This is a genomic window from Streptomyces sp. NPDC006372, assembly GCF_040612515.1.
GTDB lineage: Bacteria > Actinomycetota > Actinomycetes > Streptomycetales > Streptomycetaceae > Streptomyces.
The window spans coordinates 453,599-684,284 of sequence record NZ_JBEXQJ010000001.1 but is presented as its reverse complement, the minus strand read 5'-3'; the positions used below and the strand labels follow the sequence as shown (position 1 = coordinate 684,284).

The 230,686-nt window shown below is 71.2% G+C and carries 198 protein-coding genes and 4 tRNA genes (2 of these 202 cut by a window edge); 128 read left to right on the top strand and 74 right to left on the bottom strand.

From position 1 onward, the window contains the following. Both ABZ016_RS03055 and ABZ016_RS03050 read left to right on the top strand, forming a co-directional pair. Positions 1-150: the 3' portion of an MFS transporter gene (locus ABZ016_RS03055; protein ID WP_356914769.1), read on the top strand. It extends 1,086 nt beyond the left edge of the window; the window shows 150 of its 1,236 coding nt (coding positions 1,087-1,236); the start codon falls outside the window, past its left edge; the stop codon is at positions 148-150. Positions 151-155: 5 nt separating this feature from the next. After that, a complete protein-coding gene (locus tag ABZ016_RS03050) occupies positions 156-653 on the top strand; it encodes a DUF1203 domain-containing protein (protein WP_356914768.1) in 498 nt (165 codons plus the stop codon). Here ABZ016_RS03050 and ABZ016_RS03045 read toward each other — a convergent pair. Further along, on the bottom strand, positions 650-1,666 hold the full coding sequence (locus ABZ016_RS03045; protein WP_356914767.1) for an aspartate-semialdehyde dehydrogenase: 1,017 nt from the start codon (positions 1,664-1,666) through the stop codon (positions 650-652). The two genes, ABZ016_RS03050 and ABZ016_RS03045, sit on opposite strands and share 4 nt — an antisense overlap. A 409-nt stretch (positions 1,667-2,075) precedes the next feature. On the opposite strand from ABZ016_RS03045, the gene ABZ016_RS03040 reads away from it, so the two are divergent. Both ABZ016_RS03040 and ABZ016_RS03035 read left to right on the top strand, forming a co-directional pair. Continuing rightward, positions 2,076-2,606 (top strand): sigma-70 family RNA polymerase sigma factor, encoded by a 531-nt coding sequence (locus ABZ016_RS03040; RefSeq protein ID WP_356915042.1) that lies wholly within the window; start codon positions 2,076-2,078, stop codon positions 2,604-2,606. 1 nt (position 2,607) lies between these two features. Continuing rightward, positions 2,608-3,336: a hypothetical protein gene (locus ABZ016_RS03035; RefSeq protein WP_356914766.1), complete on the top strand. Its 729-nt coding sequence runs from the start codon at positions 2,608-2,610 to the stop codon at positions 3,334-3,336. Positions 3,337-3,390: 54 nt separating this feature from the next. On the opposite strand, the gene ABZ016_RS03030 is transcribed toward ABZ016_RS03035, so the two are convergent. Further along, a complete protein-coding gene (locus ABZ016_RS03030) occupies positions 3,391-6,699 on the bottom strand; it encodes a S8 family serine peptidase (protein ID WP_356914765.1) in 3,309 nt (1,102 codons plus the stop codon). 220 nt (positions 6,700-6,919) lie between these two features. Here ABZ016_RS03030 and ABZ016_RS03025 point away from each other — a divergent pair, with 220 nt between their 5' ends. The 3 genes from ABZ016_RS03025 (at position 6,920) to ABZ016_RS03015 (ending at position 10,627) form a co-directional block, all read left to right on the top strand. Next, positions 6,920-7,393 carry an NUDIX hydrolase gene (locus ABZ016_RS03025; protein WP_356914764.1) on the top strand — a complete coding sequence of 158 codons (474 nt, stop codon included), beginning with the start codon at positions 6,920-6,922 and terminating at the stop codon, positions 7,391-7,393. Positions 7,394-7,625: 232 nt separating this feature from the next. Beyond that, the gene (locus tag ABZ016_RS03020; protein WP_356914763.1) at positions 7,626-9,386 is read left to right on the top strand and encodes a TIGR03767 family metallophosphoesterase; all 1,761 of its coding nucleotides are present in this window, start codon (positions 7,626-7,628) and stop codon (positions 9,384-9,386) included. Between the two features lie 101 nt (positions 9,387-9,487). After that, positions 9,488-10,627: a serine hydrolase domain-containing protein gene (locus ABZ016_RS03015; RefSeq protein WP_356914762.1), complete on the top strand. Its 1,140-nt coding sequence runs from the start codon at positions 9,488-9,490 to the stop codon at positions 10,625-10,627. A 92-nt stretch (positions 10,628-10,719) separates the two neighbouring features. On the opposite strand, the gene ABZ016_RS03010 is transcribed toward ABZ016_RS03015, so the two are convergent. Further along, on the bottom strand, positions 10,720-11,760 hold the full coding sequence (locus ABZ016_RS03010; RefSeq protein WP_356914761.1) for a hypothetical protein: 1,041 nt from the start codon (positions 11,758-11,760) through the stop codon (positions 10,720-10,722). Positions 11,761-11,986: 226 nt separating this feature from the next. Further along, positions 11,987-14,563, bottom strand: a complete 2,577-nt coding sequence (gene pepN / locus ABZ016_RS03005; RefSeq protein ID WP_356914760.1) for an aminopeptidase N — start codon at positions 14,561-14,563, stop codon at positions 11,987-11,989. Positions 14,564-14,701: 138 nt separating this feature from the next. Here pepN and ABZ016_RS03000 point away from each other — a divergent pair, with 138 nt between their 5' ends. Continuing rightward, positions 14,702-15,340: a DsbA family protein gene (locus ABZ016_RS03000; RefSeq protein ID WP_356914759.1), complete on the top strand. Its 639-nt coding sequence runs from the start codon at positions 14,702-14,704 to the stop codon at positions 15,338-15,340. Between the two features lie 3 nt (positions 15,341-15,343). On the opposite strand, the gene ABZ016_RS02995 is transcribed toward ABZ016_RS03000, so the two are convergent. Genes ABZ016_RS02995 through ABZ016_RS02950 form a run of 10 tightly spaced genes read right to left on the bottom strand, consistent with a single transcriptional unit; the run spans position 15,344 to position 25,243 of the window. Further along, a complete protein-coding gene (locus ABZ016_RS02995; protein WP_356914758.1) occupies positions 15,344-15,565 on the bottom strand; it encodes a hypothetical protein in 222 nt (73 codons plus the stop codon). A 9-nt stretch (positions 15,566-15,574) separates the two neighbouring features. Next, on the bottom strand, positions 15,575-16,606 hold the full coding sequence (locus ABZ016_RS02990; RefSeq protein ID WP_356914757.1) for a glycerophosphodiester phosphodiesterase family protein: 1,032 nt from the start codon (positions 16,604-16,606) through the stop codon (positions 15,575-15,577). A 26-nt stretch (positions 16,607-16,632) separates the two neighbouring features. Beyond that, positions 16,633-18,057, bottom strand: a complete 1,425-nt coding sequence (locus ABZ016_RS02985) for an FGGY-family carbohydrate kinase (RefSeq protein ID WP_356914756.1) — start codon at positions 18,055-18,057, stop codon at positions 16,633-16,635. A 19-nt stretch (positions 18,058-18,076) separates the two neighbouring features. Further along, on the bottom strand, positions 18,077-19,117 hold the full coding sequence (locus tag ABZ016_RS02980; RefSeq protein ID WP_356914755.1) for a 2-hydroxyacid dehydrogenase: 1,041 nt from the start codon (positions 19,115-19,117) through the stop codon (positions 18,077-18,079). After that, entirely contained in the window at positions 19,114-20,208 is a 1,095-nt protein-coding gene (locus tag ABZ016_RS02975; RefSeq protein ID WP_356914754.1) for an ABC transporter ATP-binding protein, read from the bottom strand. Before ABZ016_RS02975 ends, ABZ016_RS02980 begins: the two co-directional genes overlap by 4 nt. Beyond that, complete coding sequence (locus ABZ016_RS02970) at positions 20,180-21,010, bottom strand: DeoR/GlpR family DNA-binding transcription regulator (protein WP_356914753.1); 831 nt, start codon at positions 21,008-21,010, stop codon at positions 20,180-20,182. Before ABZ016_RS02970 ends, ABZ016_RS02975 begins: the two co-directional genes overlap by 29 nt. Beyond that, the gene (locus tag ABZ016_RS02965; RefSeq protein WP_356914752.1) at positions 21,007-22,116 is read right to left on the bottom strand and encodes an ABC transporter ATP-binding protein; all 1,110 of its coding nucleotides are present in this window, start codon (positions 22,114-22,116) and stop codon (positions 21,007-21,009) included. Before ABZ016_RS02965 ends, ABZ016_RS02970 begins: the two co-directional genes overlap by 4 nt. Next, on the bottom strand, positions 22,113-22,937 hold the full coding sequence (locus ABZ016_RS02960) for a carbohydrate ABC transporter permease (protein ID WP_307175192.1): 825 nt from the start codon (positions 22,935-22,937) through the stop codon (positions 22,113-22,115). Before ABZ016_RS02960 ends, ABZ016_RS02965 begins: the two co-directional genes overlap by 4 nt. Then, positions 22,934-23,818, bottom strand: coding sequence for a sugar ABC transporter permease (locus ABZ016_RS02955; protein WP_356914751.1), 885 nt, complete (start codon positions 23,816-23,818; stop codon positions 22,934-22,936). Before ABZ016_RS02955 ends, ABZ016_RS02960 begins: the two co-directional genes overlap by 4 nt. 3 nt (positions 23,819-23,821) lie before the next feature. After that, a complete protein-coding gene (locus ABZ016_RS02950; RefSeq protein ID WP_356914750.1) occupies positions 23,822-25,243 on the bottom strand; it encodes a sugar ABC transporter substrate-binding protein in 1,422 nt (473 codons plus the stop codon). Positions 25,244-25,399: 156 nt separating this feature from the next. Here ABZ016_RS02950 and ABZ016_RS02945 point away from each other — a divergent pair, with 156 nt between their 5' ends. Both ABZ016_RS02945 and ABZ016_RS02940 read left to right on the top strand, forming a co-directional pair. Further along, the gene (locus tag ABZ016_RS02945; RefSeq protein ID WP_356914749.1) at positions 25,400-26,881 is read left to right on the top strand and encodes an FGGY family carbohydrate kinase; all 1,482 of its coding nucleotides are present in this window, start codon (positions 25,400-25,402) and stop codon (positions 26,879-26,881) included. Next, on the top strand, positions 26,878-27,501 hold the full coding sequence (locus tag ABZ016_RS02940) for a histidine phosphatase family protein (RefSeq protein ID WP_356914748.1): 624 nt from the start codon (positions 26,878-26,880) through the stop codon (positions 27,499-27,501). The genes ABZ016_RS02945 and ABZ016_RS02940 overlap by 4 nt, the downstream gene beginning before the upstream one ends. Before the next feature lie 110 nt (positions 27,502-27,611). On the opposite strand, the gene ABZ016_RS02935 is transcribed toward ABZ016_RS02940, so the two are convergent. From ABZ016_RS02935 to ABZ016_RS02900, 8 genes are all read right to left on the bottom strand, one after another. Next, the gene (locus ABZ016_RS02935) at positions 27,612-28,259 is read right to left on the bottom strand and encodes a superoxide dismutase (protein WP_356914747.1); all 648 of its coding nucleotides are present in this window, start codon (positions 28,257-28,259) and stop codon (positions 27,612-27,614) included. A 132-nt stretch (positions 28,260-28,391) separates the two neighbouring features. Next, on the bottom strand, positions 28,392-29,774 hold the full coding sequence (locus tag ABZ016_RS02930; protein WP_356914746.1) for an amino acid permease: 1,383 nt from the start codon (positions 29,772-29,774) through the stop codon (positions 28,392-28,394). A 121-nt stretch (positions 29,775-29,895) separates the two neighbouring features. Then, the gene (locus ABZ016_RS02925) at positions 29,896-30,789 is read right to left on the bottom strand and encodes a TauD/TfdA family dioxygenase (RefSeq protein ID WP_356914745.1); all 894 of its coding nucleotides are present in this window, start codon (positions 30,787-30,789) and stop codon (positions 29,896-29,898) included. A gap of 40 nt (positions 30,790-30,829) precedes the next feature. Beyond that, a complete protein-coding gene (locus tag ABZ016_RS02920) occupies positions 30,830-32,173 on the bottom strand; it encodes an LLM class flavin-dependent oxidoreductase (RefSeq protein ID WP_356914744.1) in 1,344 nt (447 codons plus the stop codon). Next, positions 32,170-32,943, bottom strand: a complete 774-nt coding sequence (locus ABZ016_RS02915; RefSeq protein ID WP_356914743.1) for an ABC transporter ATP-binding protein — start codon at positions 32,941-32,943, stop codon at positions 32,170-32,172. The genes ABZ016_RS02920 and ABZ016_RS02915 overlap by 4 nt, the downstream gene beginning before the upstream one ends. After that, entirely contained in the window at positions 32,919-33,782 is an 864-nt protein-coding gene (locus ABZ016_RS02910; protein ID WP_356914742.1) for an ABC transporter permease, read from the bottom strand. Before ABZ016_RS02910 ends, ABZ016_RS02915 begins: the two co-directional genes overlap by 25 nt. After that, positions 33,779-34,834, bottom strand: coding sequence for an ABC transporter substrate-binding protein (locus ABZ016_RS02905; protein ID WP_356914741.1), 1,056 nt, complete (start codon positions 34,832-34,834; stop codon positions 33,779-33,781). The genes ABZ016_RS02910 and ABZ016_RS02905 overlap by 4 nt, the downstream gene beginning before the upstream one ends. A gap of 232 nt (positions 34,835-35,066) precedes the next feature. Further along, entirely contained in the window at positions 35,067-36,266 is a 1,200-nt protein-coding gene (locus tag ABZ016_RS02900) for an ROK family protein (RefSeq protein WP_356914740.1), read from the bottom strand. Positions 36,267-36,715: 449 nt separating this feature from the next. On the opposite strand from ABZ016_RS02900, the gene ABZ016_RS02895 reads away from it, so the two are divergent. Beyond that, a complete protein-coding gene (locus ABZ016_RS02895) occupies positions 36,716-37,297 on the top strand; it encodes a biotin transporter BioY (RefSeq protein WP_356914739.1) in 582 nt (193 codons plus the stop codon). 102 nt (positions 37,298-37,399) lie between these two features. On the opposite strand, the gene ABZ016_RS02890 is transcribed toward ABZ016_RS02895, so the two are convergent. Continuing rightward, positions 37,400-38,143 (bottom strand): hypothetical protein, encoded by a 744-nt coding sequence (locus tag ABZ016_RS02890; RefSeq protein WP_356914738.1) that lies wholly within the window; start codon positions 38,141-38,143, stop codon positions 37,400-37,402. A gap of 168 nt (positions 38,144-38,311) precedes the next feature. Here ABZ016_RS02890 and ABZ016_RS02885 point away from each other — a divergent pair, with 168 nt between their 5' ends. Continuing rightward, positions 38,312-40,333, top strand: coding sequence for a serine/threonine-protein kinase (locus ABZ016_RS02885; protein ID WP_356914737.1), 2,022 nt, complete (start codon positions 38,312-38,314; stop codon positions 40,331-40,333). Between the two features lie 94 nt (positions 40,334-40,427). Here ABZ016_RS02885 and ABZ016_RS02880 read toward each other — a convergent pair whose 3' ends face one another. After that, positions 40,428-41,927: an amino acid permease gene (locus ABZ016_RS02880; RefSeq protein ID WP_356914736.1), complete on the bottom strand. Its 1,500-nt coding sequence runs from the start codon at positions 41,925-41,927 to the stop codon at positions 40,428-40,430. A 275-nt stretch (positions 41,928-42,202) separates the two neighbouring features. Here ABZ016_RS02880 and ABZ016_RS02875 point away from each other — a divergent pair, with 275 nt between their 5' ends. Both ABZ016_RS02875 and ABZ016_RS02870 read left to right on the top strand, forming a co-directional pair. Continuing rightward, positions 42,203-42,688, top strand: a complete 486-nt coding sequence (locus tag ABZ016_RS02875) for a ribose-5-phosphate isomerase (RefSeq protein WP_356914735.1) — start codon at positions 42,203-42,205, stop codon at positions 42,686-42,688. A gap of 103 nt (positions 42,689-42,791) precedes the next feature. Continuing rightward, positions 42,792-43,601 carry a DNA-formamidopyrimidine glycosylase family protein gene (locus ABZ016_RS02870; RefSeq protein WP_356914734.1) on the top strand — a complete coding sequence of 270 codons (810 nt, stop codon included), beginning with the start codon at positions 42,792-42,794 and terminating at the stop codon, positions 43,599-43,601. Between the two features lie 13 nt (positions 43,602-43,614). Here ABZ016_RS02870 and ABZ016_RS02865 read toward each other — a convergent pair whose 3' ends face one another. Further along, complete coding sequence (locus ABZ016_RS02865) at positions 43,615-44,868, bottom strand: GNAT family N-acetyltransferase (protein ID WP_356914733.1); 1,254 nt, start codon at positions 44,866-44,868, stop codon at positions 43,615-43,617. Positions 44,869-45,030: 162 nt separating this feature from the next. On the opposite strand from ABZ016_RS02865, the gene ABZ016_RS02860 reads away from it, so the two are divergent. Beyond that, positions 45,031-46,209: a PP2C family protein-serine/threonine phosphatase gene (locus tag ABZ016_RS02860; protein ID WP_356914732.1), complete on the top strand. Its 1,179-nt coding sequence runs from the start codon at positions 45,031-45,033 to the stop codon at positions 46,207-46,209. 119 nt (positions 46,210-46,328) lie between these two features. Further along, positions 46,329-46,790 carry an HD domain-containing protein gene (locus ABZ016_RS02855; RefSeq protein WP_356914731.1) on the top strand — a complete coding sequence of 154 codons (462 nt, stop codon included), beginning with the start codon at positions 46,329-46,331 and terminating at the stop codon, positions 46,788-46,790. A 15-nt stretch (positions 46,791-46,805) separates the two neighbouring features. Here ABZ016_RS02855 and ABZ016_RS02850 read toward each other — a convergent pair whose 3' ends face one another. Beyond that, positions 46,806-47,984 carry an acyltransferase family protein gene (locus ABZ016_RS02850; protein ID WP_356914730.1) on the bottom strand — a complete coding sequence of 393 codons (1,179 nt, stop codon included), beginning with the start codon at positions 47,982-47,984 and terminating at the stop codon, positions 46,806-46,808. Between the two features lie 635 nt (positions 47,985-48,619). Between ABZ016_RS02850 and ABZ016_RS02845 the strand changes: the two genes are divergently transcribed. Together ABZ016_RS02845 and ABZ016_RS02840 are read left to right on the top strand one after the other, a co-directional pair. Continuing rightward, a complete protein-coding gene (locus ABZ016_RS02845; protein ID WP_003990237.1) occupies positions 48,620-48,814 on the top strand; it encodes a hypothetical protein in 195 nt (64 codons plus the stop codon). A 109-nt stretch (positions 48,815-48,923) separates the two neighbouring features. Continuing rightward, positions 48,924-51,422 carry a PQQ-binding-like beta-propeller repeat protein gene (locus tag ABZ016_RS02840; RefSeq protein ID WP_356914729.1) on the top strand — a complete coding sequence of 833 codons (2,499 nt, stop codon included), beginning with the start codon at positions 48,924-48,926 and terminating at the stop codon, positions 51,420-51,422. A gap of 69 nt (positions 51,423-51,491) precedes the next feature. Here ABZ016_RS02840 and ABZ016_RS02835 read toward each other — a convergent pair whose 3' ends face one another. Beyond that, positions 51,492-51,695, bottom strand: coding sequence for a hypothetical protein (locus ABZ016_RS02835; RefSeq protein ID WP_356914728.1), 204 nt, complete (start codon positions 51,693-51,695; stop codon positions 51,492-51,494). Between the two features lie 225 nt (positions 51,696-51,920). Next, positions 51,921-51,991 (bottom strand) — tRNA-Gly (locus ABZ016_RS02830). A gap of 164 nt (positions 51,992-52,155) precedes the next feature. Here ABZ016_RS02830 and ABZ016_RS02825 point away from each other — a divergent pair. The 5 genes from ABZ016_RS02825 to clpX all read left to right on the top strand — a co-directional run bounded on the left by ABZ016_RS02825 (position 52,156) and on the right by clpX (position 57,038). After that, positions 52,156-52,232 (top strand) — tRNA-Pro (locus ABZ016_RS02825). Positions 52,233-52,425: 193 nt separating this feature from the next. Further along, on the top strand, positions 52,426-53,814 hold the full coding sequence (tig, locus tag ABZ016_RS02820; RefSeq protein WP_356914727.1) for a trigger factor: 1,389 nt from the start codon (positions 52,426-52,428) through the stop codon (positions 53,812-53,814). Positions 53,815-54,145: 331 nt separating this feature from the next. Beyond that, positions 54,146-54,751: an ATP-dependent Clp protease proteolytic subunit gene (locus ABZ016_RS02815; protein WP_052310444.1), complete on the top strand. Its 606-nt coding sequence runs from the start codon at positions 54,146-54,148 to the stop codon at positions 54,749-54,751. A gap of 110 nt (positions 54,752-54,861) precedes the next feature. Continuing rightward, positions 54,862-55,569: an ATP-dependent Clp protease proteolytic subunit gene (locus tag ABZ016_RS02810; RefSeq protein WP_356914726.1), complete on the top strand. Its 708-nt coding sequence runs from the start codon at positions 54,862-54,864 to the stop codon at positions 55,567-55,569. A gap of 182 nt (positions 55,570-55,751) precedes the next feature. Beyond that, positions 55,752-57,038: an ATP-dependent Clp protease ATP-binding subunit ClpX gene (gene clpX / locus ABZ016_RS02805; protein ID WP_356914725.1), complete on the top strand. Its 1,287-nt coding sequence runs from the start codon at positions 55,752-55,754 to the stop codon at positions 57,036-57,038. A gap of 63 nt (positions 57,039-57,101) precedes the next feature. Here the strand turns inward: clpX and ABZ016_RS02800 are convergent, their stop codons facing one another. After that, positions 57,102-58,049 (bottom strand): hypothetical protein, encoded by a 948-nt coding sequence (locus ABZ016_RS02800; protein ID WP_356914724.1) that lies wholly within the window; start codon positions 58,047-58,049, stop codon positions 57,102-57,104. 138 nt (positions 58,050-58,187) lie between these two features. On the opposite strand from ABZ016_RS02800, the gene ABZ016_RS02795 reads away from it, so the two are divergent. From ABZ016_RS02795 to ABZ016_RS02740, 12 genes are all read left to right on the top strand, one after another. Further along, positions 58,188-60,818: a valine--tRNA ligase gene (locus tag ABZ016_RS02795; protein WP_356914723.1), complete on the top strand. Its 2,631-nt coding sequence runs from the start codon at positions 58,188-58,190 to the stop codon at positions 60,816-60,818. Between the two features lie 167 nt (positions 60,819-60,985). Beyond that, positions 60,986-62,506: a Mur ligase family protein gene (locus ABZ016_RS02790; RefSeq protein ID WP_356914722.1), complete on the top strand. Its 1,521-nt coding sequence runs from the start codon at positions 60,986-60,988 to the stop codon at positions 62,504-62,506. A 6-nt stretch (positions 62,507-62,512) separates the two neighbouring features. Beyond that, positions 62,513-62,872, top strand: coding sequence for a DUF4233 domain-containing protein (locus tag ABZ016_RS02785; protein WP_356914721.1), 360 nt, complete (start codon positions 62,513-62,515; stop codon positions 62,870-62,872). An 82-nt stretch (positions 62,873-62,954) separates the two neighbouring features. Continuing rightward, positions 62,955-63,368: a nucleoside-diphosphate kinase gene (gene ndk, locus ABZ016_RS02780; RefSeq protein WP_003990226.1), complete on the top strand. Its 414-nt coding sequence runs from the start codon at positions 62,955-62,957 to the stop codon at positions 63,366-63,368. A gap of 265 nt (positions 63,369-63,633) precedes the next feature. After that, positions 63,634-64,653, top strand: a complete 1,020-nt coding sequence (locus ABZ016_RS02775) for a rod shape-determining protein (protein ID WP_004001297.1) — start codon at positions 63,634-63,636, stop codon at positions 64,651-64,653. Positions 64,654-64,798: 145 nt separating this feature from the next. Next, complete coding sequence (gene mreC / locus ABZ016_RS02770; protein ID WP_356914720.1) at positions 64,799-65,746, top strand: rod shape-determining protein MreC; 948 nt, start codon at positions 64,799-64,801, stop codon at positions 65,744-65,746. A gap of 13 nt (positions 65,747-65,759) precedes the next feature. Further along, complete coding sequence (gene mreD, locus ABZ016_RS02765) at positions 65,760-66,431, top strand: rod shape-determining protein MreD (RefSeq protein WP_356914719.1); 672 nt, start codon at positions 65,760-65,762, stop codon at positions 66,429-66,431. Positions 66,432-66,615: 184 nt separating this feature from the next. After that, positions 66,616-68,862, top strand: a complete 2,247-nt coding sequence (gene mrdA, locus ABZ016_RS02760) for a penicillin-binding protein 2 (protein WP_356914718.1) — start codon at positions 66,616-66,618, stop codon at positions 68,860-68,862. After that, positions 68,859-70,061 carry a rod shape-determining protein RodA gene (gene rodA, locus ABZ016_RS02755; protein WP_356914717.1) on the top strand — a complete coding sequence of 401 codons (1,203 nt, stop codon included), beginning with the start codon at positions 68,859-68,861 and terminating at the stop codon, positions 70,059-70,061. The genes mrdA and rodA overlap by 4 nt, the downstream gene beginning before the upstream one ends. Before the next feature lie 21 nt (positions 70,062-70,082). Next, positions 70,083-70,691, top strand: coding sequence for a hypothetical protein (locus ABZ016_RS02750; protein ID WP_356914716.1), 609 nt, complete (start codon positions 70,083-70,085; stop codon positions 70,689-70,691). Positions 70,692-70,757: 66 nt separating this feature from the next. Then, positions 70,758-72,260, top strand: coding sequence for a CYTH and CHAD domain-containing protein (locus tag ABZ016_RS02745; RefSeq protein ID WP_356914715.1), 1,503 nt, complete (start codon positions 70,758-70,760; stop codon positions 72,258-72,260). A gap of 89 nt (positions 72,261-72,349) precedes the next feature. Then, positions 72,350-74,314, top strand: coding sequence for a TIGR03960 family B12-binding radical SAM protein (locus ABZ016_RS02740; RefSeq protein WP_356914714.1), 1,965 nt, complete (start codon positions 72,350-72,352; stop codon positions 74,312-74,314). A 30-nt stretch (positions 74,315-74,344) separates the two neighbouring features. On the opposite strand, the gene ABZ016_RS02735 is transcribed toward ABZ016_RS02740, so the two are convergent. Continuing rightward, positions 74,345-75,034: a GAF and ANTAR domain-containing protein gene (locus ABZ016_RS02735; RefSeq protein ID WP_356914713.1), complete on the bottom strand. Its 690-nt coding sequence runs from the start codon at positions 75,032-75,034 to the stop codon at positions 74,345-74,347. Between the two features lie 204 nt (positions 75,035-75,238). Between ABZ016_RS02735 and ABZ016_RS02730 the strand changes: the two genes are divergently transcribed. The 16 genes from ABZ016_RS02730 to ABZ016_RS02655 all read left to right on the top strand — a co-directional run bounded on the left by ABZ016_RS02730 (position 75,239) and on the right by ABZ016_RS02655 (position 96,522). Beyond that, positions 75,239-75,517: a hypothetical protein gene (locus ABZ016_RS02730; protein ID WP_356914712.1), complete on the top strand. Its 279-nt coding sequence runs from the start codon at positions 75,239-75,241 to the stop codon at positions 75,515-75,517. Continuing rightward, positions 75,517-75,747: a helix-turn-helix transcriptional regulator gene (locus ABZ016_RS02725; RefSeq protein ID WP_356914711.1), complete on the top strand. Its 231-nt coding sequence runs from the start codon at positions 75,517-75,519 to the stop codon at positions 75,745-75,747. Before ABZ016_RS02730 ends, ABZ016_RS02725 begins: the two co-directional genes overlap by 1 nt. Further along, positions 75,747-76,214, top strand: coding sequence for a GNAT family N-acetyltransferase (locus ABZ016_RS02720; RefSeq protein ID WP_356914710.1), 468 nt, complete (start codon positions 75,747-75,749; stop codon positions 76,212-76,214). The genes ABZ016_RS02725 and ABZ016_RS02720 overlap by 1 nt, the downstream gene beginning before the upstream one ends. A 98-nt stretch (positions 76,215-76,312) precedes the next feature. Beyond that, a complete protein-coding gene (locus ABZ016_RS02715; protein ID WP_356914709.1) occupies positions 76,313-77,512 on the top strand; it encodes a hypothetical protein in 1,200 nt (399 codons plus the stop codon). Between the two features lie 48 nt (positions 77,513-77,560). Further along, entirely contained in the window at positions 77,561-78,343 is a 783-nt protein-coding gene (locus tag ABZ016_RS02710) for a TIGR03936 family radical SAM-associated protein (protein ID WP_356914708.1), read from the top strand. 259 nt (positions 78,344-78,602) lie between these two features. Then, positions 78,603-82,790, top strand: a complete 4,188-nt coding sequence (locus ABZ016_RS02705) for an Rne/Rng family ribonuclease (protein ID WP_356914707.1) — start codon at positions 78,603-78,605, stop codon at positions 82,788-82,790. Positions 82,791-82,939: 149 nt separating this feature from the next. Beyond that, a complete protein-coding gene (gene rfbC, locus ABZ016_RS02700; RefSeq protein ID WP_356914706.1) occupies positions 82,940-83,533 on the top strand; it encodes a dTDP-4-dehydrorhamnose 3,5-epimerase in 594 nt (197 codons plus the stop codon). A gap of 206 nt (positions 83,534-83,739) precedes the next feature. Further along, positions 83,740-84,060, top strand: a complete 321-nt coding sequence (gene rplU / locus ABZ016_RS02695; RefSeq protein WP_345659671.1) for a 50S ribosomal protein L21 — start codon at positions 83,740-83,742, stop codon at positions 84,058-84,060. 14 nt (positions 84,061-84,074) lie between these two features. Continuing rightward, complete coding sequence (gene rpmA, locus ABZ016_RS02690) at positions 84,075-84,329, top strand: 50S ribosomal protein L27 (RefSeq protein ID WP_042172004.1); 255 nt, start codon at positions 84,075-84,077, stop codon at positions 84,327-84,329. Positions 84,330-84,453: 124 nt separating this feature from the next. Further along, complete coding sequence (obgE, locus tag ABZ016_RS02685; protein ID WP_356914705.1) at positions 84,454-85,890, top strand: GTPase ObgE; 1,437 nt, start codon at positions 84,454-84,456, stop codon at positions 85,888-85,890. 132 nt (positions 85,891-86,022) lie between these two features. Further along, positions 86,023-87,522 carry a VCBS repeat-containing protein gene (locus ABZ016_RS02680; protein ID WP_356914704.1) on the top strand — a complete coding sequence of 500 codons (1,500 nt, stop codon included), beginning with the start codon at positions 86,023-86,025 and terminating at the stop codon, positions 87,520-87,522. Further along, positions 87,519-89,003, top strand: coding sequence for an FG-GAP-like repeat-containing protein (locus tag ABZ016_RS02675; protein ID WP_356914703.1), 1,485 nt, complete (start codon positions 87,519-87,521; stop codon positions 89,001-89,003). The genes ABZ016_RS02680 and ABZ016_RS02675 overlap by 4 nt, the downstream gene beginning before the upstream one ends. A gap of 168 nt (positions 89,004-89,171) precedes the next feature. Continuing rightward, positions 89,172-90,722, top strand: a complete 1,551-nt coding sequence (locus tag ABZ016_RS02670; RefSeq protein ID WP_356914702.1) for an alkaline phosphatase D family protein — start codon at positions 89,172-89,174, stop codon at positions 90,720-90,722. Between the two features lie 604 nt (positions 90,723-91,326). Next, positions 91,327-92,823, top strand: a complete 1,497-nt coding sequence (locus ABZ016_RS02665) for a bifunctional cytidylyltransferase/SDR family oxidoreductase (protein ID WP_356914701.1) — start codon at positions 91,327-91,329, stop codon at positions 92,821-92,823. A 202-nt stretch (positions 92,824-93,025) separates the two neighbouring features. Continuing rightward, positions 93,026-95,104, top strand: a complete 2,079-nt coding sequence (locus tag ABZ016_RS02660) for a hypothetical protein (RefSeq protein WP_356915041.1) — start codon at positions 93,026-93,028, stop codon at positions 95,102-95,104. Between the two features lie 209 nt (positions 95,105-95,313). After that, complete coding sequence (locus tag ABZ016_RS02655) at positions 95,314-96,522, top strand: glycosyltransferase family 2 protein (protein WP_356914700.1); 1,209 nt, start codon at positions 95,314-95,316, stop codon at positions 96,520-96,522. 55 nt (positions 96,523-96,577) lie between these two features. On the opposite strand, the gene ABZ016_RS02650 is transcribed toward ABZ016_RS02655, so the two are convergent. Further along, entirely contained in the window at positions 96,578-98,677 is a 2,100-nt protein-coding gene (locus tag ABZ016_RS02650) for a hypothetical protein (RefSeq protein WP_356915040.1), read from the bottom strand. A 317-nt stretch (positions 98,678-98,994) separates the two neighbouring features. On the opposite strand from ABZ016_RS02650, the gene proB reads away from it, so the two are divergent. The 5 genes from proB (at position 98,995) to ABZ016_RS02625 (ending at position 104,052) form a co-directional block, all read left to right on the top strand. Next, positions 98,995-100,155 carry a glutamate 5-kinase gene (gene proB, locus ABZ016_RS02645; RefSeq protein ID WP_356915039.1) on the top strand — a complete coding sequence of 387 codons (1,161 nt, stop codon included), beginning with the start codon at positions 98,995-98,997 and terminating at the stop codon, positions 100,153-100,155. Between the two features lie 139 nt (positions 100,156-100,294). Then, entirely contained in the window at positions 100,295-100,762 is a 468-nt protein-coding gene (locus tag ABZ016_RS02640; RefSeq protein WP_356914699.1) for a hypothetical protein, read from the top strand. 94 nt (positions 100,763-100,856) lie between these two features. Then, positions 100,857-102,143 (top strand): glutamate-5-semialdehyde dehydrogenase, encoded by a 1,287-nt coding sequence (locus ABZ016_RS02635; protein ID WP_356914698.1) that lies wholly within the window; start codon positions 100,857-100,859, stop codon positions 102,141-102,143. Between the two features lie 152 nt (positions 102,144-102,295). Beyond that, positions 102,296-102,895: a hypothetical protein gene (locus ABZ016_RS02630; RefSeq protein WP_356914697.1), complete on the top strand. Its 600-nt coding sequence runs from the start codon at positions 102,296-102,298 to the stop codon at positions 102,893-102,895. An 89-nt stretch (positions 102,896-102,984) separates the two neighbouring features. Further along, the gene (locus tag ABZ016_RS02625) at positions 102,985-104,052 is read left to right on the top strand and encodes a hypothetical protein (RefSeq protein ID WP_356914696.1); all 1,068 of its coding nucleotides are present in this window, start codon (positions 102,985-102,987) and stop codon (positions 104,050-104,052) included. A gap of 76 nt (positions 104,053-104,128) precedes the next feature. On the opposite strand, the gene ABZ016_RS02620 is transcribed toward ABZ016_RS02625, so the two are convergent. Then, the gene (locus ABZ016_RS02620; protein ID WP_356914695.1) at positions 104,129-105,271 is read right to left on the bottom strand and encodes a M48 family metallopeptidase; all 1,143 of its coding nucleotides are present in this window, start codon (positions 105,269-105,271) and stop codon (positions 104,129-104,131) included. Positions 105,272-105,392: 121 nt separating this feature from the next. Here ABZ016_RS02620 and ABZ016_RS02615 point away from each other — a divergent pair, with 121 nt between their 5' ends. From ABZ016_RS02615 to ABZ016_RS02570, 10 genes are all read left to right on the top strand, one after another. Further along, entirely contained in the window at positions 105,393-105,554 is a 162-nt protein-coding gene (locus tag ABZ016_RS02615; protein ID WP_356914694.1) for a hypothetical protein, read from the top strand. A gap of 165 nt (positions 105,555-105,719) precedes the next feature. After that, the gene (locus ABZ016_RS02610; protein ID WP_010041970.1) at positions 105,720-105,884 is read left to right on the top strand and encodes a hypothetical protein; all 165 of its coding nucleotides are present in this window, start codon (positions 105,720-105,722) and stop codon (positions 105,882-105,884) included. Positions 105,885-105,947: 63 nt separating this feature from the next. Continuing rightward, entirely contained in the window at positions 105,948-106,691 is a 744-nt protein-coding gene (gene nadD / locus ABZ016_RS02605) for a nicotinate-nucleotide adenylyltransferase (RefSeq protein WP_356914693.1), read from the top strand. 16 nt (positions 106,692-106,707) lie between these two features. After that, on the top strand, positions 106,708-108,399 hold the full coding sequence (locus ABZ016_RS02600) for a LytR C-terminal domain-containing protein (RefSeq protein ID WP_356914692.1): 1,692 nt from the start codon (positions 106,708-106,710) through the stop codon (positions 108,397-108,399). A 107-nt stretch (positions 108,400-108,506) separates the two neighbouring features. Beyond that, positions 108,507-108,953 (top strand): ribosome silencing factor, encoded by a 447-nt coding sequence (gene rsfS, locus ABZ016_RS02595; protein ID WP_003990189.1) that lies wholly within the window; start codon positions 108,507-108,509, stop codon positions 108,951-108,953. Then, a complete protein-coding gene (locus tag ABZ016_RS02590) occupies positions 108,944-109,615 on the top strand; it encodes a histidine phosphatase family protein (protein WP_356915038.1) in 672 nt (223 codons plus the stop codon). Before rsfS ends, ABZ016_RS02590 begins: the two co-directional genes overlap by 10 nt. A 76-nt stretch (positions 109,616-109,691) precedes the next feature. Beyond that, positions 109,692-109,764 (top strand) — tRNA-Ala (locus ABZ016_RS02585). Between the two features lie 200 nt (positions 109,765-109,964). Continuing rightward, a complete protein-coding gene (locus ABZ016_RS02580; RefSeq protein WP_356914691.1) occupies positions 109,965-110,138 on the top strand; it encodes a hypothetical protein in 174 nt (57 codons plus the stop codon). 3 nt (positions 110,139-110,141) lie between these two features. After that, positions 110,142-110,375, top strand: coding sequence for a hypothetical protein (locus ABZ016_RS02575; protein ID WP_003990186.1), 234 nt, complete (start codon positions 110,142-110,144; stop codon positions 110,373-110,375). 114 nt (positions 110,376-110,489) lie between these two features. Further along, positions 110,490-110,562, top strand: a tRNA-Ala gene (locus ABZ016_RS02570). Positions 110,563-110,663: 101 nt separating this feature from the next. On the opposite strand, the gene ABZ016_RS02565 is transcribed toward ABZ016_RS02570, so the two are convergent. Further along, a complete protein-coding gene (locus ABZ016_RS02565) occupies positions 110,664-112,274 on the bottom strand; it encodes an NADH-ubiquinone oxidoreductase-F iron-sulfur binding region domain-containing protein (RefSeq protein ID WP_356914690.1) in 1,611 nt (536 codons plus the stop codon). After that, positions 112,271-113,539 carry a cytochrome b/b6 domain-containing protein gene (locus tag ABZ016_RS02560; RefSeq protein WP_356914689.1) on the bottom strand — a complete coding sequence of 423 codons (1,269 nt, stop codon included), beginning with the start codon at positions 113,537-113,539 and terminating at the stop codon, positions 112,271-112,273. The genes ABZ016_RS02565 and ABZ016_RS02560 overlap by 4 nt, the downstream gene beginning before the upstream one ends. Positions 113,540-114,005: 466 nt before the next feature. On the opposite strand from ABZ016_RS02560, the gene leuS reads away from it, so the two are divergent. From leuS to holA, 9 genes are all read left to right on the top strand, one after another. Beyond that, on the top strand, positions 114,006-116,888 hold the full coding sequence (gene leuS / locus ABZ016_RS02555; protein ID WP_356914688.1) for a leucine--tRNA ligase: 2,883 nt from the start codon (positions 114,006-114,008) through the stop codon (positions 116,886-116,888). 156 nt (positions 116,889-117,044) lie between these two features. Continuing rightward, entirely contained in the window at positions 117,045-117,782 is a 738-nt protein-coding gene (locus ABZ016_RS02550; protein WP_356914687.1) for a hypothetical protein, read from the top strand. 72 nt (positions 117,783-117,854) lie between these two features. Beyond that, positions 117,855-118,700 carry a DegV family protein gene (locus ABZ016_RS02545; protein ID WP_356914686.1) on the top strand — a complete coding sequence of 282 codons (846 nt, stop codon included), beginning with the start codon at positions 117,855-117,857 and terminating at the stop codon, positions 118,698-118,700. A gap of 120 nt (positions 118,701-118,820) precedes the next feature. Beyond that, on the top strand, positions 118,821-120,071 hold the full coding sequence (locus ABZ016_RS02540) for a helix-hairpin-helix domain-containing protein (protein WP_356914685.1): 1,251 nt from the start codon (positions 118,821-118,823) through the stop codon (positions 120,069-120,071). Then, positions 120,068-122,644, top strand: coding sequence for a ComEC/Rec2 family competence protein (locus ABZ016_RS02535; RefSeq protein WP_356914684.1), 2,577 nt, complete (start codon positions 120,068-120,070; stop codon positions 122,642-122,644). Before ABZ016_RS02540 ends, ABZ016_RS02535 begins: the two co-directional genes overlap by 4 nt. Before the next feature lie 4 nt (positions 122,645-122,648). Further along, the gene (locus ABZ016_RS02530; RefSeq protein ID WP_356914683.1) at positions 122,649-123,506 is read left to right on the top strand and encodes an arylamine N-acetyltransferase; all 858 of its coding nucleotides are present in this window, start codon (positions 122,649-122,651) and stop codon (positions 123,504-123,506) included. A 195-nt stretch (positions 123,507-123,701) separates the two neighbouring features. Beyond that, complete coding sequence (locus ABZ016_RS02525) at positions 123,702-124,583, top strand: YceI family protein (RefSeq protein ID WP_356914682.1); 882 nt, start codon at positions 123,702-123,704, stop codon at positions 124,581-124,583. A 43-nt stretch (positions 124,584-124,626) separates the two neighbouring features. Next, positions 124,627-124,872, top strand: a complete 246-nt coding sequence (locus ABZ016_RS02520) for a hypothetical protein (protein WP_356914681.1) — start codon at positions 124,627-124,629, stop codon at positions 124,870-124,872. Between the two features lie 78 nt (positions 124,873-124,950). Beyond that, the gene (gene holA / locus ABZ016_RS02515) at positions 124,951-125,940 is read left to right on the top strand and encodes a DNA polymerase III subunit delta (RefSeq protein ID WP_356914680.1); all 990 of its coding nucleotides are present in this window, start codon (positions 124,951-124,953) and stop codon (positions 125,938-125,940) included. Between the two features lie 7 nt (positions 125,941-125,947). On the opposite strand, the gene ABZ016_RS02510 is transcribed toward holA, so the two are convergent. After that, positions 125,948-126,373, bottom strand: a complete 426-nt coding sequence (locus ABZ016_RS02510) for a VOC family protein (protein ID WP_356914679.1) — start codon at positions 126,371-126,373, stop codon at positions 125,948-125,950. Between the two features lie 98 nt (positions 126,374-126,471). Between ABZ016_RS02510 and ABZ016_RS02505 the strand changes: the two genes are divergently transcribed. Next, a complete protein-coding gene (locus ABZ016_RS02505; protein WP_356914678.1) occupies positions 126,472-126,867 on the top strand; it encodes a nuclear transport factor 2 family protein in 396 nt (131 codons plus the stop codon). Positions 126,868-127,043: 176 nt separating this feature from the next. On the opposite strand, the gene rpsT is transcribed toward ABZ016_RS02505, so the two are convergent. Beyond that, the gene (rpsT, locus tag ABZ016_RS02500) at positions 127,044-127,310 is read right to left on the bottom strand and encodes a 30S ribosomal protein S20 (protein WP_356914677.1); all 267 of its coding nucleotides are present in this window, start codon (positions 127,308-127,310) and stop codon (positions 127,044-127,046) included. A gap of 198 nt (positions 127,311-127,508) precedes the next feature. Between rpsT and lepA the strand changes: the two genes are divergently transcribed. Both lepA and ABZ016_RS02490 read left to right on the top strand, forming a co-directional pair. Then, positions 127,509-129,377: a translation elongation factor 4 gene (gene lepA, locus ABZ016_RS02495; RefSeq protein WP_356914676.1), complete on the top strand. Its 1,869-nt coding sequence runs from the start codon at positions 127,509-127,511 to the stop codon at positions 129,375-129,377. A 261-nt stretch (positions 129,378-129,638) separates the two neighbouring features. After that, the gene (locus ABZ016_RS02490; RefSeq protein WP_356914675.1) at positions 129,639-131,513 is read left to right on the top strand and encodes an AMP-dependent synthetase/ligase; all 1,875 of its coding nucleotides are present in this window, start codon (positions 129,639-129,641) and stop codon (positions 131,511-131,513) included. 67 nt (positions 131,514-131,580) lie between these two features. Here the strand turns inward: ABZ016_RS02490 and ABZ016_RS02485 are convergent, their stop codons facing one another. Then, entirely contained in the window at positions 131,581-132,036 is a 456-nt protein-coding gene (locus ABZ016_RS02485; protein WP_356914674.1) for a response regulator, read from the bottom strand. After that, positions 132,033-136,112: a HAMP domain-containing protein gene (locus ABZ016_RS02480; RefSeq protein ID WP_356914673.1), complete on the bottom strand. Its 4,080-nt coding sequence runs from the start codon at positions 136,110-136,112 to the stop codon at positions 132,033-132,035. The genes ABZ016_RS02485 and ABZ016_RS02480 overlap by 4 nt, the downstream gene beginning before the upstream one ends. Positions 136,113-136,283: 171 nt before the next feature. On the opposite strand from ABZ016_RS02480, the gene ABZ016_RS02475 reads away from it, so the two are divergent. Continuing rightward, entirely contained in the window at positions 136,284-138,434 is a 2,151-nt protein-coding gene (locus tag ABZ016_RS02475) for a SpoIIE family protein phosphatase (RefSeq protein WP_356914672.1), read from the top strand. Positions 138,435-138,461: 27 nt separating this feature from the next. Then, complete coding sequence (gene hemW, locus ABZ016_RS02470; RefSeq protein WP_356914671.1) at positions 138,462-139,694, top strand: radical SAM family heme chaperone HemW; 1,233 nt, start codon at positions 138,462-138,464, stop codon at positions 139,692-139,694. Between the two features lie 108 nt (positions 139,695-139,802). On the opposite strand, the gene ABZ016_RS02465 is transcribed toward hemW, so the two are convergent. Further along, positions 139,803-140,603: a DUF3097 domain-containing protein gene (locus ABZ016_RS02465; RefSeq protein WP_356914670.1), complete on the bottom strand. Its 801-nt coding sequence runs from the start codon at positions 140,601-140,603 to the stop codon at positions 139,803-139,805. Positions 140,604-140,634: 31 nt separating this feature from the next. Further along, positions 140,635-141,366 (bottom strand): MBL fold metallo-hydrolase, encoded by a 732-nt coding sequence (locus tag ABZ016_RS02460; protein ID WP_356914669.1) that lies wholly within the window; start codon positions 141,364-141,366, stop codon positions 140,635-140,637. Between the two features lie 171 nt (positions 141,367-141,537). Here ABZ016_RS02460 and hrcA point away from each other — a divergent pair, with 171 nt between their 5' ends. The 10 genes from hrcA to ABZ016_RS02410 all read left to right on the top strand — a co-directional run bounded on the left by hrcA (position 141,538) and on the right by ABZ016_RS02410 (position 152,231). Next, complete coding sequence (gene hrcA / locus ABZ016_RS02455) at positions 141,538-142,554, top strand: heat-inducible transcriptional repressor HrcA (protein ID WP_345659637.1); 1,017 nt, start codon at positions 141,538-141,540, stop codon at positions 142,552-142,554. After that, complete coding sequence (gene dnaJ, locus ABZ016_RS02450; RefSeq protein ID WP_356914668.1) at positions 142,554-143,690, top strand: molecular chaperone DnaJ; 1,137 nt, start codon at positions 142,554-142,556, stop codon at positions 143,688-143,690. Before hrcA ends, dnaJ begins: the two co-directional genes overlap by 1 nt. Positions 143,691-143,790: 100 nt before the next feature. Beyond that, the gene (locus ABZ016_RS02445; RefSeq protein WP_356914667.1) at positions 143,791-144,864 is read left to right on the top strand and encodes a nitronate monooxygenase; all 1,074 of its coding nucleotides are present in this window, start codon (positions 143,791-143,793) and stop codon (positions 144,862-144,864) included. Further along, positions 144,861-145,601: a 16S rRNA (uracil(1498)-N(3))-methyltransferase gene (locus ABZ016_RS02440; protein ID WP_356914666.1), complete on the top strand. Its 741-nt coding sequence runs from the start codon at positions 144,861-144,863 to the stop codon at positions 145,599-145,601. The genes ABZ016_RS02445 and ABZ016_RS02440 overlap by 4 nt, the downstream gene beginning before the upstream one ends. Before the next feature lie 17 nt (positions 145,602-145,618). Beyond that, positions 145,619-146,011 (top strand): VOC family protein, encoded by a 393-nt coding sequence (locus ABZ016_RS02435; RefSeq protein WP_356914665.1) that lies wholly within the window; start codon positions 145,619-145,621, stop codon positions 146,009-146,011. A gap of 48 nt (positions 146,012-146,059) precedes the next feature. Further along, positions 146,060-146,623 carry a hypothetical protein gene (locus tag ABZ016_RS02430; protein ID WP_356914664.1) on the top strand — a complete coding sequence of 188 codons (564 nt, stop codon included), beginning with the start codon at positions 146,060-146,062 and terminating at the stop codon, positions 146,621-146,623. Between the two features lie 45 nt (positions 146,624-146,668). Then, positions 146,669-149,860 carry a S41 family peptidase gene (locus ABZ016_RS02425; RefSeq protein ID WP_356914663.1) on the top strand — a complete coding sequence of 1,064 codons (3,192 nt, stop codon included), beginning with the start codon at positions 146,669-146,671 and terminating at the stop codon, positions 149,858-149,860. A 93-nt stretch (positions 149,861-149,953) separates the two neighbouring features. After that, positions 149,954-150,307 carry a histidine triad nucleotide-binding protein gene (locus ABZ016_RS02420; RefSeq protein WP_356914662.1) on the top strand — a complete coding sequence of 118 codons (354 nt, stop codon included), beginning with the start codon at positions 149,954-149,956 and terminating at the stop codon, positions 150,305-150,307. Positions 150,308-150,312: 5 nt separating this feature from the next. Next, the gene (locus ABZ016_RS02415; protein ID WP_356914661.1) at positions 150,313-151,218 is read left to right on the top strand and encodes a ribonuclease Z; all 906 of its coding nucleotides are present in this window, start codon (positions 150,313-150,315) and stop codon (positions 151,216-151,218) included. Between the two features lie 20 nt (positions 151,219-151,238). Continuing rightward, complete coding sequence (locus tag ABZ016_RS02410) at positions 151,239-152,231, top strand: adenosine deaminase (RefSeq protein ID WP_356914660.1); 993 nt, start codon at positions 151,239-151,241, stop codon at positions 152,229-152,231. Between the two features lie 3 nt (positions 152,232-152,234). Here the strand turns inward: ABZ016_RS02410 and ABZ016_RS02405 are convergent, their stop codons facing one another. Together ABZ016_RS02405 and ABZ016_RS02400 are read right to left on the bottom strand one after the other, a co-directional pair. Then, on the bottom strand, positions 152,235-153,548 hold the full coding sequence (locus tag ABZ016_RS02405; protein WP_356914659.1) for an MFS transporter: 1,314 nt from the start codon (positions 153,546-153,548) through the stop codon (positions 152,235-152,237). A 203-nt stretch (positions 153,549-153,751) separates the two neighbouring features. Further along, complete coding sequence (locus tag ABZ016_RS02400; RefSeq protein WP_356914658.1) at positions 153,752-154,534, bottom strand: IclR family transcriptional regulator; 783 nt, start codon at positions 154,532-154,534, stop codon at positions 153,752-153,754. Between the two features lie 101 nt (positions 154,535-154,635). Between ABZ016_RS02400 and ABZ016_RS02395 the strand changes: the two genes are divergently transcribed. From ABZ016_RS02395 to ABZ016_RS02355, 9 genes are all read left to right on the top strand, one after another. Continuing rightward, entirely contained in the window at positions 154,636-155,595 is a 960-nt protein-coding gene (locus ABZ016_RS02395) for a 5-dehydro-4-deoxyglucarate dehydratase (RefSeq protein WP_356914657.1), read from the top strand. Next, positions 155,592-156,881, top strand: a complete 1,290-nt coding sequence (locus ABZ016_RS02390) for a glucarate dehydratase family protein (protein WP_356914656.1) — start codon at positions 155,592-155,594, stop codon at positions 156,879-156,881. The genes ABZ016_RS02395 and ABZ016_RS02390 overlap by 4 nt, the downstream gene beginning before the upstream one ends. A gap of 152 nt (positions 156,882-157,033) precedes the next feature. Beyond that, positions 157,034-158,167, top strand: coding sequence for a PfkB family carbohydrate kinase (locus ABZ016_RS02385; RefSeq protein WP_356914655.1), 1,134 nt, complete (start codon positions 157,034-157,036; stop codon positions 158,165-158,167). A 140-nt stretch (positions 158,168-158,307) separates the two neighbouring features. Next, complete coding sequence (locus ABZ016_RS02380; protein WP_356914654.1) at positions 158,308-159,375, top strand: PhoH family protein; 1,068 nt, start codon at positions 158,308-158,310, stop codon at positions 159,373-159,375. Between the two features lie 14 nt (positions 159,376-159,389). Beyond that, a complete protein-coding gene (gene ybeY, locus ABZ016_RS02375; protein WP_356914653.1) occupies positions 159,390-159,887 on the top strand; it encodes an rRNA maturation RNase YbeY in 498 nt (165 codons plus the stop codon). An 8-nt stretch (positions 159,888-159,895) separates the two neighbouring features. Beyond that, the gene (locus tag ABZ016_RS02370) at positions 159,896-161,200 is read left to right on the top strand and encodes a hemolysin family protein (protein WP_356914652.1); all 1,305 of its coding nucleotides are present in this window, start codon (positions 159,896-159,898) and stop codon (positions 161,198-161,200) included. Beyond that, complete coding sequence (locus tag ABZ016_RS02365) at positions 161,197-161,556, top strand: MmcQ/YjbR family DNA-binding protein (protein ID WP_356914651.1); 360 nt, start codon at positions 161,197-161,199, stop codon at positions 161,554-161,556. Before ABZ016_RS02370 ends, ABZ016_RS02365 begins: the two co-directional genes overlap by 4 nt. A 20-nt stretch (positions 161,557-161,576) precedes the next feature. After that, positions 161,577-161,930 (top strand): cytidine deaminase, encoded by a 354-nt coding sequence (locus tag ABZ016_RS02360; protein WP_356914650.1) that lies wholly within the window; start codon positions 161,577-161,579, stop codon positions 161,928-161,930. A gap of 173 nt (positions 161,931-162,103) precedes the next feature. Next, positions 162,104-162,580 carry a hypothetical protein gene (locus ABZ016_RS02355; RefSeq protein ID WP_356914649.1) on the top strand — a complete coding sequence of 159 codons (477 nt, stop codon included), beginning with the start codon at positions 162,104-162,106 and terminating at the stop codon, positions 162,578-162,580. A gap of 25 nt (positions 162,581-162,605) precedes the next feature. Here ABZ016_RS02355 and ABZ016_RS02350 read toward each other — a convergent pair whose 3' ends face one another. Both ABZ016_RS02350 and ABZ016_RS02345 read right to left on the bottom strand, forming a co-directional pair. Further along, a complete protein-coding gene (locus tag ABZ016_RS02350) occupies positions 162,606-162,944 on the bottom strand; it encodes a P-II family nitrogen regulator (protein ID WP_356914648.1) in 339 nt (112 codons plus the stop codon). Then, positions 162,941-164,251, bottom strand: a complete 1,311-nt coding sequence (locus ABZ016_RS02345; RefSeq protein WP_356914647.1) for an ammonium transporter — start codon at positions 164,249-164,251, stop codon at positions 162,941-162,943. The genes ABZ016_RS02350 and ABZ016_RS02345 overlap by 4 nt, the downstream gene beginning before the upstream one ends. A gap of 172 nt (positions 164,252-164,423) precedes the next feature. Here ABZ016_RS02345 and era point away from each other — a divergent pair, with 172 nt between their 5' ends. Beyond that, positions 164,424-165,386, top strand: coding sequence for a GTPase Era (era, locus tag ABZ016_RS02340; RefSeq protein WP_356914646.1), 963 nt, complete (start codon positions 164,424-164,426; stop codon positions 165,384-165,386). An 11-nt stretch (positions 165,387-165,397) separates the two neighbouring features. On the opposite strand, the gene ABZ016_RS02335 is transcribed toward era, so the two are convergent. After that, positions 165,398-165,844, bottom strand: a complete 447-nt coding sequence (locus tag ABZ016_RS02335; RefSeq protein ID WP_356914645.1) for an ATP-binding protein — start codon at positions 165,842-165,844, stop codon at positions 165,398-165,400. Positions 165,845-166,093: 249 nt separating this feature from the next. Between ABZ016_RS02335 and ABZ016_RS02330 the strand changes: the two genes are divergently transcribed. From ABZ016_RS02330 to ABZ016_RS02320, 3 genes are read left to right on the top strand one after another with little or no spacing between them, the layout of a single operon-like run. Beyond that, positions 166,094-166,966: a helix-turn-helix transcriptional regulator gene (locus ABZ016_RS02330; protein WP_356914644.1), complete on the top strand. Its 873-nt coding sequence runs from the start codon at positions 166,094-166,096 to the stop codon at positions 166,964-166,966. Then, positions 166,963-167,214 carry a DUF397 domain-containing protein gene (locus ABZ016_RS02325; protein ID WP_356914643.1) on the top strand — a complete coding sequence of 84 codons (252 nt, stop codon included), beginning with the start codon at positions 166,963-166,965 and terminating at the stop codon, positions 167,212-167,214. The genes ABZ016_RS02330 and ABZ016_RS02325 overlap by 4 nt, the downstream gene beginning before the upstream one ends. 52 nt (positions 167,215-167,266) lie before the next feature. Next, positions 167,267-168,079, top strand: coding sequence for an SAM-dependent methyltransferase (locus ABZ016_RS02320; RefSeq protein ID WP_356914642.1), 813 nt, complete (start codon positions 167,267-167,269; stop codon positions 168,077-168,079). Here ABZ016_RS02320 and ABZ016_RS02315 read toward each other — a convergent pair. From ABZ016_RS02315 to ABZ016_RS02305, 3 genes are read right to left on the bottom strand one after another with little or no spacing between them, the layout of a single operon-like run. Beyond that, positions 168,069-169,391, bottom strand: a complete 1,323-nt coding sequence (locus tag ABZ016_RS02315) for a GH1 family beta-glucosidase (protein WP_356914641.1) — start codon at positions 169,389-169,391, stop codon at positions 168,069-168,071. The two genes, ABZ016_RS02320 and ABZ016_RS02315, sit on opposite strands and share 11 nt — an antisense overlap. A 58-nt stretch (positions 169,392-169,449) precedes the next feature. Beyond that, on the bottom strand, positions 169,450-169,716 hold the full coding sequence (locus ABZ016_RS02310) for a protealysin inhibitor emfourin (RefSeq protein WP_356914640.1): 267 nt from the start codon (positions 169,714-169,716) through the stop codon (positions 169,450-169,452). 20 nt (positions 169,717-169,736) lie between these two features. After that, positions 169,737-170,798, bottom strand: coding sequence for a M4 family metallopeptidase (locus ABZ016_RS02305; protein ID WP_356914639.1), 1,062 nt, complete (start codon positions 170,796-170,798; stop codon positions 169,737-169,739). 322 nt (positions 170,799-171,120) lie between these two features. On the opposite strand from ABZ016_RS02305, the gene leuA reads away from it, so the two are divergent. The 3 genes from leuA (at position 171,121) to ABZ016_RS02290 (ending at position 174,988) form a co-directional block, all read left to right on the top strand. Then, positions 171,121-172,842 (top strand): 2-isopropylmalate synthase, encoded by a 1,722-nt coding sequence (leuA, locus tag ABZ016_RS02300; RefSeq protein ID WP_356914638.1) that lies wholly within the window; start codon positions 171,121-171,123, stop codon positions 172,840-172,842. A gap of 186 nt (positions 172,843-173,028) precedes the next feature. Continuing rightward, positions 173,029-173,727: a TerB family tellurite resistance protein gene (locus ABZ016_RS02295; protein ID WP_356914637.1), complete on the top strand. Its 699-nt coding sequence runs from the start codon at positions 173,029-173,031 to the stop codon at positions 173,725-173,727. 76 nt (positions 173,728-173,803) lie between these two features. Continuing rightward, positions 173,804-174,988: a sialidase family protein gene (locus tag ABZ016_RS02290; RefSeq protein ID WP_356914636.1), complete on the top strand. Its 1,185-nt coding sequence runs from the start codon at positions 173,804-173,806 to the stop codon at positions 174,986-174,988. 52 nt (positions 174,989-175,040) lie between these two features. On the opposite strand, the gene ABZ016_RS02285 is transcribed toward ABZ016_RS02290, so the two are convergent. The 5 genes from ABZ016_RS02285 to ABZ016_RS02265 are packed head-to-tail and all read right to left on the bottom strand — an operon-like array spanning position 175,041 to position 181,551. Then, the gene (locus ABZ016_RS02285) at positions 175,041-175,973 is read right to left on the bottom strand and encodes a dihydrodipicolinate synthase family protein (RefSeq protein ID WP_356914635.1); all 933 of its coding nucleotides are present in this window, start codon (positions 175,971-175,973) and stop codon (positions 175,041-175,043) included. After that, positions 175,970-176,989: an ABC transporter ATP-binding protein gene (locus ABZ016_RS02280; RefSeq protein ID WP_356914634.1), complete on the bottom strand. Its 1,020-nt coding sequence runs from the start codon at positions 176,987-176,989 to the stop codon at positions 175,970-175,972. The genes ABZ016_RS02285 and ABZ016_RS02280 overlap by 4 nt, the downstream gene beginning before the upstream one ends. Beyond that, complete coding sequence (locus ABZ016_RS02275) at positions 176,986-178,959, bottom strand: dipeptide/oligopeptide/nickel ABC transporter permease/ATP-binding protein (protein WP_356914633.1); 1,974 nt, start codon at positions 178,957-178,959, stop codon at positions 176,986-176,988. The genes ABZ016_RS02280 and ABZ016_RS02275 overlap by 4 nt, the downstream gene beginning before the upstream one ends. After that, a complete protein-coding gene (locus ABZ016_RS02270) occupies positions 178,956-179,918 on the bottom strand; it encodes an ABC transporter permease (RefSeq protein ID WP_356914632.1) in 963 nt (320 codons plus the stop codon). Before ABZ016_RS02270 ends, ABZ016_RS02275 begins: the two co-directional genes overlap by 4 nt. A gap of 4 nt (positions 179,919-179,922) precedes the next feature. Next, positions 179,923-181,551: an ABC transporter substrate-binding protein gene (locus ABZ016_RS02265; RefSeq protein WP_356914631.1), complete on the bottom strand. Its 1,629-nt coding sequence runs from the start codon at positions 181,549-181,551 to the stop codon at positions 179,923-179,925. Between the two features lie 241 nt (positions 181,552-181,792). Between ABZ016_RS02265 and ABZ016_RS02260 the strand changes: the two genes are divergently transcribed. From ABZ016_RS02260 to ABZ016_RS02250, 3 genes are all read left to right on the top strand, one after another. Beyond that, positions 181,793-182,506 carry a FadR/GntR family transcriptional regulator gene (locus ABZ016_RS02260; RefSeq protein WP_356914630.1) on the top strand — a complete coding sequence of 238 codons (714 nt, stop codon included), beginning with the start codon at positions 181,793-181,795 and terminating at the stop codon, positions 182,504-182,506. A 41-nt stretch (positions 182,507-182,547) separates the two neighbouring features. Next, positions 182,548-182,985, top strand: a complete 438-nt coding sequence (locus ABZ016_RS02255) for a protein phosphatase (protein ID WP_356914629.1) — start codon at positions 182,548-182,550, stop codon at positions 182,983-182,985. A 96-nt stretch (positions 182,986-183,081) separates the two neighbouring features. Beyond that, positions 183,082-184,242: an abortive phage infection protein gene (locus ABZ016_RS02250; protein WP_356914628.1), complete on the top strand. Its 1,161-nt coding sequence runs from the start codon at positions 183,082-183,084 to the stop codon at positions 184,240-184,242. Here ABZ016_RS02250 and ABZ016_RS02245 read toward each other — a convergent pair. Both ABZ016_RS02245 and ABZ016_RS02240 read right to left on the bottom strand, forming a co-directional pair. Then, on the bottom strand, positions 184,230-185,708 hold the full coding sequence (locus ABZ016_RS02245; protein ID WP_356914627.1) for an alpha/beta hydrolase: 1,479 nt from the start codon (positions 185,706-185,708) through the stop codon (positions 184,230-184,232). The two genes, ABZ016_RS02250 and ABZ016_RS02245, sit on opposite strands and share 13 nt — an antisense overlap. A gap of 80 nt (positions 185,709-185,788) precedes the next feature. Beyond that, entirely contained in the window at positions 185,789-186,241 is a 453-nt protein-coding gene (locus ABZ016_RS02240) for a GNAT family N-acetyltransferase (protein ID WP_356915037.1), read from the bottom strand. Positions 186,242-186,634: 393 nt separating this feature from the next. On the opposite strand from ABZ016_RS02240, the gene ABZ016_RS02235 reads away from it, so the two are divergent. From ABZ016_RS02235 to ABZ016_RS02215, 5 genes are all read left to right on the top strand, one after another. Next, a complete protein-coding gene (locus ABZ016_RS02235) occupies positions 186,635-186,850 on the top strand; it encodes a hypothetical protein (RefSeq protein WP_356914626.1) in 216 nt (71 codons plus the stop codon). Between the two features lie 58 nt (positions 186,851-186,908). Further along, a complete protein-coding gene (gene recO / locus ABZ016_RS02230) occupies positions 186,909-187,655 on the top strand; it encodes a DNA repair protein RecO (RefSeq protein ID WP_020273157.1) in 747 nt (248 codons plus the stop codon). 60 nt (positions 187,656-187,715) lie between these two features. Beyond that, a complete protein-coding gene (locus ABZ016_RS02225; RefSeq protein WP_356914625.1) occupies positions 187,716-188,546 on the top strand; it encodes an isoprenyl transferase in 831 nt (276 codons plus the stop codon). 71 nt (positions 188,547-188,617) lie between these two features. After that, a complete protein-coding gene (locus ABZ016_RS02220) occupies positions 188,618-190,024 on the top strand; it encodes an MFS transporter (RefSeq protein ID WP_356914624.1) in 1,407 nt (468 codons plus the stop codon). A 75-nt stretch (positions 190,025-190,099) separates the two neighbouring features. Then, on the top strand, positions 190,100-190,855 hold the full coding sequence (locus tag ABZ016_RS02215) for a YoaK family protein (protein WP_356914623.1): 756 nt from the start codon (positions 190,100-190,102) through the stop codon (positions 190,853-190,855). A gap of 29 nt (positions 190,856-190,884) precedes the next feature. On the opposite strand, the gene ABZ016_RS02210 is transcribed toward ABZ016_RS02215, so the two are convergent. From ABZ016_RS02210 to ABZ016_RS02195, 4 genes are read right to left on the bottom strand one after another with little or no spacing between them, the layout of a single operon-like run. Further along, positions 190,885-191,301, bottom strand: coding sequence for a transcriptional repressor (locus tag ABZ016_RS02210; RefSeq protein ID WP_003990107.1), 417 nt, complete (start codon positions 191,299-191,301; stop codon positions 190,885-190,887). Between the two features lie 58 nt (positions 191,302-191,359). Next, positions 191,360-192,262: a metal ABC transporter permease gene (locus ABZ016_RS02205; protein WP_356914622.1), complete on the bottom strand. Its 903-nt coding sequence runs from the start codon at positions 192,260-192,262 to the stop codon at positions 191,360-191,362. After that, entirely contained in the window at positions 192,262-193,029 is a 768-nt protein-coding gene (locus ABZ016_RS02200) for a metal ABC transporter ATP-binding protein (protein WP_356914621.1), read from the bottom strand. Before ABZ016_RS02200 ends, ABZ016_RS02205 begins: the two co-directional genes overlap by 1 nt. Before the next feature lie 20 nt (positions 193,030-193,049). Beyond that, positions 193,050-194,006: a metal ABC transporter substrate-binding protein gene (locus ABZ016_RS02195; RefSeq protein ID WP_356914620.1), complete on the bottom strand. Its 957-nt coding sequence runs from the start codon at positions 194,004-194,006 to the stop codon at positions 193,050-193,052. Between the two features lie 170 nt (positions 194,007-194,176). Here ABZ016_RS02195 and ABZ016_RS02190 point away from each other — a divergent pair, with 170 nt between their 5' ends. From ABZ016_RS02190 to ABZ016_RS02175, 4 genes are all read left to right on the top strand, one after another. After that, positions 194,177-195,559 (top strand): glycine--tRNA ligase, encoded by a 1,383-nt coding sequence (locus ABZ016_RS02190; RefSeq protein ID WP_356914619.1) that lies wholly within the window; start codon positions 194,177-194,179, stop codon positions 195,557-195,559. Between the two features lie 150 nt (positions 195,560-195,709). Continuing rightward, positions 195,710-196,327 (top strand): LysE family translocator, encoded by a 618-nt coding sequence (locus ABZ016_RS02185; protein WP_356914618.1) that lies wholly within the window; start codon positions 195,710-195,712, stop codon positions 196,325-196,327. Positions 196,328-196,400: 73 nt separating this feature from the next. Next, positions 196,401-197,405: an aldo/keto reductase gene (locus ABZ016_RS02180; protein WP_356914617.1), complete on the top strand. Its 1,005-nt coding sequence runs from the start codon at positions 196,401-196,403 to the stop codon at positions 197,403-197,405. 25 nt (positions 197,406-197,430) lie between these two features. Continuing rightward, on the top strand, positions 197,431-198,018 hold the full coding sequence (locus ABZ016_RS02175; protein ID WP_356914616.1) for a TetR family transcriptional regulator: 588 nt from the start codon (positions 197,431-197,433) through the stop codon (positions 198,016-198,018). 65 nt (positions 198,019-198,083) lie between these two features. On the opposite strand, the gene ABZ016_RS02170 is transcribed toward ABZ016_RS02175, so the two are convergent. After that, entirely contained in the window at positions 198,084-198,290 is a 207-nt protein-coding gene (locus ABZ016_RS02170) for a hypothetical protein (RefSeq protein ID WP_037669683.1), read from the bottom strand. A 117-nt stretch (positions 198,291-198,407) separates the two neighbouring features. After that, on the bottom strand, positions 198,408-199,841 hold the full coding sequence (locus ABZ016_RS02165) for an MFS transporter (protein WP_356914615.1): 1,434 nt from the start codon (positions 199,839-199,841) through the stop codon (positions 198,408-198,410). A gap of 102 nt (positions 199,842-199,943) precedes the next feature. Here ABZ016_RS02165 and ABZ016_RS02160 point away from each other — a divergent pair, with 102 nt between their 5' ends. Next, positions 199,944-200,834, top strand: a complete 891-nt coding sequence (locus tag ABZ016_RS02160) for a helix-turn-helix domain-containing protein (protein ID WP_356914614.1) — start codon at positions 199,944-199,946, stop codon at positions 200,832-200,834. Positions 200,835-200,953: 119 nt separating this feature from the next. Further along, on the top strand, positions 200,954-201,439 hold the full coding sequence (locus tag ABZ016_RS02155; protein ID WP_356914613.1) for a hypothetical protein: 486 nt from the start codon (positions 200,954-200,956) through the stop codon (positions 201,437-201,439). 118 nt (positions 201,440-201,557) lie between these two features. On the opposite strand, the gene ABZ016_RS02150 is transcribed toward ABZ016_RS02155, so the two are convergent. After that, a complete protein-coding gene (locus ABZ016_RS02150; protein ID WP_356914612.1) occupies positions 201,558-203,003 on the bottom strand; it encodes an MFS transporter in 1,446 nt (481 codons plus the stop codon). A gap of 78 nt (positions 203,004-203,081) precedes the next feature. Between ABZ016_RS02150 and dusB the strand changes: the two genes are divergently transcribed. After that, entirely contained in the window at positions 203,082-204,215 is a 1,134-nt protein-coding gene (gene dusB / locus ABZ016_RS02145) for a tRNA dihydrouridine synthase DusB (RefSeq protein WP_356914611.1), read from the top strand. Here dusB and ABZ016_RS02140 read toward each other — a convergent pair whose 3' ends face one another. The 3 genes from ABZ016_RS02140 to ABZ016_RS02130 form a co-directional block, all read right to left on the bottom strand. Then, positions 204,216-205,820 (bottom strand): sulfatase-like hydrolase/transferase, encoded by a 1,605-nt coding sequence (locus tag ABZ016_RS02140; RefSeq protein ID WP_356915036.1) that lies wholly within the window; start codon positions 205,818-205,820, stop codon positions 204,216-204,218. 725 nt (positions 205,821-206,545) lie between these two features. Next, positions 206,546-208,483: a glycogen debranching N-terminal domain-containing protein gene (locus tag ABZ016_RS02135; protein WP_356914610.1), complete on the bottom strand. Its 1,938-nt coding sequence runs from the start codon at positions 208,481-208,483 to the stop codon at positions 206,546-206,548. Next, complete coding sequence (locus ABZ016_RS02130; RefSeq protein ID WP_356914609.1) at positions 208,480-209,892, bottom strand: hypothetical protein; 1,413 nt, start codon at positions 209,890-209,892, stop codon at positions 208,480-208,482. Before ABZ016_RS02130 ends, ABZ016_RS02135 begins: the two co-directional genes overlap by 4 nt. Before the next feature lie 120 nt (positions 209,893-210,012). Between ABZ016_RS02130 and ABZ016_RS02125 the strand changes: the two genes are divergently transcribed. The 3 genes from ABZ016_RS02125 (at position 210,013) to ABZ016_RS02115 (ending at position 215,961) form a co-directional block, all read left to right on the top strand. Next, the gene (locus tag ABZ016_RS02125) at positions 210,013-211,239 is read left to right on the top strand and encodes an ROK family protein (RefSeq protein WP_356914608.1); all 1,227 of its coding nucleotides are present in this window, start codon (positions 210,013-210,015) and stop codon (positions 211,237-211,239) included. A 460-nt stretch (positions 211,240-211,699) separates the two neighbouring features. Further along, a complete protein-coding gene (gene ppdK / locus ABZ016_RS02120) occupies positions 211,700-214,393 on the top strand; it encodes a pyruvate, phosphate dikinase (RefSeq protein ID WP_356915035.1) in 2,694 nt (897 codons plus the stop codon). Between the two features lie 266 nt (positions 214,394-214,659). After that, positions 214,660-215,961, top strand: a complete 1,302-nt coding sequence (locus ABZ016_RS02115; RefSeq protein WP_356914607.1) for an erythromycin esterase family protein — start codon at positions 214,660-214,662, stop codon at positions 215,959-215,961. A gap of 7 nt (positions 215,962-215,968) precedes the next feature. Here ABZ016_RS02115 and ABZ016_RS02110 read toward each other — a convergent pair whose 3' ends face one another. From ABZ016_RS02110 to ABZ016_RS02085, 6 genes are all read right to left on the bottom strand, one after another. Then, positions 215,969-217,162, bottom strand: a complete 1,194-nt coding sequence (locus tag ABZ016_RS02110) for a serine hydrolase domain-containing protein (protein WP_356914606.1) — start codon at positions 217,160-217,162, stop codon at positions 215,969-215,971. Beyond that, a complete protein-coding gene (locus ABZ016_RS02105) occupies positions 217,159-217,677 on the bottom strand; it encodes an NUDIX hydrolase (protein WP_356914605.1) in 519 nt (172 codons plus the stop codon). Before ABZ016_RS02105 ends, ABZ016_RS02110 begins: the two co-directional genes overlap by 4 nt. A 91-nt stretch (positions 217,678-217,768) precedes the next feature. Further along, complete coding sequence (locus tag ABZ016_RS02100; protein ID WP_356915034.1) at positions 217,769-218,248, bottom strand: excalibur calcium-binding domain-containing protein; 480 nt, start codon at positions 218,246-218,248, stop codon at positions 217,769-217,771. Between the two features lie 115 nt (positions 218,249-218,363). Continuing rightward, on the bottom strand, positions 218,364-219,521 hold the full coding sequence (locus ABZ016_RS02095; protein WP_356914604.1) for an alkaline phosphatase PhoX: 1,158 nt from the start codon (positions 219,519-219,521) through the stop codon (positions 218,364-218,366). Between the two features lie 111 nt (positions 219,522-219,632). Next, complete coding sequence (locus ABZ016_RS02090) at positions 219,633-221,198, bottom strand: HAMP domain-containing sensor histidine kinase (protein WP_356914603.1); 1,566 nt, start codon at positions 221,196-221,198, stop codon at positions 219,633-219,635. After that, positions 221,195-222,013 carry a response regulator transcription factor gene (locus ABZ016_RS02085; RefSeq protein ID WP_356914602.1) on the bottom strand — a complete coding sequence of 273 codons (819 nt, stop codon included), beginning with the start codon at positions 222,011-222,013 and terminating at the stop codon, positions 221,195-221,197. The genes ABZ016_RS02090 and ABZ016_RS02085 overlap by 4 nt, the downstream gene beginning before the upstream one ends. A 217-nt stretch (positions 222,014-222,230) precedes the next feature. On the opposite strand from ABZ016_RS02085, the gene ABZ016_RS02080 reads away from it, so the two are divergent. Both ABZ016_RS02080 and ABZ016_RS02075 read left to right on the top strand, forming a co-directional pair. Further along, complete coding sequence (locus ABZ016_RS02080; protein WP_356914601.1) at positions 222,231-222,836, top strand: carbonic anhydrase; 606 nt, start codon at positions 222,231-222,233, stop codon at positions 222,834-222,836. A 488-nt stretch (positions 222,837-223,324) separates the two neighbouring features. Beyond that, positions 223,325-225,196, top strand: coding sequence for a SulP family inorganic anion transporter (locus ABZ016_RS02075; protein WP_356915033.1), 1,872 nt, complete (start codon positions 223,325-223,327; stop codon positions 225,194-225,196). Positions 225,197-225,275: 79 nt separating this feature from the next. Here ABZ016_RS02075 and ABZ016_RS02070 read toward each other — a convergent pair whose 3' ends face one another. Further along, positions 225,276-225,704, bottom strand: a complete 429-nt coding sequence (locus ABZ016_RS02070) for a peptidase inhibitor family I36 protein (RefSeq protein WP_356914600.1) — start codon at positions 225,702-225,704, stop codon at positions 225,276-225,278. Positions 225,705-225,937: 233 nt separating this feature from the next. On the opposite strand from ABZ016_RS02070, the gene ABZ016_RS02065 reads away from it, so the two are divergent. After that, positions 225,938-227,140 carry a helix-turn-helix domain-containing protein gene (locus ABZ016_RS02065; protein WP_356914599.1) on the top strand — a complete coding sequence of 401 codons (1,203 nt, stop codon included), beginning with the start codon at positions 225,938-225,940 and terminating at the stop codon, positions 227,138-227,140. A 35-nt stretch (positions 227,141-227,175) separates the two neighbouring features. Continuing rightward, the gene (locus tag ABZ016_RS02060; protein ID WP_356914598.1) at positions 227,176-228,102 is read left to right on the top strand and encodes an oxidoreductase; all 927 of its coding nucleotides are present in this window, start codon (positions 227,176-227,178) and stop codon (positions 228,100-228,102) included. Positions 228,103-228,189: 87 nt separating this feature from the next. Here ABZ016_RS02060 and nirD read toward each other — a convergent pair whose 3' ends face one another. Next, positions 228,190-228,540, bottom strand: coding sequence for a nitrite reductase small subunit NirD (gene nirD / locus ABZ016_RS02055; protein ID WP_356914597.1), 351 nt, complete (start codon positions 228,538-228,540; stop codon positions 228,190-228,192). Continuing rightward, positions 228,537-230,686, bottom strand: partial view of a nitrite reductase large subunit NirB gene (gene nirB / locus ABZ016_RS02050; RefSeq protein WP_356914596.1) — the 3' portion only. 457 nt of this gene lie beyond the right edge of the window; only the last 2,150 of its 2,607 coding nucleotides appear in the window; its start codon lies off the right edge, out of view; it ends in the stop codon at positions 228,537-228,539. Before nirB ends, nirD begins: the two co-directional genes overlap by 4 nt.

The window sequence follows — 230,686 nt, the reverse complement described above, 5'->3', positions numbered from 1 at the left end:
ACGGCGGACGGGCTCGGTGCGACGGCAGTGCTGTGCGTGGGCGGAGGTCTGGCGCTGGTGGCCCTGCCGGCGGTCGTACGCGCCGGGCGCCCCGGGGGAGAGCGACGTCCGGAATCCGCCGGTGCCCCGGTCCCGCGCGAGCGAGCCTGATGAGCATGAGGACCACGACGTACACCGCACGCCCCATCGCCCCGGGCGCCCTGACGGAACTCCGCGAGACGGACGACGCGGGCCGCCCGACGACCCCGTTCACCGACACCGAGGGCGGCGCCCCGCTCCGCTGCTGCCTGCGCCGCAGCGCACCGGGCGAACACATCGCCCTGGTCTCGTACGCCCCACTGCGCCGCTGGGCGGCGGAGACGGGCGCCGAACCCGGGGCGTACGACGAACAGGGCCCCGTCTTCATCCACGCCGAGGAGTGCGCGGGGCCGGACACCGACGCCCTCCCCTTCACCAACAGCCACCGCACGGTCCGCCGCTACTCGGCCGACGGGCACATCCTGGGCGGACGGCTGGTCGAGGACTCCGCGGCCTTCGACGACGCCTTCACAGAAGCATTCGACGACCCGGCCGTGGCACTCGTCCACGTCCGGGCCGTCGAATACGGCTGCTTCTACTACGAGGTCCGCAGGGACTCCGGGGGCAACCCCTAGCCCTTCAGCTCCGCCGCCACCAGCTCCGCGATCTGGACCGCGTTCAGCGCGGCGCCCTTGCGGAGGTTGTCGTTGGAGAGGAACAGCGCCAGGCCGTTGTCCACCGTCTCGTCGCGGCGGATGCGGCCGACGTAGGAGGGGTCCTTGCCGGCTGCCTGGAGCGGGGTGGGGATGTCGGTGAGGACGACGCCCGGGGCGTCGGCCAGCAGCTCCGTCGCGCGCTCCGGGGAGATCGGGCGGGCGAAACGGGCGTTGACCTGCAGGGAGTGGCCGGAGAAGACCGGGACGCGCACGCAGGTGCCGGAGACCTTCAGCTCAGGGATCTCCAGGATCTTGCGGGACTCGTTGCGGAGCTTCTGCTCCTCGTCGGTCTCGTTCAGGCCGTCGTCGACGATGCTGCCCGCCATCGGCAGCACGTTGAAGGCGATGGGGCGCTTGTAGACGCCCGGCTCCGGGAAGTCGACGGCCTCGCCGTCATGGGTGAGCTTGTCGGCGTCGGCGACGACCTTCTGCGCCTGGCCGTGCAGCTCGGCCACGCCCGCGAGACCGGAGCCGGACACCGCCTGGTACGTGGCGACGACCAGAGCCTCCAGACCGGCCTCGTCGTGCAGCGGACGCAGCACCGGCATCGCGGCCATCGTCGTGCAGTTCGGGTTGGCGATGATGCCCTTGGGGCGGTTCCTGATCGCGTGCGGGTTCACCTCGGACACGACCAGGGGGACCTCCGGGTGCTTGCGCCACGCGGAGGAGTTGTCGATCACCACGGGGCCCTGGGAGGCGACCTTCTCGGCCAGCGCCTTGGACGTGGCACCGCCCGCGGAGAACAGCACGATGTCCAGGCCGGTGTAGTCGGCGGTGGACGCGTCCTCCACCGTCACGCCGTCCAGCTCCGAGCCCGCGGAACGGGCCGAGGCGAACAGACGCAGCTCGGTGACCGGGAAGTTCCGTTCCGTGAGGATCCTGCGCATGACCGTGCCCACCTGTCCGGTGGCTCCGACGATTCCGACCCTCACGGTGTCTCCCTCTCCTGCGTCTCTTCACGTGCTCGTTGCTTGGCCGAGGCTTTTCCATCATGCGGCCGACCACGGCCCGTCTGTCCACTTCTTTCACCGGCCTGCCCGGCCAGTGGGACGACGGGTCCCGCTCCATGGTTGCGGACGTCCGGTGTCCACCCCCGCTGAGCTGGAGGAATTCGTCCCTCAGGGGGTACAGGCCGCAAGGTCGCCTGCCCCTGTTGCTCTCGGCCACACGGGAGTGTGACGTACGCCTCGGTCACTCCGTCGGGACGTCGGGAAAGGACCGAACGTTCCGGGCGCTGCCGGCGTCGTAGGAGAAACACGGCGAGGGGGGTGGCTTGTGCTGCTGCGCGGAAGGGCCCGGCGGGACCGGGAGACGCCGCGGACCGGTACCGGCGACGATCCGCTGGGTCCGGCTGATCCGCCGGGCCCGGCCGGCCCGCTGGATGCGGCTGATCCACTGGACGCGGCACAGGAGCGCCGGGTGCGGGCGGTGCTCGCGCTGGGCGGGGTTCCGCAGGCGGACCTCCCCGACGGGGTGCAGCAGGTCCGGCTGCGGCTGCTGGAGCGGGCCGCGAGCGGGCGGGAGGCGCCGCGGGACGTCTCGGCGTGGGCCGCCGTGGTCGCCTCCAACCTCGCCATGGACTGGCACCGTGCCAAGCGCCGCCAGGAGCGTCTCGGGGAGCGGCTGGCGGCCCTGCGGCAGCCGGCGCACCCCTCGGGCGAGGAGACCAGCGTGCTCTCCGTCGCCGTCGCCCAGGGCCTGGACGAGCTGCCCGACGCCCAGCGCCAGGTCGTCGTGCTGCGCTTCTACGCCGACCTGCCGGTCCGCTCCATCGCCGAGCAGCTCGGCGTCCCGGAGGGCACGGTCAAGAGCAGACTCCACACGGCGGTCCGGGCCCTGCGCACCCGCCTGCACGAGGACGAGGTGGTGTGACATGACCGCCGAGCATGACAAGGACAGGCACGACGAGGCCGCGCTGATGGCGGTGATCACCGGCGAGGCGCCACCGGACGATGCCCTCGCTGACGACGCCTTCGTGGCCGAGTACCGCTCCGCGAGCGCCGACGTGGCGCTGCTCCGCGAGCAGCTGGGCCTCATCGGACGGGCACTCGCCGAGCCGGAGACCGGTGCCTCCGTGACGCCACTGGCCGCGCGGCGCACCCGTCCCAAACCCCTGGCCGTGACCCTGAAGGCGCTCGTGGCGGCCGTGGGAGCCACCGTCGTCATCGGCATGGGCTGGCTCGTCACCCAGAGCGGCGACATGGGCGCGGACGATCGAGGCGGGTCGTCCGCCGCCGACAGTTCCGCCGGGCGGCCGCAGGCCGGCGAGCACGCCAAGCTCGGTCACGCCGGGTACCTCGCCTGCGCCCGGCTCGTCGTCGAGGGCACCGTCGTCGAGGTCGAGCCCGTCCCCGGGACCGGGCAGAACCGCGTCAGCCTGGACGTGGACCGGTACTACAAGCCCGCCGAGGGCAAGGACAGGGTCGTCTTCCCCATGGAGACCGACGTGCGCCCGGGGGACCGCGTCCTCGTCGGCATCTCCGACGGGCAGGCCGAGCCCGACCTGTGGACGACGGGGAAGAAGGAGATCGCCCGCGACCGGGCGTGGATCACCGCCGCCCTGCCGCAGTCCCGCACGCTTCCCTGCCCGCAGGGCCGGTAGGAAGAAGGGCGGGCGCCCGTACGGACGCCCGCCCTCACCTGCCGTGACCGTCGGTTACGGCACGACCTTCTCGATCTTCACGCTGCCCAGGCCCGCGACCGTGCCGCGCGCGTTGACCAGCTGCACCTGACCGAAGAACTCACGCCCCTCGGGAGCCGCCGCCGTGGCGGTGACGCTGCCCGAGAACGTCGCCGAGTCGCCCGTACCGAGCTTCACCGGCGCGGACCCGTCGACCGAGACACTGCCGAGGGTGGGAGCGAAGAACACGTCCCGGTAGTCGTACGCGGTCGTGCCGGCCGGCACCGAGTAGCCGACGACCTTGATCGTGTACGTGCCGGCGGCCGGGGAGGGCACGGAGACCGACTCCTCCGAGTCACCGTCGGCGGAGCTGCCCACCTGCGTGCCCGCGGCGTTGTAGACCGCCAGATCCAGGTCGGCCGCGGCGTCCGAGACACCGCCGATCGCGACGTCCAGCGACTTGGCGCCCGCGGGCACCTCGACCGTGGTGCTCTGCGTCTCGCCCTGCTTGATCGACGGACGGGTCGCCTTCGCCGAGCCGAGCGGTCCGCCCACCAGCTTGCCGTCGATCGCGGCGAAGCCGTTCGTCACCTTCCAGGAGGCGGCGGCCGGGGTACCGACCTTCGCCTCCGGCACGGTCACGGTCTCCGGCTCGAAGGCCGCGCCGAGCACGGCGACGTCCAGCCGGTACGGGTTGTCGAGCAGCGGCGACGTACGGCGCGACTCGACCTCGATCTCCCACACGCCGGGCTGCGGGTCCGCGTACGAACGCAGGTCAGGGCGGCAGGTGTTGTCCGGGTTGGTGTAGTTCGGGTAGCAGTTGATCGTCGACGTCGGGTCGGACGGCACGCCGTACGGGTGGATGGCGATGAACCGGGTCTGGCTCTTGTCCTTCAGCCCGCTCATCGCGACCTCGAGCGACTTCGCGCCCTCGGGGACGGTGACGAAGTAGTGCCGGGTGCTGTTGCGCTGCACCGAACCCTTCGCGGAGTACGTGTACTTCAACGGCGTCGAGACCACGACCGTGGTGAGGACCTGCTTGTCGATGCCCTCGGTCCGCGGGTCGTCGACCTCCAGGATCGCGCTCTTGATGCCCGCGGACTTCGGGGCCGCCTGGACCTTGACGGTCACCGGCTTGTTCAGCGGCAGCTTCACCTCGTCCGAGCCGACGATCCGGAACGTGCCGCCCGCGTTGTTCTCCAGGTGCAGCTCGTGCCGGATCGCCTTGTCGGCGCCGGACGTACGGGTGAGGGTGACCTCGTACGTCTTCTTCTGACCGGCCTTCAGACCGCCTTCGCGGTCGTAGAGGCCGGTGCCGTAGCCGGGCGTCTTGAGCTTGTCGTCCATCGCGGTGTCGACCGGCGCCTTGACCGTGTAGTCGTGGGCGGTGGTGTCGTCACGGATGGCGTCCCAGGCGTCCTCGATGTTCATGAGGCCCGCGCCCTCCTCGTACGCCTGCACACCCTTGATGTGGTCGGCGGTCGAGGTGAGGGCCGTGCGCAGGGTCGCCGGCGTGAGGTCGATCTTCTTCTGCTTCGCGGCCGAGATCAGCAGCGCCGAAGCACCCGTGGCCTGCGGGGAGGCCATCGAGGTGCCCTGGAGCATCGAGTAGCCGGCCGGCAGGGAGTAGCCCGCCTCGGCGACCGGGGAGCCCGGCAGCCAGGTCTGCGTGGTGTTGATCGCCGCACCCGGGGCGACCAGGGTCGGCGTGAAGCCGCCGTCCTCACGCGGACCGCGCGAGGAGAACGGCATCAGCGCGTACTTCTTCTCCACGACCGAGCCGTAGTTGGCTGCCCAGGTCTCCTTGGAGACGGACGCGCCCACCGAGATGACCTTCTCGGCCAGGGCCGGGTCGCCGATGGTGTTGGCACCGGGGCCGGAGTTGCCCGCGGAGATCACCAGCTGGACGCCGTAGGTGTCGATGAGGCGCGTGTACAGCTCGGCGCGCGCGTTGTTGCCGTCGTTCAGCGCCGGCAGGCCGCCGATGGACATGTTGACGATGTCGACACCGCGCTTGGTGACGAGGTCGATCATGCCCTCGGTGAGCGCGACGTTGGTGCAGCCGCCGGACCAGGTGCAGGCGCGGGAGGAGACCAGCTTGGCGCCCGGAGCGGCACCGCTCATCCTGCCGCCGAACAGGCCGTTGGCGGCGGTGATGCCGGCCACGTGCGTGCCGTGCTCGGACTCGATGACGCCGATGTTGACGAAGTCGGACTTCTTGCCGACCCAGGAGCCGCCCAGCGGGTCCATCGGGACGTCCTTGCGGATCTCCACGACGAACGGCTGCCGCTCGGCCACGTCGGTCTTCGGGTCGTCGGTGCCGAAGTACCCGACCTGGTGGCCGTCCTTGTACGGCTTCATCGGGGCGTCGTCGCCGAAGTCGAAGTTGTTGTTCAGGTCGACCCGGACCGTGCCGGACGCCGCGTCGTACAGCACGCCCCAGGCGTCGGTGGTGTCGCCGTCGCGGTTGGCGTCGCCCTTCGCGTCGCCGCCGGCGGTGTACGACTCCTTGAAGACGCTGACGGCGTACGAGCCCGCCGGGGCCTTCCACAACTGGCCCTGGTAGGTGAACGCCGGGCCCGCCACGGCCGTCACCATCGGGCGCCAGGTGTTGTCGCTGTCGACGATCGGGTCGGTCGCCGTCACCCAGTCGACGATCTTCCGCTCGCCGGTCGTGGTCTTCTGCAGCGCCGGGTGCCCGAGGTCCACGCCGGAGTCGAGGATGCCGATCGTGACACCGCGGCCGTCCGCCTTCGGGTGGTCCTCGACGAAGTCGACCGCGCCCGTCTCGAAGGACGGGTTGTACGGGTTCTCGGCCGGGGTCTTCTTGCCCGGCGCCGGATACGTGCCCGTCGCCTCGGCGCCCTTGGCGGTGTCCGCGCTCGGCGCCGGGTCGTCCAGCGGAATCTCCTCGCGCAGGTCGATGCCCTGCACGGAGGAGAGCTTGACGGCGGCGGCGATGGCCGAGTCCGCCCGGGAGGTCGGGACGGTGGCGCGGACGTAGCCCAGCTTGTCGTCGGCCCGGCCCACCGAGCCGCCCTTGACCGCGTCCAGCTGCCCGGCGACCTGCTCGGTCTTCCCGGGCGCGGTGGCGATCATCATGGTGACGGTCTTGTCGCCGTCGGCCTTGGCCTCCGCGAGCAGGTCCGCGTCGTCCGAACCGAGCTTGGCGTGCGCGGACTTGACGTCGGCGTCGACCGGTGCGGACGCGCCCGGCTCGTCGGCGGAGAAGGCCAGGGGGACCGGTCCGGCCGCGGAGAGCGCGGCGACGAGCCCGGCGGCCACGGCGATACGCGCCGCCCGTCTCCGGCTCGATATCGGATCACGCTGGGAGCTGTGGGTCATCGGCATCCCTTGCAGGTAAAGGAACGAGCGGGAAGCGACCGGAACCGATCGGCCCTGGTCGCGACGGTCCGGTACGCGAGCCCGGACGATCGCACAGCTTTACGCAAGGTGAGGTTCTTTGGGGAGGGTTGACCGAACCGCAATGGATGTATGGGGAAAACCCCCGATGCGTTTTGCGGGCATCGGTCCAGAAGGCGGCGAAATCGGGTAACGTCCCGGAGTGAGACAGAAGTTGAGGGTGGCGGCCTACGCCATATGTGTCCGTGACGGACAGATCCTGCTCGCCCGCTCACCCGCCCCCGACGGCACCCCCGAGTGGGTCGTCCCCGGCGGCGGCATGGAACACGGCGAGGACCCCCACGACACCGTGCGCCGGGAGGTCGAGGAGGAGACCGGCTACCGCATCGAGGTCACCGGACTGCTCGGTGTGAACTCCTCCCGACACACCCTCCGCGACCGATTCGGACGCCCCGTGGACCACCACAGCGTCCGGCTCGTCTACGAGGGCCGCGTCATCGGCGGCGACCTCCGCAACGAGATCGGCGGCTCCACCGACCTCGCCGCCTGGCAGGACCTGGACGCGGTGCCCGGGCTCGTCCGTATCCGGCTGGTCGACATCGCCCTGTGCCTGTGGCGGGAACGGCCGGTCACCGGGCGGCTCGCCGATGCCGTGGCGGAGGCGGAAGCCGAATAGGTGCAGTACCCCGGAAGATGAACACCGCGTGACCGACTCCGGGACGTTCCAGGAGCGGCCGACGACGCGCAGGGTGGTCCAAGATCCACGTACGGCGATCGGCGCTGCGCGTTGCCGCGTCGTTTACGTACAGGTCATCCCCGGTGCCAACGATCCAGTAAGTGCGGGACGTTCGAACGCCGAACGCCCCGCCACCACTGCCGACGCGTTCGTACTCGGGGAGAGAAAGCGCATGTCGCGCACACGCTCAGTCGCCGGCTCCGGCCAGGGCATCCACCGTCGTTCCGTCCTCGCCGCCTCCGGAGCGGTCGCCCTCTCCGCGGGCGTCGGCTACGCCCTGCGGCCCAGCGACAGCCAGGCCGCCACGGCGACCGAGGAAGCCACCGAGGCCGTCGCCGCCTCCTCGCGCCAAGCGCCCGCCGCGCCCCTGGCCCCCTACACCAAGGGCACGACCGTGGCCTCGGTCGCCACCCCGCGCACCGGCTCCGGCTACCGGCGCCTGGGCGACGGACCCGGCTGGCAGCGGGTCGTCCGCTCCGACCTCGCCGCGCCCAGATCCGGCCGCACCGCACGCCGTACCGCCCTCGCCGCGTTCGTGCAGCTCACCGACCTCCACATCATCGACGCCCAGCATCCGCTGCGTCTGGAGTACCTCCGCTCGGCCGACATACACGCCTGGCGGCCGCACGAGGCACTGACCGTGCAGGGCGCCATCGCACTGGTGGAGCGGATCAACGCCCTCCGGGGCGCCCCCGTCACCGGATCCCCGCTGCACTTCGCCATGACCACCGGCGACAACACGGACAACAACGCCAAGTCCGAGCTGGAATGGTTCCTGAAGATCATGAGCGGCGGGCGGATCACCCCCAACACCGGGGACCCGCGCCAGTACGAAGGCGTCCAGAACAGCGGCCTCAAGCAGTACTGGCAGCCCGACGCCGCCGTCCGCGACACCGACAAGCAGGTCGGCTTCCCGCACCTCGACGGCTTCCTCAAGGCCGCCGTCCGCGAGGTCCGCAGCCCCGGCCTCAACCTGCCCTGGTACTCCACGGTCGGCAACCACGACTCCCTGCCGATGGGCTGCTACGCCTCGCACGGTGACTCCTACCTCACCGAACTCGCCGTCGGCGGCAAGAAGCTGATGAACGTCTCCGCCTCCGAGGCGCAACGGCTCCAGACCCTCATCAAGAACGCAGGCGACCCCAAGGGCGTCAGCTACCACGACTTCCTCAAGTCCCACGCCCGCGCCATGCGTTCGGTCACCCCCGACGAGAGCCGCGCCCCCTTCACCCCCGCCGAGTACCTCCGGGCGCACCTGAACCCGGCCTACCGGGGCGTCGGCCCGGCCGGCCACGGCTACTCCTCAGCGAACCTCGACGCCGGCACCCAGTACTACGCCTTCCGCGTCTCCGACGACGTCATCGGCATCAGCCTCGACACCACCGACGCGGGCGGCCACTACGAGGGCTCCATCGGCACGGCCCAGCTGAAGTGGCTCGAGCGGACCCTGCGGGACAACAAGGACTCCCACGCGGTGATCTTCAGCCATCACACCAGCAAGACGATGACGAACACCCGCCGCGACCCGTCCCGCCCCGGCGAGCGCCGCCACACCGGCCAGGAGGTCCTCGCCCTGCTCGGCGGCCACCGCAACGTCCTCGCCTGGGTGAACGGCCACATCCACAAGAACGTCATCACCCCGCACTCCATGTCGAGCGGCGGCTCCTTCTGGGAGATCTCCACGGCGTCCCACGTCGACTACCCCCAGCTCGCCCGGATCATCGAGCTGACCGACAACAAGGACGGCACGATCTCCCTGTTCACCACCCTCGTCGAGTCCTCCGCCCCGCACCGCACGGACTTCTCCGACCTCTCCCAGACCGGCCTCGCGGCCCTCTACCGCGAGCTGTCCCTCAACGCCCCCGGCGCCAACCCGAACCTCGGCGGCGACCCGGAGGACCGCAACACGGAGCTGGTGCTCAAGAAGGGCTGAAACCCGCTCAACCACCCTCGGTGGATCAACCCCGGCCGCGCGGCCGGGGTCCCTCTCCCCGACACAGCTCCATGGGACATGTGACAGGGGGAAACGGGGACATGAGGAGACACGTACGCACGGCCCTGACGGCTGCGACGGCGGTGGCACTCTCCGCGGCACTGGCGGTCCCGGCACTGGCGGCACCCTCCCGGGGCTCCGGCGGCCATGAGGCGACCCGGCAGGCGGTCCGGGCCGCCGTCGCCGACGGAGTGCCGGGCGTGGTGGCGCGGGTCCAGCGGGGGCACGAGGTGTGGGCTGCGACGGCCGGCGTCGGCAACCTGGAAACCGGCAAACCGCGCTCCACTCGCGACCACTACCGCGTCGCCAGCATCACCAAGACGTTCGTCGCCACGGTCGTCCTCCAACTGGAGGCGGAGGGACGGCTGTCGCTGGACGACACGGTGGAGAAGTGGCTGCCGGGCGTGGTCCACGGCAACGGCCACGACGGCAGCCGCATCACCCTCCGCCAGCTCCTCAACCACACCAGCGGCGTCTTCGACGTCACGGCGGACGACGAGGTCCGGCGCGCCTACTTCACGAAGGACGGCTTCTACCGGGTCCGCTACGACACGGTGACGCCCGAGCGGATCCTCGGCATCGCCATGTCCCACGAGCCGGACTTCGAGCCGGGCACCTCCTGGAACTACTCGAACACCAACTACGTCCTCGCCGGGATGGTGATCGAAAAGGTCACGGGCAACCCGTACGGCGACGAGATCCGGAGCCGCATCATCAAGCCCCTGCACCTGAAGGAGACCTCGGTCCCCGGAACACGGGCCACTCTGCCCCGCCCCAGCAGCCGCGCCTATTCCAAGCTCGCCCAGACCGCGACGGGCCCGACCTACGACGTGACCGAACTCAACCCGTCCATCGCCGGCGCCTCCGGCGAGATGATCTCCGACTCGGCGGACCTCAACCGCTTCTACAGCGCCCTGCTGCGGGGCCGGCTGCTCCCGCCCGAGCAGCTGAAGGAGATGAAGACCACCGTCCCGACGAAGGAGAACGAGGCCTACGGCCTGGGCCTCCGGTCCTACGAACTGAGCTGCGGCACGACCGTCTGGGGCCACGGCGGCGACATCCACGGCTCCCATACCAGAGCCCTCACCACCCCCGACGGCCGCCACACCCTCGCCGTCAACTTCAACGGCGACTGGACGAAGAAGAGCGACGCGATCGTCGAGGCGGAGTTCTGCAGCTAGTCACGCCACTGGAAGGACTGGCCCCGACAGTTGCTTCCTGGTCGGTGGGTGTTCCGATCGGCCGGACCTCCCGGTCGTGTTCCGGGACGGCACTAGCGGGGCAGGGCCACGACGTACGCGGCCGGGTCGCGGTCGGCCGATGCCATCAGTGCCGTGCGGATCACCGTCGCCTGCTGTTCCATGGAGTCGCGGAGCTTCCTCGGCGTGATGTGGACGACCGTGATGCCCAGCCGCTCCAGGTGCTCGCGCTTGCGGGTGTACTCGGACCAGACGGCGTCGTTGTCCTGGCGGGGTGCCCGCGTGTCCAGTTCCAGGGCCACCGCCTGCTCGGGCCAGTAGGCATCCAGGCCGCCGAGGTAGGGGCCGCCGGGCAGGCGCAGGTCCACGTTCCACAGCGGGTCGGGCAGGCCGTACTCCCGGACCATGCGGTAGAGGCGGTCCTCCGCACGGGCCCGGCCCTCGGCCAGCAGGGACTCCACCGCGTCCACCACGTGCGGGCGGCTCAGCAGCCGCGCCTGGTTCAGTTCCCGTACCACCGCGGCGGCCTCGCAGTGGGCGCCGCGCACCGCCTCCGTCATCAGCCGGCGCACGGTACCGGCGTCCTGGACTTCCGCCACCGCGTCGGCCAGCGCGCGGGCGACCGGCGCCACCGGCAGGCCCGTGACCTGCTCGGGGGCGGGCAGCGCGGTGCCCCGGACGACACGTGCGCAGCCCGCCGAGCGGAGCCGGCGCATGCGCGGGACCAGGACGTCGATCACCTCCAGGGACGGCAGCGGGGGAGTGGAGGAGAAGCCGTGCAGCGTCAGCGCGGCCAGACCCGTGATCATCGCGTCCGGGTGGGCGGGGGCGGGTGAGGTGCCCGCCCCGGGCTGGGTGGGAACCCCGGTGCCGCGCTCCCGCGCCGCGTACATCAGCACCGCGTGCAGCCGCTCCTCGCTCGTCGGGGGCCCGGGGTGGAGCAGGACGACGCCCGGGAGGAACTGCTGCCAGGGTCCGCCGGGGCGGCACTGCTCGTTCGTCTGGGCCGCCGAGACGCCGTGTGCGTGGAGCTGCGCGACCGTCATCACCCGGGGCCGGCCGTGGCCGGACAGGTCGTGCAGGGGGCGGGGGGAGAGCGGGGTGTTGTGGTTCATGCTCCGGGATTTCCCGCGCTCGATCCCCTCTTTAACCGCTGTTACACGCCCGTCGACAAATGCGGACAAGCGCGCACTAAAGGACGCATGTTCGGGTGCCGAAAACCCCTGGTCCGTTCGGTCGCGGGCCAGGGGTTACGGCTGTGATTGCCTGGATTCGGTAACGGTGACGGAACCTCAGATCTCTGGCCAGAGCTGCTGGTTCAGAGCCGCTGGTTCAGCGCTGTCACTCCGCAGCCGCGTCGCACGCCTGGCCCCGCAGGGCGCGCGCCAGATCGTCCCGGGCCTCCAGCACCAGGCGGCGCAGGGCCGGGGCGGCCTCGCGGTGGGACTCCAGCCACGCGTCCGTGGCGTCGAGCGTCGCCCGGGACTGCTGGAGCGACGGGAAGAGGCCCTGCACCACGTGCATCCCGATCTGGATCGACCGCTCGGACCAGACCCGCTCGATCGCCGCGAAGTACCTGTCCGCGTACGGGGCGAGCAACTCCCGCTGCGAGCCCTGGGTGAAGCCCGAGATGGTCGCCTCGACCATGGCGTTGGACAGCGCGTCCGACTCCACGACCTGTGCCCAGGCCTGGGCCTTGACCGCCTCCGACGGGCGTGCCGCCAGGCAGCGCACCTGGTGGCGCTTGCCCGAGGCCGTGTCGTCCCGGGCCAGCTCCTCGGCCAGCACCTTCTCGTCCACCGCCCCGTGCGCGGCCAGCGGCTCCAGGAACACCCAGCGCAGCTCCTGGTCCAGGTCGAGGCCCTTGACCGACGCCGTGCCCGCCAGCAGGTCCCGCAGCAGCTCGAAGTCGGCCTCGGCGGTGGCCGTCCGGGCGAAGAAGCGCGCCCAGGCCAGCTGGTGCTCGCTGCCCGGCTCTGCCGCGTACAGCTCGCGCCGCGCGCCCTCGGCGAGCAGCCGGCCGCCGGTCTCCCGCCACTCGTCCGCCGCGTAGTGGGTGAGGGCCGACTCGGCCCACGCGTGCAGCATCTGGAGCACGCCGATCCCGGACTCGCGGCCCGCGAAGCGCAGGACGAGGTCCACGAACTGCCGTGCGGGGAGCAGCGCGTCACGGGTCATGTTCCACAGCGCCGACCAGCACAGGGCGCGCGCGAGCGGGTCGGTGACCGACCCGAGGTGTTCGCGCAGCGTCGCCAGCGAGGTCTCGTCGAAGCGGATCTTGCAGTAGGTGAGGTCGTCGTCGTTGACCAGGACCAGGTCGGGGGCCTCGGCCCCGGCCAGGTCCGTGACGACCGTCCGCGCTCCGTCGACGTCGGTCTCGGCGCGCGCGTACCGCTCGACCGTCCCCGCGTCCGTCACCCGGTACAGGCCCACCGCCACCCGGTGCGGGCGCAGTTCGGGATGGGACTCGGCGGCTTCCTGCACGACCGCCAGTTCCTCGACGCGGCCGTCCGCGCCCAACAGCACCTGCGGCGTCAGCGAGTTCACCCCGGCCGTCTGGAGCCAGGAGCGGGCCCAGCCGCTCATGTCCCGGCCGCTGGTCTCCGCCAGCACCGACAGCAGGTCACCGAGGCGCGTGTTGCCGTACGCGTGCCGCTTGAAGTAGCGCCGGGCTCCCTCCAGGAACGCGTCCTCGCCGACGTAGGCCACCAGCTGCTTCAGCACCGACGCGCCCTTGGCGTACGTGATGCCGTCGAAGTTCAGCTTGGCGTCCTGGAGGTCGCGGATGTCGGCCGTGACCGGGTGCGTCGAGGGCAGCTGGTCGGCCCGGTAGGCCCACGCCTTACGGCGGTTGGCGAAGGTGACCCAGCCGTTCTCGAAGCGGGTGGCGCCGACCAGCGAGAACGCTCCCATGAAGTCGGCGAACGACTCCTTCAGCCACAGGTCGTCCCACCACTCCATGGTGACCAGGTCGCCGAACCACATGTGCGCCATCTCGTGCAGCACGACGTTGGCCCGGCCCTCGTAGGACGCCTGCGTCACCTTCCCGCGGAAGATGAACTCCTCCCGGAACGTCACCAGGCCCGGGTTCTCCATCGCGCCCAGGTTGTACTCGGGCACGAACGCCTGGTCGTACTTGCCGAAGGGGTACGGGTAGTCGAAGTGGTCGTGGAAGAAGTCCAGGCCCTGCTTGGTGACCAGGAAGACGTCCTCGGCGTCGAAGTGCGGCGCGAGACCCTTGCGGCACAGGGCGCCGAGCGGGATCTCCAGTGTCGTGCCGTCCGCGAAGGTGCGGGAGTAGGTGTCCGTCACGTAGTGGTACGGCCCGGCCACCACGCACGTGATGTACGTCGAGATCGGCTTGGTCTCGGCGAACCGCCACACCCCGTCGGCCCGCTCGCCGGCCCCGTTGCTCCACACCGTCCAGCCCTCCGGGGCCCGCACCTCGAAGCGGTACGGCGCCTTGAGGTCGGGCTGCTCGAAGTTCGCGAAGACCCGGCGGGAGTCGGCCGGCTCGTACTGGGTGTACAGGTACACCTCGCCGTCCTCGGGGTCGACGAAGCGGTGCAGGCCCTCGCCGGTGCGGGAGTAGGCGCACTGGGCGTCGACGACCAGTTCGTTGTCGGCGGCCAGGTCCTCCAGGGTGATCCGGGAGCCGTCGAAGACCTCTCCGGGGTCCAGATCACGGCCGTTGAGTGAGACGGACGTCACACTCGGCGCGATCAGGTCGGCGAAGCTGCTCGCTCCGGGCTCGTTGCAGCGGAACCGGACGGTCGTCACGGACCGGAACGTGCGGGGCCCGTCGGTGTCGTCCGCACCGACCGCGGACCGCAGGTCGAGGGACACCTCGTACCCGTCGACGCCGATCAGGGCGGCCCGCTCCCGGGCCTCGTCGCGGGACAGATTCTCACCGGGCACGGGCAGCACTCCTCGAACGTCGTCGGATACGGCTGAACAGCACCGATCCTGCCACGTGCCCCTGACGCGGGGGAGCCGGGAATGAGCGGAACGAGCGGCGGCGTTCCCCGGGGAAACGGTTTCCTCATGAGGAGAGACATGTCGGACAAGACTCCCGTCGACTTCTGGTTCGACCCGCTGTGCCCCTGGGCGTGGATGACCTCCCGTTGGGTGCTGGAGGTGGAGAAGGTCAGGGACATCGAGGTCCGCTGGCATGTCATGAGCCTCGCCGTCCTCAACGAGGACAAGCTCGACCAGCTGCCCGAGGAGTACCGGGACATGCTGGAGACCAAGGCGTGGGGCCCGGTCCGCGTCGTCATCGCCGCGCAGGAGGAGCACGGCGCCGAGGTGCTCGGTGACCTCTACACCGCGCTCGGCACCCGCATCCACAACCAGGGCGAGGGCCCGACGAAGGAGGCGGTCGCCGGAGCGCTGAAGGACGCCGGCCTGCCCGACTCCCTCCTCGCCCACTGGGACGACACCCCCTACGAGCCGCAGCTGCGCGCCTCCCACAAGGAGGGCATCGACAAGGTCGGCCAGGAGGTCGGCACCCCGGTCATCGCCGTCCCCGGCGCCGACGGCGAGCAGATCGCCTTCTTCGGCCCGGTCGTCACCCCGGCCCCGCAGGGCGAGGAGGCCGCCCGCCTCTGGGACGGCGCCCTCGCCGTGGCCTCGGTCCCCGGCTTCTACGAGATCAAGCGCACGCGCACGAAGGGCCCGGACTTCTCCAACCTGTAGGGGTCACTCGGCGGGGGCGGCTTCGGGGTTCTTCAGATCCTCCGGGAGCCGGCCCCCGCCGTTCTGATGGCTCCAGGGCTGGTACCACCGGCAGCCCGGAGCGGTGCAGCGCCACAGGTCCGTGCGGTCCGTCCCGAGCGCCTTCCTCTCCCCGGGCGTGAGCGGCGTGAACACCTGCGTGCCGCTGCCGCCACAGGTCGGGCAGTGCTTGTCCCTGAAGAACATCAGACCCTCCTAGTCCCTGGCCATCACCGCCAAGTCCGGGAAGTCGGTCACCACGGCGTCGACTCCCCATCGGTAGTACAGCGCGTACTCGGCGAACGCGTCCCCGAAATCGTTCGCTCCGCTCCCATGTCGGAATTCCGGGGGCAGGAACTGGTTCTCCGCGCGGAAGGTGTACGGGCCGATGCGCAGCCCCGCCGCATGCGCGTCCGCGACGAGGGAACTTCCGGCGACCGACGACTTGTCCGGGCCGATCCAGTCCGCGTACCCGGCGATCTCCGCCAGGCCCGCCGGCGTCATCATGTCCCGGTAGGTCGTCGAGGGCAGGTCGTACGGCCCGCCCGTGGTGCCCAGCGCCTGCCACAGCGGCACCCCCAGACCCACCATGCGCTTCAGGCTCGTCGGCTCGAAGGACTGCACCACGCACTCGCGCCGGCCGAGCCGGTTGCGGCGGATCGCGGCCGCGAGCTTCGGCTCCAGAGGCAGGCCGATCGAGCGGAAGTACGTAGGGTGCTTGGTCTCCGGGAAGACGGCGACCGTCCGGCCGTACGTCCGCGACAGCCGCCGTGCCAGGTCCACCACCTCCTGGAACGTCATGACCTCCCCGCGGCCGTCGAAGACGGTGTTGCGGTTGCGGACCGCGGGCAGCCGCTCCACCGCCCGCAGGGTCTTCAGCTCGGCCAGCGTGAAGTCCTCCGTGAACCAGCCGGTGACCGGCCGGCCGTCGACCGTCTTCGTCGTGCGGCGGTCCGCGAACTCCGGGTGGCGGGCCACGTCGGTCGTCTGCGAGATCTCGTTCTCGTGCCGGACCACCAGCACGTGGTCCTTCGTCGGCACCAGGTCGGGTTCGATCCAGTCGGCGCCCGTCTGCACGGCGTACGTGTACGAGGCCGCGGTGTGCTCCGGGCGCCAGCCGGCCGCGCCGCGGTGACCGATGACGATCGGCCCGCCCCTACGGGTTCCGGCCGCCGCCGGGGTGGCCGTGGCCGCCGCGGCGGTCCCCGCGGCCGCCCCGAGCAGGAGAGATCTCCGTCCGAGCTGCATATGACTCCCTTTCGCCGTGGGAAGGTTCAGGTACGGGTCCGGGCCCGCGCCTGCGTCAGCCGGGTCAGGTGCTCCGCGTAGCCCCGGGTGTAGAGGGCCGCCCGGCCCGGGTCCGGCTCGACGACCGCCGTCGGCCGCGTCCACTCCGCCGCGTCCAGGCCCACCCCGTACCGCTCGGCCGCCGCCAGGACCGCGCCCCGCGCGCCCACCTCGCCCTCGACGACCCGCAGCGGCCGGCCGAGCACGTCCGCCAGCAGCCGCATCCAGGCGGGGCTGCGGGTGCCGCCGCCGCACACGGCCAGCGCACCGGTCAGTCCGGCCGCCTCCAGGCAGTGCCGGGCGGCGTACCCGATGCCCTCGCAGGTGGCGCGGACCAGATCGCCCCGGGTCGACTCCAGGGAGACGCCCGTGAGTTCGGCGCGCAGCCGAGGCTCGACGAAGGGGGCGCGTTCCCCGGAGGGCGCGAAGTAGGGCAGCACACGGACGCCGTTCGCGCCCGGCGGGGTCTCGGCCAGCAGGGCGTCCACCTCGTCGTGCCGCACCCCCGTGGTGGACAGCACCCAGTCCAGTGCCGCCGTGCCGACCATCGCGGGCATGGCGCGCAGCCAGTGACCGGGCCGGTCCGTGGAGATGTACAGGCCGGCCGGTTCGCCCGTCAGGTCCAGCTCGGTGGTGGCGACCAGGCTGGCCAGGCAGGTGCCGACGATCAGCAGTCCGTCCCCCGGCGCCGTGACCCCGGCACCCAGGGCGCAGGCAGGCAGGTCGTACGGGCCGTTCGCGATCCGGGTGCCGGACGGCAGGCCCTCCCCCAGGGCCTCGGCGGTGGCGAGCGGGTCGCTGACCGGGGCGAGCAGACCGCGCCGGTGCGAGAGGCCCAGGAGTTCCACGACCCGGTTGTCGTACGTCCGGGTACGCGGATCGAGGAAGGGCATCGAGGCGTCCGACACGTCGGTCGTGGGGCCCGCGCCCGTCAGCCGCTGGAACACCATGTCCTTGCAGTACAGGGCGGCCTTCGCGGCGTCCAGGGCCTTCGGTTCGTTGCTGTCCAGCCAGGCCAGCAGCGGCCCCGGGCAGCCCGGGAACATCGCGCTCCCGGTCCGCCGGAACACCGTCTCGAACGTGCCGTCCGACAGCCACCGGTCCACCAGTTCGTGCGCCCGGCCGTCCATCCAGGAGGCCGCCGGCCGCACCGGCCGCCCCTCGCCGTCGACCAGCCACACCCCGTCGCCCTGCCCCGTGAGACCGGCGAGCTCGACGGGTTCCGGGACGTGCTCCGTGATCTCGCCGAGCACGGCGACGACCGCCCCGTACACCTCCTCCATGTCCTGCTCGACGACCCCGCCGTGCAGCGACAGGTCCACCGGCCGGGACGCCACGGCCAGTTGACGGCCCGTAGAGTCGAAGGCCGCCGCCTTGACCATGGACGTGCCCACATCGATACCGACGTACATGCGGCTCCCCTCCGGGTCCTCAGGTCAGACAGTGCGCGAGCGGCTCGCCGCGCACCCAGCGGCCCACCTCTTCGGCGGCGATACGGGCCGCCTTCTCCGCGACCGCGCGGGATGCGCCGCCCAGATGGGGGGTGAGCACCACGCGTTCGGAGAGCCCCAGCAGCCGGGAGCCGGCCGGCAACGGCTCCCGCTCGTACGTGTCGAGCGCCGCCGCCGACACCCGACCGCTCACCAGCGCGTCGCACAGGGCGTCCTCGTCCAGCAGCGGGCCCCGTGCCACGTTCACCACCACCGCGCCGGACGGCAGCAGCCCCAGCTCCCGGGCGCCGATCAGGCCCCGGGTCTCGGGGGTGAGCCGGGCGTGCAACGTGATCACCTGGCAGCGGCGCAGCAGTTCGTCCAGCGAGGTCACGCGCAGGCCGTGGATCTCGCCGTGCACGTACGGGTCGTACACCATCACCCGCGCGCCGAACGCGCACAGCACCCGGGCGACCCGGCTGCCGACGGCCCCGTACCCGACGAGCCCGACGGGCAGGTCCTCCAGCTCCAGGCCGCTCCGCTCGTACGTGTAGTACGTGGCCCCCTCCCAGCTGCCGTGCCGGGCCAGCGGGTCATGGGCCTGGGGGATGCGGCGCAGGGCCGACAGCATCAGGCCGACGGTGAACTCGGCGGTGGCGGCGGCGTTGCGGCCCGGCGCGAAGCACACCCGCACGTCATGGTTCTTGGCCGCGTCCAGGTTGACGTTCACCGGTCCGCCCCGGCACACCACGACCAGCCTCAGGTCCGGGCAGGCGGCGAGGACCCGTTCGGTGACCGGCCCCATCTGCGTGACCAGGACCTGCGCCCCGGCCAGCGCCTCGATCATCTCGTCCTCGGCGTCACTGGCCTCCTGCACCTCGGCGACCGGCCCGAACGGCTCCAGGGGCCAGCCGAGTTTCACCTCCCTGACATCGGCCCGCTCCACCTCGTGCGTCACCGCCCGGGTGATCAGCGACGGCAGCACGAAGTGGTCACCGGCGGCCACGACACGCACGGTCTCTGCGGAAGTATCGGAGGTCATCGCAGTGCGTCTCCCGTCTCGGCGTCGAAGACATGGGTGTGCCGTGGGTCGGCGGCGACCCGGACCCGCTCGTCGTGGGCGAGCCGCACCTCGGGGTCGGTGAGGACGACCAGGTGCCGTTCGACCCCGTCGAGGGCGAGGGTCGCCAGGCCCGACTCCAGCAGGGGTTCGTGGGCGACGACCCGGGCGGGCAGGCCGTCCTCGGCGGTGAGCCGGACGTCCTCCGGGCGGATCCCGACCACCACCTCCCGGCCCCGGTCCACCGGAACGGGCAGGGCGATCCGCACCGAGTCGGAGAGGCGGGCGTGAGCGTCGCCGGTGGCGATGCCGGGCAGCAGGGTGATGGCGGGTTCGCCGACGAAGTCCGCGACGAACACGTTGGCCGGGCTGTCGTAGATCTCGTAAGGGGTGCCGAGCTGCTGGATGACGCCGTCCTTCATCACGGCGATCCGGTCGGCGAGGGAGAGGGCCTCCTCCTGGTCGTGGGTGACCAGGATCGTGGTGTGGCCCAGGTCCTTCTGGATGCGCTTGAGTTCACGGCGGGTGGTGTCCCGCTGGGCCGCGTCCAGGTGGGACAGCGGCTCGTCGAGGAGCAGCACGTCCGGCTCGCGGATCAGGGCCCGGGCCAGGGACACGCGCTGCTTCTGGCCGCTGGAGAGTCCGGCCGGGCGGGCGTCGAGGAAGCCGGTCAGACCGACCCGTTCGGCGATGTCCTTGACCTTGCGGTCGACGTCGTCCCGGGAGCCTCGGGCGGCCTTCTTGCGCGCCTTGAGCCCGAACGCCAGGTTCTCCGCGACCGACAGCGGCGGATAGAGGGCGTAGTTCTCGAAGGCGACCCCGATGTTCCGCTGCTGAGCCGGCCGTTCCACGACCGACGTCCCGCCGACCAGGATGTCCCCGCCGGTCACCGACTCCAGCCCGGCGATCATCCGCAGTGTCGTCGACTTGCCGCACCCGGACGGCCCGAGCAGCCCGAGCAGCTCCCCGGACCGGAGCGTCAGGTCGATCCCGCGGACGGCGTCCACCGAGGGCCGCCCCCGCGACCGGTACGTCTTGCGCAGCTCACGTAGCTCCAGTCCCGTTCCCGTCATGGCCGCCCTTCGTGCCGCAAACCTCGTAACGGACCTTGTGCTCGTCCAGATCCCGCAGTTCCTCCGGCGACGCCCCGTCGTCCACCAGGAGCAGGTCGAAGCGGGACAGCGGGACGACCCGGTGCAGGGCGACCCGGCCGAGCTTGGTGTGGTCGATCAGCAGGACGTTCCGCGCGGCCGCGTCGAGCATCGCCCGCTTCACCGACACGATGTGCTGTTCCTGGTGGTAGGCGTAGCCCTTGTGCACCGCCGACGTCGACGCGAAGCACACGTCCACGCGCAACTGCTCGACCGCCTCCACGCACGACACCCCCAGGAAGGAGGAGTGCAGCGGGTCGTAGTCGCCGCCGAGCGCCATCAGGTGGATGCCCCGCTGGTCGGCGAGGAGGTTGATGGCCTCCAGGAAGTTGGTGACGACCGTCAGCGGGGTGACCTCGCCCGTGCGCAGCCGCCTGGCTATCTCCAGGGTGGACGTGGAGTCGTCCAGCAGGATCGCCATGCCGGGCTCCACCATCTTCAGCGCACGGTCGGCGACGGCGGCCTTCTCGGCCCGCATGGTCTTCAGCCGGTACTGCACGTTCGACTCGAAGACCCCCGACGGCTGGGCGGTCACCCCGCCCCGGGACTTCCGTACGATGCCCTGCCGTTCGAGCTCGTCGAGGTCCCGGTGGATGGTCATCAGGCTCACCCCGAACCGCTCGGCCAGCTCAGCCGCCGTCGCCGAACCGTCGGCCAGCACCTGCTCGGCCATGGCGGCCTGCCGTGCCGCGGGCCCCTGCTGTCCACCACTGCTGCTGCTCATCGCTCTGTCTCTATCCGTCGTCCCGGGCGCTCCGGCCGGTCGGCCTCGAACAGCAGCAGGTTCTCAGGCCGGACCACCAGCCGTACCGGATCGTCCGGACGAAGGCGTGCCGCGTCCGCCCGGGGAGCGACCAGCGACACCCGCTGATCCCCGGACCCGAGCCGGACGGTGACCTCGACGGACCGGCCGAGCACCTCGGTGACGTACACGGTGCCGGTCAGCTCGTGTCCCGTGCCGGTCAGCTCGTGTCCCGCGCCGTGCAGTGCGAGGTCTCGGGGGCGGAGGCCGACCAGGACGTCCGTGCCCGGGGCGGCCCGCCCCCGGACCGGCAGTTCGACCCCGCCGTCCGACCGCACCCCGCTCTCCGTCACCACCCCGGGCAGCAGGTTGATCCGGGGCCGCCCGAAGGCCCGCGCGACCTCGGTGTCGCAGGGCCGGTACCAGATCTCCTCCCGCGTGCCCGTCTGCACGATCCGCCCCCGGCGGACGACGCCGATCCGGTCGCCGAGCGCCAGCGCCTCGACCGAGTCGTGCGTGACGTACAGGGTGGTGGTGTGCTGCACGTCCCCGATCGCCTTCAGCTCGGCCCGCATTTGCTGGCGCAGCTTGGCGTCCAGGTGGGAGAGCGGCTCGTCGAGCAGGAAGGCCCGGGCCGGGCGCACCAGCACCCGCCCGAGCGCCACGCGCTGCCGCTGCCCGTTGGACAGCCGGCCCACGGGCCGGTCCAGCAGCCCGGAGATGCCCAGGAGTTCGGCGACCGCGCCGATCCGCTGCCGGGCCTCGGCGGCCGGGAGACGGTACCGGGGGGAGCGCAGGGGTGAGGCGAGGTTGTCGTAGGCCGAGCGGTGCGGATAGAGGGCGTAGCTCTCGAAGCACATCGCCACCCCCCGGTCGTACGGCTCCACGCCCCGCATGTCCTCGCCGCCGAGCAGGACCGTGCCCGAGTCGGGCTGTTCGAGCCCGGCGACGGTCTTGAGCGTCGTCGTCTTGCCCGCCCCCGACGGCCCGAGCAGGCAGAAGAACTCGCCTTCCCGCACCTCGAGTTCGAGGCCGTCGAGCGCGACGGTCTTCCCGTAGGTCTTCCGTATCCCGCTCAGCTTGATCATGACTTCACCGCCCCGAACGACAGGCCACGCACCAGGTACCGCTGGATCGTCAGCGCGAGCAGCAACGGCGGGACGACGGACACGAGCGCGGCGGCGGCCGTGAGGTTGTACTTGGGCCGGTCCCCGCCGAGGAAGGACAACGCGCCCACGGTCACCGTCTGGGCCTCGTTGGAGGTGAGGATCAGCGGGAAGACGAAGTTGTTCCAGGCGAAGATGAAGGCCAGCAGCGATACGGCCGCGATACCCGGCTTGACCAGCGGCAGCGCCACCTTGAAGAAGGCCTGTTTGCGGGTGTAGCCGTCGAGCAGGGCGGCCTGCTCCAGCTCGGGGGTGAGGTCGGCGAAGTAGGACCGCATGATCCACACGATCAGCGGCAGCGTCACCAGTTGCAGCACCCACACCATGCCGACGTACGTGTCGAACAGCCCGAGCTTCTGGTACAGCACGAACAGCGGGATGATCACGGTGAGTTCGGGCGCGAACCGGAACGACAGCAGCGTGAACATCAGGTTCTCCGAGCCCTTGAACCGCCAGCGCGCCGAGGCGTAAGCCGCCGGCAGCCCCACCACCAGGGACAGCGCGACCGCCCCGACCGACACCACCAGGCTGTTGACGAAGAACCGCACGAACGGGATGCCCTCGCTGTCGCCGAGGACCGTCCGGTAGCCGTCGAGGGTGGGGGAGAAGGAGAAGTAGGTGGAGAAGAGCTGGTCGGTCGGCTTCAGCGACAGGATCACCATCCAGGCGATCGGGAACAGCGCGAAGACGAAGTAGAGGACGAGGGCGGCGTCGGCCAGCCACCCCAGGACGCGTTTCCTCATGTGGTGACCTCCGCGGCCTTCCGCTGGATCTTCCCCAGGTGCTTCACCAGCACCATCGCGGCCAGGTACACCACGGCCCACAGCACGATCGTGTAGCTGATCCCGAAGGAGTACCGCTGGAAGCGGATGGCTTCGAGATACGCCCTGATCTGGAGCACCACCGTCGAGTCACCCGGCCCGCCCTCGGTCAGGGCGTAGATGATGTCGAACACCTTCAGCGAGTCCATGAACCGGAAGATCACCGCGACCAGCACGTACGGCCACAGCATCGGCAGGGTCAGCCGCCGGAAGGTGTACCACCACCCCGCGCCGTCCACGGCCGCTGCCTCGAACGGGGAGGTGGGCAGCGACCGCAGACCGGCGAGGGCGAGGATCGCCACGAACGGCGTGTAGACCCACACGTCCACGGCGATCGACGACAGCAGGGCGCCCGTCGGGGTGTCCGTCCACTGCACCCCGCCGAGACCGAAGGGCCTCAGCAGGTGGTTGACCACCCCGACCGACGGCTGGAGCATCAGCTTCCAGATGATCGCCGCGATCACCGGGGCGATCATCAGCGGCAGGATCAGGATCTTCTCCAGGACCCTGCCGACGAGCGTCGACCGGTGCAGCAGCAGGGCGACGGCCACGCCGAGCACGGTCTCGACGAGCGCCGCCCCGACCGCGTACAGCACGGTCACCCACGCCGAGTTCCAGAACGCCTCCTGCGTGAACACCGTCGTGTAGTTCTCGAACCGCACCATGTCCGGCTGCGGTTTGCTCGCCGAGAAGTCGAACAGCGTGTAGTACAGCCCGAGCCCGAACGGGTAGAGAATCCCGCAGGTCAGCAGCAGGGCGGGCACGATCAGGAGGTACGGGCGCAGGCTGAGCCGCCACCCCATCGGCTAACCCACCTTGCCGGCGAGGTCGTCCGCCAGCCCGTCGAGGACCGACTTCGCGCCCTTGCCGCCGTAGATCTCCTGGAGGGCCGCCGCCCAGCTGGTCGTCGCGTCGAAGAACTGCGCCTGCGGGGTGAACTGGATCTTCGTCTGGTCGACGACCGTCTCGAAGGTCTCCAGGAAGCCCGGCAGGTGCTTCATCTTGTCCTTGTACGCGGCGTCGTCCGCGACCGACTTGCGCACCGGGTCGATGTGGTTGTGCGTGATGGCGCCCTTGCGCAGGTGCTCCTTGCCGGTGGCCCACTGCAGGAACAGCCAACTGGCGCTCTTCTTCTTGCTCTTGGCGTTCATGCCGAGCGACCAGATCCACATGTTGGTGGCGAGCGAGCCGTCCGGCCCCTTCGGCCCGGGGTGGAAGGCGATCTTCCCCGAGGCGGGGCTGGCGCCCTTCACCGCCTGGAAGTAGGCGGCCGTGTCGGCGTCGAACAGCATCCCGGCCTTCTTCGCGCCCAGGTCGCTGGAGCACTGGTACCAGGTGTACGAGGTCCAGGACGGCGGCCCGCCCCGCTTGACCATCCGTGCCCAGTCCTCGGTGAACGCGACGGCCTCGGGGCTGTTCATGGCGGGTGTGAGTTTCCCGCCGTCGACCGTGAAGTCCTTCAGCCCGTTGCGGGCGTACATCGTCATGAAGCCGGGGTGGATGGTGGCCCAGCTCCTCGACCCGCGTACGGCGATCCCGTACATCCCGTCGTAGCCCGCGCCCGGCGCCTTCCGCTTGATGGTGCCGGCGAGTTCGGCCAGTTCGTCGAAGGACTCGGCGGGTTTCAGGCCGAGTTTGCCGAACACCTCGGTGTTGTAGGCGACGACGTTCGTCTCCCAGCCCCACGGCAGCGCGTACTGCCCGCCCTGGCCGAGCGGCGCGCCCGCCTTGAGCGACCACTGGTCGGCCTGGAGCAGGTTCGGGAAGAAGTCCGCCTGGTCCCACTCGGCGCCCGTGGCGGAGGAGTTGCGCATCCAGGGGCCGAGGTCCTCCAGCCAGCCCGGCGGACCGTACTGCCACACCATGTACGCGCCGAGCATGAAGACGTCGTAGGAGGCGCGCCCGCTGGACAGGTCCACGGTGAGCTTGTCGAAGTAGTTGTCCTCGGGGAAGACGTCGTACTCGACCTTGATGCCGGTCTTCTCGGTGAACGACTTCAGGTCGGCGATGAGCGCGTCCGTGTACGGGTGCTTGTTGAGCAGCGCCTTGACGGTGGTGCCCTTCTCCCGCTTCCAGTCGAAGGAGCCGGTGATGTCGTCCGTGGCGGAACCGTCGCTCTTGTCGTCGTTCCCGCCGAACCCGGCGCCGCAGGCCGTGAGCAGGGGCGCCGCGGCAGCCCCGGCGGCGAGCGCGAGGAACCTCCGGCGGTCGTGCACGTGCGTGTCCATCCGTACCTCCACGTGGAAGCTGGTTAACACGTCGAGTCGACTCGTTAACAGAGGGTGGAACGGCTGAAGTTGGGCGTCAATCCCTCGCGCACGGGAAAATATCGGGGCACAGTGAGAAGTTCACAGATCCGGCTGCGACGGCGTGGGAGGTTCCGGATGGTGAACGACGGTGCGGACGAGGGTGCGGGCTGGCTGGGCATCGACCTGGGCACGCAGAGCGTCCGCGTGCTGCTCGTCACCGCCGACGGCACGGTTCTGGGCAGCGGTTCGGCCCCGCTGTCCGGACGGCGGCACGGGGTGCGGCACGAGCAGGACCCGGTGCGGTGGTGGGCGGCGCTGCGCACGGCGTCCCGGGCGGCCCTCGGCTCCGCGCCGCCCGGCCTGCGGATCGGCGGTCTCGCCGTGTGCGGCACGTCGGGCACGGTGCTGCTGACGGACGGTTCGGGACGGCCGGTGAGCCCCGCGCTGATGTACGACGACGGGCGCGCGGCGAAGGAGGCGGCCCGGTGCCGGGAGGCGGGGCTCGCGGTCCAGGACACCTGGGCACTGCCGAAGGCGCTGTGGCTGCTGGGGGAGTACGGCCCCGGCCTGCGCCTCGCCCACCAGCCCGACCTGGTCATCAGCCGCCTCATCGGCGAACCGCCCCCCGCCGACTCCAGCCACGCCCTCAAGACCGGCTACGACCTGCGAGGTGAGGCGTGGCCGGAGACGGCCCTCGCCCAACTCGGCGTACCTGAGCGCATGTTGCCCCACGTCGTACGCCCGGGCACCCGCCTCGGTGAGGTGTGCGCGGCGGCCGCGGACGCCACCGGCATCCCCGCCGGCACCCCGGTGCTCGCCGGGATGACGGACGGCTGCGCGGCCCAGATCGCCTCGGGTGCGCTGCGCCCCGGCTCCTGGAACTCGGTGCTCGGCACCACGCTGGTGCTGAAGGGCGCCGCCCGCGACCCCGTCCGCGACCCCACCGGCGTCGTCTACAACCACCGCGCCCCGGACGGCACCTGGCTGCCCGGCGGGGCGTCGAGCGTGGGCGCCGGAGCCCTCACGGAACGGTTCCCGGACGCCGACCCCGCCGCGATGGACGAGCGGGCCGCCGCCTTCGAACCGTCCCGTGCGGTCGCGTACCCGCTGGTGTCGCCGGGGGAGCGGTTCCCGTTCCGGGCGCCGAGGGCGACACGACTCGTCCTCGGCGAACCCTCGGACGACGCCGACCTGTGGGCCGCGCTGCTCCAGGGCGTCGGCTTCGCGGAGCGCCTGTGCCTGGACTACCTGCACCACCTCGGCGCGCCCCTCGACGGCCCGCTCACCTTCACCGGCGGCGGCGCCCGCAGCCCGTACTGGAACCAGCTCCGCAGCGACATCCTGGGCCGCCCGGCCCGTGTCCCCGAGCAGACGGAACCGGCCCTGGGCATGGCGGCGCTGGCCGCGTACGGGGCGTCGGGGGCCGGAGCGCTGGCGGACGTCGCCGAGCGGATGGTCCGTCTCCGCACGGTCGTCGAACCCCGCCCCGACCGCACGGCCCGCTACGCCGAGCCGTACGCCCGCCTCGTCGACGCCCTCCGGGAACGCGGCTGGCTGCCCGGACCCGTTGCGGAACACGCCCGAAGCCGCCTGCGCGGGGACACTGGGGACTCATGACCACCACCCTCCTGCTGGCCCGCCACGGGCAGACCGTCTGGCACGCCGAGAACCGGTACGCCGGTGTCAGCGACATCGGCCTCACCGACACCGGCCGCGCCCAGGCCGAGGCCCTCGGCCGCTGGGCCGCCGCCCACCCCGTGGACGCGATCCGGACGTCTCCGCTGTCCCGGGCCGTCGCCACCGCCGACCCCGCCTGCCGCGCCCTGGGCCTCGTCCCGCGGCTCGAACCGGATCTGCGCGAGTGCGACTTCGGCGTGGTCGAGGGCCGTACGCTCGCCGAGTTCGAGACGGAGGACCCGGAGTGGGCCGCGGCCTACCGCACCGACCCGGTGGCCCATTCGTTCCCGGGGGCCGAAGACCCGCTGGCGGCGGCGGCCAGGGCGGTTCGCGCGCTGCGGGAGATCGCCGCCGAACATCCCGGCGGACGCGTCCTGGTCGTCGCCCACAACACCCTGCTGCGCCTCGTGCTGTGCACCCTGCTGTCGATCCCGGTCCGGGAGTACCGCAGGGTGTTCCCGCGGCTGCGGAACGCGGCGATCAGCGAACTGCGCATGGACGGCGACGGTTCCGCCGCGCTCCTCTCACTCAATGTGCCGTGCGAGGCGGACGTGCCGTAGCACGGGAAAGCCCCCGCGAGTCACGTCCTCGCGGGGGCCTCCTTCTTTCCGCCTGCCGCCGTGAAGGGTGAGAAGACGATCACGAGGCAGGACGCTTCACGGGGCCGTCGTCACGGCGCCAGCAGCAGCACGTCCGCCCGGGACTTCGCGGCCTCGTAACGCCGGGCCACGTCCTGCCAGTTGACGACCTGCCACATCGCCTCGATGAAGTCGACCTTCTGGTTCTTGTACTGCAGGTAGAAGGCGTGCTCCCAGGCGTCGAAGACCAGGATCGGTGTCGAGCCCTGGCCCACGTTGCCCTGGTGGTCGTAGATCTGCTCCACGATCAGCCGCCCGCTCAGCGGCTCATAGGCGAGCACGCCCCAGCCGGACCCCTGCGTGGTCGCGGACGCCTTGGTCAACTGCGCCTTGAAGTTCGCGAAAGACCCGAACGACTCGGTGATCGCGTCCGCGAGCTCACCCACCCCGTCCTGCGCCAGCGGCTCCCCGCCGCCGTCCTTCGGGCCGGTCATGTTCTGCCAGTAGATGCTGTGCAGGATGTGCCCGGAAAGATGGAAGGCCAGATTCTTCTCCAGCCCGTTGATCGCCCCCCAGCTCTCCTTGTCCCGCGCCTCGGCAAGCTGCTCCAGCGTGTCGTTGGCACCCTTCACATAGGCCGCGTGGTGCTTGTCGTGGTGCAGCTCGATGATCTCGGGGCTGATCACGGGGGCGAGCGTCGAGTAGTCGTACGGGAGCTCGGGCAGCGAGTAGACGGGCATGGGCTTCCCCTCCGGGACCTCTTATTGCAATAGCCTTGCAACTGCACGCTAGCAGCAGAAGAACCGGAGTGTGTGTCCTGGGCACGCAAAAAGGCCCCCGCGTGTGTCGCGGGGGCCTTCGCCGTGGCGGTCCTACTGCTGGGCCCGTGCCTTCTGCCAGGCGTACCCCACGGCCGCCAGCGCCAGCGTCATCCCGCCCGTCGAGTACAGCTGCACCCGCGTGTCCGGCTCCCGTGCCATCAGGACGAAGACGGCGGCCATGCCGGCCAGGGCGATCCAGGTCAGCCAGGGGAACGCCCACATGCGGACGACGAGCTTGTCGGGTGCCTCGCGCTCCAGGCGGCGGCGCAGGCGCAGCTGGGAGACGGCGATGAAGATCCAGACGACCAGGATCACCGCGCCGATCATGTTCAGCAGCCAGGCGAAGACGTCGTTCGGACGCCAGTAGCTGAGCAGGACGCAGAGGAAGCCGAAGACCGAGGAGGCCAGGACGGCGATCCGCGGTACCCCGCCCGAGACCCGGCCCAGCGCCTTCGGGCCCTGGCCGCGGTTCACCAGCGAGTAGGCGATGCGGGAGGCGCCGTAGACGTTGGCGTTCATCGCGGAGAGCAGGGCGACGAGCACGACCACGTTCATCAGCTGGCCGGCGCCCGGGATGCCGAGCTCGTCGAGGGCGGCGACGTACGGGCCCTTCTCGACGACCTCCTTGGAGTCCCAGGGGACGAGCGTGACGATGACGGCCATCGAGCCGACGTAGAACAGCGCGATGCGCCACATCGCCGTACGGACCGCGCTCGCCACGCCCTTGACGGGGTTCTCCGACTCGGCCGCCGCGATGGTGACCGTCTCCAGGCCGCCGTAGGCGAAGACCGAGGCGAGCAGGCCGATGACCAGGCCCTCGCCGCCGTTCGGCATGAAGTCGGCGAGGTGGCTCGCGCCCGGCGAGTCCGAGCCGGGCAGGATCCCCAGGATCGCGAGGACGCCGAGCACCAGGAACAGCGTGATCGCGCCGACCTTCAGGGCCGCGAACCAGAACTCGAACTCGCCGAAGTTCTTCACCGCCGCGAGGTTCGTGCCGCAGAAGACGACCATGAACAGCGCCACCCACACCCACTCCGGGGTGCCCGGCAGCCAGCCGCTGACGATCTTCGCGGCGCCGATGCCCTCCAGGCCGACGGCCGTGCAGAGCAGGACCCAGAAGGACCATCCGGCGGTGAACCCGGCCCACGGGCCGATCGCGCGCTCGGCGTGCGCCGAGAACGACCCCGACGACGGATACGCGGCCGACATCTCGCCCAGCATCCGCATCACCAGCATCACGAGGAGACCGGAGAGGGCGTAGGCGACCACGATCGACGGACCGGCGGCGGCGATGCCGGCACCGGAGCCGACGAACAGACCGGCGCCGATCACACCACCGAGGGCGATCATCGACAGGTGGCGCTGCTTCAGGCCATGAGAGAGGGAGGCGTCGTCCCTGCTGGGCGACGTCTCCGTGGTGGTGCTGCTGGGCATGGGCGCGGCTCGTCCAATGCGTGAGGGGCGTGGATGGGCAAAAACGCCGACAGTCTCGGCTGCCTCTCCGCCGAAGCGAAGAGGCATCCCAGCATATGGACGGTCGCGTAGCTCTCCGTGGCTAGGCGGCGACCGGGGTGTAGTGCGAGGCGTCGCCCTCGATGACGTAGCTCTCCTTGCCCTCGATCCCCACGGGGACGTCCCCCGCGACCGTGACCCGGTGCAGGCGGCGCGGCCGGCCGTCGTAGTTGTCGACGGCGTAGTGCTGGGTGATGCGGTTGTCGAACAGGACGAGCTGGTTCGGCGACCAGCGGTGGCGCAGGACGTTCTCCGGCCGTGTGACGTACGCCTGGAGCAGGTCGAGGATCTTGCGGGACTCGCCGGGTGAGAGGCCCACGATGCGCTGGGCGAAGCCGCCGATGAACAGGCCGCGTTCACCGGTCAGGGGGTGGACGCGCACCACCGGGTGGACCGTGCGGTACTTGATCGAGGTGAACTGGGCGCGCCGGGCGGCCTGCTCGTCGTCGACGTCCTCGTCCGGGACGGCGTAGTCGTAGTCGTTGGTGTGTTCGGCCCACAGCGTGTCCGCGAGGTTGCGCAGCGAGTCGGGCAGGTTCCGGTAGGCGGCGGCCGAGCTGGCGATCAGCGTCTCGCCCCCGTACGGCGGGACCGTGACGCTGCGCAGGCTGGTGGCCTGCGGCGGGTTGAGAACGAAGGTCACGTCGGTGTGCCAGTGGTTGGCGGCCCGGCCCCCCTCGCTGTCGACGGGCAGGACGTTCGGGGCGCCGTCGACGGCGGACACCGTGGGATGGGCGGTGGTGATGTCGCCGAAGTGCCGGGCGAAGGCCTGCTGGCCCGCGTCGTCCAGGCCCGTCGCGTCGAGGACCAGGGCCTTGTGGGCGTTGAGCGCCTCACGCAGGGCGCTGTACGTCTCCTCGTCGAGGGGCTTGGTGATGTCGACGCCCTCGATGCGGGCGCCGATGTTCGCGGTGACCTTGTGGATCTCGATGGTCATGACGGGTTCCTTCCGGGCGAGAGGGATCAGACGAGAGGGATCAGACGAGAGCGGGAGCGAGGACGTGCTGGTTGGCGGGGCGCGGGAGGCCGTAGCGCTCCCGCAGGGTGCGGCGGGGGCTGCCGTACTCGGTGCGCAGCAGGCCGCGGGCGCGCAGGATCGGGACGACGTGCTCGACGAACGCCTCCAGGCCGGACGGCAGCACCGCGGGCATGATGTTGAAGCCGTCGGCGGCGCCCGAGCCGAACCACAGCTCGATCGTGTCGGCGACCTGCTCGGGCGTCCCGGCGAAGGTGAGGTGCCCGCGCCCGCCCCCGAGCCGCCCGATCAGCTGCCGCACGGTGAGCCGGTCGCGCCGGGCCAGCTCGACGACGAGCGTGTAGCGGCTCTTGGCGCCCTCGATGGCGCTCTCCGGCGGCAGGTCGGCGGGGAGCGGGCCGTCCAGGTCGAGGGTGTCGGGCTCCAGGTGCAGCAGCCGCTCCAGATGCCTCACGCCGTGCGTGTGCACGATGTGGTCCTCCAGGACCCGCTCGTTCGCCCGTGCCTCGGCCTCCGTCGAGCCGACCACCGGCACGATCCCGGGCAGCACCTTGATGTGGTCGGCGTCGCGGCCGGCCGCGACCGTCCGGGACTTGAGGTCGGCGTAGAAGGCCCGCGCGTCCTCGACGGTCTGCTGGGCGGTGAACACCGCCTCCGCGTACCGTGCGGCGAACCGCTTGCCGTCCTCGGACGAGCCGGCCTGCACGAGCAGCGGGTAACCCTGGGGCGAGCGGGGCACGTTGAGCGCGCCCTCGACGCTGAAGTACCGGCCCTTGTGCCGGGGCGGGTGGATCTTCGCGTCGTCGCCCCACACGCCCGCCGCCTTGTCGGCGACGATCGCGTCGTCCTCCCAGCTGTCCCACAGCTTCAGCGCCACGTCGAGGAACTCGGCGGCCCGCGCGTACCGCTCGGCGTGCGCCGGCTCCGCGTCCAGGCCGAAGTTGCGGGCGGCCTCCGCCCCGGCGGTGGTGACGATGTTCCAGCCCGCCCGGCCGCCGCTGAGGTGGTCCAGCGTGGCGAACTTGCGGGCCAGGTTGTACGGCGAGTTGTACGAGGTGGAGGCCGTGGCGATCAGGCCGATGTGCTCGGTCGTCGTCGCCAGGGCGGTCAGCAGCGTGATCGGCTCCAGCGCCCCGGCGGGCCGCTGGCCCACACTGCTCCACAGCTGCGGACCGTCGGCGAGGAACAGCGAGTCGAAGGTGCCGCGCTCGGCGATCCGGGCGAGCCGCACGTAGTGGGCCAGGTCCACATGCGCGTACGGGTCGCTCTCCGGCAGCCGCCACGACGCCTCGTGGTGGCCGGTGGTCATCAGGAACGCGTTGAGGTGCAGCTGTCTGCCGGTCATCGATGGTCCTCCGTGACACCGAGCGCGGCCAGCAGCCGCTCCCGGTACTCGCCGAGCAGGGGATCGCGGTACGACCGGGGGTGCGCGCGGTCGATGGTGAGGTCGAGGCCGATCCGGCCCTCCTCGAGGACGAGCACCCGGTCGGCGAGCACGATCGCCTCGTCCACGTCGTGGGTGACCAACAGCACCGAGGGCCGGTGGCGCTCCCACAGCTCCCTGAGCAGGCCGTGCATCCGGAGCCGGGTGAGCGCGTCCAGCGCCCCGAACGGCTCGTCGGCCAGCAGCAGTTCCGGCTCGCGGACGAGGGACCGGGCCAGGGCGGCGCGCTGGGCCTCCCCGCCGGACAGCTCGCCCGGCCAGGCCCGCTCACGGCCCTTCAGCCCCACCTCTTCCAGGGCCGCGACGCCCCTGCGGCCGGCGTCCTTGCCCTCCGCGCCGAGCAGCACGTTGTCGAGGACCCGCCGCCAGGGCAGCAGACGGGAGTCCTGGAAGACCACCGACACCCGCTCGGGCGCCGTGAGCTGTCCTCCCCCAAGCTCTCGGCTTCGCTCGAGCAGGGGGGACCCCCAGCCCGTGACGCCGTGGTCGAGTCCGGCGATCGCCCGCAGCAGCGTGCTCTTGCCGGAGCCGCTGTGCCCGAGCAGGGCCGTCAGCTGCCCCGCGGGGAGGTCCAGGTCGATGCCGTCGAGGACCGTGCGGCCGTCGAAGGACCGGGTCAGGCCGCGCAGTTGGACGGCGGGCCGGGTCAGCTGCTCAGTGTGCGGCGCCATGACAGCACCCTCCGTTCGATCAGACGGACCGCGCTGTCGGAGATGAGGCCGAAGATGCCGTAGACGACCAGGCCGACGAGGATCACGTCCGTCTGGCCGTAGTTCTGCGCCTGGAACATCATGTAGCCGAGGCCGCTGGTGGCGTTGATCTGCTCCAGCACCACCAGGCCCAGCCAGGAGCCGGTGACGCCGAGCCGCAGCCCGACGAAGAACCCGGGCAGGGCGCCGGGGACGACGACCTGCCGGATGAACTGGAACTTCGACAGGCCCTGTACCTCGGCGAGTTCGACGAAGCGGCTGTCGATACCGGACAGCGCGGCGTGTGTGTTGAGGTAGATCGGGATGTAGACGACGATCGCGATGATCGCGATCTTGAAGGTCTCGCCGATGCCCAGCCAGAGGATGAACAGCGGGATCAGACCCAGGGTGGGGATCGCCCGGTTGAGGTTGACCGTCCCGTCGATCAGTGCCTCGCCGGTCCGGGTGAGCCCGGACGCCAGCGCCAGCAGGATCCCCACCGTCAGGCCGATCGAGAAGCCGGTGGCCGCGCGCTGCAACGAGGTGAGGATGTCGTCGGGCAGCGTGCCCTCGCTCCACAGCCGGCTGCCCGTCTCCAGCACCGTCCAGGGCGCCGGGATCGCGCCCGGGTCGAGCAGGCCGGCGGCGGAGGCGAGGATCCACAGCGTGAGGACGGCGGCGGGCCCGATGAGCCGGGTGGCGGGCAGTCGCCTGCCCGGGGCCAGCCGCCGGCGCCTGCGCACCTGGTGCGTCCCCTCCACCGGGGCGAGCGGTGCGGGCGCCTTCGCGGTCTGGTGGGTCGTCGTGGTCACGGCGGTCACCTCCGGTACTCCGCGGGTACGGCCTTGGCCGCGATGGACTCGAATCGGCGATCGAAGAGCTCGGAGACGTCGAACTTCTTCACGAAGCCGCCCTCGGCGAGCAGGTCGGCGGTCTCCTGCTCCCACTTGATCGCCTCGTCCCAGCTCGGCGGGAACAGCGGCTTGTTGGCCAGCGCGGTGACCGCCTCAGCCTGGGCCAGGGTGAGGTTCTGCGTGCCGACGTAGAACCGCTCGTTCCACTCGTCGGGGTGCTCGTACGTCCACACCTGGCTCTTCGCCCAGTACGGGATGTACGCGGCGATCGCGGCGGCCTTCGCCTTGTCGTTCAGCACCGAGACCGGCGCCCACAGCAGGCTGAGCAGGTCCACCACGTCCGTCTTGATGGTCCGGGCGGACTTGTACTGCGTCAGGTAGGCGGGCGCCTGGGTGTTGGCGAGCGGCGCGATGTCCACCTGGCCGGACTGCAGGGCCGTGAGGAACTGGTTGCTGGTCAGCGGCACCAGTTCCACGTCGTCGTACGCCAGCCCGGCCTTCTTCAGCGCCCGCAGCAGCACCACGCCCTGGGCCTGGCCCTGGGAGAAGGCCAGCCGCTTGCCCTTGAAGTCGGCGACCGTGCGGATGTCGCCGCCGGGCTTGGTGGCGAAGAGGTAGTTGGGCTTGCGGGTGATGTTGATCGCGACGATCTTCGCGTCGAAGCCCTGGAAGTGCGCCTGGATCGGCGGAATGCCCGCGTTGTTGGCGACCTCCAGCGACTTCGCGCGGAAGGCGTTGATGACATCGGGGCCCGCGCCGATGTTCAGCCAGTTGGACACCTTGAACGGCAGGTCGCGGAAGCCGGCCAGCTTGAACTGGAGCTGCTGCGCGTTCTGGTAGGAGGAGATCTTCAGGCTGGTACCCGCGGGAACCTTGGAGGCCAGGGGAGCGTCGGACGCCGCCTCGGCCGCGGCGCTGTTGTCGGCGCAGCCGCTCAGTCCGGCCGCGGCGGCCGTCACGCCGAGCAGTGAGGTCAGGAACAGACGCCGGTCGACAGCGGGTACGGGGGGCGAAGGCATGGGAGGACTCCCTGGATTTGGAAGGCGGCACAGCACGCGGAATTCCGGGCAGGCAAAAGCCGGGCAGGGGAATTCACGTGAATTTCACACGGGAAGGAGAAGGCGCTCCGTGAACGGGCGCCGGGGGCGCGTCAACGGGTCAGCAACAGAGAGTGCGACAGCTCGTGAGCGGGCTCATGAACAGGATGTTCCCGGTCATGCGCAACTCCTGTCAACATTCCGAGTTTCTGAATTAAATGGCCTCAGGTGATACGCCCAGCGGATCCCGGTAGAGAACGTCGAGCGCCACCGCACCACCCGCCATGGCCAGGACGGAATCCGGGAAACTCGTCGGAGACACGGTCGCGGCGCGGCCGGGTTCGACCTCGTCCCGCAACGCGTTCAGACAGTCCTCCCGGTGCATGACCCCGATCTCCGTCACGACCACCCGCTCCGGGTTGAGCACGTCGAGCAGCAGCCCCACCGCACGCCCGACCCTCCGCGACCGCTCCAGCAGCAGCCGTACGGCCACCGGATCACCGGCCGCGGCGGCGCCGACCACGTGCATCGGGTTCACGCCGTCGACGATCCCCGCCTCGCGGGCCTTCCGGCACAGCGTCCGCTCGCTCAACTCGGCCTGGAGACAGCCCACACGACCGCAGTCGCAGGTCTCCGTGCCACCCGGTACCGGCAGATGGGCGATGGCCCCTGCCTGGGAACGCGGCCCGTGGTGCACCTCGTCGTTGGTGGCGAACGCCGCGTCGACCACGTTGCCCGCGAACAGGTGCAGCACACTGCGGCTGCCCCGGGCCCCGCCGAACAGGCGCTCCGCGTTGACCAGCGCCCGCGCGTGCCCGTCCACATGGACCGGCAGTCCGGTGTGCGCGCCGAGCACCTCCCGCACCGGCGCCTCGCGCCAGCCCAGCAGCGGATGCTCGACGACGGTGCCCGAGTCCCGGTCCACCCAGCCGCCCGCCGCGAAACCGACACCCAGGGCCCTGCTGCCGGGAGTTCCGGCGAGCAGCGCCGCCAGTCCGTCGGCGGCCCGCGCCAACACCTCCGCGGGCTCGGTGCGTTCGTGTCTCACCTCGCGCCGGGCCACCACCCGCCCGCGCAGATCCAGCAGCGCGACCGTGGTGTACGGCACCGCCACGTGCACGCCGCCCACCACGAACCTGGAGTCGTCCAGGTCGACCGGCAGATGCGGCCGCCCCACGCCCCTGGACCGCCGGAGCACGGCGGACTCACGGATGAGCCCCAACTCGGCGAACCGGGCACAGTAGTCGGTCACCGACGCCGGCGACAGGCCGGTCAGCCGGGCGATGGTGCTGCGCGCCACCGGTCCGTGCTCCAGCACGGACCGCAGGACGACACTGGCGCTGGTGCGGCGCCGGTCGCGGTCGGCGACACGGGGGATGGGGGAGGTCAGAAGGGGAGCCGCGCTCTGGGGCATGGGAATCTTCCTGGGGCCGGTCCGACACTGCGCCGTCTCGATCGGCGAGCCGGATCCGCTCCGCCCCGCCTCACACCGGGCGGCGACAGGTGGCCGTGCCCTGGCGCCGCAGGTCGACGTAGCGACGCGACGAGAAGTACCGGGCCTGGGCAACCATGTCAGCGACGCTAGCAAAACGGCCCGGGGCTGCCCAGACGGTGACCGACGGGCGAGACGGCGGGCACGGCCCCTTTGGGGGAAACCTACAGACGTCCTTCGGCCGGTTCAGGTGTCGCGCACCACCTCATCACCGTGACCGGCGTCACCCCGAACCCGGTGTAGACGGCACGCTTTGTCCGGAGCCGACCAAGTCCGTGTTCGTGCCTTTGTCGACCGCTGACGGTGATCGGGGCGTGGACGCTGGGATAGCGTCACGGTGTCCCATCGGCCCTCACCCTCGCGGAGTCCCCATGAGCACCGCTGCCGCCACACCCGCCCGCACCGGACAGGTCATAGCCGACCTGCTCCCCGCCTCCCGTGTCCGGGACGCGGCCCTCGTGCTCGGCGGCGCCGCGCTCACCGGCATCGCCGCCCAGATCGCCGTGCCCGTGCCGGGTTCCCCGGTGCCGGTGACCGGGCAGACCTTCGCCGCGCTGCTCGTCGGCACGGCCCTCGGTGCGGGCCGCGGCTTCCTCTCGCTGGCGCTGTACGCCGTGGCCGGCCTCGCCGGCATGCCGTGGTTCGCCTCCGCCACCTCCGGTGTCGCGCCGTCCTTCGGCTACATCCTCGGCATGATCCTGGCCTCCACCGTGGTGGGCGCCCTGGCCCGCCGCGGCGCCGACCGCTCGGTGTGGCGCATGGCGGGCACGATGCTGGTGGGCGAGGCGATCATCTACGCCATCGGCGTTCCCTACCTGGCCCTCGCCACCGGCATGTCCGCGGGCGCCGCGATCGCGGCCGGTCTCACGCCGTTCCTGATCGGCGACGCGCTGAAGGCGGCGCTGGCGATGGGAGTGCTGCCGACGGCCTGGAAGTTCGCGAACAAGCGCTGACTTCGCAGACCTTGCTGAGGCCCGCCGGGGTGTGGTTCCCCCGGCGGGCCTCTCGCGTGTGCTCCGGGCGCCCGACCGTGCGAAGGACACCGAGGGGCCGAATCAGCCCTCCTGTCGTGCCGGCCGCCGCCGCTGCGACCACCACGTTCCGGCCACGCCCGCAGCGAGCAGCGAGGCGCCGGCCGCGCCCAGCGGCAGCAGATCACGGGCCGGACCGGTCTTCGGCAACTCCTTGCGGTCCGGGGACGTCGGCTTGCCGGGAGAGACGGGCTCGTTGTCGGTGCCGAGCAGCAGCGGCGTGGCCGGGGCGTCCGGCGACGGGTTGGTCGTGCCGAACGGCACCGGGCCCTGCTGCCAGAACGTCTTCTTCCCGTCGCTCGTCTGGACGGGCAGACAGATCTTCCCGGTCTTGCCCAGGTCGTATGTCGCGTCGACGGCGTACGACTTCGACTTACCGGCGGCGAGATTGTCGATCGGGCAGCTGAAACCGCTGTTCGAACCCTCCGGAAGATTGTTCTCGGCTATCGGGGAGCAGCCCTGTACCTTCTTGACGGTGAGTCCGTCGAAACCGACGACCAAAAGCCTGATCTTCCCGCTGTCCTTGCTCCCCTCGTTCTTCACCGTGGCGGTGAGCGCCGTCTTTTCGGAACCGTTGTCGACGGAGATCTTCCCGGGCAGCAGCGTGGTCAGCTTGACCCCGGCCGGTGCCTCGTCAACGACCTTTCCTCCCTTGCCGCTTGCGGGCCCTTCGTCTTCCGCTCCGGCGGTTCCGGAAAGGATCACCACCGCCGAGAAAGATGCGGCCACCAGCGATCCCGCGACCGCCGCCCTACGACGAGAACTCATGTTCGTCCCCCCTTGCGTCCCCCTGGACTGCGCCTGAATTCGCAGCACTGAAAGAGGTACCACAAGATTTCCCCGCACTATCCTGGTACGGCACGAAGTGTGACCGTTGTGTTTCACTGGGAGCCGGTCGCGGCGTCGTGGAGGGGGTGCAGCGGATTGCCGGGGAATATGAACAGCGGCGGTGTTCCAGGGATATTGGTGGCGGGACGCTATCGGCTGGTCGAAAGTATCGGCCAGGGGGGAATGGGGCGGGTGTGGCGTGCCACCGACGAAATACTCGACCGGCAGGTCGCCGTCAAGGAAATGCGGATCGACGGTCTGGACGCCGAGGACAGCGGGACGCGCCGCGAACGCACCCTGCGCGAGGCCAGGGCCACGGCCCGGATCGACCACCCCAACGTCGTACGGGTCTACGACGTGGTCGACGAAGGCGAACGCCTGTGGATCGTCATGGAGTTGGTCGCCGGCCGCTCCCTCGAACGGATCCTCGCCCAGGAGGGCCCGCTGAGCCCCGGCGAGACGGCGCGGATCGGGCTCGGGCTGGTCGCGGCGCTGCGGCAGGTCCACGCGGGGGGAGTGCTGCACCGGGACATCAAGCCCGGGAACGTGCTGGTCGAGAACGGTGGAGGAGCGGCCGGATCCCGACGGGGGAGAGGCACCGCTTCCGGCCAGGGCCCGGAGCCTCGTCCGGCTGAACGGCGCGTCGTCCTCACGGACTTCGGCATCGCCGCGATCCAGGACGCCAAGGCGCTCACCATGGTCGGCATGCTGGTCGGCTCGCCCGACTACATGGCCCCCGAGCGCATCTCCGGGCACCCCCAGGGGCCGCCCTCCGACGTCTGGTCCCTCGGTGCGACGCTCTGCGCGGCCCTGGGCGGCCGTTCCCCCTTCGCCCGCGAGACCACGCTGGCCACCCTGCACGCGGTGCTGTACGAGGAGCCCGAACTCCCCGCCGCTTCAGGCCCGTTGCGCGGCATCCTGACGTCCCTCCTGGCGAAGGACCCGTCGGCCCGCCCCGGCTTGGAGGACCTGGAAACGGCCCTGGAACCGGTGGCGTTCCCGGTGCCGACGGCGGTTGTGCCGGGGATGGGGCCGGAGCCGAGGCCAGGTTCCGGGCTGACGCCGGGGCGGGACCCGGCGCGGGGTGAGGAGCCGGAACCGGAGCCCGGCCCGGAGACACGGCCGTCCTCCGAACCGGCCCAGGAGCCTGTCGCGGTGGTGCAGCCCCCTCGGCCACCTGTCCCACAGGACCCACGCCGCCCGGCCCCCCGGCCCGGAGCGGCACCACCCCAGCACCCGCAGCACCCTGCCCCCAGCCCCAGGCGCACCCCCGGCACAGCGGCACCGCCCGCCCCCGCGGCACCCACGGGCCCCGCGGCGAAGGCCCAGCCGAGCACCCGCCCTTCAACAGGCCCCGCCGCTGCCACCCACCACCCCAGCCCCGTCTCTCTCGCCCGGGCCCAGGCGGCGACCGAAGGCCGCCCCCACCCCACACCCACACCCACCACCATGCCGCCGGGCGAACTCCCGGGACCGGCCGCACCGGCCGCCACCAGCCCTCGCGCAGGCAACCGCCGTACCGTGCTCGCCGCCGTGGGGGCCACGGTCGCGACAGCCGGGGCCGTCGTGGGGATCCTGCTGGCGACGCAGTCGGGCGCACCGGGCGACGACGAGCCCCGCGCGGGCTCCTCTGCGTCCGCCCCGTCCACCACCGGCTCCACCCTCACCCCCTCACCCACCGTGGAGGGCACGTCCAGGCCGCGGAGCCTGCCGCCCGGCGCGCACCGGGAGGCCGGTGGGTTCGCCTGGACGACGCCGGACGGCTGGCGCAGGGACGTGAAGACGGGCGCGGAGGTGCACTACACCTCCCCGGACGGCGCGCAGGAACTCGTCGGCAAGTCGTCCCTGGCCCGCGGCGACCTGCTGGAGACCTGGCAGACCTCAGAGCGCAACGCCCACCAGGGCGAGGACTACCGCAAGATCCGACTGGAGGAGACGACGTTCCGCGGCCACCCGGCGGTGGTCTGGGAGTACACGTTCACGCTGAAGGGCGTCGGCTGGCACGCCCGGCTGCTCGGCTTCAACGCCGGCGGCAAGTCCTACCAGGTCAACACCTGGTACGAGGCGAGCGTCGAAACGCAGGCCCTGGCCACGTACGAGCAGGTGAAGGACAGCTTCACCGTGCTCTAGGGGCACCTCGCGGGCAAAAGGGAGGGGCCTGCGGTGCGCGTCCTGGAAGGACACGCGCCGCAGGCCCCGCGAACGGAGGGCAGGCGCCCGGCGGTCAGCCGGCCGGGACCTCGTCCCGAGCCTGCGCGGCTTCGGCGGCCCGCCGCCTGCCGCTCGTCTTCTCCTTCACGAAGGAGATGACGAGGACGATCGCCGCGACGAGCAGCGACAGCAGCATGGTGGTGCGCCCGTCGTGCTCGGTGTCGGTGAGCATGTAACCGAGGATGAACACGATCAGCGCGGCCGTGGCCCAGGTCAGGTACGGGTAAAGCCACATCTTCACGACGAGCTTCTCCGGCGCCTCGGCCTGGATGATCTTCCGCATCCGCAGCTGGGAGAAGCAGATCACCAGCCACACGAACAGGGCGACCGCGCCGGAGGAGTTCACGAGGAACAGGAAGACGGAGTCCGGGAACTTGTAGTTGAAGAAGACGGCGACGAAGCCGAACAGCACGGACACGAGGATCGCGGTCCGCGGCACACCACGGCCGGTCGTCCGGGCGAAGCCCTTCGGGGCGTCGCCGCGCTGGCCGAGCGAGAAGGCCATGCGGGAGGCGGTGTACAGGCCGGAGTTGAGGCAGGACAGCACCGAGGTCAGCACGATGAAGTTCATGATCTGACCGGCGTGCGGAATGCCGAGGGAGTCCAGCGCGGCGACGTAGGAGCCGTCGTCGGTGATGGACTTGCTGTCCCATGGCAGCAGGGACACCACGACGAAGATCGAGCCGAGGTAGAAGACGGCGACACGCCAGATGATGCTGTTGGTGGCCTTGGTGACGGCCTGCTGCGGGTTCTCCGACTCACCGGCGGCCAGGGTGGCGATCTCACTGCCCATGAAGGAGAAGACGACCAGGAGCACACCGGTGAGGATGGCGCCGGCCCCGTGCGGCAGGAAGCCGCCGTGCGCGGTGAGGTTGCTCAGTCCGGCCTGGTCGCTGTCGACACCAGGCAGCAGGCCGAAGACGGCCAGCCCACCGATGACGATGAACGCGGCGATCGCGACGACCTTGATTCCGGCGAACCAGAACTCGAACTCGCCGTAGGACCCGACGGAGACCAGGTTGGTGGCGGTGAGCACCAGCATCACGATCAGGGCCCAGCCCCACTGCGGCACGGCCGGTATCCAGCCCTCCAGGATCACGGCGCCGGCGGTCGCCTCGACCGCGAGCACGACGACCCAGAAGAACCAGTACAGCCAGCCGATGGAGAAGCCGGCCCAGGGGCCGAGGGCGCGGTCGGCGTGCGCGGAGAAGGACCCGGAGGTCGGGTTGGCGGCGGACATCTCACCCAGCATCCGCATCACCAGCACCACGAGCGTGCCGACGAGGGCGTAGGAGAGGAGGATGCCGGGTCCGGCGGTGGCGATGCCGGAGCTGGATCCGACGAAGAGGCCGGCTCCGATGACACCGCCGATGGCGATCATCGACAGGTGCCGGTTCTTGAGCCCGGCCTGCAGTCCGGAGTCGTGCGCTCCGCCGCTGCCGCCGGGGCCGCCGGGGTCTCCGGGGCCTCCGCGATCGTTTCCGGTCGTCTTCGTCGTCGGCTGCGAGGTCATGGAACGGATTTCCTTTGCGCCGGGGGGCTGTACTTGTACGGACCGCACGAGCCGCACGAACGGGGTGTGTCGTGGCGTGACGGCGTACAGGGGCTCGTACGAGCGGTGTACGAGCCGGTCCAGTGAATCGGAGGCGAACGAATAGGAGAACCTTTGAATCCAGATTGTTACTTGAGGTTTTCCTGAGCTTCCGTAATGCGCCTCACATTCGGCTCAGGGTTTCGTGAGCGCCACCCCGCGCACCTTCCCCGAAACACCCGTGTCACACTCATCCCATGCGCGTGTACCTCGGCTCGGACCATGCGGGCTACGAACTCAAGAACCACCTCGTCGAATGGCTGAAGGCGGCGGGTCACGACCCCGTCGACTGCGGCCCGCACATCTACGACGCCCAGGACGACTACCCGCCCTTCTGCCTCCGCGCCGCGGAGCGCACGGCCGCGGACCCCGACGCCCTCGGCGTCGTCATCGGCGGCTCCGGCAACGGCGAGCAGATCGCCGCGAACAAGGTCAAGGGTGTCCGCGCGGCCCTCGCCTGGAGCGAGGAGACGGCCGGGCTCGGCCGTCAGCACAACAACGCCAACGTCGTCGCCGTGGGCGCGCGCATGCACTCGCAGGACGAGGCGACGAAGTTCGTCGAGGTCTTCCTCAGCACGCCGTTCTCCGGTGACGAGCGTCACATCCGGCGCATCGACATGCTCAAGGCCTACGAGACGACCGGCGACCTGCCCCCCATCCCCCCGCACCACCCCCAGCAGTAACGGGACCGCTCCCCTGCGCACACGGCCCAGGGGGGCGAAGCCGCGTCCGGGCGCAGGTCCGCTCCGGGCGCGTGGGCCGAGGCGACGATCACTGGAGAGACCCGTGCCGGAAGGCCACACCATCCACCGGCTGGCCCAGGACTACGCCGCCGCCTTCCTCCACACCGCCCCACGGACGACCAGCCCGCAGGGCAAGTTCACCCCCGCCGCCACCCTCCTCGACGGCGCGGAACTCACCCGCACGGAAGCCCACGGCAAGCACCTCTTCCTCGGCTTCCGCGACACCGACTGGATCCACATCCACCTCGGCCTCTTCGGCAAGGTCACCTTCGGCCCGGCCCCCGCGCCCCCGCCCACCGGCACCGTCCGCCTCCGCCTCGCGAACGACACGGCGTACGTCGACCTCCGCGGCCCCACCACCTGCGCCCTGATCACACCCCCGGAGAAGCAGGCGATACACGACCGCCTCGGCCCCGACCCGCTCCGCGACGACGCCGACCCGGACACCGCGTACCGCCGCATCGCCCGCAGCCGTACGACGATCGCCGCCCTGCTCATGGACCAGAAGGTCATCGCAGGCGTCGGGAACGTCTACCGCGCGGAGGTCCTCTTCCGGCACCGCATCGACCCGTACCGCGCGGGCAAGGACATCACCCCGGCCGAGTGGCACGCCGTCTGGACCGACCTGGTCGAGCTCATGCACGAGGGCGTCCGCAACAACCGCATCGACACCGTCCGCCCGGAACACACCCCGGAGGCCATGGGCCGGCCGCCCCGCGTGGACGACCACGGCGGCGAGGTGTACGTCTACCGCAGGGCCGACCTGCCCTGTCACATCTGTGGCGGCGAGATCCGCACCGCCGATCTCGCCGCCCGCAACCTCTTCTGGTGCCCGGGCTGCCAGCGCCCCTGAACTCCCCGCCGGGTCAGAACCCGTGCGGCAACCACGGTGCGACGCCGGCCCCGAACCCCATCGAGGCCTCGGCCACGGCTCCCCGCCGCACCTCCCGTACCCGCCCGGCGGCCGCCAGCGCCGAGAGACTCACCCCGCCGAGATACACCGACCCCAGCTCCCGTACCGACAACGCGACGTCCGCCGCCTCCGTCGTACGCTCGCAGGACGCCCCCTTCGCATCCCCGCTGAGCCGCCAACGCCCCGCGTTCCAGGGGCAGAACGCGTCCTCCACCTCGAACACCACGTCCACCGGCGCCTGGTACGTCCGGGCCTCCAGCGCGGCGCCCAGCTCCACCGGACGCACGTACAGCGAATCCCGCAACCGCGGCCGGCACCGCCGTATGTCGGACACCAGGTACTGCCACGCGTCGTCGACCGGCCGGCCTCGTATCACCAGCTTCGACGTCAGGTCGATGCCGAACAGGAACCGCCAGAGCGCGGCGTCCGCCGCGGGGTCCAGGGCGGCCGAGTCCTCCAGGATCACCGTGCCCTCGGGCCCGGCGAGTTCCCAGTCCGGCTTGACGCGGAACCGCGCGTACCCGACCGTCTCGCCGTCCCGCTCGGCGAGGACGCACTGCAACGGCGACGCCCCCTCCCGGCCGCTCTCCGGATCGAGCAGCCCGAGCCGCTCCCAGCCGGGCTGCCGGGCCAGCATCCCCGGGCGCGACGGCACCAGACGCGCGTACACGGCCTCGCACACGTCGAGCACGTCGGCGGGAACGGCGTATCGCACCCGCACCTCGTCCGTGCCCGCGGGCAGCGACGACAGCCGCACCCGGCTCGTGTCGACCTCGGCGTTCAACTGGAAGGTGGCGGCGCCGTACCCGAAGCGCCCGTAGATCGCCGGCTCGGAAGCGGTGAGCACGGCCAGTGGCTCACCCCAGGAACGGACGTCGTCCAACTGCCGCCGCATCATCGAGGTCAGGACACCGCGACGCCGGTGCGTGGCGGCCACGCTGACCATCGTGACGCCCGCGGCCGGCACCGAGGCACCGCCGGGCACGGTGAGCCGGAAGCCGAACGCCCCCGCCGTCCCGACGCAGTCGTCCCCGTCCCACACGCCGAGTGAACGGTCGAACTCGGTCAGCGAGTTCCACAACTCCCGTTCCTCGGCGGCCTCCGGCACCCCGCCGAAGCCCCGTACGAGAGTGTCGTACCACTTGTCCCAGTCGTCCTGCCGAAGCACCCGCAGGGTCGCGGCGGAGCCGGTCGAGTCAGTCGCCATGGGCCATGCCTATCAGTGCAATGCGGGGCGAGCGAGGGAATTTGTCCCGGGCGGCGGCGGGGCGCCACGTGGTGAAGTTCACTGTGAAGTCGGCGCTCGGACGGGGGACAAGTGGGACCTCCCGTGCCAAGCGGCTGGTCCGATGGATAGGGTCCCGAACTAATGGCATCAGGACGAGAGCGGCGCGCGGAAGCCGAGACGTTCACGGCCCGGTTGAAGAAGCAGTGGCACCGGGCCCGCGTCGGCGTGCGCCGAGCCGCCGTGGACTACTTCCGCGGTGACGGCTCGGACTGGATCGCCCTCGCCGGACTGTTCCTGACCGTCCCGCTGATCGCGGCGGCGACGCTGGCGAACTCGGTGTGGTTCTCACCGGCCGCGCTGGTCCTGCCGGTCGTCGTGGGCGGACTGCTGCTGCGCCCGGCAAGCCTGCTCGGTCTGTACGCGGCGGCGGCCACGGCGCTGATCGTCGAGTCGGTGCAGCTGGGCCCGTACACGGAGGGTCCGTCCAGGGTCACCCCCGGCATCGTGCTCGTGGTCGCGGCCTGCGGTTTCTTCGGGCTGCTCCTGGCCCAGTTCCGCAGCCGGGTCGGTGTGCCCTGGAGGCGCGGCGGCACCATGCTGTTCGACCTGCGTGAACGCATCCGGGTGCAGAGCAAGCTGCCCGACCTGCCCGACGGCTGGCACCGGGAGATGGCCCTGCGCCCCGCGGGCGGCCAGTCCTTCTCCGGTGACTTCGTGGTGGCGGCGCGCACCAACGGCGGCCGTACGCTCGAGGTCGTCCTCACCGACGTCTCCGGCAAGGGCATGGACGCGGGCTCCCGAGCCCTGCTGCTGTCCGGCGCCTTCGGCGGCCTGCTGGGGTCCCTCCCGCCGCACGCCTTCCTCCCCGCCGCGAACGGCTACCTGCTCCGCCAGGACTGGGACGAGGGCTTCGCGACCTCCATCCACCTGGTCCTCGACCTGGACTCCGGCGACTACGAGCTCTACTCCGCCGGGCATCCGCCGGGCCTGCAACTCAGCGCCGGAAGCGGCCGTTGGGAGGAGAAGGCCGCCGAGGGACCGCTCCTGGGGGTGTACGACGGCGCGCAGTTCGACCCCGTCAAGGGCTCGCTCCGCCCGGGTGACGTGCTGATGCTGTTCACGGACGGCCTGGTGGAGACCGCCGACCGCGACATCGTCGAGGGCATCGACCGCCTCACCGGCGAGGCCGACCGCTACGTGCCCGGCGGCTTCCACGGCGCAGCCTGGCACCTCATCGAGGCAGTGGCCAAGGACGTCAACGACGACCGGGCCCTGCTGCTGATCTGCCGAGAGGGCCCGACGGCTGCCGCCACCCGCTGAGGTGGGGTTTCCGTACCCCCGCTGGTGTACGGCTCGTTCGCCGCGGCGACCCTCGTGCTCGGCACCGCAGCGGCCACCCTGCCGGGCCGGGCGGCGCCGCGCGGGGAGACACTGGGGCGGTGACCGAGACACCCCGCACCCCGCTGACCCTGGCCGAGGTCGAGGCCATCGCCCGCGCCGCGCACGCCGGCCAGACCGACAAGGCGGGGCGGCCGTACGCCGAGCATCTGCGGGCGGTCGCGGAGGGCGTGCGGGCCAGGGGCGGCGACGAGGAGCAGATCGCGGCGGCCTGGCTGCACGACGCCGTCGAGGACGACGCGCTGTCACCGCGGTGGCTGCGCGAGGCGGCGCTGAGCGGCCGTACCAAGGACATCGTCCTCGCGGTCACCAAGCGGACCGGGGAGCCGCCCGAGGCGTACGCCGCGCGCATCCTCGCCACGCCCGGCGCGCTGCTGGTGAAGGAGGCGGACCTGGCGCACAACGCGGACCCGGCGCGCCTCGCGGTCCTCGACCCGGACACCCGGAAACGACTGACCGAGAAGTACGCACGGATGCGCGCACTTCTCGGTCTCGTCAGCTGAGTCCTGCTGTGGGGGTCAGGCGTTGACCTTCTCGCGTTCGCGCCGCTCGGCGCTCTGGCGTTCGCGGGCCAGCTCGGCCGCGTCCCGCTTGAAGGCCCACTCCATCTTCGGCTCCATCGCGAACCGGAACATGCGCTGCACCGGCTTGGTGCACAGCACCGTCACGACGGCGGCCGCGAGGACGGTCACGGCGATCTCGCCGAGCGGCTGGCGGAACCAGGTGGCTTCGAACCAGCCCTGGTAGTCGCCGGCCTTCACCAGGAAGCCGTGCAGCAGGTAGCCGTAGAGCGTGCCGGCGCCGAGGGCGGTGAACCACATGTGGCGGCGCGGCACCCAGGCGAAGAAGCAGGCGGTCAGCACCAGGGAGCAGCCGAACAGGGCGAGCACCATGACCGGGCCGGTCCACCACGGAGCGCCCAGCTCCTGCGCGGCGTCCCGGTGGTAGAACCACGCGGTGTTCATGCGCGGCACCGCCCACCAGCTGACGGCCAGCGCGGCCGCGAACACGGGCACCGAGGCGATCCGCACCGAACGGCGGCGCACCATCTGGAAGTGCTCGGGCTTCATCACCAGGCCCAGCACGAAGAACGGCAGGAACTGCAGGACGCGCTGCAGGTCCAGGTCGTCACCGATCTCGGGGGAGACGGTCGCCAGCATGGCGAGACCGAGGGCGAGCGGCAGCGGCCAGCGCGCCGTCTTCCAGATGGGGGTGGTCAGCCGCCAGATGAACAGCGCGACCAGGAACCAGGTCAGGTACCAGGGGTCGAGGAGGCTGATGTCCTGCCCCGGGTCGTCGTCGATCCACCGCTTGAAGAGCGGGTAGGCCGTCTCGAAGACGATGTACGGCACGGCGACGCCCGTGATCAGGCGCTTGAGCCGGTCGGGCCGCATGTCGAAACTGCGCGAGAAGTAGCCGGAGATGATGATGAACGCCGGCATGTGGAAGGCGTAGACGACCTGGTACGCGGCCTCGAGTATCCGGCTGTCGCCCTTGAGCGGCTCCCAGGCGTGGCCCATGGCCACCAGCACGATCGCGAGGTACTTGGCGTTGTCGAAGAACGCGTCGCGCTGCTTGCCGTTCTGGGGGCTCTGGGTGCTCTGCGGCGAGCGCGGGCTCGGCACTCCATCGGCCGATGACCGGGCCGGGGGAAGTGGCGCCTTGCGGTCGCCGTTCGGTCGCAGCGAGTTCGTCACTGACCCTCCCACCAGGAGTTCGGGGAGACGGTCCGGGACCTCGCTGCGCGTGCGGGGGACGGGGCAGCGTGGAACATCTGAGGCACCCTAGCGTTCCCTGCGGCTATTCGTAAAACGCCGGACGTTAATCCTGGCTATTCGCTGTGAGTACCCCGGATTACGGGTAGTTGACATCACTGTCGGCGTGATGGCCGACACATCATCCGTCGGTGGATTGCGTCCACCGTGTCAGTCCTTCTTGTCGGCATACTTCCGGACTAAGCAGTGCATAAGACCAGCAGGCGACTCCGGTGGAATGTCCGCCTCCGTGCCCTTGGGGACGCGCTCGCAGGGTCGTTGAGGGTCCTGTGGCAGCAATTCGAATTCGCTGCGAACGCGTTGTGTGGATACGGAAACGACCGGGGGGAATTCCCTGCCCGGGTGGCGTATCGAATTGCCGTACGAGTCTCCGCCGTTGGGGCCCGCCGTCGGGTCCCGGACAGACGTGACACCCGCGGCTCCGGACACCGGTGAGGTGGTCGATGCGTCACCGGCCGCATAGCGGGGCCGGGTTGGTGGCACGATGGTTCTGGCGGGGGTGCGCGGGGTCGCGTCCCCGGGCCGGGAGAGCGGACCGACCTAGGGTGTGATCAGTTGTGGCCATTTCACTGTCTGTGGTGCTGCTGTTGGCGATCATCCTTGTGGTGCTGCTGAGAGGCGGATCCATCAAGGCCGGTCCCGCGATCGTGGCGGTCCTCTTCGGCTTCTTCCTCGCCTCGACGGGCATGGCCGACGACATCCAGCGGTTCCTCAACTCGATAGCGGAGACCATCAACTCCATCAGCTTCTGACCGGGACGGGCCCGGGCCCTGTCCAGAGCCCCGCGCCGCGGGTCTCCGGCGCGGGCGGCTACGCTCGCCCCGACCACAGGACGGTGCGTGACGGGGGGAACGTACGGGGATGGCGCTGCGCGATTCCGACCCGGCGGAGGTGGGTGGCTACCGCATCGAGGACCGCCTCGGCTCCGGCGGCATGGGTGTGGTCTACCTGGCCCGCTCGGCCTCCGGCCGCCGCCTCGCGATCAAGGTCGTGCACGGTCAGTACGCCGACGACGACGAGTTCCGCGCCCGGTTCCGCCGCGAGGTGGCCGCCGCACGCCGGGTCAGCGGCGCCTTCACGGCACCGGTCGTGGACGCCGGCGCCGACGCCCCGCGCCCCTGGATGGCCACGCTCTACATTCCCGGCGCCGACCTCGGCACCCACATCCACCGGCACGGCCCGCTCCCGCTGCCCCGCCTGCGCGAACTCGCCGCCGGCCTCGTCGAGGCGCTGCGCGACATCCACCGGGCCGGAGTCGTCCACCGCGACCTGAAGCCGGCCAACGTGATGCTCGCCGACGACGGCCCCCGCGTCATCGACTTCGGCATCTCCCGCGCCGCCGAGTTCGCCGCCGCCGACGTCCTCACCCAGACCGGCCGCGTCATGGGCACCCCGCCCTTCATGTCCCCGGAGCAGTTCGCCTCCCCCCAGGACGTCGGCCCCGCCGCCGACATCTTCTCCCTGGGATCGGTCCTCGCCTACGCCGCGACCCGCCGCGGACCGTTCGACAGCCCGAGCCCCTACGAGACGGCCCTGCGGGTCGTCGAGGGCGAGCCGGACCTCTCCGGCGCACCGGACGAACTGCTCCCCCTCCTGTGCCTCTGCCTGGAGAAACACCCCAAGTCCCGCGCCACCCCCGACGAACTCCTGACCTACCTGCGCGACGGCCACGCACCCGCCCCACGCCCGGCGCCCGAGGGCCCGGCAACCGTTCCGGCCCGTCCCGGGGGCCCGGCCCAGTCCGGCCGCCCGGCGTCCGAGGGCCTGAGCACGGATGGGGCCCCGACCTGGTCCGCCCGCCCGGCGCCCGAGGGCCCGGCAACCGATTCGGCCCGTCCAGGGAGCCCGCCCCAGTCAGACCGCTCGGCGTCCGAGGGCCTGAGCGCAGACGGGGCCCCGACCCAGTCAGGCCGCCCGGCGTCCGAGGGCAGGAGGACAGATCGGGCACGTCCCGGGGTCCCGGCCCGGTCCGACAGCCCGGCAACCGATCCCGCTCCTCTCCGCACCCCGGCGACCCGGTCCGGCGGCACGGCGCCCGCGCCCACCCGGCCGTCCGGCGGCCGCAGGCGCCGGTACCTCCTCGCCGCGGCGGTCATGGCGGCCCTGACGGCCGTACTGGCCGCCACCACCGTCGTCCTCACCGACGGCCTCAGCCGTGACGACGACCCCGCCCCCTCAGCCCCCGCCGCCCGCAGCGACCTCCCCGAGGGCTGGAAGCCCTGGGCCACCGCCGCCAAGGCCCCGGCGGGCAGCGAGCGCGTCCTGGGCGGGGCCGACAACCCCCTCTCGGGCTGCGCCGCCGTCGACACCTCCCTGGTGTGTGCCGGCGCCTACTTCACGGCGACCCGCTTCGGTCTCGCCGACGGCCGCAACACCTGGTCCATGCCCGTCGACCCCACGCCCGACGAGAGTTTCGGCGACGAGGGCGCGATCATCGGCACCCACGACGGCCGCGTCTACGCCTACGAAGCCGACGAGCGGGAGGTGGGGAACGGCATCTGGAGCAGTTACCGGATCCTCGCCCTGGCCCCCGGCAGCGGCAAGGTGCTCTGGCGGACCCCGACCGGCAGCGGCCAGCTGGCCAGCACCCCCGACAGCACACAGGGCGCGTCCACGGCCGTGCCCGAGGGCGTCATCACCTTCTACGGACCGCAGGGCGACGAGTACGCCCTGCTCGACGCCGAGACCGGCGAGGTCCGATGGCAGCGCCCGAAGCCGGACGACCAGGGCGACTGCCTGCTGCGCACGGCCTCCGACCGCGCCTACCTCGTCTGTGCCACCTCGCCGGGAGAGCGCAAAGCCGCCCGTACCACCGTCGTCCAGCTCGACCCGGCCACCGGAAGGGCACGCTGGACCGTCGCGATCAAGGGCACCGCGGACGTGCTCGGCCAGCACGACGGGCGCCTGGTGCTCGCGGACGCCCTCACCGCGCGGAGCTTGACCCTGATCGACGTCTCCTCGCACGTGCTCACCGTGCGACGGCTCGCGCAGCCCCGGCCCGAGGACGCGAACGCGTACCTGGTGCGCGGCACCGTCTATTTCACGCGGGACAGCGGCGGCGTCCGCGCCGTCTCGCCGCGCACCGGCCGGACGCTGTGGGAGTCCAACTCCACCGTGGAGCAGCAGGGCCCGCCGACCGCCTCCGCCACCCACGTGTACTTCGCGTCCCCCAGCGGCCGCCTGGCCGCCCTGGACGCGAGCACCGGCGTGGTCGAGGCCACCCGGAACGGCCGCGACGACGGCGGCCGCGTCGACAGCGCGTTCGCCACCTCCGGAGCCCCTCCCGTCCTCGTCGGCGACGCCCTGTACGTCCCCTACGGCATCCGCTCCGTCTACACGGTGGACGTACGCGACCTCTGAGCCGGAAAATACCTCGGGCCCGGTTCCGAAGAACCGGGCCCGAGCCGTACAGGGCGGGTGACGGGGCCCTCAGGCGGCCGTCTGCGGCTGCCGCGCCGACACGGCTCTCACCGCCGAGCCCGAGACGAGCACCCCTGACAGAGCGATCAGGCTGGTCAGGATGTCCTGGATCTGTGCCGCCGGGGCGTAGACGATCACGATGACGACGAGCAGGGCCGCCCAGTCCCTCGGGCGAGCGATTGACAGTACAGAGCGGATTGGGACCACACTCATAGCGGTACCTCCTGGTACTCGGTGCCCGCCCCACCGATCATGCCGCCAAGCCCGTTCGGTGGTGCGGGCCTCCTGCTTGAGCCCCATAGTGGCGCCTTTTCCTGCAGGAGATATCCAGAGCGCCTCGGACGAGGCCCACGGTCCCCCCGGACGGGCGAAAGCACCCGGCATGCGGAAGGCCCAGGGAGAGGAAAACAACCTCTCGCCTGGGCCTTCGGCGTTCAGAGCGGGCGACGGGAATCGAACCCGCGTAGCTAGTTTGGAAGACTAGGGCTCTACCATTGAGCTACGCCCGCACAGCACGCGCCGCAGGTCGGGCGACCGCGGCACAGAAAGCATCGTAGCGGGTCGGACCCCCCGGCCGCACACCGCATTCCGGCCCGGGCCGACGAGGCGGAGCCCCGGTGGAAATGCGGCGGCCGCACCGCTCGTCGGCATGTACCCTACGTGTCGCACCAGACGGGGTGTGGCGCAGCTTGGTAGCGCGTCCGCTTTGGGAGCGGAAGGCCGTGGGTTCAAATCCCGCCACCCCGACCAGTCACTCGACCATGCCGGGTGATCGTCTGCCGATCACTCGTGCGATCGCCTTTTGGGCGGTGTAGTCGCTGCCGTTACTATGCAAGCTGCACGCCCGTGTGTCTCAGCGTCTGAAGTCCTCCGGGCGGCGAAATCCGCCGGGCCGCTCTGGCCCCGGCAGAAACCAAGAAGTCAGCCACAAGGAGACCGAACCGTGAAGAGCGCCGTGGAGACCCTGAACCCGACTCGGGTTCGGCTCACTGTCGAGGTGCCCTTCGAGGAGCTCAAGGACAGCCTCGACGCGGCGTACAAGAAGATCAACCAGCAGGTCACGGTGAAGGGCTTCCGCAAGGGCAAGGTCCCGGCCCGGGTCATCGACCAGCGGTTCGGCCGCGGTGCGGTTCTGGAGGAGGCGGTCAACGACGCGCTTCCGAAGTTCTACACCGACGCGGTCAACGAGGCCGAGCTCAACGTGCTGGGCCAGCCCGAGGTCGACATCACGGAGCTGAAGGACGGCGAGACGCTGAACTTCACCGCCGAGGTCGACATCCGCCCCTCCATCGAGATCCCGGACTTCTCCGGCATCGAGGTCGAGGTCGACGCGGTCGAGGTCACCGACGAGGACGTCGACAAGGCCGTCGAGGAGCTGCGCGAGCGCTTCGCCTCCACCTCCCCGGTCGAGCGCGCCGCCGAGGACGGCGACGTCCTGACGATCGACCTGCAGGCCAAGGTCGACGGCGAGGTCCTCGAGGACGGCGTCGCCGACGGCGTCTCCTACACCATCGGCTCCGGTGAGCTGCTGGACGGCATCGACGACGCCGTGAAGGGCCTGGAGGCCGGTGGCGAGGCCACCTTCACCTCCGAGCTCAAGGGTGGCTCGGCGGCCGGCAAGGAGGCCGAGGTCACCGTCAAGGTCACCCAGGTCGCCAAGCGTGAACTGCCCGAGCTGGACGACGAGTTCGCGCAGCTCGCCTCCGAGTTCGACACCATCGAGGAGCTGCGCGCCGACAGCCGCAAGCGCCTGGAGAACATGAAGCAGTACGACCAGGCCACGCAGGCCCAGGAGCGCGTCCTGGAGAAGCTGCTCGAGCTGGTCGAGGTCCCCGTCCCCGAGAAGCTGCTCGAGGACGAGGTCAACACCCGCAAGCACAACCTCGAGCACCACCAGCTCGGCCAGATGGGCCTCGACCTCGCCAAGTACCTGGAGATCCAGGGCAAGAGCGAGGAGGAGTTCGAGACCGAGACCCGTGAGGCCGCGGTCAAGGGCATCAAGACCCAGTTCGTGCTCGACGAGCTCGTCAAGCAGGAGAAGCTCAACGTCAACCAGGAGGAGCTCACCGAGCACCTCATGCGCCGCGCCGCTTCCTCCGGCATGTCCCCCGACCAGTTCGCCCAGGCCGTCGTCGAGGGCGGCCAGGTTCCGCTCCTGGTCGGCGAGGTCGCCCGCGGCAAGGCCCTGGCCGTCGTGGTCGAGAAGGCCACGGTCAAGGACACCAACGGCGAGGTCATCGACCTCGACGACGAAGAGGACGAGACCGAGGCCTCCACCGAGGAGACCCCGGCCGAGGCCGCCGAGTCCACCGAGGAGAAGACCGAGGGCTGAGCCTTCCGGTAACGCCGTAGAGACGGGCCCACGAGACGCACACTGCCTCTCGTGGGCCCGTCGGCGTATCGACCCCAGGGGCGCGGGGAACTGCGCGAGCGACCACGACGCGCCCTCCAGCCACTCACGGCCCGAAACCACTCCTGGCCCAGCCGCGCAGCGCTACGCCCCCGGCGAACACTCCCATCTCCGGGATTCCCCGACGGGACCCGCGCGTTAGGGTCCATGAATACGAGGGCAGTGGAGTCCCCGAACGGCTCCAGCCCCGCAGGGAAACGTGAGACGGCCCGGCGCCGTCGTAAGACGAGCAGGTGGATACGTGACGAATCTGATGCCCTCCGCCGCCGGCGAGCCTTCCATTGGCGGAGGCCTCGGCGACCATGTCTACAACCGGCTGCTCAACGAGCGGATCATCTTCCTCGGCCAGCCGGTCGACGACGACATCGCGAACAAGATCACCGCACAGCTGCTGCTCCTTGCCGCCGACCCGGACAAGGACATCTACATGTACATCAACAGCCCGGGCGGTTCGATCACGGCCGGCATGGCGATCTACGACACCATGCAGTACATCAAGAACGACGTGGTGACCATCGCCATGGGCCTCGCGGCCTCGATGGGGCAGTTCCTGCTCAGTGCGGGCACCCCCGGCAAGCGCTTCGCCCTGCCGAACGCCGAGATCCTGATCCACCAGCCCTCCGCGGGCCTGGCGGGTTCGGCCTCGGACATCAAGATCCACGCCGAGCGGCTGCTGCACACCAAGAAGCGCATGGCCGAGCTCACGTCCCAGCACACCGGCCAGACGGTCGAGCAGATCACCCGTGACTCGGACCGCGACCGCTGGTTCGACGCCTTCGAGGCCAAGGAGTACGGCCTCATCGACGACGTGATCCCCACGGCCGCCGGCATGCCGGGCGGCGGCGGCACCGGGGCCTGACCGGTCCCCACGGGGCCTGTGGCGCCCCGTGAGGCCCACGGAGCCCTCCCGGGCCCCCAGCGACCCCAGACAGCCCCAGCCGACCGCCTCAGCCCTTTTCAGGAGACACCGTGAACCAGTTCCCCGGCAGTGGGATCTACGACCGTATGCACGCCGTGCAGGACATGAGCGCCTCGCAGGGCCGCTACACCGGCCCGGAGGCCGAGTCCCGCTACGTCATCCCGCGCTTCGTCGAGCGCACCTCCCAGGGCATCCGCGAGTACGACCCGTACGCGAAGCTCTTCGAGGAGCGCGTGATCTTCCTCGGCGTCCAGATCGACGACGCCTCCGCCAACGACGTCATGGCGCAGCTGCTGTGCCTGGAGTCGATGGACCCCGACCGTGACATCTCGGTCTACATCAACAGCCCCGGCGGCTCCTTCACGGCGCTCACGGCGATCTACGACACGATGCAGTACGTGAAGCCCGACATCCAGACGGTCTGCATGGGCCAGGCGGCCTCCGCCGCCGCCGTCCTGCTGGCCGCCGGTACGCCGGGCAAGCGCATGGCCCTGCCGAACGCGCGCGTGCTGATCCACCAGCCGTACAGCGAGACCGGCCGCGGCCAGGTCTCCGACCTGGAGATCGCCGCCAACGAGATCCTCCGGATGCGCTCGCAGCTGGAGGAGATGCTGGCCAAGCACTCCACCACGCCGGTCGAGAAGATCCGTGACGACATCGAGCGCGACAAGATCCTCACGGCCGAGGACGCGCTGAGCTACGGCCTGATCGACCAGATCATCACCACCCGGAAGATGGACAACTCGAGCCTGCGCTGAGGCGAGAGGCTGTATCGTCTGCCGCCCCTTGGCACGGTTTGGCACGGTCCACGTCAAAGTGAACCGTGCCAAGGGGGGCCCGAACGAGGGGCCCGGCAAGGTACCGTCGGACATAAGGCAGCACCAGGAGTCCGCTTGGACGTCGGCGTCCAGGAGTCTCCCAGGCGAAGGGGAAGCACACCGTGGCACGCATCGGTGACGGCGGCGATCTGCTCAAGTGCTCGTTCTGCGGCAAGAGCCAGAAGCAGGTCAAGAAGCTCATCGCAGGGCCCGGTGTGTACATCTGCGACGAGTGCATCGACCTCTGCAACGAGATCATCGAGGAAGAGCTGGCCGAGACCAGCGAGGTCCGCTGGGAGGAACTCCCGAAGCCCCGCGAGATCTATGAGTTCCTCGAGGGGTACGTGGTGGGCCAGGAGGCCGCCAAGAAGGCCCTGTCCGTAGCGGTGTACAACCACTACAAGCGCGTCCAGGCCGGCGAGAACGGCGGGGCGAACGGCCGTGACGACGCCATCGAGTTGGCCAAGTCCAACATCCTCCTGCTGGGCCCCACGGGCTCGGGCAAGACCCTCCTCGCGCAGACCCTCGCGCGCATGCTGAACGTCCCCTTCGCGATCGCCGACGCCACGGCGCTCACGGAGGCGGGATACGTCGGCGAGGACGTCGAGAACATCCTGCTCAAGCTGATCCAGGCCGCCGACTACGACGTCAAGAAGGCCGAGACCGGGATCATCTACATCGACGAGATCGACAAGGTCGCGAGGAAGAGCGAGAACCCCTCGATCACGCGCGACGTCTCGGGCGAGGGCGTCCAGCAGGCCCTGCTGAAGATCCTGGAGGGCACCACGGCCTCGGTCCCGCCGCAGGGCGGCCGCAAGCACCCCCACCAGGAGTTCATCCAGATCGACACGACGAACGTGCTGTTCATCGTGGGCGGTGCCTTCGCCGGTCTTGAGAAGATCATCGAGGCCCGGGCCGGCGCCAAGGGCATCGGCTTCGGCGCGCAGATCCGCTCCAAGCGCGAGATGGAGTCCAAGGACCAGTTCCAGGAGGTCATGCCGGAGGACCTGGTCAAGTTCGGCATGATCCCCGAGTTCATCGGCCGTCTGCCGGTGATCACCTCGGTCCACAACCTGGACCGCGAGGCCCTGCTGCAGATCCTCGTCGAGCCGCGCAACGCGCTCGTCAAGCAGTATGAGCGCCTCTTCGAACTCGACGGTGTGGAGCTGGACTTCGAGCGCGAGGCCCTCGAGGCCATCGCCGACCAGGCGATCCTCCGCCAGACCGGCGCGCGTGGCCTCAGGGCCATCATGGAGGAGGTCCTCCAGGGCGTGATGTACGAGGTCCCGTCCCGCAAGGACGTGGCCCGGGTCGTCATCACGGCGGACGTCGTCCAGTCGAACGTCAACCCGACGCTGATCCCGCGGGACGCGCGGGGCCGCGGGCCGGGCGAGCAGAAGACCGCCTAGTCACCCACTGCACGCGAAGGCGCCCAGCACGGCTTGTGCTGGGCGCCTTCGTCGTTGCCGGCGTCAGGCCTTGACGCGGACTTCCTCGCGGATCTTGGTGGTGAGGTCGATCGCCACGTCCTGGGTGACGCCCTGCGCCGCCTCAGCCGGCGACACGATGGCGATGGTGCTGTAGTCGGCCCACGCGCAGAACCAGTTGACCTTCTCCTTCTTGGTCAGCTGGTCCTGTGACTTGGCCGACTGGCACTTCATGGCCGCGCCGTCGAGGTCGGCCTTCTCGGGCTCCCCGATCAATTCGGGCTTCGTGGACCCGGACGCGGCCTCCTTCTCGGACGACTTCTTGAAGTTGGCGAAGAACAGGTCCAGCGTCGCCTCCGGGTCGGAGATCTCACCGTACGCACCCGCCACCGTCAGAGTCTTGGCCGATGCCATCTTCGCCGCGGACGAGGGATCGTCGGGGTCGTAGTCGCTCAGGTCCACCGTGGAGTAGAGGCCCGCAGCGGTCTTGGCGCCCTTGACGCCGCTCTTCTCCAAATCCGAGGCGTTTCCGGCGGTCTGCCCCTCCTTCGTGGTGCGCTTGTACTCGGTGAGCACGGTGGCCGGCGTCGTCAGCTTGTGCGGCCCGTCGTCCTCCAGCCCACCACCCCCGCCGATCACGAAGTAGGCGCCCACGGCGATCGCGGCGACGACCGCGACCGCGCCGATGACGATGCCTGTCTTCTTCTTGCCGCCACCCGGCGGCGGGGGCTGGGGGACGCCGTACTGGGGCTGCTGGCCGTAGGGCGGCTGCTGGCCGTACGGGGGCTGCTGACCGTAGGGGCCGGGCTGGGGCGGGGCGCCCTGCGGGGCCTGCTGGGGGTAGCCGTACCCGGGCTGGGGCGGAGGGGCCTGCTGGGGGTAGCCGTAGCCGGGCTGGGGCGCCTGTGGCGGCTGGCCGTACGGACCCGGCTGGCCGTACGGACCGGGCTGCTGAGGTTGCCCGCCGTACGGGCCCGGCTGGTTGTAGCTCATGTTCTGGGTTCCCCTCCAGATGCTTGTGTGTTCGAGACATCCTGGCGCAGAGTCGCCGTGTGCATGGCATCGGGCCCCCCACCGTTACGAACCAAACTGGTTTAGGGACACGGACGTGACGCCTCTAAACTGACCCCCGTGACCGAGAACGCTCAGCAGCAGCCACCAGCGCCCAGCACCGACCTGCCGACCCAGTACGCGCCGGCCGACGTAGAGGGGCCGCTGTACGAGCGCTGGGTAGAGCGGGGTTACTTCGAGGCGGACGAGAAGAGCGACAAGCCGCCGTACACCGTCGTCATCCCGCCGCCGAACGTCACGGGCTCGCTCCACCTGGGGCACGCCTTCGAGCACACCCTCATCGACGCCCTGACCCGCCGCAAGCGCATGCAGGGCCACGAGACGCTGTGGCAGCCCGGCATGGACCACGCCGGTATCGCCACGCAGAACGTCGTCGAGCGGGAGCTCGCCAAGGAGGGCAAGTCCCGGCACGACCTGGGCCGCGAGGCCTTCGTCGAGCGCGTCTGGCAGTGGAAGGACGAGTCCGGCGGCCAGATCAGCGGCCAGATGCGCCGCCTCGGCGACGGCGTCGCCTGGTCCCGCGAGCGCTTCACCATGGACGAGGGCCTCTCCCAGGCCGTCCAGACCATCTTCAAGCGGCTCTACGACGACGAGCTGATCTACCGCGCCGAGCGCATCATCAACTGGTGCCCGCGCTGTCTGACCGCCATCTCGGACATCGAGGTCGAGTACCAGGACGACGACGGCGAGCTCGTCTCCATGAAGTACGGCGACGGGGACGAGACCATCGTCGTCGCCACCACCCGCGCCGAGACGATGCTCGGTGACACGGCCGTCGCGGTCCACCCCGAGGACGAGCGGTACAAGCACCTGGTCGGCAAGCAGGTCAAGCTGCCGCTGACCGACCGCTCCATCCCGGTCGTCGCCGACGAGCACGTCGACCCCGAGTTCGGCACCGGCGCCGTCAAGGTGACCCCGGCGCACGACCCGAACGACTTCGAGATCGGCCGGCGCCACGACCTCCCGGCGCTGACGATCATGGACGAGCACGCGGTCATCACCGCGCACGGCCCGTTCCAGGGCCTGGACCGCCTGGAGGCACGCTCGGCGATCGTCGCCGCGCTGCGTGCCGAGGGCCGGATCGTCGCCGAGAAGCGGCCGTACGTCCACTCCGTCGGCCACTGCTCGCGCTGCAAGACCACCGTCGAGCCGCGCCTGTCCATGCAGTGGTGGGTCAAGGTCGGCCCGCTCGCCAAGGCCGCGGGCGACGCGGTCCGCGACGGCCGCGTCAAGATCCACCCGCAGGAGATGGAGAAGCGCTACTTCGACTGGGTCGACAACCTCCACGACTGGTGCATCTCGCGGCAGTTGTGGTGGGGCCACCGCATCCCGGTCTGGTACGGCCCGGACGGCGAGGTCGTCTGCGTCGGCCCCGACGAGCAGCCGCCCGGCACCGAGGCCGACGGCTGGCGTCAGGACACCGACGTCCTCGACACCTGGTTCTCCTCCGGCCTGTGGCCGTTCTCCACGCTCGGCTGGCCCGAACAGACCGAGTCGCTCGCGAAGTTCTACCCGAACTCCGTCCTGGTCACCGGCTACGACATCCTCTTCTTCTGGGTCGCCCGGATGATGATGTTCGGCCTGTACGCGATGGACGGCACCCCGCCGTTCCACACCATCGCCCTGCACGGCATGGTCCGCGACCAGTTCGGCAAGAAGATGTCGAAGTCCTTCGGCAACGCGGTCAACCCGCTGGACTGGATGGACAAGTACGGCTCCGACGCGCTCCGGTTCACCCTCGCGCGCGGCGCCAACCCCGGTGTCGACGTCCCGATCGGCGAGGACTGGGTCCAGGGGTCCCGCAACTTCGCCAACAAGATCTGGAACGCGACGCGCTTCGCGATGATGAACGGCGCGACGGTCGACGGGCCGCTGCCCGACCCGTCGAAGATGTCCGCCACGGACCGCTGGATCCTCTCCCGCCTGAACACCGTCGTCGCCGAAGTCGACGCGTTCTACGAGGACTACCAGTTCGCGAAGCTGTCCGACGCCCTGTTCCACTTCGCGTGGGACGAGGTCTTCGACTGGTACGTGGAGCTGTCCAAGACGACGTTCCAGGCGGGCGGCGAGGCGGCCGAGGTCTCCAAGCGCGTCCTCGGCGAGGTCCTCGACGTCACGCTGAAGCTGCTGCATCCGGTGGTCCCCTTCGTCACCGAGACCCTGTGGACCACGCTCACCGGCGGCGAGTCGGTCGTCATCGCCGAGTGGCCGAAGGACAGCGGCTTCCGGGACGCCGGCGCCGAGCGCGAGATCGAGTCCCTCCAGTCGGTCATCACCGAGGTCCGCCGCTTCCGCGCCGACCAGGGCCTCCAGCCCGGCCAGCGGGTCCCGGCCCGGCTGACCCTGGACGGCACGCCGTTCGCGGCCCATGAGGCCGCCATCCGCCAGCTGCTCCGCCTCCAGCCGGAGGGCGACGGCTTCACCGCCACGGCGACCCTCCCGGTCGCCGGCGCCGAGGTCGCCCTCGACCTCTCCGGCACGATCGACGTGGCGGCGGAACGCAAGCGCCTGGCGAAGGACCTCGCGGCGGCGGAGAAGGAGAAGTCCCAGGCGACGGGCAAGCTCGGCAACGAGGCGTTCCTGTCGAAGGCCCCCGACCACGTCGTGGACAAGATCCGCACCCGCCTGGCCAAGGCGGAGGAGGACATCGCGCGGATCCAGGCGCAGCTGGAGCGTCTGCCGCAGGCGTAAAGGTTCGTACGGTCGTGGAGGCCCCGGTGCTGCTCAGCGCCGGGGCCTCCACGCACTCGCTTTCAGGGGCGCGGGGAACTGCGCGACAAGCCACACACAACCGGCACAAACAAGACGACACAAACCACCCCCGACCAATGTCACTGCCCCTCCGTAGACTGGGCCCCGTGAGCGAGCTCCCTCCAGACCACAGCGACGACCAGCCCGACCCCCTCGACACCTTCGACGAGATCATCTCCGAGGAGACCGACCGCGACCCCGACCTCGCGGTCATCGAAGCCGGCAGTCGAACCCTGCGCACCCAGGGCGGCCCGCCCGAGGCCGACATCCCGGCCCGGCCCTCAGACCCCGAGGTCGACAAGGCCCTGCGCGAGGTCGAGGCAGAGCTGGCCACGCGCTGGGGCGAGACCAAGCTGGAGCCGTCCGTCAGCCGTATCGCCGCTCTGATGGACGTGCTGGGAGAGCCGCAGCGGTCGTACCCGTCGATCCACATCACGGGCACGAACGGCAAGACCTCCACCGCCCGCATGATCGAGGCCCTGCTGGGCGCCTTCGAGCTGCGGACCGGCCGCTACACCTCGCCGCACGTGCAGTCGATCACCGAGCGCATCAGCCTGGACGGTGCCCCGATCTCCGCCGAGCGGTTCATCGAGACGTACGAGGACATCAAGCCGTACGTGGAGATGGTCGACGCCTCGCAGGAGTACCGGCTGTCCTTCTTCGAGGTGCTCACCGGCATGGCCTACGCGGCCTTCGCCGACGCCCCCGCGGACGTCGCCGTCGTCGAGGTCGGCATGGGCGGGTCCTGGGACGCCACGAACGTGATCGACGGTGACGTCGCCGTCGTCACGCCGATAGACCTCGACCACACCGACCGGCTCGGCACCACGCCCGCCGAGATCGCCACCGAGAAGGCCGGCATCGTCAAGCAGGGCGCGACCGTCATCCTGGCGCAGCAGCCGGTGGACGCGGCGCAGGTGCTGCTGAAGAAGGCCGTCGAGGTGGACGCGACCGTGGCCCGGGAGGGGCTGGAGTTCGGCGTCGTGGACCGGCAGGTGGCCGTCGGCGGTCAGCTGCTGACGCTGCGCGGGCTCGGCGGCGAGTACCCCGAGGTGTACCTGCCGCTGCACGGGGCGCACCAGGCGCACAACGCGGCCGTCGCGCTCGCGGCCGTCGAGGCGTTCTTCGGGGTCGGCGCGCAGCGGGCCGAGTCGCTGGACGTGGACACGATCCGCAAGGCGTTCGCGGCCGTCGCCTCGCCGGGGCGGCTGGAGGTCGTGCGGAGCTCACCGACGGTCGTGCTGGACGCCGCCCACAACCCGGCGGGCGCCCGGGCGGCGGCCGCGGCGATCGGGGAGGCCTTCCAGTTCAGCCGCCTCATCGGCGTGGTCGGCGCGAGCGGCGACAAGAACGTGCGGGAGCTGCTGGAGGCCTTCGAGCCGGTCTTCGCCGAGGTCGTGGTCACGCAGAACTCGAGCCACCGCGCGATGGACGCCGACGAGCTGGCGGGCATCGCCGTCGAGGTGTTCGGCGAGGAGCGGGTCCAGGTCGAGCCGCAGCTGCCGGACGCGCTGGAGGCCGCGATCACCCTGGCCGAGGAGGAGGGCGAGTTCGCGGGCGGCGGTGTGCTCGTCACCGGTTCCGTCATCACCGTCGGCGAGGCCCGACTGCTCCTGGGGAGGGGCTGAGATTCCGTGCGCACGCTCTGTTCCTCGACCCTGATCGGTGAGTTCTTCATCATCGGTTTCGCCGGGCTGGTCGCCATGAAGGATCCCGGCCTGTCCATGGCGACGGTGTGGACGGTCAGCGGTGTCGCGATGTTCCTGTGCCTGGTGCTGTGCGGCCTGGTGACGCGTCCCGGCGGGGTCGTGCTCGGCTGGGCGCTGCAGATCGGGCTCGTCGCCGCGGGCTTCGTCGTACCGATGATGTTCTTCCTGGGTGCGGTCTTCGCGGCCCTGTGGTGGGCGTCCGTGCACTACGGGCGGAAGGTCGACGCGGCGAAGGCGAGATTCGCGGCGGCCCAGGCCGATTCCTCCACGCCTGACGCTGTGTAACAGGCGCCCCGACACGCCGGGTAATCTCGTCTCACCGCACAACCGCACAACCGCACAACCTTGACGCATAAGGAGCCCCGTCGTGACCCAGCGCACCCTCGTCCTGCTCAAGCCCGACGCCGTCCGTCGCGGCCTGACCGGCGAGATCATCAGCCGCATCGAGCGCAAGGCGGGCTGGACGATCACCGCGCTGGAACTGCGCACCCTGGACCAGGACACGCTGGAGCAGCACTACGGCGAGCACAAGGGCAAGCCCTTCTACGAGCCGCTGGTGGAGTTCATGGCCTCCGGCCCGGTCGTGGCGCTGATCGTCGAGGGTGAGCGGGTCATCGAGGGGCTGCGCGCGCTCGCCGGTCCGACCGACCCGATCGCCGCCGCCCCCGGCTCCATCCGCGGCGACTACGGCGTGATCGTCCGGGAGAACCTGATCCACGCCTCGGACTCGGAGGAGTCCGCCGAGCGCGAGGTGAAGATCTTCTTCCCGGGGCGCGCGTAAAGCGCGAAGGCCGAGCAAAGTCTGGGGGCGCCGCTCCCAGACTTTTCTGGCATATAGGTGCCGATCGAGGGAACGATCGCCCCCGAACGCCCGTCTCCACAAGCGAACCCGCACAGCATCTGCTGACATTGGCGGAGACCCTCCCGCAGTGTTCGCGAAGGCGCGTCTACGATGGAAGCCTTCACGTCACAGCACCCACCTTTGCCTACCTGAAAAGCCCTCAAAAGCTCCTGGGAAGGCCAGACGAATCCTGATGGGGAACTCAATGTCGTTCATCGGCCGTGACATGGCTGTCGACCTCGGGACCGCCAACACGCTGGTGTACGTCAGGGGTCGTGGGATCGTACTCAACGAGCCGTCCGTCGTCGCGATCAACACCAACACCGGTGGCATCCTGGCGGTCGGCGCCGAAGCGAAGAAGATGATCGGGCGCACGCCCGGCAACATCGTTGCCGTACGTCCACTGAAGGACGGCGTGATCGCCGACTTCGAGATCACCGAGCGGATGCTCCGCTACTTCATCCTGAAGATCCACAAGCGGCGGTATCTGGCTCGTCCGCGGGTCGTCGTCTGTGTGCCCTCGGGCATCACGGGCGTCGAGCGCCGCGCCGTCATCGAGGCGTCGTCCCAGGCCGGCGCCCGCCAAGTGCACATCATCGAGGAGCCCATGGCCGCGGCCATCGGCTCCGGCCTGCCGGTCCACGAGGCCACGGGCAACATGGTGGTCGACATCGGCGGCGGCACCACGGAGGTCGCGGTCATCTCCCTCGGCGGCATCGTCACCGCCCAGTCCATCCGTGTCGCGGGCGACGAACTGGACAACGCGATCATCCAGCACATCAAGAAGGAGTACTCCCTCCTGCTGGGTGAGCGGACGGCCGAACAGATCAAGATCACGATCGGTTCGGCGTACGACCTCGACTCCGACGAGCACACCGAAATCCGCGGCCGGGACCTCGTCTCCGGGCTGCCGAAGACCGTCGTCATCTCCGCGGCGGAAGTCCGCAAGGCGATCGAGGAACCGGTCAACGCCATCGTCGACGCCGTCAAGACGACCCTCGACAAGTGTCCGCCGGAGCTGTCCGGCGACATCATGGACCGAGGAATCGTTCTGACCGGCGGCGGGGCGCTGTTGCGGGGCCTGGACGAGCGGCTGCGCCGGGAGACCGGCATGCCGATCCACATCGCCGAGGATCCGTTGGACAGCGTGGCGCTCGGCTCCGGAAAGTGCGTCGAGGAGTTCGAGGCGCTCCAGCAGGTGCTGGACGCTCAGCCGCGCAGATGACATAACTCTTCGATTCCGCCGTACGGGACGATCTCCTCTCGTACGGCGGATCGTTGATATAGATGCATAAGCTCCCACAAAAGCAGCCCCTCGGGTTTCCCTGGGGCTCCCCGAATTCCTATGAGGAAGGGCACGGCCGCCGCACGTGAGGGACACACGAGAGAGCCGGCTGCTCCTGGTGCTGCTGATCGCCATCGCGTTCGCGTTGATCACGGTGGACATCCGCGGCGGGGAGGATTCGCCCGTGGACGGCGCGCGGCAGGCCGCGGCGACGGTCTTCGGCCCGATCGAGAGCGGTGTGTCGGCCGGGGTCGCCCCGATCGGCAACGCGGTCTCCGCCGTCCGTGATTCCGGTGAGCGGCACGACCGGCTCAAGCTGCTGGAGGAGGAGAACGCGGCCCTGAAGGCCCGGCTCGGCAGCGACGACCGCAGCCGCAGCCGCCTCAAGCAGCTCGACAAGATGCTGAAGACGGCCGGCCGGGGCCAGTACGGCATCAAGGGTGCCGAGGTCATCGCCATAGGGGCGGCGCAGGGCTTCTCCTGGACCATCACCATCGACGTCGGGGCCAACGACGGCATCAAGCGCGACATGACCGTCCTGAACGGGGACGGGCTCATCGGGCGGGTCACCACCGTCGGGCCCGACACCGCCACGGTCCTGCTCGCCAGCGACCCCGACTTCACCGTCGGCACCCGGATGGAGTCCAGCGACGAGCTCGGCTTCGCCTCCGGGCAGGGCGACCGCCCGCTGCGCGTGGAACTCCTCAACGGCAAGGCGGAGGTCAAGAAGGGCGACCGGCTGGTCACCTTCGGCTCGCAGGCCGACCGGCCGTTCGTGCCCGGCGTGCCCGTCGGCGTGGTCTCCCGCGTCGACCCGTCCGGCGGCGGCCTGACCCGCACGCTGTACGTCACGCCGTACGCCGGCTTCACCAAGCTCGACATCGTCGGTGTCGTCGTCGAGGCCCCGAAGAAGGACCCGCGCGACACGGTGCTCCCGCCCAAGCCCAAGCCGACCCCCAGGCCGACCGTGACGGTGACCGTGACGCCGTCGGCCGAGGCACCCGCAGACGGCCAGAACCAGCCAGAGCAGTAGGAGCTGTCACCCCATGCGCGTCAACCGGATCCTGCTCTCCGCCGTCCTGGTCGTCGTCGCCCTGGTGGTCCAGGTGAGCGTTCTCGCCCGCCTTCACCTGCCCGGCGCCGTGCCCGACCTGATGCTGCTCACCGTCCTCGGACTCGCCCTGGTGTACGGGCACGTCGGCGGCGCCCTCGTGGGCTTCGGCGCGGGTCTGCTCGCCGATCTGGCGCCACCCGCGGACCACGCGGCCGGGCGCTATGCCCTCGTGCTGTGCGTCATCGGCTACCTCGCGGGCTTGGTGAAGCCGGAGACGGGCCGGCTGAAGTCCGCGACCGGCCCCATGGTCGTGGTGGTCGCCGCCGCCCTCGGCTCGACTCTGCTGTACGCCGGGGTCGGCGCCCTCGTCGGTGACACCGCCGCCCGCCACGTGGGCCTGGGCAGCCTGCTGTTCACGGCCGCCCTGTACGACCTGCTGCTCGCCCCGTTCGTCGTGCCCGGGGTGATGGCACTGGCCCGGCGCGCCGAGAACGATCCGCTCGCGGAGTCCGGTTCCGCCGCCAAGGCCACCGACATCTCCTCCGGCTGGCTCTCCGGCGGCACCGGCCTGAAGATCGGCAGCCAGCGGAACGGGCTGCGGGTGAAGGCGGCCCGGGCACGCATGGCGCGCGCCGGGCGTATCAAGGGGGTCAAGCGGCTGTGAGGCCAGGGAAGTTCACCCGAACGGGCCCGTCCGGTCGGAACGCCGGCTCATGGGCCGGTCGTTCATCACTCGTACCCGCACATCCGTGCGTGGGGAGACCTTCGTGTCCGGACCCGGCCTCGGAGCCGGACGCGGCTATGAACCCGCACATCCGTAAGCGCGCTGAGAGGGGGAGGCAGCCGCAGTGACCAACATTCCCGAGACCGGCCGGAGCACAAGGGTCCAGGTCCGGCTCGTCGTCATCCAGGTCCTCGTCCTCTCCCTCCTGCTCACCCTCGGCGGACGCCTGTGGTACCTGCAGATCCGTGAGGGCGCGGCCTACGCCAAGGAGGCCTCCGGGAACCACGTCCAGCAGGTCGTCCAGCCGGCCGTCCGCGGCTCCATCCTGGACGCGCGCGGCGTGGCCCTCGCCGACAACGAGACCCGGCTGGTCGTCTCCGCCTCCCGTACCGACCTGCTGAAGATGAAGGACGACGGCAAGGACGTCCTGACCAAGCTCGCCGGTGTGCTGGGCATGACCCCCAAGGAGGTCATGGCGAAGGTCCGGCTGTGCGACGCCAAGACGCCCCAGCCCTGCTGGAACGGCTCGCCGTACCAGCCCATCCCCATCACCGACGAGGCCACCGCCAAGCAGGCCCTGCAGATCCGCGAGCGCGCCGAGGACTTCCCCGGCATCACCGCCGAGCCGCAGGCCGTGCGCCGCTACCCGAGCCCGGGCAAGGCCAACACCGCGCAGGTCCTCGGCTACCTCTCACCGGTCACCGACGAGGAGATCAAGGAGGCGCAGGACACCAACTCGCCGTACCTGCGCTCCGACCAGGTGGGCCGCTCGGGCATCGAGCGCCAGTACGACAAGCAGCTGCGCGGCAAGGCAGGCGTCACCCGTTACGAGGTCGACAACCTCGGCCGTGTCATCGGCCAGGCCGAGGCCGACCCCACCCAACCGGGCGACAACCTCGTCACCAGCATCGACGCCCGCGTCCAGCGGATCGCCGAGTACCAGCTGAACGAGGCCATGAAGGAGGCCCGCAAGCAGCACGACCGGAACACCGGCACCAACTACAAGGCCGACTCCGGTGCCGTCGTGGTGATGGAGGCCAAGACCGGCCGGGTCGTCGCCATGGCGTCCAACCCGGACTACGACCCGAACGCCTGGGTCGGCGGCATCTCCGCGAAGGACTACGCCCGGCTCACCGGCAAGAGTTCCAACTACCCGCTGCTCAACCGCGCGATCCAGGGCCAGTCGGCGCCCGGCTCGATCTTCAAGGTCGTCCCGACGGCCGCCGCGGTCAACGCGGGCTACTCCTTCGACGGCCCGTACCAGTGCTCCAGCTCGTACTCGATCGGTGGCCAGGTCTTCAAGAACTTCGAGTCCAAGGGGTACGGCCCGATCAGCCTCGGCCGCGCCCTGGAGGTCTCCTGCGACACCGTCTTCTACCGCCTCTCCCACGAGGAGTGGAAGCGCGACGGCGGGACCAAGCCGAAGAAGAAGCCCAACGACTGGTTCTACAAGACCGCCCACCAGTTCGGCCTCGGCGAGGAGACCGGCATCGACCTGCCCAACGAGGTCACCGGCCGCGTCCCCGACCGCCAGTGGAAGCTGAACTACTGGAAGGCCAACAAGGACGCCTGGTGCCGCACCGGCAAGCGGAACGGCAGCTACGCCGAGAAGATCGCCTACGAGAACTGCCTCGAAGGCAACCGCATGCGCGCCGGTGACTCCGTCAACTACTCCATCGGCCAGGGCGACACGCTCGTGACGCCCATCCAGATGGCCACCATCTACGGCGCCATCTCCAACGGCGGCACGCTGTACAACCCGTCCATCGGCAAGGCCGTCATCAGCGCCGACGGCAAGACGGTCACGCCGATCAAGCCCAAGTCGCACGGCAAGCTGCCGATGACGCAGACGACGCGCGACCGCATAGACGAAGCCCTCGCGGGAGTCGCCACCCGCGGTACGGCCGCCTGGCGCTTCGGCGGCTGGCCGCAGGACAAGATCCCGATGCACGCCAAGACGGGTACGGCCGAGGTCTACGGCAAGCAGACGACCTCCTGGTTCGCCACGTACACCAAGGACTACACGGTCGTCATGACCATCTCCCAGGGTGGTACGGGCTCCGGCGCCTCCGGCCCCGCCGTCCGCAACATCTACAACGCGCTGTACGGCGTCTCCGAGGACGGCAAGATCAACGCGAAGAAGGCCCTGCTGCCCACCCCCGAGAAGGCCCTGCCGAAGGTCAAGACGGACGGCACCATCGCCACCCCGAAGATCGCCAAGGACCCGGCCAAGGACCAGCAGGGGAAGAAGAAGGACCCGAACGCCCCGGCCGACCCGCTCCAGCCGGCGACGTCGGCCCCGCCGTCCCCCGAGAACCGTGACACCCGAAGGCGCCGGCGCCGGCGGGGAAGCCGGAGGTTGCCGACATGACCGGCGGTGTGAACAGCTTCCAGGTCTCCGGCTACGGCCCCGAGCGAACCGGCTGGACCCGGCTCCTCGCCCGGGACTCGGTGGCGCGGCGGCTCGACTGGCCGATCCTGCTGTCGGCGATGGCGCTGTCGCTGCTCGGCACGCTCCTCGTCTACTCGGCGACCCGCAACCGTACGGAGCTCAACCAGGGCGACCCGTACTACTTCCTCATCCGGCACCTGCTCAACACCGGCATCGGCCTCGCCCTGATGGTCGGCACCATCTGGCTCGGCCACCGCGGCCTGCGCACCGCCGTGCCCATCCTGTACGGCCTCTCGGTCCTGCTGATCCTGCTGGTGCTCACCCCGCTCGGCTCCACGATCAACGGCGCCCACTCGTGGATCAAGCTCCCCGGCGGCTTCTCCCTCCAGCCCTCCGAGTTCGTGAAGGTCACGATCATCCTGGGCATGGCCATGCTGCTCTCGGCCCGGGTCGACGCCGGAGACAGGCAGTACCCCGACCACCGCACGGTGCTGCAGGCCCTGGGCCTGGCCGCTGTGCCCATGCTGATCGTGATGCTCATGCCCGACCTCGGGTCGGTCATGGTCATGGTCATCATCGTGCTCGGTGTGCTGCTCGCCTCGGGCTCCTCCAACCGGTGGGTGTTCGGGCTGCTCGGCGCGGGCGCGGCCGGCGCGATCGCGGTCTGGCAGCTCGGAGTGCTCGACGCGTACCAGATCAACCGCTTCGCCGCCTTCGCCAACCCGGAACTCGACCCGGCCGGCGTGGGCTACAACACCAACCAGGCCCGTATCGCCATCGGCTCCGGCGGGCTGACCGGCTCCGGCCTCTTCCACGGCTCGCAGACCACGGGCCAGTTCGTGCCCGAGCAGCAGACCGACTTCGTCTTCACGGTGGCGGGGGAGGAGCTGGGCTTCCTCGGCGGCGGCCTGATCATCCTGCTGCTCGGCATCGTCCTGTGGCGGGCCTGCCGTATCGCCCGGGAGACCACCGACCTGTACGGCACGGTCGTGGCGGCCGGCATCGTCGCCTGGTTCGCCTTCCAGACGTTCGAGAACGTCGGCATGACACTCGGCATCATGCCGGTCACCGGCCTGCCGCTGCCGTTCGTGTCGTACGGCGGCTCGTCGATGTTCGCCGTGTGGATAGCGGTCGGCCTGCTGCAGTCCATCCGGGTGCAGCGACCGGTGTCGGCCTAGCGGCCGTAAGAGGGGAGCGGAATGTCCGGGGAGTACGTGGCCCTGTGCCCGGTGACCGAGGAGCTGGTGAGCCATCTCCTCGCGCTGGCGGAGCTGGACCTGACCGACGACGACGCCATCGAGTCGCGGATGAGCGAAGCCGGCTGGCCCGACTGGTCACAGGCGGTGCAAGGGCCCGCGTACGAGGACACCTCCGACGTCCCCGACGCCACCCACGTCACCCCGCAGGGACACTTCGTCACCTGCGACGGCGACGGCTCGCTCCACCTGCCGTTCGCCTACCTCTACTCGGTCGACGGCGGCCTGCTCGACGAGGACTGCTGGGGCCCGCTGCCCGGCTGGACCAGCGAGGAGGGCGCCTGGCGGCCGCAGTTCGACGCCCACTTCGCCACCGTGGTGCAGCGCTTCACCGACCGGCTGGGCCTGCCGAACCACGACATCCGGCAGCCCAGATACGACACCCGGTACGTCAGCTGGCGCCTGGAGCACAATGTGCTGATCGTCGGCCAGGGCCCAGAGCCGCTGTCGTACCACCAGTTCGAGGACGCCCACGTGTACCTCGTCTCGCGGACGGCGAAGGACGCGCCGTTCCCGGACGGCGAGGAGATGCGGGCCCTGCTCACGACCTGAACGCGACGACGTCCCGGGGGACGCCCACCACTGCCGTCCCGGCCGGTCAGCCACTAAATTCGTGCCATGGCGGAGACGAAACGCGAGATCGAGCGCAAGTACGAATCCGACGAGAGCGGGCTGCCCGACCTGACCGGCGTCGCCGGTGTCGCGGACGTCATCGACCAGGGCGTGGCGGAACTGGACGCCACCTACTACGACACGTCCGACCTGCGCCTGGCCGCGGCTTCCATCACCCTGCGCCGCCGCACCGGCGGCTCCGACGCCGGCTGGCACCTCAAGCTGCCGGTCGCCCCCGGTGTCCGGGACGAGATCCAGGCCCCCCTCTCCGACACGGTCCCGGACGAGATCGCCGGGCTGGTCCGCTCGCGCGTCCGCACAGGACAGCTCATGGCCGTGATCCGGCTGCGGTCCGAGCGGGACGTACGCGAACTCCTCGACCACGGGGGGCGGCTGCTCGCCGAGGTGAGCGTGGACGCCGTACGGGCGGAGCGGCTCTTCGACGGCGAAGGCACCGCCCAGTGGACCGAGATCGAGGTGGAACTCGCCGACGACGGTGACCCGGCCGTCCTCGACAAGGTCGACAAGAGACTCCGCAAGACGGGCGTACGGCCGTCCGCCTCACCGTCGAAACTGGCGCGGGCCCTGGCCGAGACGGCACCGCGGAAGCGGCCCACGACCGCCACCGGCAAGCCCGTGACCGCCGGAGACCATGTACGCGCGTACCTGCGCGCCCAGCGCGACGCGATCGTCGAGCTCGACCCGGCCGTCCGCCGGGACGCCGAGGACTCCGTGCACAGCATGCGCGTGGCCACCCGACGCCTGCGCGGCACCCTCAAGTCGTACGGCGCCGTCCTCGACCGCACCCGCACCGACCCCGTCGGCGACGAACTGAAGTGGCTCGCCGGTGAGCTGGGCCTCGACCGGGACCGCGAGGTGCTCACCGGACGACTGGCGGCGGACCTCGACCAACTGCACGCCGCCCAGGCCCGGGGCCCGATCGGAGAGCGACTGCGCGCCTGGGCGAGCGCCGAGCGCGGCGGGACCCGTGGCCGGCTCATCGCGGTCCTGGACTCCCACCGCTACCTCGCCCTGCTCGACACCCTGGACGCGCTGATCGCCGACCCCCCGCTGCGGAAGGCCGCGGGCGGGAAACCCCGCAAGATCCTCGCCAAGGCCCTGAAGAAGGACTTCCACAAGATCACCGGGCTCGTGGAGCGGGCGCTGGCAGCGGAGCCCGGCACCGACCGGGACGTCGCGATCCACGAGGCGCGCAAGAAGGCCAAACGCACCCGCTACGCCGCGGAGGCGGCCGTCCCGGCCCTCGGTAAACCGGCCAAGACCCTGGTCAAGTCCATGAAGTCCCTGCAGAACCAGCTCGGCGAGCACCAGGACAGCGTGATGGCCCGGCAGGCCCTCCGCGAGCTGGCGGCGGTCGCCCACGCGGCGGGGGAGGACACCTTCACCTACGGCCTGCTCCACGAGCGCGAGGAGCAGCGGGCCCTGCGCGTGGAGGCCGAGCTGCCGGCGTTCTGGCACGGGATCAAGGGCGGGGCGGCGGACCTGTAGATCTTCCGGGCGTACGGAGGCGCTCCGCGGTCGCGTTAGGCTGGATGGTCACCCCTGTCAGTTCAGTCCAGCTCACGAAGGTGCGCGACATGCCTGCCGAAGTCGCTGCGTCGGTCTTCCCGCAGCTCGAAGCTCTGCTCCCGCATGTGCAGAAGCCGATCCAGTACGTCGGCGGAGAGCTCAACTCCACGGTCAAGGACTGGGAGTCCTGTGACGTCCGCTGGGCGCTCATGTACCCGGACGCCTACGAGGTCGGCCTCCCCAACCAGGGCGTCATGATCCTCTACGAGGTGCTCAACGAGCAGCAGGGCGTCCTCGCCGAGCGCACCTACAGCGTGTGGCCGGACCTCGAGGAGCTGATGCGGGAGCACGACGTCCCGCAGTTCACGGTGGACAGCCACCGCCCGGTCAAGGCGTTCGACGTGCTCGGCCTCTCCTTCTCCACGGAGCTGGGCTACACCAACATGCTCGCGGCCCTGGACCTCTCCGGGATCCCCCTGGAGGCCAAGGACCGCGGCCCGGACGACCCGATCGTCCTGGCCGGCGGCCACGCCGCGTTCAACCCCGAGCCCATCGCGGACTTCATCGACTGCGCGGTCATCGGCGACGGCGAGCAGGCGGTCCTGGAGATCACCGCGATCATCCGCGCCTGGAAGGCGGAGGGCCGCCCCGGCGGCCGCGAGGAGCTCCTCTTCCGCCTGGCCAGGACCGGCGGGGTGTACGTCCCGGGCTTCTACGACGTCGAGTACCTGCCCGACGGCCGCATCGCCCGTGTCGTACCGAACCGCAGCGGAGTCCCGTGGCGGGTCTCCAAGCACACGGTGATGGACCTCGACGAGTGGCCGTACCCCAAGCAGCCCCTGGTCCCGCTGGCCGAGACGGTCCACGAGCGCATGTCGGTGGAGATCTTCCGCGGCTGCACCCGCGGCTGCCGCTTCTGCCAGGCCGGCATGATCACGCGCCCGGTCCGCGAGCGTTCCATCACGGGCATCGGCGACATGGTCGAGCAGGGCCTGAAGGCGACGGGCTTCGAGGAGGTCGGCCTGCTGTCGCTCTCCTCGGCGGACCACAGCGAGATCGGCGACGTCGCCAAGGGCCTCGCGGACCGCTACGAGGACGACAAGATCGGCCTCTCCCTGCCCTCCACCCGGGTGGACGCCTTCAACATCGACCTGGCGAACGAGCTGACGCGCAACGGCCGCCGCTCCGGCCTCACCTTCGCCCCCGAGGGCGGCTCGGAACGCATCCGCAAGGTCATCAACAAGATGGTCTCGGAAGACGACCTGATCAGGACCGTCGCGACGGCCTACGGCAACGGCTGGCGCCAGGTGAAGCTGTACTTCATGTGCGGCCTGCCGACGGAGACCGACGAGGACGTCCTGCAGATCGCGGACATGGCGACGCGGGTCATCGCCAAGGGCCGCGAGGTGTCGAAGTCCAACGACATCCGCTGCACGGTCTCGATCGGCGGCTTCGTCCCCAAGCCCCACACGCCCTTCCAGTGGGCGCCGCAGCTGTCGGCGGAGGAGACGGACGCCCGCCTGGAGAAGCTGCGGAACAAGATCCGCGGCGACAAGAAGTACGGCCGCTCCATCGGCTTCCGCTACCACGACGGCAAGCCCGGCATCGTCGAGGGCCTGCTCTCCCGCGGCGACCGTCGCACCGGCGCGATCATCCGCGCGGTCTACGACGACGGTGGCCGCTTCGACGGCTGGCGCGAGCACTTCTCGTACGACCGCTGGATGGCCTGCGCCGACAAGGCCCTGGAGCCGTTCGGCGTGGACGTCGACTGGTACACGACGCGCGAGCGCACGTACGAGGAGGTCCTCCCGTGGGACCACCTGGACTCCGGCCTCGACAAGGACTGGCTCTGGGAGGACTGGCAGGACGCCCTCGACGAGACGGAGGTCGAGGACTGCCGCTGGACGCCGTGCTTCGACTGCGGGGTGTGTCCGCAGATGGACACCCACATCCAGATCGGCCCGACGGGCAAGAAGCTCCTGCCCCTGACGGTCAAGAACGCGGCGCCCGCGCCGAGCGGTCACGCGCACTGACCGTCCGGCCGGTTCCCGGGGAGCTCCTGGTCAGGTCAGCCTGCCGCGTTCGCAGACGCGGCGGGCGACCTCGCGGAGCTTGATGTTGTTGTCCTGGGAGAAGCGGCGCAGCACGTCGAAAGCCTGCTTCTCGGTGAGGTCGTGGCTGCCCATGAGGATGCCCATGGCCTCGCCGATGAGGTGACGTGTGGTGATGGCCTGCTGCAGCTGGGCGTGGTTGCGGGCGCTGGAGAAGGCGATCGCGGCGTGCGAGGCCAGCAGCCAGCCGGCGGTTTCGCTGTCCTCGGTGAAGGCCCCGGGGCGGCCGGAGTAGAGGTTGAGCGCGCCGAGCTCTTCCTCCTCGGTGTAGAGCAGGAAGCCCATCATGCTGCCCACGCCCAGGTCCTGGGCCCGGGAGGCGTACTGGGGCCAGCGGGGCACCTCGTGGGTGAAGTCGTAGATGCGGAAGACCCGTTCATCGGTGTCGCCGCGCGCCGCGTCGAAGCAGGGGCCCTCGGCGAGGCGCTCCTGGAGCTGGTCGCTGGCGGTGACCATGTCGTGGGTGGGTGCGAGCGTCTCCACCTTCTTGCCGTGCAGGAGGAGGATGCCGGCCGCGTCGCAGCCCGAGACCAGTTCCGTGGCCGAGTGAGTGATGCGTTCGAGGGTGGCCTCGACCGAGTCCTGGGCCAGCAGGTCCCGGGCCATGGAAGCCATCTGCTGTGCGAACACGCGCCAGTCCACTGTCGTCCTCCTCGGTCCGGGCGCTGATGGTGCTTCAGTACCTCCTGCCCAAGGTGCCACGCGTTGCACAGGTCTGATGCGTCATCGCGCGCCGTGTCCGGCCTCCTCCACTTCCGACCCTCTCACCTCCGGGGGCAGGGCGCCCCTTGCGTAACCTATCGAGTGTCGATAGATTTCAATCGTGGCTCGATCGAAGGGGTGGTGATGGGGAAGCCGGCCGTAGCAGCGTTGCGTGTGGTGCTGCTGGCCGTCGACCTCGACGGTCTGAACGCGCAGTACGCGCGTCTCCGCACCCCGATCCTCGTGATCACGATCCTGGGTATCGTGTCGGCCCAGGTCGTCGTGATCGGGGTGGTACTGCTGCTGTGCGGGGTCGTCGTCGCCGTGCTGGTCGTGCTCGTGCTGCGGGTGCTGCTCGCGCAGGCCGTCACACGGGACATCGAGGCGGCCCGAATGCGGGCCGAGTTGGAAGAGGTCATCTGATGCCGATCGCCGTCGACATCGACGTGATGCTGGCCAAACGGAAGATGTCCGTCGGCGAGTTGGCCGAACGCGTCGGCATCACCCCCGCCAACCTGGCCGTCCTCAAGAACGGCCGCGCCAAGGCGGTCCGCTTCTCGACCCTCGCAGCCCTCTGCGAGGTCCTCGAATGTCAGCCGGGGGACCTGCTGCGCTGGGAGTCGGACGGCGCCGCCGACCGCACAATGCCCTGATGGAGAACATCAGCATCCGCCCGGCTCGACCAGGCGAACTGGCCGCTGTGGCCGCACTGCGGTGGGACTGGCTCGTGGAGAACGGCGGCGAGGCCGTCGGCGAACGCGAGGACTTCGTCAGGCACTTCACCGGCTGGGCCGAGGAGAACGCCGGGTCGCACCGGTGCACGGTGCTCGTGCGGGACGACGTGGTCATCGGAATGGCCTGGCTCGCCGTGGTGCGACGGGTGCCCACGCCGCGGGCGCCGCGGCGGGCCTCCGGAGACCTCCAGTGCGTGTACGTCGTCCCCGGGGCGCGGGACGCCGGACTGGGCGGGCGGCTCATCGAGGCCGTCCTGGACGGGGCTCGCGAGCTCGGGCTGGAACGCGTCACCGTGCATTCGAGCCCGCGGGCGATTCCCGCCTACGCCCGGCACGGCTTCCAGGAGTCGCCCCGGTTGCTGCAGGCGCATGTCGCGGGTGCCTGAGTCGTATGATCATGCGGCCTAGTGGAGGTTCTGCGGGAGAACGGGGCGGGACTGTGCGGTGCTGGATCCGGGCGGGGCGCTGAGGCGTCTACGACGGTATGGATCTGGAGAAGCCGCCCCGAGAGGGTTCCGAGGCGCGGGTCGATCTGCGCAAACCTGCTGCTGAGCGGGCTGAGCGGGCTGAGTCGACCGGATCGGTCGTCCGGCGGGAGCCGGAGGCGCCCGGAGGGTGTCTCGTCGTCGCGATCCGGATTCCCGTACGGATCGTCGTGCTCCTGCTGGTCGTCCCCGTGCGGATGGTGTGGGACGCGCTCGTCGTGGCCGGGCGGTTCCTGAACGACGTGCTGTTCCGGCCGCTGGGGCGGGCGCTGCTGTGGCTCGGGCGGGCGCTGTTCGTCTGGCCGTTCGTGGGGCTGTGGCGGTATGCCGTGGTGCCGGTGGCGAAGGCGCTCGGGTGGCTCGGGTACGTCCTCCTCGTCGTGCCTGCGGTGTGGTGCCACCGGTACGTACTGACCCCGGTGGGGCATGCGATCGCCTGGGTCGCGCGGGGTGTCGGAGCCGCCCTCGGCTGGGTGTACGCGTATCTGCTGACGCCCGTCGGGCACGCCGTGATGTGGGTGCTCAGGGGGCTCGGGGCCGTGCTCGCCGCGATCGGGACCGGCGTGTACACGGCCCTGGCGTGGCTGGTGCGGTACCTGCTCGTCGTCCCCGCCGTGTGGCTGTACACGTGGGTGCTCGCGCCGGTCGGGCGCGCGATCGTCTGGTGCGGCAAGGGGCTCGTGTGGCTCGTGCGCATGATCGTCACCGGCATCGGTGTCGGCCTCTACTGGATCACCCGCATCCTGCTGGTCCTTCCGGCGCTCGCCCTCTGGCGCTGGATCCTGGCGCCGGTCGGCCGGGTCCTCGCCGTCATCGGACGGGAGGTCCGGGACGCCCTCGGTCACGCGTGGCGCGTCGCCGGGCACATCTCGCTCGCCGTCGGGCGGTTCCTCGGCACCCTCTTCCGGTGGATCTTCGTCGAGCCGGTGCGGTGGGTGTACCGCAGCGTCCTGACGCCCGTCGGCCACGTGGTGAGGGACGCCGTCCTGCGGCCCGCGGCCGAGGCCGCCCGCAGTGTGGGACGCGCCACCCGGCAGGCACTCGCCTCCGCCCGGGAGTCGGTACGGCAGGCCCGCGCCGACTTCCGGCGGATGCTCTTCGGGGAGCCGGGGCAGCCGCAGCCGGTCCACCGGGGGGAACCTTCGGGCGGCGAGGCACGTACTCTTGGTAGCAGTACGACCGCTCTCACGAAGGACTGAACGACACTGGGCAAGCGACAGCCCGAAGGCCCGCCGCCCGCACCCGCGGTGCAGCGCATCCGACTGCGCTACACCAAGCGCGGCCGCCTCCGGTTCACCAGCCACCGTGACTTCCAGCGCGCCTTCGAGCGTGCGTTGCGCCGTGCCGAGGTGCCGATGGCCTACTCGGCCGGCTTCACACCGCACCCGAAGGTGTCGTACGCCAATGCCGCACCCACCGGCACGGGCAGTGAGGCGGAGTACCTGGAGATCGCGCTCACCGCGCACCGCGACCCGGAGCAGCTCAGGGTCCTTCTCGACGAGTCGCTGCCCACCGGGCTCGACATCGTCGAGGCGGTCGAGGCCCGCACCTCGGGCCTCGCCGACCGGCTCACGGCTTCCGTGTGGGAGCTGCGGCTGGACGGCGTGCCGCAGGAGGAGGCCCGCCGCGCGGCGGACGTCTTCAACGCGGCCGAGACCGTCGAGGTCCAGCGCCTCGCCAAGAACGGGGTCCGTACCTTCGACGCCCGCTCCGCAGTCGTCAGCCTGGAGATCCCCGACCTCACAGAAACGCACGCTTCGCAGGCTGATAGGCCGACCGACCAGCCCTGTGCGATACTGCGGCTGGTTGTTCGGCACGTGACGCCTGCCGTACGACCCGACGACGTCCTGTCCGGTCTCCGCGCCGTGGCCGACCTGGCGCCGCCGGTCCCCGCAGCGGTGACCAGGCTGGCGCAGGGGCTGCTCGATGAAGAGACCGGCACGGTGACCGACCCGCTCGCGCCCGACCGCGAGGCAGCGGAGGCCCGCTCAACGGCCGAACCGCCTGCCGCCGCGACGGCGCCGGCGTAGGGAAGGTCCCGCGTAGGGACGGACGTCGTAGCGCCGCCCTCGGACTCGGGAGCCACCTGGGTCGGGCAGCGCACCGACCAGAAGACTTTCGCCAGGCCGTACGCATTCGGCATACGGAACCGGCGAGACAGGACACGGAGAGCTCCCGTGCGGCGCCCGCGCCCCGGACGGCGGCGACGCGCACAGCGCGAGCCGCGGACGTCACCGGCACCGCCGGACCAGGCGCGGCGCCCGGGAGCCTGACGGGAGAAAAGCCCGCATGCTCGAACCGACCGAACCCACAGAGTCCTCCTCCACGGGCTCCGAAGAGAACAACACCCCCAGCGACACCCTGCCGCCCCGTCGGCGGCGCCGTGCCGCGTCCCGCCCGGCGGGTCCGCCCGCCGGTAACGCCTCCGACGCCGTGGCGGAGACCGTCACGCCGGCCATACCGGCCGCGGATCCCGAGGACCTCGAGGAAGCCTCCGCCGAGGAGACCGCCGCGGAGGAAACAGCCACGGACGTGACCGCTGCGGCGGAGGAGACCTCCGCGGCTGCCGGGAGCGGTGAGTCCGGTGAGGACGCCGCCCCCGCCGGCCGTAAGCGCCGCCGCGCGGTTCGCCGTGCGTCCGCGCCCGTCGGGTCCCCGGAGGCCGCCGAGAGCGCCGAGACCGTGGTGCCGGTGACCGCCGCCGCCCCGATCGCCTCCGAGGCGTCGGAGCAGACCGAGGCCGCCGCGTCCCCCGCGTCCGCCGAGATGTCCGAGGACGCCGCTCCCCGGCGCACCCGGCGTCGTGCGACGCGCAGTGTGGCCACGCCTGCTGCGGCTCCGGCGGAGCCGAGCGAGACGGCGCCGGCGTCGACCGCCGCCGAGCCCGTCGCGGCCGGTGCCGCCGAAGGTGCCGAAGGTGCCGAGCCCGCGGAGCCTGCCGAGGAGGCCGCCCCGCGTCGGGCGCGACGTCGCGCCACGCGCCGGGTGTCCGCACCCACCGAAGCTTCCACCGAAGCGCCCGCTGCCGCGGACGCGGCGGAAGGGACCGCCGAGGAGAGCAAGGCTCCTGCGGCCGAGACCCCCGCCGCCGAGGCCGCTGCCGCTGAGGTCACCGCCTCCGAGGCCCCCGCGCCCGTAGCCGCTCCCGCCGACCAGGCCGGTGAGGCCGGTGAGGCCGACGAGGATGCCGCTCCGCGTCGCCGTCGCCGGGTCGTCCGCCGGGCCGCCAGTGGTTTTGCCGAGCCCGGCCAGAGTGCTAAGGCCACGAAGGCCACAAAGGCCGCGAAGACCGCGAAGGCCGCCGAGGCCTCGCAGGACGCCGCCGGTGAGGGCGACACGTCGACACGTCGCGCGCGGCCCGCCGTCGCCCTGTTCCAGGCGCCGGTGTTCACCGAGCCCCAGTTCCAGACCCCGGAGCGGGCCGCCGCCGCTGCCGCCGCCGAGGCGGCCGAGAGCGAGGAGCCCGAGGAGGCGGAGGAGTCCGCCTCGGCCGAGGGCGCGCGCGAGGAGCAGTCCGGCGGATCGCGTCGCCGGCGCCGTCGCCGGGGTGCCGCGGACGAGTCCGAGGCGGCCCAGACCGCCGAGCCCGCCGCCGCGGAGAGCACCGCCGACGAGGCGGAGGAGCCCGAGGACTCCGCCGAGGGCGATGACCAGGACGAGTCCGAGGGGCCCGGCTCGCGCCGCCGCCGTCGCCGGGGCGGTCGCCGCCGTCGCCGTGGTGACTCCGCCGAGTCCGACACCGAGGCCGGCGAGGCCACGGACGCCGACTCCGACCAGGCCGCGCAGGACGCCGAGGACACCGCCGAGCAGACCGAGGAGGACCGGGAGGACGCCGAGGAGGCCGCCGACCGTGACGAGTCGGGCGGCGGCTCCAGCAGCAGCCGCCGGCGCCGTCGCCGCCGTCGCCGTGCCGGTGACACCGCGGGCGACGCCGAGACCTCCGAGGACGACCCGGAGCGCACGGTCGTCAAGGTCCGCGAGCCCCGGCCCCCGCGGGAAAAGGGTGCCGAACCGTCCGACGAGGTGCAGTCCATCAAGGGCTCGACCCGTCTGGAGGCCAAGAAGCAGCGCCGCCGCGAAGGCCGCGAGCAGGGCCGCCGGCGCGTGCCGATCATCACCGAGGCCGAGTTCCTGGCCCGGCGCGAGGCCGTCGAGCGCGTGATGGTCGTCCGCCAGCACGGCGACCGCACGCAGATCGGCGTCCTCGAGGACGACGTGCTCGTGGAGCACTACGTCAACAAGGAGCAGGCGACCTCGTACGTCGGCAACGTCTACCTCGGCAAGGTGCAGAACGTGCTGCCGTCGATGGAGGCCGCCTTCATCGACATCGGCAAGGGCCGCAACGCCGTCCTGTACGCCGGTGAGGTCAACTTCGAGGCCCTCGGCATGGCCCACGGGCCGCGCCGCATCGAGTCCGCCCTGAAGTCCGGCCAGTCCGTGCTCGTCCAGGTGACGAAGGACCCGATCGGTCACAAGGGCGCCCGCCTGACCAGCCAGGTCTCCCTCCCGGGCCGCTACCTCGTGTACGTGCCCGAGGGCTCCATGACCGGCATCAGCCGCAAGCTGCCCGACACCGAGCGGTCGCGGCTGAAGACCATCCTCAAGAAGATCGTCCCCGAGGACGCGGGCGTCATCGTGCGCACCGCCGCCGAGGGCGCGAGCGAGGACGAGCTGCGCCGGGACGTCGAGCGACTGCAGCAGCAGTGGGAGGACATCCAGAAGAAGGCGAAGAGCGGCAACGCTCCGACGCTGCTGTACGGCGAGCCGGACATGACCGTCCGGGTCGTGCGGGACATCTTCAACGAGGACTTCTCCAAGGTCGTCGTCAGCGGCGACGAGGCCTGGTCGACCATCCACGGGTACGTCTCGCACGTCGCCCCCGACCTGGCCGAGCGGCTGACGAAGTGGACCTCCGAGGTCGACGTCTTCGCCACGTACCGGATCGACGAGCAGCTCGCCAAGGCCCTCGACCGCAAGGTGTGGCTGCCCAGCGGCGGTTCGCTGGTGATCGACCGGACCGAGGCGATGGTCGTCGTCGACGTCAACACCGGCAAGTTCACCGGCCAGGGCGGCAACCTCGAGGAGACCGTCACCAGGAACAACCTGGAGGCTGCCGAGGAGATCGTCCGTCAGCTGCGGCTGCGCGACCTCGGCGGCATCATCGTCATCGACTTCATCGACATGGTGCTGGAGTCCAACCGGGACCTGGTGCTGCGGCGTCTGCTCGAGTGCCTGGGCCGTGACCGTACGAAGCACCAGGTGGCCGAGGTGACCTCGCTGGGGCTCGTGCAGATGACCCGCAAGCGGGTGGGCCAGGGCCTGCTGGAGTCCTTCTCCGAGACCTGCGTCCACTGCAACGGGCGCGGTGTCATCGTGCACATGGAACAGCCGACCTCCGCCGGAGGCGGCGGCAAGCGCAAGAAGCGTGCCCGTGCCGGTGCCGCCGAGCAGCCGCATGTGCACGAGGCCGCCGTCGACACGGCCGAGACCGCCGAGCAGGAGGCGGAGACCGAGGCGGAGGTCGTCGCCGAGGCCGCCGAGCCGGTCGCGCTGCCCGAGCCGGCCTTCCAGCCCGACGAGGAGCTGTACAGCAGCGCCGCCGAGGCGGAGGCCGCGGCCACCCGTGGCCGGTCGCGACGCCGGGCGAGCCGGCGGGCGTCGGCTCCGGCGGGTGCGCCGCGTGGCGGTGACGCCGCCGGGACGGCCGAGCAGAAGCCCGAACCGGTCAGGTCCGGCCGGAAGAACGAGGCCGGGCAGGCCGGGGCGGAGGCGCCGACGGCTCAGGACGTGACGGCCGAGCAGGAGGCCGCCCGTCCGGTGCGGCCCGAGCCGGCCGCCGAGGCGCAGGCCGAGCCGATGGCCGTCGAGGACCCGGTGGTCGAGGCTTCGGCCCCGGCCGCGGAAGAGGCCGCGCCGAAGGGCCGCACCCGGCGGCGGGCCACCCGCAAGGTGTCCGCTCCGGCCGGTTCGCCGGCGGGGGCCGAGGCGACCGTGGTGACGGTCTCGGAGTCGGCGTCGGAGCCCACGTCCGAAGAGCCGACGCCGGAGGAAGCACCGGCCGAGCAGGCACCCACGGCCGAGGCATCCGCGGCCGAGGCGCCCGCCGAGAGCGCCGCGCCGGCCCGCCCGCGTCGTCGTGCCGTGCGCAAGTCCACCGCGCCCACGGCGTCCGAGGAGGCGGCCGTCGTGGTCGTGTCCGCGACCGCCGACGAGGCCCCGGCCGCTGCCGAGGCGGGCGAGGGGTCCGAGGAGCCGGCCCCGGCCAAGAAGGCCGCCCGCAAGACGGCCAAGAAGGCCACGGCGAAGAAGGCCGCCACCAAGAAGACGGCGGCCAAGAAGACCACGACGGCCAAGAAGACGGCTGCGAAGAAGACCGCCACGAAGAAGACGACCGCGAAGAAGGCGGCGTCGAAGAAGACCGCGGCGGCCGAGCAGCAGTCCGTCCCGTCCGTGTCGAGCCCGGCGGACGAGGCCTGACGCCCCGCGCCGAACAAGGAAAGTGCTCCGCCCCCGGTCCGACGACCGGGGGCGGAGCACTCTCTTCCCCCGTCCGGCCACCGGCAACGGGCGGTGTCCCTAGACTGATCAAATGCATGAACGACAGGTGACGAGCTGAGGACACTGTGATGCGGCCCCTTTCCATCTCCGGCGCCTGGGTGCACGAGCCGAAGGTCTTCCCCGACAGCCGGGGGAGCTTCCACGAGTGGTTCAAGGCACCGCTCTTCACGGAGGCGGTCGGCCACCCGCTGAAGCTGGCCCAGGCCAACATGTCCGTCTCCGCCCGGGGCACCCTGCGCGGTATCCACTTCGCGGACGTGCCGCCCAGCCAGGCCAAGTACGTCAAGTGCGTACGCGGCGCGGTGCTCGACGTGGTCGTGGACATCCGGACCGGCTCGCCCACCTACGGCCAGTGGGAGCTCGTCCGTCTCGACGACCGGGACCACCACGCGCTGTACCTCTCCGAGGGGCTCGGCCACGGCTTCATGGCGCTGACCGACGACGCCACCGTGGTCTACCTCTGCTCCGAGGGCTACGCCCCCGAGCGGGAGCACGGCGTCCAGCCGCTCGATCCGGCCCTCGGCATCGACTGGCCCGCGGACATCACCCCGCTGCTGTCCGACAAGGACGAGCAGGCGCCCACCCTGGCCGAGGCCCGGGAGCAGGGGCTGCTGCCCTCGTACGAGGCGTGCGTGGCCTACCGGGACAGCCTCGGTTCCTGAACTCCGAGGGGACTTCGGGAGGCCCGGTTTGACCCTCTCGGCCGTAGCCCCGTAACCTTGACCGTCGGCGTGTCGTCAGGCGCGCCACATCCCCGTAAACCTCATCCTTCCGGACACGGGCCGTGACCGGGAGAGGTCGCTCGCGTGCTGTCGCGGGTGACTGGACTGCGGGGGTGCCGTTTCCCGAGCGAGAGAGTGAGTTCCGCGTGTACGCCATCGTGCGCAGCGGTGGTCGCCAGCACAAGGTTGCTGTCGGCGACATCGTTGAGGTTGACAAGATTTCCACTGCCAAGGTTGGCGACACGGTCGAGCTCTCGACCCTGCTCGTTGTCGACGGCGAGGCCGTGACCAGCGACCCGTGGGTGCTGGCCGGCATCAAGGTCCAGGCCGAGGTCGTGGACCACCACAAGGGGCAGAAGATCGACATTCTGCGCTACAAGAACAAGACCGGTTACCGTCGTCGGCAGGGCCACCGCCAGCAGTACACGGCGATCAAGGTCACCGAGATCCCCACGGCTGCGAAGTAAGGGACTGAGGAGAAATGGCACACAAGAAGGGCGCATCGTCCACCCGGAACGGTCGCGACTCCAATGCCCAGCGGCTCGGCGTGAAGCGCTTCGGCGGTCAGGTCGTCAACGCGGGTGAGATCCTGGTCCGCCAGCGCGGCACCCACTTCCACCCGGGCGCCGGCGTCGGCCGTGGTGGCGACGACACGCTGTTCGCCCTCGCGGCCGGTTCGGTGCAGTTCGGCACCCACCGTGGCCGCAAGGTCGTGAACATCGTTCCGGTCGCCTGACCGGAAACTTTCGCGAGGCGGACCTCACTTCCCTCACGGGAAGCGGGTCCGCCTTTCGCGTGTTGGGTCTGAGCACGACCCGTACGCAAGAAGAAGAACCCGTACGTAACTGGAGGCACACACCATGACCACCTTCGTGGACCGCGTCGAACTGCATGTCGCCGCGGGTAACGGAGGTCACGGCTGTGCCTCCGTCCACCGCGAGAAGTTCAAGCCGCTGGGCGGACCGGACGGCGGCAACGGCGGTCGCGGCGGGGACGTGATCCTCACCGTCGACCAGTCGATCACCACGCTCCTCGACTACCACCACTCCCCGCACCGCAAGGCCACCAACGGCAAGCCCGGTGAGGGCGGCAACCGCTTCGGCAAGGACGGCCAGGACCTGGTCCTGCCGGTGCCGGACGGCACGGTGGTGCTCGACAAGGCGGGCAACGTCCTCGCCGACCTGGTCGGTCACGGCACGTCCTTCGTCGCCGCGCAGGGCGGCCGGGGCGGGCTCGGCAACGCCGCGCTGGCGTCCGCGCGGCGCAAGGCGCCCGGCTTCGCGCTGCTCGGCGAGCCCGGAGACCTGCGGGACGTCGTCCTGGAGCTGAAGACGGTCGCCGACGTGGCGCTCGTCGGCTACCCGAGCGCCGGCAAGTCCTCGCTGATCTCGGTGCTGAGCGCCGCCAAGCCGAAGATCGCCGACTACCCCTTCACCACACTCGTGCCGAACCTCGGCGTGGTCACGGCCGGTTCGACGGTCTACACCATCGCCGACGTGCCCGGCCTGATCCCGGGAGCCAGCCAGGGCAAGGGCCTCGGCCTGGAGTTCCTGCGGCACGTGGAGCGGTGCAGTGTGCTCGTGCACGTCCTGGACACCGCCACGCTGGAGTCCGACCGCGACCCCGTCTCCGACCTCGACATCATCGAGGAGGAGCTGCGGCAGTACGGCGGTCTGGACAACCGGCCGCGGATCGTCGTCATGAACAAGATCGACGTACCGGACGGCAAGGACCTGGCCGAGATGGTGCGGCCCGACCTGGAGGCGCGCGGATACCGCGTGTTCGAGGTGTCGGCCGTGGCGCACATGGGGCTGAAGGAACTGTCGTACGCGCTCGGCGAGCTCGTCGCGAAGGCGCGGGCGGCGAAGCCGAAGGAAGAGGCCACCCGGATCGTGATCCGGCCCAAGGCCGTGGACGACACCGGCTTCACCGTGAAGCGCGAGGCCGACGGGCTGTTCCGGGTGCGCGGGGAGAAGCCCGAGCGCTGGGTGCGGCAGACCGACTTCAACAACGACGAGGCGGTCGGCTACCTCGCGGACCGGCTCAACCGGCTCGGTGTCGAGGACGAACTGGTGAAGGCGGGTGCCCGGGGCGGCGACGGCGTCGCCATCGGCCCCGAGGACAACGCCGTCGTCTTCGACTGGGAGCCGTCCCTGACGGCAGGGGCGGAGATGCTCGGCCGACGGGGCGAGGACCACCGGTTCGAAGGGGAGCGTCCGGCCGCGCAGCGCCGTAGGGACCGGCAGGCCGAGCGGGACGAGGCGCAGCAGGAGTTCGACGACTTCGAGCCGTTCTGAGTTAACAAAGAGCAAATTCGCGACTGATTCTGGTGCAACCAAGTCGTTCTCCGGTGAGTCGTACAGGGCAGTGCGGATAAGGATCTTGTTCCTTGCCGCATGGCAACTGTCCGACAGATTCACGGAGTTGACGTGGCCCAGCCCATCAGCAAGCGCAGGATCGGCCGAGGACTCGCGGTCGCGGCGGCGATTGCCGTCGCGACGGCCGTCACCGGCCCGGCGGCGGCTCACGCCGTCGACGCCGCCGACGCCCCCTCCGCCGCGGCGAGACTCCACGACGACTTCAACGGCGACGGCTACCAGGACCTGGCCGTCGCCGCCCCTCGCGGCAAGGTCGACGGGCAGGCCCGGGCCGGATACGTCGCCGTCGTCTACGGCTCGGCCAAGGGCCTCGACCTGACGCACAAGCAGGTCATCAGCCAGAACACCCCGGGCATACCCGGTGCCGCGGAGGCCGACGACGACTACGGCGACGGTATCGCCGCCGGTGACCTGGACGGCGACGGCTACGCCGACCTGGTCGTGGGCGCCCCGGGCGAGGACGTCGGGGAGGTCACCTCCGCCGGCACGCTCGCCGTGCTGTGGGGCGGGAAGCAGGGTCTGTCCGGCGGGACGGCCGTGGCCACCGGCACCGAGGAGGACCGGGTCCGCTCCGAGACCCCGGCGCTCGGCGACTTCGACGGTGACGCCAACCTGGACCTCGCCACCGGCAACCGCCTGCTGTCCGGGCCGTTCGACCGCACGACCGGCGCCGCGAAGAGCCGGACCCTCGCCTTCGAGGCTGCCGAGTACTTCACGGACGACGTGGCATCCGGGGACGTCGACCACGACGGCATCACCGACCTGGTCGCGCTCATCCACGACTACAGCGACGACGACATGCACGACCCCGACTACAAGCACCGCCGCGCGGTCTACCTGCGCGGCACGCCGGACGGCCTGAGCGCCCCCGTCCCGCTGAACAACCCCGACGGCACGCGCATGCGCGGCGGCGAGAGCCTCGGCATCGGAGACGTGAACAAGGACGGGTTCGGCGACCTCGTCATCGGCCGGCCGCTCGACGGCTCCGGCGAGGTCCCGGTCGAACCGCAGTTGAAGGGCGGTCAGATCGGCGTCGTGTACGGCTCGGCCGACGGCCCCGACACCTCCCGTACGACGATCGTCACCCAGGACACCCCGTACGTGCCCGGCGGTTCGGAGTGGAGCGACGGCTTCGGCCGGGGCATCTCGGTCGCCGACGTCAACAACGACGGCTACGCGGACGTCTCCACCGGCAGCCCGGGCGAGAGCATCGGCGAGGTGTACGCGGCCGGCCAGATCACCGTCCTGAAGGGCGGCAAGTCCGGCCTGTCCGGGGACGGTTCCTACAGCATGAACCAGAACACCAAGAACGTCCCGGGCGAGGCGGAGCCGAACGACTTCTTCGGCGCCGACACCAAGCTGCTCGACGTCAACGGTGACGGCCGGGCCGAGCTGTTCGCCGGTGCGACGGGCGAGAACCGGGACGGGGGAGTCTGGGCGTTCCCCAACCCCGTCAACGCGCCCACCGCCACCGGCTCGGTCAGCTTCGGTGCGGGCACCCTCGGTACCGTGGCGGACGGCTCCGCCCTCGGCGTGGGCTTCGCCCGATGACGGCCCGGTCCCACCGCGGACGTCTGGTTCTCGCCACGGGCGTCGCCCTCCTGGCGGGCGCTCTGGTCGTCCCGGCCGCGCCGGTGAGCGCCGCGCCCGCCGCCACGGAGCGTCCGCGCGACGACTTCAACGGCGACGGCTACGCCGATCTCGCCGTGGCCGCCCCGACCGCGACCGTCGGCGGCAAGAAGGGCGCCGGCTACGTCGCCGTCGTCTACGGCTCGAAGAACGGGCTGAACGTCACGACGCGACAGGTCCTCAGCCAGAGCACGGCCGGTGTGCCCGGCAGCCCCGAGACGGACGACGCGTTCGGCAGCGCGCTCACCACCGCCGACCTCGACCGCGACGGGTACGCGGACCTGGTCGTCGGCGTGGGCGGTGAGGACACGGCCGACGGTGGTGCCGAGTCCGGCATGGCCGAGGTCCTGTGGGGCGGCCCCGAGGGGCTGGCCGGTGGTCCCGTCCTCGCCACCGGAAAGGCCCACGACGGGCTGGGCGGCCAGGGGCGCCTGACCGCCGGGGACGTGAACGGCGACGGAGCCGCGGATCTGGTGACCGTGCAGAACCAGCACGATCTGCGCGTGCTGAACGGCCCGTTCACCCGGGACGGCGGCACGGCCCAGGGGGAGCAGGTCGTCAAGGACGAGTTCGACAGCCGCGTCCTCGACCTCGCCACCGGTGACGTCGACGGCGACGGCGTCACGGACGTCGCCGCCACCGAGAACGACGGCGACGAGTACGACGCCCGGCGGGTCGTGTACTGGCCCGGCTCCCGGCAGGGACTCACGCCGTACACCACCGTGAAGGGCGGCAACGGCTACCGGCTCCAGGGCGGCGAGAACCTCGACATCGGGGACGTCGACCAGGACGGTGTCGACGACATCGTGGTCGGCCGGGCCGTCGACGGGTACGACAGTGACCTCGACACCCCGCTCGCCAAGGGCGGCCGGGTCACCTGGATCCCCGGCACCCCGGACGGTCCGGACGGCACCGAGGCCGTGTTTCTCAACCAGGACAGCCCCGGTGTGCCCGGGAGCGCCGAGCCGGGCGACGGCTTCGGGACGGACGTCCGGATCGCCGACGTCGACGGCGACGGGCACCCGGACGTGGCGACCGGCCTGCCCGGCGAGGACCTGGGGACGGTGAACGGCGCCGGCGCGGTCGTCGTCCTGCGCGGCACCGCGCGGGGCCTCACCGGCACCGGCGCGCAGGTCGTCACGCAGGACACGCCCAACGTGCCGGGCGCCGCCGAGAAGGGCGACACCTTCGGCCGGGCCGTGCACCTCGCCGACGCGAACCACGACGGCCTGGCCGACCTGGCCGCCGGCGCGCCGGGGGAGAACGGCGACGCCGGGTCCGTCTGGTACTTCCGGTCCGGCCCGTCCACCGTGGTCAGCCCCAACGGCACCACCGCCTTCGGCAACACGCTCCTCGGCACTTCCGCCACGGGGGCCCGGCTCGGCACCGGTTTCGCCGGCTGATCACCTGTCAGACTCGCCCCAGCAACGGCTTGTTCCGATGCTGGCGGCGAGTCGTTTTTTGTCTGCTTAGTTGTCATGTACGTGAACCCCGGCGTTCAGCGGGCGGACCGCCCGCGAACGTGAAGCTTCCCAGAGTCCAAGTGGCCAGCGAGGTAAGGGAGTCACCTGATGACCGGAGCAGTTTCCCCCGACCGACGCAGCTTCCTGACCGCCGGCGCCGCCGTGCTCGGTGCCGCGGCCTCCGCCCAGCTGTGGCTTCCCGCCGCCGCGCACGCTGCCGAGACGCCCCTGCCCGACGGTGTGTTCAGCCTCGGCGTCTCCTCCGGCGACCCGCTGCCGGACGGCATCGTGCTGTGGACCAGGCTCGCCCCGGACCCGCTGAACGGCGGCGGCATGCCCGACCGGGTGGTGCCGGTGGAGTGGCAGCTCGCGGAGGACCACCGGTTCAGAAAGCTCGTCCGCCGCGGCACCGCCCAGGCCCGGCCCAAGTACGGGCACAGCGTTCACGTGGACGTACGCGGGCTGCGCCCGGACCGCGTCTACTGGTACCGCTTCCGCACCAGCGGCCAGCTCTCGCCCGTCGGCCGCACCCGTACCGCGCCCCACCCTTCCAGCTCCGGTGGCTCCCTGCGCATGGCCCTCGCCTCCTGCCAGAACTGGCAGCACGGCTATTTCACGCCATACGCAGACATGCTGAAGCAGGACCCGGACGTCGTGGTGTTCGTCGGCGACTACATCTACGAGTCCACCCCGTCGGCGACGGCCGTCCGCCGGCACGAGGGGACCGGCGAGCCGTTCAGCCTCGCCCAGTACCGCAACCGGTACGCCCAGTACCGCACCGACCCCGACCTCGCGGCGATGCACGCGCACGCGCCCTTCGTGGTGACCTTCGACGACCACGAGGTCGACAACGACTTCGCCGGTGAGATCCCGCAGGACCCGGACAAGCAGCCGCACGACGCGTTCGTGGCCCGGCTGACCGCGGCCTACCAGGCCTTCTACGAGCACATGCCGGTCCGTGCGACCGCCGTCCCGGACGGCCCGCACATCCGGATGTACCGCCGGCTGGAGTTCGGCCGCCTCGCCCGGCTCAACGTCCTGGACACCCGGCAGTACCGCAGCGACCAGGCCACCAGTCAGGCCGGCGCCCAGGACCCCTCGCTGACCATGCTGGGCGCGCAGCAGAAACGGTGGCTGCTGAACTCGCTCAAGGACTCGCCCGCCCGCTGGAACCTGATCGCCTCGCAGATCATGATGGCCGAGACGGATCTCCAGGTCGGCGAGGGCAAGCTCTGGTTCTACGACGCCTGGGACGGCTACCAGGCCGAGCGCAACAGCTTCCTCCAGGAGTTCAAGCAGGTCCGCAACCCGGTCGTGCTCTCCGGCGACCGGCACCTGACGATGATCAGCGACCTCAAGGAGGACTACGCCGACCCGGACTCCGGCGTCGTCGGCGCCGAGTTCGTCGGCACCTCCATCTCCAGCAACGGCGACCAGGACCAGGAGGCCTTCCGCAAGGAGTGGGACCCGCGGCGCCCGGACAACCCGCACTGGAAGCTGCTCGACGCGCACCGCGGCTACCACCTGTTCGACGTCCGCCGCGACGGCATCGACGCGCAGGTGCGCGTGGTCGACACGGTGCGGCAGCCCACCGCGACGCCGAGCACGCTGGCCCGGCTCCGGGTCGAGGCGGGCCGGCCGGGCGTCGAGGTCGTCTGACCCGGTCCGTGAGCCGTGTGAGCCCGGAACTCCTCGGAGTTCCGGGCTCTTCGTCGTTCGTGACGAGCATGCCGTGTGAGAAGTCCGACCCGGACTTGTGGCGTATTGCTCTTGCCGAGACCGAAATGCTGCGGAATCTTGACCGGGAATTCCGCGGCAATGAGCTCCCGGATGAGCCGTATTCGCGACGTGTCCGCAACGGCGCGGTCATGCCTGTGGAGAACGCGTGCGGCCCGCAGGCCGGGGCGTGGAGACCGGCACACCGGCGTGCCGGGCTCGTGTCGCGGAGCCGCGACCCGCCCGCCGTGGTGCGGACCGCACCGGCAAAGCGCGTACCGTGCACCAGACATCGTCCAAGGAACTCGTGAAGGTCATCGGTTTCCGGCCGCCCGGGCGGCTCCGGCGCCGCTGAGCTCCTGTGGAGTTACTCACAGCAATTCCCGGGGCGCCCGCGTCGGCGGCGGAACCGTCTCGCCAATCACCAGCGTCGCCAGGTGAATGAGAGGTTGCGCGCACATATGCGATGGAGGGCGCTCACCTTGCACTGCGGTAACCCGAAGTGGGACCATTTCCGAGTTCCCTGTCGCCCCAAGGTAGGTCACCTGTGTCCCAGCACATAGCCAAGCCCCGTACCACCGCAGTGATCCTGGCCGGTGGCACCGGTCAGCGGGTGGGTCTGTCGATCCCCAAGCAGCTGCTGAAGATCGCCGGCAAGGCAGTCATCGAGCACACGCTGACCACCTTCGAGAACGCGGACTCGATCGACGACATCATCGTGCTGATGGCGCCGGGCTACGTGCCCGACGTCGAGAAGATCGTCGCGAAGGCCGGATTCCAGAAGGTCTCGAGGGTCATCGAGGGCGGCTCCACGCGGAACGAGACCACCGAGCGCGCCATCGCCGCGCTGGGCGAGGGCCTGGCCGAGGGCGAGGACGCCAACGTCCTCTTCCACGACGCCGTGCGCCCCCTGCTGTCGCAGCGCGTCATCGACGACTGCGTCGTGGCGCTGGAGCGCTACCAGGCCGTCGACGTGGCCATCCCCTCCGCCGACACCATCATCGTCACGCGCACGCACGGCGAGGACGGCGAGTTCATCACCGAGATCCCGGACCGCTCCCGGCTGCGCCGCGGCCAGACCCCGCAGGCCTTCAAGCTGTCCACGATCAAGCGGGCCTACGAGGTCGCCGCCGGCGACCCCAACTTCCAGGCCACCGACGACTGCTCCGTCGTGCTCAAGTACCTGCCGGACGTGCCGATCCACGTCGTCGCGGGTGACGAGTACAACATGAAGGTCACCCAGCCCGTCGACGTCTTCATCGCCGACAAGCTCTTCCAGCTCGCCTCCACGGCCGCGCCCGAGCAGAACGGCGAGGAGGCCTACCGCGAGCTCCTCACCGGCAAGACCATGGTCGTCTTCGGCGGCTCCTACGGCATCGGCAAGGACATCGGCGAGCTCGCCGAGTCCTACGGCGCCACGGTCTACGCCCTGGGCCGCTCCACCACCGGCACCCACGTGGAGAACCCGGAGGAGGTCGACGACGCCCTGTCCAAGGCGTACGCCGAGACCGGCCGCATCGACTACGTGGTCAACACCGCCGGCGTGCTGCGCATAGGCAAGCTCGCCGAGACCGACAACGCCACCATCGAGGAAGCGCTGAAGGTCAACTACCTCGCCCCGGTGCAGATCGCCCGTTCCTCGTACAAGTACCTGTCCGAGACCAAGGGCCAGCTGCTGCTGTACACCTCCAGCAGCTACACCCGCGGCCGTGCCGAGTACAGCCTGTACTCCTCGACCAAGGCCGCCATGGTGAACCTCACCCAGGCGCTGTCCGACGAGTGGGCCGGTGACGGCGTCCGCGTCAACTGCATCAACCCCGAGCGCACCGCCACCCCCATGCGCACCAAGGCCTTCGGCCAGGAGCCGGCCGGCTCGCTGCTGTCCTCCGAGGCCGTGGCCCGCACCTCGCTCGACGTGCTGCTCTCCGAGCTGACCGGCCACGTCATCGACGTCCGCCAGCAGGACCCGACCGCCGGCGCGGCCCGGGCCTCCGGCTTCGAGCAGGCACTGGCGACGGTGCTGGACCGGCAGGACGGCGTGTAATAATTGGCGCCAAATAGACTTCAGTAATTCAGGCCTCTGCGCCCTCCTGTTCACAGGTTTCGTGAACAAGAGTGTTCGCAGGGGCCTGAATCCATACCACAAGCGAATATTCACAGACCAGCCGCATTCTCGAACCAAGACCGGCACACCCCTCCCAAGAGCAGGTTTCTCCGTGATATCCACCGCTATTCGCGTCGCCCGGGTGGGCAGCGCGGCCCAGCTGGCCGCGGCGGCCCTCATGATGCTGGGCTTCCCCTGCCTCATGCTGGCCGCGCTCGTCCCGAGCGTCCCCGCCTTCGCGGCAGCGGCCGCCGTGACGTACCTGGCGGACCACTATCTGCACCGCAAGGGCAGCTATCTGATCAACCGCCTCAGCAAGGTGCGGGCCGGCCTGTCGATCCGCTTCCTGATCCGGCAGCTGCTGCTCGTCCTGCTGCTGGCCCGGCTGTCCCTCGCGGACAACCTGATCTACTACGGGGCGATCGCCTGCTTCATCGCCTTCTACGGTCTGCAGGCGCCGCACGGTGCGCTGGTCCAGCTGATCCGCAACCGCCGCCGGATGCCGGTCGCCACCCGCAACGTCGACCTCAAGTCCCGCATCCGCATCCCGGACGCCCCGCCCCGCAGGCTGCTGCACCGCTCCGCCGAGAAGATGCTGCACCTCGACCTCGCGGCGGTCGCCGGCATCCTGCTCGCCGCCCAGGTGAAGTCGTCCCTGATCGGCTTCATCGGCATCGGCATCACGGTGGCCGTCGCCACCCTGTACGTCCTGGCGCTCGTGCCGTACGTGCGCGGCCGGAGGATCCCGCCGAACGCCGAGAAGGTCCTGGCGGCCGTCGACGACTGGCTGGCGGAGTACCAGCCGGAGACGGTGCTGTACTTCTCCGGCTCCAAGGACTCCGCGTACCAGGTCAACATGTGGCTGGACACCATGGAGAACCTGGACTCCAAGCCGCTGATCATCCTGCGAGAGCGGGCCATCCTGAACAACCTGGCGCCCACCACGGTTCCCGTCATCTGCGTGCCCGGAGGGGTGCACCTGATGAACCTGGACCTGTCCACGGTGCGCGTCGCGCTCTACGCGGCGAACGTCGGCAAGAACATCCACATGCTGCGCGTGCCCACGATCAAGCACGTCTTCATCGGCCACGGCGACAGCGACAAGCTCGCCAGCGTCAACCCGTACAGCAAGGTCTACGACGAGGTGTGGACCGCCGGCCGCGCGGGCCGCGACCGTTACGCCATCGCCGACGTCGGTGTCCGTGACGAGGACATCGTCGAGGTCGGCCGCCCGCAGCTCGCCCCGATCCAGACCTGGCAGGGCGTGCCCGACGGGCGGATCCCGACCGTCCTGTACGCCCCCACCTGGGAGGGCTGGGACGGCAACCCGGGCAACACCTCGGTGGTGCTGGCCGGCGAGAACATCGTGCAGCAGCTCGTACAGGCCGACCCGCCGGTCCGCGTCCTGTACAAGCCGCACCCGTTCACCGGCAACGTCAGCAAGGAGGCCAAGGCCGCCCACCAGCGCATCACCGCCCTGGTGCAGAAGGCCGCCGCCGCGCGCGCCATCGACACGCGGTTCACCCCCGACACGGCCGCCCAGGCGCAGGCCAAGACCGAGCTGGCCCGGATCGAGGCCCGGCTCGCGCAGCTGTCCGGCTCCGGCGGCGACCGGCGCGACGAGGCCGAGGCCACCCGTGACGGGCTGGTCGACGTCGCCCGGCACGAGGAGGTCGCCCGGCTGCGCGCCGAGTGGAACGACGCCTACTGGCGCTCCTTCCCCGCCTGGGAGCACCGCGTCATCACCGGCGCCCAGCCGCGCCTGTACGACTGCTTCAACGTCTCCGACGCGATGGTCTCCGACATCTCCAGCGTGGTCTCCGACTTCATCGCGAGCGGCAAGCCCTACGCGGTCACCGACTCCGCGGGGGTGGGTGTCGAGGAGTTCAAGCGGAACAACACGGCGGTGCGTGCCGCGGTGATCCTGTCCAACAGCGCCGACGAGCTGGGCGAGTTGCTGGGCGCGGTCCGCGACCCGGCCGCCGACCCGCTGGCCGAGGACCGCAAGGAGCTCAAGCAGTACCTGCTGGGCCCGGACGAGCCGACCTCGCTCGACCAGTTCAACACCGCCGTCGCGAACCTCGCGCTCAAGGCCGAGACACGCAACGTCGGTCAGGAGTCACGGGTGGCGGCGGCCACCGCCGATTCCCAGCTGGCCAACGCCGTGCCCGTGCAGCGGGTTTCGGCGGCCGGTGACGCGGACGGTGTCGGAACGGGCTGACCACCCAGCCGGATTGAGGGGCCCGGCCCCCGAGGAGCGTATTCCTCGGGGGCCGGGCCTTTTCGTTTTCCCCGGTTTCTGTTGATTCACGATGTGATGTGACTCACTAACACGTGTGACTGAGGCAACCGCTTGCCCCGGTAACTCGTCTTCCAAGTAGCGAATGAGGCGATACGGGGGGAATATCCCATTGACTAGGGGGAAACGACGTGACCGTTGCGCAACCTGATGTGAGCGTGATCATCGGGGCGTACGAAGCGATGCCGTACCTGATCGAATGCCTCCAGTCCGTCGAGGCACAGACCATCGATCCGGAGCGCGTCGAGGTCATCGCGGTGGACGACGGATCGACGGACGGGACGGGCGAGTACCTGGAGGAGTTCGCCGGGCGCGCCCCCATGCGCGTCCTGGTGATCCGTCAGGAGAACTCGGGCGGCCCGAGCGGCCCGCGCAACGTCGGCCTGGCCAAGGCCACCGGGCGTTACGTCTTCTTCCTCGACGCCGACGACCGACTGGGCCCCGAGGCACTGGAACGCATGGTCGGCATGGCCGACCGGGCCGGCACGGACGTCGTCCTCGGCAAGGTGGAGGGCGTCAACCGCTCCGCGCCGAAGTCCATGTGGGGCAAGACGCTGGAGCGCACGGACGTCTTCTCGTCCAACATCAAGTTCACGCTCAGCGCGCAGAAGCTGTTCCGCCGCGAACTGCTCGACCGGCACGGCATGCGGTTCGACGAGTCGCTGTTCACCGGTGAGGACGCGCTGTTCACGATGGAGGCGTACCTGCGGGCCGACGGTGTCTCGGTGGTCGCCGACCACACCTGCTACTACCTGGTCGGCCGCGACGACGGCAAGCACGTGACCAAGAGCGGCAGTTACACCCTGCGCTTCGACTCCGCGCGGGCCCTGATGAACCTCATCGCCGAACTCGTCCCCGCGGGCGGCCGGCGTGACCAGTTGATGGTCCGGCCCTTCCTCGTCACCCTGCTGCCGCAGTTCGGGCCCAAGTACCTCACGGACAGCGAGGAGATACGCCGGCACAAGTTCGAGCTGGCCAAGCCTCTGATGGACACCTACTGGACGGAGGGCGTCGCCCAGCGCCTCAAGGTCCACGAGCGGCTGCGGCTGCACCTGGTCGCCGAGCAGCGCCCTGAACTCCTTCTGGAGGTCGTGAAGTTCGTCAAGGCCAAGAAGCAGGCTGCGGCCCTCCTGGAGAAGAAGGGCCGCCGGGTCTACCTGGCCTACCCGCACTTCCGCGACCGCGCCGCGGGTGTCCCCGACGCGGTCTACCTCGCCGAGCCCCGCGAGGCTCGTGCCTTCCCGGGCTACCGCGAGGGCGGCGTCGACACCCTCGTACGCCGGGCGGTACGCAAGGCGCGCCGGGTGCTGACGTCCCGTGAGGTGCGTACGGCGGCGTGAAGCCGGGCGGGCCCGCGGTCGTTCCGCGGCGGGTCGGTCAGCGTGGTGCGGTCGGTCAGTGTGGTGCGGTCGGGGTCACCGGCCGTGCCGCGGCGTTGCCCGTCGTCTGGGTGCGCTGGCCGGGCACTCCCGACAGCGGCTGCTCCGCCGCCAGCCGCACCTCGACCCTGGCCCGATGGTCCCGGGCCGCCGCGCACAGCGCCCGTACGGCCTCGTTGAAGCGCTCCTGCGACGGCGGATCGGCCGGACCCAGCAGGCGCAGCTTCAGCTCGGCGCGCGCTTCGGCCAGTGTGTCCCTCTGCGGGTGCCGGACCGTCTCCAGCAGAGCGGGCACCCCGGCCGCGTCCGGCGTCAGCACGGTCGCCGCCGCCACCGTCGGGAACGCCGTACGGAAGGCCTCCTCGGGCAGGCCGCTGGTGTTCGCCACCGCGTAGGGCTTCTCGCTCGCCAGGAACTCGCTGATCACGCTCGACACATCACTGATCAGCAGGTCGGCCGCGTTGAAGCAGGAGTACAGCGTGGGCCGGGCGTCCGTGACGACCTGGTGCTCGCCCTCCGGCAGTGAGGCCCAGTACGCCTCCTCCCACGCGGCCGTCGCCCGCCGCACCGCCTCGGCCCGGCCCGGATCCGGCGCCGACTGCACCAGCATCCGCTCCACCGTGTCGGCCCCGGCCCGGAAGACGGCCGTGGTGAGCCGGTCCAGCTCCCGGGTGCACCGCGCGAGTTCCGCGTCGTCGGGGACGCGCGCTCCCGCCCGTTCCCGGTTGGCCGCCCGGATCAGCTCCCGGATGCGCAGATCGGCCGCGCCCGCGCGCGGGTCCACCGACCCCGTCAGCGGATGCGGCTTGTACAGCAGCCGCACGCCCGGGTCCGCCAGCAGCGCCCGCACCAGGTTCTCGCCGGCCGCGATCACCGATGTGTTGCCGGGGTTGCCGTCCCAGCCCTCCCAGGTCGGCGCGTAGAGGACCGTCGTGACGCGTCCGTCCGCGGCTGAGCCGCCGGACCCGGACGGGCCGCCGGAGACCGGCCGCACGGCGTCCAGCTGCGGGCGGCCCGTCTCCACCACGTCCTTGTCCTCTACGCCCACCTCGGCCAGCGCGTACCGCTCCCGCGCGGCGGGCCCGGCCACCCACACCTGGTCGTACGCCTTCGCGTACGGGTTGCACGAGGACAGCTTGTCGCTCTCGCCGTGGTTCACGAAGGTGTGCTTGATCGTGGGGATGCGCAGCACCTGCGACGTCTTGCCGGAGTTCGACGGGTGGATGAGGACCTGGAGCGTGGAGTGCTCCAGACGCATCAGCGTCGACACCTTCGGCAGGCACACGATCGGGATGTCCGTCGCCGCGACCTTCTGCACCATGAACCGCTCGCGCAGCACGATGACCGGCCGGCCGTCGGTCCGGGCGAGCGGCTCCAGCCACATGTTCAGCTGGTAGGCCGAGGAGGCGCCGCCCGAGAAGTACAGGCCGACCGTCGGCCGGTACGCGGCCAGCCACGCGTCGAACCAGTCGAGCACCTCCTGCTCACCGGCCGGACGGCGTCCCGGCAGCAGCCGGAACAGCAGCGCGCCGAGGCCGGTCAGCGACAGGGCGAGGGAGAACGCGATGCCCGCGGCCGCGTACCGGGGCTCGTCGGCCGCGGCGGCGGCCAGCAGCCCGGCCGTCGCCGGCAGCCCGAAGGCCAGCAGCCGGTGGCCGGGGCGGCGCAGCAGCACGGACGGGGCCGGGGACAGCCGCAGCGCCGAGGCGTCGATGTTCCGGGTCACCACCGGCAGGGTGCGGGTACGGCGCACCAGCACGGAGACCGCCTGGATCGCGCAGTGCACCGCGTAGAAGGCGAGCAGCCCGGCCACCAGCGGGGCGTACACCGTCTCCCGGTCCTGCTCGCCGAGCCGCAGCAGGCCCACGACCAGCAGCAGGTCCCGCAGGACGTGCCGCACGGTGATGTCCGCGTGCGACTTGGCGAACAGCGACAGCACCCCGCGCTGCCACCGGTGCAGGGCACCCTCGGTGGCCAGGGAGACGACGGTCGCGGCGAGCAGCAGCGGTACGTGGGGCAGCAGCGCCGCGACCGCCTGAGCGGCGAACGCGGCGGCCAGGACGGCGGTGACCAGCCCTTTCAGCAGGGCCGGTGGACGGGGGAGAGGTACGGGCACTGCGGTCACTCCAGGAGCGTCGGGTCGGCGCAGGTCGGCCGTCCGGGTTAACGCCCGGCGACCTCCGGACGACACGCGCGTGTCGCCGGAGCGTAGGGGTGACTACCGTCCCGCTGTGTCGTCGGACCGTAGCGGAAGATCGCGTTCCTGTCGTGGGGTGGGACGGAACCAGCGCCGCCGCTCTCCCGTGACGCGGACGGCACCGTCCGTAGCGTGGACCGGCGCCGCGCCCCGACCGGCCGTCCCGTAGATTTCCTGGTGAGCGACCGAATCGACGCGAGGGGACGGACGGCGACGTGGCAGGGGCAAGACAGGCCGTGGGCGAGGCCCGCAGGATCGTCGTCAAGGTCGGGTCCTCCTCGCTGACCACCGCCTCGGGCGGCCTGGACGCGGACCGCGTGGACGCGCTGGTCGACGTGCTCGCCAAGGTCCGAAACCAGGGGGCGGCCCGTAGGGCCTCGGTTGAGGGTGGTGGCGGGAGACGGGCGGGCGGAGGGGAGCGGGAGATCGTCCTGGTCTCCTCGGGCGCCATCGCCGCGGGCCTCGCCCCCCTCGGTCTGCGCCGCCGCCCCAGGGACCTGGCCCGGCAGCAGGCCGCCGCCAGCGTCGGCCAGGGCCTGCTGGTCGCCCGCTACACCGCCTCCTTCGCCCGCTACGGCGTCCGCGTCGGCCAGGTGCTGCTGACGTCCGACGACATGAGCCGCCGCGCCCACCACCGCAACGCCTCCCGCACCCTCGACAAACTGCTCGCGATGGGCGCCTTCCCGATCGTCAACGAGAACGACACCGTCGCCACGGACGAGATCCGCTTCGGCGACAACGACCGCCTGGCCGCCCTCGTCGCCCACCTCGTCCACGCCGACCTGCTGGTGCTGCTGTCCGACGTGGACGGCGTCTACGACGGCGACCCCGGCAAACCCGGTACCTCGCGTATCGCCGAGGTGCGCGACCCCTCGGACCTCGCCGACGTCGAGATCGGCAGCGCGGGCAAGGCGGGCGTCGGCACCGGCGGCATGGTCACCAAGGTCGAGGCCGCCCGGATCGCGGCCGCCGCCGGTGTCCCCGTCGTCCTCACCAGCGCCGTCCACGCGGCCGACGCCCTGACCGGCCAGGACACCGGCACCTACTTCCACCCCACCGGCAAGCGCTCCGCCGACCGGCTGCTCTGGCTTCAGCACGCCTCCACCCCGCAGGGCGCCCTCACCCTGGACGACGGTGCCGTGGAGGCCGTCGTGGAGCGCCGCAAGTCGCTGCTGCCGGCCGGCATCGCGGCCGTCGAGGGCGAGTTCAACGCCGGCGACCCGGTCGAGCTGCGGGACGGCACGGGACACGCGGTGGCCCGCGGGCTCGTCAGCTTCGACGCCAAGGAGATCCCGCGGCTGATCGGCCGCTCGACCCGCGAACTGGCCCGCGAACTCGGGCCCGCGTACGAACGCGAGGTCGTACACAGGGACGACCTGGTGGTTCTGCACCCTTAATGTGTCGAAACATCCGCCCCCGGTGGTGGACGTTCCGCAAAACCGCCACGCGATCTCTTGTGGCCTGCTCAACTTTGTAGCGGGGACGCGTTCCCCCGGAAACATTCGGCAGCAGCGCCACTGTGCAAAGGAGGCCGTCGTGAGACGAGTACGCCAAGGGGCCGCGCTGTCCCGTGGCGGTGCCGGCTCCCGCGCGGCCGGTGAGGAGCGTGCCCTGACGAGCGTGGCGGCCGGGGACCGGTTCCAGGGAGAGGAGCCCGGTGACACCCCGCGCCTGTGGCACGTCACCCTCAGCGTCTCCGGCAAGGAGGCCCCGCTCAAGGAGGTCCGGCGCGCCCTGGAGCAGCTCGCCCACGACCACCCCTTCTTCCTGACCAGCCGGTACGCCGTCGACCACGCGGAGATCCGGTACTGGGAGGAGGCCCGCGACCTGCACGACGCGGCCGCCGTCGCCCTGCGCCTGTGGGGCGAGCACCGGCAGACCGCCGGCCTGCCGCCCTGGGAGATCGTCGGCCTGGAGGTCATCGACCGCGTGACCTACCACCAGCGCGTCGCCGAGGGGTACGGCCCGCCCCCGGCCTCCCCGGTCGGGGTCCATCCGTTCTGACCTGCTCCCGCCCCTTCCAAAGGGTGTCTCGGGGTGCGTCTCGGGGTGTGGAACGAACGATGAACCGACCGGCTCGGCGCATTACGCTTCCCTCATGACCACGCTCTCGCCGTACGACTCCATGACCCCGGTCACCCAGGCCGCCTACCGGGCCAAAGCCGCCGCCGCGAGCCTCGCACCGGTGCCGCGGGCCGAGAAGGACGACGCGCTGCTCGCCATCGCCGACGCGCTGGAGGTCCGGACGAGCGAGATCGTGGAGGCCAACGCCGAGGACGTCGCGAAGGCCCGCGAGGCCGGCATCAGCGAGGGCATGATCGACCGGCTCACGCTCACCCCCGAGCGGGTCCGGGCCATCGCCTCCGACGTGCGCGACGTCGCCGCGCTGCCCGACCCGGTCGGCGAGGTCGTGCGCGGCTCCACGCTGCCCAACGGCATCGACCTGCGCCAGGTCCGCGTGCCGCTCGGCGTCGTCGGGATCATCTACGAGGGCCGGCCGAACGTCACCGTCGACGCCGCCGCCCTCTGCCTGAAGTCCGGCAACGCGGTCCTGCTCCGCGGCTCCTCCTCCGCCTATCGGTCGAACACCGCCCTGGTGCGCGTCCTGCGCGACGCCGTGGGCGGGGCGGGCCTGCCCGCCGACGCCGTCCAGCTCGTGCCCGGCGAGAGCCGCGACAGCGTGCGCGAGCTGATGCGCGCCCGCGGCCTGGTCGACGTGCTCATCCCGCGCGGCGGCGCCTCCCTGATCAACACGGTCGTCCAGGAGTCCACCGTCCCGGTCATCGAGACCGGCACCGGCAACTGCCATGTCTACGTCGACGCCGCCGCCGACCTCGACATGGCCGTCGAGATCCTGATCAACTCCAAGGCCCAGCGCGTCGGCGTCTGCAACGCGGCCGAGACCCTCCTGGTCCACCAGGACATCGCCGCCGAGTTCCTGCCCCGTGCCCTGGACGCCCTCGCCGAGGCCGGGGTCACCGTGCACGCCGACGAGCGCGTGCTGGGCTACGCCAAGGACTCCAAGGCCACCGTCGTCGAGGCGACGGCCGAGGACTGGGAGACCGAGTACCTGTCGTACGACATCGCCGCGGCCGTGGTGGACTCGCTGGAGAAGGCCGTCGAGCACATCCGGCTGTGGACCTCCGGCCACACCGAGGCGATCGTCACGACCTCCCAGCAGGCCGCCCGCCGCTTCACCCAGCTGGTCGACTCCACCACCGTCGCGGTCAACACCTCCACGCGCTTCACCGACGGCGGCCAGTTCGGCTTCGGCGCCGAGATCGGCATCTCCACGCAGAAGCTGCACGCCCGCGGCCCGATGGGCCTGCCTGAGCTGACCAGCACGAAGTACATCGTGACCGGGGACGGGCACGTACGGCGCTGACACCCGTTCGGCCTAAGGGAACATACGAGGCGACGCATATGTGTGCGGGCGCGTTCGGGCCCGGCAGGCGTGCGACCGGCCGGGCGTGCGCCCGCGGAACCTCGTGAACGCCGTCTCAACCGGCGGATGAATTTCCATACCGTCTGCCCAAATTGACCCCCCAGGTCTACTCTGGATCCGTGCCGGAGGACGTGGGGGGCACGCCGTTTCCGGACGGCCGGGAGCCCGACGACGACCACGACCGCGGGGTGTCGGACGAAGAGTTCGCCTCCGTGGTCTTCGACGAGGCCTTCGTACGCGCGGCCGTGGTGCACGAGCCGACCGCCGTGGAGCGCCTCCTGGCCGCGGCACAGGCGAGAGCCGAGGCCTCCGAGGCGGAGGCACGCCGCACCCACTCCAGAGGCGAGCGGTACGACGACGGGTACGGCACCGACTCCCCCGGCGATTTCGGCCGTGATCCCGACCTGGACGACTTCGACGACCCCGGCATCCTCGAGGACCACTACGGCACGGGCCCGTACGCCAAACAGGTCCGCTGGCACCGCCCCGTCGCCTGGGTGCTCGCCCTCGTGATGGGCGTCGGCATGGTCGCGCTGGCCTTCACGGCCGTCTACCGGGGTGCGAACTCCGGTCGTCAGGAACCCGCCCCACCGCCCGCCTCGACCGGGCTGGAGCAGGGCAGCGGACTGACCCCCTCGGCCTCCGCCGACCACTCCCAGCCTGCCATCCCGGTGATCCCGCGCAACCCCTGACCGGAACCCGACCGTATGGGTGAGCCCCTGTCAGAACTTGTGGTGGAGCAGGGCGTTTACCCGACCTTCGGGAGACCTACCCTGAAGATATGGGCGGGCCTGCAGACCCACCTGAGGGACCCGAGGGCGCTCCCGGAGGTGGAGAGGACGAGTACCGATCCGTCGTTTTCGACGAGTCGTTCGTCCGTGCTGCCCGGCTCCAGGAGTTCTCCGCACAGGAACGCATGGCCGACCACGCCCCCGCCGTGCGCCGCCGCCCGCCCCTGCGCCGGGGCCTGTCCCGGCAGGCGCTGGTCCTGGTCCTGCTGATCGCCGTCGCCTTCGGCACCGCGATCTACATGGGCGTACGGCACCCGTACCAGACCCCCACCGCCCGGGAGTCCGTCGAACCCCTGCGGATGACCGTCATCCCGCTCGTCCCCGAGGGCAAGGTCCCCGGCACGGCCGACGCGTCCTACCTGTACGAGCACAGCCCGGCCGCACAGTTCAAGTCCGGTGCGGAAGGCGTACCGCTGCCCGCCTCGCGCCGCACCGCGCACTTCTCGGACAGCCAGGTCGTGGCCGCCCTGAGCACCGCCAAGGACTACATCGTCCGGTCCGCCCTCGACCCCGACGTGCTCACCGGCCGTGAGGTGCGCGCCGTCCGGGTCCTGCTCGACCCCGGCCAACTGGACCAGTTCGACCAGAGCTTCGCCCGCCCCACCGCGGACGGCCGGCACGCGCCCACCGGCTGGCTCGTCCGCTTCGACCCCTCCCGCGCCGAGCTGGCCGACCGCCGGGTGCGGGTCCAGGGCACGCTGCAGGCCGCCGAGACCGACTCGTCCACGCTCGAGGTCACCGCGGACCACACGTTCGTGTACGCGCTGCGACCGGCCGGGGCCGACGACAAGACCGAGGCGTCCCTGTTCACGGTCCGGCGCGAGCTGCAGTTCCGCTTCGACCGCGACGACCTGCGTCTGCACCAGGCCCAGCTCGTCGTCTCCTACGTCCAGGCCGGGCCCCTCTCCTGCGCCGAGGACTCCACGCACCACCTGCGCCCCCTGCTCGCCGGCCAGACGGCCAAGGAAGGCGGCCCCGCCGGCACCGACCCCTACGCCACGGGCAGCGCCACGGCCCTGTGCGGCTCGCTGGCGACCAGCGCACAGCCGAAGGTGTGAGGCGGCGGCACCCGCAGGCTCAGAGGGGCTCAGAGGGGCTCAGGGGGCACACAGAGGCCTGGCAGGCTTCGAAGCCTCAGTTGTCCTCGCGCGGCGGCTGGTCGTCCCCCTGGGCGTCCGACGAACCCGACGCGCCCGAGGAACCCGGCGTGCCCGGGTCGCCCGGCGGCTTCGGGGACGAGTTCGTGAAGCCGCCGAAGCCGCGGCGGACCCGGTCGCCCAGGTCGCCCGCGCCGCCGGCGAGGTCGGTGACCAGCTTCATCAGCGGGTCCTTGGAGCTCTTCACATGGGTGGTGTAGTGATTCGCCGAGTCCCGCCAGGAGTCCCGGACCGAGGTGTCCTTGTCCTCGTCGCGCCGCGGGTAGTGGCCGTCCATGACCCGCTGGTAGTCCCGCGACTCGGCCCACTTCTTCAGCTCGGCCGCCCGCACGGTGGTGAACGGGTGGGAACGGGGCAGCACGTTGAGGATCTTCAGTACGGAGTCGCGCAGGTCGCCCCCGGCCTCGTACTCCTCGGCCTGCTCCAGGAACGCGTCCACGTTCATCTCGTGCAGATGGTTGCCGCCCGCGATCTTCATCAGGCCCCGCATGGACGCCTGGAGGTCCTGCCCGACCAGCAGGCCGGCCCGGTCCGCGGACAGCTCCGACTTGCGGAACCACTCACGCAGCCCGGTCACGATCGCCATGATCGCGAGGTTGCCCAGCGGGATCCAGGCGACCCGGACGGCGAGGCTGGTCAGGAACAGCAGGATGGTCCGGTAGACCGAGTGCCCGGACAGCGCGTGCCCGACCTCGTGCCCGACGACCGCCCGCATCTCCTCCTCGTCGAGCAGCTCGACGAGCCCCGTGGTGACGACGATGATCGGCTCGTCCAGGCCGATGCACATCGCGTTCGGCACCGGGTCCTGGTTCACGTACATCGGCGGGACCTTCTCCAGGTCCAGGATGTAGCAGGCGTCCCGCAGCATCACGTTCAGATGGGAGAACTGCTGGTCCGAGACCCGCACCGAGTCGGACAGGAACAGCAGCCGCAGACTGCGCTCGGGCAGCAGGCCGCTGAGCGCCTTGAACACCGTGTCGAACCCGCTCAGCTTGCGCAGGGCCACCAGGGCGGAGCGGTCGGCCGGATGCTCGTACGTACGCGAGGAGATCCCGGGGAAGCGCCTGCGCTGCCTGCTCGGCACGTGCTCGTGCCCGTTGTGCTCGTGGCCGTCGGACATGTCTTCCCCCATGCGTCTGTGGCCTTTGCGGCCCTTTGTGCGGCCCTTTGCTTCCCCGAGGCAGTGCCCAGCCTAGGCGGAGTTACGGTGGTCGGGCAGTACAGCGAAGGAGACCACCGCCATGGAGCACCACCCCGCAGCAGCCTGGCTCGCCGAGGCCGCGACCGCCGCCGACGGCCGAGGGGGGCCGGGTGTGCTCCGGATCGTTCTCCTCGTGATGATCGTGGGGTGTGTGCTGACCGGGTGGTTCCTGCTGCGTGGCTACAGACGGAAGGACGACTGAGCCACCGGGAAGGTTCCCCCGCCGAACCCCGGGACCGGGCCGGGCGGCGGTACGCGCCACCGCCCGCGGCAGGATGAGGCGGAGTCGGCGTGATCGCGTCCGAGGCGCCCGCTTACGATGAGCCGACGTCTTTATCCCGCCCACACGCGATAGGTCCTGCCGAAGATGAGCTTCCACAGCACCGCTGCCCAGTTGGTCACCCTCGCCGCCGAGGGCGAGGAGCACGGCGGAAACCACGAGAGCCTCAGCCCCTACCTCACCGGTGGCGGCGCCCTCTTCGCCCTGCTGCTCCTGCTGTGGATCACCACCCGCTTCAACCGCGACCGCTGAGCCCGGCAGGGCATCCCCGGGGGCGAGAGGAGCCCTCAGCCAGGGCCGGTAGGGTCTGCACGCATGGGAGAGCAGGACATGCCTACCGGTCCGGCGAACGAGACGCCGCACGACCCGGCACAGGACACGGCGAGCGGCACCGAGCGACACTCGGAGCCCCGCCGTGCCGCCGCGGCCCCCCGCCGGACCGACGGCCCCGGAGACGGCCGGCCGCAGCCGGGCAAGCGCCGCCTCGGCGTCATGGGCGGCACCTTCGACCCGATCCACCACGGGCACCTGGTGGCGGCCAGCGAGGTCGCCGCGGCGTTCCACCTCGACGAGGTGGTGTTCGTCCCCACCGGCCAGCCCTGGCAGAAGAGTCACCGCAGCGTCTCCCCGGCCGAGGACCGCTATCTGATGACGGTCATCGCGACCGCCGAGAACCCGCAGTTCTCCGTGAGCCGCATCGACATCGACCGCGGCGGCCCCACCTACACCGTGGACACCCTGCGCGACCTGCGCGCGCTCAACCCCGACACGGACCTCTTCTTCATCACGGGCGCCGACGCGCTCGCCCAGATCCTCACCTGGCGGGACAGCGAGGAACTGTTCTCCCTCGCGCACTTCATCGGCGCCACCCGGCCGGGCCACCACCTGGACGACTCGGGACTCCCGGAGGGCGGTGTCTCGCTCGTGGAAGTTCCCGCCCTGGCCATCTCCTCCACGGACTGCCGTGCGAGAGTCGCCAAGGGCGACCCCATCTGGTACCTGGTGCCGGACGGAGTCGTGCGCTATATCGACAAGCGCGAGCTGTACCGCGGCGAGTGAGCCGAGAGGGGCACCGGTGAACGACCGATACGACCCGGGGTACGGGGGCGACCAGTACGAGCTCGTCGGCTACGACGAGTACGGCCGGCCTGTCTACCGGCAGGTCCCGGCGCAGCAGACCCAGACCTACGACCCGTACGCCCAGCAGGGCCTACCGGGACAGCAGGGGCAGCAACAGGGCTACGGCTACGACCCGTACGCGGCCGGGCAGCAGCAGACCCCGCCCGCGTACGACTACGGCGGCGGGCAGTACGGCTCCTACGACCCGTACGCCCCGGGCCCCCACCAGGGCGGCCCGGCCGCCCACGACCCCTACGGCCAGACCGCGGCCGGCGCCGGCACGGCCCAGCAGCCGCGCGTCGCCGAACAGACCGCGCACATCCCGCAGCAGGCCGGACCGGCCGACGACGAACTCCCCGACCGGTCCGAACCGGACTACCACACCGAGCAGTTCGCCTTCGTCGAGGAGCCCGACGACAACTCCGAAGACGTCATCGACTGGTTGAAGTTCACCGAGAACCGCACCGAGCGCCGCGAGGAGGCCCGGCGCCGCGCCCGCAGCCGGATCGTCGCGCTGGCGGTCGTCCTCGCGCTCGTGGCGGTCGGCGGCGTCGGCTACCTCTGGTACGCGGGGAAGCTGCCCGGTCTGTCCTCCGAGGACTCCGCGACGGGCACCGCCACGGCCGCAGGCGCCCAGAAGCGCGACGTGATCGTCGTCCACCTGCACAACACCAAGGGCGGCACCTCCACGGCCCTCCTCGTCGACAACACCACCACCAAGCGGGGCACCACCGTCCTGTTGCCCAACTCCCTCGCCCTGACCAGCGACGACGGCACCACGACGACGCTCGCCAAGTCGGTCGACGACGACGGCTCGGACGGCACCCGCGACGCGCTCGATACGGTCCTCGGCACCGACATCGAAGGCACCTGGCGCCTGGACACCCCCTACCTCCAGAACCTCGTCGACCTCGTCGGCAACATCGAGGTCGACACCGACACCGACGTCCCCGACCCGGCCGCCAAGAAGAAGGGCCAGGCGCCCCTGGTCAGCAAGGGCAAGGGCCAGACCCTCAGCGGCAAGATGGCCGTCGCCTACGCCACCTACCGCGCCCCCGGCGAGGCCGAGAACGCCCAGCTGGAGCGCTTCGGGCAGGTCATGCAGGGGGTCCTGCGCAAGATGTCCTCCGACCCGCAGGGCGCGACGACCACGATCCAGACGCTGGCGCTGATCCTCGACCCGTCCCTGACCGACAAGGACCTCGGCTCCTTCCTCGCCGGGCTCTCCGACCTCGCCAAGGGCGGCGACTACCGGACGGATCTGCTGCCCGTCCAGAACGACGGCACGCTCAGCGCCCAGGCCAGTGCCGGCGTGGTCAAGAACGTCCTCGGCGGCACCGCCAAGAGCCCCGACAAGGGCGCGGCGGTCAGCGTCTCCGTCCAGAACGCCAGCGGCGTCAAGGACAACACCGAGAAGGCTCGCGTCGTGCTCCTCAACGGCGGCTTCACCTTCCTGGAGGGCGGCACACCCGGCGCCCCCCGGGCCACCTCCGAGGTCGTCTACGCGGACGCCGCCCACAAGGCGGACGCCGCCGAGGTCGCCAAGACCCTGGGCCTGCCCGCGGGCTCCGTCACCAAGGGCAAGATCTCCGCGAACGCCGGCATCGCCGTGGTCCTCGGCCAGGACTACAAGCCCTCGTCCGACTAGGCGCGGCAGGAGCGCGCCCCCCCAAGGGATCCCCGTAATCGCGTGGGGGGCGCGCGACGGTCCGTGAGACCCTTGAGGGCAAGCGACCGCCGACCGAAAGCCGTGTAGTGACCGTCACCGACCGCTCCCAGGAGCTCATCAACACCGCCGCCCACGCGGCCGCCGACAAGCTGGCACACGACATCGTCGCCTACGACGTCAGTGACGTGCTGTCCATCACGGACGCCTTCCTGCTGGCCTCGGCACCCAACGACCGCCAGGTCAAGTCGATCGTCGACGAGATCGAGGAGCGGCTGCAGAAGGAACTCGGCGCCAAGCCGGTGCGCCGCGAGGGCGACCGCGAGGCCCGCTGGGTGCTGCTCGACTACGTCGACATCGTCGTGCACGTCCAGCACAGCGAGGAGCGCGTCTTCTACGCCCTGGAGCGGCTGTGGAAGGACTGCCCCGAGCTCGAGCTGCCCGAGGACGCCAAGGCCACCCGGGGCAAGGCCGAGGAGCACGCCAAGCTGCGGGCGGCCGAGGAGGCGGCGGAGCTGGACGGAGACTGGCGGTGAGCCCCTTCGGCGAGCCTGCCGGGCCGGGCCGGGGCCGCCGCGTCATCCTGTGGCGGCACGGCCAGACCTCGTGGAACGTGGAGCGTCGCTTCCAGGGCACCACGGACGTCGAACTCACCGAGACCGGCCTCGCCCAGGCGCGCCGCGCAGCCCGGCTGCTGGTCGCCCTGAAGCCGGACGCGATGGTCGCCTCCGACCTGAAGCGGGCCGCGCGCACGGCCGCCGAGCTCGCCGCGCTCACCGGCCTTGAGGTGACCCACGACGAGGGTCTGCGCGAGACCTACGCGGGCGTCTGGCAGGGCCTGACGCACGAGGAGATCATCGCGCGGTACGGCGAGGAGTACACCGCGTGGAAGCGCGGTGAGCCGGTGCGCCGCGGCGGGGGCGAACTGGAGACCGAGGTCGCCGACCGCGCCGCCCCCGTGGTGCTCCGGCACGCCGAGAAGCTCCCCGAGGGCGGCACGCTCGTCGTGGTCAGCCACGGCGGCACGATCCGCACCACCATCGGCCGCCTCCTCGGCCTGGACCCCCACCACTGGGAGAGCCTCGGCGGTCTCTCCAACTGCTGCTGGTCGGTGCTGGGCGAAGGCGCCCGCGGCTGGCGCCTGCTGGAGCACAACGCCGGCACCCTGCCGGAGCCGGTGCTCGGCGACGACGACTGACCCCCGGATTTCACTTTCCGGCAGGTCGCAGGCTAAAGTTCTTCTTGTTCGCCCCGCCCGACGGGGACGGACACGAGGGGCTATAGCTCAGTTGGTAGAGCGCCTGCATGGCATGCAGGAGGTCAGGAGTTCAATTCTCCTTAGCTCCACGTCAAGATCCCGTTCCCGGTCAGGGGGCGGGATTTTTCATGCCCCGGGTTGAGTCGGTCGGCCCTGCTGAGGCGTATACCTCTACGGTCACGACGCCTGCCGTGTCCGGACTGGTACTGAGGCGTCGCTGACCGTATTGGTCCGGCCGTGGCAGAATCAAACGGCCGGAAGGGGGCGCGGCCCGACGGGAGGAGTAGCGATGCCTGCGAGCATCCTCGAGGAGGTCGACCACCTTCTCGGAGCAGCGATGACACGAGATCTGTCCACCCGCCTCAGCTGCCCTTCCTGTGGTTCCGCGCACGTGGCCCAGATGCTCGGCGACAACGGGGGGATCTCGTACGTGTGCACCGCCTGCGGCCACAGCTGGAGCTGATCGATGGGTGCCCACAGGCGGAAGTGCGACTGGTGCGGCAGCGGGACTCCGATCGTCCGCGACATGGAACCGCTCAATGCCGACTACCAGTACTGGTGCGAGGAGTGCGCGCGGGCGCTGATCATAAAAGGCGACCCGATCGTGACGTACCGCGAACTGGAGGGTGAGCCGATCTACGGCCGGCTCCTGGAGGAGCACTGCACGCTCAAGCGGTTCTATTCGTTCGTCACGGCCTGAGGTCCGCGTCCGCCATACCGGGCATTTCGGGCAAGGCGAAACCGATTTGGTGTTGGGCCCGATGGGCCAGTAATGTTGGCGTCGCCGCCAGGGAAACCGGGGGCAACACAACGAGGGGCTATAGCTCAGTTGGTAGAGCGCCTGCATGGCATGCAGGAGGTCAGGAGTTCAATTCTCCTTAGCTCCACAGAAGTTGAGAAGGCGGGCCATCCGATCGGATGGCCCGCCTTCTTGTGGTGTGTACACGTACGGCGGGCTCCCCCGGAGGGGAGCCCGCCGTACGTCCGTTCAGCGGCCGAGAGCGCGGCGGCCGCGGCCCTGGGAGAGGACCGGGAGATTGCGGGACGGAGCCTGGCCGCGGGTGTCCTCCTCGATCCGCAGGGCCAGCGCCGGGCAGCGGCGCACCGCGCGTAGAGCCTTGGCCTCGGCATACCGCGGCACCTGCGCCTGCGCCACGGTGGGGAAGCCGTCCGCGCCCAGCTGGAACACCTCAGGCAGGATGTCGGCGCACAGGCCGTGGCCCCGGCACAACGTCCAGTCGACGTAGATCTTCTGACGGCTCGGACCGCTCTCCTCGGACTCGCCGCCGCCCGGGATGCCCGTAGGGGCCCTGCCGCCCTCGAAGAGCGGCAGAACGCCCTCCACGGGCCGTCCGCAGCCGTTTCCGAGGACGTGGGCGGCCAGGTCGTCCGTGAACGCCTTGATGGTCGACTCCAGGAACATCGCGGAGCCGTCCGGGTGTGAGCACGCGCCGCGCCGCTTCACGTTCTTGGCGACCTGCTTGAGGGCCTCCAGGGCGGCCGGCCCGCCGCCGTTGAGGATGTCCTCCAGGCCGCGCGCGGCGGCCGGCAGACCGAGGTAGCAGGGGCCGCACTGGCCCGCGCTCTCCTCGGCCAGCCACTGCGCCACACGCAGCGACTCGCCCAGCGGGCAGGTGTCCTGAGTGATCGGCAGAATCGCGCCGGCGCCGAGCGCGCCGCCCACCGCGTCCAGGGAATTGCGGGAGACGATCGCCTCGTTGACCGTCGCGGCGTCGATCCACTTGCCGTGGTAGCCGCCGGTGAGGACGCCCTGCGGCACCGGCGGGGCGCCGGCGAGCTGCAGGACGTACCGCAGCGGCACGCCCGTCGGCACCTCGACCACCATGGGGCGGGCGACCGCCCCGGAGACCGTGAGCATGACGGTGCCCGGCTCGTCGTACAGGCCGGTGTTGCCGTAGCGCTCCGGGCCGATGCGGGCGGCGATGGCCAGCTGGGCGAAGGTCTCGGCGTTGGACAGGAGCGTGGGCGCGCCGCCGACGCCGTTCTGCGAGGCGCTGACCTTGCGGCCCGGCGGGACGGCCGGGCCGCCGTCGATGGAGCGGATCAGCGACGCGGCGGCACCGGTGACCATGCGGACCGGATTGCGCTGGACGCGCGCCCGCAGTGCCGACCGGCGGCCGTTGCTGAGGCCGCGTTCGGCCAGGGCGGCCTCCATGGAGCGCTGTGTGGACTCACGGGTGACCCCCACCACGAGCGTGCGGGCACCCAGGGCCTCGGCGCACAGCAGCGCGCCGTCGAGGATCAGGTGCGGGGCACGGTTGATCAGCACCGTGTCCTTGCGGCAGGCCGGCTCGTCCTCGCTTCCGTTCACGACGACGACCGGCCGGACGCCGCGCTTGATCGCCGCCTCGGCGACCGAGCGCAGCTTCTTGTGGAAGGGGAAGCCCGCGCCGCCGCGGCCCTTCAGGTTGATGCGTTCGGCGAGTTGCGCGAGCTGCTCGCCGCCCATCGGCTCGAGCGGCCCGTGCACCTTCAGGTGCATGGGCAGATCGAGCCGATCGACAAGGTCGAAGCCCGACGTGAGCTGGGGAAGACCGACCACGCGGACTTCGGGTACGTCAGGCAAAGCCTCGTTCACTTAAAGCCTCCGGAAGGCGTGTTCCAAGGTTCGCCCGATCCCGGTGCGTCGAAGTCGTAGGACGCACCGGGATTTGTTTCATTGGCGGGACCGCTGTTGTACGTGTCGTTCGGGTAGTACGTGTCGTAGACCGCGTTTGTCTCACCCGTGTCGTACACGTCACTCGATCCGTAGCCGGAGGCGCCTGGATTGCCATAGGCCGGGATGCTTTGTCCGGTGTCCTGCAGGGGGTCGTAGGGCGGGATGTTGAAGCCCGTGTCCTGGAGCGGGTCGTAGGCCGACGGCGGGGCCTCGCCGACCGGCGGCGGGGACGGGATCGGCCAGTTGCCCGAAGTGCTGGAGGGGCCGTCCACGGTCGGGATGGTCTGGGTGGGCTGCATGTCCAGCGGCAGCTCGGTCCGGGTGGTGGGCCCCGGCGCCGCGAAGGCCTGCTGGCCCTGGGGCGGGCCCGAGACGGCCCGATAGGCCGCGGCGAAGCCGTTCGCGGATTCCTGGGGCGCGGGGCGTTCCGCCTTCTCGTACAGCGGTCCCGACGGGGACGCCGCGGCCCCCGCGAACGCCTCCCGGCCTTCGTAACCGGGCAGCGAGAAGCCGGTGCTCGCCCGGGAGCGGCTGTCCTCCAGGTCCCTGAGGGCCTGGCTCCCCGGGGAGCCGAAGACGCTGGTGAGCTTGTCGGCGACCTTGCGCTTGACGGGGCGCGGGGCGGCGCGCAGGGCGAGGGCTCCGGCCACCCCGGCCAGGGACAGGCAGTACAGGATGACGAAGATCGGCTTGGCCGAGCGACCCGCGTAGAGGCCGTGGATCAGGGCGGCGCACCAGGCCGGGTAGGCCAGCATGTGCATGGCGCGCCAGCGGGCCGCGACGGGCGCCGGGGAAGCGAAACGGTTGCGCAGGACGCCCGTGACGCCGACGAAGATCATGAGCAGGCCGGCCAGGGTGCCGAGGCCGATCAGGTACGCCCGGCCCGGGTCGATCTCGTCGTCGGTGAGGAGCAGCCCGAAGGGGATCAGTGCGGCCACGAACGAGGTGTGGGCCAGCGCCAGCTTCACTCCGATGTGCACCAGGAGGAAGACGATCGAGGCGACCGCCGTGGTCCGGTGCACGGCCTGCGCCAGGATGCGTGCGCGCGTGTCGAGGAGGATCCGGTCCTGGGCCACCAGCCCCCAGATCACCGAGCAGGAGAGACACACGAGGGACAGCACGCCGGCGCCGAAGTTGAGGAAGTCGGCGAAGGAGTCGTCGACCGTGGAGTCGTAGGTCGTCACGGCCGGCCTCCCCACATCCCGGCGAGCGGGTGTAGCGAGCTGTTACTGCGATGAGGGTTCATGGGGGCAACTCCGAGCGGTTCGGGAAAGCGGTCCCGCCGTCGAACTCTAAGCCGCGCCATACCGATGGGTACGAGGTTTGAGTTATTGCGTTGTTATCAAAGGACAATGTGGCTGTTGTGATGTCCCTTAGTTACTGTTACGCGAAGTAACTTTTGACCCAAGTTCAGTGTTTCGGGCGCTGAGAAGGCCTCCGGAAGCGCGTCGCGGGGCGCTGGAGGCCTGCGGTACCCTAACGCCATGCGTGCCGTACGCCTTCTGCTTAGCGGGCCGCGCTGATCAGTCCCGGCCACCGGACGAGTCGAGTGGCCGGAATCGGCGCGGCGTCCCCTCCTGTGCGAGGGGATTTTTCGTTTCTCGAACCACACAGCCGCAGGCAGAGACGATCGATGGAGCTTTGAGGATCATGAGCGAGACGAACCCCGCCGCTGCCGCCGCTACGTCGGCGGAGGTGGCGCCGCACCGCTACACGGCCGCCATGGCTGCCGAGATCGAAGCACGCTGGCAGGACTTCTGGGACGTCGAGGGCACCTACGCCGCGCCCAACCCCAAGGGCGACCTGGCGGGCGACCAGGGGACCGTCGCCAGGCCGAAGAAGTTCATCATGGACATGTTCCCGTACCCCTCGGGCGCGGGCCTGCACGTCGGACATCCTTTGGGCTACATCGCCACCGACGTCTTCGCGCGCTTCCAGCGGATGACCGGCCACAACGTCCTGCACACCCTCGGCTTCGACGCCTTCGGCCTGCCCGCCGAGCAGTACGCGGTGCAGACCGGCACGCACCCGCGCGTGTCCACCGAGGCCAACATGGAGAACATGAAGTCCCAGCTGCGCCGACTGGGCCTGGGCCACGACAAGCGCCGGTCGTTCGCCACGATCGACCCGGACTACTACAAGTGGACCCAGTGGATCTTCCTGCAGATCTTCAACTCCTGGTACGACCACGAGGCGCGCAGGGCCCGCCCGATCTCCGAGCTGGTCGACCTGTTCGAGTCGGGTGAGCGGCCCGTACCGGGGCACACGCGCACCTGGAGCGAGCTGAGCGCCGCCGAGAAGGCCGACGTCCTGGGCGAGTTCCGGCTGGCCTACGCCTCCGACGCGCCGGTCAACTGGTGCCCCGGGCTGGGCACCGTGCTGGCCAACGAGGAGGTCACCGCCGACGGCCGCTCCGAGCGCGGCAACTTCCCCGTCTTCAAGGCCAAGCTGCGCCAGTGGAACATGCGCATCACGGCCTACGCCGACCGGCTGCTGGAGGACCTGGACGCGCTGGACTGGCCCGAGGCCATCAAGCTGCAGCAGCGCAACTGGATCGGCCGCTCCGAGGGCGCCCGCGTCGACTTCCCCATCGACGGCGAGCGCATCACCGTCTTCACCACCCGCCCGGACACCCTGTTCGGCGCCACCTACATGGTGCTGGCGCCCGAGCACCCGCTGGTCGAGAAGTTCACCCCGGCCGCCTGGCCCGAGGGCACGCACGACGTGTGGACCGGAGGCCACGCGACCCCGGGCGAGGCCGTCGCCGCCTACCGCGCCCAGGCCGCGTCCAAGTCCGACGTGGAGCGGCAGGCCGAGGCCAAGGACAAGACCGGCGTCTTCATCGGTGCGTACGCGACCAACCCGGTCAACGGCGAGCAGGTCCCGGTCTTCATCGCCGACTACGTCCTGATGGGCTACGGCACCGGCGCCATCATGGCCGTCCCGGCCGGTGACCAGCGCGACTTCGAGTTCGCCCGCGCCTTCGAGCTGCCGATCCACTGCATCGTCGAGCCCACCGACGGCCGCGGCACCGACACCTCGACCTGGGAGAACGCCTTCTCGTCGTATGACGCGAAGATCATCAACTCGTCGAACGACGAGGTCGTCCTGGACGGGCTGGGCGTCGCCGAGGCCAAGGCGCGCATCACCGAGTGGCTGGAGAGCAAGGGCATCGGTGAGGGCACCGTCAACTTCCGGCTGCGTGACTGGCTGTTCAGCCGTCAGCGCTACTGGGGCGAGCCCTTCCCGATCGTCTACGACGAGGACGGCATCGCCCACGCGCTGCCCGAGTCGATGCTGCCGCTGGAGCTGCCCGAGGTCGAGGACTACTCGCCGCGCACCTTCGACCCGGACGACGCCGACACCCAGCCCGAGACGCCGCTGTCCCGCAACGAGGACTGGGTCAACGTCACCCTGGACCTGGGCGACGGCCCGAAGAAGTACCGCCGCGAGACCAACACCATGCCCAACTGGGCCGGTTCCTGCTGGTACGAGCTGCGCTACCTGGACCCGCACAACTCCGAGAAGCTGGTCGACCCCGAGGTCGAGCAGTACTGGATGGGCCCGCGCGAGGGCATGCCGCACGGCGGCGTCGACCTGTACGTCGGCGGCGCCGAGCACGCCGTGCTGCACCTGCTGTACGCGCGTTTCTGGTCCAAGGTCCTGTTCGACCTGGGGCACGTCTCCTCGGCCGAGCCGTTCCACAAGCTGTTCAACCAGGGCATGATCCAGGCCTACGTCTACCGCGACAGCCGTGGCATCGCGGTGCCCGCAGCCGAGGTGGAGGAGCGCGACGGCGCGTACTACTACCAGGGGGAAAAGGTCTCCCGGCTGCTGGGCAAGATGGGCAAGTCCCTGAAGAACGCGGTCACCCCGGACGAGATCTGCGCCGAGTACGGGGCCGACACGCTGCGCCTGTACGAGATGGCGATGGGCCCGCTGGACGTCTCCCGGCCGTGGGACACACGCGCGGTGGTGGGCCAGTTCCGGCTGCTGCAGCGGCTGTGGCGCAACATCGTCGACGAGGCGACCGGCGAGGTGACCGTCGTCGACGCCGAGCCGGACGAGGAGACGCTGCGCGCCCTGCACAAGGCCGTCGACGGGGTGGGCGGCGACCTGGAGGGCATGCGGTTCAACACCGCCATCGCCAAGGTCACCGAGCTGAACAACCACCTGACCAAGGCGGGAGGGGCGGTGCCGCGCTCCGTCGCCGAGCCGCTGGTGCTGATGGTCGCGCCGCTGGCCCCGCACATCGCCGAGGAGCTGTGGCGCAGGCTGGGGCACGAGGACTCGGTGGTGCACCAGGACTTCCCGGTGGCCGACCCGCAGTACGTCGTGGACGAGACCGTGACCTGCGTCGTGCAGATCAAGGGCAAGGTCAAGGCGCGGCTGGAGGTCTCGCCGGCCATCTCCGACGAGGAACTGGAGAAGGTCGCGCTGGCGGACGAGAAGGTCGTCGCCGCTCTCGGCGGGGCCGGGATCCGCAAGGTGATCGTGCGGGCGCCCAAGCTGGTGAACATCGTCCCGGCGTGACGTTCGGCCCGCAGGCCGCCTGGCCTGGCGTTTCGCGGGGCTCGGGGTAGTCCCCTACGGGCAGGTTCGGGGTTTTTCTGGAACTCCGGGCCTGCCTGTTGCGTTTACCGTGGAAGAGCGACGTGAGGTGTGCCGCGACAGCCTGAGGAGAAGCCGGTGGAAGCAGTGATCGCAGTATTCGCTCTGCTCTTCGTGCTCTTTCTCGGGCTCGGCGTGTACGCCACGGTCAAGGTGGTCGGCGCCGCCAAGCGCGGTGTGGACCGCGGCATCACCCAGGCCCGCCGTACGGTCGAGGACCACACCCTGCGGGCCAAGTCCTTCGTCCAGCCCGGCGCGGCGGGCGAACTCGCCCAGCTCCGGCTGAAGCTGCGCACCTCGATGCGTGCCACCCAGGACGCGCTGCACGCGGCAGCCGCCGAGGACCAGTCCATGAAGGAGTCCGTCGGCCTCTTCGAGCGGCTCAGCGCGCACGGGCACGAACTGGACGCCGAGCTGAAGCGCCTGGAGTCCGAGCCGAACCGGCCAGCGGTCTCCGAGCGGCTGCCCGAGCTGCGCGAGCGCACCGAACGCATCACACAGTCGGCGGACGCCCTGCGCTGGGCGGCCCGCGACCGCGCCGGCCGCTTCGCCGAGGACGACCTGGACACGCTCAGCGCCCAGATCGACGTGGAGGCCGGCGCGCTGCGGCACTGGACGACGACACCGGAGTCCCGGCCCGCCCCGCCGCCGTGGCCCGACACTCCCGCCGCCGATGCGCCCACGGCCGGGCAGACCTGGCCGGAGGCCCCGCGGTCGAGCCCGGAACAGGAGCCGGCACAGCCCGCCATCGCACCGGCCGCACCGCGCCCCACCTACCCCTGGCAGAAGAAGCCCCGCCCCGAGAGCACCACTTGATCCGGCCACTCGCGGTACAGGGCGCAGGGCCCGGGCTGCCGCACGCGCACTACGGCAGGTAACCTCCAGCTCATGTCCCGCCATGTCGCGATCGTCACCGATTCAACGGCCTACCTGCCGGCCCGGACGATGGAGCGTCACGGCATCACGGCGGTGCCTCTGACCGTCGTCCTCGGTGACCGGGCGCTGGAGGAGGGCACCGAGATCTCGACCCGTGCGCTCGCCCAGGCTTTGCAGAAGCGGCGCCCGGTGACGACCTCGCGGCCCAGCCCCGCGGTCTTCGAGGAGACGTACCGCAAGGTCGCCGAGTCCGGCGCCACCGGCATCGTCTCCCTCCACCTCTCCGCCGAACTCTCCGGCACGTACGACGCGGCCGTCGTCGCCGCGCGGCAGGCGCCGGTGCCGGTACGGGTGGTGGACACCGGCATGATCGCGATGGCGCTGGGGTTCTGCGCGCTCGCCGCTGCGCAGACCGCGGAATCCGGCGGAACGGTGGACGAGGCCGTCACGGCCGCGGAGAAGCGGGCCGCGGGCACCTCCGCCTACTTCTACGTCGACACCCTCGACTACCTGCGCCGCGGCGGCCGTATCGGTGCCGCGCAGGCCCTGCTGGGCTCGGCGCTCGCGGTGAAACCGCTGCTGCAACTCGCCGACGGCCGTATCGAACCGCTGGAGAAGGTGCGGACCGCGTCGAAGGCGATCGCCCGCCTCGAGGAGATCGCGGCGGACCGGGCGGCCGGCGCCCAGGTCGATGTCGCCGTCCACCATCTCGCCGCCCCGGACCGGGCGTCGGCCCTCGCCGACCGGTTGCGGACACGGGTCTCGGGGCTGGCCGATCTGCATGTCAGCGAGGTCGGGGCGGTGATCGGGGCGCACACGGGGCCCGGGTTGCTGGGAGTTGTGATTTCGCCGAGGTGAACGGTCACCGCGGGGTCCGACTCACCCGCGTGGGTGGGCGAGTTGTCCACAAGCGGGGTGTTGTCCCCGGGAATCGACCAAGATCATCGTGAGTGCGCCGAGGTGGCCGATCCTCGTCGCATGGCACTTCGATCACGTTCACGCACAGCGTCCGCGAGCAGTGGCCCGGGCCGTGGACCGGCGTCCGACGGCCGCGTCCGGCACCGCCGTCATCGGCCTGCCGCACGGGGCCGGGCACGGCACCGCCAGGCCTCCGCGGAGGACCTCCGGCGGCGCGCGGAGGTGATGTTCGGCGAACCCGCCGAACGGGCGGGGGAGCGACGGGAGTCGGACCACGGTCCGCCGGGCGGGGAGCGGTGCGCCGAAGGGGCCGGGCCCCATTCCGGGGGCGGGGACGAGCTTCTCAGGGGTGGTGCCGGGCCTTTCGGGGGTGAGACCGGTCTTCGCAGGGGCGAGGCCGGGGTCGTCGGCGTGGAGGCGGACCGTGGGGTGGACGCTACGGGTGGCCGCGTGGACGTGCGGGGCGCGAACGGGCGCGGCGCGGACGGGCGGGACACGGACGGGCGCGGCACGGACGGGCGAGACACGGACGGGCGCGGCACGGACGGGCGAGACACGGACGGTGCCTGGAGGGAGCGGGCCGGGCTGGCGCTGCGGGAGCGCTTGCCGCTGTGGTTGCAGGCGAGGTGCGGCCTGGAGCGGCGGAGCGTGCTCGCGCTGACCGTGGTGCTCTTCGTCGGCGCGGCGTTCGCCGTACAGCACTTCTGGACCGGCCGGACCCAGTCCGTGCGGCCGCCCGAGGTGGTGCGCGCGGCGGCACCGTACGGGGTGGAACAGGGACGGAGCGGGCAGGGCGAGCAGGAGCGGGGGCCGGATGTGCCCGCCGGGGCGGCGAAGGCGACAGGCGGAGCGGCGGCGGAGATCGTCGTGGACATCGGCGGCAAGGTCCGGGAGCCCGGAGTCCACCGGCTGCCGGCCGGCTCCCGCGTCGCGGACGCCCTGCGGGCGGCGGGCGGTGTGAAGCCCGGCACGGACACCGACGGCCTCAACCGGGCCCGCTTCCTCGTGGACGGCGAGCAGGTGATCGTCGGGGCACCGGCTCCCGCCCCGGGGACCGGCACGGGCGGCCCGGCTCCCGGCGGCACGGCCGGTGGTGCGGCGGGTGGCGCCGGGCCTGCGGCCCCGGTCTCCCTCAACACGGCCACCGCCGACCAGCTCGACACCTTGCCCGGTGTCGGCCCCGTGCTGGCGCAGCACATCATCGACTACCGCACGCAGCACGGCGGATTCCGCTCCGTGGACGAACTGCGCGAGGTGAACGGCATCGGCGACCGCCGCTTCGCCGACCTGCGGAACCTCGTCCGGCCATGACGAGCGCACCTGACCCGCCTCGCAGCCGGTCAGCGGTGCACGCCGCCTCCGGGAAGCGCCTCGGCACCGCCCGTCCACGGCAGGAAGGCCCCACGGACCTGCGGCTGGTCCCACCGGCCCTGGCGGCCTGGGGCACTGCCGCCCTGATGCTCGACGCTTCACCGGGGTGGGTCACGGGCATCGTGACCGGCTGCCTGGCCGCCGTCGCCCTGCTGCCGTGGGCTCGGCGAGCGGGGTGGGCGTCCTGGTCGCGGGCGTCCGCGGCGGCCGTGCTGCTGTGCGTCGCCGCGGCGGCTGCCTCGGCCGGGCTGCACGGGGCGGATCTGCGGCGGGGGCCCGTGCCCGGCCTGGCCCGGGCGTACGCGACCGTGACCGCCGAGGTCGAGCTCACCTCCGATCCGCGCCTCACCCGGCCCGAGGTCCGCGGCGATCACATCACTCCGACCGCCGTGCTGATCGACGCCGAAGTACGGCGTGTCCACGGGAGGGGCGGCCCGACGGTGCAGACGCGGACGCCGGTGCTGCTCATCGTCGACGTGGGTTCGGACCGGCGGGACGGCGGCCGCGCGCGGACGGCGGCCGACGGGACCGCACGGTCGCCGTGGCTCGGGCTGCTGCCCTCGACACGGCTGCGGATCAGCGCGCGGTCGGCGCCCGCCCTGACGGGCGGTGACCGGATCGCGGCCGTGCTGCGGGTGCGGGGCGAGGCCGAACCGGAGGTGGTGGGAGAGCCCTCGGGCCCGCAACGGCTCGCCGGCCGGCTGCGTGCCGGGCTGCGGGAGGCGACCGAGGGACTGCCTGCGGATGCCCGGGCGCTGTTGCCGGGACTGGTCGTGGGGGACACCTCGCGGATCACCCCGGAGCTGGAGGAGGCCTTCAAGGAGACCGACCTCACCCACACGCTGGCCGTCTCCGGGGCCAACTTCACGATCCTGCTCGCCCTGCTGCTCGGGCCACCCGGCCTGGCGCAGCACGTCGAGCGGCGGGGGCTCGCGCCGCGCCTCGGTATCCCCCTGCGGGTGACCGCGGTGCTCGGGGGCGTGCTCTCGCTCGGGTTCGTCGTCGTGTGCAGACCGGACCCGAGCGTGCTGCGGGCCGCGGCCTGCGGAGCCGTCGCGCTGCTCGCTCTCGCCACCGGCCGCCGCAGATCGCTGATCCCGGCGCTGGCGACGGCGGTCCTGCTGCTGGTGCTGTACGACCCGTGGCTGGCGCGGAGTTACGGGTTCCTGCTCTCCGTCGCGGCCACCGGAGCCCTGCTCACGCTCGCGCCGCGCTGGAGCGCCGGGCTGCGGCGGCGCGGGGTGCCGCCACGGCTCGCCGAGGCGCTGGGCGCCGCCGGCGCGGCGCAGGCCCTGTGCGCGCCGATCGTCGCCGTGCTCTCGGCGCGGGTGAGCCTCGTGGCGGTGCCGTGCAACCTGCTCGCGGAGTTCGCGATCGCGCCGGCCACGGTGCTGGGCTTCGCCGCGCTGGCCGCCGCACCGGTGGGGATGCCGGTGGCCAAGGCCCTGGCGTGGTGTGCGCATTGGCCGGCCGAGTGGATCGCGACGGTCGCCCGTACCGGGGCGGCGCTGCCGGGCGCGGGAGTGGACTGGCCGGGCAGCTGGGCGGGGGCGGCGCTGCTCGCGGTCGTGACGTCGGCCGTGCTGCTCGTGGGACGGCGGTTGCTGAGGCATCCCTGGTGGTGCGGCGTCTGGGGCCTGCTGCTGGCGCTGGCGGTGGTGCAGCCACCGCCGCTGACCCGGGTGATCACGGGCTGGCCGCCGCCGGGCTGGCGGCTGGTGATGTGTGACGTGGGGCAGGGCGACGCCATGGTGCTCGCGGCGGGCGAGGGCGCCGGTGTGGTGGTGGACGCGGGGCCCGATCCGCAGCTCGTCGACCACTGCCTGCGCGCACTCGGCATCACCACGGTCCCCCTGGTCGTGCTCACCCACTTCCACGCCGATCACGTGGCGGGTCTGCCCGGTGTGCTGCGCGGACGGACGGTCGGCGCGATCGAGACGACCGGCTTCGAAGAGCCTGCCGAGCAGGCCGCGTTCGTCCGGAGACAGGCGGCGGCCCGGGGGATTCCCGTGACGCGGGCCGCCGCCGGGGAACAGCGGCGCACGGGGGAGCTGTCCTGGCAGGTGGTGTGGCCGCCCCCGAGTCCGCCCCCGAACCCCTCACCCGGCTCGCTCGCGCAGGTGTTCCCGGGACACCCGGAGCCGGAGGGGCCGAACGACGCCAGCGTCGCCATGCTGGTCCGGTCGGCGGGACTGCGCCTGTTGCTCCTCGGGGACCTCGAACCCCCGGCCCAGCGGGCGCTGGCCAGGTCACCGGCGGCCGAGGCGCTGAAGCACGTGGACGTGCTGAAGGTCGCCCATCACGGCTCGGCCTACCAGGACCCCGGCCTGATACGCCGGGCGGCACCGCGGCTGGCGCTCATCTCCTGCGGGGAGGACAACACGTACGGGCATCCGGCACCAGGCACGGTCGCGGCGCTGCGCGCCGGGGGCGCTGCGGTGCTGCGCACGGACCGGGACGGCGCGCTGGCGGTGCTGGAGGGGGGCGGGGAGCTGAGGGTGGCGCGAGACTGAGGGCATGAACTCAGCACAGGTTGATGCCTATCTCCGCCGCCTGGGAGCCGAGCACCCGGCGTGGCCCACCGTCGACGTGCTGCGCGACCTGCAGCTGCGTCATCTGCGGACCGTGCCGTTCGAGAACCTCTCCATCCATCTGGGCGAGGAGATCGTGCTGGAGGAGGAGCGGCTGCTGGACAAGGTCGTGGGCGCGCGGCGGGGCGGCTTCTGCTACGAACTCAACGGTGCCTTCGGGGCGTTGCTCGCCGCGCTGGGATACGACGTGGCGCTGCTCGCGGGGCGGGTGTACGGGGACGGGGGGCGCCTCGGGATCCCCTACGACCATCTCGCGCTGCGGGTGCGGACGGTGGACGGGGGCGACTGGCTGGCGGACGTCGGGTTCGGGGCGCTCAGCCATCTGCCGCTGGCGTTCGGGGACCGGGGAGAACAGGAGGACCCCTCGGGCACCTTCCGGATCGTCGAGGCGAAGCCGGATGCGGCCGGGGTCCGCGGTGGGCACGCCACGGTGGAGGCGGCGGACCTGGACGTGATCCGTGAGGGCCGACCGCAGTACCGCCTGGAGGTGCGGCCGCGCGCACTGGGCGACTTCGTGGCCGGGGCGTGGTGGCACAGCACCTCGCCGGTGTCTCACTTCACGCGGTCGCTGGTCTGCTCGCGGGTCACGGAGGACGGAGGCAGGATCACCCTCAGCGGCCGGAGGTTCACGGTGACGGGGGCCGACGGGACGCGGGAGGAGCGGGAGCTGCCGTCGGACGAGGAGGTGCTGGGGGTGTACCGCGAGCGGTTCGGCATCGAGCTCGGCGAGGTGCCGACGGTTCGGGGCGCGACGGTCCGGGACCCCGGCCGGGAGGGGGACTGAACCGGACCAGAAGGGTCACATCTTCCACACATGGTTCACATGGTTCCAGTCGGTGCTACTCGTGTGTAGTCCCATCACACGTGCTGGATTCCCGTGATGTGGTCCCGTGTTGCCTCGAAAGCCCCATCGGTGGTCGAATGCGTCCTCGATGAACAGTGATCGAACCGCTGACTTCGAGTCGCGCGAGGTGTCCAGATGATCGGCCGCTGGCTGGGAAGCCGAACGAACCGAGTGCAACGGACGGGTCCGCTGGCGGCCGTGCCGACTCCGCCCAGTGCCGGGGTGCTGTCCTGCCGGGTGCTCGATCCGGTCAACGAACCGGTCAGGCATGCGGAGTTCGCGGTCACCGACACCATGGGGCGCGCCGTGGTCAGCGGTGGCGCCGACCCGTTCGGGTCGTTCGTGACGACGGTGCCCGCGGGGGAGTACCGGCTCGCGGTGAAGGCGGAGGGGTACACCCCGTACCTGGCGACCACACAGGTCGCGGAGAACGCGCTCGCGTCACTCGGGGACGTGACGCTGCAGATGAGCCGGCCGCCGGAGCTGCCCGGCCCCGGCGACTGGGAGATCGAGCCGGCGCACTCCTCGATCGCCTTCACCGCGCGGCACATCGGACTGGCCAGGATCCACGGGCAGTTCAAGTCGTTCGCAGGCGTCATACGGGTCGCCGATCAGGTGGAGCGGTCGGCGATGCACGTGGTGATCGACGCGGGCTCCATCGACACCAACATGAAGATGCGGGACGACCATCTGCGGTCGGCGGACTTCCTGGACGTCGAGAAGTTCCCGACCCTGGAGTTCTACAGTGAACGGTTCGTGCACAAGGGCGCCAACCGATGGGCCGTGACGGGGGCGCTGTCGCTGCACGGCGTGACGCGGACGGTCACGCTGGACACCGAGTACCTGGGGCTGGGCAACGGCATGGAGGGCGAGGTGCGGGCGGCCTGCCGGGCCACCACCGAACTGCACCGGGACGACTTCACCGTGAGCTGGCAGACCATGCTGGCGCGGGGCATCGCGGTGGTCGGGCCGAGCATCAAGGTCGACCTCGACGTACAGGTCGTGCGCAGGAGCTGAGGGCGGCGGTCGGGCTTTGGCGCCGTGACGGACAATGTCCGGCGTGAGTGATGTGCGACATGTGCTGGTGCTGCCCGACCGTGATGCCGCGGAAGAGGTGGCGGAGGCGCTCGGAGAGCGGTTCGGGGTCGTGGAGGAGCCGCAGCTGGTGCGGGACGCGCTGGCCGGTGAGGACGACGCCGAGGACGCGCAGTGGCTGGTCGTCCTGCGGGACGAGGGCGCGCGGCTGGACGCCGGGGAGCTGGACCGGTTCGCCGGGGAGTGGGAGGGCTGGCGGGAGGAGCCGTAGACCTCCCTCCCCGTCCGGTGTCCCCCTCGACCGGTCCTTCCGGGCTCGCTGTCAGTGGTGCGTGGGATGCTTGTCGCGATGGCCAGGAAGACTGCGAATGACGACCCTCTCGCCCCGGTGACGCTCGCCGTGGGCCAGGAGGACCTGCTGCTCGACCGTGCCGTGCAGGAGGTGGTGGCCGCCGCGAAGGCCGCCGACGCCGACACGGACGTACGGGACCTGACCCCGGACCAGTTGCAGCCCGGCACCCTCGCCGAGCTGACGAGTCCGTCGCTCTTCGCGGAGCGCAAGGTCGTCGCCGTACGCAACGCGCAGGATCTGTCAGCCGACACGATCAAGGACGTGAAGGCGTATCTCGGGGCGCCTGCCGAGGAGATCACCCTGGTGCTGCTGCACGCCGGCGGGGCCAAGGGGAAGGGGCTGCTCGACGCGGCGCGCAAGGCGGGGGCGCGCGAGGTGGCCTGCCCGAAGATGACGAAGCCGGCGGACCGGCTGGCGTTCGTGCGGGGCGAGTTCCGGGCGGCCGGCAGGTCCGCCACGCCGGAGGCGTGCCAGGCGCTGGTCGACGCGATCGGGAGTGATCTGCGGGAGCTGGCCTCCGCGGTGTCGCAGCTGGTCGCGGACATCGAGGGGACGATCGACGAGGCGATCGTCGGGCGGTACTACACAGGCCGGGCCGAGGCGTCGAGCTTCACGGTCGCCGACCGGGCGGTCGAGGGGCGGGCGGCGGAGGCGCTGGAGGCGTTGCGCTGGTCGCTCGCGACCGGGGTGGCGCCGGTGATGATCACGAGCGCGCTGGCGCAGGGCGTCCGCGCGATCGGGAAGCTCTCGTCGGCCCGTGGCGGCCGCCCGGCCGATCTCGCGCGGGAGCTGGGGATGCCCCCGTGGAAGATCGACCGGGTGCGGCAGCAGATGCGGGGATGGACCCCGGACGGGGTCGCCGTGGCTCTGCGAGCGGTGGCCGAGGCGGACGCCGGGGTGAAGGGCGGCGGCGACGACCCCGAGTACGCCCTGGAGAAGGCGGTGGTCACCATCGCCCGGGCGGCACGCTCCAGGGGCCGGGGCTAGCGAGGGCTCACACGACCGGCTCGCCGATCCCCAGCAGGTTCCCCTCGCTGTCGTGGAACCAGGCGCCCCGCTCGCCGCGGGCTCCCTTGCTCGGGTAGTTGCCCTCGATCTGGGCGATCCCGCCCTCCGTGCGGAAGCCGGGCGCGTCGACCTCCTCGAAGACCACGCCGCGCCGCTTGAGCTCGGCCACGGCGGCTTCGATGTCGTCGACCTCCAGCGCCATCTGCGTGAAGGTGCCGGGCGAGGCCCCCGTGGAACGGAACAGCACGAAGTCCGCGCCCCCGCACCGGTACAGCAGCCCACCGGGCCGTTCGTCGACGGGGTCGAGGCCCAGCTTCTCGGAGTAGAAGCGCCGCGCCCGGTCCAGGTCCTGGGCGGGCAGCCGGGTCGCCACTCTGGCCCCGGCCAGCACGTTCCTGTGGTCAGCGTCCATCTCTCCACTGTCTCTCCGCTGTGGCGCGAAAGCCGTTCGGAGGGAGAATCGGGTGTGTCAGCCGTACATCGCCAAGAGACAGAGAGGCGGCGAGGGTCATGGCTGAACACCCGCACGCAGCGCTGGTCCGCAAGGGGTTCGATGCCTTCACCCGAGGAGATCTGGACACCCTGCGGGAGCTGATCGCGAAGGACGCCACGCACCATGTGCCCGGCAGCCACCCGCTCTCGGGCGACTTCAAGGGCCAGGACGCGATCATCGACATGTACCGGCGGATCGGGGAGGAGACCGCCGGATCGATGCGGCTGGACGTGCTCGGGATCGCCGTCGACGGCCGTGGTCACGCGGTCGGTATGTGCCGGGTCACCGCCGAGCGGCAGGGCAAGCGCCTGGACGACACCGGCTGCATCGTCTTCCGGATCGTCGGAGACAGGGTCACGGATCTCGACGAGTGTGTCGAGGACATCGACAAGAGCGACGAGTTCTGGTCCTGAGCAGGTCGAAGGCCGGGCGCCCTCCCATGGGGAACAGGAGAGCACCCGGCCTTCGGTTTCAAGCTGCTGGATCCACGCCCGCGTGGCGAACGCAGGCCGCGCGTGGATCCGAGGGGTGCCGGACGGGAGCGGATGAGAGAGGGCCCGCTCGATTCCCTCCGGCGTCACATCAAACGTCAGCCCTTGAGCGCGGCGACCTTCTGAGCCAGCGCCGACTTCTTGTTGGCAGCCTGGTTCTTGTGGATGACGCCCTTCGAGACGGCCTTGTCGAGCTGACGCGCGGCGACGCGCTGGTACTCGGTGGCCTTCTCCACGTCACCCGCGGCCACGGCCTCACGGGCCTTGCGGATCGCGGTCTTGAGGGAGGACTTGACGGCCTTGTTGCGCTGCCGAGCCTTCTCGTTGGTCTTGATCCGCTTGATCTGGGACTTGATGTTCGCCACGAATGAGCCTTTTCAGGTGTGATTTCTTGATGACGTGCCTCGTGCGAGAGGGCATGAGACACAGCCACCCAGGCTACCAGTGGGCCCTTCCACGGCCCAAACCCGTCCATGGTCCCCACCCGTGGGACCATGGAGGCTACGTATCGATCCGACCCGAGACCGCAGACACTGCGGACGCCTCAAGAATCAGGACCCTGCGTGCCCGCGATCCCTAGCCATGTGCCCGAGCCGAGCCGTACCGACCCGGCTCTGATCCGCAACTTCTGCATCATCGCGCACATCGACCACGGCAAGTCCACGCTCGCCGACCGGATGCTCCAGCTCACCGGGGTGGTCGAGCAGCGGCAGATGCGCGCTCAGTACCTCGACCGCATGGACATCGAGCGCGAGCGCGGCATCACGATCAAGTCCCAGGCGGTGCGTCTGCCGTGGGCCCCCACCCATGACAAGAACAACACGCACATCCTCAACATGATCGACACCCCGGGGCACGTCGACTTCACCTACGAGGTCTCGCGGTCGCTCGCCGCCTGCGAGGGCACCATCCTCCTGGTCGACGCCGCCCAGGGCATCGAGGCCCAGACCCTCGCCAACCTCTACCTGGCGATGGAGAACGACCTCACGATCATCCCCGTCCTCAACAAGATCGACCTGCCGGCCGCGCAGCCGGAGAAGTTCTCCGAGGAGCTGGCCCACCTCATCGGGTGCGATCCCGACGACGTCCTCAAGGTCTCCGCCAAGACCGGACTCGGTGTCGAAGCGTTGCTGGACAAGGTGGTCGAGCAGGTCCCGGCCCCGGTCGGCGTGAAGGACGCCCCCGCACGGGCCATGATCTTCGACTCCGTCTACGACTCCTACCGCGGCGTGGTGACGTACGTCCGGGTCATCGACGGGCAGCTCAACAAGCGCGAGCGCATCAGGATGATGTCCACGGGCGCCACGCACGAGCTGCTGGAGATCGGCACCAACTCGCCGGAGATGCTGTCGGCCGACGGCCTCGGCGTCGGCGAGGTGGGCTACCTGATCACCGGTGTGAAGGACGTCCGCCAGTCCAAGGTCGGTGACACCGTCACCAGTCAGCAGAAGGGTGCCGAGGAGCCGCTGGGCGGCTACAAGGACCCCAAGCCGATGGTCTTCTCGGGTCTGTATCCGCTGGACGGCTCCGACTACCCCGAGCTGCGCGAGGCCCTGGACAAGCTCCAGCTCAACGACGCCGCGCTGGTCTACGAGCCGGAGACCTCCGCCGCCCTCGGCTTCGGTTTCCGCGTCGGCTTCCTCGGGCTGCTGCACCTGGACGTGATCCGTGAGCGGCTGGAGCGCGAGTTCGGGCTCGACCTGATCGCGACCGCCCCGAACGTGGTCTACCGCGTCCTCATGGAGGACGGCACCGAGCACACCGTCACCAACCCGAGCGAGTTCCCCGAGGGCAAGATCTCGGAGGTCTTCGAGCCGGTCGTGCGGGCCACCATCCTGGCGCCCAGCGAGTTCATCGGCTCGATCATGGAGCTCTGCCAGACCCGGCGCGGCACGCTGCTCGGCATGGACTACCTCTCCGAGGAGCGGGTCGAGATCCGCTACACCCTGCCCCTCGCCGAGATCGTCTTCGACTTCTTCGACCAGCTGAAGTCAAAGACCCGCGGGTACGCCTCGCTCGACTACGAGCCCACCGGCGAGCAGACGTCCAGCCTGGTCAAGGTCGACATCCTGCTGCACGGCGACAAGGTGGACGCCTTCTCGGCGATCACCCACAAGGACCAGGCGTACGCCTACGGCGTGCGGCTGGTCGCCAAGCTCAAGGAGCTGATCCCGCGGCAGGCCTTCGAGGTGCCCGTCCAGGCCGCCATCGGCTCCCGGGTCATCGCCCGCGAGACCATCCGCGCCATCCGCAAGGACGTCCTCGCCAAGTGCTACGGCGGTGACATCTCCCGTAAGCGGAAGCTGCTGGAGAAGCAGAAGGAGGGCAAGAAGCGGATGAAGATGGTGGGTTCCGTGGAAGTTCCGCAGGAGGCCTTCATCGCCGTCCTGTCGAGCGATGACAGCGCGGGGTCGACCAAGAGCAAGAAGTAACGACGGGTTACCGTCGGTTACACCGCAAACCGGGTAAATCAGGGGCCTGTCGCGCGAAAGTGCGGCGGGCCCCTGTGCGTATACGGGGTAGCTCTCTGTACGAAATGACAGGCCGCGGACCCTTACGCGGGGAGCGGTCGGCCTTTACTCTGATCCCTGCTCGATAGTTACTCACGAGTTAAACAAGAGCGTGACCAGCACTCGTGAGTACCAACCAGCCGCACCTGAGCCAGCCGCACTGTCGCGGGCCCGGAGGATGTCGTGAGCGACACACAGACCCTGATCGAGAACCGTCCGCCGTCCGTGGCGGGCCTCTTCCTGGAGCGCGTGGCGGCCACGCCGGACGCCGAGGCCTACCGCTATCCGGTGCCCTCGTCCTCCGGCCAGGGGCCGGACGACTGGAAGTCGCTGAACTGGGCGCAGGCCGCCGAGCGGGTCTACGCCATCGCGGCGGGCCTCATCGAACTGGGCGTACAGCCCGAGCAGCGTGTCGCCCTGGCCGCCAGTACCCGGATCGAGTGGATCCTCGCCGACCTCGGCATCATGTGCGCCGGCGCGGCCACGACCACGGTCTACCCGCAGACCAACGCCGAGGAGTCGGCCTACATCCTGTCGGACTCCGAGAGCCGGGTGCTCATCGCGGAGAACGCCGAGCAGCTGGCCAAGGCGCGGGAGAAGCGCGCGGAGCTGCCCGACCTCACCCATGTGGTCGTCATCGACGCGGCCGGCGTCGAGACCGCCGACTGGATCCTCACCCTGGACGAGCTGGAGAAGCGCGGCGCGGCCCGGCTGGAGAAGGACCCCGAGCTGATCAAGGAGCGGGTCGGCGCGATCACCAAGGACCAGCTGGCCACCCTCATCTACACCTCCGGCACCACCGGCCGCCCCAAGGGCGTGCGCCTCCCGCACGACAACTGGTCCTACATGGCGAAGGCGATCGCCGCGACGGGCCTGGTCAGCAGCGAGGACGTGCAGTACCTGTGGCTGCCCCTCGCGCATGTCTTCGGCAAGGTGCTCACCTCCGGCCAGATCGAGGTCGGGCACGTCACCGCCGTGGACGGCCGGGTCGACAAGATCATCGAGAACCTGCCGGTGGTGCAGCCGACGTACATGGCGGCCGTGCCGCGCATCTTCGAGAAGGTGTACAACGGCGTGGCCGCGAAGGCCCGTGCGGGCGGCGGGGCCAAGTACAAGATCTTCCAGTGGGCGGCCGAGGTCGCGCGCGAGTACGCAAAGGTTGCGCAGGACAACTTCCGGCGGACCGGAACCGCGTCCGTGCCGTTCGGCCTGGGCGCGAAGCACAAGGTCGCCGATGCGCTGGTGTACGCCAAGATCAAGGAGGCGTTCGGCGGGAACCTGCGGGCGTGCGTCTCCGGTTCGGCGGCACTGGCACCCGAGATCGGGTACTTCTTCGCCGGCGCCGGCATCCACATCCTCGAGGGCTACGGCCTGACCGAGTCCTCGGCCGCTTCGTTCGTGAACCCGGGGGAGGCCTACCGGACCGGCACGGTCGGCAAGCCGCTGCCCGGCACGGAGGTGCGGATCGCCGACGACGGGGAGATCCTGCTGCGCGGCCCGGGGATCATGGAGGGCTACCACAAGCTGCCCGAGAAGACGGCGGAGGTGCTGGAGGCCGACGGCTGGTTCCACACCGGGGACATCGGGGAGCTGTCGCCCGACGGGTACCTGCGCATCACCGACCGCAAGAAGGACCTCATCAAGACCTCGGGCGGCAAGTACATCGCGCCGGCGGAGGTCGAGGGGCAGTTCAAGGCGGTGTGCCCGTACGTCTCCAACATCCTCGTGCACGGGGCCGACCGGAACTTCTGCACGGCGCTCATCGCGCTCGACGAGGTCGCCGTCATGGAATGGGCCAAGGAGAACGGGCTGGAGGGGAAGTCGTACGCGGAGGTCGTCTCCTCGCCGGTCACGGTGGACATGGTCGACGGGTACGTGAAGCAGCTCAACGAGGGGCTTCAGCGCTGGCAGACCATCAAGAAGTTCCGGTTGCTGCCGCGGGATCTCGATGTGGAGCACGGGGAGATCACGCCGAGTCTGAAGCTGAAGCGGCCCGTTGTGGAGCGGGAGTACAAGCATCTGATCGAGGAGATGTACGAGGGGTCGCGCGAGGCGTAGGGGATGGCGCGGGGGCGCGCGGGCGGCTGCGGGTTCGTTGTGGCCTGGCGCGCAGTTCCCCGCGCCCCTAAGCGTCTTCACTCACGCGGCGTTTCAGCTCCTGGACCTGCCTGCGCAGGCGTTCCACCTCCCTGCCTTTGCGGTAGAGGTCCAGGAAGACGCTCACCTTCGCCCTCAGCACCCAGGGGTCGAAGGGCTTGGTCATGTAGTCCGCGGCGCCGGTTGCGTAGCCGCGGAAGGCGTAGCCCGGGTCGTCGTCGGCGCCGGTGAGGAAGATGATCGGGACGTCTCGGGTCTGGTCGAGGCGTTTGATGTGGGCGGCCGTCTCGAAGCCGTCCATGCCGGGCATGCGGACGTCCAGCAGAACCAGGGCGATCGGCTGCCGCAGCAGGGCCTTCAACGCCTCCTCGCCGGAACGGGCACGTACCAGCGGCTCGTTGAGGGAGGCGAGGACCGCCTCCAGGGCCGTCAGGTTGTCCTCCATGTCGTCGACCAGGAGTATTCCGGCGCGCTCGGAGCTCATGACGGCGTGTCCTCCGGGTCCAGCAGTTCGCACACGACCGTCAGCAGCCGGTCGATGTCCACCGGCTTGGGCACGTAGTCGTTGGCGCCGCGGGCGATGGACTTCTCGCGGTCGCCGGGCATCGCCTTCGCGGTCAGGGCGACGATCGGAAGGCCCGCCCAGCGCGGGGTGCGACGGATGGCGGAGATGGTCTCATAGCCGTCCATCTCCGGCATCATGATGTCCATCAGGACCAGTTCGACCGCCGCCCCGCGCTCCAGCGTCTCGACTCCCTCGCGGCCGTTCTCCGCGTACAGCACAGTCATGCCGACCCGGCCCAGGACATGCGTGAGAGCGAAGACGTTGCGGATGTCGTCGTCGACGATGAGCACGCGCCGCCCGGCCAGGATCCGGCCCGGCCTGCCGGACGTCCACGCCTCCAGCCTGGTCGGCGAGGGCCAGTCGTCGTCCGTGTCGGGCGCGGCCGGGAGCGGTCCCGTGGCGGCCTGCTGGAGGGGCAGCGGTGGCTCGGGGCGGTCCTCGGTGCGTGGTTGCGGCACCGTGTGACCGGGGCTGACGACCGGCACGTGGAGGGTGAACGTGGAGCCCTTGCCGGGCTCGCTCTCGGCGACGATCCGGCCGCCGAGCAGACCCGCGATCTCCCGGCTGATGGACAGGCCGAGGCCGGTGCCGCCGTACTTGCGGTTGGTGGTGCCGTCGGCCTGTGCGAACGCCTCGAAGATCACCGGGAGTTTCTCCGGTGCGATGCCGATGCCCGTGTCGGACACGGAGAACGCGATCACGTCGTCGGTGTCCCCGCCGACATTGCGGTGCTCGGTGTCCCGCACCCGGTCCACCCTCAGCTCGACCTTGCCCGTCGCGGTGAACTTGATCGCGTTGGAGAGGAGGTTGCGCAGGATCTGCTGCAGGCGCTGCTCGTCCGAGTACATCTCGCGCGGCACGCCCTCGCCGACCGCCACCTCGAAGGCGAGCCCCCGGTCGAGGGTGAGGGGACGGAAGGTGGCGTGGACGTAGTCGAGCAGCTTGATGAGCGGGAGCCGTTTGGGGCGTACGTCCATCCGGCCGGCCTCGATCTTCGACAGGTCCAGGATGTCGTTGATCAGCTGGAGGAGGTCCGAGCCCGAGCGGTGGATCGTCGTCGCGAACTGCACCTCCTGGTCGGAGAGGTGACCGTCCGGGTTGTCGGAGAGCAGCCGGGCCAGGATCAGCAGCGAGTTCAGCGGAGTGCGCAGCTCGTGCGACATGTTCGCCAGGAACTCCGACTTGTACTGGGAGGACGTCGCCAGCAGGGCGGCCTTCTCCTCCAGTTCGGCGTTGGAGCGCTGCAACTCGCCCTGCTGCTTCTGCAGTTCGTCCGAGCGCTCCTGGAGCTGCATGGCGAGGCGCTGGGACTCGCCGAGCAGGGACTCCGTTCGGGAGTTGGCGATGATCGTGTTGATGGCGACGCCGATGGTGTTGACGAACTGGTCGAAGAAGGCCAGGTGCACATCGGAGAAGCGGGAGAAGGAGGCGAGTTCGATGACACCGAGGAGCTTGTCCTCGAAGAGGATCGGGATGATGACGATCGTGGTGGGAGCGGCTTCGCCCAGACCACTGTTGATCTTGATGTAGTCCGGTGGGGCGCCCTCCACCAGGATCCGCTTCTTCTCCCGGGCCGCCTGCGCGACCAGGCCGTGCACGGGGAGGCCGCCGGTCTCGACGGTCGCGTCCTGGGCGGCGCCGTAGCCGGCGATGAAGGCGAGCCCCTTGCTGGGAGCCGCCGCCCCGTCCTCCTCCGGGTCGGCCAGGTAGAACGCGCCGTACTGCGCGCTCACCAGCGGCGTCAGCTCACGCAGTATCAGGTCGGCGACTTCCATCAGGTCGCGGTGGCCCTGCATCAGCGCGGCGAGACGGGCCAGGTTGGACTCCAGCCAGTCCTTCGCGCGGGTCGTCTCGCGCAGGTTGGCCACCATCAGGTTGATGTTGTCCTTCAGCTCGGCGACCTCGCCCTGCGTCTCCACCGTGATCGAGCGGGACATGTCGCCCTGGGCCACCGCGGAGGCCACCTCGGCGATCGCGCGGACCTGGGTGGTGAGGTTGGACGCGAGTTCGTTGACGTTCGTCGTCAGGCGCTTCCAGGTGCCGTAGACGCCCTCGACCCTGGCCTGGCCGCCGAGCTGTCCCTCGGAGCCCACCTCGCGGGCCACGCGCGTGACCTCCGAGGCGAAGGAGGACAGCGTGTCGACCATCGTGTTGATGGTCGTCTTCAGCTCCAGGATCTCGCCGCGGGCGTCCACGTCGATCTTCCTGGACAGGTCGCCCTGGGCCACGGCCGTGGCGACCTGGGCGATGTTGCGCACCTGGGAGGTGAGGTTGTCCGCCATCGAGTTGACGTTGTCCGTCAGGTCCCGCCAGACCCCGGAGACGCCGAGCACCTGCGCCCGGCCGCCCAGCCGGCCGTCGGTGCCGACCTCACGGGCCACGCGGGTGACCTCGTCGGCGAAGGCGCGCAGCTGCTCCACCATCGTGTTGACGGTGTCCTTCAGTTCGAGGATCTCGCCGCGGGCGTCGACCGTGATCTTCTTCGACAGGTCGCCGTTGGCGACGGCCGTGGTCACCTGGGCGATGTTGCGGACCTGCGAGGTCAGGTTCAGCGCCATGAAGTTGACGTTGTCGGTGAGGTCCTTCCAGACCCCGGAGACGCCCCGGACCTGGGCCTGCCCGCCGAGGTTGCCTTCCGTGCCGACCTCGCGGGCGACACGGGTGACCTCGTCGGCGAAGGCGGAGAGCTGATCCACCATCGTGTTGATGGTGGACTTGAGCTCCAGGATCTCGCCCTTCGCCTCCACCGTGATCTTCTTGCCGAGGTCTCCCTGGGCCACGGCGGTGGAGACGAGCGCGATGTTCCGCACCTGAGACGTGAGGTTGTCGGCCATGAAGTTGACGTTGTCGGTGAGGTCCTTCCACACGCCGGAGACGCCCCGGACCTGAGCCCGGCCGCCGAGGTTGCCCTCGGTGCCGACCTCGCGGGCGACGCGCGTGACCTCGTCGGCGAAGGCGGAGAGCTGGTCGACCATCGTGTTGATGGTGGACTTGAGCTCCAGGATCTCGCCCTGCGCGTCGACCGTGATCTTCTGGGACAGGTCGCCGTTGGCCACGGCCGTGGTCACCTGGGCGATGTTGCGGACCTGCGAGGTCAGGTTCGACGCCATGAAGTTGACGTTGTCGGTGAGGTCCTTCCAGACCCCGGAGACGCCCCGCACCTGCGCCCGGCCGCCCAGCTGCCCCTCGGTGCCGACCTCGCGGGCCACGCGGGTGACCTCGTCGGCGAAGGCGGACAGCTGGTCGACCATCGTGTTCACGGTCAGCTTCAGTTCGAGAAGTTCGCCGGTCGCCTCGACCGTCACCGTCCGGGTCAGGTCGCCGCGCGCCACGGCCGTCGTCACGGCCGCGATGTCCCGCACCTGCGCGGTGAGCCGGGACGCCATCGTGTTGACGGCCTCGGTCACGTCCCGCCAACTGCCCGACAAGCCCTGCACCTTGGCCCGGCCACCGAGCCGTCCCTCGGTGCCGACCTCGCGCGCGACCCGCGTCACATCGCCGGTGAACCGGGACAGCTGATCCACCATCTTGTTCACGGCCAGGCCGAGCCTGCGCAGGTCTCCGCGTAACTGCCGGGTCCCGTCGTGCAGATCGACCCGCTGGGTCAGATCACCGCCGGCCACCGCGTCCAGAACACGTGTCGCATTCGCCGCCGGGGCGACCAGGGCGTCGAGCAACTGGTTCACGTCGTTGACGCGGGACGTCCACAGGCCCTGCCCCGGACTGGCCGAGAGCCGCTCGTCGAGCCGGCCGTGCCGCACCAGCTCCCGTCTCACCCGCTGCACCTCGGTGGTGAAGTGGACGCTGCGGTCCATGATCTGGTTGAAGACCGCGGTGAGTTCGGCCGCCATCCCGTGGCCGGTTTCCGGCGCCTTCGTGAAGTCGCCGTCGCGGGCGGCTGTCATCGCGGCGAGCAGTGGACGCAGATCGGATGCACGAATCTGACCGTCTTCGTACCCGTCTTCGACCACAGGAGTAGCACTGTTCTCACTCATGGCGGCCCACTTCGGTAACTCGGCGCTTATGGGCGTGGCCAGTCTGTCACTCTGTCGGCATCGACTGTGGCGTATTCGTACGAACTGCCCGGGGAGCTGTCCATGGGGGCCATTCCGGCGCAACGGGAGACCGCTTCCCGTGCATCAGAGGCGCCTGCACACGCTTCGGAAATGCCTGTGCCCGTCCAGAAAGAGGGGTCCGTCTCCAAGGATCCCGCACCGTCCGCCGAGGATCCCGTGTCCTCGACCGAGGAGACGGCCCTGCCGTCAGGGGCGCCCGCGCCCGAGCGCGCGCGGGCGTATGCGGCCCTGCCCGGCAGCTCCCTCGCGCCGGGCTCGGCACGCGCCCTGGTCCGAGCGGCGCTCGCCGAGTGGACCGGGCACGGCCTGCCCGGCGCCGAGCACCTCACCGAACGCCTCGCTGACGACGCCCTGCTCATCGTCAGCGAACTCGTCACCAACGCCGTCGTGCACGCCGGCACCGACGTCGAGTTCGAGTGCCGGCTGGAGGGGGACGACAAGGACACCGCCGCGCTCGTCGTCGAGGTCTCCGACCACCACCCCTCCCGCGCGCCGCGCGGCGGCGAGCCGGAAACCCCGCACGAGACACCGGAGTACGGGCGTGGCCTGCGGCTCGTCGGTGCGCTCTCCGAGGCCTGGGGCATCACGTACCGCACGGGCCGGAAGACCGTGTGGGCGCGGCTGCCCGCCGCCGGGTGCGAGGCGGACGAGCAGATCGAGGCGTACGCCGGGGAGCACGCGCTGGCGCGCGGGCTGCGGGTGGCGGAGATCCTGGCTCCGGAGCCGCTGCCGGGGGAGGGCGGAGAGAGGGGTGAGGGCAGGGAGACAGGTGAGAGCAGGGAGACAGGTGAGGTCGGGGAGACTGCGGAGGCCGTCGCCGACCGGCAGGACTTCCACGACCGACAGGGCGTCCACGACCGGCAGGACGTACGCGACTGGTACGACCAGGACTGGCAGGAGCGGCACGGTCGCCGGGACGGCCAGGACGGTGCCTGGCTGGGCCGCGGAGCCCTCTCCTTCCTCGCCGAGGCCTCCGACCTGCTCGCCGGCCAGCTCGACGAGGACCTGGTCGCCGCCCTGGCCGGTCAGCTGATCGTGCCGCGGCTGGCCGACTGGTGCGCGGTGTGGCTGGAGGACGAGGCCACCGGCGGCGGCTGGAACGGCGGGGCCGCGGCGGGCGGAGCCCGGCTGGCCCGGGTCTGGCACGCCAGCGAGAACCGCATCGAGGAGCTGCGCCGGACCCTGGAGAAGGACCCGCCGCCGGCGTCCGACCCGTTACGGTCCGGGCCCGTCGACTACCCCTGGCCCGGCCAGGCGCTCGGTGACGCGCCCGGCGAACCGGGCTCGGCGCTGGCGTACCGGCTCGTCGCCGGGGGACGCCCGCTGGGCACCCTCGTCATCGGGAGGTCCGGTACGGCAGGCTTCCCCGACGAGATCACCGGCCTCGTGGAGGACCTCGGCCGCCGCGTCGCGCTCGCCATCGGCGCCGCCCGGCAGTACGCCCGCCAGGCCACCATCAGCGCCGTCCTGCAGCGCGGACTGCTGCCCGGCGCCGTGGCCGAGATCCCCGGGGTGCGCAGCGCCCTCGTCTACGAGCCGTGCGACAAGGGCGGGCCCAGCGGCGACTTCTACGATCTGTTCCCGGCCGGCGACGGCCGCTGGTGCTTCGCCGTCGGCGACGTCCAGGGCAAGGGCCCCGAGGCGGCCGTCGTGATCGGCCTGGCCAGGCCCTGGCTGAGGCTGCTCGCCCGGGAGGGCTACCGGGTCGCCGACGTCCTGGACCGCCTCAACCAGCTCCTGCTCGACGATGCCACGGAGGCCGCGGACGCGGCGGCCCGGGCCCTGGTGGCGGCCGGCGCCCGGCCGACCCCGCCCGGCGACGGCCCCCAGACGCGCTTCCTGTCCCTGCTGTACGGCGAGCTGATCCCCTTCGACGGCGGGGTCCGCTGCACCGTCGCCTCCGCAGGGCACCCGCTGCCCCTGCTGCTCGGGGCGGGCGGCGAGGTCCACACCGCCGCGCAGCCGCAGACCCTCCTGGGCGTCGTCGAGGACGCCACGTACACCAGCGAGACCTTCGAGCTGCGCTCCGGTGACACGCTCCTGTGCGTCACCGACGGCGTGACCGAGCGCCGCTCCGGCTCCCGCCAGTTCGACGACGGCGACGGCCTCGCGACGGCCCTGGCCGGGTGCGCCGGGCTGGACGCGGAGCTGATAGCCGAGCGCATCCAACGGCTGGTGCACGAGTTCGGGGCGCGGCCCCCGGCGGACGATCTGGCGCTGCTGGTGCTCCAGGCGGACTGACCGCGCGGGTGCTGGACAATGGAAGGCATGCCTTCCGCACTCCCCGACGGCGAGCCCGTTCCCGACGACGGCGCGCTCCCCGCGTCCGCACTCATCGGGGCCGCCGACCGTCCGCTCGGGTTCTACCTGCACGTTCCCTACTGCGCGACCCGCTGCGGCTACTGCGACTTCAACACCTACACGGCGACCGAGCTGCGCGGCACCGGCGGTGTGCTCGCCTCCCGCGACAACTACGCCGAGACGCTGGTCGAGGAGGTCCGCCTGGCCCGGAAGGTGCTGGGGGACGACCCGCGCCCGGTGCGTACGGTGTTCGTCGGCGGGGGTACGCCGACGCTGCTGGACGCCCGTGACCTGGTACGGATGCTGGGCGCGATCCGCGACGAGTTCGGGCTGGCGCCGGACGCCGAGGTCACGACGGAGGCGAACCCGGAGTCGGTGGATCCGGCGTATCTGGCCGCGCTGCGGGAGGGCGGGTTCAACCGCATCTCGTTCGGGATGCAGAGCGCCAGACAGCACGTGCTGAAGGTGCTCGACCGCACGCACACGCCGGGGCGGCCCGAGGCTTGCGTGGCGGAGGCGCGGGCGGCGGGCTTCGAGCACGTGAACCTGGACCTGATCTACGGCACGCCGGGGGAGAGCGACGACGACTGGCGGGCCTCGCTGGAGGCGGCGCTCGGGGCCGGGCCCGATCATGTCAGCGCGTACGCCCTGATCGTGGAGGAGGGCACGCAGCTGGCGCGCCGGATCCGCCGGGGCGAGGTGCCGATGACCGACGACGACGTGCACGCCGACCGGTACCTGATCGCCGAGGAGATGCTCTCCGCGGCCGGCTTCGAGTGGTACGAGGTGTCGAACTGGGCGACCTCGGAGGCGGGGCGGTGCCTGCACAACGAGCTGTACTGGCGCGGCGCCGACTGGTGGGGGGCCGGGCCCGGGGCGCACAGCCACGTGGGTGGGGTGCGGTGGTGGAACGTGAAGCATCCCGGGGCGTACGCGGGGGCGCTGGCGGCGGGGCGGTCGCCGGGGGCCGGGCGTGAGGTGCTGTCGGAGGAGGATCGGCGGGTCGAGCGGATTCTGCTGGAGTTGCGGCTTCGGGAGGGGGTGCCGTTGTCGCTGCTGCGGGAGGAGGGGGTGGCTGCTTCGCGCAGGGCGTTGGCGGAGGGGTTGCTTCAGGAAGGGCCGTATGAGCAGGGGCGTGCGGTGTTGACCTTGCGCGGGCGGTTGCTGGCGGATGGGGTTGTCCGGGACCTCGTGGACTGAGGTGCTCGGGGTTGGTGCCCGGGGCGTGTGGGTGCGCAGCTCGGCGCGGCGAGGTGCCGCTGCGCCCACCCGTGCCGCCCTTGGCGGCACGATTGCCCGCAGTTTGAGTCAGGCCGTTACGAAGTCGATCAGTTCTTCGACCCTGCCCAGCAGTTCCGGCTCCAGGTCCTTGTACGAGTGGACGGCCGACAGGATCCGCTGCCAGGCCGCGCCCGTGTTCTCCGGCCAGCCCAGGGCCCGGCAGACGCCCGTCTTCCAGTCCTGGCCCCGCGGCACCCGCGGCCACTCCGTGATCCCCAGGGCCGACGGCTTCACCGCCTCCCAGATGTCGATGTACGGGTGGCCCACCACCAGGGCATGGTCGCTCGTGACCGACTCGGCGATGCGCCACTCCTTGCTGCCCGGGACCAGGTGGTCGACCAGGACGCCGAGGCGGGCGTCCGGGCCGGGGGCGAAGGACTCGACGATCGAGGGCAGGTCGTCGACACCCTCCAGGTACTCCACGACCACGCCCTCGATGCGCAGGTCGTCGCCCCACACCTTCTCGACCAGCTCTGCGTCGTGCCGCCCCTCGACGTAGATGCGGCCGGCGCGGGCCACACGTGCGCGGGCGCCGGGGACGGCGACCGATCCGGAGGCCGTGCGGGCCGGGCGCGCGGGACCGCCCGGCGACGGCCGGACCAGCGTCACCGCCCTGCCCTCCAGCAGGAACCCGCGCGGCTCCATCGGGAACACGCGGTGCTTGCCGAAGCGGTCCTCCAGCGTCACCGTGCCGGCCTCGCAGCGGATCACCGCGCCGCAGAACCCGGTCCCCGGCTCCTCGACCACCAGGCCCGGCTCCGCCGGAACCTCGGGCACCGGCTTCGGCTTCTTCCACGGCGGGGTCAGATCGGCGGAGTACTGGCGCATTCGGATGACGATAGGAGAAGGCGTACCGCGATCACCGCGACACGCCGAAACGCGCGGCCAGCGCGTCCCGCTGGGCCCGGACGAACGCCGCGTCCACCACCGCTCCGTGACCGGGCACGTACAGCGCGTCCTCGCCGCCGAGGGCGAGCAGCCGGTCGAGAGCGGCAGGCCAGCGCGACGGCACCGCGTCCGGACCCGCCTGAGGCTCGCCCGACTCCTCGACCAGGTCGCCGCAGAACACCACCTCCGGATCGCCCGGCACCAGCACCGCCAGATCGTGCGCGGTGTGCCCCGGGCCGACGTTCGCCAGCAGTACCTGCCGGCCGCCGCCCAGGTCGAGCGTCCACTCCCCGGAGACCAGATGGCCGGGCGGGGCCAGCCGCTCTGCCGCCTCCTGCGCCGCGGGCGCCGCCAGGCCCTGGCGCACCCCGTCCTCACGCAGTTCCTCGCGGTCCCGCGCCCGTGTCAGCAGCGCGTCCACGCCCACCGCGCCGAACACCTCGGTGTCCGGCAGCGCCGCGGCGCCGAAGACATGGTCGAAGTGCGGGTGGGTCAGCGCGAGATGTGTCACACGCTGACCGGTGAGCGCCCGCGCCTGCGCGCCCAGTTTCGCGCCCTCGGCGAGGCTCGACCCCGCGTCGATCATGAGGACCGCCCCCTCACCGGCGACCAGCCCGATCGTGCAGTCCCACACCGGGAGCCGGCACCGCCCCACACCGGCGGCCACGCGCTCCCATCCGAGGTCTTCCCAAGTCACCGTCATACGGCGACGCTAGCGGTGGCACCCGCCGCGGGCACGACAGCGCGCGACCAGCCTTGCCGGGGGTGTACCCCACCGCCGTACACTGGGCCGGGGAATGCTGGCACTCGCACGCGCAGAGTGCCAGGCTCGACAGGCAGGACCACGGGCGGACGACTTCTGGAGGTGTGCGCGATGCTCAGTGAACGCAGGCTTCAGGTGCTGCGCGCCATCGTCCAGGACTACGTCGGCACCGAGGAGCCGGTGGGCTCCAAGGCCCTCACCGAGCGGCACAGCCTCGGCGTCTCCCCGGCCACCGTGCGCAACGACATGGCGGCCCTCGAGGACGAGGGGTACATCGCCCAGCCGCACACCAGCGCCGGGCGCATCCCCACGGACAAGGGCTACCGGCTGTTCGTGGACAAGCTGGCCGGGGTCAAGCCGATGACCGCGCCCGAGCGGCGCGCGATCCAGAACTTCCTCGAGGGCGCCGTCGACCTCGACGACGTCGTGGCGCGGACGGTACGGCTGCTCGCCCAGCTCACTCGGCAGGTCGCGGTCGTGCAGTACCCGTCGCTGACCCGGTCGACCGTGCGGCACGTGGAGTTGCTCTCCCTCGCGCCCGCGCGGCTGATGCTCGTGCTGATCACGGACACCGGGCGGGTCGAGCAGCGCGTGGTCGACTGCGCGGCGCCCTTCGGCGAGGCCTCGCTCGCGGACCTGCGCGCGCGGCTCAACAGCCGGGTGGCGAACCGCCGTTTCGCGGATGTGCCGAGTTTGGTGGAGGATCTCCCGGAGGCGTTCGAGCACGAGGACCGGGGTACGGTCTCGATGGTGCTCTCCACGCTTCTGGAGACGCTCGTCGAAGAGAACGAGGAGCGGCTGATGATCGGCGGCACCGCCAATCTCACTCGCTTCGGGCATGACTTTCCCCTCACGATCCGGCCGGTGCTGGAGGCGCTGGAGGAGCAGGTCGTGCTCCTCAAGCTGCTCGGCGAGGCGAAGGATCCGGGCGTGACCGTACGTATCGGTCATGAGAACGCCCATGAAGGACTCAACTCCACGTCCGTCGTGTCGGTCGGCTACGGTTCGGGCGGCGAGGCAGTCGCCAAGCTCGGCGTGGTCGGACCGACCCGCATGGACTACCCGGGAACGATGGGAGCGGTACGCGCAGTGGCACGGTACGTCGGACAGATCCTGGCGGAGTCGTAGTGGCCACGGACTACTACGCCGTACTCGGCGTGCGCCGCGACGCGTCGCAGGAAGAGATCAAGAAGGCCTTCCGGCGGCTCGCACGCGAGCTGCACCCGGACGTCAACCCCGATCCGAAGACCCAGGAGCGGTTCAAGGAGATCAACGCCGCTTACGAGGTGTTGTCGGACCCGCAGAAGAAGCAGGTCTACGACCTCGGCGGCGACCCGCTCTCCCAGGCCGGCGGCGGTGGCGCGGGCGGCTTCGGAGCCGGCGGCTTCGGGAACTTCTCGGACATCATGGACGCGTTCTTCGGCACGGCGTCGCAGCGCGGTCCGCGCTCGCGCACCCGCCGCGGCCAGGACGCGATGATCCGCATCGAGGTGGAACTCGACGAGGCGGCCTTCGGCACGACCAAGGACATCCAGGTCGACACGGCGGTCGTCTGCAACACCTGCAGCGGTGAGGGCGCGGCGCCGGGCACCTCGGCCCAGACGTGTGACATGTGCCGCGGCCGCGGTGAGGTGTCCCAGGTCACCCGGTCCTTCCTCGGCCAGGTCATGACGTCCCGCCCCTGCCCCCAGTGCCAGGGCTTCGGCACCGTGGTCCCCACTCCGTGCCCGGAGTGCGCGGGTGACGGCCGGGTCCGCTCCCGCCGGACGCTCACCGTCAAGATCCCGGCCGGTGTCGACAACGGCACGCGGATCCAGCTCGCCGGTGAGGGCGAGGTCGGGCCGGGCGGCGGTCCGGCGGGTGACCTGTACGTCGAGATCCACGAACTCCCGCACTCCACGTTCCAGCGGCGCGGCGACGACCTGCACTGCACGGTGACGATCCCCATGACGGCGGCGTGCCTCGGCACGAAGGTGCCGCTGGAGACGCTGGACGGCCTGGAGGAGGTCGACATCCGCCCGGGCACCCAGTCCGGCCAGTCGATCCCGCTGCACGGCCGGGGCGTCACGCACCTGCGGGGCGGCGGACGCGGCGACCTCATCGTCCACGTCGAGGTCCAGACCCCGACCAAGCTCGACCCCGAGCAGGAACGCCTGCTTCGCGAGCTCGCCAAGCTCCGCGGCGAGGAACGCCCCACGGGGCAGTTCCAGCCTGGGCAGCAAGGGCTGTTCTCGCGGCTGAAGGACGCGTTCAACGGGCGGTGAGCCGAGTCGGGGGACGGGCTGTGTGAGGCCTTTTCCTCTGGTCTATGCCACACGGCAGGCCGGTTTCGGGCTGGTTCGGAGGACGTGACAACATGCGGTCATGTCCTCCGCGCTGACCGATCTCTTCCCCCACCCGATCGTGCAGGCCCCCATGGCCGGCGGAGTCTCCCTGCCCCGGCTCGCCGCCGCCGTGTGCGAGGCGGGCGGGCTGGGATTCCTCGCCGCCGGGTACAAGACCGCCGACGGAATGTACGAGGAGATCAAGCAGCTCCGGTCCCTCACGAGCAGGCCCTTCGGCGTGAACCTCTTCATGCCGCAGCCGGAGTACGCCGACCCCGCCGCCGTCGACGTCTACGCCCACCAGCTGGCCGGCGAGGCCTCTTGGTACGAGGCCGAACTCGGCGATCCCGAGAGCGGACGTGACGACGGCTACGAGACCAAGCTGGCGGTGCTGCGCGACAACCCCGTGCCCGTGGTGTCGTTCCACTTCGGCGCGCCGAGCCGGGAGGTCGTCGACGCCCTGCACCGCGTCGGCACCTTCGTCCTGGCCGCCGCCACCACCCCCGACGAGGCCCGGGCCGTCGAGCGGTCGGGCGCGGACGCGGTCATCGCGCAGGGCGTCGAGGCCGGCGGTCACCAGGGCACGCACCGCGACGTCCCGGAGACGGACGGGTCCGGCATCGGCCTGCTGTCGCTGGTCGCCCAGGTCCGGGAGGCCGTGAGCATCCCGATCGTCGCCGCCGGCGGCATCATGCGCGGCGGCCAGATCGCCGCCGTGCTCGCGGCGGGCGCGAGCGCGGCCCAGCTCGGCACCGCGTTCCTCGCGACGCCCGAGTCGGGCGCGAACGCCCTGCACAAGCAGGCCCTGACCAACCCCCTGTTCGTCCGTACGGAGTTGACGCGGGCGTTCTCCGGGCGCCCGGCGCGCGGCCTCGTCAACCGGTTCCTGCGGGAGCACGGACCGTACGCGCCCGCCGCCTACCCCGAGATCCACCACCTCACCTCGCCGCTGCGCAAGGCCGCCGCCAAGGCGGGCGACGCGCAGGGCATGGCGCTGTGGGCCGGGCAGGGACACCGGATGGCGCGGGAGCTGCCCGCCGGGCAGCTGGTGGAAGTCCTGGCCGGTGAACTCGCCTCGTCCATGGCGGGGTTGGCGGGCGGGGGAGTTCGATGACGGCTCCGGTCTTCGTGGTCGAGCACTTCGACGCGGGCGGCGGCGGCCGCTACGTCCTCGACGGTCCGGAGGGGCGGCACGCCGTCTCCGTGAAGCGGCTGCGCCCCGGCGAGGACGTCGTCCTCACGGACGGGGCCGGGCGCTGGGCGGACTGCGTGGTGCTCGACACCGAGGGCAAGGACCGGCTGGTCGTCCGGCTGGACTCGGTGACCGAGGAGCCGCCGGAGGAGCCCCGGGTCACCGTCGTCCAGGCCCTGCCCAAGGGCGACCGCGGGGAACTGGCCGTGGAGACCATGACCGAGGTCGGCGTGGACACGATCGTGCCGTGGGCGGCGGCGCGCTGCATCACGCAGTGGAAGGGCGACCGGGGGCTGAAGGCGCTGGGCAAGTGGCGGGCGACGGCGCGGGAGGCCGGCAAGCAGTCCCGCAGGGTGCGCTTTCCCGAGGTCGCGGAGGCGGCGACGACCAAGCAGGTCGCCGCGCTGCTGGCCCGAGCCGACTTCGCCGCCGTGCTCCACGAGAGCGGGGACGAGCCGCTCGCGACGGCCGAACTGCCGTCCACCGGCGAGATCGTGCTGGTCGTGGGGCCCGAAGGGGGCGTGGCGCCGGAGGAGTTGGCGCTGTTCGAGGGGGCCGGGGCGAAGGCGTATCGTCTCGGGCGCAGTGTGCTGCGCACCTCGACAGCCGGGACGGCGGCCGCGGCCGTGCTCCTGGCTCGCACCGGCCGCTGGTCCTGACCACCCTCGGAGGCACCGTGGAACTCGCCCAGGTACGACTGCTCGTCGACGACTTCGCCGCCTGCTACCGCTTCTACGAGGAGGTGCTCGGCCTCAAGCCGCAGTCGGGCGCGGCGGACGGCCCGTACGAGAAGTTCAGCCCCGCGGCGGGCTCCGCGGGCATCGCCTTGCAGGACCGGTCCATGATGGCCGGCGTCCTCGACGAACTGGGCGAGGCGGCGGCCGGCCACCGCTCCCTGGTGGTCCTGCGCGTGGACGCCCTGAACGCCTACTGCGAGGAGATCACCCTGCGCGGCGCCAGGATCCTCCACGGCCCCGCACCGATGACGGACCGCATGCGCGTGGCCCATCTCAAGGACCCCGAGGGCAACTTGGTGGAGCTCCAGGAGTGGCTGCTGCTGCGCACCTGACGCCTTTGCGCCCTACCGCCCCGCACCCGTCGGTGGCAGGCTGCCTCCATGGGGGCTTCGAGGAGGATCCGGAGGGGCACGCGCGGCCGGCGGATGGCGGTGGCGGCGACGTTCGCGGCCGTCGCCGTGGGCGGGGCGGTCGCCTGCGAACCCGGCGGCATCAGCTCCGCGTCCGTCGCCTACACCACCGACCAGACCGTCACCGAGGAACTCAACCGCCAGAAGGCGGACGTGCGTTGGCTCAGCTGCACCGCCTCCTACGGCAACGACGGCAAGAGCGCGAAGTCATCGCCCTCCGCGCGTGAGAAGACCGTCGCCACCGTCGACTGCGAGGGCGAGACGAAGGACGGCAAGGACATCACCGTCGACGGCAAGGTGACCCACGCGGTGGACGGTGCCTGTGTCCGCGGGAACATCACCGCCAAGGTGGACGGCAAGGTGTGGTTCCAGGTCGACGGGCTCGGCGACTGCAACAGCACCAGCCCGCCGCCCGTCGGCTCAGGGGCCGGAGGGCCCTCGAACGGGCAGCCCGGCCCCACCGTCACGGTGACCGTCACCCAGACCATCTGGTGCGACCGGTATCCGGACTGCCGCCCTGTCGAGGGCAAGTGATCCGAACCCTGTCCGCGCGACGCCGTCCTTGCATAGGGTGATCAGGTGACATCGCCTGCATACCTCCGGTTCCCCCACGTGCACGGCGACCTGGTCGCCTTCACCGCCGAGGACGACGTGTGGCTCGCGCCACTCGACGGCGGCCGGGCCTGGCGGGTCAGCGCCGACAACGTGCCGGTGACCCAGCCCCGCATCTCGCCCGACGGCACCACCGTCGCCTGGACCTCCACCCGTGACGGCGCCCCCGAGGTGCACATCGCCCCGGTCGACGGCGGCCCCGCCAAGCGGCTGACGTACTGGGGCAGTGCGAAGACCCGGGTGTGCGGCTGGACCCCGGACGGCGAGGTCCTGGTGATCAGCACCGAGGGCCAGGCGAGCCTGCGCCGCACCTGGGCGCGTGCCGTCCCGCTCGACGGCGGCCCGGCCACCACCCTGCCGTACGGGCCCGTGGGGGACATCGCCTTCGGGCCGCACACCGTGCTGCTGTCCGCGCCGATGGGCCGCGAGGCCGCCTGGTGGAAGCGGTACCGCGGTGGCACCGCCGGCAAGCTGTGGATCGACCGCGAAGACGACGGGGAGTTCGTCCGGCTCCACGAGGAGCTCGACGGGAACATCGAGTACCCGCTGTGGGTGGGGGAGAAGATCGCGTTCCTCTCGGACCACGAGGGCACCGGCGCGCTGTACTCCTCCCTCGCCGACGGCTCCGACCTGCGGCGGCACACGCCGCTCGACGGTTTCTACGCCCGGCACGCCGCCACCGACGGCACCCGTGTCGTCTACGCGAGCGCCGGTGAGCTGTGGGTGCTCGACGACCTGGACGGTGCCGAGCCGCGCCGGCTCGACGTACGGCTCGGCGGGCAGCGCGTCGACCTCCAGCCGTTCCCGGTGAACGCTTCCCGGTGGTTCGGGTCGGCGTCCCCCGACCACACCGCGCGCGGCAGTGCCGTCTCCGTGCGCGGCTCCGTCCACTGGGTCACGCACCGCTCCGGCCCGGCCCGAGCACTCGCCGCGACACCCGGGGTACGGGCCCGGCTGCCGAGGGCGTTCCGCGCCGACGGGGAGGAGTGGGTGGTGTGGGTGACGGACGCCGAGGGCGACGACGCCCTGGAGTTCGCGCCCGCCACGGGCCTCGCCCCGGGGGCGACGCCCCGCCGGCTCGCCGCCGGGCAGCTCGGCCGGGTGCTGGACCTCGCCATGGCGCCCGACGGCAGCCGCGTCGCCGTGGCCTCCCACGACGGCCGTCTGCTGCTCGTCGAGCGGGAGACCGGCGAGGTACGGGAGGTGGACCGCAGCGAGGACGGTGACGTGTCCGGACTCGTCTTCTCGCCGGACTCGTCCTGGCTCGCCTGGTCCCACCCCGGCCCGCGGCCCCTGTGCCAGCTGAAGCTCGCCAACACCACCGACCTGTCGGTCACCGAGGCGACCCCGCTGCGCTTCCAGGACTACGCGCCGGCGTTCACGGTGGACGGCAAGCACCTCGCGTTCCTGTCGACCCGCTCCTTCGACCCGGTCTACGACGAGCACGTCTTCGACCTGGCCTTCGTGGAGGGTGCCCGGCCGCACCTCATCACCCTCGCGGCCACCACGCCCTCCCCGTTCGGGCCGCAACGGCACGGCCGGTCCTTCGAGACGCCCGACCGGGAGGAGACCCCGGACAGCGAGGGCACCCCCACCACCCGCATCGACCTGGAGGGGCTCGCCGACCGCATCGTGCCGTTCCCGGTGGAGGCCGCCCGCTACTCCAACCTGCGCGCCGCCAAGGACGGCGTCCTGTGGCTGCGCCACCCGGTCGCCGGTGTGCTCGGCGCGTCCCGGGCCACCCCGGACGATCCCGACCCGAAGTCCGAGCTGGAGCGGTACGACCTCGCCCAGCAGCGCGTCGAGCATCTCGCCGTCGACGCCGACCACTTCGAGGTGAGCGGCGACGGCAAGCGGGTCCTGCTGTGGACCGACGGGCGGCTGAAGGTCGTGCCCAGCGATCGCCGCGCGTCGAACGACGACGACAGCGACAGCAACATCACCGTCGACCTCAGCCGCGTACGCCAGTTCATCGACCCGGCCGCCGAGTGGCGGCAGATGTTCGACGAGAACGGCCGCATCATGCGCGACCACTTCTGGCGGCCCGACATGAGCGGCGTCGACTGGGCCGGCGTCCTCGACCGCTACCGCCCGGTCGTGGACCGGTGCGCCACCCACGACGACCTCGTCGACCTGCTGTGGGAGGTGCAGGGCGAACTCGGCACCTCGCACGCCTACGTCACGCCGCGCGGCGGCTTCGGCGGCGGTCCCCGCCAGGGCCTGCTCGGCGCCGACATCTCCCGCCACGAGGACGGCAGTTGGCGCGTCGACCGCATCCTGCCCTCCGAGACGTCCGACCCGGACGCCCGCAGCCCGCTGGCCGCGCCCGGCGTCGCGGTACGACCCGGGGACGCGATCCTCGCGATCGCCGGACAGCCGGTCGACCCGGTGACCGGCCCCGGCCCGCTGCTGATCGGCACGGCGGGCAAGCCGGTCGAGCTGACCGTCTCCCCGTCCGGCGGCGGCGACCCGCGGCACGCCGTCGTCGTCCCGGTCGCGGACGAGGAGCCGCTCCGCTACCACGCCTGGGTCGCCGACCGGCGTGCCTATGTGCACGAGAAGTCCGGCGGCCGGCTCGGCTATCTGCACGTCCCGGACATGCAGGCGCCCGGCTGGGCCCAGATCCACCGCGACCTGCGCGTGGAGGTGGCTCGCGAGGGCCTGGTCGTCGACGTCCGCGAGAACCGCGGCGGCCACACCTCCCAGCTGGTCGTCGAGAAACTCGCCCGCCGCATCGTCGGCTGGGCCGTCCCCCGCGGCATGCGCCCCTACAGCTACCCCGAGGACGCCCCCCGCGGCCCCGTCGTCGCCGTCGCCAACGAGTTCTCCGGCTCCGACGGCGACATCGTCAACGCCGCGATCAAGGCCCTGGCCCTGGGCCCCGTCGTCGGCACCCGCACCTGGGGCGGAGTCATCGGCATCGACAGCCGCTACCGCCTGGTCGACGGCACCCGGGTCACCCAGCCCAAGTACGCCTTCTGGCTGGAGGGCTACGAATGGGGAGTGGAGAACCACGGCGTGGACCCGGATGTGGAGGTCGTGCAGCGCCCGCAGGACTACGCGGCAGGCAGGGACACCCAACTGGACGAGGCCATCCGTATGGCGCTCGAAAGCCTGGAGACAGTACCGGCAAAAACGCCCCCGGGCCTGCCGACTTAAGGGGCGCGGGGAACGACCAGCCCGAAAGCACCCGCACCCGCCGACGATACGATGCCTGAGTCGGACCACATGCGGCCAACCACCGGAGGAAACATGGCAGGAGAACCCCAGGACGACTGCCTGTTCTGCAAGATCGTCGCAGGCACCATCCCGGCGACCATCGTCCGCGAAACAGCCACCACCGTCGCGTTCCGCGACATCAACCCCCAGGCCCCCACCCACGTCCTGGTCATCCCCAAGGCGCACCACGAGAACGCCGCAGCCCTCGCCACCGCCGACCCGGCCCTCACCGCCGACGTGCTGCGCGAGGCCCAGGCCGTCGCCGACGAGGAGAAGCTCGACAGCTTCCGCCTCGTCTTCAACACCGGCAGCGGCGCAGGCCAGACCGTCTGGCACGTGCACGCCCACGTGCTCGGCGGCCGCGGCCTCGATTGGCCCCCGGGATAGCCGCCTTGTCCGTACGTGAACTCGTGGTCCTCGGCACCGCCAGCCAGGTCCCGACCCGGCACCGCAACCACAACGGCTACCTGCTCCGCTGGGACGGCGAGGGCATCCTGTTCGACCCCGGCGAGGGCACGCAGCGCCAGATGCTGCGCGCCGGGGTCGCCGCGCACGACCTGAACCGGATCTGCGTCACGCACTTCCACGGCGACCACTCCCTCGGCCTCGCCGGCGTGATCCAGCGCATCAACCTCGACCGGGTCCCGCACGAGATCACCGCCCACTACCCCCGCTCCGGGCAGCGCTTCTTCGACCGGCTCCGGTACGCCACCGCCTACCGCGAGACCGTCGACCTCACCGAGGCCCCGATCGCCGCCGACGGGCCCCTCGCCCGTACGGACGGCTACATGCTGGAGGCCCGGAAGCTGTCGCACCCGGTGGAGTCGTACGGCTACCGGATCATCGAGCCCGACGGCCGTCGCATGCTGCCCGAGCGGCTCGCCGCGCACGGCATCAAGGGCCCGGACGTCGGCCGGATCCAGCGCGAGGGTTCGCTCGGCGCCGTCTCGCTCGACGACGTCAGCGAGGTACGGCGCGGGCAGCGGTTCGCGTTCGTCATGGACACCCGGCTGTGCGACGGCGTGGACGCGCTCGCGGAGGGCTGCGACATGCTCGTCATCGAGTCGACGTTCCTCGACGAGGACGAGGAACTCGCCGTCGAACACGGACATCTGACCGCCGGTCAGGCCGCCCGGGTGGCCCGGGAGGGCGGGGTGCGGCACCTCGTGCTGACCCACTTCAGTCAGCGCTACACGGACCCCGACGAGTTCGAGCGGCAGGCGCGGGCCGCCGGCTACGACGGTGAGCTGACCGTGGCGCATGATCTGCTGAGGGTGCCGGTACCGAAGCGTCGGTGAAACGGCCGTACGATGAATTGATGTCCCTCCCCAAAGCCGAACTGCACCTTCACATCGAAGGCACCCTGGAACCGGAACTCGCCTTCGAGCTCGCCACGCGCAACGGCGTCACCCTGCCCTACGCGTCCACGGACGAGCTGCGCGAGGCGTACCGGTTCGAGGACCTCCAGTCCTTCCTGAACCTGTACTACGAGCTCATGGCCGTCCTGCGCACCGAGCGGGACTTCGAGGACCTCGCGAACGCCTACCTCGCTCGGGCCGCCGCCCAGGGCGTGCGGCATGCGGAGATCTTCTTCGACCCGCAGGCCCACACCAGTCGTGGCTTGGAGCTCGGCACGGTCGTCGAGGGGCTGTGGCGCGCGCTGGGGAACAGTGCGGCGAACCACGGTGTCTCGACCCGGCTGATCCTGTGCTTCCTGCGCGACGAGTCCGCCGAGTCGGCCCTGGCGACCCTGGACGCGGCCAAGCCGTACCTGGACCGGATCACCGGCGTCGGCCTCGACTCGGCCGAGGTCGGGCACCCGCCGGTGAAGTTCCGTGCCGTGTACGAGGCCGCCGCCGCGCTCGGGCTGCGCCGGGTCGCCCACGCGGGCGAGGAGGGCCCGCCGGAGTACATCACCGAGGCGCTCGACGTGCTCGGCGTCGAGCGGGTCGACCACGGGCTGCGCTGCGTGGAGGACCCCGCGCTGGTGGAGCGGCTGGTGCGCGACCGGGTGCCGCTGACCCTGTGCCCCCTGTCGAACGTCCGGCTGCGCACGGTCGACACCCTCGCCGACCACCCGCTGCCCGCGATGCTGGACGCCGGCCTGATGTGCACGGTGAACTCGGACGACCCGGCCTACTTCGGCGGCTACGCCGGCGACAACTTCGACGCCGTGCGCGAGACCCTCGGCCTGAGCGAGGACCGGCTGCGCGAGCTCGCCCGCAACTCCTTCCTCGCCTCCTTCCTGGAGGACGACGAGGAGCTGCGGGCGCGGTATCTCGCCGAGGTGGAGGCGTACACCTTCGCCTAGCGGTCAGAAGACCTCCGACCCCGCCTTGTCGTAGGCACGCTGGGCGGGGACGGCCGGGGTCTCCACGGGGATCTCCACCACCGGCTGTTCCGGGGCGCCGATCTCGGGGACCGCGCCGGTGGGGGTGCCCGTGGCGGCGGCGACCAGGGCGGCCGGGTGGCCGCCGCGGCGGCGGATCGCGCCGGGCAGCAGCGGGCGTCCGCCGGTGTGCAGGGCGACGGCGGTCATCGGCAGGGCGATGACCAGCAGGCCGGCGGCCAGGAGGGTGCCCATGACCGGGAATCCGGCCTGTGCCGACAGCACACTGCCGGTCAGCGGCCCGGCGGCCGTGCCCAGCGAGGACGCCGAGCCGACCAGCACCGCCCAGCGGCCGCGCGGGTCCAGTGAGGCGGCGAGGCCGATCAGGTACGACAGCACCACCGGGTACAGCGTGTTCCAGGCGATCTCGCCGGTCGCGAAGCTCGTCAGGTCGGTCGCGGAGGCGCTGAGCACGATGCAGCCGGCGATGAGGACGGTGCCCGCCCCGATCGGCACGGCACGTCCCAGCCGTGCCCCGAGCGCTCCCGCCGCGAGGACTCCGGTCAGCCCGGCGACCAGGGCCACGGCGAACACGGCACCGACGGTGGCCTCGCCGAGGCCGGCCTGGGCCAGCCCGATCTGCCCGCTCACGCCCCACAGGGAGTTCTGGGCGAGCGACCAGCAGAGCATGGCGGCGGCCAGCACCAGACCCGAACGGGCGTGCGGCAGCCGGGCCTTGTCGTGCCGTGCGGCTGTGACGGGGGGACCCTCGGGGAGACGGCCGGTGAGCGGCCAGACGGCCAGGGCCGTGAGGGCGATCGCGGCCAGCGGCAGGCCGTGCCCCGGGCCGAGGTGCGGAACCGTCAGGTACACGGCGCCCGCGAGGGCGGAGACGCTGAGCAGGCCGGCGGTGGACGCCCGGTGCGGATCGCGCTGGGCGGCTATCAGGGTGGCGGCGACGGTGGTGGCCGTGCCGGAGCCGAACCCGCCGACGACCGCGCCGGTGACGACGGCCGGGACGGCGGTGGTCAGCGCGGCGGCGCCGTAGCCGAGCAGGGCCAGGGCGAGGCCGAGCCGGGCGAGGGTGCGGGCCCCGATCCGTTCGACCCGCGAGGCCAGGGCGAATCCGGCGGTCGCCGAACTCAGCAGCAGCGCGCTGCCGACGGCACCGGCCTGCGTGGTGGAGAGCGGAAGGCCCGAATCGAGTCGGCCGACCGTGGTCGGCAGCAGATACGGAGCGAGGTACCCGGCCGTGAAAAGGGCGACGAGGGGCCAGGGGGTGGTGCGGGGGGCGAACACGGGCGTTCCCAGGGCATGCGAAATGAGCGGGGGAAAAGGGGGGATTGGCGACGACCGTCGACGGACGGGAACGCGCGAGCAATTTGTATCAAGCACGTAGTCACGAACGAGAACCCAGAGGGTGTGATCTGGGGCACGTTGTGTTTGGGATGATGAGGTCCGGGTAGACGCGCGCCTCTCGCGGGGCGTCGTCGGTGTTTCCGCTAGCGCCAGTGCACGGATCCGGGCCCCGCCGGAACCGTCGCCTCGGCCTTCGCCCGGACCTCCCGCATCACGGCGACGATCCGCTCCTCGTGCTCCGGCGTGAGCCGGGCCACCGGCACGGAACAGCTGATCGCGTCCTGTGCCGGGGTGTCGTAGCGCAGGGCGAACCCGAAGCCGACGATGCCCGTCACGCCCTCCTCCCGGTCCACGGAGTGGCCGCGCTCCCGGATGCGGGCGAGGTCGGCCGCCAGGGACTCCCGGCTCGTGTGCGAGTTCGGGGTCAGCGCCGCGTACGGCCCCTCGGGCAGCTCCTCGTCCGGGCGCTCCGCCAGCAGGGCCTTGCCCAGGGCCCCGGCGTGCGCGGGCAGCCGCCGGCCCACCCGGCTGATCGTACGCAGGTACTCGTGCGACTCCCGCGTCGCCAGATAGGCCACGTCCGTGCCGTCCAGCCGGCCCATGTGGATCGTCTCGCCGAGCGCCTCGGACGCCTCGTCGAGGTACGGCCGCACGGCCCGGACCCGCGGGTCGGAGTCCAGGTAGCTCGTGCCGGTGAGCAGGGCGTGGATGCCGATGCCGTACAGGGAGCCGGTGATGTCGGTGCGGACCCAGCCGCGCGAGATCAGGGTCTGCAGCAGCGCGTACATCGAGCTGCGGGGCACGCCGAGTTCGTCGGCGAGCTCCTGCAGCCGTGCGGGCCGGTCCCCGCGGGCCGCGAGGAGTTCCAGCAGCTCGACCGTGCGGGCCGCGGACTTCACCTCGCGGACGCCCCCTGTGTCTGACATGCGCCGATGGTAATCCGGCCGCCGCGAACGGTTGACGTTCGCGTATCCAACCATCATTCTCATACGTAGATGGCGTCTACATGAGGAGATGAGCTCGGGAGATGACCGAGGAGACGACCTTGAGCGCCGGCCCGGGTGCGGTAGCGCGCCGGCTGCGGGAGGGCATGGCCGGCGGCGTGCTGTCGTTCCCGCTGACCAGCTTCCGCGACGACGGCACCCTCGACCCGGAAGGCTTCCGCGCCTACGTGGCCGAGCGGCTCGCCGCCTCGCCCGGCGCCGTGTTCCCCGCCTGCGGCACCGGCGAGTTCTTCTCGCTCGACGAGGACGAGTACCGGCAGGTCGTCACCATCGCCGTCGAGGAGGCCGCGGGCCGCGTACCGGTCGTGGCCGGGATCGGGTACGGCTGGGCGCAGGCCGCCCGGTTCGCGCGCATCGCCGAGGACGCCGGTGCCGACGCCCTCCTCGTGCTGCCCCACTACCTCGTCGCCGCCCCGCAGGACGGCCTCGTCGCCCAGCTGGAACAGATCGCCGCCCGCACCCCGCTGCCCCTGATCGCCTACCAGCGCGGCCAGGTCGCCTTCACCGCCGCCTCGCTCCGGCGCATCGCCGCCGTGCCGAACGTCATCGGCCTCAAGGACGGCCACAGCGATCTCGACCGGCTCCAGCGCCTCACGCTCGCCGCGCCCGAGGACTTCCTGTTCTTCAACGGCGCCGCCACCGCCGAGATCCAGGCCCGCGCCTACGCCACCGTCGGCGTCCCCGCCTACTCCTCCGCCGTGCACGCCTTCGCCCCCGAGATCGCCGACGCCTTCTTCGCCGCCCTGCGCGACGACGACCACGGCACCGTCGACACACTCCTGCGTGGCTTCTACGTCCCGCTCGTCGAACTGCGCGACCGCGTCCCCGGGTACGCCGTGTCGCTGGTGAAGGCCGCGGCCCGGCTGCGCGGCCACCGGGTCGGGCCGGTACGCGCCCCGCTCACCGCCCCCTCGCCCGCCGACCTGGCCGCCCTCACCGCCCTCCTCACCACCGGACTCGACCTCGTAGGAGCAGCCCTGTGAACCTCACCATCACCGACGTCCGGCTGACGCCGATCCTGGTCGCCGACCCGCCGCTGCTGAACACCCAGGGCGTGCACCAGCCGTACACGCCCCGGCTGATCGTCGAGGTCGTCACCGCGGACGGGGTCACGGGAGTGGGGGAGACCTACGGCGACACCAAGTACCTGGAGCTGGCCCGGCCCTTCGCCGAGCGGCTGAAGGGACGGCAGGTCAGCGACCTGGGCGGGCTGTTCGGAATCGCGGACCAGGTCGCGGTGGACGCCTCCCGGGTCGAGAACGCCGTCGACGTCGGCGGGCTGCGCGGGGTCCAGACCGCCGACAAGCTGCGGCTGTCCGTCGTCTCCGGCTTCGAGGTCGCCTGCCTCGACGCCCTCGGCAAGGCCCTCGGGCTGCCCGTGCACGCGCTGCTCGGCGGCAAGGTGCGCGACGCCGTCGAGTACAGCGCGTACCTGTTCTACAAGTGGGCCGACCACCCGGAGGGCGTCGCCTGCGAGAAGGACGACTGGGGGGCCGCCGTCGACCCGGCCGGGGTGGTGGAACAGGCCCGGCGGTTCACCGAGCGGTACGGCTTCACCTCCTTCAAGCTCAAGGGCGGTGTCTTCCCGCCCGAGGAGGAGATCGCCGCGATCAAGGCACTGGCCGAGGCCTTCCCGGGGCATCCGCTGCGGCTGGACCCCAACGGCGCCTGGTCGGTGGAGGCATCGCTCGAGGTGGCGCAGGAGCTCGGGGACGTCCTGGAGTACCTGGAGGACCCGACCCTCGGCACCCCCGGCATGGCCGAGGTCGCCGAGCGGACCGGGGTGCCGCTGGCGACCAACATGTGCGTGACGACCTTCGCGGAGATCAAGGAGGCGTTCACCAGGAACGCCGTCCAGGTCGTCCTCTCCGACCACCACTACTGGGGCGGGCTGCGCAACACCCAGCAGCTCGCCGCCGTCTGCCGCACCTTCGGCGTCGGTGTGTCGATGCACTCCAACACCCACCTGGGCATCTCGCTCGCCGCGATGACCCACGTGGCGGCCACCGTCCCCAACCTGCACCACGCCTGCGACTCCCACTACCCCTGGCAGTCGGAGGACGTGCTCACCGAGCGGCTCACCTTCGAGGGCGGCAAGGTGACCGTGTCCGACGCGCCCGGGCTCGGTGTGGAGCTCGACCGCGACCGGCTGGCCGAGCTGCACCAGCGGTGGCTGGACGACGACGGCGCGCTGCGCGACCGCGACGACGCGGCGGCGATGCGGGTCGCCGACCCCGAGTGGGTGACGCCCTCGATGCCGCGCTGGTAACCCCGGGGTACCGGGTCGTGCAGGGGCCGCGCAGGGGGCGCGCGAGGCCCCTGCGCGAGCTGCCGCGACGCGTGGGGCCGGGGTGATCGGCGTCACGTTGTCGGCGGTGTGGTGCAGACTGGGCTGATCCGCACCACGTCAGGGAGCGCATCGTGATCGCGTCCACCGCCCCGGCCGGAAAGGGCCCGAGAAAGGGACCGCACCGCCAGCCCCAGGTCGATCCCCTCGCCCCGCTGCGAGCCCCGGACGACCCGCCCTGGGACGTCTACCTCACCGGCACCGTCTTCCTCGACATCATCTTCACCGGGCTCGACTCCGCCCCGGTGCGCGGGACCGAGTCCTGGGCCCGCGGGATGGGGTCGAGCCCCGGCGGCGTCGCCAACATGGCCACCGCGCTGGCCCGCCTCGGCCTGCGCACGTCCCTCGCGGCGGCCTTCGGCGACGACCACTACGGCGACTACTGCTGGGACGCCCTGCAGCACGGCGAGGGCATCGACCTCTCGCCGTCGCGCACGGTGCCCGGCTGGCACTCCCCGGTGACCGTCTCCATGGCGTACGAGGGGGAGCGCACGATGGTCTCGCACGGCCACGAGCCGCCCCCGGAGGAACCGGCCCCCGAGTGCCCGCCCCGCGCCCGGGCCGCCGTCGCCTCCCTCGCGCCCGGCGTGAGCGCGCCCTGGATCGCCCAGGCCGCGAGCAAGGGCACCCGGGTCTTCGGCGACGTCGGCTGGGACGACACCGGGGCGTGGGACCTGGCGGGGCTGCCCGACCTGCGGCACTGCGAGGCGTTCCTGCCGAACGCGGAGGAGGCCATGCGGTACACGGGGGCGGACTGCCCGCGGGCCGCCGCGCACGCGCTGACCGAGTACGTACCGACCGCCGTCGTGACCCTCGGGGCGGACGGAGCGTACGCGGTGGACCGGCGCACGGGGGAGACGGCCGAGGTGCCGGCCATCGCGGTCGAGGCGCTCGACCCGACGGGAGCGGGGGACGTGTTCGTCGCCGGGTTCGTGGCCGGGACGCTGGCGGACTGGCCGCTGGCGGACCGGCTGGCTTTCGCCGGGCTGACGGCGGCGCTGTCGGTGCAGGAGTTCGGGGGGTCGTTGTCGGCGCCCGGGTGGTCGGAGATCGCGGCGTGGTGGCGGAGGGTGCAGTCGGTGGAGGGGCAGTCGCAGGCGGCGTTGCGGAGGTACGGGTTCCTCGCCGGGCTCGTGCCGGAGGAGTTGGTGAGGCCCTGGCCGTTGCGGCGTGCCGTACCGACCATCGGGTTCCGGCGCTCGGCGTGACGTCCTGGCCTCGGATTCCTGCCCCGCCCCCCAAAACCCCTACGGCGTTGTCAGTCCCCCGTCGTACCCTGGGAATCGCGAGGCCGCCCTCAGCTACGCGGCCGTGAAGAGGAGGATCCGCAGGCCTTAAGCGCCGGCCCATGACTCAATCATCGACAGCTCACACCCCCGCGCAGGAGCAGGCGAGAGCGCAGTTCACCGTCCCCGCCCAGCACCCCATGGTGACCGTACTGGGATCCGGCGACTCCCTCCTGCGCGTGATCGAGAAGGCCTTCCCGGCGGCCGACATCCACGTCCGGGGCAACGAGATCAGCGCGGTCGGCGACCCGAAGGACGTCGCCCTCATTTCGCGCGTGTTCGACGAGATGATGCTGGTGCTCCGCACCGGGCAGCCGATGACGGAGGACGCAGTGGAACGCTCGATCGCCATGCTGAAGGCGAGCGACAACGGCGAGAGCGACGGCCAGGAGACCCCGGCCCAGGTGCTCACGCAGAACATCCTGTCCTCGCGCGGCCGCACGATCCGCCCCAAGACGCTCAACCAGAAGCGCTACGTGGACGCGATCGACAAGCACACGGTCGTCTTCGGCATCGGCCCCGCCGGCACCGGCAAGACGTACCTGGCGATGGCCAAGGCGGTGCAGGCCCTGCAGTCCAAGCAGGTCAACCGCATCATCCTGACCCGCCCGGCGGTCGAGGCCGGAGAGCGGCTCGGATTCCTCCCGGGCACGCTCTACGAGAAGATCGACCCCTACCTGCGCCCGCTGTACGACGCGCTGCACGACATGCTCGACCCGGACTCCATCCCGCGGCTGATGGCGGCGGGCACCATCGAGGTCGCGCCGCTCGCCTACATGCGCGGCCGCACCCTCAACGACGCCTTCATCATCCTGGACGAGGCCCAGAACACGAGCCCCGAGCAGATGAAGATGTTCCTCACCCGCCTCGGCTTCGACTCGAAGATCGTGATCACGGGTGACGTGACCCAGGTCGACCTGCCCGACGGGCAGAAGTCGGGTCTGCGGCAGGTGCAGGACATCCTGGACGGCGTCGAGGACGTCCACTTCTCCCGGCTCTCGTCCCACGACGTGGTCCGGCACAAGCTGGTGGGCCGTATCGTCGACGCGTACGAGAAGTACGACACCACGCACGGCACCCAGAACGGCGGGAACAAGAGCCGCGGCAAGTCCGTGCACAAGGGGAAGTAGACAAGCACAACACCATGTCGATCGACGTCAACAACGAGTCCGGCACCGAGGTCGACGAGCAGGCGATCCTCGACATCGCCCGCTACGCACTCGCGCGGATGCGCATCCACCCGCTCTCCGAGCTCTCGGTGATCGTCGTGGACGCCGACGCCATGGAGCAGCTCCACATCCAGTGGATGGACCTGCCGGGCCCGACGGATGTCATGTCCTTCCCGATGGACGAGTTGCGTCCGCCGTCCAAGGACGACGACGAGCCGCCGCAGGGGCTGCTCGGGGACATCGTGCTGTGCCCCGAGGTCGCCACCAAGCAGGGGGCGGAGGCGGAGACGCAGCACTCCATGGACGAGGAGCTCCAGTTGCTCACCGTCCACGGCGTGCTGCACCTGCTGGGCTACGACCACGAGGAGCCGGACGAGAAGGCCGAGATGTTCGGCCTCCAGGCGGCCATTGTGGACGGCTGGCGCGCGGAGCGGGGCCTGACCGGTCCCTCCCCGGCACCGACGGTCTCGTAGCGCCGCCGATGAGTCCGCAACTCGCCCTGGGCGCTGTCGCCCTGGTCGTCGTGGCCTGGCTCGCCGCCTGTGCGGAGGCGGGCCTCGCGCGCGTCTCCAGCTTCCGCGCCGAGGAGGCCGTGCGCTCCGGCCGCCGCGGCAGCGCCAAGCTCTCCCAGGTCGCCGCCGACCCGACCCGCTACCTCAACGTGGCCCTGCTGGCCCGTGTCGCCTGCGAGATGGCCGCCGCCGCGCTGATCACCTACGGCTGCCTGAAGGCGTTCGACGGCACCACCGAGGCGCTGCTGGTCGCCATCGCGGTCATGGTCCTGGTGTCGTACGTCGCCGTCGGGGTCTCGCCGCGCACCATCGGCCGGCAGCACCCGCTGAACACGGCGACGGTCTCGGCGTACGTCCTGGTGCCGCTGGCCCGGGTCATGGGCCCGATCCCGTCGCTGCTGATCCTCATCGGCAACGCGCTCACCCCTGGCAAGGGCTTCCGGCGCGGCCCGTTCGCCTCCGAGGCGGAGCTGCGGGCGCTGGTCGACCTCGCCGAGAAGGAGTCCCTCATCGAGGACGAGGAGCGCCGCATGGTGCACTCCGTCTTCGAACTGGGCGACACCCTCGTCCGGGAGGTCATGGTCCCGCGCACGGACCTCGTGGTCATCGAGCGCTTCAAGACCATCCGCCAGGCCCTCACCCTCGCCCTGCGCTCCGGCTTCTCCCGTATCCCGGTGACCGGCGAGAGCGAGGACGACATCGTCGGGATCGTGTATCTGAAGGACCTGGTCCGCAAGACGCACATCAGCCGCGACGCCGAGTCCGAGCAGGTGTCCACGGCCATGCGCCCGGCGTTCTTCGTGCCCGACACCAAGAACGCCGGGGACCTGCTGCGCGAGATGCAGAAGGAACGCAACCACGTCGCCGTCGCCGTCGACGAGTACGGCGGCACCGCCGGCATCGTCACCATCGAGGACATCCTCGAGGAGATCGTCGGCGAGATCACCGACGAGTACGACCGCGAACTGCCGCCCGTGGAGGACCTCGGCAAGGACCGCTACCGGGTCACGGCCCGCCTCGACATCGGCGACCTGGGCGAGCTGTACGGCCTGGAGGAGTTCGACGACGAGGACGTGGAGACGGTCGGCGGGCTGCTGGCGAAGGCGCTGGGCCGCGTGCCCATCGCGGGTGCCTCGTCGGTCGTCGCCCTTCCCGACGGCCGGGAACTGCGGCTGACCGCGGAGGCCGCGGCGGGCCGCCGCAACAAGATCGTGACGGTGCTCGCGGAGCCGGTGCCCCCGGCGGACCCCGCGGAGGAGGAGAAACCGGAGTGACCCCCCAGGAACTGCGCGCGTTCTGCCTGTCCTTCAACGCGGCGGTGGAGGACTTCCCCTTCAGCCCGGAGATCTCGGTCTTCAAGGTCCAGGGCAAGCTCTTCGCGCTGTCGCACCTCGACGAGCGGCCCCTGAAGGTCAACCTCAAGTGCGACCCGGACGACGCGATCCGGCTGCGCCGCGAGCACGAGGGGCTCGTCGTCCCGGGCTGGCACATGAACAAGCGTCACTGGAACACCGTCACGGCCGACGGCGACCTCCCGGACCAGCTGGTCCGGGAGCTCATCGAGGACTCCTACGACCTCGTCGTCGCCGGCCTGCCGCGAGCGGACCGCCTCCGCCTCGACCGTCCGTGACCCTTCCGTATGCTCGGATCATGACCGACAGCAGCGCGCTCGACCCCGAGGACCGCAAGATCGTCACCCTGGCCCGTTCCGCCCGGGCCCGCAACGGCGTGCCCGAGGGGGCGGCCGTACGGGACGAGACCGGACGTACCTATGTCGCGGCGACCGTGGCCCTCGACTCCCTGAAGCTCAGTGCCCTGCGGACCGCGGTGGCGATGGCGGTGGCCTCGGGCGCGCAGTCCCTGGAGGCGGCGGCGGTCGTGACCGAGGCCGAGACCGCGTCCGCGGAGGACCGGGCGGCGGTACGGGATCTCGGTGGCGCGGAGACGCCGGTGCTGGTGGCGGGGCCCGACGGAACGGTCCGGACCACGGTCCCCGCTGGCTGAACTTCGCTGTAACCGGCGGTAATTAGGCCAGATTTCAACCTTGCCGCCACCTGCCCCACGCGCATCAATGGAATCGTCAATTCCGACGGACCGTCAGGTTCGGCTCTCGCGCAGCGTGCCCGCACTCACCTGCCGAGCGGTCCCCCCCACCACGAAAAGGGAGCCGGAATCCCATGAGACGCAAGCGAATCGGAGCAGGTGCGGCACTGACGGCCGGGGCCCTCGCGGTCACCGGGCTCGCCTTCGCACCGGCAGCCCTCGCCGTCACCCCCCAGACGGCGACGATCAGCGCGGACTGCGGTGCCTTCGGCAGCGGCGAGGCCACGCTCACGGCCACCCAGGACGGCACCGCCGCCACCGTCACCGTCAAGTCCTCCGCCATCACCGCGCCGATCGCGCTCGGCGAGGACTCGATCACATCCACCCTCACCCTGGTGAGGTCCGGCGGCGGCACCGTCGACTTCACCGGCACGGAGAACCCGGCGATAGCCGCCGGTGCCCCCGTCGAGGTCGGTCCCCTCAGCGGCACCGTGGCCTCCGGCGACAACCTGGAGGCCTTCGGTGGCTCGCTGAGGATGACCGTCTTCGGCATCACGATCACCTGCACGGCGACCGGGCCGCAGTCGCCGGGCCCCTTCGTGTTCGACTGAGATCCGAAACGAGGCGGCCCCGGCGTCAGAGCGCGTCGGGGCCGCGCTCGCCCGTCCGTACCCGGACGACGGTGTCCACGGGCAGCGCCCACACCTTCCCGTCGCCGATCTTGCCGGTCTGCGCGGCCTTCACGACCGCTTCGATGACGGCCTCGGCGTCCGCGTCCTCGACGACGACCTCGATACGGACCTTCGGCACCAGGTCGATCTGGTACTCGGCTCCGCGGTACACCTCGGTGTGGCCGCGCTGCCGGCCGTAGCCGCTGGCCTCGCTCACGGTCAGGCCCTGGATGCCGAGTTCCTGCAAGGCGTTCTTGACCTCGTCGAGGCGGTACGGCTTGACGATCGCGGTGATGAGCTTCATGCCTGGGGGGTGACCTTCTGGGCGGGGGAGACGACGGAGGAGGAGACCGGGGCGCCGTGGCCCAGGACCCCGTGATCGTAGGCGGTCTCGGCGTGCACCGTAAGGTCCAGGCCGGTCTGCTCCTGCTCCTCGCTCGCGCGGAAGCCCATCGTGGCGTCGATCAGCCGGCCGATGCCGTACGTCACGGCGAACGCGTACACCGCCACCACGACCACGGCCAGCAGCTGCTTGCCGAGCTGAGCGAGTCCGCCGCCGTAGAGGAGGCCCTCGGCACCGCCGGTCATCGAGTCGACGGCGAAGACGCCGATGAGGAGCGTGCCGATGACACCGCCGACCAGGTGGACGCCGACGACGTCGAGGGAGTCGTCGTAGTTCAGCTTGAACTTCCAGCTCACGGCGTACGAGCAGACCGTGCCGGCGGCGAGGCCGACGACCAGGGCGCCGAGCAGGGAGACGGACCCGCAGGACGGGGTGATCGCGACCAGACCGGCGACCGCGCCGGACGCGGCGCCCAGGGTCGTGGGATGGCCGTCGCGCTTCTGCTCCACGAAGAGCCAGCCGAGCAGGCCGGTGCAGCCCGCGGCGAGGGTGTTGAGGAACGCGGCGGCCGCGAGGCCGTTGGCACCGAGCGCGGAGCCCGCGTTGAAGCCGAACCAGCCGAACCAGAGCAGACCGGCGCCCAGCACCACCATGGGCAGGTTGTGCGGACGCATGGCGTCCTTCTTGAAACCGAGCCGCGGGCCCAGGACCAGGCACAACGCCAGTCCGGAGGCACCGGAGACGATCTCGACGGGCAGCCCGCCGGCGAAGTCCAGGGCGCCGAGCTTCTCCAGGATCCAGCCACCCGGGCCCCACACCCAGTGCGCGACCGGAACGTATACGAGCAGCGCCCACACCGGCACGAAGACCAGCCACGCCCCGAACTTCGCCCGGTCGGCGACGGCGCCGCTGACCAGGGCGGCCGTGATGATCGCGAAGGTGAGCTGGAAGGTGGCGAAGAGGAGGGTGGGGACGGTGCCCTGGACGCTGTCCGGGCCGAGACCGCTCATGCCGACGTGCTCGAGCCCGCCGATGAGTCCCCCGCCGGCGTCCTCGCCGAAGGTGAGCGAGTAGCCGGCGGCCAGCCACACCACCGTCACCAGGGCGATCGACACGAAGCTCATCATCAGCATGTTGAGGACGCTCTTCGTGCGGACCATGCCGCCGTAGAACAGGGCCAGGCCCGGGGTCATCAGCAGGACGAGGGCGGTGGCGGCGAGCAGCCAGGCGGTGTCGCCGGTGTCGGCGCTTGCGGCGGCCAGGGGCACGGTGTCTCCAACGGGGTGGGGCTCCGGGGGCTCGTCAGAGGTTCACCGCCCCGCGTTTCCGGCGGTGCACGGCTGTGTTTCCACGGTGTTTCGTTGCGTGAGGGTTTCGGAAAGCTCACCGGGACGGGGGTGCGCGGGCCGCGGTGCGGAGGGGTCTCGTGGATCAGGGAGAATGGGCGGCATGAGCGTGCGTACCCAGTCATCCGAAGAGTCGGGCGAGACCGTCCACCGTGCCGGCTTCGCCTGCTTCGTCGGCCGCCCCAACGCGGGCAAGTCGACCCTGACGAACGCTCTGGTCGGCCAGAAGGTGGCGATCACGGCGAACCAGCCGCAGACGACGCGGCACACCGTGCGGGGCATCGTGCACCGCCCGGACGCCCAGCTGATCCTGGTCGACACCCCGGGACTGCACAAGCCGCGCACACTGCTCGGCGAGCGGCTCAACGACGTCGTGCGCACCACGTGGGCCGAGGTCGACGTGATCGGCTTCTGCCTGCCGGCGAACGAGAAGCTCGGCCCCGGCGACCGCTTCATCGCGAAGGAGCTGGCGTCCATCAAGAAGACGCCGAAGATCGCGATCGTCACCAAGACAGACCTGGTGGACGGCAAGGCGCTCGCCGAGCAGCTCATCGCGATCGACCAGCTCGGCAAGGAGCTGGGCTTCGAGTGGGCGGAGATCATCCCGGTGTCGGCGGTCGGCGACAAGCAGGTGGACCTGCTGGCCGACCTGATCGTCCCCCTCCTGCCGGAGGGCCCGGCGCTCTACCCCGAGGGCGACCTGACCGACGAGCCCGAGCAGGTCATGATCGCGGAGCTGATCCGGGAGGCCGCGCTGGAGGGCGTCCGCGACGAGCTGCCGCACTCCATCGCCGTGGTCGTGGAGGAGATGCTCCCCCGCGAGGACCGCCCCGCCGACAAGCCCCTCCTCGACATCCACGCCTTCGTGTACATCGAGCGCCCCAGCCAGAAGGGCATCATCATCGGCCCCAAGGGCAGGCGCCTGAAGGAGGTCGGCATCAAGTCCCGCAAACAGATCGAGGCCCTCCTCGGCACGCCTGTGTTCCTGGACCTGCACGTGAAGGTCGCGAAGGACTGGCAGCGGGATCCGAAGCAGTTGCGGCGGCTGGGGTTCTGAGCCTCCGGGTGTTATAACGCCGTCGCCAGGCTCGCCCAGACCGCGTTGCCGCCGGTGAGGGGTGAGCGGGTGATGCCCCAGCAGTCGGCTATCTCGCGGACGAGCAGGAGCCCGCGGCCGTTCTCGTCGTCGGGGCCGGGGCGGCGGTCGGGGATGCCGCGGCCCGAGAGGTCGCCGTCGTGCACCTCCAGCCGGAAGCGGTGCTCCGTCAGCCGCTGGACACCACAGAGGATCCGCTCGCTGAGGGTGTGCAGGACGGCGTTGGTCACCAGCTCGGACACCAGCAGGACGGCGTTCGCGCACGCCTCGTCGGGCACCTGCCACGAGGTCAGCCGTGCCTGCGTGGCGTGCCGGGCGACCCTGACGCTGGTCCGGTGGGGCGGAAGTTCCAGCCAGTGCGTGCGGCCCGGGCGCACCGCGTCCAGGAAACGGGGAGTGGAAGTCGTGTGGGGGGACACGGCGGTCGCCTTCCGTGGGGGGTGGGCGAGTCGAGGAAGGTGGGGGAGCGGGCAACGGACCGGCCGGAAAGTGGGGTTCGGGCTTCCGGGGCCCCGTTCACACAAGTAACTATGCTCGCAGTGCAGTTCACGCTGCAACCATCTCCCTGATAATTTCAACCGGAACGTTTCGTCCCGCTCGCCACGCCTGGCGGAACGATCAAGTCCTTGTCAGGCTTGCGCCCGTGACGACCCCTCAGGAGGTAGGGCGTGAACGACGCGAGACCGGGCACCGGCGCCGGCGCACCCACCGTTCTCCGCATGATCCTCGGCCGTCGGCTCCAGGAGGCCCGGCAGACCGCGGGCCTGTCCCTCGACGACGCGGCCAAGGCCCTGCGCGTGACACCGCTGACCATCCGCCGTCTGGAGAAGGCCGAGGTCGGCCTGAAGATCCTCTACGTGGAGAAGCTGCTCCAGACCTACGGGGCGGGCCGGCAGGAGATCGAGGAGTTCGTCACCCTGGCCGAGCGGGCCAACGAGCCCGGCTGGTGGCACCCGTACCGCGATGTGATGCCCTCCTGGTTCACCGCCTACGTGAGCCTGGAGACCGGTGCCAGGACGGTGCGCACCTACGAGCCGCAGTACGTCACGGGCCTGCTCCAGACACCCCGGTACGCGCGTGCCGTGCTGGGCGGGGGCTTCCCGAACGACGACGAGGAGGACCTCCAGCGGCGCGTGGAGCTGCGGCTGCGCCGCCAGAGCCTGCTCACCAAGCAGGACGCGCCCACCCTGTGGGTGGTGATGGAGGAGGCCGTGCTGCACCGGGTGGTGGGCGGCCCCGAGGTGATGCGGGAGCAGATCGACCGGCTCCTGGAGGCGTCCGAACTGGAGCACGTCAGCGTCGACATCGTTCCGTTCTCCGCCGGTGCCCACGTCGGGGCGTGCGCGCCCTTCACGTACTTCCGGTTCGAGGAGCGGGAGCTGCCCGACATCGTCTACAGCGAGCTCCTCTCCGCCTCCGTCTACCTCGACCAGCGCGCCGACGTCGTCGCCCATCTGGAGGCGCACAACCGGCTCTCGCTGAAGACCTCGTCCGCGGACAGCAAGGCGCTGTTGAACCGCATGCGGAAGGAGTACTCATGACCATCGCCGAGGGCACCGTCTACAACGGGATGCCCGCGTCGGACCTGGGGGAACAGGGCTGGGAACGGCCCTGGAGCGGTCCCAACGGGGGGCAGTGCGTGGAGGCCAAACAACTCGCCGACGGCCGTGTGGCGGTCCGGCAGTCCACGGATCCGGCCGGTCCCGCGCTGATCTACACGCCCGAGGAGATCACCGCGTTCGTCGCGGGGGTCAAGAAGGGCCTCGCCGATCACCTGACGGCGCGCTGACACCACTGAGCCTTACGCGCACCACCCTCCCCCCACACTCGAGAGGCACAGCATGACCCACTCGCAGGCCGCGCGGGACATCGACACCAGCAGGCCGCACTCCGCCCGCATGTACGACTACTACCTCGGCGGCAAGGACCACTTCGAGATCGACAAGCAGGCCGCCGAGCGGGTCGCCGAGGCCTACCCCGCCATTTTCGTCTGCGCACGCGAGAACCGGGCCTTCATGCACCGGGCCACCCGGGCCCTCGCCCGTGAGCACGGCATCCGCCAGTGGCTCGACATAGGCACCGGCATCCCCACCGAGCCCAACCTGCACCAGGTGGCCCAGTCGGTCGTCTCCGACGCCCGCGTGGTCTACGCCGACAACGACCCCCTGGTCCTCAAGTACGCCGAGCGCCTGATGCGCAGCTCGCCCGAGGGCCGCACGACGTACATCGAGGCGGACGTCAACGACCCCCAGACCCTCCTGAACGCCCCCGAGCTGGCCGAGGTCCTGGACCTGAACCGCCCGGTCGCGCTGTCCCTGAACGCCCTGATGCACTTCGTCACCGACGCCCAGGACCCGTACGGCATCGTGCGCCGTCTGCTGGACGTCCTGCCCTCGGGCAGCGCCCTGGCGCTGAGCCACTGCACGCCCGACTTCGACCCGGCCACGTGGCAGAAGGTCACCGACATCTACACCTCGGCCGGCACCCCGGTGCGGTTCCGCTCCCGGGAGGACGTCGCCCGCTTCTTCGACGGCCTGGACCTGCTCGACCCGGGCGTCACCGTGGGCCACCGCTGGCGGCCCGACGCCACCGAGGGCGAGGCCCCGACGGACGCCGAGGTCAGCCTGTGGACCGGGGTGGGCATCAAGCCGTAGGCCGCTGCGCCCTCAGCAGCTCCCGGTACCAGCGGTACGAGGCCTTGGGGGTCCGCTCCAGGGTCTCGAAGTCGACGTGGACCAGGCCGAAGCGGCGTGCGTAGCCCTCCGCCCACTCGAAGTTGTCGAGCAGGGACCAGACGAAGTAGCCGCGCACGTCGACTCCCGCCTCGATCGCCCGGTGCAGGGCCCGGACGTGGCCGTCCAGGTAGGCGATGCGGTCCTGGTCGTCGACCCCGGGGTACGAGCAGCCGTTCTCGGTGATGACGACGGGCGGCAGGCGGTCGCCGTAGCGGTCGCGGAAGCCGGTGAGGAGTTCGGTGAGGCCCTCGGGGACGACCGGCCAGCCGAAGTCCGTGACCGGACGGCCCTCGATCTCGCGGACCGAGAAGGGGAGTTCGGCGGGCATGGTGACGCCGCCGAACTCGATCTCCGTGCCCTGCGGGGCGCCCACCCGGGTCGGGGCGTAGTAGTTGACGCCGTACCAGTCGACCGGCTCGGAGATCACCTTCAGGTCGGCCTCGACGTCCCCGGGCATCAGCTCCCCGATGCCGTCCGGGTACCGGCCCAGCAGCAGCGGGTCCGCGAAGAGGCGGTTCAGCAGGAGGTCGTAGAAGCCGGCCGCCTCCACGTCCGCCGCCTCGGTCGTCGCCGCCCAGGTCGGTCCGTGCGAGTTGGCGATGCCGATGTCACCGGCGCCGCAGGCGCGCAGGGCCCGCACGGCCAGGCCGTGGGCGAGCAACTGGTGGTGGGCGACCGGGAGCGCGTCGAACAGCAGCCGCTTGCCGGGTGCGTGCACCCCCAGGGCGTGGCCGAGCAGGGTGTGCTCGGCGGGCTCGTTCAGGGTGATCCACTTCGTCACCCGGTCACCGAGGCGGCCGGCGACCAGCGACACGTACTCGGCGAAGTGTTCCGCCGTGTCCCTCTCCAGCCAGTCCAGGTCGGTGGGCAGGTCCCAGTGGAAGAGGGTCGGCACCGGGCGGACGCCCGCCGCGCACAGGTCGTCCACCAGCCGGTCGTAGAAGTCCAGGCCCTTCTCGGAGCGCACCCGGGGCCACGAGACCGAGAAGCGGTACGCGGTCACGCCCAGGTCGGCGAGGAGGGCCACGTCCTCGCGGTGACGGTGGTAGTGGTCGCAGGCCACCGCCGCCGTCGAACCGTCCTTCACCCGTCCCGGTCCGGCCGTGAAGGCGTCCCACACGGACGGCTCGCGTTCGTCCGCCGCGCCCTCGATCTGATGAGCCGAGGTCGACACGCCCCAGAGGAAGCCGGCCGGGAAGCGGGGGATCGGATTGCCTGCGTCAGTCGCCATGCGCTGGATCATCCGTACCGGCGGTAACAGAAGTCAACGGCCAGGCGCGCAGGACCTGTTACGCGCCCTCCTTCAGTACCTGCGAGATCAGTTTCCGCTGCTCGTCCGTCAGCCGGGGGTCCGCGCAGTACACGGTCTTCCCGTCCACCGTGAGCTGGTAGCCGAACCCGTCCGGAACCCCGACCGGCGGCGTGCTCCGGGCGTCGGCCACGGCCTTCTCGGCCAGGGCGTGCCACTCGGCGGCATCGAGGCGGCCCGAGGTGTCCACCTCGGCGTACCGCTCGATGCCCGCGAACCCGCCCGTGCGCCTCACCGAAATCCGCATGGCACCTGTCTAGTACGGAACTACAGCGTCCGCACCCCGACCTGCTCCCACGCCTTGGAGACGGCGTCCAGCTCCTCCCCGTCGCCGTACCGCTCCCGCGCGGCCTTGACGGTGAGCGTGGCGAAGTCGGTGAACATCGCCTGCTCCCTCAGCTCGCCGCCGGTCAGCACGTCGTACCAGACCTGTCCCGCCCGCTCCCAGGCGTGACCGCCGAGGGCCGTGGCCGCGAGGTAGAAGGCGTGGTTCGGGATGCCCGAGTTGATGTGGACACCGCCGTTGTCGCGGCCGGTGCGGACGTAGTCGTCCATCGACGCGGGCTGCGGGTCCTTGCCGAGGACGTCGTCGTCGTACGCCGTGCCCGGCTCCTTCATGGAGCGCAGCGCCACGCCCGTCACCCGTGGGGCGAGCAGGCCCGCGCCGATCAGCCAGTCGGCCTCGGCGGCGGTCTGACCGAGGGTGTACTGCTTGATGAGCGAGCCGAAGACGTCCGACACCGACTCGTTCAGCGCACCCGGCTGGCCGAAGTAGGTGAGGTTGGCCGTGTACTGCGTGACGCCGTGGACGAGTTCGTGGCCGATGACGTCGATCGGGATGGTGAAGTCGAGGAAGATCTCCCCGTCCCCGTCGCCGAAGACCATCTGCTCGCCGTTCCAGAAGGCGTTGTTGTAGTCCCGGTCGTAGTGGACCGTCGCGTCCAGCGGCAGTCCGTTCCCGTCGATCGAGTCGCGCTGGTACGCCGTGAGCAGCAGCTCGAAGGTGGCGCCGAGGCCGGCGTAGGCGCGGTTGACGGTGGCGTCCCTGCCGGGGTCCTCGCCCTCCCCGCGGACCTTGCGGCCGGGCAGGTCGGTGCCGTGCCGGGCGTCGTAGACCGTGCGCTGCGGCTTGCCGTCGGCGACCGCGGCGACGGCGCTCGCGCCGATGACCGTGGTGAGGCGGCGCTGGGTGCGCTCGTAGGCGTCGCGCTGCAGGGTGCGGCGGGCCGGACCGGCCAGCGCGGGGTCCTCGGCCTGGGCCAGCTTGTCGAGGACGTGGGGCGGAACGATGGTGCAGAAGACGGGCTCGAAGCCCCCGTGAGTCGTCATGTCCGGCACCATTGCACTGTGTGATGAGCCTGTCACTAGTCGCCACCATGATTGGTGAAATACCGGGACAACGGCCTTCACTCTCCGTGGCGAAGTGGTATGGCGCACTTTTTGTCCCGTTTGGGCGACCGGTCCCGCATACTGATACGGACCTCCGCACTTCGGAGAGCCTCGGCTAGCATGCTGCGCATCATGCGTTTCGGGCTGCTTCTCCTTAGCTGCCGCGGCGAGGGCCTGTAGTCGAGGCCGACTCCCTCCCCGCGGAGCTTGGTGCTGCGTCGTCGGCCGTCCTTCCGGACACCCTCTGAGGAGCCCCCGCATCATGGCGAACCGCCAGCAGCCCAGTTCCATGCCGATCCACAAGTACGGCCGCTACGAGCAGGTCGACATCCCGGACCGCACCTGGCCGGACAACCGGATCACCACCGCCCCCCGCTGGCTCTCCACCGACCTGCGTGACGGCAACCAGGCTCTGATCGACCCCATGTCGCCCGCCCGCAAGCGCGCCATGTTCGACCTGCTGGTCAAGATGGGCTACAAGGAGATCGAGGTCGGCTTCCCGGCCTCCGGCCAGACCGACTTCGACTTCGTGCGCTCCATCATCGAGGAGCCGGGCGCCATCCCCGACGACGTCACCATCTCCGTGCTGACCCAGGCCCGCGAGGACCTGATCGAGCGGACCGTGGAGTCCCTGAAGGGCGCCAAGCGCGCGACCGTCCACCTCTACAACGCCACGGCCCCCGTCTTCCGCCGGGTCGTCTTCCGCGGCTCCAAGGACGACATCAAGCAGATCGCCGTCGACGGCACCCGCCTGGTCATGGAGTACGCGGAGAAGCTGCTGGGCCCCGAGACGGAGTTCGGCTACCAGTACAGCCCCGAGATCTTCACCGACACCGAGCTGGACTTCGCCCTGGAGGTCTGCGAGGCGGTCATGGACGTCTACCAGCCGGGCCCGGGCCGCGAGATCATCCTCAACCTGCCCGCCACCGTCGAGCGTTCGACGCCCTCCACGCACGCCGACCGCTTCGAGTGGATGAGCCGCAACCTCTCGCGCCGCGAGCACGTCTGCGTCTCCGTCCACCCGCACAACGACCGCGGCACCGCCGTCGCCGCCGCCGAGCTGGCCCTGATGGCCGGCGCCGACCGTGTCGAGGGCTGCCTGTTCGGGCAGGGCGAGCGCACCGGCAACGTCGACCTGGTCACCCTGGGCATGAACCTCTTCTCCCAGGGCGTCGACCCGCAGATCGACTTCTCCGACATCGACGAGATCCGTCGTACGTGGGAGTACTGCAACCAGATGGAGGTCCACCCGCGCCACCCGTACGTGGGCGACCTGGTCTACACGTCCTTCTCCGGCTCCCACCAGGACGCCATCAAGAAGGGCTTCGACGCCATGGAGGCCGACGCCGCCGCCAAGGGCGTCACGGTCGACGACATCGAGTGGGCCGTCCCCTACCTGCCGATCGACCCCAAGGACGTCGGCCGCTCCTACGAGGCGGTCATCCGGGTCAACTCGCAGTCCGGCAAGGGCGGCATCGCCTACGTCCTGAAGAACGACCACAGCCTGGACCTGCCGCGCCGTATGCAGGTCGAGTTCTCCAAGGTCATCCAGGCGAAGACGGACGCCGAGGGCGGCGAGGTCACGCCGAAGGACATCTGGGCGGTCTTCCAGGACGAGTACCTGCCCAACCCGCAGAACCCGTGGGGCCGGATCCAGGTCAAGAACAACCAGTCGACGACCGACACCGACGGCGTGGACACGCTGAAGGTGGAGGCCTCGGTCGACGGCCAGGACACCGTCCTCACCGGCTCCGGCAACGGTCCGATCTCGGCCTTCTTCGACGCCCTGCAGTCCGTGGGCATCGACGTACGCCTGCTGGACTACCAGGAGCACACGATGAGCGAGGGCGCGTCCGCGCAGGCCGCCTCCTACATCGAATGCGCGATCGACGGCAAGGTCCTGTGGGGGATCGGAATCGACGCGAACACGACGCGGGCCTCCCTGAAGGCGGTCGTTTCGGCCGTCAACCGCGCCGCGCGCTGACCAGTCCAGAAGGCGGTTTGAGGGCTCCGCCCGCCGATGTCCGGCGGGCGGAGCCCCGTCGCATACCGGCCAATCCGTGTGAGGGTCACGGAAAGGTCTCCTCCGGGGTGCTGACTCCTCCTCATGGATGTGGCTAACATCACGCAAGCGCGGCGACGCTGCCGTGCGGCGTGACGGAGGTGCGACGTGCTGCCAGGACGGGGACGAAACGGCCATGCCGCCAGGGGTTCGCGCATCCTGGGCACCCGTATCGCATGGACGGCCGCCGGTGACGGGGAGTTCTTCTGCCCCGGCTGCGGCGGCGACCGCAACTACCAGCGGCTGACCGGACAGCGCCGCTTCACCCTGCTGGGCCTGCCCGTGCTGCCGCGCGGCGAGACCGGCCCGGTCGTGGAGTGCGCCGCCTGCCGCCGCCACTTCGGCACCGACGTCCTCGACCATCCGACCACCACCCGCTTCTCCGCGATGCTGCGCGACGCCGTGCACACCGTCGCCCTCGCGGTGCTGGCGGCGGGCGGCACCGGTTCGCGTACGGCCCTGGAGACCGCCGTGCTCGCCGTGCGCGCGGCCGGCTTCGACGACTGCACGGAGGAGCAGCTCGCCGCCCTCGTCGTGGCGCTGGAGGCGGACACCGGGCGGATCACCGGAGCGCCCTGCGGCGCGGGACTGGCCATAGAGCTGCACGAGGCGCTGGACCCGCTCGCCCCCCACCTCGCCACCGTGGGCCGCGAATCGATCCTGCTCCAGGGAGCACGGATCGCCCTCGCGGACGGGCCCTACACCCCCGCCGAACGGGACGTCCTCGCCACGGTCGGGGCCGCGCTCACCATCTGCTCCGACGATGTGACGCGGCTGATGGCGGCCGCGGCGCGCACCCCGTCCTGATCCGGCGGCCCCGCGCGGAGCTCCGCAGGCAGCCTCCACCGGAAACCGGCTGGAGCCTGCAGAAGCCAGGAGAAGGATGAGACTCCTCAGCCGCACCCTCCTCGTCACCGCAGTCCTCCTCACCCCGCTCACCGCCGCCACCGCCGCTTCGGCCGCCCCCGGCTGCACGTCCTCCGTCCCGTACGTCGCGGGCGAGGGCGGCTACGACACGTACCGCATCCCCGCCACGGCCGTCACCGGCAAGGGCACCGTCCTCGCCTTCGCCGAAGGGCGGCGCGGGGGCGCCGGTGACACCGGCGACATCGACGTCGTCCTCAGGCGCTCGACGGACGGCGGCTGCACCTGGGGCCCGCTCGTCGTCGTGGCCGCCGGGAACGGCGACACCCGGGGCAACCCGGCCCCCGTCGTCGACCCGCGCACCGGAGCGGTCGTACTGCTCACCTCCTACAACAGCGGGAAAGTCACGGAGGCCCAGATCATGCGCGGTGAGGTCACGCCCGAGCAGGGCCGCCGCGTGTTCGTGCAGCGCAGCCGGGACGACGGCCGGCGCTTCACCGCACCCCGCGAGATCACCCGGCAGGTGAAACTCCCCTCCTGGCGCTGGTACGCCACTGGCCCCGGGCACGCCATCGCCCTCACCCACGGCCCGTACACGGGCCGCCTGGTCGTCCCCGCCAACCACTCGGCGGCCCCGCCGGACGGCTCCCCGGACACCGGCCAGGAGCCCCGGTACTACGGCGCCCACGCCCTCCTCAGCGACGACGGCGGCCGGACCTGGCGGCTCGGCTTCGTCGACGACTCCTACGAGGGCGTGGACAACGCCAACGAGTCGACCGCCGCCCAGCTCCCCGACGGCAGGGTGTACTTCAACGCCCGCGACCAGCACGGCACGAGCCCCGGCAACCGGCTCGACAGCCACTCCGGGGACGGCGGCCGGTCACTCGACCGGCCCTACACCGTCCAGCCCACCCTGAACGACGTCCCCGTCGTCCAGGGAAGCGTCCTGCAACTCCCCGGCCGCCGCGCACCCCTGCTGTTCTCCGGACCGTCCGTCCCCACCGCCCGCCGGGCCATGGCCGTGTGGCGCAGCACGGACGGCGGTGTCACCTTCACCAAGGCACTGACGCTGTCGCAGCAGCCCGCGGCATACTCCGACCTGGTGCCGCTCGGCCGGCGGACGGTGGGGATCCTCTACGAGACGGGAGCGCAGGGCACCTACGAGACCATCGAGTTCCGCCGCCTGCCCGTCGACGAACTTTAGGGGTCCTTTCACTATCCCCGTCCGGGTCGGACGCTCATAGTGAAAGGACCCCTTAGAGCAGCCCGGCCGCCGCCAGGTACTTCCCCACCTGCTCCACCTCGTCCTGCGCCAACGGCACCTGCGGCTCCGCCGTGACCGGGCAGTCGATCACGCCCCGCAGGTGCAGCGCGGCCTTGAAGGCGCCGATCGCCGAGGAACCGGGGCCCATCCGGGCCGGGTCGCCGACGCCCACCAGGCCGAACAGGGCGCACAGCCGCTCCTGTTCGGCCCGGGCCGCCTCCAGGTCCCCGGAGCGGCACAGGTCGTACAGGCGGACGTAGCCGTGCGGGTCGACGTTGCCGAGGCCGGGGACCGCGCCGTCCGCGCCGAGCATGAGGGCCGCGTCGACGACCAGCTCGGAGCCGGTCAGCACGCTGAAGCCGGTGAGGCCCTGACGGTCCCGGGCGCCGCTGAGGACCTTGCGGAACGCCGCCAGGTCGCCGCTGGAGTCCTTCAGCCCGGCGAGGACACCGTCCGCCGCCAGCTCCAGGACGACGTCCGCGGGCAGCTTCGTGTGGACGGCGACCGGGATGTCGTAGGCGATGACCGGGACCGGGCTCGCCGCCGCGACCCCGCGGTAGTGGCGGGCGATCTCCGCCGGGTGGGTGCGGGCGTAGAACGGGGCGGTGACGACGACGCCGTCCGCGCCGGCCGCCGTCACCGACGCGACATGGTCCAGGACCCGGGGCGTCGTCATGTCGATCGCCCCGGCCAGCACCGGGAGCTGTCCGCCGACGTGGGCGGCGACCGACTCGACCACCAGCCGGCGCTGCCCGTCCGTCAGGTACGCCGCCTCCGACGTCGAGCCGAGCACGAACAGGCCGTGCGCCCCGCCGGTCACCAGATGGTCGACCAGCCTGAGCAGCGAGGGGACGTCCACCTCGCGGTCCGGTGTCAGGGGCGTGCAGACGGGCGGGATGACACCGGTCGGCGGGGCGATCGTCATGGAGCCTCCATCGGGGCGCGTCGGCGGGCGAGGTCGCGGGTCGACTCGTCCTCCTGGACAGGATGGTGGCAGCGGAAGCGGTGACCGGGGGACGACGCGGCCGAGAAGTCCGGCATCACCGCCGCGCACGTACCGTCCGCCTTCCAGCAGCGCGTGCGGAACGGGCAGCCGCTCGGCGGGCGCGTCGCCGACGGGACCGGACCGGCCAGCGGGATGGGGTCGATCGGGTCGAGCAGGCCGGGCGTGGCGGAGAACAGGGCGCGGGTGTACGGGTGCCGGGCCCGGTCGGTGACCAGGGCGGCCGGAGACTCCTCCACGATCCGCCCCAGGTACATCGTGATCACACGGTCGCTCATCCGCCGTACGGTCTGGATGTCGTGCGAGACGAACACCAGGGCCAGACCCAGACGTTCCTTCAGATCCAGCAGGAGATTGAGGATCTGCGCGCGGACCGAGACGTCCAGGGCGCTGGTCGGCTCGTCCGCCACGACCAGGTCCGGGTCCAGCGCCAGCGCCCGGGCGATCGCGACGCGCTGGCGCTGCCCGCCCGACAACTGGCCCGGCAGGGCCTCTGCCAGGGCCCGGGGGAGGCCGACCAGGGACATCAGCTCCCGCACCCGGTCGTCGCGTCGGGCCCTCGTGCCCCGGTCGTGCACGTCCAGCGGGTCCCGCAGGATCTGCCGGACGGTCAGGCGGCGGTTCAGGGCCGTCGTCGGGTCCTGGAAGATCATGCCGGTGCTGCCGCCGACGACCCGGCGGCGCTCGGCCGCCGGCATCGCCCACAGCTCGCGGCCCCGGAACGACACCGTCCCCCGCGTCGGCCGCTCCACCCCCACCAGCACCTTCGCCAGCGTCGACTTCCCACAGCCCGACTCACCGACCACACCGACCGTCTCGCCGGGCGCGATGGCCAGGTCGGCGCCGGTCAGGGCGTACACCCGGTCCCGGGTGAACACGCCGCCGCTGCGGGCCTTGTGGACGACGTGCGCGTCGGTGAGCTCCACCAGGGTGGTCATGACACCGCCTCTGTCTCGGTCGTCGTCAGCTCGATGGCCGGGTGGTGGCAGGCCGCCGTGTGCGAAGGCGTACCCGTCAGGTCCGGGGCCGTCGTCCGGCAGACCCCGCTCGCACGCGGGCACCGGTCCGCGAACCGGCAGCCCGCCGGGAAGTCGGCCGGGGCCGGAACGACCCCCTTGATCTGCGTCATCCGCTCCTGCGCCGACTCCAGCGACAGCACGCTGCCGAGCAGCCCGCGCGTGTAGTGGTGGGCCGGGGCCTCCACCAGATCGGCCGTCACCCCCGACTCCACGATCTGCCCGCCGTACATCACCACCACCCGGTCCGTGACGTCCGCGACCAGCGCCAGGTCGTGCGAGACGAGGACCAGCGCGAAGCCCAGCTCCTCGCGCAGCCGCAGCAGCAGCTCCATGACCTGTGCCTGCACGGTGACGTCGAGGGCGGTCGTCGGCTCGTCGGCGACGATCAGCTTCGGGTCGCGGGACAGGGCCATCGAGATCAGGACGCGCTGGCGCTGGCCGCCGGAGAGTTCGTGCGGGTAGCTGCGCAGGGTCCGCTCGGGGTCGAGGCCGACCATCGTCAGCAGCTCGGCGGGAGTGTGCCGCCCGCCGCGCCGGACGACCTGCTTCAGCTGGGCGCGGATCGTCATCGCCGGGTTCAGCGACGACAGGGCGTCCTGGTAGATCATCGCCATCTCGTGGCCGAGCAGCCTGCGGCGGACGCGCATCGGCTCGGTGAGCAGGTCCCGCCGGCCGAAACGGACCTGGCCGCGGACGCGCGCCCCCTTCGGCTGAAGCCCCATGATCGCGAGCGCGGTCAGCGACTTCCCGCAGCCCGACTCGCCGACCAGCCCGAGCACCTCACCGGGACGCACCTCGAAGCTGATGCCGTCCACGATGTCCACGCCGCCGTGCCGCCGCTCGAAACCGACGGCGAGGTTCTCCACCGCGAGCACCGGCTGCCCGTCCCGGGGCAGGTCACGGGCCCGGGCCCGCAGCCGCCGCGCCGCCTCCACGAGACCGGGCAGCTGGACGACCTCCCCGCTGCCGGGCTCCGGTGCCTCGAACCGGTCGTCCTCCGGCGCGTCCACCTCCCGCGCCGACGGGGCCGCCCAGGCGTCGGACACCCCCTCGGACAGGATGTTCAGCGACAGCACCGTGACCAGCATCAGCAGCCCGGGGAAGACGGTCGCCCACCAGCCGCCGGTCAGCACCATGTTCTTGCCGTCCGCGATGACGCTGCCCCAGGACGGGTCGGGCGGCCGTACGCCCGCCCCGATGAAGGACAGTGACGCCTCGAAGACGATCGCCTCGGCGACCTGGACCGTGCAGAACACCAGCACGGGCGCCGCGCAGTTGATCGCCACGTGCTTGAGCACGATGTGCGGGGTCCGCGCGCCGATCACCCGTTCCGCCGTCACGTAGTCCTCGCCGTACTGGTCGAGGACGTTCGCCCGGACCACGCGCGCCACCGGTGGTGTGAACAGGAACGCGATCGCGCAGATCAGCACCGTGATCCCACCGCCGAACACCGCCACCAGCACGGCCGCGAGCGCGATGCCCGGGAACGCCATCACCACGTCCAGACACCGCATCAGCGTCTCGTCGACCGCCTTGCGCGAGGTGGCCGCGACCGCCCCGAGCAGCGCGCCGGCCACCAGGGCGAGGGCGGTGGCGCCGAGCCCGATCGCCAGTGACCAGCGTGCCCCGTACATCAGCCGGCTGAGGATGTCCCGGCCGAGGCTGTCCTGGCCCATCCAGTGCTCGGCGGACGGATGTCCGGTGCCGTCGACGGGTGCCTGCTGGTCGAGCGGGTCGTGCGGGGCGAGGAGCGGCGCCAGGAGCGCCACCAGCACGACGACCGCCAGGAAGCAGACGGAGACCTTCGACAGCAACGGCAGCCGGCGCCAGCCGCGCAGCCGGAGGCCGGGCCGGGACAGCGCCGTGGTGAGACTCTCGCGGGTCATCATGCGGTCGCATCCCTCAGTCGCGGGTTGACCAGCAGGTAGAGGACGTCGATGACGAGGTTCACGACGACGAAGCCGGCCGCCGTGGTCAGGACGACGCCCTGGACGACGGCCGGATCGCCGTTCTTCACGGCGTCGATCATCAGCTTGCCCATACCGGGCAGCGAGAAGATCGTCTCGATGACGACCGCGCCGCCGAGGAGGTAGCCGACGCGCAGGCCGAGCACGGTGAGCGGATTGATCAGGGCGTTGCGCAGGACGTTCCGCCCCACCACCACCCGGGGCGGCAGCCCGCTCCCGATCGCCGTCCGCACATAGTCCTTGTCCAGTTCCTCCACCACGGCCGTCCGCACGATCCGGGCCAGCTGCGCCGCCACCGGGAGGGAGAGGGCGAGGGCGGGGAGCGTCATCGTCTTCAGCCAGCCGGTGAAGGAGTCGGCCGGGTTGATGTAGCCACCGGTCGGGAACCAGCCGAGGTCGACCGCCAGGTACTGGATCATGAGCAGCGCCAGCCAGAAGCCGGGCGCCGCGACGCCGGTCAGCGACACGACCCGGATGATCTGGTCGGGCAGCCGGTCCCGGTAGATCGCGGCGGTCACCCCGCCGGCGAGGGACAGCACCACCGCGATGCCCAGGCCCAGGAAGGTCAGCTGGAGGGTGAGCGGCAGCGCGGTCGTGACCTGGTCGAGCACCGGCGCCCGGGTCAGCGCGCTGGTGCCCATGTCGCCGTGCAGCAGGTCGGCGAGGAAGTCGGCGTAGCGCACCGGCAGCGGGTCGAGCAGGCCGTGTTCCTCGCGGAAGTCGTGCAGTTGCTGCGGTGTGGGGTTGGCGCCCTGGAAGAACGCCGACGCCGGGTCGACGTCCGAGAACCGCATCACCAGGAACACGAACAGCACGATGCCGAGCAGCAGCGGCACGAGCAGCGCGACGCGGCGGAGCAGGATCCGCAGGACGGCCGTCATACCGCTAGGCCCACTTGGCCTGGAGGAGGTTGATGCCCGGGTACGGCTGGGCCCTTATCCCGCTGAGCCGCTTCTGGTCCCAGGCCGTCATCAGCTCGTTGTGGACGACCGGATAGAGCACGGCCTGCTCGGCGACGACGTCGATGTAGTCCTGGACCATCGCCTTCTTCTTCGCGGTGTCCGGCTCCCGGGTGGCCCGGTCCATGTCCTTGAAGAGCGCCTTGGCGACGGGGTCGCCGGCCCACCGCGTGTACTGCATCCACAGGTTCTCGGAGCCGTAGTTGTAGTGCATGATCAGGTCGGCGTCGAGGCCGAACTGGTTGGGGTTCGAGGCGGCGGCGACGACCTGGTAGTCCTGCTTCTGGTCCATCTTCGTGAACACGGCCGTGGTCTCCTGCGGGGACAGGGTGGTACGGACTCCGATCGCGTCCCAGGAGGCCTTGACGGTCGGCAGGCAGTCGACGATCCAGCTGACGTTCACGGCGAGGATGTCGATGCTCAGCCCCTTGACCCCGGCGGCCCTGAGCAGCGCCTTCGCCTTGTCGGGGTCGTAGTCGTAGACCGTCTTCGCCCGGCGGTAGGACGGGTTGCTCTCGTCGAGGAAGGAACTCGACGGTTTCCCGTGGCCCTTGAGAGCCACCTCCACCATCTTCTCGGTGTCAATGGCGTAGTGCAGGGCCTGGCGCACGCGTACGTCGTCGAACGGCTTGTGCTTGGTGTTGAACATCAGGAACAGGTTGTTCATCCCGGCACCGCCGGCGACGGTCAGCCCGCTGCTCTCCAACTGTCCGATGTTGGCGTACGGGATGTTGTCCGCGATCTGCGCGCCCGCGCTGGACCCGGAGATCTTCGCGACGCGGGGCGCGGCGTCCACGATCGTCAGCCAGTTCATCTTGCGGAAGGAGGGCCCCCGGGGTCCGTTGTAGCCGTCGAACGCCTCGAAGGTCGTGTTCGACTTGGGGTGGTGCGCGGTCTGCCGGTAGGGACCCGAGCCGATCGCCTTGCCCTTGATGGCGTCGTCCCAGGCGCCCGGCTGCGAGAACACGTGCTTCGGCATGATCTTGGCGAGCGTCAGCCGCGCGAGCCCGTCCGGGAACGGGAACTTCAGCACGAGCTCCACGTTCCGCGCGTCGATCTTCCGGACCTCCTTCAGCCAGCTCGCGAAGAACCCCTTGGCGAGGGTCTGGGTGCCCGGGTCGAGGATCCGCTCGAAGACGAAGACGACATCGTCGGCCGTGACGGGCTTGCCGTCGTGGAACTTGGCCCCGGCCCGCAGCGCGAACCTCCACGACGTGCTGTTCGGATCCTTCGGCACCTCGGTCGCCAGCGCCGCGTACGGCTCGCGGGAGATCGGGTCCGTGTCCAGCAGGCCCTCGTAGATGTGGTTGTTGGCGGCCATGCAGAACGCGGACGCCGTCTGGGTGGGGTCCCAGCTGCCGTCGTTGCCGTAGCCGATCACCGCGGTGAGCGTCCGCTCCCGGCCCTCGCCGCCACCGGTCTCGTTGGTGGACTCCGGTCCGGCCGAACAGGCGGACAGTGACGCGGAGACGGCGGCGGCCGCGCCCAGCGCGCCGGTGTACTTCAGGAACGACCGGCGGTGCGGTGCCGGCACCTCATGGGTCACGTCGCGCACGGGTCCTCCAGCGAGAGGTCTGGGGGGAAGGGACGGGCTGAGGAGATACGACGTCCTACGTCCTGCGGTCAGCGTGACCATAGGAGGGGCCGTGAGGGTGGTCAAGGGATCGCACACGAATGGCGCATCTGCCAGAGGTCGCACCAATGACGCTGTGAGCGACGCGAGTTGACGCCTTATCAGGGATCGACCGGTACTGGTACCGCCAGAGGTGGGACGTGGGACGTCCGGGGCGCGTACGATGCGGCGCATGTCCGAGGAGCCCAGGACCAGCCGGGTACAGCGCCAGGTCGTGCAGCTCATCCTCGACCGCAGACTCAACTCCGGCGCGCCGCTGCCCACCGAGACCGAACTGATGGAGGCTCTCGGCGTCAGCCGCAACTCCGTCCGTGAGGCGCTCAAGGCCCTCCAGGCCCTCGACATCGTCGAGATCCGCCACGGCTACGGCACCTACGTGGGCCAGGCCTCCCTCACCCCGCTCGTCGACGGCCTCACCTTTCGCACCCTGGCCCGGCTCGACGACGACACCGGCGCCCTGGCCGAGATCCTCCAGGTCCGCGAGGTGCTCGAGGAGGGGCTCATCCGCAGGGTCGCCACGACGGTCACGGAAGCGGAACTGGACCGTCTGGAAGGCGTGGTGACCCGCATGGAGTCCGCCGGCGGCACGGGCCGCTCCTTCCCGGAGCTGGACCGCGAGTTCCACGAGGCGCTGTACGCCTCCCTCGGCAACGCGCTGGTCCCGCAACTCCTCGGCGCCTTCTGGACGGTGTTCCGCCGGGTCTCCGGCGCCCGCGGCTGGACCGACGACCCGTCCCCCGAGATCACCGTCCGCCGCCACCGCGACATCGTCACGGCGCTGCGGGCCCGTGATGTCGAGGGGGCGCAGCGGGCGATGGCGGTCCACTTCCGGGGGATCGAGGCGCGGGCGGGGGAGGAGTCGCGGGGGGTGGGGTGATTCCGCCCCTGGGCAGGCGGGTTCGCAGCATGATGAGGGGCATGACTCACCTGTGGAGCGAGAGTGACGCCGGCGTCCTGAGACTGCCTTCCGGTCGGCTGGTGCGGGGGCGGGGTCTCCGCCACCCTCTGGACCCGAGTGCGCCCCTTCCCTCCTACGGTGTCTACCTGCTCGGCCGGCGGCCGCCCGGGGTTCCCTGGGCATCGGGCTGGATCCGCTGGCCCGACTTCCGCCTTCCGTCGGACCGGGCAGCCGCCCGCTCGGCGCTGGCCGATGCCTGGGAACGGGCAGCCGGGGAGCGTGTGGAGATCGCCTGCGGTGGTGGACGGGGCCGCACGGGCACGGCTCTGGCCTGCCTCGCCGTCCTGGACGGCGTACCCGGCGAGGAGGCGGTGGCGTACGTCCGTCGGCACTACGACCGGCGTGCGGTGGAAACACCCTGGCAGCGGCAGTACGTACGCCGGTTCGGTGAGGTGTGAGCCTCTCCTTCGGCGCGGGGCCTCATACCTTGGTCGCGCTGCCGTAGACCGACGGCCGACAGCGCGGGCGGGCGCCCGCTCGGCACAGTGAACGGCATGGCAGAGACCAAGGGGAACAAGCAGGCGAAGGGCATCAACCGGGCGCAGTTCCTGGCCGGGGCGGCGGCGGTGGGGATCGCCGGGGCGGTGGGGCCGGTGGGGCAGGCCCGGGCGGCGGAAGCCCGGCACAACCGCGGGCTGCGGCGCCGGGGTGTCGTCTACACGGTCGGGGCGGGGGAGACGTCCGGCACCGCGTGGAGTGCGCGCCGGATGCGGGCCGACGTCCGGGCGATCCGCGACGACCTGCACGCCGACACCATCGACGTCACCGGCGACGGTGTCGAGCGGCTCACCGCCACCGCCGCCGAGGCCGCCGAACGGGGGCTGCACATCTGGTTGCAGCCGACCCTGGGGGATGCTCCGCAGCGGGACATCCTGGAACACCTGGCCGAGACCGGACGGTTCGCGGAGCGGCTGCGGAGGCAGGGCGCGAGTGTCGACCTCAGCGTCGGCTGCGAGTTCTGGCTGTTCGTCCCCGGCATCCTGCCGGGCGAGACGGTCCTGGACCGGATCAGGCACCTCCAGAACGGCACCGTCGACTGGCCGCGAACACAGCGCCGCCTCGCCGAGTTCACGACGAAGGCCGCGAAGGTCGGCCGCTCGGTCTTCAGGGGCAACCTCAGCTACGCAGCCGCCCAGTCCATCGACGACCCGGACTGGAACCTCTTCGACATCGTCGGTATCGACTACTACTCGTACTTCACGCAACGGTCCGAGTACGTCCGGGAGTTGAAGCAGTACCTGCGCCACGGCAAGCCGCTCGCGATCACGGAGTTCGGTACGTGCGCGTACGTCGGCGCGCCCGAGACCGCCGGCATGGGCTGGGACATCGTCGACCACGACAAGGAGCCGCCGGAGATCAAGGGGAACCCGGTCCGCAGCGAGCGCGTCCAGGCCGACTACGTGGGTGAACTGCTGGACGTCTTCGAGGCGATGGGCCTGTACGCGGCGATGACCTTCGAGTTCGTCAGCCCGGACGCCCCGCACCGCCCGGACGATCCCCGCCTCGACCTCGACATGGCGGCGTACTCCCTCACCAAGGTGATCAAGGACCGCCCGGACGACCCCGCCTCCGGCTGGCACTGGGAGCCGAAGGAGGCGTTCCACGCGGTGGCCCGCAGGTACGCCGGGGCGTGTCAGGCCGGTCAGCGGCAGTAGGTGTCCTTGCGGGGCCGTTCCCCGGTGGCCAGGAAGCGTGAGACGAGAGCGTCGCCGCATGCGGTGCCGTTGTCCAGGTAGGCGCCATGGCCGGTGGCGTCGTTCGTGACCATCACGGCTCGCCGGCCCAGGGCCTCGCGCAGTTTCAGCGCACCACTGAGAGGGGTCGCCACGTCCCGCTCGTTCTGGATGAGCAGGACATCGGACGGCCCCCGGTCGGTGACGCGCACCGGCGGCTCCTTCGGCTGCCACGGCCAGGCGGCGCACACCATCGCGTTCCTCGGCATGCCCGCGGTCAGCGGGTACTTCAGGCGGCTGGCGGCGACGTCCTTTTGGTAAGCGGCGGCCGACCGGGGCCAGGCGGCGTCGTTGCAGACGGTGGCGGCAAGGACCGCGGCATAGTTCCGCAGCACCGAGTCCGGCGGCGCCTGGGGCGCGGACGGCACCGTGCCCTTCCGCGCCGCCAGCATCAGTTCGGCGACGGCGGCGTAGCCGTCGGCGGGGTCCTGGAAGCCGTCCAGCATGGTCTGGCGCAGGACATTGCCGTTCAGCTCCTCGGGGTTGGCGCCCGGCCAGGGGATCGGAGTGCGGTCCAGGCGGGCGGCGAGGCGCAAGAAGAGCGGGCGCACCTCGGCCGCGCTGCGGGCCAGCCGGTACGGGTTTGCGGGCCGGGAAGCCCACTTGGCGAACTCGGGGAAGTTGTCCTCGACACCGACCTCGAGCGCGGCGAACCAGGCGCGTAGGGCCCGCACCGGGTCGGGGTGGCTGTTGCTGTCGAGCACGATGCGGTCGGTGCGACGCGGGAACAACTCGAGGTAGGCGGCGCCGACGTAGGTGCCGTACGAGATGGCCCAGGCCGACAGCTTGCGCTCGCCGAGGGCGACGCGGATCCGGTCGATGTCGCGGGCGTTGTTCTTGCTGCTGACGTGCTGCAGCAGTTCGTCGCCGTCGCGGGCGCAGGCGTCCGACATCCGCCGGGCGGTGGCCATGCTCTCGGCGACGGATCCGCCGGCTGCGGGCCAGGGGAACAGCTTGGTGCGGGGGAGGTCGGAGTGGTCGGTGTCGCAGCTCACGGGCGTGGACGGAGAATTGCCGCGCGGTGCGAAGCCGATGAGGTCGTATGCGTCGCGTACCGACCGGGGCAGATTCCTGCCCTTCTCCGAGGGATCGGAGAGGCTGTCGCCGCCGGGCCCGCCCGGGATGAGTAACAGCGCACCGCGACGGGCGGCGGGCTTCTCGCTCGGAATCCGGGAGACGGCGATCCGGATCGTCCGCCCGTCGGGATCGGAGTAGTCCATCGGGACGTCCACCGTGGCACACCGCTGTCTGGGATCGAGGCCGGTGCCCTCGCACTTGGTCCACGTGAGAGGCCCGGCCGCCGCGGCGGACGCGCTCAACGGGACGGTGAGCCCGAGCAGGACGACGGAGGCCGCGACCAGTGCGGCGTTGCGCTTGATCTGCTGCATGGAACGAGCGTGGCGGCTCTCGGGCACACTCCGAATCCGGGTAACGCCCGGATCTGTCAGGGGGCTTACCCCCTACGGGCTCACTCGACGAAGCGGTCGTCCCCGCCCGGGAGCCTCAGCATGAAGATGTCGACCGGGTCCTGGGATTCGACCCTGAAGCCGTGGCGTTCGTAAAGGCGGCGGGCCCGGCTGCCCTGGAGGACGTTCAGCCGGACCGGTTCGCCGGCCTCGTCCGTCCTGGCCAGCACGGCTCGCAGCACGGCCGAACCCAGGCCTCGGCCCTGCACGGCGGGGGCGAGGTAGAAGTGCTCCAGCCGGTGGCCCTCGTCCTCTTCGGACGGACAGAGGGCGACGCTGCCCGCGAAGGCGCCGTCGGCCTCGATGATCGATGTGTGCCGCGGGAGGAAGGCGTCCCGCAGCCGCTGCCTCACGCGGTGCTCGTCGAAACGGCCCAGACGCTCCAGGTCCGGGCGCATGACCACGGCCCGCAGCTCCGCGATCGGCTCGACGTCCTGCGGCTCGGCCGGGCGCATGACCCACTGGACGGGGCCCGTCCGTATGCCGTCCGCCTCGGTAGGCGTGTCCACAGCCGGATTATGTCAGCGGCCGCGCCGCTCGTCGTCAATCGACTTCCTGCACAACCGCCCGAAAATGCCGCCGACGTGCGTGTTTTGCCGAACCCCTTTGCGCCGCGCCGCAGTTGTACGGCACAGACCTTTCCCGAGTGTAGACGCGGAGCGTCACCGTGAAGATGCGAAGAGTGAAATCTCTACGGGGAGGGGAGCACGGTGGAGGCACGACTTTCGGCGCTGCGCCGAAGAAGCGGAGGATGCGGTGAAGGAACTGCGGGCGGAACTCGCCAAGGCCGGAGACAAACCGCCGTCACCGGGGGCGGCGACGGCCCGGCGGCTCGCGGCGGTGGCGCGGTGAAGCCGCCGATCGGCGCGTACGTCGTCGACACCCGCAGTGACCGCATCGGCATCGTCATGGGGCATGAGGGGCCCTATGTGCAGTTAAGGCCGCACGGGGGCGGCAAGGAGTGGGACGTCGACCCCGGTGCCGTACGGCACGCCACCCCGGCCGAGCGGCTGCGCGCGGCGACGGCGTACGCCAACGCACGCAGCAGAGGCGAGCTCCCTTGACGCGATGGCCCTGAGGAGCGAGGTCTCCGCGGCGCGACGACCCTGCGAGAATGGCGCCATGAGTCTGTTCCGCGACGACGGCATCGTGCTGCGCACCCAGAAGCTGGGTGAGGCGGACCGGATCATCACGCTGCTCACACGGGGTCATGGCCGGGTACGGGCGGTGGCCCGGGGGGTGCGCCGGACGAAGTCGAAGTTCGGTGCGCGCCTCGAGCCGTTCTCCCATGTCGACGTGCAGTTCTTCGCCAAGGGGAGCGAGCTCGTCGGACGCGGGCTGCCGCTGTGCACGCAGAGTGAGACCATCGCCCCGTACGGGGGCGGCATCGTGAGCGACTACGCCCGGTACACCGCCGGGACCGCCATGCTGGAGACCGCCGAGCGGTTCACCGATCACGAGGGCGAACCCGCCGTGCAGCAGTATCTGCTGCTCGTCGGCGGACTGCGGACCCTCGCCCGGGGCGAGCACGCGCCGCACCTCGTGCTCGACGCGTTCCTGCTCCGCTCCCTCGCCGTCAACGGGTACGCCCCGAGCTTCACCGACTGCGCGAAGTGCGGTATGCCTGGGCCCAACCGGTTCTTCTCGGTCGCGTCGGGCGGTTCCGTCTGCGTGGACTGCCGGGTGCCCGGGAGCGTCGTACCCTCGCCCCAGGCCCTGGAACTCCTCGGCGCCCTGCTCACGGGAGACTGGGAGACCGCGGACGCGTGCGAGGCGCGGTACGTCCGGGAGGGCAGCGGGCTGGTGTCCGCGTATTTGCACTGGCACATGGAGCGCGGGCTGCGCTCCCTGCGCTACGTCGAGAAGTAGGCCCGTACAGAAGCAAGCCCGTACAGAAGTAAGCAAGCAAGCACGAGGAGCGAGAGACACATGGCCGTACGCGGGATCCTGGGGCGGCAGCGCCGGGAGTACAGGACGCCGGAGCCGCACCCGTCCGGCGCACGGCCGCCGAAGCTCGGAGAGCTCGTACCCAAGCATGTGGCGATCGTCATGGACGGCAACGGGCGCTGGGCCAAGGACCGGGGCCTGCCGCGCACCGAGGGTCACAAGGTCGGTGCCGAGCGGGTGCTCGACGTGCTCCAGGGCGCCATCGAGATGGGCGTGGGCGCGATCTCCCTGTACGCCTTCTCCACCGAGAACTGGAAGCGGTCGCCGGACGAGGTGCGCTTCCTGATGAACTTCAACCGGGACTTCATCCGCAAGACCCGCGACCAGCTCGACGAGCTGGGCATCCGGGTGCGCTGGGTGGGCCGGATGCCCAAGCTGTGGCGGTCCGTGGCCAAGGAGCTCCAGATCGCCCAGGAGCAGACCAAGGACAACGACCGGCTGACCCTGTACTTCTGCATGAACTACGGGGGGCGCGCCGAGATCGCGGATGCCGCGCAGGCGCTGGCCGAGGACGTGAAGAGCGGGAAGCTCGACCCGTCGAAGGTCAACGAGAAGACCTTCGCGAAGTACATGTACTACCCGGACATGCCGGACGTCGACCTCTTCCTGCGTCCCAGCGGCGAGCAGCGCACCTCCAACTACCTGATCTGGCAGAGCGCGTACGCCGAGATGGTGTTCCAGGACGTGCTGTGGCCGGACTTCGACCGGCGTGACCTGTGGCGGGCGTGCCTGGAGTTCGCCTCGCGGGACCGGCGATTCGGCGGCGCCATCCCGAACGAGGAGCTGATGGCCATGGAGGGCAAGCAGCAGTAGCCTCACCAGCCCCGACCGGCCCGGCAGCCCCTCCGGTGGCAGCCGGGCCCCGTCGGCGGTGTGCTGGTGACATGGGTACGACGGCCGTACGGTCGCCCCGGGGGACCACGCGGCGGGCCGGGGCCTTCACGGCGGCCTCCCTCGCCCTGCTCTGCATCCAGCTGGACTTCTTCGCCCTCAACCTGGCCATCCCCGCCATCTCCGCCGAGCTGGACACGACGGTCTCGGCGGCCCAGTGGACGCTGTCCGCCTACATGCTCGCCATCGGCTGCCTGTTCATCGTCGGCGGCCGGCTGGGCGATCTCCTCGGCCGGCGGCCGATCCTGCTGGCCGGTACCGGGCTGTTCGCCGCCGCCTCGGTCGGCTGCGCTCTCGCACCCGGCCTGGGCGTCCTCGTCGCGGCCCGTGTGGTCCAGGGCGCGGGCGCGGCGCTGATCTTCCCCGTGTCGGTGTCCGTCATCAGCAACGCCTTCCCCGAGGAGACCGGGGCCCGGGCGCTCGGCGCGATGTTCGGGATCGCCAACGTCGGCACCGCTCTCGGCCCGTTCGTCGGCGGCGGGTTCAGCGACGGACCCGGCTGGCGGTGGATCTTCTGGCTGCTGGCCCCGCTCAGCGCCCTGTCGCTGCTGATCGCCCTGTGGTACGTCCCCGACTCCCGGGACGAGAGCGCGCCCCGCCAGGTCGACCTGCCAGGCTGTCTGGCCGTCGTGACCAGCCTCGCGGCCCTGACCCTGGCCGTGGAACGGGGCAGCGCCTGGGGCTGGGACCATGCCCGCACGCTCACCCTGTTCGCCGTCGCGGTGGCGGCCGGTGCCCTGTTCGTGCGGCGGGAGCGGACCTGCCGGCATCCGCTGGTGGACTTCCGGTTGTTCCACAACGTCCGCTTCGACCTCGTCACCGTGATGGGGTCGGTGGCCAACATGGGGTACGCCGTCACCGTCTTCCTCGCCACCCTGCAGCTCCAGCAGGTGCGGGGGCTGTCGGCGATCCTGTCCGGCACGGTGTTCCTCGCCCCGGCCGTCATGGTGGCCTGTGCCGGGCCCATCGGCGCCTGGCTCTCCGAGCGGATGCGGCCCACCAGCGTCATGGCGCTGGCCGGGGCCGTCGCCGGCAGCGGCATGATCGGGCTGAGCCTGGCCTGGTCGTGGTGGGTCTACCTGCCCGTGTTCACCTGGTGCGCGCTCGGGCTGGGGCTCGGGTGGACGTTCGCCAGTGTGGCCACCCAGCAGGTCGTCCCGCCCGCCCGTGCCGGGGAGGCCTCGGGCGTCGTCCTCACGGCCCTGGTCACCCTGGGCGCCATCGGCCTCGCGGCCGTGGCGGCCGCGATCACCTCGCTCACCCCTCAGACCGCTCCGGAACAGGCCTACGACCTCCTGCTGCGCATCGGCGGGGCCGTCATCCTCGTCTCCTCCGCCCTCTCACTGCTCGTCCGCCGTGGACTCACCGCCCGCGGCCTCGTGGAGGGCGGGCGGCAGTAGGCCGGGCGTAGCCATCGGCCGCGTGTCCGGGCGGCGGTTCCGCGGGGCGCCGCCGGTGCTGCCCAGACTGACGGCATGTCCGATGCCGGGAAGGCCCCGTCCCTCGCGTCCGACGCCCGGCGGGTGGGCGTCATGACGGTGCTCACCGTGCTGGCGGGTGCCGTCGACGCCGTCAGTTTCCTGACCATGGGGAAGGTCTTCTGCGCGCTGCTGACCGGCAACGTGCTCTTCCTGTCGTTCGCGCTCGCCGGGGAGGGACAGGTGCCGGTGGCCCGGCCCGCCGTCGCGATCGCGGCGTTCATGGCCGGGGCGGCCGTCGCGGACGTCGTACTGAAGCGGCTCGCGGCGCGCGGGAGGGACTGGTTCCCGGCCGGACTGGTCTGCGAGGCGGTGCTGCTGGTGACCGCCGGCGTCCTCACCCTGGCGGAGCACGGCACCGAGGCCGTCGCCGACGTCGACGACCACACGGTCGTCGCCCTCGTCGCGCTGGCGATGGGGGTGCGGGCCTCCACCGTGCTGCGCGTGCACGTGCCGGGCATGCCCACGCTGCTCAGCCAGACCGCCATCGCCGAGCTCATCGACGACGTGCTCAGGCGCCCTCAGGTGGCGCTGCACGGGATGACGGCCGGGCAGCGGCTGGCCCGGACGCGGTGGACGGCCACCGTGGGCGGGATCTTCACCGGCGGTGTGCTCGGCACGCTCTGGCTGGTGCCGCTGGGCACGGGACGGGCGCTGCTCGTCATCGCGGCGGCCGTGCTGCTCCTCGCGGCGGCCACCGCGGCCGTACGGTCGCGGGCGGAGAAGGCCGGGCGGCGCCCGAAGGGGACCTAGCCGCCCAGGGCCCCAGCCGGCCAGTGGCCCTACTTCGCTGCCGCCGCGCAGTCCGCGCAGGTGCCGAAGATCTCCACCGTGTGGGCCACGTTCACATAGCCGTGCTCGGCGGCGATGGACTCCGCCCACTTCTCCACGGCCGGGCCCTCGACCTCGACGGCCTTGCCGCAGCCGCGGCACACGAGGTGGTGGTGATGGTCGTCGGTGGAGCAGCGGCGGTAGACGGACTCGCCGTCGGCGGTGCGCAGGACGTCGACCTCACCGGCGTCGGCGAGGGACTGGAGGGTGCGGTAGACCGTGGTGAGCCCGACCGAGTCGCCCTTGTGCTTGAGCATGTCGTGCAGTTCCTGCGCGCTGCGGAACTCGTCGACCTCCTGCAGGGCCGCCGCCACAGCGGCCCGCTGCTTGGTGGCGCGGCCCTTCACGGACGGTCCAGCGGTCGTCACCGTTGCCTCCTCACGTCTGCCTTGCCCGGGCCATTGTGCCAGTCCGGAGTGGGGGCGGTCAGACGCCGACTTCGCCGGCTGCCTCCCGAGTGGCCGGAATCGTGCACTCCGCCGGGTCGCCGGCGGCGTCAGCGGCGGTCCGGGCACGGGCGCGGCGCCGGGCGAGCGGCGCGGCGAGCGCCGCCAGCACGATGAACGCGCCGATCGTCAGCAGCACGATCGTCGCGCCGGGCGGCACGTCCTGGTAGTAGGAGGTGACGGTGCCGCCGATCGTCACGCTCACGCCGATGGCGACAGCGATCGCGAAGGTGGCGGCGAAGCTGCGGCTGATCTGCTGGGCGGCCGCGACCGGAACCACCATCAGCGCGCTGACCAGCAGCAGGCCGACCACACGCATCGCCACCGTCACCGTGACGGCCGCGGTGACCGCCGTCAGCAGGTTCAGGACGCGCACCGGCAGGCCCGTCACCCGCGCGAACTCCTCGTCCTGGCTGACCGCGAACAACTGCCGGCGCAGCCCGAGGGTGACCAGCACGACGAAGGCGGCCAGGACGCAGATCGCCGTGACGTCCGACTCGGACACCGTCGACAGGGAGCCGAACAGGTACGACGTCAGGCTCGCGTTGGAGCCCGTCGGCGCGAGGTTGATGAACATCACACCGCCCGCCATGCCGCCGTAGAACAGCATCGCGAGGGCGATGTCGCCGCGGGTCCTGCCGTACCAGCGGATCAGCTCCATGAGGACCGCGCCGAGGACCGAGACGAGGGTCGCCATCCACACCGGGGACCAGGTCAGCAGGAAGCCGAGGCCCACGCCGGTCATCGCGACGTGGCCGATGCCGTCGCCCATGAGGGCCTGGCGGCGCTGGACCAGGTAGATGCCCACGGCGGGGGCCGTGATGCCGACCAGGACGGCGGCGAGCAGCGCCCGCTGCATGAAGGCGTAGTCGAGGAAGTCCATCAGCTCAGCAGTCCCGTGCGGATCGGTTCGGCGCCCGCCGGTGCGTGCGGGTGCACGTGGTCGTGGCCGGGCAGGGCGTGCTGCCCCACGGCCTTCGGGGGCGGCCCGTCGTGCAGGACGCAGCCGTCGCGCAGGACGACCGCCCGGTCGATGAGGGGCTCCAGCGGGCCCAGCTCGTGCAGTACCAGCAGCACGGTCGTGCCCTGGGCGACCTGCTCCCGCAGGGTGTGCGCGAGCACCTCCTGGCTGGCCAGGTCGACGCCCGCCATCGGCTCGTCCATGATCAGCAGCTCGGGCTCCGAAGCGAGGGCGCGGGCGATCAGGACCCGCTGGTGCTGGCCACCGGAGAGCGCGTCGACCGAGTCCTTGGCCCGGTCGGCCATGCCGACGAGATCGAGGGCCCGCCGTACGGCAGCGTGGTCCGCTTTGCGCAGCAGGCCGAAGCGGGCCCGGGACAGGCGGCCGGAGGAGACCACCTCGGTCACCGTGGCGGGCACCCCGCCCGCGGCCGTGGTGCGCTGCGGGACGTAGCCCACGCGGTGCCAGTCGCGGAACCGCCTGCGGTCCGTGCCGAACAACTCGATCTCACCGGCACCGGTCTGCACCTGTCCGATGACGCTGCGCACGGCCGTCGACTTGCCGGAGCCGTTCGCACCGAGCAGGGCGACGACCTCGCCGCGGTGCACGGTGAGGTCGATTCCGCGCAGGACGGGGCGCGAGCCCAGGTCCGCGCGGACGCCGCGCAGGGATATGACGGGCTCGGTCATGCCGTCCTCCGTTGAGTCGATCACTTGGCTCCCATGGCCGTCTGCAGGGCCTTGAGGTTGGATTCCATGACCTGGAAGTAGTCGTCGCCGCGGGACCGGTCGGTGATGCCCTCGAGCGGGTCGAGCACGTCCGTCCTCAGGTTCGCGTCCCGGGCCAGGGTCTTCGCGGTCTTGTCGGAGACCAGTGTCTCGTAGAAGACCGTGGTGACGCCGTCGGCCCTGGCCTCCTGCTGGAGCTCCCTGACCCGGGCGGCGCTGGGCTCGCTCTCGGGGTCGACGCCGGAGATGGCCTCCTGGGTGAGGCCGTAGCGCTCGGCGAGGTAGCCGAAGGCGGCGTGGTTGGTGAAGAAGACCTTGGTCTTCGTGTCCTTCAGGCCGTTCTCGAACTCGCTGTTCAGCCCGTTCAGCTTCTTGACCAGGGCCTCGGTGTTCTTCTTGTAGTCGGCCGCGTGGTCCGGGTCGGCCTTCTCGAAGGCCTTGCCGACGCCCTGGGCGATCTCGGCGTACTTCACCGGGTCGAGCCAGACGTGCGGGTCGCGGCCGTGTTCCTCTTCCTCGGAGTGGCCCTCGGAGTGGCCTTCCTCGCCCTCGTGGGTGTGGCCGCCGGTGCCGTGGTCCTCGAGGTGGGTCAGGGTGGCCGCGTCGATCTTCGTCTTGATGCCGGTCTGCGAGACGGCCTCGTCGACGGCGGGCTGGAGGCCCTTGAGGTAGAGCGCCGCGTCGGCCTCCTCCAGCTGCGCGCGCTGCTTGGTGCTGATCTCCAGGTCGTGCGGCTCCTGGCCGGGCTCGGTCAGACTGGTGACGTTCGCGTGGTCGCCGCCGATCTGCTGGGCGAGGAACGCCATGGGGTAGAACGACGCGACGACGTCGAACTTGTCCGTGTTGCCCGTCGCCGCGCTGTCGCTGGAGCAGGCGGTCAGGGCGCCGAGGCCGAGAGCGGTGGCCGCGGCGGCGGGTATGAGTCGTCGTACGTTCATGACAGTCATTTTCAACAAATATGGAAACCGTTGTCAACAAACCTGTTGAGCAGGGTCTTGAGGAGGCCGGAGGGGGAGCGATTTGATTGAGGGGGCGTCCCCGCCGGTAACCTGAAGCATTCGCTGGAGGAAAACGCTCCGTCGCCCGTCGTCGTAATGAAGAGAGCACCGTGGCCGCCGACAAGATCGACACCATCGTCAGCCTGAGCAAGCGCCGTGGCTTCGTATTCCCCTGTAGTGAGATCTACGGCGGTCAGCGCGCCGCTTGGGACTACGGCCCCCTGGGTGTCGAGCTCAAGGAGAACCTCAAGCGCCAGTGGTGGCGCTACATGGTGACGTCGCGCGAGGACGTCGTGGGCATCGACTCGTCCGTGATCCTGGCCCCCGAGGTCTGGGTCGCCTCCGGCCACGTCGCCACCTTCACGGACCCCCTCACCGAGTGCACCTCCTGTCACAAGCGGTTCCGCGCGGACCACCTGGAGGAGGCCTACGAGGAGAAGAAGGGGCACGCCCCGGAGAACGGTCTCGCGGACCTCAACTGCCCCAACTGCGGCAACAAGGGGACCTTCACCGAGCCCAAGCAGTTCTCCGGCCTGCTGTCGACCCACCTCGGCCCGACGCAGGACTCCGGGTCCATCGCCTACCTGCGGCCCGAGACCGCGCAGGGCATCTTCACCAACTTCTCCCAGGTGCAGACCACCTCGCGCCGCAAGCCGCCGTTCGGCATCGCCCAGATGGGCAAGTCCTTCCGCAACGAGATCACGCCCGGCAACTTCATCTTCCGCACCCGCGAGTTCGAGCAGATGGAGATGGAGTTCTTCGTCAAGCCGGGCGAGGACGAGAAGTGGCAGGAGTACTGGATGGAGCAGCGCTGGAACTGGTACACCGGTCTCGGCCTGCGCGAGGAGAACATGCGGTGGTACGAGCACCCGCAGGAGAAGCTCTCCCACTACTCCAAGCGCACCGCCGACATCGAGTACCGCTTCCAGTTCGGCGGCAGTGAGTGGGGCGAGCTCGAGGGCGTCGCCAACCGCACCGACTACGACCTCGGCGCCCACTCCAAGGCCTCCGGCCAGGACCTCACCTACTTCGACCAGGAGGCCGGCGAGCGCTGGACCCCGTACGTCATCGAGCCGGCGGCCGGTGTCGGCCGGGCGATGCTCGCCTTCCTGCTCGACGCGTACGTCGAGGACGAGGCGCCCAACGCCAAGGGCAAGATGGAGAAGCGGACCGTGCTGCGGCTCGACCACCGCCTGGCCCCGGTGAAGGTCGCGGTGCTCCCGCTGTCCCGCAACCCCGAGCTGTCGCCGAAGGCCAAGGGTCTCGCCCAGGCCCTGCGCCAGAACTGGAACATCGAGTTCGACGACGCCGGCGCCATCGGCCGCCGCTACCGCCGTCAGGACGAGATCGGTACGCCGTTCTGCGTGACCGTCGACTTCGACACGCTGGAGGACAACGCGGTCACCGTCCGCGAGCGTGACTCCATGAAGCAGGAGCGCATCTCCCTCGACCAGATCGAGGGGTACCTGGCGGCCCGCCTGGTCGGCTGCTGACCGTTCCCCGTCGTACGCCGGTGCCGGGTTCCTCCACGGAGGGGCCCGGCACCGGCGCGTTTTCATGGGGTGGTGTGAGGGGAGTGGTCCTCCATCGCCGCAGCCGATTGGACCTGTTTCCAGGGATCGCGCCGGCGCCAAGGTGAGCGCATGAGCATCGCGTTCCTGCTGACCACCCTTGTCGTCGTCGCCACGCCGGGCACCGGCGTCGTCTACACCCTCGCCGCCGCCCTCTCCCGTGGCCGCCGGGCGAGCGTCGTCGCCGCCGTCGGCTGCACGCTCGGGATCGTGCCGCATCTGCTCGCCACGGTCACCGGCGTCGCCGCGCTGCTGCACGCCAGTGCGACCGCCTTCGAGGTGCTGAAGTACGCCGGAGTCGCCTACCTCCTCTACATGGCGTGGGCGACGGTGCGGGACAAGGAGGCACTCGTGGTGGAGGAGCGGGCGTCGTCCGGGCCTGTGCCGGCGCGGCAGGTGATCGTGCGCGGGGTGCTGATCAACATCCTCAATCCGAAGCTGACGATCTTCTTCTTCGCGTTCCTGCCGCAGTTCGTGAGTCCCGGTGAGCCGCAAGCGGTGGTGCGGATGGTGGGGCTGGGCGGGGTGTTCATGCTGGCGACCTTCGTCGTCTTCGCGGTCTACGGGGTACTGGCCGCGTCGGTGCGCAGTCATGTCGTGGGGCGGCCGCGGGTGATGGCGTGGCTGCGGCGCGGTTTCGCGGGGTCGTTCGTGGCACTCGGGGCGAAGCTGGCGTTCACGGCGCGGTAGCCGGGCCGCGGGGCTGACAAGTGACAGCTGACAGATATTGAAATCTGTCAGCTGTGGTGGCACAGTGGAGGGCATGACGATGCGAACCCGCCCTCTCGGAACCACCGGCCCCCAGGTCTCCGCCCTCGGTCTCGGCTGCATGGGCATGTCCGCGCTGTACGGCGAGGCGGACCGGGCCGAGTCCATCGCGACCCTTCACGCGGCGCTCGAAGCGGGCGTCACCCTGCTGGACACCGGCGACTTCTACGGCATGGGCCACAACGAACTGCTGATCGGCGAGGCCCTGCGTGCGGCCCCCGCCGCCCGGCGGGAACAGGCCCTGGTCAGTGTGAAGTTCGGCGCCCTGCGCGGCCCGGACGGCGGCTGGCTGGGCTATGACGGCAGGCCCGCCGCCGTGAAGAACTTCGCCGCATACTCCCTCCAGCGGCTCGGCGTCGACCACATCGACGTCTACCGCATCGCCCGTCTCGATCCGGCCGTGCCGATCGAGGAGACGGTCGGCGCGATCGCGGAACTCGTCGAGAAGGGCCACGTGCGGCACATCGGCCTGAGCGAGGTCGGCGCCGAGACCATCCGCCGGGCCGCTGCCACGGCACCGATCTCGGACCTCCAGATCGAGTACTCCCTCATCTCGCGCGGCATCGAGGACGCGATCCTCCCGGCCACGCGTGAGCTGGGCATAGCGATCACGGCGTACGGGGTGCTCTCCCGGGGCCTGATATCCGGCCACTTCACCGCGGACCGGCAGCTCGGCGCGGGCGACTTCCGGGCGAGGTCGCCGCGCTTCCAGGGCGACAACCTCCGGCACAACCTGAACCTCGTCGAGGCGCTGCGGGAGATAGCCGACCAGAAGGGCGTCAGCGTCGCGCAGATCGCGATCGCGTGGGTGCTGTCGCGAGGTGAGGACATCGTGCCGCTGGTCGGTGCCCGCCGCCGCGACCGGCTCACCGAGGCACTGGGCGCGCTCGACGTGACGCTGGACGCGGCCGACCTGGCCGCGATCGAGGAAGCCGTGCCGGCCGGGGCCGCCGCCGGTGACCGCTACCCGGCGGCACAGATGGCGCACCTCGAGAGCTGAACCGCGTCCCGGGTACGGTCAGGTCATGGCACCGACCACCGAGACCCTGACCGCCGAGCGCATCCTCGAGGCCACCGAGGAGGTGCTGCGCCGGCACGGCCCGGCCAAGGCCACCGTGGTCGACGTGGCCCGCGCGCTCGGCGTCAGCCACGGCAGCGTCTACCGGCACTTCCGCACCAAGGCGGCGCTGCGCGAAGCGGTCACCAAGCGCTGGCTTGACCGCACGACCGGGGAGCTGTCCGGGATAGTCGCCGCGGAGGGCGACCCGGAGGCCCGGCTGAGGGACTGGCTCAGTGCGCTCTTCGCCGCCAAGCGCCGCAAGGCGGGCGAGGATCCGGAGCTGTTCGCCACGTACAGGGTTCTCACGGGCGACACCGGCACGGCGGTCGGCGAACACATCACCGACCTGACCGCGCAGCTGGCCCGCATCATCCGGTCCGGCGTGGAGGCCGGCAGCTTCGACACCACCGACCCGGAGGCCTCGGCCCGCGCTGTCTTCCACGCGACCGGGCGCTTCCATGACCCCCTCTACGCCACGGAGTGGGAGCGGCCCGGCGTGGAGGGGGAGTTCGAGGCGGTGGTGGAGCTGGTGGTGCGGGGCTTGCACTCGTAGGGCGACGGTGACGGCGCCAAAGCGGTGAGCCCTTCGCCGCCGCACGTCGCCGCACGCCTCGGGCCTCACGCCGCCGTCGGGTCCACCGTGGCCTGATGGGCCTCCGCCAGGTGCTCCTCCGCCTTGAGCCACGGCAGGAACTGGGCTCCTCTGCGCCAGCCGCAGGTGTCGCATCTGATCGTGCGCTGCACTCCCGTGCGCCGCACCCGCACCACGTGCTCCCGGCCGTGCTGGTCCCAGCGGCTGACCTTGCTCGTGTCGCTCTGCGCCATGACGCCTCCCGCGTCCAGGAATCCGGCGGATCCGGTCCGTTTCGCAGCAAGGAGTGTGCAGCAAGACCAACATCAACAGTGCGGCCGGGGCAGTGAGTTACCCAGCTGTGAGAGACCTCAGACGACCCTGCGCGGCAGCCTGAGGCTCAGCAGTCCGGTCAGCGCCACCCCGCCCAGCTGCACCAGCAGCGTCGTGACCAGGGCGTCCCGCATGCCCAACCCCGGGACCAGGGACAGGAACAGCGTGCCCAGAGTGGCCACACCCAGGGCCAGCGCCGACTGCTGGGTGGTGATCATCACGCCGCTGCCGACCCCGGCGCGGGCCGGTGGCACCTCGGAGAGGATGACCCGGTAGACGACCGGGAGTTGCAGCGCCTGGCCCGCGCCGGCCACCGCCGCTCCCGGGAGCAGTTCGACGAAGCCCAGATGCGGCCAGAAGCGCCAGGCGGCGAGCGCCATCAGGGCCAGGCCCAGGCCCTGGAGCGCGGCGCCCGCCGTCACCACGCGGGTCCCGTACCGGGCGACCAGGCGCGGGCCCAGGAGGGAGAAGACGAAGAACACCACCGCGAGGGGCGCGAGCGCCAGGCCCGCGGCGACCGGGTCGAGCCCGGCGCCCTGCTGCAACGCCACAGCGATCACGAACATGAAACCGCTGAAGCCGATGGAGAAGGGCAGGATCAACAGCAGTCCGCGGCGCAGGGAGACGAGCGTGAACAGGCTCGGCGGGACCAGTGGCGTACGGCCCTCGCGGTCGGCCCGGCGTTCCACCGCGTAGAACGCCGCCGCCACGAACGGGAACGCCACCAGCGACAGCCACGTCCACAGCGGCCAGCCGGCCGCCCGGCCCTCGGTGAGCGGGACGAGCAGGGTGAGGAGCGAGGCCGCGAGGAGGACCGTGCCGGGGACGTCGACGGGCTCCGGGCGCGGGGAGCGGGTCTCGGGGACCGCGCGGACGGCCAGCACCAGCCCGGCGAGGACCACCGGCACATTGACGAGGAACACCGAACGCCAGCCGGTACCGGCGATGTCGGCCGCGACCAGCACCCCGCCGAGGATCTGCCCGGCCACCATGGACAGCCCGGCGGTCGCGCCGTACAGGCCCATGGCCTTCGCCCGCCGCGGGCCGGTCGTGGTGGCCTGGATGGTGGCGAGCACCTGCGGCAGCATCGCGGCGGCCGACGCGCCCTGCGCGACCCGGGCCGCGACCAGCGACCAGGCGCCGGGCGCCAGTCCGCACGCCAGCGAGGTCAGCCCGAAGGCGGCCATGCCGACGAGGAACAGCCGCCGCCGGCCGAACAGGTCACCGAGCCGCCCGCCGAGGACCAGCAGGACGGCGTAGGCCACGCCGTAACCGGCGACGACCAGTTCGAGGACCGACTCGCCCGCGGCGAGGTCGGTGCCGATGGTGGGCAGGGCGACATTGACGATGAAGAAGTCGACGAGAGGGAGCGCCGCGGCCAGCAGCACGGTGAACAGGCCGAGGCCGCCGAGCACGGGCGCCGGGGCTGCCGGTGAGCGGACAGGGCGTGGGGTGAGGGATTCCGTGGTCACGGTCACGAGCCTGCGACCCGTCCCAGACTGGTACCAGAGTGTCCTTATCCTGGTAGAAGCACTACCTGGAAACCGGGTCCGGGCGGCGGCAAGCTGAAGGGCATGGTGACCATGGCACAGGAGACACCGGTACGCGCACCCGAGGCGCCCCGCGACACGGACGTCCGGCGGCACGAACTCGCGGCCTTCCTGCGCAGCCGCCGTGAGCGGATCGCCCCCGAGCAGGTCGGCCTGCCCCGGGGCCGCCGACGCCGTACGCCGGGCCTGCGCCGCGAGGAGGTCGCCCAGCTCTCCGCCGTGGGCGTCACCTGGTACACGTGGCTGGAGCAGGCCCGGGACATCCAGGTCTCCGTCCAGGTCCTCGACGCGCTCGCCCGCGCGCTGCTGCTCGACCCCGGTGAGCGCGCCCACCTCTTCCAGCTGGCGGGGGCCGCGGACCCGACGCCGGCGACCACCTGCCCATCGGTCACGCCGGCCATGCGGGCGGTGCTGGAGCAGGTCGAGCCGTTCCCGGCGTGCCTGCAGAACAGCCGGTACGACATCCTCGCCTACAACCGCACCTACGGACTGCTGCTGTGCGATCTGGACACGGTGCCGCCGGAGGACCGGAACTGCATGGTCCTGTCGTACACACACCCGGGATGGCAGTCGTCCATCGTGCACCTGGAGGAGACACAGCGTCTGATGGCCGCCCGCTTCCGCGCGGCCATGGCCGGTCATCTCACCGAGCCCGCCTGGAAGATGCTGCTCAAGCGGCTGCGCACGGAGTCCGCCCAGTTCCGCGCCGCCTGGGACCGCCACGAGGTCGTCGCCCACCGCACCAAGCGCAAGGAGTTCCTCAACCCCCACGTCGGCCGTATCACCGTCGACCACACCGACCTGTGGCTGACCCCCGACGTGGGGCCGAGGATCGTGACATACGTACCGGCGGACGCGGAGTCGAGGGAGCGCCTGGAGGAACTGCGGGCGATCGCCGTGGCGCGGCGGGGTTGAGGAGGCGCGGTCGGCCGGACCGGGGTCTGACCCGTAAGAAGGCCCCGGCTAGTCCGTTCCAGCGGGTGCGGGGCGTGTGGCACACGGCGGGGCCGCGAGCGCTGCGACCCTCGTCGTCCATGGATATCTCCACGTTCTACGCCCTCTTCTCCGCGACCTGCTTCACCCTGGTCGGCCTGTGGTGGAACGTCGTCCAGAGCCATGGCGACTGGATGCGTGACCCCGCCCAGCGCCGCGTCGTCGGCGGGGTCTACCTGTCCTTCCTGCTGCCCGCCGTGATGGGCCTGTTCGGTCAGGTCGGCGGCGCCGAACAGCCGCGGATCTGGCGGGCGGCGTTCGTCGTCCTGGCCCTGGTCGGCTGCGCGTGCACCCTGCGGCTGCTGGCCCGCACCCGCGGCGACGGCTTCGTCGCCTGGCAGCAGGCCGGTGCCGCCCTGCTCTACGCCCTGATCGCGGTCGTCGGCGCGTACCCCGAGATCGCCGACCACATCGGACTGCGCCCCATCCAGGCCGAGGCCCTGATGCTGATCGCCCTGGTCGTCCTCGGCCACGCCCTCGTCTGGCGGTTCATGGCGGGCGAGGGCCGGGCCGCGGAGGAGGACTGAGGCCTGTCGTCCGGATCGTGTCGCAGGACATCGGCGGCAGCCCGTCAACGCCGCAGATGCGCGTGCCAGGCCCGCGCCTGCGGCGCGATCCGAACGACAGGCCCTGGAACAGCAGGCCTCAGGCGCTGACGCCGGCGGCTTCCCGGACCTCCGCCGACTCCAGCCGCTCGGCCGTCCGCTCGGCGGTCCGGCGGGGCCAGCGTCCGCTGGTCAGGGCGCCCAGCGTCAGCACCGCGGCGCCGCAGGCCGTCAGGATCCACCAGCCCGGTCGCGCGGCCGTGACGAACATCTCCCGGTACGAGGACGCGCCCACTCCCGCGGCGAGCACCGCGCCCACCACCGCGACACCCAGAGTCTGGCCCAGCTGGCGGCTCGTGGAGGCGACGGCCGCGGCGACGCCCGCCTGGGCGCGCGGCATGCCGGAGACCGCCGTGTTGGTGATGGGGGCGTTGACGAAGCCGAAGCCGATGCCGAAGAGGACGTAACCGGCGACGAGGGTGAAGTCCGAGGTCTCGGCGTCGAACGCGGCGAAGAGCAGGCCGCTCGCCGTCATCGCGCCGCCCGCGATCAGCAGGGGCAGGCGTGGACCGCGCGTGCCCACCAGACGGCCGGAGAGCGGGGCGCAAAGGAACGTCGGGGCCGCCATCGGCAGCATCCACAGGCCCGCCTCCAGGGCGGTCAGGCCGCGTACGTTCTGGAGGTACAGCGTGGACAGGAACAGGAAGCCGCCGAGTGCGGCGAACGCGCTGATCGCGATGACGGTGGCGCCGCTGAACGGTGCCGAGCGGAAGAACCGCAGGTCGATCAGCGGCTCCGCGCGGCGCGGCTCGTACAGGAGCAGGCCGGTGAGTGCGGCGAGGGCCACCACGACGAGCGGGGCGGTCGAGGCGAACGGCGTGGTCGGCGCCTCGATGATCGCGTAGGTCAGGGAGCCGAACAGGGCGATCACCAGGAGCTGGCCGACGGGGTCGGGGCGGCGGGCCCGGCCGGCCCGGGACTCGGGGACGAAGCGCAGCGTGAGCAGGAGGGCGGCGAGGCCCACGGGGAGGTTGATCCAGAAGATCGAGCGCCAGCCGACCGACTCCACCAGGAGACCGCCGACCAGCGGGCCGGCGGCCATGGATATGCCGACGACCGCGCCCCACGCGCCGATCGCCCGGGCGCGCTCGCGGGGGTCGGTAAAGGTGTTGGTGATGATCGACATGGCGACCGGGTTGAGCATGGAGCCGCCCACCGCCTGGACCATCCGGAAGGCGATCAGCGCCTCCAGGTTCGGCGCGAGGGAGCAGAGCACCGAGCCGATGGTGAAGACGACCAGGCCCGCCATGAACACGCGCTTGCGGCCGATCCGGTCGGCCGTGGAGCCCGCGAGCATCAGCAGCGACGCCAGGACCAGGGTGTACGCGTCGATCGTCCACTGCAGGCCCGACGTGCTCGCGTGCAGGTCCCGCTGCATGGACGGCAGGGCCACGTTCAGGACCGTGTTGTCGAGGCTGACGATGAGCAGGCTCATGCAGCAGATCGCGAGGACCAGCATGCGGCGGCGGTGGCTGAGCTCGGGCATGCGCTCCATCGTACGCCGATTTCGATAGTGCGGCTAACTAATGAACTGCCCTGTCCTGTCGCACGGCACAATGGAGGAATGTCCACGCCCCTGCAGATCGGCCCGCACACCGTCCAGCCCCCCGTCGTCCTGGCCCCCATGGCCGGGATCACCAACGCGCCCTTCCGCACCCTGTGCAGGGAGTTCAGCGGTGGCAAGGGCCTGTTCGTCAGCGAGATGATCACCACCCGGGCGCTGGTCGAACGCAACGAGAAGACGATGCAGCTCATTCACTTCGACGCGAGTGAGCGCCCCCGGTCCGTCCAGCTCTACGGCGTGGACCCGGCGACCGTCGGCAAGGCCGTCCGCATGATCGCGGAGGAGGACCTGGCCGACCACATCGACCTCAACTTCGGCTGCCCGGTGCCCAAGGTGACCCGCAAGGGCGGCGGCTCCGCGCTCCCGTACAAGCGGAACCTGCTGCGCGCCATCCTGCGCGAGGCGGTCAGCGGCGCCGGCGACCTGCCCGTGACGATGAAGATGCGCAAGGGCATCGACGACGACCACATCACCTTCCTCGACGCCGGCCGGATCGCCGTCGAGGAGGGCGTCACCGCCATCGCCCTGCACGGCCGCACCGCCGCCCAGCACTACGGCGGCACCGCCGACTGGGACGCCATCGCCCGGCTCAAGGAGCACGTGCCGGAGATCCCGGTGCTCGGCAACGGCGACATCTGGTCGGCCGAGGACGCGCTGCGGATGGTGCGCGAGACCGGCTGCGACGGGGTCGTGGTCGGACGCGGGTGCCTGGGGCGGCCCTGGCTGTTCTCCGACCTCGTCGCCGCCTTCGAGGGACGGCACGACGACATCGCCCGGCCCACGCTCCGCGAGGTCGCCGACGTCATGGTCCGGCACGCCACGCTGCTCGGCGAGTGGATCGGCGACGAGTCCAAGGGCGTCGTCGACTTCCGCAAGCACGTCGCCTGGTACCTCAAGGGCTTCGCGGTCGGCTCCGAGATGCGCAAGCGTCTCGCGATCACGTCCTCGCTGGAGGAACTGCGGGCCGGGCTCGACGAGCTGGACCTCGACCAGCCCTGGCCCACCGGCGCCGACGGGCCCCGGGGCCGCACGTCCGGCAACAACCGGGTGGTGCTGCCGGACGGCTGGCTGAAGGACCCCTACGACTGCGCGGGCATCGGCGAGGACGCGGAGCTGGACACCTCCGGCGGCTGATCAGCCCGAGGGGTGTGGGGTGGAGCCGAACGCCTTCAGGAAGCGGTCGCGGAAGGAGCTCATCTTCCAGACGGGCGCGTCGCGGTCCGGCTTCAGGCCCTCCGTCCAGTTCCAGCCGGCGACCTTGTCCAGGACCTTCGGGTCCTTCGCGACGATCGACACCGGCACGTCCCGGCTGGCGCGTTCGCCGCTGACCCGGGCGATGGGCTGGTGGTCGCCGAGGAAGACCAGGACGGTGTCGTCGGTGCCGTAGCGCTCGAGCCACTGGGTGAGGCTGGTGACCGAGTACTGGATGGACTTTCCGTACTCCTCGCGGGACTTGGTGGTGTCGGTGATGACGTCCGAGGCCTTGTTGCCGGCCTTCTGGATCGCGTCGAAGACCGAACCGTCGCCCAGTTCGTCCCAGCCGACCGTCTTCGGGATGGGCGCCCAGGGCTGGTGGCTGGAGGTCAGGATGACGAACGACATCAGCGGCTTGTCCCGCTTCCGGCCGTGCACCTGCTTCTGGAACGCCTCCAGCGCGTACTGGTCGGGCATGGTCGACCAGCTGAACTTCGGGCCCTGGTACCCCAGGTCGAAGGCGTCGTAGAGCTTGTCGAGGCCGTACCACTTCTCCTCCGGCCAGCCCTTCTGCACGCCCGGCATGACGCCGACCGTGTCCCAGGCGCCGGACTTCTGGAACGCCTTGGTGAGGGTGAGGTGGTCGCCGGCGCTGACCGTGCGGTAGCGGCGCTGGTTGTCGATCCACAGGCCGGACATGGTCGTGGAGTGGCCGAGCCAGCTGCTGCCACCGTAGGTGGCCGAGGTCAGCCAGCCGCTCCGGGCGTGGAAGCCGGCCTTCGCCAGGGCCTTCGTGCGGGTGTCGAGGGTCCGGTCGACGCCGGGAGCCATGACCGGGTCCTCGATGGCGCTGCGGCCGTAGCTCTCGATGAAAGTGAAGATCATGTCCTTGCCGCGCAGGTCGGGCAGCAGCTGGTCGGGCGGGGTGTTGCCGAAGGTGTCCGCCTTCGCCTCCTGCGCGAACGCCGCCTCGTCCCGCAGCGACTCCACCGTCCGCTGCGCGTGCACCCGGAGCGCCCCGGCCGCGCGCTCGGAGGCGATCGGGCCGCCGAAGAGCGTCAGGCCCAACGCCGAGCAGGTGATCCAGACGGTGCCGGCGATCAGCGCGCCCCGGGCCGCCCGGGGCCGGTGGCGGACCAGCAGGTCGCTGAGCCGGACCGTCGCCAGGACCATGACGACCGCCAGCAGCAGGACGAGGACGACCGCGCCGACGGCGACGGCGGTCGCGACACCGCCGCCCAGCGTGTCCTCGACGTACGCCTGCGCGTCGGGCAGCAGGTCCCAGTCGAGCGCGGCGTTGAAGCCACGGCCCAGGTATTCGTTGAACCCCATGTCGAGCAGGTTCACGGCGGTCAGCGCGGTGAGGCCGAGCCCGTACAGCACGGCCGCGATCAGCCGCGGCCGACGCGGAAGCCCCAGCACGACGACGGCCCCGACGACCGCCTCCGCGGGTATCCGGGTGAAGCTGCGCGGCTCGACACCGGGGAGCGTGTTGGGCAGCAGCAGGGCACCGAGGACGAGCAGGGCCGCGAGGGCGGTGGTGATCCAGGAGAGGACGCGGGAGGCCCGGGGGTGGCGGGTGCGGAGGTAGGTCAGTCCGGTGAGGCGGGCGAGGCGGGATCTCCGGGTGGCCGGGGGAGCGGCTGTGACGGGCTCGTCTGCGGCGGACTCGGGGGTGACGGGCTCGGGTGCGGCGGACTCGGGGGCGACGGGCTCGGGTGCGGCGGGTACGGCGCCGTCAGTTGGTCTCCCGACCGCCGACGCCTGCTCGGCCGCTGGCGCGGGCTTCGCCTTCGGCGTGGGCTTCGCCTCCGGCTTGCGCTGGGGCACCGGTGTCGCTGTGGGCTCCAGTCCCGGCGCGGGCTCCGACGGCAATGGTGATTCGAGTTCCGGCGCCGACTTCAGCTCCGGCTCCGGCTCGGGCGTCCGCGTGGGGCCCGGCACGCGCTCATGTGCAGATGCCGACCCCGGCTCCGCTCCTCCCGTGTCGCCCGGCCCCCCGGCCTCCGGTTCCCTTCCCTCCCCCTCCGGCTCCTCACCGGGCATCTCTGACGCGGCCTCTGAAGGCCCGTCACCCGGACCCGGTGACGGGCTGAAGCGTGTGAAGACAGGCACCCGGAGAGGTCCTTCCCGTACGGAAACCGGTGAGGTGACGGACCCGCGTGGGGGTGCGGGTCCGTCTCAGTTCCGTACGGGGCTCTCAGCAGGTGTGTTCAGTGCCTCCGGCCAGCGCTCGGCAAACACCCGGCAAACGCTCGGCCAACCGGGACTCAGACCCCGCCGACCGCCGTGAGCAGCGCCAACGGGGCCGAGGCCGAGCGGGATTCGCGCACGCACGCGTGCGGGTACGGCACCGGCTCGGGGTGGGTGTCACGGCCGTAGCCCGCGAGGACCTCCGGCAGCCGGTGGCCGGTCGCGGCCGCCGCGTCGACGAGCCCGCCCGCGATCGCCCGCGCCTCGTCGTGCAGCCCGTAGCGGGCCAGACCCAGTGCGATCAGCGCGTTGTCGTGCGGCCAGACCGAACCGCGGTGGTAGGAGAGCGGATGGTAGGCCGGCTGCCCGGCGGCCAGGGTGCGCACGCCCCAGCCCGAGAAGAAGTCCGGTTCGAGCAGGCGCCGGCCGACCTGTTCGCCGTACTCCTTGTCCAGCAGGCCCGACCACAGCAGGTGTCCGGCGTCGGAGGCGAGGGCGTCGACCCGGTCGCCCCGGCCGTCGAGGGCGAGCGCCGGGAAGGAGCGCTCCGGCATCCAGAAGTCCCGCTGGAAACGGTCGCGCAGATCACCGGCCGCCTGCTCCAGCAGGTCCGCGTACGTCCCGTCCTGCCACACCGTGCGCGCGAGCCACGCCGTGCGGCGCAGCGCGTCGTACGCGTAGCCCTGGGCACCCGCGGCGGTCACCGGGCCGTGGGGCCGGGTGCCGTCGGCGGAGCAGATCGCGCCGGGGGAGTCCTTCCAGTTCTGGTTGGCGAGGCCGCCCTGGTCGGCGCGGTAGACCAGGTAGCCGCGCGAGGTCAGGCCGCCGTGGTCGAGCATCCAGCCGACGGCGGCCCGGGCGTGGGGTTCGAGGCGTCGGGCCAGGGCGGTGTCGCCCGTCTGTTCCACATACGCGCCGAGGAGCACGAGGAACAACGGCGTGGCGTCGACCGAGCCGTAGTAGCGGCCGTAGGGGACCTGGCCGAAGTGGGCGAGTTCGCCGTGCCGCACCTCGTGCACGATCTTGCCGGGCTGGGTGACCTCGTCGGCACCGGCGCCCGTCGCCTGGGTCGCGGCGAGCGCGGGCAGGGTGGCGGCGGCCAGCCGCGGCCGGTAGGGCAGGGCGAACAGCGAGGTCAGCAGGGCGTCCCGGCCCAGCAGCGTCAGGAACCAGGGCGCGCCGGCCGCCGGGACGCGCAGTTCCTCACCGTCCGGCCCGGTGGCGGGGACCTGGAGCGCGGCGAGGTCGGCGAGGCCCCGGGCGCAGGCCGCGGCCAGCTCCGGCCGGCCGCTCGGGAACGCCACGCCCTCCATGAACTCACCCTCCCGGGCGAGGAGTTGCTGCTGGAGCGCGGCGGGGGAGCGGGGCACACGCAGGGCGCGTTTGTCGCCGTGCGGGCGGGCGATGACCCGCAGGACCAGCTCGGCGGTGCCGTGCGGTTCGAGGTCCAGGGTCCACACCATGCGGCGGGCACCGGTGCCGGTCTCCTCCACCGCGTCCGGCTGGGGTTCGGCCGTCACGGTCGTGACGGACCGCCACTCGCCCCGCCGGTAGCTGAACTCCACGCCGTGCCCGAGGACCTGGCGGGAGCGGACGGCCCCGGCCTTGGTGTAGGTGCGGTGGTCGGAGCGCAGTTCGAACTGGTCGGTGAAGTCGGCGTCGGCGGTGACCGCGAGCCGGACCGTCGTCGGCGTGGGACGGTTGCTGGTGACACGCAGCGACTCGACGAACGAGGCGTCACCGACGGCCTGTTCGCGGAAGAGCGTGTACGCGGGCGGCTCGTCGCGGCCGCCGCGTGGGACGAGCACGCAGGCCGCCGTGTCCCCGTCGGCCACCGGTGCGAGCGTGTCGGGCACGGCCCCGTCGACGGTGAGCTGCCAGCGGCTCAGATGCCGTGCGTCCCGTACGAACATGCCGTCCGGGGCGCTGCCGCCCCGGTAGCCGCTGATGTCGCCGCGGTCGCCGACGGCGGCGAACGTCCCGCCGTGCACGAGCAGATGATGCCGGTCGGTCATGCCCGGTCCTCTCCCTTGATCGCCGTGACGCCGCATCTGTCCCATGCGGGCCGGTCGTGCAGCAGGTCGAGCGTGAGCGCGGCGGTCCAGCCGAAGCCGGTGGCGCCGCAGGCCTGTGCTGTGTACGGGTCGACGTACTCGGCGAAGCCGGTGGCGCCGGCGGTGTGCAGGACGCCCTTGCGCAGGGCGTCGGCCCGGCCGCGCTCGCCGTGCAGCCGCAGCCCGCGCTCCAGCAGCCAGCTGGTGTTGAACCAGGCCGGGCCGCGCCAGTAGCGGTGCGGGTCGAAGGCCTCGCCGAGCAGGTCGTAGCTGGGCACCAGGCGGGTCGTGCCGCCGAGGCCGAAGTGCGGGCCGCAGACGGTGCGGACCAGAGTGGCCGCGAGGTCGGGCGGCAGGGTCGGCAGGAGCAGGGGGATCAGGCCCGTGACACCGCGCTCGGGGACGGGCTCCCCGGCGCGCACGTCCCGGCACAGGAACATCCCCGCGGCCGGGTCCCACAGCCGCCGCACGAGGGTGGCGGTCAGCCGGTCGGCCCGGGTCCGCCGGGCCGAGCCCGCCGCGCCCAGCTCGTGCGCGATCCGGGCCAGGGCGTACTCGGAGGTGATGAGCAGGGCGTTGAACGCCGGGTCCTCCACCATGAAGTCCCCGGGCCCGTCCGCGTAGCCCCGGTCCCGGTAGTCCGCCGCGAGCCGCACGTACCGCCCGTAGTCCAGATCCGTCGGCCGGTCCTCGGGGGAGCCGTGGTCGAGGTCGGCGCGGCGGAAGGAGCGGGCCGGGGCCGGGGTGACCCGGGACAGCGGACGGTCCCAGCAGGGGCTGTTGTCCATGCCCTGCTCCCAGGGGTGCACCACGGAGACCAGCCCGCCCCCGCCCAGGTCGCGCCGGTGCAGCAAGTACCGGTGCCAGGCCGCGAGTCGGGGGTACGCCCGGGTGAGGAAGCCGCGTGCGCGGGACAGGCCCGGGTCGGCGAGGTGCACCAGCCAGACGGCCAGCGCGTGCACCGGTGGCTGCACGATCCCGGAGGTCTGTACGGTGCGCGGGGCACCCGCGGCACGCCCCGCGGTGGAGGAGCGCCAGAAGTCGGGGCTGGGGAAGTAGGCGTCGAGCGGGACGGAGGGGTTGAAGACGATGTGCGGGATCCGCCCGTCCGCCCACTGGGCCGCCAGCAGCGTCTCCAGCTCCGTCTGCGCCCGTAACGGCGACAGGTGGCGCAGGCCGATGGCGATGAACGCGGAGTCCCACGACCACTGGTGCGGGTACAGGCTGCGGGAGGGCACGGTGGAGGAGCCCGTCCAGCCGGCCTCCAGCACTGCGGCGGCCCTGAGGTGCAGGGGGGAAGCGGTACTGGACGGATCGTATGCAACGGTGCGTCCCGTGGGGCGGGGGGCGCGTCGGGCGGTGCGGTCCACTCGGAACTCTCCGGAAGACGTCCGGCCGGCCGGTTCGGCTGCGGCTACGGTGAGGTTACGTCTATTTAACACGCAAAACCCACTATGTAAGGCAAGGTTGGGAAACACAAGGGGGTGTGCATGACCGGAATGCCCGGGAGGACCGGCAGAGGCGTGGGCCAGGCGAGCGCCGGCGAACTGCTCGAACTGGTGCGCAGTCGCCGCGCCGTGACGAGGGGTGCGCTGCAGCGGGCCACCGGACTGTCCCGGGCCACGGTCGGGCAGCGGCTGGACCGGCTCTTCCGGGCGGGCTGGCTGCGCGAGGGCGCCGGCGGGCCGGTCGACTCCCCGCTGGGCGGACGCCCCTCCATCACCCTGGAGTTCGACGACGAGCACGCGGTGGTCCTGGCCGCCGACCTCGACACCCGGCACGCGCGGGCGGCCGTGCTGTCGCTGTCCGGCGAGATTCTCGCCGAGCACTCCGGCACCCTGGCCGTGGAGGACGGTCCGGACGCCGTGCTCGGCGAACTCGGGCGCTGGTTCGCCGAGCTGCTGGAGAAGGCCGGACACGGGGCGGAGGCGGTGTGCGGCGTCGGGCTCGCGGTGCCCGGCCCGGTCGACACCGAGACCGGCCGGGTCGTCCAGCCGCCGATCATGCCCGGCTGGGACGGCTACGACATACGGGGCCGGCTGGCCCGGGCGCTCACCGAGCACACCGGCGCCGGCCCCGTGCCGGTCCTCGTGGACAACGACGCCAACCTCATGGCGTACGGCGAGCAGCGCACGGGCTACCCCGACTGCTCCGCCTTCGTGCTGGTGAAGGTCTCCACCGGCATCGGCGCCGGGGTCGTGGTCGGCGGCTCGGTCTTCCGGGGCATCGACGGCGGCGCCGGGGACATCGGGCACATCCGGGTGCCGGAGGGCGCCCAGGCGCTGTGCCGGTGCGGTTCGTACGGCTGCCTCGCCGCCGTCGCGAGCGGTGGCGCGGTGGCCCGGCGGCTCGCGGAGGCCGGGGTGCCGGCGGCCTCCGGGTCGGACGTGCGGGACCTGCTGGCGTCCGGGCACCCCGAGGCGGTCGGTCTGGCCCGGGAGGCCGGGCGCCGGGTCGGGGACGTGCTGGCGACCGTCGTGACCCTGCTCAATCCCGGGGTGCTGATGATCGCCGGGGATCTGGCCGGAACTCCCTTCCTCACCGGTGTGCGTGAACTGCTCTACCAGCGGGCGCTGCCCCGCTCCACCGCCCATCTGGACGTCGTGACGTCCCGGCTCGGTGAGCGAGCCGGGCTGGTGGGGGCCGGTGCGATGGTCGTGGAGCATCTCTACGCGCCGGAACGGGTCGAGGAGCGGCTGCGCGCGCTCGGTGTGTGACGGGGACATTTCGGTCGCACGACACGTCCGCATGGTGAAATCCGCCGGGCTGTGGCAGCGTGATTCTCGCCACCCCTGATAAGGGTTGCGCTCAGATGAGCGGATCTTGAGCGGCTGCACTTCTCCAAGGGGTGGCACTGAGTGCCATCGTTTGATCGTTCATCGAGCGAAATCAAGCGTGCAGGAACACCGCTCATATGAGCGCTGAACGCGGTCCGGGGAGGTTCTTGCGTTCAAGAAGTGAAAACATACGCCTGTGATCGCTTGCCGAGCCTTGACTTTCGATCCGCTGGCGGACGAGTGGTTACAGGCGCATGACGCACGAGTGGACGTACCCAGACGCCTTTGATCTGGGTATGTTCCTCGCCGTCAGGGCAGCCACCGCGTCCTCGAGGAGTCGAGACCCGTGTCGGAAAACAAAGATCTCCCGGTAGCCGAGCAGGCCGCGAGCGTTGAGGGCGTGAAGTTCGTCTACGACTTCACCGAGGGCAACAAGGACCTCAAGGACCTCCTCGGTGGCAAGGGCGCGAACCTCGCCGAGATGACGAACCTGGGCCTTCCGGTCCCGCCCGGCTTCACCATCACCACCGAGGCCTGCAAGGTCTACCTCGACAGCGGCGAGGAGCCGGCGGCACTGCGTGACGAGGTGAGCGCCCACCTCGACGCCCTCGAGGCCCGCATGGGCAAGAAGCTCGGCCAGGCCGACGACCCGCTGCTGGTGTCGGTGCGCTCGGGCGCCAAGTTCTCCATGCCCGGCATGATGGACACCGTCCTGAACATCGGCCTTTCCGACAAGTCGGTCCAGGGTCTCGCCAAGCAGGCCGGCGACGACCGCTTCGCGTGGGACTCCTACCGCCGCCTCATCCAGATGTTCGGCAAGACCGTCCTCGGCGTCGACGGCGAGCTCTTCGAGGACGCGCTGGAGGCGGCCAAGGCGGCCAAGAAGGTCACGGTCGACACCGAGCTGGAGGCCGCCGACCTCAAGAAGCTCGTCACCAAGTTCAAGAAGATCGTCAAGACCGAGGCCGGCCGGGACTTCCCGCAGAGCCCGCGCGAGCAGATGGACCTCGCCATCCACGCGGTCTTCGACTCCTGGAACACCGACCGCGCCAAGCTCTACCGCCGCCAGGAGCGCATCCCGCACGACCTGGGCACGGCCGTCAACGTCTGCTCCATGGTCTTCGGCAACCTCGGCCCCGACTCCGGCACCGGCGTCGCCTTCACCCGCGACCCCGCCAGCGGCCACCAGGGCGTCTACGGCGACTACCTGCAGAACGCCCAGGGCGAGGACGTCGTCGCGGGCATCCGCAACACCGTGCCGCTCGCCGAGCTGGAGCAGATCGACAAGAAGTCGTACGACCAGCTGATGCAGATCATGGAGACGCTGGAGAACCACTACAAGGATCTCTGCGACATCGAGTTCACCATCGAGCGCGGTGTGCTCTGGATGCTCCAGACCCGTGTCGGCAAGCGCACCGCGGGCGCGGCCTTCCGCATCGCCACCCAGCTGGTCGACCAGGGCCTGATCGACGAGGCCGAGGCGCTCACCCGCGTCAACGGCGCCCAGCTCGCGCAGCTGATGTTCCCGCGCTTCGACGAGGACGCGAAGGTCTCGCAGGTCGGCCGCGGCATCGCCGCCTCCCCGGGTGCGGCCGTCGGCAAGGCCGTCTTCGACTCCTACACGGCCGTGAAGTGGTCCCGCTCCGGCGAGAAGGTCATCCTGATCCGCCGCGAGACCAACCCCGACGACCTGGACGGCATGATCGCCGCCGAGGGCATCCTGACCTCCCGCGGCGGCAAGACCTCCCACGCGGCCGTCGTCGCCCGTGGCATGGGCAAGACCTGTGTCTGCGGCGCCGAGGAACTCGAGGTCGACACCAAGCGCCGCAGGATGACCGTCCCGGGCGGGCACATCGTCGAGGAGGGCGACGTCGTCTCCATCGACGGCTCCTCCGGCAAGGTCTACCTCGGTGAGGTACCCGTCGTGCCGTCGCCGGTCGTGGAGTACTTCGAAGGCCGGATGCACCCCGGTGCCGACGACGCCGACGAGCTGGTCGAGGCCGTCCACCGCATGATGGCCTTCGCCGACCGCAAGCGCCGCCTGCGGGTGCGCGCCAACGCCGACAACGCCGAGGACGCGCTGCGCGCCCGCCGTTTCGGCGCCCAGGGCATCGGCCTGTGCCGCACCGAGCACATGTTCCTCGGTGACCGGCGCGAGCTGGTGGAGCGGCTGATCCTGGCCGACACCGACGCCGAGCGCGAGGAGTCCCTCAAGCAGCTGCTCCCGCTGCAGAAGCAGGACTTCGTGCAGCTCTTCGAGTCGATGGACGGCCTGCCCGTCACCATCCGCCTCCTGGACCCGCCGCTGCACGAGTTCCTGCCCGACATCACCGAGCTGTCGGTGCGCGTGGCTCTCGCCGAGTCGCGCCAGGAGCCGCACGAGAACGAGCTGCGCCTGCTCCAGGCCGTGCACCGGCTGCACGAGCAGAACCCGATGCTGGGTCTGCGCGGGGTCCGTCTCGGCCTGGTCATCCCCGGCCTGTTCACCATGCAGGTCCGGGCGATCGCCGAGGCCGCGGCCGAGCGCAAGGCCGCCAAGGGCGACCCGCGCGCCGAGATCATGATCCCGCTCGTCGGCACGGTGCAGGAGCTGGAGATCGTGCGCGAGGAGGCCGACAAGGTCATCGCCGAGGTCGAGGCGGCCTCGGGCGCGCAGCTCAAGCTGTCCATCGGCACGATGATCGAGCTGCCGCGCGCCGCCCTGACCGCCGGTCAGATCGCCGAGGCGGCCCAGTTCTTCTCCTTCGGCACGAACGACCTCACCCAGACGGTGTGGGGCTTCAGCCGGGACGACGTGGAGGCCTCGTTCTTCACCGCGTACCTGGAGAAGGGCATCTTCGGTGTCTCCCCGTTCGAGACGATCGACAAGGACGGCGTCGGCTCCCTGGTGAAGCTGGCCGCCAAGGCCGGCCGCGAGACCCGCCCCGACCTCAAGCTCGGCGTCTGCGGCGAGCACGGCGGTGACCCGGAGTCGGTCCACTTCTTCCACGAGGTCGGACTCGACTACGTCTCCTGCTCCCCGTTCCGCATCCCGGTGGCCCGCCTGGAGGCCGGCCGGGCGGCGGTCCAGTCGCAGGGCAGCGACCACCGCTAGCCCCGTGGCCCGCACGGGCCACCCGAGAACCCGGAGCCGCCGACGGTCCCCGACCACCCTCACCGATCGCGGCGGCTCCGGCTCACGGGGAAGAGCGGGGGCGGCACCTTTGTGCGGAGGTGCCGCCCCCGCTCTCTCGCCTTTCGCGCCGTCCCGGTCACCCGTTCCCCAGCGATCCGTTCAGGTACGGGTGGGTTCGCGAGGATCCAGGGTCGGGCACGTATGCGGACATGTCGTGCCTGCGTCCGTGGACCTTCCTCGTTCTCGTGTCGGTTCTCCTCACCCCGGCCCCCGCCGCTGCCGGCTCCGCGGGTGACCCGGTCGTCGTGCCCGTACTGGAGCGGGCCGCGAGCCCGCTGCGCACTGCCGAACCCGGAGGCGACATCGGCGACCTCCGCCCGGTCGGCAGAGCGGTCGGGGACGCGGTCGTGGTGGGGATGGGCGAGGCCACGCACGGCTCGCACGAGTTCCTCACCATGAAGGAACGGGTCTTCCGGTACCTGGTGGAGCGCCGGGGCTTCCGTACCTTCGCCCTGGAGACGGCCTGGAGCACCGGGGTGCGCCTCGACGACTACGTCGTGCACGGCGAGGGCGACCCGGCGCGCATCATGCGCGAGGACCTCCAGTACACGTACGCGCTGAACCCCACCGCCGAGAACCTGGCGCTGGTCGAGTGGATGCGGGACCACAACCGCCGCCACCCGAAGGACCCGGTCCGCTTCATGGGCGACGACTGGGGTTACACCGGGCCGGAGCTGTACGACCGGGTGACCGATCACGTGGCCCGGGTCCGCCCGGACCTCGCGCCGCGCTTCGAGGAGCTGTACCGGGGGCTGCGGCCGGCCGTCCCCTCCGGCGCGTACCAGAAGGCGTACCTGGCCCGGCCGCTCGCCGAACGGCAGGAGATGGCGTCCCGGACCGGACGCGCCCTGGCGCTGCTGAGGTCACTGGAGCCGCGCGGCGAGGCCGGACGGAGGGAGTTCGCCGAAGTGCTGCGGCACGCGACGGTGATCGACCAGACGGCCACCGGCTACGGCTTCGACTTCGCGGACCCGCGGCAGCGCGCCGAGGCCATGCGCTGGCGGGACGAGGTCATGGCGGACAACGTCGTCTGGTGGCGCGGGCACACCGGGCACCGGATCCTGCTGGCCGGCCACAACAACCACATCGGCTACGAACCCGAGGACCCGCGGGTGCTGCCCAGGACACAGGGCGCCGTCCTCCGGGACCGGCTCGGCAGCGGCTACGTGAGTGTCGGGCTCACCTTCGGCCGTGGCTCGTTCAAGGCCACCGACCCGGAGGAGGTGCAGATGCTCACCCACACGGTCGGCCCCGCCCTGCCCGGCAGCAACGAGCACACCCTCGACCAGGTGCGGTACGACCGCTTCGTCCTGGACCTGCGGACCGCCCCGGGGGCGGCCCGCCCCTGGCTCGCCGTGGCCCGGCCCACGCGCAGTGTCGGCACCTCCTACCCGGAGGAGCGGAACTGGTACGACATCGCACTGGGCCGCTGCTTCGACGTGCTGATCCATCAGGACCGGGTACGGGCCGTGGACCTGCTGTCCTGAGCGGTCGTCACCGTCGGCACAGGAACCGGTCGATGAGGTCCTGCATGGCCTTCTCGGTGGTGAGGAGCTGGGTGTCGTCGGTGGTGCGGCCGTTGACCGTGAGGACCACCGACCGTCTCCCGTCGGCGGTGAGTCCCGTTCTGACGAAGGTGCCTTCGGAGTCACCGTGATGGCCCCAGCGGCTGCCGCCACAGCTCAGCGGCTGCCGCATCAGACCGAGGCCGTAGCGCATCCCGGGCGTGAACTGCTGGTGCTCCTCGTTGCTGGGGACGGTGGTGCGCATCGCGGCGAGCTCCCGGGGCGGCAGCACGTCGCCGGCCAGCAGAGCCGTGAAGAACCGGTCCAGGTCGCGCGAGGTGGAGACCAGCGCGCCGGCGGGGCCGGCCCAGAACATGTTGCGGACGGTGGTGTCGGTGTAGCCGCCGGATCCGGCGAACCGGTGGTAGGTGCGCGCGTGGGGCTTCGGCAGGTGTGGATCGTCCCCGGGGATCCGGGTGCCGCTCAGGCCCAGGTGGCGGACGATCCGGTCGTGCACCTCCGCGGCCCAGGGGCGTCCCGTCACCCTCTCGATGACGGCGCCCAGGAGGAAGAAGCCGGTGTTGGTGTAGTTCCAGCGGGGCGCGGGGTCGCCGGGCTCGGCAGGGGGGAAGTCCGGGGCGTGCCGCAGCGCGGCGGTGACGATCTGCTCGGGGCTGATGTGGTCGAACCTGTGGCGCTCGAAGTCCCGGGCCGTCTTCCCCGTCAGCTCGGTCGAGTCGTAGTCGTACAGACCGCTCGTGTGCTGGAGCAGGTGCCGGACGGTGATACGGCTGCCGTCGTTGCCGTTGCCCCGGACGCGGCCGGGGAGCCAGTGCTCCACCGTGTCGTTCAGGGACAGCCGCCGCTCGGCCACCAGTTGGAGCACCGTCGCGGCCACGACCGACTTGGTGACGCTGGCGGCCCGGAAGTGCGCGCCCCGCGGCACGGGTCGGCCGGTGCCGAGAACGGCCTCTCCCGCACCCGCCTCGACGGTGTGCCGCCCGTCGCGCACGCGGAGGTGCACACTGACGGACCGGGAGGTCGTCAGGAGTGTGGCCGCCTCGCGCCGCACCTCCTCGGGAGTGACGGGACCCGTGGTGGTGCCGGCCGACGGTGTGTTCAGGGCGAGGGAGAGCGCGAGGGAAGCCAGGGCGACCGCGGCTCGGCGGCGCGGCGCGGTCACCGGGGCAGCCCTTCGCGCAGGCACACGACGGTCCCGGTCAGCGCGGCGGTGTGCAGGGCGGTGAGAGTGGGCAACCGGGGCGTCAGCTCGGTGGACTCCAGGTCGGCGAGGGCGAACAGGCCGTCGTCGTCGTGCTCCGCGCTGCGCCGGACGGACAGGGGGGCGGGGAGCCGGCCGCCGTAGAAGTAGAAGTCGATCACCGGGCCGGTGCCCTTCACGTCGGCCCGGTGGTCGTACCCGAGGAACCGGGGCGGACGGTCGAGCACGATGCCGGTCTCCTCGCACACCTCCCGGCATGCGGCACCGAGGGGGTCCTCACCGTGGTCGAGCATCCCGCCCGGCAGCCCCCAGAGCCCGGCACCGGGCTGGCCCTCGGCGTAGCGCAGCAACAGGATCCGGTCCTCGGCGTCGAGAAACAGGACGCAGGACGCGACGATGGTCTGCGGCAACGTCTTGACCCACTCGGCACGCGGCAGCACGGGCTGTGCGTCGGGGGCGGGCACGGTCGTGTCCACGGTGGTGTTCCTTCCGTCGGCCGGGCAGCCCGGTGCGAGCTGCCCAACCGGTGGAACGGCCGGACGCGACGATGGTCACCGGCGCACGGGGTCACGTGTCGCAGGCGACCCCGTCGTTGTCACGGTCCAGGTGGGAGGCGTACCCGGGCTCGCCCCGGTGGATGGGGGCGGCGCCGGCGGCGCGGACCTCGCTGCAGTTGCCGTAGTAAACGTCCTGTGAGCCGCCCGAGCCGCTGTCGTCGGAGCCGCCGCCCCCGTCTCCGGCCGGCTGGGCCGTGACCGTGGTGGTGACCTTGACGGTCTTCGTGGCCGTGACGGTGGGAGCGGGCTCCGGCTCTGACGCGCGCGGAGTCGCGGTGGCCGTGGTCGTCGCGGTGACCGTGACCGTCGGCTGGGGCTTGGCGCTCGCGGGCTTCGCGTCGGCGGTGGTCTCCCCGCCGCCGGCGCCTATGCCGGCACCGATGAACAGGGCCATCGCCAGCGCGGGCAGTACGTAGCGCTTCCGGGCCCAGCGGGGTGCCGGGCGGACGGAGTGCGGCGCGGGATACGCGTTGGTGTACGGATTGGTCATGGTCATCCCCCCAGGGTTGGTACGTGAGGGGATGACCGTAGGACCGAGCGGCCTGAGATGAGGGAGAGGTGACCAATTTGTGATGGTCACGTGAAGAGGTGTTGCGGCTGTGGGGCTACGTGCGGAACGGGCCCGTCACCTCGTACGTGATGCCGCCCGAGGAACTGCCGGTGGTGCCGCGCTGGCTGGAGAAGTACAGGCGGGTGCCGTCCGGGGAGAACGCCGGGCCCGTGATCTCCGAGCCCGACTGGCCGTCGATGCGCAGGAACGAGGCGACGACGTCGTCCGGGGTGATGACGCAGATCTCCATGTTGCCGCCGTCCTCGGCGACGAAGAGGTCACCGGAGGAGGTGCCGGTGATGTTGTCGACGCCGGTGAGGGGGGCCGTGCCGCCCACGAGGGAGTCGTCGTAGGCCAGTTCGTACGTGTTGTTCTGCAGGTTGACCTGCCAGACGCGGTTGTCGCCCTTGGTCGTGAACCACACGGTGTCGTTCGCGTAGTGGCAGCCCTCGCCGCCGTTGAAGGACTTCGAGCCGGAGACCTGCGAGCGGGTGGCGGTGGGGGAGCCGTCCGGGTCGGGGATGTCGGCCCAGGTGAAGGAGCCGCTCGTGGCGCTGCCCGCGACCATCACCTGGAGCTTTCCGGACGACAGGTCGCTCCAAGTGGCCGGGACGAAGCGGTAGAAGCGGCCGTTCGTCTCGTCCTCGGTCAGGTAGATCACCTTGCGCACCGGGTCGGCGGCCGCCGCCTCGTGCTTGAAGCGGCCCATGGCCGCACGCTGCACCGCCGCGTTCGTGCCCCACGGGTCGGTCTCGTAGACGAGGCCGAGGGACACCTCCTCGCAGGACAGCCAGGTGTTCCACGGGGTCTTGCCGCCCGCGCAGTTCTGGCGGGTGCCCGACAGGATGCGGTAAGCACCGGTGATCGCGCCCGTCGAGGAGAACCTCACCGCGCTCGCGCCGCCCGAGGGGTTGATCTCGGAGTTGGATACATAGATCCAGCCCGTGCCGTCGGCGTAACAGGCGCCGCCGTCCGGGGCGTTGTGCCAGGTGTACGACGTGCTGCCGACCCGCTGGCCCGACCGGGCGATCACCCGGCTGGTGAAGCCGCTGGGGAGCCGGACCCCGTTGGCGTCCGGGGAGCCCAGTGCCCCGTAGGGGCCGGCGCCCGGCTGGGCGGGGGCCGCGTACGCGGCGCCGCGCCACAGGGTTCCGCCCAGCGCGGCCGTGGTGCCGCCGAGGACGGCCGCACGCAGAAGGCTACGACGTTCCACTCTCACTCCAAGAGGTGCCGTACCGCCCTGCCGCCGGTCGACGGCAGGGTTGTGCGTGGGGGGGAGGCGGAAAGGACGCTAGGGGCGCCGGGTTGACGGACCATGGACAACTCATGGCCGGGGAACGGCATGCTGTGTGCCGCCTGTGCGGGCCTGCCGGTGTTGCGTGCCCGCCGGTGTCCGGACGGCCTGCGCGGGCAGCGCCGGCGCTTCCCGTCTCGGCCTCCTCGCGCGGTCCCCGCCCGGCCCGCCGCCCTCGGTCTGTGCCCGCGCCGACGGCAGCCGGACCACCACGTCCAGGCCGCCGGTCGCCGCCGCGCGCAGGGTCGCCTCGCCGCCGCTGGCATGGGCGAGGCGCTGCACCAGGGCCAGCCCGAGCCCCGTGCCCCCCTTGGGGGCGCCCGGGGCGCGCCAGAAGCGGTCGAAGGCGCGGGCCCGCTGCTCCTCCGTCATGCCGGGGCCCTCGTCGGTGACGTGCAGGTCGACCCAGCCGGGGCGGCTGTCGCGCAGGGCACGCCGGGGCGGGGCCTGCACCCGCAGCTCGATCGTGACGGTGCTGCCGGCCGGGGACGCCCGCAGCGCGTTGGAGAGCAGATTGTCCATGATCTGCTCGACGGCTCCCGGCACCGCGAGCACCGGGCCCACACTCCCCGCGAAGTGCACGAGGGAGACGTCCTCCCGTGCGAACAACGGCTGCCAGGTGCGGTGCCGTTCCGCGCAGATCGCGCCCGGATCGACGGTGGCGGGGATCGCCGCGTGCTCCTCCAGCCGGGCCATCGACAGCAGGTGGCCCACCATCCGCGCCAGCCGGTCCGTCTCCGTGACGGCGGCGGTGAGGTTGCCCCGGGCCCGCGCGGCCACGTCCGGCTCCAGGTTCTCCAGGCGCAGCCGCAGCGCCGCGAGCGGCGTCTTCAGCTGGTGCGAGGCCTCACCCGCGAACGCCCGCTGGGAGGAGAGGAGATGGGCGAGCCGGGCCGCGGTGTGGTTGAACGTGGCGGCCAGACTGCGCACCTCCGGCGGGCCCTTGGTGATCGTCACCGGGGTGAAACGGCCGCCGCCCTCGGCCAGCTCGTGGGTGGCGTCCTCCAGTTCGCGGATGGGGCGGCCCGCCCAGCGGGCGAACGCGAAACCGACCACGGCCACCGCCGTCAGCACGGCCAGCCCGCCCAGGGCGAGCAGCAGCCACACGTGGTGGACCCGCTCGTGCACCGTCCGCGTGGGCACCGTCAGCCACACGGCACCCACCGGCCGCGCCTCCTGACCGACCGGAGCGGCCACCGACAGATACTCGACTCCGCCGATCTTCGAGGTGCGCACGTCCACGGTCGAGGTGCCCCGCAGTGCCGCCGCGATGCCCGGCCGCGCGGCCAGGGAGCCGGACATCGCGGCGTCCATCGGGTGTGAGGTGGCGAGCGGCGATCCGGAGGTGCCGACGATCACCACCTGCCCTCCGATGCGCCGCGCGCAGTGCGCCGCCCGGGCGGGCAGATCGCGCTCGGCCCGCCCCGCCGCGAGGGACAGCGCCGCGTACGCCGAGACCGACTCGGCCTCGTCCTTCGCCGCGTTGACCACCCGCTCCCGCTCGCCGCGCGAGTAGACGAAGCCCAGCGGGATCTCCAGGCAGAGCAGCACCAGCGCGGCGAGGCTGAGGTAGCTGAGCAGCAGCCGGCGGGTCATCGAGAGGCCACCTGCGGCGCGTTCGGCCCCGTGTGCACCGACAGCCGGAAACCCACGCCCCGCAGGGTCCGGATCCACGCCGGGTGTCCCAGCTTGCGGCGGAGCGCGGCCACATGGACGTCCAGCGTCTTGGTCGGGCCGTCGTAGTGCGGGTCCCACACCCGGTCCAGGATCTGCTGGCGCGAGTAGACCGCGCCCGGGTCCTCGCTGAGGAGGGCCAGCAGATCGAACTCCTTGGGGGTGAGCGGCACGGGGGACTCACCGACCCAGACCTGACGGGTCCGGCGGTCCACCACGAGCGGGCCCGGGTCGAGCGGCGGGTCGGGGGCGGGGTCGTACGACGGTGTGGCAGGGGGGTCGTAGGAGAGGGCCGGGGCCGGTTCGTGGGCGGGGGCCGGAGCGGGCGGTTCGTACGGCGGCTCGGCGGCCTGCGCGGGGTCGGGGAACGCCTGCCGGCCGCGTTGGGTGCGGCGGGTGACGGCACGGACCCGGGCCACCAGTTCCCGCACGCTGAAAGGTTTCGCCAGGTAGTCGTCGGCGCCCAGCTCCAGGCCCAGCACCCGGTCGGCCTCCTCGCCGCGGGCGCTGAGGATGACGATGGGCACGTCCGAGACCTGCCGGATGCCACGGCAGACGTCGATGCCGTCCATGTCCGGAAGTCCCAGGTCGAGCAGGACCACGTCGTTGTACGGGCCTCTCAGACCGTCCGTGCCCGTGGCGACATGGTCGACCGTTAGCCCGAAGTGGCCGAGGCCCTCGGTGAGCGGTTCGGCGATCGTCTCGTCGTCCTCGATGAGCAGTACTCGTATGCCCATTCGTCCTGTCTCTCCGTGAGCCGGCATGAATCCGGACAGCGTGAATTCTCATTCCCTGTCCAGGAGTTCACACGCTACAAGACGACCGTTCGTCTGTATATCCGGGACAAAGAATGTTCAATTCCTGGCCGGGCTCTGGAGTCCGCTTAACCTTCCTCTGTAGGTCGTCCGTCTACGGTGTGGTGCACAGGATGAACTTGCAGCTCAGGAGGCGGAGTTGAAGGCACTGCTGGACCGCGCCCGCACGTTCAGGACGCGCATCGATTTCGACAGCGGCGAATACCGGAAACTGGCTGAGGGGCAATACCCGGAGGCGCTGTTCATCACCTGCTCGGACTCGCGGGTGATACCCGCACTGATCACCGGTGCACGGCCCGGAGAGATATTCGAGCTACGTAACGCGGGCAATATCGTGCCGCCCTACGGACGGCCCGGGGCCTCCGGAGAGGCGGCCACCATCGAGTACGCACTGGAGGTGCTCGGAGTTCAGGACATCGTGGTGTGCGGTCACTCACACTGCGGCGCGATGGGCGCGCTGAAGTCCGGCGACGACCTGTCCGCGCTGCCCGGTGTCGACGCCTGGCTCCGCATCGCCCGCCCCGAACTCACCTCCGTCCTGGAGACGGCCCCCGACGACCCGTCGCTGCCGGAGGTGTCCCAGGGCAACGTCGTCAACCAGCTGGCGGCCCTGCGGAGTTACCCCGCGGTCCGACAGCGGCTCGACACGGGCCGGCTGCGGCTGCACGGCTGGTACTACGAGGTCGACACCGCGTTCGTCTACGAACTCGGCGACGACGGCGACTTCCGGGTGCATGCCGCGTGAGCGGGGCACACGCGCGGGGCCGGATACGGGGTGGCGGTGAGCCGGGCGGCCGGTCGGAGGGGCAGGGGGGCGGTGCGGCGGACTGGGGGGCCGCTGGTTCCGGTGGGGGTGATGCCGACTGGGGGGCGGGTGGTTCCCCCGGGGGCTTCGCGGACTGGAGTGGCTCTGGTTCCGATGGGGGCTACAGCGACCGGGGGACGGGCGGTTTCTCGGGGGGTGACATCGGCTGGGGGACGGGCGGTTCCTCGGGGAGTGACGCCGGCCGGGGGACCGGTGGTCACTCGGGGAGTGGTGCGGACTGGGGGACGGGCGACCCCTCGGGCCGTGCCGCGGACTGGGGGCCGGGCGGTCGTGGCGAGGGCTCCGCGGGGTGGGGGTCCGTCGGCGGTCACGCCGGGGATGACGCGGACCGGTGGACCGGAGGGTACGTCGGAGGTGCCGCGGGCCGGCAGGCGACCGGGGCGATGACCGGACGCCTGGGGAGCCCGATGGGCGGTCCGTACGGGGGCACGGTGGGTGGTCCGCCGGGAGGGGGGATGGGCGGCCCCGGGGGTGGCCCTCCGGGACGTGGGACGGACGGCCACGGGGCCGGTCCGCCGGGGCGCGGTGGCCCCGGAGGCGGTCCGGCAGCAGGTGGAGGCCCGGCCGGTGGTGTGCTGGGCGGGCTGCTCGGGCGTGTGGCGGGTGGTGCGAAGGGTGCCGGAGGCACGGGCGGGGGCAAGAAGGACCTGGCCACCGACATCACCGCCTCCCTCGTCGTCTTCCTCGTCGCCCTCCCGCTGTGCATCGGTGTCGCCGTCGCCTCCGGTGTCCCTCCCGAGCTCGGCATCATCTCCGGGGTGATCGGCGGTCTCGTGGTCGGCGCGGTCCGGGGCAGCACGCTCCAGGTCAGCGGACCGGCCGCCGGACTCGCCGCCCTCGTCGCGGAGACCGTCGCCGAGGTCGGCGTGACCATGCTCGGCGTGATCGTGCTGTTCGCCGGCCTCCTCCAGATCGTGCTGGGACTGGTGCGACTGGGCCGGATGTTCCAGGCCATCTCGGTCGCCGTGGTCCAGGGCATGCTGGCCGGCATCGGTGTGCCGCTGATGTTCAGCCAGGCCTATCCGATGGCCGACGCCAAGGCCCCCGGCACCGCGCTGGAGAACATGGCCGGGATCCCCGCACTGCTGGCCGGCATCCTGACCGACCCGCAGGCGCTGATCGCCACCCTGCTCGGGGTCGCCACCATCGTGCTCAGCTTCCTGTGGAAGAAGGTGCCGGGACCGGCCGGGAAGATACCGGCCGCACTGGTCGCCGTGGGCATCGGCATCGTGGTCGCCGCCCTGCCCGGCGTGGAGGTGAAGACCCTGCAGGTGGGCAACCTGCTGGCGTCCGTACAGGTGCCGGGACCGGAGCAGTTCGCCCGGCTCACGGACGGGGCGATCATCACCGCCATCCTCACCTTCACGGTCATCGCGTCCGCCGAGAGCCTGTTCACCGCCGCTGCCGTGGACCGGATGCACAGCGGCCCGCGCACCCGCTACAACACCGAGCTGATCGCCCAGGGCGCCGGCAACACCGTCGCGGGCATCCTCGGCGCGCTCCCCATCACCGCGGTCGTGGCCCGCAGTTCGGCCAACGTCCAGGCCGGGGCCAAGACCCGGCTCTCCCGCACCCTGCACGGCCTGTGGCTGCTCGCGTTCGCGCTGCTGCTGCCGCAGGTGCTCGCGCTGATCCCGATCTCGGTGCTGGCCGGTGTCCTCGTGCACAGCGGCTGGAAACTGTTCGCGCCCGCCGAGTTCCCGAAGATGTGGCGGCAGGACAAGGGCGAGTTCGCGGTGATGACGATGACCACGCTGGTGATCGTGGCGACCGCGCTGCTGGAGGGCGTGCTGTTCGGCGTCGCCGCGGGGATCGTGCTGGCCGCGCTGCGCATGTCGCAGACCGTGATCCGTCAGCACGTCGAGGCGGACACGGCGAAGATCGTCATGGCGGGCAACGCCACGTTCCTGCGGCTCCCCCAGGTGATCGAGGCGCTGGAGGCCGCCGCCGCGTCCGGCAAGCAGAGGATCCGTCTCGACCTGACCGGAGTGACCCATCTGGACCACGCCTGCCGCAACCAGGTCGAGGAGTTCACCGCGCAGCAGCGTGGACTGGGGCTGCGGGTGGAGCTGCTGATGCCGGGGGAGGCGAAGCCGGCCGGTTCCGCGACGCCCGGCTCCGAGGCTCCGGCGACGGCCCCGCTGCCCAGGCGCCCGGTCGCCACCACGGAGGAGGAAGCGACCGAACCCTCGCCCTGGCCCACCGCCGACGCCGAGTGGTTCTACCTCGACACCCGGCCCCTCCCGGAGGAGCACTCACGCTCGCCCCTCGTGGGCTGATCCCCCTTGTGGGACATGCCGCGGTGGCGTGCACGCCCGAGCAGGCGTGCACGCCACCGCGTTCGTGCCGGGGGCCGGTTCAGCCGCAGCTGCCCGAGATCCACTTGTGGGAGCGGACCTTGTACGTGCCGGCCAGGTTGCCGCCGTGCTGCTGCCGGGTGCAGCCGACCCGGTCGGTGTAGTTGGCGCCCTTGTAGTAGGCGACACCGCTGGAGCTGCTGGTGCCGGCGTTCCACACCGACTTCACGTTGGTCGTGGCGGCCCAGGAGCACCTGATGTCACCGCTCTGCCAGTCGGGGTCGGCCACGTCCCACGAGCACTTGCTGCCGGTGAAGTTGGCGCCGGTCCAGAAACAGATGTGGCCGGACGCGCAGTCCACCGCGGTCGGCGCGGCCGGGGCTGCCGACGCGGAGCTCGGAACGGCCAGGGCGGTGACGGCCGCGGCGCTGACGGCGAGAACCGCGAGCAGCGGATTCGTACGGGTGTGGCGGCGTACGGAAAGGCGCATGGGCCTGGTCTCCTCGAAGGTCGTGACCCGGTGGTTCGGACGGCCCGACGCTGGCAAGGCGGGACCGGGCCGGGCAAGGAGAGCGGGGCTCGCTGGGATGCCGGGATGCCGGGACGCGGCCCAACTGGCGCGTTCCGGAACCGTTGGGACGGCCATGGGACGCCTTTGGTGGCACAGTGGCGCTTCGAGGCGCCAGACCAGCGCCCCGTGGGGGTATCCGAGGGGGGAACCCGATGCCTGTGTGCCCGGAAACGGAACGGTTCGCCGCGCTGCTGCGTTCGCTGAAGAGCCGGTCCGGCCTGAGTTACGAGGCCCTCGCCAGGAAGTCCGGACTGGCCGGCTCGACGTTGCACCGCTACTGCCGTGGCACCTCGGTGCCCCAGGACTACGGCAGCATCCACCGGCTCGCGACCGTGTGCGGGGCGACCCCGGAGGAACTGCGCACCCTGCACCGGCTGTGGGCCCTGGCGGACGCGGCGAGGGCCGCCGCGGCCGCGGCGGCAGAAGAGACGGCGGAGGGGGAGCCGGAAGCCGAGGAACGGGGCCACGGAACCGAGGAAGTGGGTGCGCCCCCGGCGCCTGACCGGCCCTCGGATCCGGAGGGCACCGCCGTGACCGGGCGGCAGCCGGAAGGCACCGCCCTGACCGGGCGGCAGCCGGAAGGCACCGCCGCGACGGACCATCCCGGCACCCGGCCCGATGCCCGCCCCGGCACCCGTCCCGACGCCGGGTCGCACCGCCGCCTCCGCGTCACCGTCGTCGCCGCCGTGCTCCTCGCCACCGTCGGCGCCGCCAGCTGGGCGCTGTCGAACAGCCGGGCGTCCTCGGACAGCGACGGCGGCGGACACGGCACCGGAGACAGCCGCCCCCTGTTCTCGGCCGGCTGCCCGACCACCATCGCCATGGGCGAGCACGACGCGTGCGTGAAGGAGGTCCAGCGGCTGCTGCACACCAAGGGCGCGGACATCGACGTCGACGGGGACTTCGGGCCCCAGACCCTGCGCCGGGTCACCGCCTTCCAGGTGTTCGCGGGACTCCAGCCCAACGGGGTCGTCGAGGAGCCCACCAAGAAGGCGCTGTACACCTCACGGGTGCGGATGACCGTCTGGCCGGAGGAGAAGGTGCGCAAGCGGGTCCGCGAGGTGTTCCCCGAGGCGCCGGACAAGGCGGTGGCCATCGCCGACTGCCAGTCCTTCCTCGACCCGCTGCACATCCTGCCCAACACCAACGGCACCCGGAACTGGGGCCTCTTCCAGATCTCCGACGCCCGGCTGCGCGACCTCGGAGGCACCCCGCGCCAGGCCCTGGACCCGGAGTGGAACATCCAGGCGGCGCGGAAGCTGTGGAGCAAGAAGCACGACTTCCACGACTGGCCGCACTGCGCCCGGGCCGCCGGCGGCTCCACGCCCTCGCCGACGCCGCACAGCTCCTCGTAGGCTGGTCGTCGTCGCCACCGTGGAGGGAGGCAGCCATGCCCGGCTGGACCACGCACGACATCCCCGACCAGAGCGGCCGGGTCGCCGTCGTCACCGGCGCCAACAGTGGAATCGGGCTCGTCACGGCACGGGAGCTGGCGCGCAAGGGGGCGCGGGTGGTGCTCGCGTGCCGGTCCGAGGCCCGCGGGAACGCGGCCGTGGACCGGCTCCGCGCGGAGCTGCCGCAGGCCCGGGTCGAACTGGGGCGGCTCGACCTCGGGGACCTGAGCTCCGTGCGCGCGTTCGCCGCCGGTTTCCCGTACGAGCGGCTGGACGTGCTCGTCGACAACGCGGGGGTGATGGCGCTGCCGTACGGCAGGACGGTGGACGGCTTCGAGACGCAGTTCGGGGTCAACCACCTGGGGCACTTCGCCCTCACCGGCCTGCTGCTGCCCACTTTGCTCGCGTCTCCGGGGGCGCGGGTCGTGGCCGTCTCCAGCTCGGCGCACGCCCTGGCCAACATCGATATCGACGACCTCGACGGTGAGCGGCGTTACCGGCGCTGGATCGCCTACGCCCGCTCCAAGACGGCGAACCTGCTGTTCGTCCACGAGCTGGCGCGCAGGGCGGCGGCCCACGGCAGCGACCTGGTGGCGGCCGCGGCCCACCCCGGGTACGCCGCGACCAACCTCCAGACGGCCGGGCCACGCGCGGAGGGCCGCCGTGCCGCCGAGCGGTTCATGTCGGTCGGAAACCGGTTCTTCGCACAGTCGGCCGAAGCGGGCGCCCTGCCGATCCTGTACGCCGCGACCGACCCGGGCATACGGCCCGACTCCTTCACCGGCCCCTCGTTCGCGATGTGGCGCGGGGCGCCCGCACCGTCCTGGCGGGCGCCCTGGACCCTCAACCACACCGCCGGGGAACGGCTTTGGGTCGCGTCGGAGGAGCTGACCGGGGTGACGTACGGCGCCCTCAAGACGTGAGGGAACTCGACAGCGCGGCGGGCGCCCTCCGGAGCGCACGACGAGGACGCCCCTGCGTATAGGGGCGTCCTCGGTCGGGCCGGCGTGCTACGCGATGCGGATCTTGTAGGCCTCCACCTGTACCGCCTCGTCGTCCAGGCACTCCCCGGACGCCAGGTCGAAGCGCTGCTTGAGCAGCGGGGAGGCGACGAACGGGCGGCCCCGGTGGGTGCCGGTGAGGCCGCGGGAGAGGACGGCGGCGCCGGTGAAGGGGTCGCGGTTGCCGATGGCGAAGAGTTCGCCGGAGCGGTCGCGGAAGATCGCGGCCTGGCGGCCGTCCGGCAGCAGTGCCGCCACCCCGCGGCCCGGGATCAGCGCGCTCAGGTCGCAGACCGTGAACCAGTCGCCCTCCAGGGCGAGCTGAACCTTCAGGTCGGTCGTCTCAGGTGCCAGGGTCATCGCTGGGTGCTTCCTTCCAGAACGTCGGCGGGTCGCATACCGATGGACAGCAGCGGCAGGTCGGGCTTCATCTGGTCGCGCTCGGGCACGAAGGCGACGACCGGGTCGGGGGTGTCCGGGGCGTTCACGAAGGACACGAACCGGGCGAGCTTCTCGGGGTCGTTGATGGTCTCGGCCCACTCGTCGCGGTAGTGCGCGACGTGTGCCCGCATCAGCTGCTCCAGCTCGTCGCAGATGTCGAGCGAGTCGTGGACGACGACGTCCCGCACGTGGTCGAGGCCGCCGGGGATCCGCTCCAGCCAGGTCGAGGTGCGCTCCAGCCGGTCGGCCGTGCGGATGTAGAACATCAGGAACCGGTCGATGAGCCGGACCAGTTCGGCGTCCGACAGGTCCTGGGCGAGCAGGTCCGCGTGGCGGGGCGTGGCGCCGCCGTTGCCGCCGACGTACAGGTTCCAGCCGTTGGCGGTGGCGATCACGCCGAAGTCCTTCGACTGGGCCTCCGCGCACTCGCGCTGGCAGCCCGAGACCGCCGACTTGAGCTTGTGCGGCGACCTGAGCCCCCGGTAGCGCAGCTCCAGGTCGATCGCCATGCGGACCGAGTCCTGGACGCCGTAGCGGCACCAGGTCTGCCCGACGCAGGACTTCACCGTGCGCAGCGACTTGCCGTAGGCGTGGCCGGACTCGAAGCCGGCGTCGACCAGCCGGGCCCAGATCACGGGCAGCTGCTCGACGCGGGCACCGAACATGTCGATCCGCTGGCCGCCCGTGATCTTCGTGTAGAGGCCGAAGTCGCGGGCGATCTCGCCGATCACGATCAGCTTCTCCGGGGCGATCTCACCGCCGGGGATCCGCGGCACGACCGAGTAGGAGCCGTTCTTCTGGAGGTTGGCCAGGAAGTGGTCGTTGGTGTCCTGGAGGGACGCCTGCTCGCCGTCGAGGACGTAGCCGCTCGCGCCGATCGCGGGGGCGAGGGAGGCGATGATCGAGCCGACGGCCGGCTTGCAGATCTCGCAGCCGTCACCGCCCCGGGCCTCCTCGCGGCCGTGCCGGTCCAGCAGCTCCTGGTAGGTGTTGATGCGCAGGGCGAGGACGATCTCGTAGAGCTCCTCGCGGGTCTGAGCGAAGCAGCCGCACAGTCCCTTGTCGACCTCGATGCCGCTGGCCTCCAGCTCGGCGTTGACGAGCTGGCCGAGGACCTTCACGCAGGAGCCGCAGCCGGTGCCGGCCTTGGTGCACTTCTTCACCTCGGGCACGGTGGTGCACTGGTGGTCGGTGACCGCGCCGCGGATCGTGCCCTTGGAGACGTTGTGGCAGGAGCAGACGATCGCGTCGTCCGGCAGCGCCGACGGGCCGAGCTGGACGGACTCCCCGGCCCCGGCGGGCAGCACCAGCGACTCGGGGGAGACCGGCGGGACCGAGCCGGTGAACGCCTTCAGCGTGCCGTAGGCCTCCGCGTCGCCGACCAGGATGCCGCCGAGCAGCGTCCCGTCGCGGCCGATGACCAGCTTCTTGTACAGGCCGGCGCGGGAGTCGGAGTAGACGACGTCCAGGCAGTCCTCGGCGGTGCCGTGCGCGTCGCCGAAGGACGCCACGTCCACGCCGAGCAGCTTCAGCTTGGTGGACAGGTCGGCGCCGGTGAAGGACGCCTCGTCGGAGGCGATCGTCGCGGCCGCCGTCTCCGCCTGCTCGTAGCCCGGGGCGACCAGGCCGTAGACCCGGCCGTCGGCGGCCAGCGCGCACTCGCCGATGGCGAACACGTGCGGGTCGGCGACCGTGCGGCACTGCTCGTCGACGGTGATGCCGCCGCGCTCGCCGACCGTCAGGCCGCAGTCCCGGGCGAGCTGGTCACGGGGCCGGACACCGGCGCTGAACACCACCATGTCGGTGGCGAGTTCGGAGCCGTCGGACAGCTTCATGCCGGTCACGGCGCCGTCCTCGCCGACCACGATCTCCTGCGTGCCCACGCCCGTGTGGACGCTCAGGCCCATCTCCTCGATGGTGCGCAGCAGGGCGGCGCCGCCGCCGTCGTCCACCTGCACGGGCATCAGCCGGGGAGCGAACTCCACGATGTGGGACTCGACGCCCAGGCCCTTCAGCGCGCCCGCGGCCTCCAGGCCCAGCAGACCGCCGCCGACGACGGCACCCG

Bases quoted from the DNA above. Each gene is read 5' to 3' on its own strand.
- ABZ016_RS02800 (WP_356914724.1), bottom strand. From the start codon at position 58,049: ATGAGCTACAACCAGCCGGGCCCGTACGGCGGGCAACCTCAGCAGCCC.
- ABZ016_RS02150 (WP_356914612.1), bottom strand. From the start codon at position 203,003: ATGCCCGAGCTCAGCCACCGCCGCCGCATGCTGGTCCTCGCGATCTGC.
- mreD (WP_356914719.1), top strand. From the start codon at position 65,760: ATGCGCGTCAACCGGATCCTGCTCTCCGCCGTCCTGGTCGTCGTCGCC.
- ABZ016_RS02900 (WP_356914740.1), bottom strand. From the start codon at position 36,266: ATGCCCCAGAGCGCGGCTCCCCTTCTGACCTCCCCCATCCCCCGTGTC.
- leuS (WP_356914688.1), top strand. From the start codon at position 114,006: ATGAGCGAGACGAACCCCGCCGCTGCCGCCGCTACGTCGGCGGAGGTG.
- ABZ016_RS02720 (WP_356914710.1), top strand. From the start codon at position 75,747: ATGGAGAACATCAGCATCCGCCCGGCTCGACCAGGCGAACTGGCCGCT.
- ABZ016_RS02980 (WP_356914755.1), bottom strand. From the start codon at position 19,117: ATGACCTCCGATACTTCCGCAGAGACCGTGCGTGTCGTGGCCGCCGGT.
- ABZ016_RS02400 (WP_356914658.1), bottom strand. From the start codon at position 154,534: ATGTCAGACACAGGGGGCGTCCGCGAGGTGAAGTCCGCGGCCCGCACG.
- ABZ016_RS02615 (WP_356914694.1), top strand. From the start codon at position 105,393: ATGGAGCACCACCCCGCAGCAGCCTGGCTCGCCGAGGCCGCGACCGCC.
- ABZ016_RS03035 (WP_356914766.1), top strand. From the start codon at position 2,608: ATGACCGCCGAGCATGACAAGGACAGGCACGACGAGGCCGCGCTGATG.
- ABZ016_RS02745 (WP_356914715.1), top strand. From the start codon at position 70,758: ATGGCGGAGACGAAACGCGAGATCGAGCGCAAGTACGAATCCGACGAG.
- rodA (WP_356914717.1), top strand. From the start codon at position 68,859: ATGACCGGCGGTGTGAACAGCTTCCAGGTCTCCGGCTACGGCCCCGAG.
- ABZ016_RS02705 (WP_356914707.1), top strand. From the start codon at position 78,603: ATGCTCGAACCGACCGAACCCACAGAGTCCTCCTCCACGGGCTCCGAA.
- dusB (WP_356914611.1), top strand. From the start codon at position 203,082: ATGTCCACGCCCCTGCAGATCGGCCCGCACACCGTCCAGCCCCCCGTC.
- ABZ016_RS02280 (WP_356914634.1), bottom strand. From the start codon at position 176,989: ATGACCACCCTGGTGGAGCTCACCGACGCGCACGTCGTCCACAAGGCC.
- ABZ016_RS02975 (WP_356914754.1), bottom strand. From the start codon at position 20,208: ATGACGGGAACGGGACTGGAGCTACGTGAGCTGCGCAAGACGTACCGG.
- ABZ016_RS02070 (WP_356914600.1), bottom strand. From the start codon at position 225,704: ATGCGCCTTTCCGTACGCCGCCACACCCGTACGAATCCGCTGCTCGCG.
- ABZ016_RS02905 (WP_356914741.1), bottom strand. From the start codon at position 34,834: ATGCCTTCGCCCCCCGTACCCGCTGTCGACCGGCGTCTGTTCCTGACC.
- ABZ016_RS02275 (WP_356914633.1), bottom strand. From the start codon at position 178,959: ATGATGACCCGCGAGAGTCTCACCACGGCGCTGTCCCGGCCCGGCCTC.
- ABZ016_RS02970 (WP_356914753.1), bottom strand. From the start codon at position 21,010: ATGAGCAGCAGCAGTGGTGGACAGCAGGGGCCCGCGGCACGGCAGGCC.
- ABZ016_RS02990 (WP_356914757.1), bottom strand. From the start codon at position 16,606: ATGCAGCTCGGACGGAGATCTCTCCTGCTCGGGGCGGCCGCGGGGACC.
- ABZ016_RS02935 (WP_356914747.1), bottom strand. From the start codon at position 28,259: ATGCCCGTCTACTCGCTGCCCGAGCTCCCGTACGACTACTCGACGCTC.
- ABZ016_RS02090 (WP_356914603.1), bottom strand. From the start codon at position 221,198: ATGACCCGCCGGCTGCTGCTCAGCTACCTCAGCCTCGCCGCGCTGGTG.
- ABZ016_RS02215 (WP_356914623.1), top strand. From the start codon at position 190,100: ATGTCCGATGCCGGGAAGGCCCCGTCCCTCGCGTCCGACGCCCGGCGG.
- ABZ016_RS02815 (WP_052310444.1), top strand. From the start codon at position 54,146: ATGCCCTCCGCCGCCGGCGAGCCTTCCATTGGCGGAGGCCTCGGCGAC.
- ABZ016_RS02875 (WP_356914735.1), top strand. From the start codon at position 42,203: ATGCGCGTGTACCTCGGCTCGGACCATGCGGGCTACGAACTCAAGAAC.
- ABZ016_RS02985 (WP_356914756.1), bottom strand. From the start codon at position 18,057: ATGTACGTCGGTATCGATGTGGGCACGTCCATGGTCAAGGCGGCGGCC.
- ABZ016_RS03050 (WP_356914768.1), top strand. From the start codon at position 156: ATGAGGACCACGACGTACACCGCACGCCCCATCGCCCCGGGCGCCCTG.
- hemW (WP_356914671.1), top strand. From the start codon at position 138,462: ATGCCTTCCGCACTCCCCGACGGCGAGCCCGTTCCCGACGACGGCGCG.
- ABZ016_RS02930 (WP_356914746.1), bottom strand. From the start codon at position 29,774: ATGCCCAGCAGCACCACCACGGAGACGTCGCCCAGCAGGGACGACGCC.
- ABZ016_RS03010 (WP_356914761.1), bottom strand. From the start codon at position 11,760: ATGAACCACAACACCCCGCTCTCCCCCCGCCCCCTGCACGACCTGTCC.
- ABZ016_RS02530 (WP_356914683.1), top strand. From the start codon at position 122,649: ATGAACTCAGCACAGGTTGATGCCTATCTCCGCCGCCTGGGAGCCGAG.
- era (WP_356914646.1), top strand. From the start codon at position 164,424: ATGGGCGGCATGAGCGTGCGTACCCAGTCATCCGAAGAGTCGGGCGAG.
- ABZ016_RS02085 (WP_356914602.1), bottom strand. From the start codon at position 222,013: ATGGGCATACGAGTACTGCTCATCGAGGACGACGAGACGATCGCCGAA.
- ABZ016_RS02940 (WP_356914748.1), top strand. From the start codon at position 26,878: ATGACCACCACCCTCCTGCTGGCCCGCCACGGGCAGACCGTCTGGCAC.
- ABZ016_RS02075 (WP_356915033.1), top strand. From the start codon at position 223,325: ATGGGCGGTCCGTACGGGGGCACGGTGGGTGGTCCGCCGGGAGGGGGG.
- ABZ016_RS02750 (WP_356914716.1), top strand. From the start codon at position 70,083: ATGTCCGGGGAGTACGTGGCCCTGTGCCCGGTGACCGAGGAGCTGGTG.
- ABZ016_RS02545 (WP_356914686.1), top strand. From the start codon at position 117,855: ATGTCCCGCCATGTCGCGATCGTCACCGATTCAACGGCCTACCTGCCG.
- ABZ016_RS02955 (WP_356914751.1), bottom strand. From the start codon at position 23,818: ATGGGGTGGCGGCTCAGCCTGCGCCCGTACCTCCTGATCGTGCCCGCC.
- ABZ016_RS02250 (WP_356914628.1), top strand. From the start codon at position 183,082: ATGGCAGAGACCAAGGGGAACAAGCAGGCGAAGGGCATCAACCGGGCG.
- ABZ016_RS02890 (WP_356914738.1), bottom strand. From the start codon at position 38,143: ATGAGTTCTCGTCGTAGGGCGGCGGTCGCGGGATCGCTGGTGGCCGCA.
- rpmA (WP_042172004.1), top strand. From the start codon at position 84,075: ATGGCACACAAGAAGGGCGCATCGTCCACCCGGAACGGTCGCGACTCC.
- ABZ016_RS02320 (WP_356914642.1), top strand. From the start codon at position 167,267: ATGACCCACTCGCAGGCCGCGCGGGACATCGACACCAGCAGGCCGCAC.
- ABZ016_RS02675 (WP_356914703.1), top strand. From the start codon at position 87,519: ATGACGGCCCGGTCCCACCGCGGACGTCTGGTTCTCGCCACGGGCGTC.
- ABZ016_RS02610 (WP_010041970.1), top strand. From the start codon at position 105,720: ATGAGCTTCCACAGCACCGCTGCCCAGTTGGTCACCCTCGCCGCCGAG.
- ABZ016_RS02880 (WP_356914736.1), bottom strand. From the start codon at position 41,927: ATGACCTCGCAGCCGACGACGAAGACGACCGGAAACGATCGCGGAGGC.
- ABZ016_RS02355 (WP_356914649.1), top strand. From the start codon at position 162,104: ATGAGACGCAAGCGAATCGGAGCAGGTGCGGCACTGACGGCCGGGGCC.
- ABZ016_RS03030 (WP_356914765.1), bottom strand. From the start codon at position 6,699: ATGACCCACAGCTCCCAGCGTGATCCGATATCGAGCCGGAGACGGGCG.
- ABZ016_RS02380 (WP_356914654.1), top strand. From the start codon at position 158,308: ATGACTCAATCATCGACAGCTCACACCCCCGCGCAGGAGCAGGCGAGA.
- ABZ016_RS02460 (WP_356914669.1), bottom strand. From the start codon at position 141,366: ATGACGGTGACTTGGGAAGACCTCGGATGGGAGCGCGTGGCCGCCGGT.
- obgE (WP_356914705.1), top strand. From the start codon at position 84,454: ATGACCACCTTCGTGGACCGCGTCGAACTGCATGTCGCCGCGGGTAAC.
- ABZ016_RS02485 (WP_356914674.1), bottom strand. From the start codon at position 132,036: ATGAGCTCCGAGCGCGCCGGAATACTCCTGGTCGACGACATGGAGGAC.
- ABZ016_RS02505 (WP_356914678.1), top strand. From the start codon at position 126,472: ATGGCTGAACACCCGCACGCAGCGCTGGTCCGCAAGGGGTTCGATGCC.
- ABZ016_RS02240 (WP_356915037.1), bottom strand. From the start codon at position 186,241: ATGCGCCCGGCCGAGCCGCAGGACGTCGAGCCGATCGCGGAGCTGCGG.
- nadD (WP_356914693.1), top strand. From the start codon at position 105,948: ATGGGAGAGCAGGACATGCCTACCGGTCCGGCGAACGAGACGCCGCAC.
- nirD (WP_356914597.1), bottom strand. From the start codon at position 228,540: ATGACCCTGGCACCTGAGACGACCGACCTGAAGGTTCAGCTCGCCCTG.
- ABZ016_RS02580 (WP_356914691.1), top strand. From the start codon at position 109,965: ATGCCTGCGAGCATCCTCGAGGAGGTCGACCACCTTCTCGGAGCAGCG.
- ABZ016_RS02325 (WP_356914643.1), top strand. From the start codon at position 166,963: ATGACCATCGCCGAGGGCACCGTCTACAACGGGATGCCCGCGTCGGAC.
- ABZ016_RS02395 (WP_356914657.1), top strand. From the start codon at position 154,636: ATGACCGAGGAGACGACCTTGAGCGCCGGCCCGGGTGCGGTAGCGCGC.
- ABZ016_RS02635 (WP_356914698.1), top strand. From the start codon at position 100,857: ATGACCACGCTCTCGCCGTACGACTCCATGACCCCGGTCACCCAGGCC.
- ABZ016_RS02285 (WP_356914635.1), bottom strand. From the start codon at position 175,973: ATGACGATCGCCCCGCCGACCGGTGTCATCCCGCCCGTCTGCACGCCC.
- ABZ016_RS02245 (WP_356914627.1), bottom strand. From the start codon at position 185,708: ATGCAGCAGATCAAGCGCAACGCCGCACTGGTCGCGGCCTCCGTCGTC.
- ABZ016_RS02430 (WP_356914664.1), top strand. From the start codon at position 146,060: ATGGGGGCTTCGAGGAGGATCCGGAGGGGCACGCGCGGCCGGCGGATG.
- ABZ016_RS02925 (WP_356914745.1), bottom strand. From the start codon at position 30,789: ATGACCATCGAGATCCACAAGGTCACCGCGAACATCGGCGCCCGCATC.
- ABZ016_RS02195 (WP_356914620.1), bottom strand. From the start codon at position 194,006: ATGAACGTACGACGACTCATACCCGCCGCCGCGGCCACCGCTCTCGGC.
- ABZ016_RS02205 (WP_356914622.1), bottom strand. From the start codon at position 192,262: ATGGACTTCCTCGACTACGCCTTCATGCAGCGGGCGCTGCTCGCCGCC.
- leuA (WP_356914638.1), top strand. From the start codon at position 171,121: ATGGCGAACCGCCAGCAGCCCAGTTCCATGCCGATCCACAAGTACGGC.
- ABZ016_RS02220 (WP_356914624.1), top strand. From the start codon at position 188,618: ATGGGTACGACGGCCGTACGGTCGCCCCGGGGGACCACGCGGCGGGCC.
- ABZ016_RS02895 (WP_356914739.1), top strand. From the start codon at position 36,716: ATGAGCACCGCTGCCGCCACACCCGCCCGCACCGGACAGGTCATAGCC.
- ABZ016_RS02305 (WP_356914639.1), bottom strand. From the start codon at position 170,798: ATGACGACTCACGGGGGCTTCGAGCCCGTCTTCTGCACCATCGTTCCG.
- ABZ016_RS02135 (WP_356914610.1), bottom strand. From the start codon at position 208,483: ATGACCGACCGGCATCATCTGCTCGTGCACGGCGGGACGTTCGCCGCC.
- ABZ016_RS03000 (WP_356914759.1), top strand. From the start codon at position 14,702: ATGTCGGACAAGACTCCCGTCGACTTCTGGTTCGACCCGCTGTGCCCC.
- ABZ016_RS02315 (WP_356914641.1), bottom strand. From the start codon at position 169,391: ATGGCGACTGACGCAGGCAATCCGATCCCCCGCTTCCCGGCCGGCTTC.
- ABZ016_RS02670 (WP_356914702.1), top strand. From the start codon at position 89,172: ATGACCGGAGCAGTTTCCCCCGACCGACGCAGCTTCCTGACCGCCGGC.
- ABZ016_RS02465 (WP_356914670.1), bottom strand. From the start codon at position 140,603: ATGCGCCAGTACTCCGCCGATCTGACCCCGCCGTGGAAGAAGCCGAAG.
- ABZ016_RS02715 (WP_356914709.1), top strand. From the start codon at position 76,313: ATGGATCTGGAGAAGCCGCCCCGAGAGGGTTCCGAGGCGCGGGTCGAT.
- ABZ016_RS02175 (WP_356914616.1), top strand. From the start codon at position 197,431: ATGGCACCGACCACCGAGACCCTGACCGCCGAGCGCATCCTCGAGGCC.
- ABZ016_RS02510 (WP_356914679.1), bottom strand. From the start codon at position 126,373: ATGGACGCTGACCACAGGAACGTGCTGGCCGGGGCCAGAGTGGCGACC.
- ABZ016_RS02945 (WP_356914749.1), top strand. From the start codon at position 25,400: ATGGTGAACGACGGTGCGGACGAGGGTGCGGGCTGGCTGGGCATCGAC.
- ABZ016_RS02360 (WP_356914650.1), top strand. From the start codon at position 161,577: ATGACCGACAGCAGCGCGCTCGACCCCGAGGACCGCAAGATCGTCACC.
- ABZ016_RS03020 (WP_356914763.1), top strand. From the start codon at position 7,626: ATGTCGCGCACACGCTCAGTCGCCGGCTCCGGCCAGGGCATCCACCGT.
- ABZ016_RS02270 (WP_356914632.1), bottom strand. From the start codon at position 179,918: ATGACGGCCGTCCTGCGGATCCTGCTCCGCCGCGTCGCGCTGCTCGTG.
- ABZ016_RS02060 (WP_356914598.1), top strand. From the start codon at position 227,176: ATGCCCGGCTGGACCACGCACGACATCCCCGACCAGAGCGGCCGGGTC.
- recO (WP_020273157.1), top strand. From the start codon at position 186,909: ATGAGTCTGTTCCGCGACGACGGCATCGTGCTGCGCACCCAGAAGCTG.
- ABZ016_RS02350 (WP_356914648.1), bottom strand. From the start codon at position 162,944: ATGAAGCTCATCACCGCGATCGTCAAGCCGTACCGCCTCGACGAGGTC.
- ABZ016_RS02620 (WP_356914695.1), bottom strand. From the start codon at position 105,271: ATGTCCGACGGCCACGAGCACAACGGGCACGAGCACGTGCCGAGCAGG.
- ABZ016_RS02965 (WP_356914752.1), bottom strand. From the start codon at position 22,116: ATGATCAAGCTGAGCGGGATACGGAAGACCTACGGGAAGACCGTCGCG.
- ABZ016_RS02775 (WP_004001297.1), top strand. From the start codon at position 63,634: ATGTCGTTCATCGGCCGTGACATGGCTGTCGACCTCGGGACCGCCAAC.
- ABZ016_RS02960 (WP_307175192.1), bottom strand. From the start codon at position 22,937: ATGAGGAAACGCGTCCTGGGGTGGCTGGCCGACGCCGCCCTCGTCCTC.
- ABZ016_RS02185 (WP_356914618.1), top strand. From the start codon at position 195,710: ATGAGCATCGCGTTCCTGCTGACCACCCTTGTCGTCGTCGCCACGCCG.
- ABZ016_RS02445 (WP_356914667.1), top strand. From the start codon at position 143,791: ATGTCCTCCGCGCTGACCGATCTCTTCCCCCACCCGATCGTGCAGGCC.
- ABZ016_RS02625 (WP_356914696.1), top strand. From the start codon at position 102,985: ATGGGCGGGCCTGCAGACCCACCTGAGGGACCCGAGGGCGCTCCCGGA.
- ABZ016_RS02920 (WP_356914744.1), bottom strand. From the start codon at position 32,173: ATGACCGGCAGACAGCTGCACCTCAACGCGTTCCTGATGACCACCGGC.
- ABZ016_RS02155 (WP_356914613.1), top strand. From the start codon at position 200,954: ATGGATATCTCCACGTTCTACGCCCTCTTCTCCGCGACCTGCTTCACC.
- ABZ016_RS02255 (WP_356914629.1), top strand. From the start codon at position 182,548: ATGACTCACCTGTGGAGCGAGAGTGACGCCGGCGTCCTGAGACTGCCT.
- ABZ016_RS02740 (WP_356914714.1), top strand. From the start codon at position 72,350: ATGCCTGCCGAAGTCGCTGCGTCGGTCTTCCCGCAGCTCGAAGCTCTG.
- ABZ016_RS02125 (WP_356914608.1), top strand. From the start codon at position 210,013: ATGACCGGAATGCCCGGGAGGACCGGCAGAGGCGTGGGCCAGGCGAGC.
- ABZ016_RS02370 (WP_356914652.1), top strand. From the start codon at position 159,896: ATGAGTCCGCAACTCGCCCTGGGCGCTGTCGCCCTGGTCGTCGTGGCC.
- ABZ016_RS02865 (WP_356914733.1), bottom strand. From the start codon at position 44,868: ATGGCGACTGACTCGACCGGCTCCGCCGCGACCCTGCGGGTGCTTCGG.
- ABZ016_RS02100 (WP_356915034.1), bottom strand. From the start codon at position 218,248: ATGACCAATCCGTACACCAACGCGTATCCCGCGCCGCACTCCGTCCGC.
- rfbC (WP_356914706.1), top strand. From the start codon at position 82,940: ATGCGGCCCCTTTCCATCTCCGGCGCCTGGGTGCACGAGCCGAAGGTC.
- ABZ016_RS02475 (WP_356914672.1), top strand. From the start codon at position 136,284: ATGCCTGTGCCCGTCCAGAAAGAGGGGTCCGTCTCCAAGGATCCCGCA.
- ABZ016_RS02835 (WP_356914728.1), bottom strand. From the start codon at position 51,695: ATGAGTGTGGTCCCAATCCGCTCTGTACTGTCAATCGCTCGCCCGAGG.
- ABZ016_RS02730 (WP_356914712.1), top strand. From the start codon at position 75,239: ATGGGGAAGCCGGCCGTAGCAGCGTTGCGTGTGGTGCTGCTGGCCGTC.
- ABZ016_RS02950 (WP_356914750.1), bottom strand. From the start codon at position 25,243: ATGGACACGCACGTGCACGACCGCCGGAGGTTCCTCGCGCTCGCCGCC.
- hrcA (WP_345659637.1), top strand. From the start codon at position 141,538: ATGCTCAGTGAACGCAGGCTTCAGGTGCTGCGCGCCATCGTCCAGGAC.
- ABZ016_RS02525 (WP_356914682.1), top strand. From the start codon at position 123,702: ATGATCGGCCGCTGGCTGGGAAGCCGAACGAACCGAGTGCAACGGACG.
- ABZ016_RS03015 (WP_356914762.1), top strand. From the start codon at position 9,488: ATGAGGAGACACGTACGCACGGCCCTGACGGCTGCGACGGCGGTGGCA.
- ABZ016_RS02260 (WP_356914630.1), top strand. From the start codon at position 181,793: ATGCGGCGCATGTCCGAGGAGCCCAGGACCAGCCGGGTACAGCGCCAG.
- ABZ016_RS02225 (WP_356914625.1), top strand. From the start codon at position 187,716: ATGGCCGTACGCGGGATCCTGGGGCGGCAGCGCCGGGAGTACAGGACG.
- holA (WP_356914680.1), top strand. From the start codon at position 124,951: ATGGCCAGGAAGACTGCGAATGACGACCCTCTCGCCCCGGTGACGCTC.
- ABZ016_RS02310 (WP_356914640.1), bottom strand. From the start codon at position 169,716: ATGCGGATTTCGGTGAGGCGCACGGGCGGGTTCGCGGGCATCGAGCGG.
- ABZ016_RS02170 (WP_037669683.1), bottom strand. From the start codon at position 198,290: ATGGCGCAGAGCGACACGAGCAAGGTCAGCCGCTGGGACCAGCACGGC.
- ABZ016_RS02180 (WP_356914617.1), top strand. From the start codon at position 196,401: ATGACGATGCGAACCCGCCCTCTCGGAACCACCGGCCCCCAGGTCTCC.
- ybeY (WP_356914653.1), top strand. From the start codon at position 159,390: ATGTCGATCGACGTCAACAACGAGTCCGGCACCGAGGTCGACGAGCAG.
- ABZ016_RS02200 (WP_356914621.1), bottom strand. From the start codon at position 193,029: ATGACCGAGCCCGTCATATCCCTGCGCGGCGTCCGCGCGGACCTGGGC.
- ABZ016_RS02860 (WP_356914732.1), top strand. From the start codon at position 45,031: ATGGCATCAGGACGAGAGCGGCGCGCGGAAGCCGAGACGTTCACGGCC.
- ABZ016_RS02290 (WP_356914636.1), top strand. From the start codon at position 173,804: ATGAGACTCCTCAGCCGCACCCTCCTCGTCACCGCAGTCCTCCTCACC.
- ABZ016_RS02840 (WP_356914729.1), top strand. From the start codon at position 48,924: ATGGCGCTGCGCGATTCCGACCCGGCGGAGGTGGGTGGCTACCGCATC.
- ABZ016_RS02160 (WP_356914614.1), top strand. From the start codon at position 199,944: ATGGTGACCATGGCACAGGAGACACCGGTACGCGCACCCGAGGCGCCC.
- ABZ016_RS02540 (WP_356914685.1), top strand. From the start codon at position 118,821: ATGGCACTTCGATCACGTTCACGCACAGCGTCCGCGAGCAGTGGCCCG.
- ABZ016_RS02440 (WP_356914666.1), top strand. From the start codon at position 144,861: ATGACGGCTCCGGTCTTCGTGGTCGAGCACTTCGACGCGGGCGGCGGC.
- ABZ016_RS02065 (WP_356914599.1), top strand. From the start codon at position 225,938: ATGCCTGTGTGCCCGGAAACGGAACGGTTCGCCGCGCTGCTGCGTTCG.
- ABZ016_RS02885 (WP_356914737.1), top strand. From the start codon at position 38,312: ATGAACAGCGGCGGTGTTCCAGGGATATTGGTGGCGGGACGCTATCGG.
- ABZ016_RS02410 (WP_356914660.1), top strand. From the start codon at position 151,239: ATGTCCCTCCCCAAAGCCGAACTGCACCTTCACATCGAAGGCACCCTG.
- ABZ016_RS02535 (WP_356914684.1), top strand. From the start codon at position 120,068: ATGACGAGCGCACCTGACCCGCCTCGCAGCCGGTCAGCGGTGCACGCC.
- ABZ016_RS02915 (WP_356914743.1), bottom strand. From the start codon at position 32,943: ATGGCGCCGCACACTGAGCAGCTGACCCGGCCCGCCGTCCAACTGCGC.
- ABZ016_RS02995 (WP_356914758.1), bottom strand. From the start codon at position 15,565: ATGTTCTTCAGGGACAAGCACTGCCCGACCTGTGGCGGCAGCGGCACG.
- ABZ016_RS02420 (WP_356914662.1), top strand. From the start codon at position 149,954: ATGGCAGGAGAACCCCAGGACGACTGCCTGTTCTGCAAGATCGTCGCA.
- ABZ016_RS02725 (WP_356914711.1), top strand. From the start codon at position 75,517: ATGCCGATCGCCGTCGACATCGACGTGATGCTGGCCAAACGGAAGATG.
- ABZ016_RS02480 (WP_356914673.1), bottom strand. From the start codon at position 136,112: ATGAGTGAGAACAGTGCTACTCCTGTGGTCGAAGACGGGTACGAAGAC.
- ABZ016_RS02575 (WP_003990186.1), top strand. From the start codon at position 110,142: ATGGGTGCCCACAGGCGGAAGTGCGACTGGTGCGGCAGCGGGACTCCG.